The organism is Pseudomonas sp. S2_C11 (genome assembly GCF_054668395.1).
The window spans coordinates 2163726-2394411 of record NZ_CP162765.1; the positions used below are offsets into that span (position 1 = coordinate 2163726).

Consider the following 230686-nt stretch of genomic DNA (forward strand, 5'->3'; position numbering starts at 1 on the left):
ATCGGCGGTGCAGTCAGTCATGCCGCTGCAGATGTTTTCGTAGCTTTTTTTCTTCTCTGCCAAGGCTTTGGCAACGTCTTCCAGCGATACCTGCTTGAAGTTTTTGTTGCCGAGGAATTTCTTGCGAGCCTCCAGATAAGCTTGCACGCGTGCCCGCGCTTCAATCGCCTCCTTGGAGTACAGCGAGCCGCTTTCGTAGGTGTAGCCTTCTAACTTAGCGGCCGCTACCGCTTCTTTTTTTAACGCGACCCACTCAGCCCGCCGCTTGTAAAAGTCGGCATATGCTTCGTGAACGCGCTGGTCAGTAGCTATGTCTGCCGCTAGACGGTCGAGGCGAGATACTGGCGTCTCCTCCTCCGTGGACTGAGCAGGAGCGACTGCCGGTTTGTTTCCATTAGCTTCGTTCTGCCTTTTTTTAGCGGTGGCTGGATCGATTTCGATCTCATCGCCCATCGCTTCAAACTCTTCCATACGTGCACGCTGTGCGCCCGTGAGGAAATTACTCAACTTAGGCTCAAGGAAGTATTCCAGCAAACCAGATTCCTGCAACCCGTTCAGGCGTGCATCACGTGGTTTGCTGGGCGCAATCATTTTATCCAGGGCGAACATGGATTCTTTGATGGCGGACTTTGCCCGTTCGGGAAGCAGCCAAAATTCTTGCTCTTCGGTGGCATAAATCGCACTTGCAAACTTTTTCGAGCAGGGAGGCGCGTGCGGTTTGAAAGTCTTTGAGCTCTGATCAGGGGTATCTTTGACAGGCTCCAGTTCAACCAGATCCTCCGCAGAGCACTGAGTTGCGGCTTCCGGGGTAGTTTGCGCAGGCGGTTGAGCCGCGGCAGGTGTCTGAGCGGCAGGCGCAGCAGGCGTTAGTGCGCTTTTCGGAACGCTCAGGTTCCATCCGACTTTGACGTTATCCGGGTTGGTGATGAAGGGGTTCATCTGACGAAGTTGCGCCACAGTAGTGTTGTAGCGCGTAGCAATCTGGCCCAGAGTTTCGCCGGGCATCACAGCGTGATTTGTAATTTCCATGGTGATTCCGTTCTGTTGTCGCGTCGCCTTAGTGTTGGGCAACGGCGGCTGATTCCAGGAGCCGATCTACTTTGATAAACGACTCGTCCTTTGATTGCAGGATCGCCATGATCCCAAGCTGGGTCTCGAACAGCGGACCGTTCACGACATGGCCAAGCTTGAGCAGGTGATCGCCATCATAAATGTTGTTTTTGAGCAACATGTCGAGGTTGTCCGCGATGTCATTCAAGCGGTCATCGTCTGGCTCATTGAATGCTGCGTATTCCTCATCGATCCAGTACATCCAGCCCAGACGCGCTTGTACTTTCGCGGCCGCCTCGGGCAGATTGAACGCCGCTCTGTCACCGTCCCACGTTGATTGATCGGTGGCCTTCCAGGTGAGCCATCGCCCACGCTCTTGACCGAAATGAATTGGCGCCGGGCTGTAGACCGCATCCCAGCAGCCTAGTAACTGATCGAATGCTTTATCGGCGGTGTAGGCCAGCGCAGCCCATAGACTCGGCTTGTGGAAACTCAGCAGACTTTGGCCACCTGAACCATCGTTTGCCTTAAGCAGCCAGCGCGCATGAGCCAGAGCTTTTCCAGGATCCCGGGTTGAGATTGCGATTCCCGAAAAGCGTTCCTCACATAGTTCCACAGCGACCTTTGCCACTTTGCCGCCCTTTGGGGCCACCAGCCACAATGGCTCGTCAGGAATCCCTGCAAGGTCTGTCCCTACAAACAGACCTTGAGCGACGACGGGTTCGCCTAATCGATAAAGACGGCCTAAAGCGTCAGGCTGGAGCCCTTGGTCAATGATGAAACACAGCGACTCGCTGGTAGCGGGCAAGTCAGAAAAGTTGTAACGAGGCTCGGCGAGGAGAGCGCTCAGCGCTTTTACATGCATGTGCAATCCTTACGGCTGCAAGCGCCGTTACTCTGTTTTCCACACAGCGGGGTAATACCTGACTCATTAAGACGGGCAGGGAGCGGTGCTTTCCCCGCCTTATCCGCATCCGCAACCTTCATCGGCCCCGGCAACAACGGCGCCGCCGGCGTGCCCACCCCGGGCGAGCCGCCGGTATTGACCTTCACCTCAGCGCCGCTGATGGTCACGCCACCCGCATCGACCTTGACGAAGCTGCCGCCAGCCTTGGCGGTCAGTTCCATGGCGCCTTCGACCACGACTCTCTGGCCGGCGTAATAATGGATTTCGTTGCCGGCCTCAACAAACTGCCCAGTCCCAACCTTCACATGCTGCGTCACTCCCACCGTCAGGTGATCATCCGCGCGCATCTCACCGATGCGATTCAGATGGGTGATCCGGTGCTCTTCAACCTTGAACTCGCTCAACACGTTGGCTTCAACGGTGTCGTGGCGTTCGTTGCCGACGCGGATTTTCTGGTCGTGTTCGATGTTTTCGTCCCAGTCGCGCTGGGCGTGGATGTAGATCTGTTCGGCGCCTTTCTTGTCTTCGATGCGGAATTCGTTGTAACCCTTGCCGCCCGGGGAGCTGAGGGTTTTGAAGGTGCTGCGGGTCTTGTTGGCGGGCAGGTCGTAGGGGACGACGTTTTCCTTGTGGTACAGGCAGCCGGTGACGAGGGGCTGGTCGGGGTCGCCTTCGAGGAAGGTGACGAGCACTTCCATGCCGATGCGCGGGATGGCGATGCCGCCGTAGGCTGCGCCGGCCCAGCCGCTGGCGACGCGCATCCAGCAGGTGGTTTTGTCGTCAGACTGGCCGTCGCGGTCCCAGTGGAATTGCACTTTGATGCGGCCGTACTGATCGCAGTGGATTTCTTCACCGGGCGGGCCCGTCACAACGGCGGTCTGGCTGCCGAGGACTTTCGGTTTCGGATGTTCGAGGGCAGGGCGGTAGTGCGCGTCCCACGGGGTGGCGAGGAAGCTGTTGCGGTAGCCCTGATGGAAATCGCTTTTGTTGTCGGTGACGTCGCTGGTGACGTTTTCGCCGAGCACTTGCGGCTGTTTGCCTTCGTGGAAGACTTCCAGCAGCAGCCACAGATCGTTCCACTCGGCGCGCGGGTGTTCGGCGAGCGTGAGGAAATGGCCGCTGGTCAGCGTCGGTTCATCACCTTTGCCTTCGGCGAGTTTGTAGTCGCTGCGATGGCGCTCGAGGGCGCGGGTTGAGAGGAACTTGCCGCGCTCGCGAGTCGTGAAGCGGCCGGGGTAATCGTAGTCTTCCAGGTCCGGGGCGAATTCGGATTTGACCGCGCCTTCGGGCAGCAGCTTGGGTTTTTCGAAATCGTAGTCGCGGCGGCTGACGCGGGTGGTGCGGGTTTCCAGGCGCAGGTTGAAGCGCTTGATCACCGGCTTCTCGGCGGCCATGCCGGAGTCTTGCTGGTAGCTGACCGGCTTCAGTTTGCGGAACACCGTCTGGTCGTCGCCGAACACCAGTTTGTGGCCGCTGCTGCTGTGCTGGAAGTGGAAGTGGATGCCTTCCTCTTCGCACAGACGCTGGATGAAATGCAGGTCGGACTCATCGTATTGCACGCAATACTCGCGTTCCGGATACTCGGCGCCGAGCTGGAAGCTGTAGGCGTCAGAGAGAATGCCGCGATCTTCCAGCACCTGGGCGATGATTTTCGGCACCGTCAGTTGCTGGAAGATCTGCTGATCATGGTTGTGCTGCAGATACGCCAGTTGCGGCATCAGGCTGATGCTGTAGCGGGTCAGGGTCTTGCCGGAGTCGCCCTGCTCGATGCGGTAGACCTGGCCGTGAATCTTGCCTTCTCCGGTGGCGCCGAAGGTCAGGCAGGCGCGCTTGTGCAGTAGCTCTTCGAGCTTCAGGTCGGGGCGGGCGCTGACCAGTTCGAGGTCGAAACGGAACGGTTCGTTGAGGGCTTCGCGACCGGTGAAGCTGAGGACTTGCAGGTCGGCGTTGGCGTCTTCGATCGAGAGGGTGATGTGGGTTGCATTGGCGTCCAGCATGCCTTGAATTCCGTCCGTTGAATAAGCAGGTGATGGATGTTGCAGGATTAGACGGCCTCATTCAAGGCGCAAATGGCGTAGGTGTGGGGCGTCAGTGCCATAGGGAAAACCCTTAGGAGGGCGGTTTGGGTCAGTGAAATCGGGCCTTTCATAGACTTTGATGGTGTTTGAGAGATTGCCATCGCGGGCAAGCCCGCTCCCACAGGTTTCTCGGGTGTACACAAAATCGGCGTTCACTAAGGTCTTGTGGGAGCGAGCCTGCTCGCGAAGGGCTTCTACAACCAATGCCAGAACCGGCTCCAGAACCCGCGATTGAGGTCTTCCTTGCAGCCGGCATATTGCTGCGCATACAGATCCGAACGGTTCTGCACCTTGCGCGCGGTCGGCGGTAGCCAGGCTTTGCTCGCGTAGGTCTTGTTGCGGAAGCCGCCCCAGCCTTCGTGGTAGTTCAGGTATTGGTTATAGGCGTCGTATTTGTACACGCCGTTGATCGAGGTGGTCTTGTCCATGTACCAGCCGACGAAGTCGATGGCGTCGTCGAAGTCTTCGCGATCGGCCCAGTTGCGGCCGGTGCTTTTCTGGTAGTCGGCCCAGACTTCGTCCTTGGCTTGCGCGTAGCCGGACGCGGTCGAGACGCGGCCCCAAGGAATCACCCAGAGCAGGTATTTGCGCGGCGTCTTGGCGTCGTAGCGGTAGCCGGATTCCTGATACATGATCGCGAACGGCACCTGGATCGGCACGCCCCAGCGTTTCTGCGTGACTTGCGCAGCGTCGTACCAATCGCTTTTCTCGCGGAAGATTGCGCAGATGTCTTCCGGGGAGCGGGGCGGCGAGGTGCCGCAACCGCTCAGCAGGGTGGCCATGGTCAGGAGGGCGAGGATGTGCCTGTAATTCAAGAGCTGTTTTCCGTCGTGCGCAAAAAGGCCGACAGTCTACGCGCTCAGCTCAATTGATGACGATAGGGCAGATCCGGACCGGTTTTGCTGCAGGTCAGCGCGGCGGCTTGTACGGCGAACCTGAGCATGCCGTCGATTTGCTCTCGACTGAGCTGCTGGACGCCTTCTACCGAGTCCAGCGAATGTTCGGTCAGCCAGGTGATCAGCGCCGCCTGGAAGGTGTCGCCGGCGCCTACCGTATCGGCGATCTGAACCGGGTTGGCCGGCACCGACCACGAGCCATGGGTGCGACTGAACACCGTTGCGCCGTCGCCACCGCGTGTCAGGAACACGATCTGGCAGCGATGTTCGAGCCAGCCTTCAATAACATGCTGCGGATCTTGCTCGGGATAGAGCAGGCTCAGATCCTCGTCGCTGACTTTGATCAGATCGGCCAGTCGTACCAGCGTGGCGATGCGTTCGCGCCATAGCTCGATGTTCGGCTCGGGATTGAGGCGCACGTTGGGGTCGAGGCTGATCAGGCGTTTGCCGCTTTCGCGCTGGACCAGTTTCAGCAACGTGTCGCCAATCGGCTGCACCACCAGCGAAAACGAGCCAATGTGCAGGCCGCGCACCTCGTCGCCAAGTGTCGGCAGATGCGCCTCGCTCAGTTGCCGGTCGGCACAGCCTTCGCCACGGAAGCTGTAGTGCGGTGAGCCATTGGCGCCTACCGCGACCATCGCCAGGGTGGTCGGCGCGGCAAAATCCACCAGATAGTCCGGGCGCACGCCTTCGTCCTGCAGCACTCGCTGCAAACGGCGGCCGAGGTAGTCGGTGGACAGCCCACCGAAGAGCGCCGAGTCCACGCCCAAACGCCGCAAACCTACGGCAACGTTGAACGGCGAGCCGCCGGCAATTGCCTTGAAATTGACTTTCGAGGCCAGACCGCTGGCATCGTTTTCGCTGAAGAAATCAAACAGGGCTTCGCCACACACCAGGTACATAGTTGTTTGCTCGTTATAGGGTTGCGACATGCTGTTGATAGCGTTCGTAAGCCTGCTGGAACGCCGCGACATTGGCGGCGATCGGCAGGGTTTCACTGCGCGCGTCGAGTTTGACGCAGCGTTCGCACAGATCGGCCAGGGACACATCATCGCCGTTCGAGCGCGATGCGCACCACGCCGCTTGAATCGCCGCACCCAGTGCGGCGGCTTCGCTTTGCTCGGTGCAGATGACCGGGGCGTTCATGATGTCGGCGACGACCTGCCGCCACACCGCGCTCTTCGAGCCGCCGCCGATCAGGCAAATGCGCAGGCTTTGTAAACCATTCTGGCGAAGCAAATCCAGCCCGTAACGCAAACCGAAGGTGGTGCCTTCGACGGCCGCGCGGCACAGATTGGCCTGGGTCAGGTTGTCCATGGTCAGGCCATGCAGGCTGCCGGTGGCGTGGGGCAGGGCGGGGACGCGCTCACCGTTGAGGAACGGCAGCATGCTCACGCCTTCGGCGCCGATCGGCGACTGCGCGACCAGTTGGTTGAAGGTCGGCAGATCGAGCCTGAACAGTTCGCGAATCGCACCGGTGGCGTTGGTCAAATTCATGGTGCAGATCAGCGGCAGCCAGCCGCCGCTGGAGGAACAGAACGTGGCAACCGAGGCATCGGCGCTGACGTTCGGCTCCTCCGAATAGGCGTAGACCGTGCCGGACGAACCGAGGCTCATGGTGATCGCGCCGGGCTGAATATTGCCGGTACCAATGGCGCCCATCATGTTGTCGCCACCGCCGCTCGAGACCACCGCGTTGGGGTTGATGCCGAGTTGCTCGGCGATTGCCGGGAGGAGGGTGCCGACGGCGGCGTGCGCGTCGATCAGCTCCGGCAGCGCGGTTTGCAAACGGCCGCTGGCGTCGATGTCGCGCAGGATCTGCACATCCCATTGCCGCGTGCGCACGTCGAAGTAGCCGGTGCCGGAGGCGTCGCCGTATTCGCTGCAGGCGCGGCCAGTGAGCCAGTAATTGAGGTAGTCGTGAGGCAACAGAATCCGCGCGATGCGTGAGAACACGTCGGGATGCTGCTCTTTGGTCCAGAGCAGTTTCGACACCGTGTAGCCCGGCGCAATGACCACGCCGAGGCGTTCCAGCGAACCTTGCTCGCCGCCCATTTGCGCGAGCAAGCGCTCGTTTTCCGGCGTGGTTTCGGTATCGCACCAGAGCTTGGCCGGGCGCAGCACTGCGCCTTGCTCATCGAGCAGGACCAAACCGTGTTGCTGGCCGGAGACGCCGACACCGAGGATCGCCTGACCGTCGACTTCTGCCGCTTGCAAGGCCTGGCGGGTGGCGCTGACGAATGCGTCGAGCCACTGTTGAACGTCTTGTTCGCGGCGGCCGTTGGCGCCGCTGATCATCGTGTGCGGCGCCGCGCCCAGACCGAGCACCTGACCGCTGTCGGCGTCGAGGATGATCGCTTTGGTGCCTTGGGTGCCGCAGTCGATACCCAGGAAGAGCTTTGTTGTTGTCATGTATGGGCCTGTCAGATTGCGCTGAAGATCAAGAGCTACCCCCTCACCCCAGCCCTCCCGAAACGTCGGACCGCCCCCAAGGGGGCGAGGGGGAAAGGGAGCAGATTTTCATGCCTTTCACACTCTGTATTCGACTCGGAATTTCAGGTCGATGAATAACGGAAGAACCACGCGGTCGGTTCCCTCTCCCTCCGGGAGAGGGCTAGGGTGAGGGGCTTTTCAGCCGAGCACCCGTTCCAGAGTCCCCGAAACCCCAACCTCGCGCAAACTCTGGCAGCACCACTCGAATGCCGCAACAAACTCCGCCGACTTCGGTATCGCTGTGCCGAAAATCTCTTCAACACCCAGCAACCGCTCCGTGATCAACCCATCGTCCGCCACCAATCCCTGACAGAAAGCCGCTCGCGGATCCGGAATCGAATACGTATCGCCATTCTCATCCACGCCCTTCAAATACAACGCCCACGCCGCGACGACCAGAGCTGCACGTTTGGTCTCGCGGCCATCAGTGATCAGCCGATTGATCGTCGGGACGGTGAACTTGGGAAATTTCGACGAGCCATCCGAACACACACGCTCCAGTTGATCGGCAATCGCCTGATTGGAAAACCGCGCGACCAGCGTGTCCTTGTATTCGCTCAGATCAATGCCCGGTACCGGGGCCAGCTGCGGCGTGACATCCAGATCCATATAAGCGCGCATGTAACGCACGAACAGCGGATCGTTCATGGTCTCGTGGACGAAGCGATAACCCTTGAGGAAACCCAGATAAGTGAGCGCCAGGTGACTGCCGTTGAGCAGTTTGATTTTCATCTCTTCGTACGGCGACACATCGTCGGTGAACTGCACGCCGACCTTTTCCCATGCCGGGCGGCCGCTGACGAATTTGTCTTCCAGCACCCACTGTACAAATGGTTCGCAGACCACCGGCCAGGCATCGTCGACGCCGTGTTTGTCGGCCAGTTGCAGGCGATGCGCGGTGCTGGTCATCGGTGTGATGCGATCGACCATGGCGTTGGGGAAACTGACGTTCTGGTCGATCCAGTCGCGCAGATCCGGATCACGCAGGGCGGCGAAAGCCAGCAGCGCCTTACGGGCGACGGCGCCGTTGTGCGGCAGGTTATCGCAGGACATCACAGTAAATGCCGGAACGCCCGCCGCACGCCGTTTGGCCAACGCGGCGCAGAGGAAACCGAACACGGTGCCCGGCGCCTCGGGATGGGCCAAGTCGTGTTGAATCTGCGGCAGGTGCGCCATGAATTCGCCGTTGCTGTCGTCGATGCAGTAACCGCCCTCGGTGATGGTCAGCGAAACGATACGGATCTGCGGTTCGGCGAGTTTGTCGATCAGTGCTTGCGCGCCATCTTCGGCCAGCAGCATGTCGCGGATCGCGCCAATGACGCGCACTTCGGTGTCATCGCTGTCGCCCAGTTCAAACAGGGTGAACAGGTAATCCTGCTCGCGCAGATCATCGCGGGCGCGGCGATCTTCCGGGCGTAGCCCGACGCCGCAGATTGCCCAGTCCAGCGCTTCGCCAGTGTTCATCAAGGCATCGGTGTAATACGCCTGATGCGCACGATGGAAACCACCGACGCCGATGTGGGCGATGCCCTGGCGTGTGGCGCCGAGGTCGTAGCCCGGCAGCTGCACTTGGGCGGCGAGGCGATTGAGGTTCTGTTGGTTGAGTTTCATCGGATAGTCTCGAAATCAGGCCGCAGCGCGCAGTGGACGGGTCAGCGCCACACCTTCGGCATCGAACAGATGGCAGTGAGTCGGGTCCAGGCGCAGGCTCAATTGCTCGCCGTAACGGCTGGCCAGATCGCCGCGCACGCGCATGGTCAGGGCTTCGTCGGCGCTGGTGGTGACGTGGCAGAAGGTGTCGCTGCCAAGGCGTTCGCTGACGTCGGCAGTCACCTGCAACGTGCAGTCGCCGGGTTGCGCCAGCTCCAAGTGTTCAGGGCGAATGCCCAACGTCACTGCGCCTCCGACACTGAGGTTGGCGGCGTTGAACGGCAGGGTGATGCGCGTGCCGGCGTCCAGCGAAACTTCGCAGCTGGCGCCGTCGATGCGGGCAATCTTGCCTTTGAGGAAACCCATTTTCGGCGTACCGAGGAAGCCTGCGACAAACAGATTGGCCGGGTTGTGATAGAGGTCCAGCGGCGAGCCGACCTGTTCGATTCTGCCGCCATTGAGCACCACGACTTTATCGGCCATGGTCATCGCTTCGACCTGATCGTGGGTCACATAAATCATCGTCGCTTGCAGGTCTTTATGCAGGCGCAGCAGTTCCAGACGCATCTGCACGCGCAACGCCGCGTCGAGGTTGGACAGCGGCTCATCGAAGAGGAAAATCTTCGGGTTGCGCACGATGGCGCGGCCGATCGCCACGCGCTGACGCTGACCGCCGGACAGCTGTTTGGGTTTGCGCTCGAGCATCGGCCCGAGTTCAAGAATGCGTGCCGCTTCGCCGACCTTGCGCTCGACTTCGGCTTTCGGCACGCCGGCCAGATCGAGGGCGAACGACATGTTCTTTTTCACCGTCATGTGCGGGTACAGCGCGTAGGTCTGGAACACCATCGCCAGATCGCGCTTGGCCGGGCTGACTTCGGTGATATCGCGGCCATCGAGTTCGATAGTGCCGCCGCTGACCTCTTCCAGCCCGGCGATCAAGCGCAGCAGGGTGGATTTGCCGCAGCCCGACGGGCCGACGAAGACTACGAATTCCTTGTCGTTCACTTCAAGGTCAATGCCCTTGATTATGGAAAAGCCTTCGAAGCCTTTTTGCAGATTCTTGATTTTCAGGTTGGCCATGAGATGGGCCTCCGCAATTTATTATTGGGTTAAACCAGATCGGCTTTTCTGTGGGAGCGAGCCTGCTCGCGAAGGGGCCGTGTCAGTCGACATCAGGGTTGAATGACACTCCGCTTTCGCGAGCAGGCTCGCTCCCACAGGGGATAGGGTTGGATTCGGGATGTTCATTTCACGGCGCCGAACGAGAGACCGCGCACCAGTTGCTTCTGGCTGATCCAGCCAAAGATCAGAATCGGCGCACAGGCCAGGGTCGATACGGCCGACAACTTGGCCCAGAACAGCCCTTCGGGACTTGAATACGAGGCGATCAGCGCGGTCAGCGGTGCGGCATTCGATGAGGTCAGGTTCAGCGACCAGAACGCCTCGTTCCAGCACAGGATCAGCGACAGCAGCACGGTCGAGGCGAGGCCGCCCTTGGCGATTGGCAGCAGCACGCGGACCATTTCCTGCCACAGCGTCGCACCGTCGAGGCGGGCGGCTTCGAGGATGTCTTTGGGGATGTCCTTGAAGTAGGTGTAAACCATCCAGACCACGATCGGCAGGTTGATCAGCGTGTAGATCACGATCAGCGCAATGCGCGTGTCGAGCAGGCCGAAACTCTTGGCCAGCAGGTAGATCGGCATCAGCACGCCCACCGGCGGCAGCATCTTGGTCGAGAGCATCCACAGCAGCGTGCCTTTGGTGCGCTGGGTTTCATAGAACGCCATCGAGTACGCCGCCGGTACCGCGATCAACAGACACAGGGCGGTGGCGCTGAAGGAGATCACCACCGAGTTCCAGGCGAAGCTGAAGTAGTCGCTGCGCTCGTTGATATGCAGATAGTTCTCCAGCGTTGGCGTGAAGATGAACTGCGGCGGCGTGGCGAAAGCGTCGATTTCGCTCTTGAAACTGGTCATCACCATCCAGAAGATCGGGAAGAAAATCACGATCGCGATGGCCCAGGCCAGCGTGCCGAGCAGCAGGCTTTGCAGGCGACGGGATTGTTGGAGGGTCATGGCAGGCCTCACGCTTTGTCAGTCAGGTTTTTGCCGATCATTCGCACCAGAATGATCGCGGCGATGTTGGCGATGACCACGGCAATCAAACCGCCGGCCGAAGCCATGCCGACGTCGAACTGCACCAGCGCCTGGTTGTAGATCAGGTAGGCCAGGTTGGTCGAGGCGTAGCCGGGGCCGCCGTTGGTGGTGGTGAAGATTTCGGCGAACACCGAGAGCAGGAAGATTGTTTCGATCATCACCACCACAGCAATCGGCCGCGCCAGATGCGGCAGGGTCAAGTGCCAGAAAATCGCGATCGGGCCGGCACCATCCAGGCGCGCGGCTTCTTTCTGTTCCTGATCCAGTGACTGCATGGCGGTCATCAGAATCAGGATCGCGAAGGGCAGCCATTGCCACGAAACAATGATGATGATCGACAGCAGCGGGTAGTGCGCCAGCCAGTCCACCGGTTGCGCACCGAACAGCTTCCAGATGTAGGCGAGGATCCCCGAGACCGGGTGGAAAATCAGGTTTTTCCAGATCAGCGCACCGACGGTGGGCATGATGAAGAACGGCGAGATCAGCATGACCCGCACCAGGCCGCGCCCAAGGAATTCGCTGGCCTCCAGCAACGCGCTGATCAATACGCCGAAGACCACGCTGATCAGCAACACGCTGCCAACCAGCAGCAATGTATTGGTCGCGCCGGGCATGAAACCCGAATCAGTGAGGAAATAGGTGAAGTTCTCCAGCCCCACGAATTCATTCTCGCCGGGGTAGAGCAGGTTGTAGCGGATCATCGAAAAGTACAGGGTCATGCCCAGCGGCACGATCATCCACAGCAGCAACAGCGCCACCGAAGGACTGACCAGAAACCAGCCGGGATTGCGCACGCGCAGCTTGCGCTGCGGTGGCGACAGGTCGATGTGGGCTTTGGCAGTTGAAGTATTCATGGCATTCACAACCGAGTCATACAGACCTATGGAGATCCCCATGTGGGAGCGAGCCTGCTCGCGAAAGCGCTGGGTCAGTGTCATGTGTGTTGGCTGACACGACGCCTTCGCGAGCAGGCTCGCTCCCACAAGAGGCAGGAGCAAGGCATTCAGCGGTTACTTGGGATAACCCGCGCGCTTCATCTCGCGTTCCGTGGTCTGCTGCGCCGCCGCCAGCGCCTGATCCACCGTGGTCTGGCCGATCAGCGCCGCCGAGAACAGCTTGCCGACCTGGGTGCCGACTGCCTGGAATTCAGGAATGGTCACTAGTTGAATACCAATGTACGGCACCGGTTTCAGCGTCGGTTTGCTCGGGTCAGCGGCCTTCAGCGATTCCAGCGTCACTTTGGCAAACGGCGCGGCGCTCATGTAAGCATCGCTGTAGGTCGAAGCGCGGGTGCCCGGCGGCACGTTAGCGATGCCATCGGTCTTGGCAACCAGTTCGCCGTACTCTTTGGACGTGGCCCAGGCGCTGAAGGTTTTTGCTGCGTCCTTGGCCTTGGAGCTGGTCGGAATCGCCAGCGCCCACGAATACAGCCACGCCGAGCCTTTATCCGTGACTTGATGCGGAGCGAAGGTGAAACCGACGTGATCGGCGACCTTGCTCTGGGTCTTGTCGGTGACGAACGAACCAGCGACGCTGGCGTCGACCCAGATCGCACATTTGCCGCTGTTGAACAGGGCGAGGTTTTCATTGAAACCGTTGCTGGATGCGCCCGGCGGGCCGGATTTCTTCATGGTGTTGACGTAGAAATTCAGCGCGTTTTTCCACTCCGGGCCGCTGAATTCCGGTTTCCATTGCTCATCGAACCAGCGCGCGCCATAAGCATTGGCGACCGTGGTGACCAGCGCCATGTTCTCGCCCCAACCAGCCTTGCCGCGCAGGCAGATGCCGTACTGCTCTTTGTCTTTGTGGGTGAGCTTTTCGGCAAACCCGGCGATCTCTTCCCAGGTCGGCCGCTCCGGCATGGTCAGCCCGGCTTCCTTGAACAGGTCGGTGCGGTAATAGGTGATCGAACTCTCCGCGTAAAACGGCAGCGCATACAGCGAACCCTTCACCGACAGGCCTTCGCGCACCGACGGAAAGACATCGTCGAGGGCGTAACTGGCCGGCAGGTCCTTCATCGGCTCCAGCCAACCCTTGCCGCCCCAGAGTGCGGCTTCGTACATGCCGATGGTCAACACGTCGAACTGGCCGCCCTGAGTGGCGATGTCGGTGGTCAGGCGCTGACGCAGGACGTTTTCTTCCAGCACCACCCAATTGAGCTTGATGTCCGGATGCTCGCTCTCGAAGGTTTTCGAGAGTTTCTGCATGCGGATCATGTCGCTGTTGTTGACGGTGGCGATAGTCAGGGTCTGGGCGCCAAGGCTGACGCTGCTGAGGGTCATGCAGGTGAGAGCGAGCAGAGCTTTTGCAGTGGGTTGCATCGTGCACTCCTTTTCTGACACCCGACGGGGCAGAAGGACAGTTATTGTTTTTGTGTCTTCCGAATGCAGGAAGAATCTGCGCTGATTACAGCCTTCCACGGCGGAGCTGACAAATCATCCCTAGCACTTTTGTCGATACTTTTTTGCACTGGGGTTTGAGCGGGTGAACGCAGGGAAGGGGTTTTGCGCGAGGGGGCGTTAGCGAATGCGTACAGATTTCGCCAGCCGGGGCACGGTTTTTTTGGGAGCGAGCCTGCTCGCGAAGATGGTGTGTCAGCCACAGGATTTTTCAATGACAGACCGCTTTCGCGAGCAGGCTCGCTCCCACAGGTGGCGTGTCGTCAGAGATGGTTCTGTTCTGTCAGCCGTTGCACCGCCAGCCGTCGATAGTGCGACGGCGTCATGCCCTTGAGTTGCTGGAAGCGTCGATTGAAGTTGGAAATATTGTTGAAGCCCGACTCGAAGCACACCTCGGTCACCGGTTTGTCACCATCGGCCAGCAGCTCACAGGATTTGCTGATGCGCAGGCGATTGACGAATTCGATGAAGTTGCGCCCGGTGGCCTGTTTGAATACCCGGCTGAAATAGGTCGGTGTCATGCCCAGGTGCTCGGCCACTTCTTCCAGTGAGATGTCCCGCGCGTAGTGGCTGAAGATGTAGTCGACCGCGCGGTTGGTGCGGTCGATGTTGTGTTCGTCGGCCAGTTGCGGCGTGGTGGCGCCGGACAACAACTGGAAGTCATCACTGGCCGCGAGCAATTCCATCAGGATGAAAAAATGCCCGAGGCGAGTGATGCCGGTGCTGTCGGCGATCCGCTGCATCAGTGTCATGGCCTGACGGATCGTGCGCTTGCAACGAAATTCGATGCCGTACTGCGCACGCTCAAGCAGTGGCGCCAGGGATTTCAGCTCAGCGAACACCTGGTGCCCGCTCTCGAACAATTCGTCGGTGAAGTTGACCAGCATGTCGCGCTTCTCCACCACTTCATCCTCGGAGACCTGGCTGATCCAGTTGTGCGGCAGGTTGGGACCGGTCAAAAACAAAGTCTCTGGATAGAAGTTGCCGATGTAATCGCCGATGAACACCTTGCCGGAGCTGGCCACGATCAGGTGCAGCTCGTACTCCTTGTGGAAATGCCAGCGCACCAGCGGGCAGGGGAAGCCGTGCTGGCGGTAGATGATGGACAAACCGTTATGGTCGTCCATCAACTCGTAGGAAGGGTCGGTCACGCGAGCGGTTCGGGTCATGACGGGGCACTTTTTTATTATCGCTGCGCGATCATGCCTCGTTTTTTGCCATTTGTGCCACTTCCGACCGGCCGTCCGTGGTGACCGCTCAGCTGAGCTTGTCGCGCGCCTTTTGCAGGTTGGCCATTTGGCAGAAACGCACGATGTTGGAATTTTTGATGAAGTCGAAATTGATAATGTTGCACTTGCGCGCCCAATCGGATTTTTCCGGGTCGAACCACTCGTCAAGACTGTCGAGGATCCGCTGTGGGCCGCCGAGTGTGTAACTGGTTGCCGACAGCGACCATGGGCGGAGCGTACTGACAGGTGTGCTCAGTACGTTGTCTATATAGCCATAAAGATCCGAGGTGCTGACCTGTGATTTGCCGATCCATTTGTGATTGATTGGTCTGTAGAAACGAAAGTCTTCGCTTTCCCAGGTCATCGGCGCGGCCACCATGATGCGTTGCAATGGATTGATGGCTTTGAGTTGGCCAATTGTCAGATGCAGATTGTCGGTGGGAATGATCCGTTCCCCAAGGTGCTCCAGCAAAGCTGTTTTGAATTCCTCATGGTTGAATGGATCTGTAGCGCTGGAAAGTTCATGAAAGTCCAGAATGATAAACTCATTCGGGCTTCTTTCATAAAAACCCTTAAGGTCCCTGATCAGGTCTTCAAGCGTTCGCGAAGAGTTGAATCCATTGTGGTGGAAACGGAATCTCGCCAGTTGTTTCGCCTTGCTGTTGTATACAAGGCGTACATCAAGTGCGCGAGCGCCGCGATTCAACTGCGAATAAAAGGAAACGTCCTGGCAGGCAAGCCAGTTTTTCCCGGGAATAAGGGCGTAAGACGCTTCCCAGTCACAACCGGCGTTATGCGCGCCGGGCAGGGTCATTTCAAATAATGAAAGATTATCGATGTGTGGTGAATAAGCCATCCATTGATGGGTTGGTATATCGTCGAAGTTTTCCATGTTGCACATCCTGCGAAGTGGTTAGTAAGTTGCGCGCAGGATGTTTATAAGCATGTTCGTGTTATTGCGAAAGTTGGCTTTTAATGCAAGTCATGTAATTGATGTAATCAGCGCTCTGTTGGGCTCAACTGGTTTTTGGCTTCGATCCATTGAGCCATGTATTGAGTGCTTTTGAGTGTGTGATGTCGCAACATGGCGCCGGTGAAGTTGTCGTTTCTAAGTTGTGCCAAGTGTTGTCGGCAATCATCTATCCGGTTGATCAGACGCGGGCCATGTACGCTGCGCTGATAACGCTGCTGCAAAAGTGCCGAAGCCTGAATCTGCGCCTGCTGCCAGCGCGCCGGATTTTCGTACAGTTGCACCGCCTGTTCGGCAAAGGTGTTTGCGTCGAGGGCGACGGCTCCCGGCCACGGAGCTTCGCCGTGCATGGCTTCGGCGCCGATCGGTGTGGTCACACTCGGCGTGCCACAGAGCATGGCATCCACCAGTTTGCCCTTGATCCCCGCGCCGAAGCGCAATGGCGCAAGGCAGACTCGTGCTGCCGACATCACTTCAAGTGCATCTTCGGCCCAGTCCATGATGTGAAAGCCTTGGGCCGGGTTGTGCAGTGCGGTGGCTTTGGGCGGCGTATAGGCGCCATAGATATGCAGTTGCGCGCGAGGCAAGCGCGCGCGGATCAGCGGCCAGAGGGTGGTCTTCATCCAGAGCACGGCATCCCAGTTCGGCGCGTGACGGAAGTTGCCAATGCTGAGGAAATGCTCCCGCTCTTCGAAACCTGGCGGGGCGGTGTCCGGAAGATCAATCATCAACGGACACCAATGCAGGATTTGCCGGGGCAGGCCAAATTCCTCCACCAGCAGGTCGATCTCGACTTCGGAAATCATCAGGTTCAAGTCGCAGCGATACAGCGCAGCGATTTCCCGTTTGGCCAGATCGGTGCCGGCCATCAGCTGGAATTCTTCGGGCAATGCCGGTGCAAACAGCCCGGTGAAATCAGTCTGCTCGTCGTTGCTTTTCAGCCGGTCCTTCAGGCGCTGATGACGCGCATGCCGCAGGCTTTGCAGGTCGGAAGTTTCCAGGAGGCGCAGGGCGTCCGGGCAGTGTTTCTCCACCCGCCAGCCGAACTGTTCTTCCATCATGAACTGATCGAACAGCACGATATCTGGCGCCAACTCGCTGATGAACGTGTCGAAACTGCTGTTGTTGAGCTCGATCGATACTTCGCGAATGCCCAGCGCCGTCAGATCAGCCTTGTGTTCACCCGGGCCGGCCGGGCTGCTGAACGTGATGTCCCAGCCTTGATCGAGAAATGTCTCGAGGATCTGCATGACATGCCCGCTGGCCGCCGATGAGCGCGGTTCTGGCCAGACGTAGCCGATGACCAGAACTTTGGTGGTACGCGAATGGCTCACGACTGATCCTCTGACCCATGGAAGAAAAAAGGGCGCAATTAAACCACAGCGAAGCGATTGAAATGCACCCTGTCCACCGACCAGCCGTTTCAGCGCTTAACTGACCGGTTTGGCGAGGTTGAGCAGCAGCGGCCCTTGCAGAAACTTGCCGGCAGCGGTGTTGCGCACGGCATTGTCGATAGTCTTCACATTGAAGCTCAATATGGCCGGACGCGTTTGCGCTTGATCGAGCAGGGACACCGCAAGCATGTACGACTCAGCGTTGGCCAAGGCCGGATGGTCCTGGACCAGTTTCGGCAGACTGGTTTTTACCTGGTTGAACTCGACGAATCCCGGTCGGTGCGCCAGAGCGTGATGTGGATTGATCAGGTTGTCCGGATGCGCCTTGCGCGCGTCCCGAGCCAGCTCCAGCAGTCCGACCGCATCGAATTCCGCCTGATGCAACTCCGGGTAGACCTTGCCGTAGTACAGGTCGAGGGTGTCCGGGCCACCGTGGGACATTTCGTGAATCAGCACGTCGGCGACGCTGCCGTCGTCGTAGCGCGACAACTTGTAAAACTCATCGAGATTGTCCGGGTAGATCGACAGAAACCGGCCTGCGGACTCATCGATTTTTTCGCCGGTGCGCAGCGCTGTCTGCCAACGCTTATAGGCCGGTGGCGAAAGCGAGGCGATCACGCCGGGTTGATGCGGGCGGAACGTCACATTGCTGAAGCTGATCGACTCGAGATCCTTGCGCATCGCGCTGAGATGTTTCGACACGTGCTGTGCCACTTCATCGGAATCGTTACCGAACACATGCTTGAGCACCGCGCGAATGTCGTCGTTGGAAGACAGTTGCGACAGCGCGTTGATGGAGTTGTCCAGCTTGGTCCGGGCGCGGGGAATGGCTTTTTTCAGATAACCGCGGGTGTAACTGAATGGCTTGAAGCGGCCGAACAGGCGCTTCAACGGGGCGAAATTACCCAGGTCGAGCAGTTTCAGGCGCGGGCCCCAGGCACCGCCGGTGCGGATGCTCAGCGCGTGCCAGTCCTGGTTGCGTTCCAGCACTGCGATGTCGATCGCCTCGCCAAGCGCGTCGGCGCCTCGCCAGGTCGCCTGACGCACATCGCCGGTGTGGGAGAGCCTGAGCCAGTCCCGACTCTCGACACCATGGATCAACCTTTTCAATTGCACGCTGGCGGTGTGCGCGGTGTCGAGCGCGGTTTCACCGGCAAAGACCACGCCGCGTTTGACCAGACGAAAACCTTTGCGGGCGAGGGCGGGCAAACCGTCGAGCGGGTTGATCAGCGACACGGTCGCTCGGGCCACGGCTTTGGCGACTTTCAGCAGTTTTAGGGTGGTCGACCCGGTCTTGGCGATGATGCTCGCTGCCGACGCGCCAAGACCGACCAGCAGGCCGATGACCGACAGGCCATCCAGAATGCAGCCACCAATGCCTTCGGCGACACGGTCGGTGCGTCCGGAACGAATGTCTTCAATGCACTGTTTGAACGGCACGATGACGTTGATTGCCAGGTTCTCGACGATCTCCCTGGTGTCGCGCCATTCTTCCAGGCCGTTGCGCACATCCAGTGCGGCATACAACTCTTCGCGGCGGGCGACAGGATGGTTGTCCAGTACGCATTGGGCGATCTCATCCAGTTGCGCAGAAAAGAACAGCGGAACCGCGCGCACATCAGTCTCTTGCAGTTGCAACTGCCAGAGCTTCTCCACCACTACTTTGGAAGTCATGCCCTGGCGTGGTTCGCTGCCCTCGCGGTAGGCGGCGTAATCGAGGGGCCACTCGCTGGCTTTGTTCTTGTCCTGAAAATCGTACTTGCTGCCAGTGTATGAAAGGGTCGGCCGTTGATGAATGAGACCGGTGTCTTGCAGCTTGAGCGCCAGATCCGGACGCTCGTAGCAGACGCCGCGCAGCGTGAACAATTCGTAAGCACGCAGCCGATCACCGTTGTCGCAGCAAAGAATAATCCCGTAACGCCCATTGGCCTCATCTCGCTGGATTTGCGTTTCTTGCTGCGTATTCAGTGGATTGACTTCCTTCCTGACGGTGTAGAAGGTCATTTGGCCGCTGGTCAAGGCCTGACGATCATGCTCTGGCATCTGCGTGATCGCCATTTTGATCAGGGACGATAGACCCTCGCGCACGTTCCGGTAGTAACGATCAAACGCCTGGTCAAACAGTTGCGACGGCGATTGCAGTTCGGCCAGGCGGGTGAAGGCATCGGCCGGGGGGTGGAAGTTGTCGCGGGTCTTGAATTTGTCCGAAAGTTGCCCGTCTTCAACCAGATCGCCGGAAAGATACAGATCGAGAATCGACAGGCGTAGGCGCAACAGGCCGTTGATCGCGTATTGGTTGTTGTCAGTGGCGCTGGCGAGGAAATTCCAGAACTCGGTGAGAATTCCCGCCGGATGCGCAGCCTTCAACCCTTCGATCCAGCTACGTTCGCCGAAACTGTCCAGGTACTTTATTTCGAAGGCCGGCTGTTCGAGATAGGCGCCGGCGGGCATCACTTGCTCCAGCGCACGCAGAGCGATTTTGCGCCGGTCCGGTGGCGCGGTGGACAAGCCTGTTTCAGACTGGGCCAGAGCCTCCATGTAACGCGAGAAATACGCGCTGGCCTTGATCACCGTGGTCTTGTCGTAGTCTTTGTCGCTGCGGTAAGGGATGACTCCGTTGAGTACCGCCCAGTCCACCACCGCCGGGATCGCCGCCGCTTCGTACAACTTGTCGAGCTCACCGGAAACCGGGGTCAGCTCGGAAAACGCCTTGAGTTGTGCAAACGTCATTGCACGCGAGCTGCCAGGTGCGGCGTGCTCGACCACGGCAGCGCTCTGGCGCGCAGTTACCCAGCCTGGCTTGTCCAGCGTGAGCCCGGGCGGGATCTGGTCGATCAGCAACTCCGGTGCTGCACCCGCGATCAATAGATGCGCTGCCAGTGGCGCGTTGTGCGCTTCGCTCAGGCCCAGATCAACCAGATGCTGTTCGAACAGGACGCGTACTTCGGCAGCGCTGAGTGTGGAATTCGCCGGTTGATAGAAGTCATAGCCGGCGACAAGAGGCTGATCGGAGCGCAATTGCATGTCGATGATCAGCGCAGCGATGACTAACTCATTGACCTGGCGTTCGCGCACGTCCGCGTTATTGGCTTCCAGATGCCAGCCAAGGCGTGCATGCAGGGTTTCTCCCAGGGCGCGAGCGGTTTTTCGCCTCAGGAAGTTGTGCAGGAACTTGTCCGCGTTGTCGCGTATGTCCTGTGCCGGAATCAGGTTGAAGTTGGCGAACGCCAGTACCTGCAACAGGCTTGTCGCACCTTGGGTCAGCTCATGCACTGTCTGGGTTATGACTTTGCGGTCCGCCATCGATAGATGAAACGGTGATGACTCATCGGCGTGGAGCAATTCGTGGTAGTCGCCCAAGGCGGGTGGCTCGGGCAGTTCGAAGGCCAGCCATTCAATCAGAGCCCGGGTTTCGGCAATGTTCGTCGGCAAGTCATAACCGTTGAACTTCAACCATTGCACTATGCCAATCACTTGGCCGGAATAAACGACGCCGCCGATGTTCTTCGCCAAATCGGCGAGCATATCGAGTTCTTCGGAAAACACCGAAACTTCAGCATTATCCAGTGCAATACTGAAACGATGGGATTCGAACTCTGAGTCATAAACAACGAGAACTCCGGCGTTGGTATCCACTGCTAGTTGAATATCAGCTGAAAAAGAATGGTTGCGTAACAGCTGCGCAAACTCCGGGGTTGCAATTAAATTTTTCAAGGCATTGCGTGCTGGTTCACAGCGTTCGTCAAAACTGCTGCCGATGACCCGGGGTATGAAGCGATCTTGCACATTGAATACAGTGGCGACCGGCAGCGAGGCGCTTGCCGAGTAACTGTCGGCCGAGACTTCAAACTCAGTTGCCTTAAGGGCTTCAACAAGTAACTGAACAATAAGCGCGCGTTCCTGTTTGTCAGAAGCGGAGCAATCGACGGCGGCAGGCACGTCGGAAGAAATGAACTGCATGGGCACTATCCTGAATGAGTATCGAAAGTTCCCTGGCTGTATTTCGTTATTTATTAACGCGGCCAAAGATGATTCAGGATAGAGCTGGCAGGTTAAGCAATGGCAGTGTTAGTTAGTTGCTGATTATTTTCGGATGTGACAAGTTGCATCTGCGACGGGCATTTATCAGGTTTATTTCAGAATGCCTTTAACTTTGTCGCGCAATTGATCGATGGAGAAGGGCTTGCCGATGACATGCATGCCATCGGGTACTTCGAGACTCTCGGCATAGCCGCTGGCGAACAGGATGGGCAGAGCAGGGCGCAGCTGACGGGCCTTTTGAGAGAGTTCGCGGCCATTCATGCCAGGCAGGCCGTAGTCGGTCATCATCAAATCGATGGCTTTGCCAGGATCCGCAAGGATTTCGAGTGCCGCGTTGCCGTCATCAGCCTCCAATACCGTGTATTCCAGCTCCTCCAGCACATCGACGATAAGCATGCGCACGATGGAGTCGTCTTCTACGACCAGGATAGTGGATGGAGTGGCAGACATGGCAGGACTCTCAGAAAAATGAAATCGGGGGATACCGGGCAAGCGAATTTGCCGGACTCTTGCATGAGTAAGTGGCGCATAGCCACAAGTTCCCGAGCTGAAACAAAAAAGAACAGGTCAGTGCGGTGAGGCAAGGATAACCGTTGGCGTCGTCCAATGCGCAGGTGTGCGTAGGAAAATGCCATCATTTGTGTGAGAAAAATGGATCCATGGCGGGGTTTTGGGGCAAACTCTCGGGTTTTCAACAGTTCGACAAGGCTGCCCCATGTCCTCTCCGTCCTCGGTTGATGAACAACGGTTCCGCAAACTTCTGAGTCGCAACGTCAGCCTGCCGCTGGGCGTCGGCGTGCTCAGTGCGGTGTTTTTCGTCTCACTGATCACCTATTTGCTGTCCGTCATCCAGTGGGTCGAGCATACCGACCGGGTGATCAATAACGCCAATGAGGCGGTGAAACTCACTGTCGATCTCGAAACCGGCATGCGCGGCTATCTGCTCAGCGGTGACGAGCACTTTCTCGACCCGTACGAAGTTGCCAAGCCGCGTATCGAGGTCGCTCTCAATACGTTGCTGGAGCTGACCGCCGATAATCCGGTGCAGACCGATCGCTTGCGCCGTTTGCAAGCCTTGCAGGTGGAATGGGCCAACTACGCGCAATCGATGATCGATCTGCAGCGCAGCAGCGGTGATTATCGAGGCGCGGTCAAGGCCGGGCGGGGCAAGCGCCTGACAGATGAAATCCGCAAGCAATTCGAGGACGTCATCGAGACCGAGCAAGTGCTGCGCGCCACGCGCAACGAGGATGTGCGTCGCACCACCATCTGGAGCATCACTCTTTATCTGATCTTCATCGTCGGGATCAGCGGTTTGCTGGCCTACATCGGCCGCCGTGATCTGCTCAACCTGTCGACCAATTACAGCGCCAACCTCGCCGCGCAGCTGGCCAGCGCTGAACGCCTGGAGAAGCAGGCGTGGCTGCGCAACGGCCAGACACAATTGGCCGAGCAGGTGTTGGGGCAACTGACGCTGAACCTGCTGGGGCGCAACATTCTGCAATTCTGTGCGCAATACCTTGGTACTGCCGTCGCCGCGCTTTATGTGCGCGAAGAACATGGCGGCCTCAAGCGCGTGGCGACTTATGGTTTCTCCCGCGAGCAGGAAGAGCTCAATCAAACGATCTACAGCGGCGAAGGCATCGTCGGCCAAGTGGCAGAACAGGCACGCCTGATCCGTCTCGACGCGGTCCCGGGCGACTATTTCAAAGTCAGCTCCGGGCTCGGTGCAGGTCTGCCGCACAGTGTGCTGGTGGTGCCGACCAGTGATGACGACCGCGTCAATGGCGTGATCGAGCTGGGTTTCCTGCGTCCGCTGTCCGAGCGCGACATCGAACTGCTGGAATTGATTGCCGGCAACATCGGCACCTCGATCGAAGCGGCGCGTTACCGTCAACGCTTGCAGGAAGTGCTCGCCGAAACCCAGCAGCTCAATGAAGAGCTGCAAGTGCAGCAGGAAGAGCTGAAGACCGCCAACGAAGAGCTGGAAGAACAGTCGCGGATTCTCAAGGAATCCCAGGCGCATCTGGAAACCCAGCAGGTTGAGCTGGAGCAGACCAACGAGCAGCTCGCCGAGCAGCGCGATGCGATGGACAAGAAAAACACCGAGCTGAATCAGGCGCAGATCCAGCTTGAAGAGCGTGCCGAAGAGCTGCAACGCTCGAGCAAGTACAAGTCCGAATTCCTCGCCAACATGTCCCACGAACTGCGCACGCCGCTCAACAGTTCGCTGATTCTGGCCAAGCTGCTGGCGGAAAACCCGCAGCAGAATCTGTCGGCGGAGCAGGTCAAGTTTGCCGAATCGATCTATTCGGCCGGCAACGATCTGCTCAACCTGATCAACGACATCCTCGACATTTCCAAGGTCGAGGCCGGCAAGCTTGAAGTGATTGCCGAAAACACCCGCGTCGATCGTCTGGTCGATGGCTTGCGCTCGATGTTCGAACCGCTTGCTGCCGACAAGCACCTTGCTTTCACTGTCGAGGTCCAGCCGGACGCTCCCGGCTTACTGTTCACTGACCGGCAGCGGCTGGAGCAGGTGATCAAGAACCTGCTGTCCAACGCGATAAAGTTCACCGAGCACGGCGCCGTCAGCCTGAGCATCACCGCGCAGCCGAATGATCACATCGCTTTCAGCGTCAGGGATTCCGGGATTGGTATCGCTGCGGATCAGCAGGAAAGTATCTTCGAAGCGTTCCGTCAGGCGGATGGCACCACCAATCGCAAGTACGGCGGCACCGGTCTGGGCCTGTCGATCTCGCGGGATCTGGCGACGTTGCTGGGCGGTTCGATCAGCGTCGACAGCGTACCGGGGCAGGGCAGTACGTTTACGCTGGTGTTGCCGCGTCAGTATCACGAATTCGGTGAAACGCCGGCCGCGCCGCTGACCTTCCACCCGGCACCTGTGACGCCTGCGCCAGTTGCTCTTGCGGCTCCGCTCGCATCGGCGATTCCGGCAGTCATCCCGCGCTTCGCCGACGATCGCGACAAGGCGCCGTTCGCCACCCGCTGCATTCTGGTGGTGGAAGACGAGCCCAACTTCGCCCGTATCCTCTATGACCTGGCCCATGAGTTGGGTTACATGTGTCTGGTCGCCCACGGCGCCGACGAGGGTTACGACCTGGCCCGCGAATTCGTGCCGGATGCGATCCTGCTCGACATGCGCCTGCCGGATCACTCTGGTCTGACTGTGCTGCAACGTCTGAAAGAACGCGCCGAAACCCGGCACATTCCGGTGCACGTGATTTCCGTGGAAGACCGCGTCGAGGCTGCCATGCACATGGGCGCCATCGGCTACGCCGTGAAGCCGACCACCCGCGAAGAGCTCAAGGACGTCTTCGCTCGTCTGGAAGCCAAGCTGACGCAGAAGGTCAAGCGCGTGCTGCTGGTCGAAGACGACGATCTGCAACGCGAAAGCATCGCGCGGCTGATTGGCGACGAAGACATTGAAATCACTGCAGTCGGCCTGGCCCAGGACGCCCTGGAATTGCTGCGCACGACCATCTACGACTGCATGGTCATCGACCTCAAGCTGCCGGACATGCTCGGCAACGATTTGCTCAAGCGCATGTCCACCGAGGACATCTGCTCGTTCCCGCCGGTCATTGTCTACACCGGCCGCAACCTGACCCGCGATGAAGAGGCCGAGCTGCGCAAGTATTCGCGCTCGATCATCATCAAGGGCGCGCGCTCCCCGGAGCGGTTGCTCGACGAGGTCACACTCTTTCTGCACAAAGTCGAATCGCAGCTGTCCCATGAACGGCAGAAGATGCTCAAGACCGCGCGCAGCCGCGACAAGGTCTTTGAAGGTCGTAAAGTGCTGCTGGTGGACGACGATGTGCGCAACATCTTCGCCCTGACCAGTGCACTGGAACACAAAGGCGCAGTCGTGGTGATCGGCCGTAATGGCCGCGAAGCGATTGAGAAACTTCATGAAGTCGAGGACATCGACCTGGTGCTGATGGACGTGATGATGCCGGAAATGGATGGCTTCGAAGCCACCATGGAAATCCGCAAGGATCCGCGCTGGCGCAAGCTGCCGATCATCGCGGTAACGGCCAAGGCCATGAAGGACGATCAGGAGCGCTGCCTGCAAGCGGGCGCCAACGATTACCTGGCCAAGCCCATCGACCTTGATCGTCTGTTCTCGCTGATACGTGTGTGGTTACCGAAAATGGAACGCATCTAGTGGAACGCAGCAGTTCAGCCGAGCGCAACAGCGAAATCGAATTACGCTTGTTGATCGAGGCGATTTACCTGAAGTACAGCTATGACTTTCGCGACTACTCCGGCGCTTCGATCAAGCGCCGGGTGCAGCACGCGCTGAGTCAGTTCGAGTGCGCGACCATCTCGGCCCTGCAAGAGAAAGTCCTGCACGACCCGACGGCGTTCATGCAGCTGCTGCAACTGCTGACGATCCCGGTCAGCGAGATGTTCCGTGATCCTTCGCACTTCCTGGCGATCCGCAACGAAGTGGTGCCGCTGCTGCGCACCTATCCGTCGCTGAAAATCTGGATTGCCGGCTGCAGCACGGGCGAGGAGGTCTATTCGATGGCGATTCTGCTGCGCGAAGAAGGCCTGCTCGACCGCACGATCATCTACGCCACCGACATCAACCCGCGCTCGCTGGAGAAGGCCAAGCAAGGGATTTTCTCCATGGAAAACGTCCGCGCCTACACCGCCAATTACCAGCAGGCCGGCGGCCAGCGTTCGTTTGCCGATTACTACACCGCAGCCTATGGCTACGCGATTTTCGACAAGAGCCTGTGCGAGAACGTGACATTCGCCGACCACAGTCTGGCCACCGACAGCGTGTTCTCCGAAACCCAGTTGATTTCCTGCCGCAATGTGCTGATCTACTTCAACAAGAAGCTGCAGGACCGGGCGTTCGGGCTGTTCCATGAATCGTTGTCGCATCGCGGCTTTCTGGTGCTGGGCAGCAAGGAAACCCTGGATTTTTCCAACTATTCGAACCAGTTCGAGGCGTTGGTCAAACAAGAACGGATCTACCGCAAATCATGAACGACACCCCGAGCCTGCCTCGCATCGAGGCTGTCGTGATCGGCGCCTCCGCAGGCGGTGTCGAGGCGTTGCTGACCCTGCTCGGGCCATTACGCAAAGGCTATGTGCTGCCGATCATCATCGTTCTGCATCTGCCGGAAGAACGCCGCAGTCATCTGGCCGAAGTGTTCTCCCGGCGCCTGGCGATGCCGGTCAGAGAAGCCGAAGACAAGCAGGACATTGAAGCCGGCACGGTGTATTTCGCCACGCCCGGTTATCACTTGTCGGTCGAAGCGGATCGCAGCTTGTCACTGAGCCTGGAGGACCGCGTACATCATTCGCGGCCGTCTATTGATTACCTGTTTGAATCCGCCGCTGACGTTTACGGCGAGACACTCGCCGCTGTCCTGCTGACCGGCGCCAATCACGATGGCGCGCGCGGGCTCGCTTACGTCAAGCGTTGCGCCGGCCTGACCATTGTTCAAGACCCCGAGGATGCACAAGTCGCCACCATGCCCCAGGCTGCACTGAACGTTCTGCAGCCGGATCATGTCCTACCCATTCACGGCATCGGCCGTCTGCTAGTCGAGCTGGAACGAATCGCATGCTGAGTAATATCCAAGCCAAACTGTTGATCGTTGACGATCTGCCAGAAAACCTGCTGGCGCTGGAAGCGCTGATCAAGCGCGAGGATCGCACGGTCTACAAGGCTCTGTCGGCGGACGAAGCACTGTCGCTGTTGCTGCAGCACGAATTCGCCATGGCCATTCTCGACGTGCAGATGCCCGGCATGAACGGCTTCGAACTCGCCGAGCTGATGCGCGGTACAGAGAAGACCAAGAACATTCCGATCATCTTTGTCAGCGCTGCCGGCCGAGAACTCAACTACGCGTTCAAAGGCTATGAAAGCGGTGCGGTGGACTTCCTGCACAAGCCGCTGGATATCCATGCGGTGAAGAGCAAGGTCAACGTTTTCGTCGATCTGTATCGCCAGAGCAAGGCGATGAAGCAGCAGGTCGAGGCGTTGGAGCAGGCCCGGCGTGAGCAGGAAGCGCTGCTGCAACAACTGCAAAGCACCCAGCTGGAGCTGGAACAAGCGGTGCGCATGCGTGATGACTTCATGTCCATCGTCGCCCACGAGGTGCGTACGCCGCTCAATGGCCTGATTCTCGAAACCCAGTTGCGTAAAATGCATCTGGCGCGAGACAACGCCTCAGCGTTCACCCTCGACAAGATGCAGGCGATGGTCGACCGCGATGAGCGGCAGATCAAAAGCCTGATTCGCCTGATCGAAGACATGCTCGATGTCTCGCGAATCCGCACCGGCAAACTGTCGATCCGACCGAGTCGTTTCGATCTGGTGCAACTGGTCAGCAATCTCCTGCAGAATTTTGCCTCGCAAATGGAAGCGGCAGAAACCAGCGTTTCCTTCGAGGCATCGGCGCCGGTAGAAGGTTGCTGGGACGAGTTCCGCATCGAGCAAGTGGTGTCCAATCTGCTGACCAATGCCTTGCGTTACGGTGGTCGCAGCCCGATTCAGGTGCGCGTCTATCGCGAAGATGACGAGGCCCGGGTCGAGGTACAAGACCACGGCATCGGCATCAGCGCCGAGAACCAGAAGCGTATTTTTCAGCAGTTCGAACGGGTGTCCGCCAAGACGGTGGTGGCCGGGCTCGGGCTGGGTCTGTTCATTTCCGAGCAGATCGTCGCCGCCCATGGCGGCTCCATCGTCGTCGAGAGTGAAATCAACGAGGGCGCCCTGTTTCGCGTTTGTCTGCCAATCCAGGAAAACGGCATATCCGACGCAACCTCTGAGTGACCACACGGTCGTATCAGCAGCTATTGACCGAACAAAGGCTTCCCATGAGCGTAGATGCGCAAGATGTAGTACTCGTCGTCGAAGACGAACCGGTTATCTTGATGGTCCTGACGGATTACCTGTCGGGGCAGGGCTATCGCGTGTTGCAAGCGGAAAATGGCGAGCAGGCTTTCGAGATCCTCGCCAGCAAACCTCATCTCGACATACTGATTACCGATTTCCGCCTGCCGGGCGGGATCTCCGGCGTGCAGATTGCCGATCCGGCGGTGAAATTGCGACCGGACCTCAAAGTGATTTTCATCAGCGGCTATCCGCAGGAAATCCGTGAGACCGGCAGCCCGATTACCAACAGCGCACCGATTCTGGAAAAACCGTTTGATCTGGATGTGTTGCAGGAAAAGATTCAGGAATTGCTGGCCTGATTCTCATGCAGGAGCTGCCGAGCCTTCGGCAGCTCCTATAGATTCAGCTATTGATCATCTCCCGCACCTTGGCGGTGAGCAGATCAAAGGTGAATGGCTTGGTGATCATCTGCATCCCCGAGTCGAGGAAGCCACCGCGCACCGCCGCGTGCTCGGCATAACCGGTGATGAACAACACTTTCAGACCTGGGCGATATTGCCGACCAACCTCCGCCAGTTGACGACCGTTCATCCCCGGCAGACCAACGTCACTGATGAGCAAATCAATACGTTGCGTCGAATTGAGAATCGGCATGGCGCCGTCGGCATCACCGGCCTCGACGAACGCGTAACCCAGCTCACTGAGCACGGCGCTGACCAATACGCGCACCGCCGGGTCGTCTTCAACGATGAGTACGGTTTCGCCATCCATCGCATACGGAGCCTGCTGCGAATCCGAGACGGGAATTTCTACTTCCTCACCCCGGAAACGCGGCAGATAGAGTTTTACCGTGGTGCCTTCATCGATTTCACTGTCGATCGACACATGCCCACGCGACTGCTTGCTGAAACCATAGATCATCGACAGTCCGAGGCCGGTGCCCTGGCCGATCGGCTTGGTGGTGAAAAACGGATCGAACGCACGGCTGACCACGCTCTGCGGCATGCCGCTGCCATTGTCAGTGACGCTGAGCATCACGTAATCGCCTGGCTCCAGATTGCTGTACGCAGCCGTGAATTCGCGATGCAGCACCTGATTGCTGGTTTCCACCACCAGCTTGCCACCCTCGGGCATCGCATCACGGGCATTGATCACCAGGTTGAGCAGGGCGCTTTCCAGTTGATTGGGATCGGCCTCGGCAACCCAGAGATTGTCGTCCAGGCGCATTTCCAGATGAATGCTTTCATTGAGGCTGCGTTGCAGCAGCTCGCCCATCGACAGCACCAGCGTGTTCATTTGCACGGCTTTCGGGTCGAGTGACTGACGGCGCGAGAACGCCAGCAGACGGTGAGTCAGGCCGGCGGCGCGGTTCGCTGACGTCACACCTAGATCGATCAGGCTGTCGAGGTCTTCCGTGCGGCCTCGGGCCAGACGTCGACGCAGCAATTCGAGACTGCCGATGATGCCAGTGAGCATGTTGTTGAAGTCGTGAGCGATGCCGCCAGTGAGTTGGCCGACCGCTTCCATTTTCTGCGATTGGCGCAGGGCTTCTTCGTTGTGGCGGAGTTGTGCGGTGCGCTCTTCGACTTGCTGCTCGAGGGTCTCCAGAGTCGATTGCAGGCGTCGTTCGCTTTCACTCAGGTCGATCAGCCGATCGCGCGCTTCATATTGTCGTCGCCGCCCACGCAGGGCGGCGGAGACCAGGCTGACCAGCGTCGCGGGATGGAAGGGGCGCTCGAGAAACGTCACGTTGCCCAGCAGGGTGCTGAGGCGCGACGGAGGGCCTTGTTCATCGCCGCCATGATGAGTCAGCAGGACAATTGGCATGTCCGACCACGCGGGCTGCTGGTCAAGGTAGGCGATTAGCCCTTCCAGTTCAGGTCCGCGCAGCGCTTCAGCAGCAATCACCAGCAGTCCGGCACCGACCTCCAGCTCGGTGCACAGAGCGCCGAGATTCGGCGCCACCATGCCGCCGTAGCCGGCTTCGTTGAGGATCATCAAAGCGATCTGGCTGTCGCGACCCATGGGCGCCAGCACCAGCACTCGCTCGGCCAACGGCGTGTTGACCGTCACAAGCTTTCATCCTCAAGCAATGGATTGCTCGCTCCCATGTAGGTCGGCACGCCACGCAGCACGCCCTGGAAGGATTCCAGCGGTTGGCCGATGGTCATGCCATGCGAGGAGATCCGGTATTCACGGATGGTCGACTCGTGGTTGCCGGTACGTTTCTTGATAATCGAGATCGCCCGGCGGACTTTGCCGAGGGCTTCGAAGTAGCGCAACAGAATCACCGTGTCGGCCAGGTAAGTGATATCGACCGGCGCCTGCATATCGCCCACCAAGCCGTGCTGGGCGACCGTCATGAAAGTCGCCGCGCCTTTGCGGTTCAGGTACAGCAACAGCTCGTGCATGTGCAGCACCAGCGCGTTTTCTTCCGGCATCGCCGCTTGATAGCCGTTGATGCTGTCGATTACCACGGTTTTGATACCCAGCTCATCGACGCAACGCCGCACGCGATGGGACAACTCACCGGGAGACAATTCGGCGGCGTCTACTTGTTCGATCAGCAGATTACCGGTGGCCTGCAAGGCTTTGAGGTCGATACCGAGATGACGCATGCGTTCGAACAGCAGGCCCAGCTCTTCATCGAAAATGAACAGCGCGGCTTTTTCGCCTCGGGCCACCGCTGCGGCGGCGAAGATCATTGAGATCAGCGATTTACCGGTACCGGCCGGGCCGAGAATCAGCGTGCTGGAGCCGGTTTCGATGCCGCCGCCGAGCAGGGCGTCCATTTGCGGGATGCCGCTGGACAGCTGCAGACGTGGGTAGTCGCCGCGATGCTCCGCCGCTACCAAGCGTGGAAAAACATGGACGCCGTCGCCCATGATGGTGAAGTCGTGGAAACCGCCACGGTATTTCTGCCCGCGATACTTGACCACTCGAACGCGCCGACGCTCAGCGCCGTAGCTCGGTGTCAGCTCTTCAAGACGAATCACGCCGTGGGCGACACTGTGCACGGTCTTGTCGAGGGACTCGGTGGTCAGGTCGTCGAGCAGCAGGACGGTGGCGTCGTAGCGCACGAAGTAATGCTTGATCGCCAGAATCTGCCGACGATAGCGCAACGAGCTCTGCGCCAGCAGACGGATCTCCGAGAGACTGTCGAGCACTACGCGGGTCGGTTTGAAGCGTTCGACCACTTCGAAAATCTGCCTGGTCGCCTCACCCAGTTCAAGGTCCGAGGAATACAGCAGACTTTGCTGGTGCTCGGCATTGAGCAGGCTTTCCGGCGGTGTCAGCTCGAAGATCTTGATGTTTTCGTTCAGCTCCCAACCGTGGGAGAGCGCACCTTGACGCAGTTCTTTCTCGGTTTCCGAGAGAGTGATGTACAGGCAGCGTTCCCCGGCCAGCGCACCGGCGCGCAGGAAATGCAACGCCACGGTGGTTTTGCCGGTCCCGGGTTCCCCCTCGAGCAAAAACACATGGCCGCGAGACAAGCCACCGGCAAGGATGTCATCCAGACCTACAATGCCGACGGCGGCCTTTGCACTGATCAACTCGTTTGATGTAGTCAAAAAACGCCCTCTTATGACTAGGGTAATCCGGCGGCTGGCTAGAGTGAGCCGCCTGAGTAACTTGACCTCACGGCGTGTTCACGGTTCCGCTTTTTCTTGGACGGGCGGCCAATTGAGTCCGCCCTGACTGGATTAAAGACCTTGTTGCAGGGCCGGGTCGTCCGGATTCAGCTGCTCCAGTTGCGCCAACAGGATCTGCACATTCTGCAGTTGTCCGCTTTCCTTCCAGTAGTTGATCAGCAACACCCGTGCCTTGCGGTCGGCGGGGTGGCGCTGGACGATTTCCTGCAGCTGTTTTTGCGCCGCTTCCAGTTCTTCCGCGCTGTGCAGGGTGGTGGCGAGGTCGTAGCGATAATCCTTGTTGTCCGGCTCCAGCTCGACGGCTTTGGACAGGCCGAGCAGGGCATATTCGCGCTGGCCGTGGTGCAGCAGCCACAGGCCGAGGGCATGTTGCAGATAGGCGGAATCAGGCTGCGCCTTGAGTTGACGTGCGAGCAACTGGCGAGCGGCATCGCTCTGGCCCTGGCGGTCAAGCACATCGATCTGCATGACCAGCGCCGCCAGGTTGCCCGGTTCCAGACGCAAGGTATTGTCCAACGCCTGTTGGGCCTGTTTGTATTCGGCGTTGTGGATATAAAGACGGGCCAGTTGCGCATAGTTGGCGGCGCTTTCCGGCTGGCTTTCCAGTGTCTGCTGCCAGCCATCAATAGCCTGCTGCAGCGGTGCGAAGTACAAACCCAATTCATCCGGGCTCAGGCCGAGCAGGGCATTGATCGCGGCGAACCGCACGGTTTGTTCTGCGTCGTCGAGCAACGGTCCGAGCAGCAGACTGCGTTGCCCGCCGGGCACCAGACCGACGATGCTTTTGATCGCGGCGACGCGCACTTGCGGCGCTTCGTGATGCAGGTCGATGTCAGCCAGTTTCAAGGCCTGCGGGCTGGGGTAGTTGGGCAGCTCGCCGTGCAGCCAGACCCGGCGTTTGACCGAGATGTCCGGGCGGCCCAATTGCTGGTACAACTGGCGCGCCGCTCCGGGTTCACCAGTGCGCGCGGCGTTCAGCGCTTCGCTGTAGCCATGTTTGATAGCATCGGGGATGGTCGGTGTGCTGCTGCGCCATGACAGCCAGACGACGCCGAGGATCAGTACGAGGCCTAGGCCGATCAGCAGGTTGCGGCGAGACTGAGTCATGCGGGGTTTCCGAAAGCTTCGAACTTGAGCAGAGCGGCAAGCTTCGTTCAGCTTGGCGCGGGAGTCAAACCGTTGCCGGCGAATCGTCCTACAACACGTGTCGACTGTGAAATCCGTCAGGCTTTTGCTGCAATGTCTACGCTTGCAGAAGTCGTTTTAAAGAGTGTGCCCATGCCAGCGCTGTTCGCTTATTTCAAGGCTTTGATCCATCCCGGTCAGGCTGTTCTGCTGTTTGCCCTGCGGACCATCGCCGCCGGGCTGTTGACCCTATATCTGGCGTTCATTTTCGATCTCGAACAACCGAAGTGGTCGATCATGGCTGTTGTGATTGTCAGTCAGCCATTGGCAGGGATGGCACTGGCGCGCAGTTTCGGCCAAGTGGTCGGCACCACCGTGGGTGCCGCGGTGGCGGTGCTGATCATGGCGATTTTCCCTCAGGCGCCGCTGCCGTTCATCACGACATTGGCGTTGTGGCTGGCGCTGTGCACCGCGGGCGGCACCTTGCTGCGCTACACCAGTTCCCAGGCGTTCGTGCTCAGTGGCTACACCGCAGTGGTGGTGGCCTTGCTGGCAATCCCGGATCAGGAAGGCACGTTTTTGCTAGCGGTCACCCGCGTCACTGAAACCCTGCTGGCCGTTGCCTGCGTGTGCGTGGTGAGCCTGCTCACAGCCCGGCCTGAAGCAGTGGCCAAAGGTTATTTCGCCAAAATCGATCAGGTGATCAAACTGGCCGCCAGCCACGCCGCCGAAGTGCTTCGCACGGAAGAAAGCGAAGCCGATTTTCAGCGTCGGCAGATGCAACTGCTCGGCGAGATCAGCGCACTGGAGGGGTTGCGGCGCCATTTGTATTTCGATGCCCCACGTTTGCGCGATGCCGACAATCTGGTGTTGCTGCTCGGCAATCAACTGATGCTGCTGACCTCGCGACTGACCGCGCTACGGCATCAGCGCGAATTGCTCATCGAACGCTGGGAGGGCGATCTGCCGCTGGAGGTGCAGCAGCTGCGGGCCGAGGAACTGGCGTTGCTTGAGCAACTGGCGCAACAGGGCCGCGCGCTGTCTGGCGCGGACCGGCAACGTTTCGTCACCTTGCAGCAACAATTCGAAGCGTTGGCGTACAAGGCCGAGCAGCAGACCGAGAACATGAGCGCGACCCTGCGTTCACTGGCCTGGGCGCTGCGTTGGGAGCAGGCGCGCCTGCTGCAGCAACTGGAGCAGATTCTCGAACTGAGCGACGCCATTCAGGAAGGGCGCCCGGCCAGTTGCCTCTATCGCGGCCAGAGCAGTCCGTTGCATCTGGATTTCACCCTGGCCTCGATGAACGCCATTCGCGCCTTTACCGCGCTGTTGGTCAGCGGATTGATCTGGATCGAAACGGCGTGGGATGGCGCGCGCGGCGGAATGATTCTGGTGGGGATTCTCTGCTCGCTGATGGCGACTTTTCCGCGTCCGCTCATGGCTGCGCAAAGCTATGCGCGAGGTTTGGGTCTGGCGCTGGTGGTGTCGGCGTTCTATCAATTCATGCTGGTGCCCGCGATCAGTGATTTCGAGCTGCTGGCCTTGCTGCTGGCGCCGCTGCTGTATGCCATTGCCGTGGGCATTTCCAGTCCGGCCACCGCCGGTATCGGCATGGGCCTTGGGCTGTCGAGTTTTCTCATGCTCGGGCCGCAAAACACCGGCACTGGGCAGAATACGGCGATCCAATGGTTCGAATTCGCCGGCGCCTACGTCAGTGCAGCGATGCTGGCCCTGATCGTTTATGCGCTGATCTTCCCGTTCCGCCCGGCCTTGCGTATCCGGCGCCTGTACGGCGAAGCGCGGGAGCAGGTGTACCAACTGAGCAAAATGCCGGCCACCGATGAACAACAATTCGCCTTCGAGAGTCGGATGACCGATCGCCTGACCAGCATGCTCGGCCTGCTGCCAGCGGCAAACGATCGCGCCATGCAACGCTTGTATGAAATCAGCCTGGCTTGCGTAGCCCTGGGCGTGGCCATGCATCAGCTGAGGCAGCAGGCGCAGAACAACGCGTTACTCACCGATGCGTTCAGCCAGCGCCTGGCATCAGCGTTACGCAAGACCGGTCGCCTGGTTGCCGGACGCGCTGATGTGCAGCTCCCGGCGCTGCTGGCGACGTTGCACCAACTCGGAGATGAGCTGGACGAGTTGCACGCCGCCAGTCATGAACATTTATGGTCGGTTTTTCGCATGCGTGTGGCGCTGCTGATTGTGGTGTCGTTCCTCGAGCGCCACGGCGAATATTTGCAACCTCAAGGTCTGGAAGGAGAACCGCAACTTGCCCATTGATTTCGAAATTGGCGGGGTTTATCTGCCGCCGATTGCCCAGGCTCTGTTACTGGCGATCCCGATTTTCATGTTGCTGGACTGGTGCTTGCGCCGCCTGGGCGTACTGCGCCTGGTCTGGCATGAAGCGCTGTTCGAAGGCGCCCTGTACGCCTGTGTCTGCGCCACGCTGATTCTGTTGATGGGAGCCTGATGTCTTGAAAGCACTAGTTGCACGAATGATGACCGTGGCAGTGGTGATCCTGGCGATCATCCTCGGCTGGTTCGCCTGGGAGTATTACACCCGCGCACCGTGGACTCGGGATGCCCGGGTGAGGGCGGACGTGGTGACGCTGTCGGCGGATGTTTCGGGGCGTATCGTCAAACTGGCGGTGCAGGACAACCAGCATGTCGACAAAGGTCAATTGTTGCTGGAGATCGATCCGGCGCGCTATCAACTGGCGGTCGAGCATGCCCGACGCTCGGTGGAAGTATCCAAGGCCTCGCTGGGGCAATCGCAAGCGGCAATCGTCGCCAGTGAAGCGTTGCTCAAACAACGTCAGAGCGAGGAGCGCCGGCGCCGGACGCTGAAGCAGGGCTTCGCGATTTCCGGTGAAGAATGGGAGAAGGCCAGTACCGACGTAGCGGTTGCCCAGGCGGATCTGTTGCGCAATCAGGCTAACCTCGGCTTGGCCGAGGCCAATGTGCAACTGGCAATTGCCGCGCTGACCCAGGCTGAACTGGACTTGCAGCGCACCCGCGTCGAATCGCCAGTGAGCGGTTACGTGACCAACCTGCTTACCCGCCAGGGTGATTACGCACAGGCGGGCGGGGCACTGCTGGCGTTGGTCGACAGTGATTCGTTCTACGTCAGCGGCTATTTCGAAGAAACCAAGCTGCCGCGAATCGCGGAGGGTGATCGGGTACGCATTCAATTGATGAGTGGTGAGCGCTTCGGCGGCACAGTGGAAAGCATCGCCTTCGCCATCGCCGACCGCGAAAACGCGCCCGGCAGCCGATTGCTGGCAAACATCAACCCGAGTTACACCTGGGTGAAGCTCGCGCAACGGGTGCCGGTGCGCATTGGGATTGATGGTGACTTTGCCGGCAAGAATCGCCTGCGCGCCGGTACAACCGCCACTGTCACCGTCCTGGAGGATCACCGCTGATCCATTGTGGGAGCGAGCCTGCTCGCGAAGGCAGAGTATCAGCCACCGCTGATATGTCTGACCTGACGCTTTCGCGAGCAGGCTCGCTCCCACAAAAAATCCCAGTGCTGCAAACAGGCATAAAAAAACCCCGCGACCGAATGATACGCGGGGCAAAAAATTTGGTTGGTTGCGGCCAACCAAAGGAGCTCTTTAACAACCTTTACTTGCTGGCGACTGTCTCCGGTTGCCAGCCACCGCCGAGGGCCTTGTAGATCGCGACGATGCCGCGATACAGCTCGACTTCGGCCTGGGCCTGACTGTCTTCGGCGTTCAGGCGCTCACGTTGAGCGTCGAGCAGGACGAGGAAATCGGTGGTGCCTTCGCGATAACGGATTTCTGCCAGATCAGCGGCCTTGCGACTCGATTCGCTCTGACGGATCAGCGAGATCAAACGTTGCTGACGCTTGCCGTAATCGCTGAAGGCATTTTCCGATTCTTCCAGCGCCAGCAGCACCTGTTGCTCGTAGTTAGCCAGCGCGCCTTCGGCGTCAGCATCGGCACCGCGCAAACGGGCGCGGACGCTGCCGAGGTCAAACGCAGCCCAAGTGATGCTCGGGCCGAGCGCCCAGGCATTGGCTGCCGAGGAACCGATCTGCGAACCACGCCCGGCGGTCCAGCCGAGGAAGCCGCTGAGGCTGACCCGTGGGAACAGGTCGGCCTTGGCCACGCCGATTCGCGCAGTGGCCGAGGCCAGTTGCCGTTCGGCGCTGAGGATGTCCGGACGACGTTGCAGCAGTTCACCCGGATCACCGATCGGCAACGCCTTGGCGATGGCCGGCAGATCTTTCGGGCTCAGGTCGACGGTCAGTTTGTCCGGGCGCTCACCGAGCAGGGTAGCGATACGGTTTTTCTGCCGAACCTGTTCCGCCTGCAACTGTGGGACGGTGGCTTCGACGTTGGCCAGACGCGCATCGGCGCGCTCGACATCAAGCTGATCACCGACACCGGCGTCACGCAGGCTGATGGTGATCTTGCGCGACTCCTGCTGGTTGTTGAGGTTGGCCACGGCGATTTTTTCCCGCAGCTGGGCGCCGCGCAGTTGACCGTAGGCGTCGACCAGTTCGGCAATCATGGTGACTTGCAGTTGGTACAGATCGGCTTCGGCGGCCTGCTGGTCGGCATCGCTGGCTTCCAGATTGCGCTGGATGCGGCCGAACAGGTCGAGCTCCCAGGCCATGTCCAGACCGAGGTCATAGCGTTCGCTATTGACCCGGTCGGTGGTCTGGCCGGGAATCTGGCCCTTGCCCAAGTCGCTGCTGGCGCGGCTGGTGATGGTCGGCATCGCGTCATTGCTGGCGTCGTCGCGGATCGCCCGAGCGGCTTTCCAGCGGGCGAACGCCACGCGCAGTTCACGGTTGCCTTGCAGCGATTGCGTCACCAACTGGTTGAGTGTCGGATCGTCGAATTGCTGCCACCAGATGCCTTCGAATTTCGAACGGTCGAAGTTCTTTTGCCCTGCGGCGCCGTCGGTGGCGGTCGTGATGTTGGCCGCCTCCGTGGCTGGGGTCTTGTAGTCGGGGCCGACCGCGCAGGCGCTGAGGGCCAGCACCAGCAGACTCGGCAGGAAGACTTTCAGACTCATTGTTGCGCCTCCAGTGGCTTTTGAAGAGTGTGCGCCTTGGCTGCTTTGCGCTGCTCGCCGCGTTCGACAAAGTTACGGATCAGCACGTAGAACACTGGCGTCAGCAACAGACCGAAGAAGGTCACCCCGAGCATCCCGGAGAACACCGCCACACCCATGGCGTGACGCATTTCGGCACCGGCGCCGCTGGAGAACACCAGTGGCACCACACCCATGATGAACGCGAAGGAGGTCATCAGGATCGGCCGCAGACGCAGGCGGCAGGCTTCCAGCACCGCTGCGAGCGGGTCGAGGCCTTCTTCCTGTTTATCCTTGGCGAACTCGACGATCAGAATCGCGTTTTTACAGGCAAGTCCCACCAGTACGATCAAGCCGATCTGGGTGAAGATGTTGTTGTCACCGCCGGAAATGATCACACCGGTGATGGCCGACAGCAGCGTCATCGGTACGATCAGGATCACCGCCAGTGGCAGGCTCCAGCTTTCGTATTGGGCGGCGAGTACCAGGAACGCCAGCAGTACGCAGAGCGGGAACACGAACAGCGCGGTGTTGCCGGACAGAATCTGCTGGTAGGTCAGGTCGGTCCACTCATAGGTCATGCCGTTCGGAAGTTCTTCCTTGAGCAGTTTCTCGATGGCTTTTTCCGCCTGGCCAGAGCTGTAGCCCGGGGCTGCGGCACCGTTGATTTCAGCGGTGATGAAGCCGTTGTAGTGCATCACCCGATCCGGTCCCGAGGTGTCGCTGACCTTGATGAAGGTCGCCAGCGGGATCATTTCGCCTTTGTTGTTGCGTACTTTCAGCTGACCGATCTGGTCGGACTCAAGACGGAACTGCTGTTCAGCCTGAACGTTGACCTGATAGGTGCGCCCGAAGCGGTTGAAGTCGTTGGCATACAGCGAACCCAAATAGATCTGCAGGGTGTCGAAGATATCGCTGACGGCCACGCCGTGGGTCTTGGCTTTTTCACGGTCGATGGCGGCATCGACCTGCGGCACGTTCACCGTGTAGCTGGTGAACAGACCGGCCAGTTCCGGCACGTTGTGGCTTTTGTTGATGATGTTCATGGTTTCTTTGTACAGCTCGTCGTAGCCCAGGTTGCCCCGGTCTTCGATTTGCAGGCGGAAACCACCAATGGTGCCCAGACCTTGTACCGGCGGTGGCGGGAAGATCGCCATGTACGCTTCCTGAATGTTCGCGTACTGGCCGTTCAAGGCGCCGGCAATCGCGCCGGCGGACATGCTCGGGTCTTTACGCTCGTCGAACGGTTTCAGCGTCACGAAGACGATGCCGGCGTTCGGGCTGTTGGTGAAACCGTTGATCGACAGGCCCGGGAACGCTACGGCGCTTTCCACGCCCGGCTGTTTCAGCGCGAGGTCGGACATACGCTTGATCACGTCTTCGGTGCGATCCAGGCTCGCGGCATCCGGCAATTGCGCGAAGGCCACCAGGTATTGCTTGTCCTGGCCGGGTACGAAACCGGTCGGCGTGCTGGAGAAACCGAAGAAGGTCAGTACCATCAGGCCTGCATATACGAGCAGGGCGATGCCGCTGCTACGGATAACCCGGCGCACGGTGCCGACGTAGCCATGACTGGCACGGTCGAAGAAACGGTTGAACGGACGGAACAGCCAGCCGCCGAAGATCTTGTCGAGCACTTTCGAGAAGCGGTCTTTCGGCGCGTCGTGGCTTTTCAGCAACACAGCGGCCAGCGCTGGCGACAGGGTCAGCGAGTTGAACGCCGAGATCACTGTCGAGATAGCGATGGTCAGTGCGAACTGTTTGTAGAACTGCCCGGTGAGGCCGGAAATGAACGCCGCTGGAATGAACACCGCACACAGCACCAGTGCGGTGGCCACGATCGGCCCGGTCACTTCCCGCATGGCGCGCTTGGTCGCTTCGACCGGCGTCAGGCCGAGTTCGATGTTCCGTTCGACGTTTTCCACCACGACGATGGCGTCATCCACCACGATACCGATGGCCAGTACCAGGCCAAACAGCGACAGGGCGTTGAGCGAGAAACCGAACAGGTGCATGACCGCAAACGTACCGATCAACGATACCGGCACCGCCACCAACGGGATGATCGAGGCGCGCCAGGTCTGCAGGAACAGAATCACCACCAGCACCACGAGGATCAGCGCTTCGAACAGGGTGTGCACCACCGCCTCGATCGAGCCACGAACGAAGATCGTCGGGTCATACACGATGCTGTAGTCCATGCCCTGCGGGAAGCCTTTCTTCAGCTCTTCCATCTTGCCGCGCACTTCGTTGGAAATGTCGATGGCGTTGGAACCGGGACGCTGGAAGATCGGAATCGCTACAGCCGGCTGATTGTTCAGCAGCGAGCGCAAGGCGTATTGGCTGGAACCCAGTTCAATGCGTGCGATGTCCTTCAGGCGAGTGATCTCACCGTCGTCGCCTGCGCGAATGACGATATTCTCGAACTCTTCTTCGGAGACCAGACGGCCTTGGGTGTTGACCGACAGCTGGAAACTTTGCGCGGTCGGGGCAGGGGGCGCGCCCAGTTGACCGGCGGCGACCTGACGGTTCTGCTCGCGAATCGCGGTCACCACATCGGTCGCGGTCAGATTGCGCGAAGCGGTCTTGTTCGGGTCAAGCCAGACGCGCAGCGAGTAGTCGCCCATACCGAACAACTGCACGTCACCGACACCACCGAGGCGAGCAAGCTCATCCTTGATGTTGAGGATCGCGTAGTTGGACAGGTACAGCATGTCGTAGCGCTTGTCCGGTGAGGTCAAGTGCACAACCATGGTCAGGTCGGGCGATGCCTTGTCGACGGTGATACCGATGCGCGTTACTTCCTCGGGAAGCTTTGGCTCGGTCCGGGTTACCCGGTTCTGCACCTGCACCTGCGCGTTGTCCAGGTCAGTGCCCAGGGCGAAGGTGATGGTCAGGGTGATCTTGCCGTCGGCGGTCGATTGCGAGGACATGTACAGCATGTTCTCGACGCCGGTGATGGCCTGCTCCAGCGGAGCGGCCACGGTTTCACCGATGACTTTGGGGTTGGCGCCCGGGAAGTTGGCGCGCACGACCACGGTCGGCGGCACGACTTCCGGGTATTCGCTGATCGGCAACTGGAACAGCGAGATCGCACCGGCGATCAGGATCAACAGCGACAGTACCGCTGCGAAGATCGGCCGGGAAATGAAGAATTGGGAAAAATTCATCGGAGTTGTCGTCCCTTAACCGCGTGGGGTCGTGGCGGCCAGCTTCGCAGCCGAACCCGATGCGCCCTTGGCAGGGGCAACTTTGGGCAGGTTGCTGGCTTCCAGCGCTTGACGTTGTTGAGCGAGGGCGGCGAGGGTCTGCTCGCTGGCCATCGGAATCACCTCGGGGGTGACCGGTGAGCCAGGACGAACTCGTTGCAAGCCCTTGACGATGATGGTGTCGTCCTTGTTCAGACCGTTGCGGACGATGCGCAGGCCTTCGATCTTCGGACCGAGTTCGACGGCGCGGTAGGCGGTCTTGTTGTCGCCATCCATTACCAGCACGAACTTCTTGCCCAGGTCAGTGCCCACGGCTTCGTCATTGATCAGCATGGCGTTGTAGGTGCCGCTGCCGACCAGTTTCAGCCGTGCGTACAGGCCCGGGGTGTAGGTGCCGTCAGCGTTGTCGAAGACTGCGCGACCACGGATGGTGCCGGTTTTCGGATTGACCTGGTTGTCGACGAAGTTCATCTGGCCGAGGTGCGGGTTGCCGTCTTCGTTGGACAGGCCCATGTAAACCGGCGTAGTGGCGCCACGCTGGCCGTTGCGGGCCAGTTGGGTGTATTTGAGGAATACGCGTTCGTCGGCGTCGAAATAGGCGTAGACCTTGTCGGTGGAGACGACGCTGGTCAGTGCGGTGGTGTCGGCGGTCACCAGGTTGCCGGCAGTGATTTCGGCGCGGCTGACGCGGCCGCTGATCGGTGCGGTCACGCGGGTGAAGCTCAGATTCAGTTTGGCCAGGTCCAATTGTGCCTGCAGAGCACCGACGGCGGCGCGGGCCTCTTGGGCAGCGCTGGTGCGCGAGTCGGCCAGTTCAGCGGAAATGGCGTTGCTGGTACGCAGACGTTCACCGCGAGCGGCTTCGTTTTCGCTGCGAGTGGCGGTGGCGCGGGCTTGAGCAACCAGAGCTTCGAGGCGGCGTACCTCGGCCTGGAACGGACGCGGATCGATCTGGAACAGCAGGTCGCCTTTCTTGACCAGCGCGCCTTCGGTGAACGCGACCTGATCGATCTGGCCCGATACCCGTGGGCGGATTTCAACGGTTTCCGGCGCTTCGAGGCGCCCGGTAAATTCGTCCCACTCGTTGACCGGTTGTTCCAGCACCTTGGCTACGCTGACTTTGGCAGCGGGCGGGGCGCCGGCAGTCTCCGGAGTTTTGCCGCAAGCGCTCATCACCAGTACGGCCAGCATGGCCAACGGGAAGCGCAAATGTTTGAGTGATTGTTCCATGGATGCAATCCGCCGAAGTATTGAAGATGGGCGGATGATGCTCGGCGCGGGTGTGATGGCACGAATCGAATGAAGCAAAGGTAACTATCATTCGGAATGATATAAGCGCCGAGGCAGCCCTCTAGCATGCACTTTTCGTTAGGGGGCTAACAATCGGCCTGAAGGCAATTCTGTGTTGCTTGATCTGCAATGATTGCGACCGACGCTGCGCGCGGAGGATTATCCGGCGATTAAATACCTCGCTGTTACCAGCACCTCGCCCACTTGCCGGAGCAATACGCCAATATCGCGGAACGGGCAACCAAGGGAGTTTCGCTCTAACATGAGCGCAACCTCATGCTCTGACATTTATCGTCCCCGGATCATTTTTATGCGCGACCTGCCCCCGACCGCGACCCTGCGGGCTTTTGAAGTGGCCACCCGACACCCGACGTTCACCGCTGCCGCTCAAGAGTTGCACGTGACCCAGAGCGCCGTCAGTCATCAGCTCCGGCACCTTGAAGAACTTTGGGGCTTGCAATTGTTCGAGCGCGGCAAGGCGTTGCGCCTTACAACAGCGGGGGCGACGCTGGCGCCGATCGTGCGCGAGTTTTTCATCAGCCTTGAAGCAACGCTGGAGGATCTGCGCGAGCAAAAGGACAGGGTTCGCCTGACCGTCAGCACCACTTATTCGTTTGCCTTGAAGTGGCTGCTGCCACGCTTGCCGAATCTGTCGCGCCTGCACCCGGAGTTGTTGGTGTCGCTGGATACCACGGACACGATCATCCATTTCGCCAGCGGCGAAGCCGATGTCGCCATTCGCTTGGGCAAAGGCAATTATCCCGGTCTGTATTCGGAGTTCCTGTTCGGTGAGCAGGTGTTTCCCGTGGCCAGTCCCGAACTGCTGCAGCGCGTCGGCAGGCCGGGCAGTCCCGCCGAGTTGCTGCAGATGCCGTTACTCATTCGCGACGGCGCCGAGTTGGCGCCGAAATGGGAGGTGTGGTTTCAGTCCGTCGGGCTGGAGTTTTTACCGCTGCGCGAAGGCGTCAGGTTTGGCGACACCAACATGACGGTGGAAGCTGCGTTGCTCGGCCAGGGAGTGGCGTTGGTGCGCAGCGGCCATGTCGAAAATGAAATTGCCGACGGCCGTCTGGTGAGGCTGTTCGATGTGCCGTTCACTTCGCCGCTTGCTTATTATTTCGTCTGTCCCAAAGGCATCGAAGCCCAGCCGCACATCCTCAGATTTCGTCAATGGTTGCTCAGTGAAGCGTTGAAGGTGCAGAGCGCACAGCGCTGAAGTATGAGTAATTGCTCACGGTGTAATGAGGAGACTTCACTGTAAGGCCAATGCCAGGGATGCCTAGAATGCTGCATGCCAATCCATCTCGTACTCCTCGTTCTGTTCGCCGCGCTCCTGCACGCCAGCTGGAACGCGCTGCTGCGCGGTGGCGCCGATCGGCTCTGGTCGATGACGATGATGTGCGTGGCCATCGCCATCGTCTGCGCCATCGCCGCCTCTTTCATGGCCCCGCCTGCACCTGAGAGCTGGGGTTACGCGCTGCTCTCGGCACTGCTGCATGTCGGCTACAACCTGTTTCTGGTACGCAGCTATCGGGTCGGCGATCTAGGGCAGATCTATCCGATTTCCCGTGGGTCGTCGCCAGCGCTGATCACCCTCGGCGCCGCGCTGTTTGCCGGCGAAACCATAACCCCCGGCGAACTGCTCGGCATTGGTCTGGTGTCCGGGGGGATCATCTCGTTGGCGTTCCGAGGGCGCAGCCTGTCGGTGCCGAGCCTGCCATATGCGCTGGGTACCGGTTGTTTCATCGCCGCCTACAGCGTCGTCGATGGCATTGGCGCCAGGCTTTCCGGTGCGCCGCTCGCGTACACGGTGTGGATGAGCGCCCTGTGGGGTGTGTTGATGCCATTGGTGTATATCGGCCTGCGCGATGCTCGCAGTCTGTTTTCCGTGCGGCCCGGCATGCTCGCCGCAGTGGTAGGCGGGCTGGTTTCCTTACTGGCTTACGCAATTGTTATCTACGCGATGAACGAAGCGCCACTGGGCGCGGTGTCGGCCCTGCGTGAAACCAGCGTGCTGTTCGCGGCATTGCTCGGCTATTTGTTCCTCGGTGAAAAGCTCACCGTCCGCAGGATGCTGGCATGCGTGGTCATCGCCAGCGGCGCCATCATCATCGGCTGACATAGGCCAACTGCTCAGGAGAACGTCGCATGGATAAAGTCTCGCAAGCACCGCTGATTCTGATCACCGGCGGCAGTCGCGGAGTCGGCGCCGCCACCGCCCGACTCGCCGCCGCGCAAGGCTATGACGTTGCCATCAGCTACGTTGCCAACGAGTCTGCCGCGATGGCGGTGGTGGCGGATATCGAAGCGTTGGGGCGAAAGGCGCTGGCGGTGCGTGCTGACAGCGCTGACCCTGAGCAGGTCGCTGAGCTGTTCTCGGCCATTGATCGTACATTCGGGCGTATCGACGTTCTGGTCAATAACGCTGGCGTGCTGGCGAAGCAGTCACGCATGGAGGACCTGAGATTCGAACGCATGCAGCGCATCTTCGCAGTCAATGCGCTTGGGCCGATCCTGTGCGCGCAGCAGGCGGTGAAGCGCATGGCTTACCGGCACGGCGGCACAGGTGGCGCAGTGATCAACGTTTCTTCTGCCTCGGCGCGCCTGGGTAGCCCGAATGAATACGTCGACTACGCAGCATCGAAAGGCGCGCTGGAAACTTTCACCATCGGCTTTGCCAAGGAAGTTGCGCGCGAGGGAATTCGGGTCAACTGCATTCGCCCGGGGCACATCTATACCGATATGCACGCCAGCGGCGGCGAACCGGGGCGGGTGGATCGCGTGAAGGAGTCGATCCCGATGGGCCGGGGCGGTCAGCCGGAAGAGGTGGCGCGGGCCATCTTGTGGCTGGCCAGCGCGGATGCTTCGTTTGTCACCGGGACTTTTCTGGATGTGACGGGTGGCAAGTAGGTCCGGCTACAGACTATCCGGATCGCCAAAGAACATTTTGACATTGCTCTAGGACGGTGGTCAGAGGCCAAAAATATTTGGTCTTGCCCCCAGTGTTGCCCCCAGTCGCCGCCGGTACACGAGTAGTCATCCTTCCTGGATCGCCGCGTGTGCGCTGTCGCCCAAAAGGGGTTAGCCCGGCGGCTGACGCCCCACAGCCTAGAAATAGCAAATGCTAGGCTGGTCTCTCGATACTTCGTGATCGGTGAGTAAATTACTTTAGGCCGGCAATCGGCTAACCAAGGCTGGAAATATCTGGAGATTGGCTGTGATGAGTCATCAATCAAACACGCTGAGAATCGACTTGTCGAAGGCGCTTCGCGAGGTAGGGGCGCACCTGGATGCCCTGATGCAGTGTCCTGCCAAACCCTCGGCATCGTTGCATACGACCACCTGTCGCCGTCGCCTTGGCCACCCCGGCTGAACAGGCGACACGGTTTGTCGCCCGATGCTGGAAGATGGGGTCAAACGCCAGCGAGAACCTCACCATGAAAAACCTGTTTGCTTTCATTGGACTCTGCGTAGTGCTTAAAAAGGGCTACGAGCTCTACGCCGAATACACAGACCTCAAGCGCGAGCAACGCCAGCGGGCAGACTCCTGACGGGCTGCCGTCATGGACGGGAGGATGAATTCGCGGTGGAATCATCGCGCAGTTATGGCAGAATGCCATGCTGCTGAATCGGATCTACTGCAATGCCCGGCCGCTGTAGCGGTCGCTAAGAGTACAAGGAAGTCTTGATGTCCCAGGCTAAAGACACACTGCTCAGGCTGTTTGCCTTGTTGCGCCTTATCCCTACCGAACCGCAGCGCATCGCCACCACGACCTTGCTGGAAAAGCTGCGCGACAAGGGCTTTTCGGTGACGTTGCGCTCGATCCAGCGCGATCTCAACCGGCTGTCCATCCCGTTCTCGCTGCAGTGCAACGACAGCGAGGTGCCGTTCCGCTGGAGCTTCACCAAGGACGCGCCGTTACAGCTGCAGGACATGGACGCTTCGACGGCGCTTGCCCTGTACCTGTCGGAAAGCTACCTGAACACCTTGCTACCGCAGACCGTGCTCGACCAACTCGGCCCGCAGTTTCGCAGGGCCCGCAATTTCCTCGGTGACCTTGGCCACAACGGCCTGGCCGACTGGTCGCGGCGGGTGCGTGCGGTGCCTAACGGCAAGATCCTGCTCCCGGCCGCTATCACCCCGAGAACCTGGGCCCAAGTGTCCCAGGCTTTGCTCGAGCGTCGACCGCTCGACGTGGCCTACCGCAGCCGTAGCAAGTGCGAACTCAAGCAGTTTCGCCTGCACCCGGCGGGCTTGGTTTCGCGGCACTCCATCAGTTACCTGCTGGCCTCGGTAGATGGTTACGACGACGTGCGCCAGTTCGCCCTGCATCGCATGCAGCAGGTCTCGGTGGTCGACGTCCGGTCGCCGTTGCACGGCCAGTTCGATGTCGACGACTACATCGCCACCGGGATCTTCAGCCACCGGCAGGCCGAGACGCAGGTGGAGCTGATCGCCGATGTCAGCGCGCAGATCGCCGTGCTGCTCGAAGAAACCCCGCTCAGTGCGCGACAGTCCCTCGAGGTTATTCCCGGACAAGCGTGGAAGCGCCTGCGCGCCTGGGTGCCCCAGGATCGCGACACGCTGTGGTGGATTTTTGGCCTGAACGACAACATTCGTGTCCACGCACCACAGGTCTGGGTCGATGAGATCGCCCAGCGCCTGCACAGCATGCACGCGCTTTACCAGATGCCTGGCCTCGACGGCCGGCAACCCCTTTCAGCGGACACCGCTATCCAGGAAATCAGCCTGAGGAATACCCATGGATAAAGAACGCCAACGCGCGCTTGAGCAGTCCGTCAGCCTGTGCCCGATCTGGACCGTGCAAGCCGCGGACAAGGCCGGGCGCATGCTTGCGGAAATCGGCCAGGCCAACAGCATCCTCGCCAAGGTTTCGTCCACCGCGCAAAACGCCGCGATCAAGGGCGGCTTCGCGGCGGAGACTTGGCACGCCGAGTCATTCAATCTCGACGCGATCCTGAAGGATAAGGACGTGCGCGCCTTCACCGACAACTTCGCCAACACGCCGCTGGGCCGCAACGACATGACCCACGACATCGTGGTCATGCGCGGTGACGACCAGTTGCTAGGCGCGCAGCTCAAGTACTTCAAGAATGCCGAGGCGACGCAGAAGGCGTTACGTTCCACAAAGGACGGCGTGCACGCCTACAAGGACAGTGACCTGTTCCTCGGTCCCTCGGACCAGATCGAAGGCGTGCGCCTCTCGGCCGAGCGCGACGTCTTGAAAAATCAGCAGACCCGGCCGGAAGTGTCCCGGGCTGCGGAGAAGGTCCGGGACAACACCAGCGGGCAACTGGACGTCGATGGCGTGCAGTCCACTTCTTTGAGCAAGCGTGAGGCCGAGCACCTGGGCACCGCGAGCAAGACCGGCCAGGAGCTGCACGACAACTTGCAGACTGGCTACCTGAACAAGGCAACAGTGCAGCAAAGCCTGCGCGCCGCTGGCTCGGCGGCGGTCATCACCACGGTGATCGCCGGCAGCATTAACACCTTCCAGTACATCAAACAGTTCAAGGACGGCCATATCACGGCGGAGCAAGCCACCCTGCGGATCCTTGAGAACACCGTGATCGCCGCTGGCGACAGCGCCCTGAAGGCCGGCGTGGCCAATGCCAGCGTGAGTATTGCCGCGCGTTCCATGCCCGGCCTGTTCACGGGCACTCTGTTCAAGCGCAGCCTGGCCAACGGCGGCGTCGCCGGTGCGGCAGTGTGCGCGGTCGACCTGGTGCGGTGCCTGGTGCTGTTCTCGGCCGGCAAGATGAGCGCGCAGGAAATGGAAACCCGCACCGGCAAGAACCTGTTCCAGACCGGCGCGGGCGTGGTCGGCGCGTCGGTCGGCGCCACTGTGGGGGCCATCGGCGGCCCGCCCGGGGCGCTGGTGGGCAGCCTGATCGGTGGCTTGATCACCACCCTGGCGATGAACATCGCCCTGGATAACCACATCGAGAAAGAGTTCCAGCACACCCTCGCCAGTACCGAGCAGGTGGTGGGCAGCGCCATCGGCATGCATCAAGCGCTGGAGTTTCTGCAGGTTTCCCAGCAGTTCTACGCCGATTTTCACAAGGGCCTGTATCTGTCCGAGCGCCATTTCGCCGGGCAGGTCCGGACCCTGGCAGGACAAAGCAAACGACTGAAACACCAGATCGAAAACCTTTAAGGCCAATGAAATGACCGACACCACTGTTGAGGTAACGCAAGAGATCTTCGAACAGCCTCTCGAAGACGCAGACGCTCGAGCGATCGAAGCTCTGGTGAACCAGCACAAGGGCAATGCCGCCCTGACCCAGCAGTTAGCGCTCGATGCCTCGCGGGTCCTGGCGTCCAGCCAGGAACGCTTGGCTAGGCAGGCCGGCGCGGGTTTCTTCAAGCGCTTGGGCAACAAGGTCAGCGGCACGACTGGCCAGGATCAGTTGCGCAACCAGGTCGACATGCTGCAGATGCAGAAATTCGCCTGGCACTACCTCAAGCAGTTGCAGCAGCAAAACCTGATCAACGCCCAGAGCATTGCGGTGATCCGCAACAACCTGGGGACGATGAACGAATACATCATCGAAACCCGGGAATTCCTCTCGCTGGCGGTCGACAAGATCAACAGTCGCCTGGTGCAGGTCGAGAACCACGCCAGTTTCACCAACTGGTCGCTGCACATCGAAGCCAACAAGCGTCGCTTCAAGTCGATCCCGCGCAACCTGCTGGTGCTGCACCTCACCTATGACTTCATACGCAGCCACCGCGACGTTGTGCTGACCTCGCGGGACGTCAACCACCTGGTCGTTACCCTCGACAAACTGGGGATCGACTGCGACGAGGATGTTCGCCTGCTGGACTTCATCATGGAGTTGATCGAGGGCATCGAGCTTGCCGGCATCGATCGCTTTCGCGAAATGATCGCGCTGGACTTCGACGAGCATGTGGTGGATTCGCACTTCATCCAGAAGAACATCTCCGGCATTGGTTTCAATGCGCTGTATTTCTTGTCCGAGCAGTACGAGCGCATCGTCAGCCTCATTGATGACGAAGAGATCTGCCGCAGCGACGAGGACCGCGAGAACATCATCTCGAAGCTGTTCGGCGAGGAGTTCTCCGGGCTGTCGACCACCTACGGCATCCGTGACCTGATCGGCGAGGTGATCGGCGGCAGCGCACTGGCCATCGACATCTACAAGGACGTCAACGGGCTCAATGTCGTCGAGCAGGGCGACGAGCACGAACATCAGGAGGGCGAGCCGCTGTCGCTGACCTCGGCGTTGCCAGAGATCAAGGTGCACAGCTTCTTCGACACGACACCCGACGAGGAAACCCGGCGCACCTACCTGCGCCTGTTCGCTTTGGCCATTGAGGGTTCCGCAACGCTGAACAAAGCAGGCGTGGAGTTCCTTGAACACCTGGCGGAGAAGGCCGGTTGCCCGGACATCATCGGGCTGATCGGCCAGATCGCCGACAGCCCGCGCAAGTTGCAGGACTATCTACCGGTCGTGCAGACACTGCTCAACGAGGATGACCGCACCTACACCTGGCTGCTGGATGCCTTCTTCCTGCTGACCCTGTGCGGCCGGAAAATCGAGAACCCGTACGTGGCGCGGATTCTCGCGACCCTGAAGCCGGCGCAGTTCCGCGACAACTTCTCTCACATGCAGACGCTGCTCCGGGAGACCGAAGAAAAACCGTTGCTCGACGCCGCCGCGAAACTGGCCGCGCAGACCCGCGGCTGGAAAAATATCGTTCGTTACCGCGGCCTGAGCTTTGAGCAGACCTATGAAGACATTGGCAAGAAGCTGCACACCGCCAGTTGGGCTGCGACGACCCTGAGCTTCGACCTGATTGCGGTCGCCAGCAAGGCCTCGGACCATTCGTTCTACATGGAATCGTTCGACGATGGCTTCCTGGCCAAGGTCAGTTCGGCGGTTAGCGCTTCCGCTTGCTCGGTAGGCCGCGGACTGGCGCTGTCGAGTCTCAACACCGTGCGCAAGAAGGCCAGCGAGCTAATTTCAGAACACGGCGGCGCCTTGAATTCGGCCAACGGCATGATCCGGCGCATGAATCTGCCGCCGATCAACTTCGACAGCGAGCTGGGCTACAGCGACTTCGACTTGGACAACTCGGCCTCGAACGACGACTGGCATGAACAGTTCTGTCGTTACGAAAGGCAGGTCGACAACACCCTGACCACCTTCTCTGAAGCGTGTTCCGCGGCGGATCGGCAGATCGACCTGTTCAAGGCTGGTGAGTTCGACAGGTCGGTGGTGGAGATCGAGGCGCAGGAGCGTGCCGCCCGCGAACTGGCCCGGCAGCAGGAGCGACTGGAGAAGTCGGCCGTCGTGGTCGAGATCGAGGGGAGCGAGCACCGCTTCAGCATCGAATGGCAAAACCTCGACAATCCACCTTGTGATCCGGAAAGCGTCCGCCAGATCAAGACCAACGGCAAGGTCTGGCTGCTGGTCGACGACGATGGCGTGTTCCATCGCAGCGAAGACGGCCTGCACTGGCAGGTCGTGCGGCCAGATCCGCAGGAAGAGAAGCTCTACGGCAGAAAGTTGTCCGTCGTCGACGGGGTGTGGATCCTGATCGCGGCTTACGGCGAAGGCTTCCACTTCTCCCATGATGGCTTGACCTGGCAGCGCAGCCAGGCGCCGGAGTTGCCCGACAGCTATGGCTATTCGGCGACCGAGGACGTCGTGCACTTCAGCGGCCAATGGCTCTGGCGCTTCACCGAGCGAGCCGAATACTCGTATGTCGAGAAGGGCATCATCTTCGACTCCACGAGGACATCCACCTACTACAAGCCGCTGATCTACAGTGCCGAGCGCCTCGATGGACCCTGGACCCGCTGGGAGGGCTCGCCGAACCTGCCCGAGGGTGTGGAGGCGAAGAGCATGCGCTCGCTGCCGGGCTTGCCGTGCCTGCTGCTGTTCTGCAGTTACAGCTACTCATACGTCCGGGACAGGAAGAAGAACGACGCTAAGTCATTCGTCAATTACTACCTGCCGGGCAAAAGTGGGCGCACCTGCACTTGGGACAGCGACAAGGACGATTTCGACGATCCGCTGATCACCCGCATGAGCGGTAAGTTGATGTGCGTCTGCTGGGACCAGTACCTGACTTCGGACAAGGGTTACGACTGGAAACTCCAGTCGCAGGAATTGCGCGTCGACAGCGTCTTCCATCTGGAGCGCCTGAGCCTGTTCACCAGAGCCAACGACGCACAGCGCATCTACCTGAGCGAGGACGGCGAAGCGTTTAAAGAGTTCATGCTCGAAGAGGGGCGCTGGCGGTATCTGGCGGCGAAGGACCATGCCGTGTTGAGCGTCTACGAACTCAACGCCCATGAAACCTTCCTGCGCATCGGGTGCATCGTTTGCGAACCGGTGGGGTGAAGAGGGCGTCGTCGATGTCCCGCTTCTTGAATCGCACTAGGGCTGGCGGGCTTCTGTACTGATCATTGCAGCGAATTTGAGGTCTTGGGAGCGGGCGTTGCCCACGATGGTCCCCGCCTGGACAACCCCTTCGCCTGGCTGGCTGCGTCGCTGGTAACGTCAGTTCCCACAGGTTTTTGAGCTGCACCTCGGAAGTTGAACACTTGCGCCTGAACGGCCTGCTCCCAGGCGCGGGAGAAGCTAACGTTTTTCGGCCACGCTCAGTTTCTGCGCAGGCATGACCGCGGTAAGAACGCGTTGTTCAGTTTGATCATAGATTGTAGTGCGAGGGCCACCGCATTCAATCGTGTTTTGACCAAGGTGGAGAAGAAAAAAGAGTCTATTGCTTCGCGCTGGTAGGCGACTGCACGCATTTTGACAATGTCGGGGAAGCTAGCTGTCAGAACTGACTACAGTTAGCTGCCATCGAACACATTACAAGGATCGTCATATGAACCAAGCCGTGAGCGAACGGCAATTTGCCCCACATCTGTCGCTTGACGTGGAGGGCATAACCGTTGCTTCCACGAACCTGGACAATGTGTTCAACGCCAGGAAGATTCCGTCCAGCGACGGAAGCTGTATTTTCGGCAGCCTGAATTTGCCCGAATACCAACGGCCCTATCGCTGGAGCGAAGGGCAACTGGCACGGCTGCTCGATGATTTACAAGGTTTCTTCAGCACGGATGCGCCGGGTCACGACTTCTACCTTGGCAGCTTCATCCTGCACCAGCAAGGTGGTAACGGGCGTGAGCGGGGCACTCTGAATATTATCGATGGTCAGCAGCGCATTACCAGCTTGGCGTTGCTTCATTGCCTGCAGAAGGGCGACAAAGGCGCACCTGAGTTGAAATTCAACTCTCCAGAAAGCTATCGGCGCATCCAGCTCAATCTTCGATGGCTGGAGCAGCAAAAGTTGCCGCAGATAGATTTCACCCGCATCAACGTGACTCTGGTCGTCACGCGGCGAGAGGACGATGCCTACCGCTTTTTCGAAACCCAGAACACTTCTGGTGTTCGTCTGAGCGGCGCGGACATCATCAAGGCTTATCACCTGCGCAGCGTGGTTCCAGCTGCGCAGAATGATTTTGCCCGGACCTGGGAGCGCCTCGGCGATCTCAAGCCTCTGGTCGCAACGCTGATGAAGTCCCGGCATTGGCAAAGCCTGCGCTGGCGAAATGTTGCCAGTGATCGTGACCCGCTGCTCGAGCGCAAGCAGATCGTCACGGAACTCGCCGAGCGAACGCTGGCGAATACCGTCGATATTGCCTATCGGCCCTTGCAGGTGCACCGCGATGCCTGGGGTAAGGACATGCATAGCGTCCAGCCGGGGTACGCAATGCGACAGCCCTTGGGCTCTGGGGTTAATACGATGCGTTACGTCGCCTACTTCCATGGCCTTCGCCAGACGTTGCTCGACGTCGGTGAAGCACCACCTAAAGGTTCGTTTGCCTACTACTACAAACGCTTGTCCAAGGATGCGTGCGGCAGCGTGTTCCTGAGCAGGGCATACGAATGCGCTTTGCTGATGTATGCCAGCCAGTTCGGCACCGCCAGGCTGCTCGAAGTCAGCCTGTGGATGTTCCGGGTGATCTTTTCGATGCGCCTGATCAGAGAGGTCAGCGTACGGGAAGACGGTGTTCAAGCGCACATCAGGGACAATCCGCTGATGGACTGGATCGCCAGCAGCCATAGCGAAGATGAGCTATTGGAGTACTTGCGTAGCTATAAATACACTCCAACCGGGGAGGGGCTCGATAAACACAGTATCAAGAAGCGCTTCGTAGAGTCGGTTTCCATCACGCTTCACTTGAACCTGCCGTGGCCGAACCCGATCCGTGTCGCCACTGAATACGATGCCGAGCTGTGTGCCGCCATCAAACGAATCAGCCTTGCTGACATTGCCCGCCAAGGAGGCAAATGATGAGTGCTCAAGTCCAGTCCTATGTACAGACTGCCGCTACGCTGTGCCAGCAAGGTATATCGCTGACTATTCCCTGCTATCAACGCCCGTATGTCTGGCCCAGTGACGACGTGGAGGCTCTGTTGGAGCAGATCATCCTGGCGAGCGAGCGCGATGCCGACGATCAACCCGCACAAGCGCATTACTTTTTCGGCACCGTGCTGACCAGCGAAGTGGTTCCGGGTTCGACTTCTGATGCTGCCATCGTCTACGAACTCATCGATGGCCAGCAACGAATGACGACATTGATGGTGCTGGCGCTTGCTCTCTGCTCATTACTGCCATCGTCGCCGCTGCGCGCGCTGGTGGTCCTGGGCAGTGCTCCTCGACTCACCTTCAATATTCGTGAAGAAGTCCAGGCTCGGTTGAGTGCCTGGGCGGATTTGACGGCGGAGACTGAACCGGATGAAAAGGAGGCTGCCAATCCCTATCTCATACACTTGAGCGCTGCCCGAAAAGTAGCCTGCGACAGGTTCAAGCGGCTGCAGGCCGAGGGCGGCGAGCAAGCCCTTGAGCGCGTCGGGGACTACCTGTTCAACCGCGTGACCTGGGTGAACAATGTCATGCCCGCGGGCATGGACCTGAACAAACTGTTCGCGACGCTGAACACCAGCGGTCTCCAGCTTGAGCAGACGGATATCCTCAAGGCTCGCTTGATGAAATGTATCAAACAGAACCGTGCCACTTACGAAGGCATCTGGCAGGCCTGCGAAGATATGGGAAATTACTTCGAGAAAAACCTGCGCGATGTCTTCGCGGGTACCCATTGGGGGACCTTGAGATTCAACGATCTTGCGGATCACTCCATCGACCATTTTTCCCTTGAACGCCCTGCCGACGGTTACCCGAAAGGCCGTACGATCAGCGAAATACTTTCGATGAAAGTGCAGGAAGAGGCGGTTGAAGTGCAGCGCGAGAAGGATGAGGCGCGCTATCAGTCAGTGGTCAGTTTTGGCCTGTTGCTGATGCATGCCTATCGAATCTATCGGCACTCTCAGAACAGGCGTGATATCGGCTCACGGCTCAACGACAGCAACCTCAATGAATGTTTCTCCAGCTTTATAGAAACGGCCACTGCGGCGCAAGCCAAGGGGTTCATGGAATGCCTCTGGAGCGTGCGATTTCAGTTCGATCGCTGGGTCGTCAAGTGGGTGCGCCTGGGTGAAGAAGATGAGCGCATCTTGCGCCTGAGCACCATCAACAATCGGAGCAAGGGTAACGGCCCCGATTGGCGAACGGTCACTCAGGATACTTCCGACTTGAGCCAGCTACAGAGCATGCGTTACCTCACGGGTGAGCGCAGTGCTCAGTATTGGCTGACGCCATTCCTGGGGAGGCTGGTCGACTCACCTGATATGAAGGACTACCAAGTACTGGCGTTGCTCGAACAGATCGATAACCAGCTTTCGCTCACCGAACTGACCCAGAAGGAGGCTAGCTATCTGCTGTTGTCCAGTGACGCCGCCGAACCGGTGTCCATCTCAACGAAAGTGGCTTACCTCAAGGAAGCCAACGGCACGAGCTTCGAACACTACTGGTTCCAGAAACTGGAATACATTCTATGGCGTGAACGCAGCACTTTTAACTGGTTTGATCTTGAAAAACTGCACCTGTACAGGATTACGTCGAAGAACTCGGTCGAGCATGTGCATCCGCAAAATGAAGAGTTCCGCAGGACATTACCTGACGAGTTGCTACACGGATTCGGGAATCTGGTACTGCTCAGCCCAGGTGAAAACTCCTCTTACAGCAACCTGGCGGTACTCAAGAAGCAAGCGGCATTCCGCGCCAAGCCGAAGTACGACTCCTTGAAACTTTCGCACATGTTCCATGTGCTGGGCAAAGGCGACGACTGGGGGCAGGATCAGATCAACGAGCACGCGCTAGCGATGCTCTCGCTCATCGAAGCACACTACGACAGATGATGGTTATACCGTATAGATGGATCATGTCGTCTACGGGCGCGGACACGTCGATTGTTGTAACTTGAGGCACTGGTAACGACACTTACGCCCCAGGTTCTCCGGCTCCTACATAAATATCAGGGCGAATTCGACAACCGGTACGTAACACTGAGGTGCTGGTGACCGGATTGAATTTCGCCGCACCTAATACAAATTTGTCCCCTAAGCCCTTTGGAAGGGGTGAATGACTATCCATATACTGATTATCAGAAAAGTAGGTATTTCCCTATGAACGTTACGGTTGACGCTCTCATACGTGTTGCGGATGCAGAAAAAAGTAAAGGAAGGGTGTCGGGCGCTGCTTCGGAGTTAAATGTAAAAAATAGAAGATTTTTTGGGGTGAGTTCATTCAAACACTCAGTGCATCAGATGGTTCAGGCTGCGCTAAGCAGGGTTCCATCTGGTTCAAGGGAGCCTTGGCACGGATGGTGTGCGGAAGTATCTTGCCTGAGCCAGTCCTTTGACGTCTTTGTTAATCCTGACGGTGGAACTATTCGGACGGTCAATATTGGAGACTCAGGTAAGGGGCACGGCAAACCCAAAAAAACTTGTAGGTCGTGTGTTGTCGTGCTCAAGGATCTAGGAGTCAACCATGCTTAGCGAAAACAAGGTTAGTTTATATTTTAAGGCTTTGTCGAAGGGTAGGTCAGACATTGCATCTAGAAACACGATGAAATTCATGTGCCGTGGATTCAAGTTGGTGCTAGGTCAAAACGAGGTGGATGCTTCGATCACTATCAGCGCGGCGTCCGATAAAGCTTATAGATATTGGGTAGACCAGGTTGGCCGTGCGGAAGAGCTGAATTCCGCCAGGATAGCTTGCTGGGATTTTTTGGAGGGGAAAGGGCGAGGTTTTCATATCGAAGACAAAGAAGACGCTATTGCCAGGGCGGTACTTTGTCTTTTGCATCCTGCTGAAATTGTCGACAATGAATTTAGGCAGCAGTGTTTTGAATGGTTCTTCCAGATGGTAAACAAGGTGGATGACTTTCAACCCTTGTTTGACCGCGTATTTCATGAGATGGAGAAAAAAGAGTTGTCGCGTCAAAATAAGGCAGATCGCGACGGCTTTGCTCCCTGATGACAGGCCGACTCCGAATCAGCTTCCTGAATAATCCATTGAGTTGATTTTCAAGAAGAATTCGGCTCGTCGTGGCAATCCTCTGGAAATGGATGGATCTCCATGGCCTATGAAAAGTCAGAAATGATCAACTGCACAGCCTGCCCGACGACCCCTAGAGACTCTCAGGGTCGCCAAAGAACATCTGAATCCGCGACCTCAACCACCGCTCCCCCGGATCATTATCCTGCGACCCACGCCAGGCCATGTGCAATTCAAAGGTCCGGGTCGGCAGCGGTGGATCTTCAGCCCGCAGACCGCCAGCTGCCGTCAGTGCCTCAGCCGTGTAATCCGGCACGGTCGCGACGATATCGGTGCCCGCCAGCAGCGTGCCCAGTCCGTTGAACTGTGGCACCGCGAGCACCACGTGCCGTTTGCGTCCGAGTTTTTCCAGTTCTTCATCGACAAAACCACTGAGGTCACCAGCAAACGACACCAGTGCATGCGGTCGGGCGCAGTAGTCGTCCAGGCTCAGCGGCCCCGGCACGGTGTCGGCGCGCAGCAGCTTCGGTGCGCTGCGGCGCAGGACCTTGCGCTTGGCGTTGGCCGGCAGGTCGGTGGTGTAGCTGACGCCAATCGAAATCTCGCCCGAGGCCAGCAGGCCCGGCATCAATATGTAGTTGACCCGCCGCACCACGAGGACAATGCCCGGTGCTTCGGCGCGCAGACGCTTGAGCAGCATGGGCAGCAGCGCGAATTCGACGTCGTCGGACAAACCGATGCGAAACACCGAGGTGCTGGTCGCCGGATCAAAATCGGCGGCACGACTGACGGCGGTCGAGATCGAATCAAGGGCAGGCGAGAGCAGGGCGAAGATTTCCACCGCGCGCGCGGAAGGTTCCATGCTGCGACCGGTGCGGACAAACAAGGGATCGTCAAACAGGCTGCGCAGGCGCGACAGCGCCGCACTGATAGCCGGTTGGCCGAGGAACAATTTTTCCGCGGCCCGAGTCACACTGCGTTCGTGCATCAATGTTTCGAACACGATCAGCAGGTTCAGGTCGACACGACGCAGGTCATTACGATTCATCTGGAGTCCTGGCAGAGTCATCAAACTTGACGAGGGCGGCCATATGAGAACAATGGCCGGCATGAATCTTACGGGGAAAGGCTGGTACTCTGCACCGGAAAATTCAGCTTTACTGCGACGGCGGCAGGCCTTTTTTCATGGATTTTGCCAATGCCGCCCTTGATGCGGAATCAATGACAGGCATGTCGACTATTAATAGCCACTGATGGTCTTGGGTCCAAAGCCCAGATAGAGTTCATGGCATTAGAGGTTACTTTGACGAGGTTTGCGATGTCCCGCACGATCCGTTTTCACAAGTTTGGTCCGGCCGAGGTGCTCAAATGCGAAGAGCATGCGGCTGCTCAGCCAGGTCCTGGCGAAGTGCAGGTGCGTGTCGAGGCAATCGGCATCAGTTGGTACGACACCCTGTGGCGCCAGAATCTGGCGTCGTCCCAGGCACGGCTGCCTTCGGGCCTCGGTCATGAAATGGCTGGCGTGGTCACTGCGGTGGGCGCTGATGTCGAAGACCTGTCCGTCGGCGACAAAGTGGCCAGTTTTCCCGCGGAAAGCCCGAACGACTATCCGGTTTACGGCGAGTCGATCGTTCTGCCGCGCACCGCGCTGACCCGTTATCCCTATGTGCTCAGCCCGATCGAAGCGAGCGTGCATTACACGCCGCTGCTGATCGCCTACTTCGCTTATGCCGATCTGGCGCGGGTCAAACCGGGTCAATTTGCGCTGGTGACTGACGCCAGCCACTGCGCCGGCCCGTCGTTTGTGCAATTGGGCAAGGCGCTGGGTGTGCGAGTGATCGCGGCCACCAAATCGGCGGAGGAGCGGGAGTACCTGCTGTCCCTCGGTGCGGAGAAGGTCATCGTCACCGAAGAGGAAGATCTGTTGATGCGTATCAACAAGATCACCGACAACCGCGGCGTAGATGTGGTGTTCGATGGTCTTGGCGGTCCGCAGATGTCGTTGCTCGGCGATGTGCTGGCGCCACGCGGCAGTCTGGTGCTGTACGGGCTGCAAGGTGGTAACCAGACCCCGTTCCCGGCGTGTGCGGCGTTTCAGAAGAATATCCAGTTCTTCGTGCACTGCATCGGCAATTTCACCGGCAAGCCGGAGCTGGGCATTGTCCAGGACCACGTCGCTCTGCAGCGTGCTTTGCGTGACATCAACCAGTTGACCGCTGACCGCGTGCTTTTGCCGCTCAAGACTCGTGTATTCCCGTTCAACGAGTTCGTCGAAGCGCATCGCTACATGGACGAATGCCCATGCCGCGAGCGAGTGGCCCTGCAAGTGGAAACCGCGTAAATCCACCCATCAGAGTCCGTGGCCGCCACGGACTCTTTTCTGTTTATACCCTCCGCTGTCAGTAAACCCTCCCTGATATCGAAGCATTGGCCTTTTCAGTAACTGAACTGGTTTTTGCCGTTCATCTGTATCTTCTAATCACACTATAAGCACTGATAATTGAATGATTACTTTCATCTCAAGGAATGAGCTATGGCTGTGCATTCAATTTGTCCGAGGCAATATCAAATGGCTGGCTCAGCTGGCTTCGTCAATTTCTGTTTAATTGCTGTAGGGCGATTCGGAAGTTGCTTCTCTTTTTCTTGTAATGATTTGGCGTGGGACGTTGTGGGAAGTTTCCTCAGAACATTATTGAGTGGCGAAAGGCCAATGAATACGGGTGGTTGAGCGTCAAGCTTGGCATCTGGAAGGCTTTGTTCAGGTGAAGTGTTTCAAATAACTACAACTTTGTAAGTGTTAGCATTTCAGCGTCTATTACTTATTGATCCAATTGCCGCGCGCCCATTGTCATGTCTGCGCGGCATGAAACTTTTGATACCGGGTAAATACCGATGAGCACGATCCATGATCAGGCAATGAACTATGTCTATCAGCAAGTATTGCAGCGTTTGCTGAGTTTCTTTTCCCGAGCCGAGCGCACGGCATTGCAATTGCTGATACAGCGCCTGGTGGTGGCCGCTGGCGGCATGGAAAACATCGGGCAGTTCAAGGTGCTGGTGCCTCAGTCCGGCTTGCGGGACGGCTGCTATACCCTGGCCTTGCTCCGGGCCGCTCAGTTGACCATTGCCGGCCGTGCTCCGGCGACCTTTCAGCTGCGCGTGGCTTCCCTGCGCTGGAATGGCGACAGCCCGCTCGCCCTGCAAAACCTGCATCGCAGCTACAGCGCGCTATTCCTTTATGACGATCCGCGGGTCGAGGTGCTGATGGTGGATAACCGCGAGGTCCTGCCGTTCGACCATCGCACGCCTGTCAGCAATGAAGGGCGCGAGGCCAGCCGGGTCAATCTGCTGCTGGTGGGGCACTGTCGCACCTGGCTGGAAACGCCTGAATTATGGGATGACGCCTACCTGGCGACGGCCGAGTACTACAGCCAGATCGCGCGCTGGAACAACGGCGTCGACGCCATGATCAGCACCGAAACCAAAGGCAGTCAGCAGCATTTCCTCGAAGGCCTGAACCGCGCGATGCAGCGAGTGGCAATACCGGCTCCAGGCCTGGTCAATGCCGGATTCGAAACGCTTTTTCCTCTGCTCGACGAACTCGGTGACGACTTTTACCGGGAACTGCGTGCCGATGATGACCGGACCGTGTGGCGGCCGGAAGGTGAGTTCGAAGCCTGCCGGCGCACCAGTTTTATCGACATCAACGACATGATGGTCGGCAAGCTCGAGGATCGCTGGCCGCTGTTGGGCGAGTTTCTCGGTTATGAACCTGATGATCTGGCGCTATACCAAGGCGAAGCGGTGTTTGCTGATCCTCTGATCTCGGCACATGTGCGAGGTTTGTACGCACGGTTCATCGAGGGGCGCGCCTATGAGGCGGGCATCGACGATTACGTCCGGCACACGCTGGCCGACATGCGGCGAAAGCAGGTTGCCGAAACCGTCTGCGAGCACTTGCTGGCCAGCTACGACAACGCCGGCGGGCCAGAACAACTGCGGATGCTTGCCGAGGATTACCTCAGCAATGGTTTCGGATTGACCGAAACGCAGTTGGCGTGCCTGCTGTTTGCGCCGTTCATCGACAACGGCAAAGGTCTCGAACGCTTCCTGCGCAATTGTCATCCCGGCATGCTGGTCGCCATGCCGGACCTGCACCGCGCCATGCAGGGTCTGCACGCACCTGAGCAGGTGATGAAGTGGCTGACGGAAGTCAGCGGCTTGCCAGTCAGGCTGTTGAACCGCCTGTATGCGATGGGTCCTGTGCAGATTGATGCACCTGCGCAATTCTCCTCGGAGAGTTCGGGTTCGGACGAGGCGCGTTCGGCTGCGCCGTTCGAGCGGTCGACGGAACGCTGACGGTGAGCCAGAGCCTGGATTGTGAACCAATATCTACGGAAATGAGGGTGTGAAGGGCGCGCGGGACAACGACTTTGTTTATCAGGCAGTTTATCGATATCTGACAACGCTGATTGATGCTGCCGGAGGTGGTGGGGCGGTACGCATGCCTTCCTTGCGACAACTGGCGGACCGGCTGAATGTCTCCATCTCAACTGTGCAATACGCCTATTCGCTTCTGGAAAAGGAAGGCCGGGTCTATTCGATCGCCAAGTCAGGGTATTACGCGCAAGCGCAGTTCAGCATGGATGCACCCGGCAACGGCAATGACCTGCTGGAGACCCTGTACGTCAACGCCAGGCGTCCCGGGATGTGTGTGTTGAGTGCTGACGAACCGGCCTCGCTGCAACCGTTGGACAGTCCGTTGCTGACCTCGGAACGTGAGCTCTTGCGTCAATACCCGCGTCAGTTGCAGACATTCGTGCAGCCTTGCGGTGAACTGGAACTGCGGGTTGCGCTGGCGGCGCGGTATACCAGCTCGACAGAGCACTTCTGGCATGCCGATGACATTTATATCGGCGCTGATCTGCGTGGCGTCCTGGAGATTCTGATTTCGGTGCTTGGATTGCGTCAGGCCACCGTGATTGTCGAATCACCGTGCGACTGGGTCATCCTGCGCCTGCTCGAGTCGTGCGGAGTACGCGTGATCGAGTGGCCATTGCTTGCCCGAGGCGTGCTCGATCTGTCGGCACTCGAATCACTGCTGAAGAACGAGCCGGTTCGTTTGATCCTGCTGTCTTCCGTGCTGAGCATGCCCCAAGGCAACGGTTTCACTCGCGAGTGTCAGCAGGCCACGGCGCAGTTGCTCAATCATCATGGCGTCTGGGTACTGGAAAACGACTGCTACAGCGAGCTTGACGAGCGCAATGATTCGCAGCGTTTGCGCAGTTGGCTCGATCCTGATCGTCTGCTGGTGTTTTCCACTTTCGAGAAATTCATCGGCGCCGAAGCACCATTCGGCTTTGTCTTGTCGCGTCACTGGCGCGAGGAATTGCAGCGCCATTTTCTGCTGCGGGCGTTTCGCTTGTCGCCCATTCGCCAAAAGGCGATTGCGCGGCTGTTGAATGGCGGACGGCTTGATCAGCATTTATTCGTGTTGCGGCGAATGCTGGGTGAGCGGCGAGCCGTGTTGATCCAGACACTGCGCGAACGCCTGGGCGATACCCTGCAGATTGGCGAGCCGCCGGGCGGGGCGACGGTGTGGGTGCGTTCGTTACGCCCGGTCGACATGGCAAGCGTGTTTCATCGCCTGCTCAAGCAACAGATCATCGTGGCGCCGGGCGAGCTGTTCAGTCTGCAGGGCTTGCATGCGGATCATCTGCGTTTGAGCGCGCTGAACCATGGCGAGCGGGATTTGCCGAGTGTCATCGGCTTGCTCGGCGATGCCTTGCGCCTGTCGCCCGGCCAATAACGTTAAAAAACATCAGGCGAGTTTCGGATACATCCCGTCGCACAGTGGTCAAACTGCCAGTAAACTGCGCTGCATTTCCTGAACCACTCCGATTTCAGAGGTTTTTGCATGACACTCAGTCCTTTTGCGGGCAAACCGGCACCGGCAGAACTGTTGGTCGACATCCCGCGACTGGTTACGGCCTATTACACCGGCCAGCCTGATGCATCGATTTCTACCCAGCGAGTGGCGTTCGGCACGTCCGGCCACCGCGGCAGTTCGTTCGATTTAAGTTTCAACGAATGGCACGTTCTGGCCATCAGCCAGGCGATCTGCCTGTATCGCGAAGCCCAGGGCATCACCGGCCCGCTGTTCGTCGGCATCGACACCCATGCATTGTCGACCCCGGCCGGCGCCAGCGCACTGGAAGTCCTCGCCGCCAATGGCGTCACCGTGATGATCGCCGAAGGCGATGAGTACACGCCGACCCCGGCAGTTTCCCACGCCATTCTCTGCTACAACCGCGGTCGTACCTCCGGCCTGGCAGACGGTATCGTCATCACGCCGTCGCACAACCCGCCACAAAGCGGTGGCTACAAATACAACCCAACCAACGGTGGCCCGGCCGATACCCACATCACCAAGTGGATCGAAGCCAAGGCCAACGAGCTGCTGGCGAACAAACTGGCCGGGGTCAAACGCATCAGCTACGAGCAAGCGCTCAAGGCCAGCACCACCCATCGTCACGATTACCTGAACACCTATGTCGCCGACCTGATCAACGTCATCGACTTCGATGCCATCCGCGACGCCAAGCTGCGTCTGGGTGTCGATCCGCTGGGCGGAGCAGGGGTGCGCTATTGGTCGGCCATTGCCGAACACTACCGTCTCGACCTGGAAGTGGTGAATAAACAGGTCGATTCAACGTTCCGTTTCATGACCGTCGACTGGGACGGTCAGATCCGCATGGACCCATCGTCCAGCCACGCGATGCAGGGCCTGATCGGCCTGAAAGAGCGTTTCGACGTGGCGTTTGCCTGCGACCCGGATCACGACCGCCACGGCATCGTCACGCCGTCCGGTGGTTTGCTCGCGCCGAACAACTATCTGGCGGTATCCATCGACTACCTGTTCCAGAACCGTCCGCAATGGCGCGCTGATGCCGCCGTGGGCAAAACCGTGGTCAGCAGCGGCCTGATCGACCGCGTGGCCAAGCGCCTGGGCCGTCGTCTCTACGAAGTGCCGGTTGGTTTCAAGTGGTTCGCCGATGGCCTGTTCGATGGTTCGCTGGGTTTTGGCGGTGAAGAGAGTGCTGGCGCCTCGTTCCTGCGCAAGGATGGCGGTGTATGGAGCACCGACAAGGACGGTCTGATTCCAGCCTTGCTCGCCGCTGAAATGACGGCGCGCACCGGGCGCGATCCAAGTCAGGCCTACCGAGGGCTGACCGACGAACTGGGCGAGCCGTTCTCGGTACGCGTCGACGCCAAGGCCAACCCTGAGCAGAAGGCACTGCTGAGCAAGCTGGCGCCGGAACAGGTTACCTCGACCGAGCTGGCAGGCGAAAAGATCCAGAGCATCCTCAGCCATGCCCCGGGCAACGATCAAGCCATTGGCGGTCTGAAAGTCATGACCGAAAACGGCTGGTTCGCCGCGCGTCCTTCGGGCACTGAAGACATCTACAAGATCTACGCCGAAAGCTTCCTCGGCGACGACCACCTCAAGCAACTGGTGGCCGAGGCGCAAACTTTGGTAGACGGCGCCATTTCCAGCAAATGATGCGCGCATGAAAAAGGGCAACCGTGAGGGTTGCCCTTTTTTATTGCCTGCAGATCAAGCCAGGTCGACCAGTACGATCTCGCTGTCTTCGATCGCCGTGACCGTCAGCACTTGCTCATGGGCTACCGCCACACCGTCACGCGCTTGGGCACGCAAGCCATTGACCTCGATCACGCCAGTGGCCGGAACCAGATAGGCGCGCCGTCCTTCATCCAGTCGATATTCGGCGGTTTCACCGGCCTTGATGTTCGCCGCCACCAGGCGCGCATTGGCGCGAATGTGCAGGCTCTCATCGTCGCCGTCCTTGCCGCTGGCCAAGGTGACAAAACCTTCGCGCTCGCCTTTGGGAAACGGCTTGGCGCCCCACGACGGCGGCGCACCGGTTTCGGTCGGCAGAATCCAGATCTGGAAGATCTTGGTTTCCTTGTCTTCGAGGTTGTACTCGCTGTGGGCGATGCCGGTACCGGCGCTCATCACTTGTACGTCACCGGCTTCGGTGCGGCCCTTGTTGCCCAAATTGTCCTGGTGCGTGATGGCACCTTCACGCACGTAAGTGATGATTTCCATGTCGCGGTGCGGATGCTGCGGGAAACCGGTGCCTGCGGCGATGATGTCGTCGTTCCACACGCGTAAGTTGCCCCAGCTCATCCGCTGCGGATCGTAGTATTCGGCAAACGAAAAGTGGTGATGCGCGTCCAGCCAGCCATGATGGGCGCCGCCCAGCGAGCTGAAGGGTCTGAGTTCAAGCATGATCGTCTCCTTAAATTAGGTTCGTCAGGGGGTGGGTCCCGTGGTTGATGACGACGATCATCTATCAAGCAATCATCGATAAAAAGCGCAAAAACTGCCGCATCATGATCAGGTTATTTGATAGGAATTTGCCTCAAAGTCGTCTCATCCGACTTTCAATTCGTCGCCTAAACCGATGACCTGTAAGCATTTCGCTAGAACTCATCAGCAAATCCAGACACCATAGCCGCCACAGCCTCACACCCTGGAGTCCGTCAGCGTGGCGCAACACACCCCCGATCTTCCCCCTGAACTTCGTCCACTGGCCGAGATGCCCTGGTTCAAGCGTCTGGCCGCGCGATTCTTTGGTCACGGTCTGACCAAGCTGCGCGCGCAGCACCGGGCATCGTGGCTGCACGGGCAAGCTGACGGATTTCGCAGTGGCCACACAGCCGGCGTCGAATATGGTTTCAAGGAGGGCAAGCTTGAGGGTCTGGAGGAAGGCCGCCAGGTTCTGCTGATTCGCGACAGCCGCAACACCGAGCATCGGCCGCCCAGCGTCGATAACAACCTGTTCGATGACTGGCGCCTGCCGCTCACCGCCGAATTGAAAAAACGCATCAAGGCTGACGTCGCTCGTTTGCTCCCGGCCCACGCCCAGCCCAGCGCCGCGCAATGGAAAATGATCTTCAGCGATACGCCGTCCACCTCGGTGGTCGCCGGTGCGGGCGCCGGCAAGTCGACCACATTGGTGCTGCGCATACTGTTGCTCAGCCATTATCTGGGTTTTGAGCTGGATTCGATGACTGTGGTGACCTTCACCCGTGAATCGCGCAAGGACTTCATCAACAAGCTCATCGAAATATTCACGTTGTGGGGGCAGCCGCTGAACCTCAAGCAGGCGCGCGAACTGGTGCGAACCTTCCACTCGCGCATCCTGCCGATGGTGCGCAGCCTGCCGGGTTTCGAGCGCTTGCAGGCCTTCGAGAACCTCAGCGATCGCCCGCAAAGTGGCGCAGAGGAGGTCGACAGCAATCCGTTTGACCTGCGGATCAACGACGCGCAGCGGCAGCAACTGAACGCTTGTTATCACCGGCTGTTCAACGACGATGAGCGTTTCCGCCAATTGATCCAGCCGCTGTCCCGCGCGGGTTTGCAATTAAAGGAACTGGAATGCGACCACCCCGATGTGCAGAAACGCATGGCGGTCACCGAACTGGCGGCCAAGCGCGATGAAGAGCTCTGCGATGTGATTGAAGATTTATGGTTTCGTGCAGGGGCGTGGCCCATTAAAGGCATCGAGCCGAATCGGCAGGCCTTCGAAATCAATGGCTCGAAGTTCCACGCTCACGGCTATATTCCCAGCCTCGATGCCTGGGTGGTGCTCGGCTTTGATCCCAAGGAAAACGCCCAGCTGACCCGACCCAACGCCAAGCTGAGTGTCCGCGCAGAATGGGCGGTCAAGCGCACCCTGTTTCAAGCTTTCTGCCGTAAGCCATTGATATGGCTGGATAGTTACGAGTCATCCAGGCGCGTTCTTGCGACGTTGGCCGGAGATGCCAGCGCCGGTCCCGGATTTGATTACAAGGTCAAGGGCGAGCTGGCATCCGCGCCATTGCTGGACTGTTTTGTCGCCGCGGCGGGCTTCATCGAAAACCTCGGCCTGGATGTGCCGGACGCGGTCAGCCGGATGAGCTTCGCCAAGGACGATCCTGATCGTTTTTTCTTTGAGGCCCTGAGCCTGTTCTGGCGCGCATTTGAAGATCACCTGCTGGATCAGAAACCGCCAGTGATGACCTACAACCGCATGTTCGCGTTGTTCAGCGAACACTCGCCGGACAACCTCAAGCTGCTCAGCGATGAGTTGCTGCGGCCGATGGCGCATTTGATGATCGACGAATTCCAGGACGTATCGCCGCAGATCGTTTCGTGGATTCGCGCCAGCCTCAATGAAATCCGCAGCCGTGGCCCGGCCATGCACGTTGGGCGAGGGGCACAACGTTCATCGCTGCTGTGTGTCGGTGATGACTGGCAGTCGATTTACGGCTGGCGCGGCAGTTCTCCGAGTTACTTCATGGAGTTCAACAAGGAATTTCCGTCGCCGAGCACCACGCGGGTCATGCTCAGTGACAACTACCGCAGCCACCAGCACATCATCGACGCCGCTGAACACATTGTCCGTGCAGCGCCGGCGATCGCAGGCAAGAAGGCCAAGGCCAGTGGTGAGCCCAAGCCGCTTCACCCGGTCAACGTGCTTGAGCGTGACGATGAAGCGCTGGGGCAGCGTCTGGCCGAGCATTACCGGCGGGGTGATTCAATCCTGATGCTTTATCGAAAAAGCAGCGATAAGTTATTGATTGAGCAGCATATTCAGCCTGTACTTAATGTGGATTCGAGCTTGCCCTATGATGCGCGGCGGCTGAAACAGCTGACCTATCACAGCGCCAAAGGCTTGCAGGCTGATGCGGTATTCCTGCTGGGTGATTGTCAGCATCTGACCAGTTCTCCGTACAAGAACCAGGTGTATCGCATGGCGGGATTGGGCAAAAGTGGCGATAGCGAGCCGTACGACAATGCGCAAAAAGACGAAATCCTGCGCCTTGCCTACGTTGGTATCACACGCGCCGTCAGCCATTGCTATTGGTACGTCGAACCGCAGGAAACCCAAGCGGTAAACATGCCGAGGGCATCGGATCGAGTTGCCAAGGGCAAGCCGTTCTTCGTCGACCATCGACGCGAAAAGGTCAGCGCCTGACCAATAAAAAGCCCGCATCGCTGCGGGCTTTTTGTTTTAAATCAGGTGGTTATGCGTAGTTCTTGAGAGATTCCGGAGGAGTGAAAGCTTCCAGCTCATCTTCGATGGCCTCGATGATGCGCTCGACGTCCGCCGCGTTCATCACCGTTGCGCAGGGAATGCCAGCGATGGCGATCATGGTTTCGCCGCTGGCACGATCAAACAGACGGGCGATCAGGCTGCCCGGCGCATCCATCGTCGCCTCGAAACCCATGGGATGAAAATGCCAGCGCATCAGCTGGCAAGCGTTTGGAAAGGTGACTTTGCTGAACCCTTTATTCATGGTGTTGCCCGCCTGCTTCATCGAGCGCTTCCTTTTGCTCATGTTAGGTGGGAAGAGCCTTCATTGGCTCAACCAGTGCTTGAGCTTTAAAAGTAGCATCCGTGTGTGAAAAAACTGTGAGTTTTTTCAGTCCGTTTAGCGATTGATTCGCATTTTTTGATGTAAGTCACTGGCTCATCGATTATCGCCAAAACGCCACCATCGATTTTTCATTGAAGCGGCAGAGGAAGTTGGGCAAGCTCGGTTCTTTTTCGCCGAGCCGCTTATGCACGCCGATGACGACGGCCCAGAACAGACCCAGGCCACGGCCGCCACGGTCATGCGCTATCACCTGAGCTGGAAACACCGGGATCTGGACAGCGTCATGGCGCTTTATCACGCCGATATCCAGTACAACGATTTCTTTCAGAATCGCGTACTCAGACTGGATGAGTTACGCGAGTACGTGCGCGTGAGCATGCCGCGAGAATCCGACGAACTGCTCGAGCATTGCGACCGCATTCGGGTGGATGGCAACACCGCGTTCATTCAGTACGAGGTGACCTTGCGTGGCGGCGATGGCCTGGTGTCGTTCCGTTCCAGCGAAGCGATCACGGTCAAGGACGGCCTGATATGGCGCGTCAATGAATACGCCTCGCTGGTGCGTACCCAAACCAACGGCAGTTCGGCACCGAGCCGTCCGGCGGTCAGTCGTCTCGGTCTGTCACCGCGCCAACTGAGCTTCATGGCCGAAGACCTGCAGCAGTATTTCGAGAAGCAGCAGCCTTATCTGGACCCTGAACTTGACCTGCAAAGGGTGGCGAAGGAGTGCGGGTACAGCCGCAATCAGATTTCCTATCTGCTCAATCAGGTACTCGGGCAAAGCTTTTATCGCTACGTCAACCAGGCGCGCCTGCAGCATTTGCTGCGTGCACTGGACAGCGCCGCACCGCCATTGCGCGTCGACGAGTTGGCGTTTGCCGCCGGTTTCAATTCGCTGTCGGCGTTTTACAAATGCTTTCGCGAGCACACCGGCCAGTCGCCCAAGGCCTACGCCAAACAAATTTCTCTGCGGGCACGCGCGCAAGACATCCACTGAAGGCAGCCACTAGGATCGACGCCATCGAAGGTTTTCAGTGGCGGAGTCTGGCATGTCGGCGTGGCGCACGATCAGTTTGTGGATGGATCAGCTCGATGAGCCGCTGCTGGCGCGCCCTGCGCTTGAGCGGGATCTAGATGTCGACGTGGCGATCATCGGCGCCGGTTACACCGGACTGTGGACGGCGTACTACCTGAAAAAACAGGCGCCCGGCCTGGATATCGCCATCATCGAGGCGCAAACCGCCGGGTTCGGTGCGTCCGGACGCAATGGCGGCTGGCTGATGGGTAACTTGCTGGGTGAGGATCGCTTGCTCGCAGGCTTATCGCCGCAGCAACGGCGGGCGTCGTTTGATCTGCTGCACAGCATTCCTGATGAAGTGGAGATCGTCGTTGAACGCGAAGGCATCGACTGCGATTACCGCAAGGGCGGGGTGCTTTATTGTGCTGCGCGCTACCCAGAGCAGGAAACCGTTCTGCGCGATTACTTGAACAAGCTGCATGCCCAAGGCCTGACTGACGACGATTACCGCTGGCTGAGTCCCGAGCAACTGGCCCAGCAGATCCGGGTAGCCAAGCCCTACGGCGGCATCTTCGCTCCCCATGTCGCGACCATTCACCCGGCGAAACTGGTCCGTGGCCTGGCGCGGACCGTGCAGAACATGGGCGTGAAAATCTACGAAAACAGCCCGGTTACCCACTGGCAATCCGGCAGTTTGCGCACTGCCAAGGCCAGCGTACGCAGCCGCTGGATCGTCCCGGCCGTGGAAGGCTATTCGGTGACGTTGCCGCCGCTGGGCCGTTATCAGTTGCCGGTGCAAAGTCTGATTGTCGCCACCGAGCCGCTGTCCGCCGCGACCTGGGACGAAATCGGCCTGAATCGTGGGCAAGCCTTCAGTGAGTTCAGCCGTCAAGTCACCTATGGCCAGCGCAGTGCCGACAACCGCCTGATTTTCGGCGCCCGTGGCGGTTATCAGTTCGCCGGCAAGCTACGCCATGACTTCAACCTCACTCGCGATGAAGTCGAGTTGCGCCGCTATCTGTTCGGCGAACTGTTCCCGCAGCTGAAAAACGTGCAAATCACCCACGCCTGGGGCGGCAACCTCGGCATGTCGCGCCATTTCAAGCCGCACATGCTTTGCGACCGCGCCAACGGCATCGCGCTATCGGGCGGTTACGGCGGCGAGGGCGTCGGCGCCAGCAACCTTGGCGGGCGCACCCTGGCCGATCTGATTCTCGAGCGCGACAGCGAGCTGACCCAACAACCGTGGGTCCTGCCCGACGGTGGCATTCACGCGCTGCGTGCCTGGGAGCCAGAGCCATGCCGCTGGCTCGGCTACAACGCGATCATCAAAAGTTTCGTGCATGAAGACCAGACGCTGGCCAATCCGGCGACCGCGCCCTGGCGGCGCAAGCTCGCCAGCCAAGTCGCCGGGTTCATGGAAGGTTTCATGCACTGAACGCCGTTTCCCTCAATAAACAGGTCACGCCATGAGCATCACCCAATTCAAGAACACCGCCACGCTCGAACTCGATGAATCCAGCCCGGTCGCCGTGCCCCTCGGCGAGCGCGTCGCAATTGCCTCGACCACCAGCGTCGAGCGCGATGACGGCGTTGAAACCGGCGTCTGGGAATGCACCCCGGGCCGCTGGCGGCGGCAGATCACCGCGCAGGAGTTCTGCCATTTCATTTCCGGGCGCTGCACCTTCACCCCCGACGGTGGCGGCGAAACCCTGCACATACAAGGCGGCGACGCACTGATGTTGCCAGCCAACACGCTCGGGATCTGGGATATCCAGGAAACCGTGCGCAAGAGCTACGTGCTGATTTTCTGATTGTTCGATCCTTTGATTGCCTGCCAACAAAAAAAGCCCATACAGGAATCGCCCCATGATCCAGAAAACCCTCGCATTGGCGCCGCTGCTGCTGGCCGCTTCCGTCAGTCACGCGGCCGAGACGGTCAAGGTCTACAACTGGTCCGACTACATCGCCCCGGACACCACGAAGAATTTCCAGAAAGACACGGGCATCGGCGTCACCTACGACGTCTACGACAGCAACGAAACCCTCGACGGCAAATTGATGACCGGCAAATCCGGTTACGACGTGGTGTTCCCTTCCAACCACTTCATGGCGCGGCAGATTCAGGGTGGGGCGCTGAAGAAACTCGACAAGAGTCAGTTGCCGAACTGGAAGAACCTCAACCCGGCACTGCTCAAAGCCTTGCAAACCAACGACCCGAACAACGAGCACGGTTTCCCTTATCTGTGGGGCAGCACCGGTATCGGCTACAACATCGCCAAGGTCAAAGCGGTGCTGGGCGACGACGCGCCGGTGGATTCCTGGGATCTGATCTTCAAACCCGAATACATGGAAAAACTGCAAAAGTGCGGCGTGGCGATCCTCGACAACGGCCCGGAACTGCTCCCGGCGGCACTTAACTACCTCGGCCTGCCGCACCACAGCAAGAATCCCGAAGACTACAGAAAAGCCGAAGCTTTGCTGATGAAAGTGCGGCCCTACGTCAGCTACTTCCATTCCTCGAAGTACACCAGTGACCTGGCCAACGGCGACATCTGCGTAGCAGTCGGCTTTTCCGGCGACATCCTGCAAGCGGAGAACCGCGCCAAGGAGGCCAAGAACGGCGTCGAGATCGGTTATGCGATTCCCAAGGAAGGCGCGGCCATCTGGTTCGACATGGTCGCCATGCCCGCCGACGCACCGGACGAAAAGGCCGGCTACGCCTTCATGAATTACCTGCTGCGCCCCGATATCATGGCGGGCATCACCAACTACGTGCACTACGCCAATGGCAACGAACAGGCGGACACGCTCATCGATCCGGCGATCAAGAACGACACCAAGGTTTACCCGAGCGCGGAAATGATGGGCAAGCTGTTTGCGCTGGAAGCGATGCCGCTGAATATCGACCGGATCCGTACGCGGGTCTGGAACAAGATTCGTACCGGCAGCTGAGTTTTTTCAGGCCAACGTACAAGACCCCTGTGGGAGCGAGCCTGCTCGCGAAGCGGTTTGTCATTCGACTCTTATGTTGACTGGCTTGGCGCCTTCGCGAGCAGGCTCGCTCCCACATTTGTTATTCAATGAATCAGCATAGTTGATATCAAAGCACTGGCACCGCTGACTGAAAGTGTGACTTGCCCAACAAATCCAAACTTACCGATATTTAATATTTAAATAGAAAATCGTCAGACAATTTGCGCCCTCGCTACAACTAAAAACAATCTTTCCTCCCCGCACGCTTTGTTTACGGCAGTTTCCTGATACCACCAAATTGGATCGCAAAAAAATCCTTTACGACAGATTTCCAATTGTGTCAGGTTCGTTACGCCTTCATTGGGCGAGTGATAGGACGATCTCGCCAAAGATCGTCCTGTCGGACAAAAACTGTTCCATTGCTAAACAAGGAAGTGTGTTTATGTCGAAAGTTAAAACCAATGCTGTTGATTCCGCCGAACAGGCTTTCCAGCTGGCTGCCTTCAGCTCGGCGTACAACCAGATCAATAGCTTCAGCCATCAGTATGACCGTGGCGGCAACCTCACGGTCAATGGCAAACCCTCGTACACCGTCGATCAGGCGGCTACGCAATTGCTGCGTGACGGCGCTGCCTATCAGGACAAGGACAGCAGCGGCAAGATCGAACTCACCTATACGTTCCTGACCTCGGCCTCGAACAGCACGATGAACAAGCACGGGATCACCGGGTTCAGTCAGTTCAGCGCGCAGCAACAGGCGCAGGCCAAGCTCGCCATGCAGTCCTGGGCCGATGTGGCCAATGTCACCTTCACCGAGAGAGCCTCGGGCGGCGACGGGCACATGACCTTCGGTAACTACAGCGGTGGCCAGGATGGCGCTGCGGCGTTTGCCTATCTGCCGGGGACCGGCGCCGGTTATGACGGCACCTCGTGGTACTTGATCAACAGCGGTTACACGCAGAACAAGAACCCGGATCTGAACAACTACGGTCGTCAGACCCTGACCCACGAAATCGGCCATACCCTGGGCCTTGCTCACCCTGGCGACTACAACGCCGGCAACGGCAACCCGACCTACAACGACGCGACCTACGGCCAGGACACCCGTGGCTACAGCGTCATGAGTTACTGGAGCGAGAGCAACACCAACCAGAACTTCAGCAAGGGCGGCGTCGAAGCCTATTCGTCCGGCCCGCTGATGGACGACATCGCAGCCATCCAGAAACTCTACGGCGCCAACACCACCACCCGCACCGGCGACACCACCTACGGCTTCAACTCCAATACCGGCCGCGATTTCCTCAGCGCGTCGTCGTCGAGCGACAAAGTGGTGTTCTCGGTGTGGGATGCCGGCGGCAAGGACACCCTGGATTTCTCCGGTTTCACCCAGAACCAGAAGATCAACCTCAACAGCGCTTCGTTCTCCGACGTTGGCGGCATGGTCGGTAACGTGTCGATCGCCAAGGGCGCGGTCATCGAGAACGCGATTGGCGGTTCGGGCAGCGATCTGTTGATCGGCAACAGCGTGGCCAACGAGCTCAAGGGCGGTGCCGGTAACGACATCCTGTACGGCGCTGGCGGTGCCGACAAGCTGTGGGGCGGCGCCGGTTCGGACACTTTCGTGTTCGCCGCCAGCTCGGACTCCAAGCCAGGTGCGATCGATCAGATCCTCGATTTCGTCAGCGGTCTGGACAAAATCGACCTGACCGGCATCACCAACGGTGCGGGCCTGCACTTCGTCAACAGCTTCACCGGTTCGGCTGGCGACGCAGTGTTGACCTCGTCGGGCGGCAATAGCCTGTTGTCGGTGGATTTCTCCGGGCATGGCGTGGCTGACTTCATCGTCAGCACCGTGGGTCAGGCTGCGACCAGCGACATCGTGGCGTGATGTGAAAGGAAAGCGGCGCCTCGTGCGTCGCTTTCTTCGCTTGCATCGGCCTGATCCCCGAGCAAGGCTACGAGCGGAAGTGAAATTTCCTATGACTCGATACGTTTTAACTGACACGACGATGGCATGGCTGATGGCAGTCACGCTGATGATGACCGGAGCGACAAGCATGGCAAGCAGCCTCAGACTCGAAGAACCCTCGGCATTCGCCGGGCGCTGGCAGGCCACATTGACCGGTCACAACGACACACCCGAAACGCGGTCGTTGCAAGACAAGCCGTCGAACACATGCGTTGTCGATCTTGCGCCAGACAAGACCTTGGGCGAGGGCGCCGATTGTCTGGGCGCGTGGTTGAGCGAAGTCCCGATTGGCTGGTTTCCAGAACCCGATGGCATTGCCATCACTGGCAAGGAGGGTTCGAAAATCGCCTTTTTCAGCCGCCGGGGGGATGGCTCTTACGCAAGCAGGTTGAGTTCGCAATTGCTTATCTTGCTCGAACGCATCGGGCACTAAGCGGTGGCTGGGTAGTTGCGCGAAGTTGATGTACTGCAATAACCGAGCGTTATAACCGCGAAGCCGATCAACTTGTTATGAAATTGTAAGCACTACTTGCAAATGATCTTTGGCAGGTACGCGAAATATCAATGGAATGCTCGTCCGCACCGACGAGACTATGAACTCAGGAAGAATCAATGAAGATGGCGAAGTCTCCGGCCGCTCCGTTAATCAAGGCATTGGGCGACTATAAAAGCATTCTGATCAGCGTCGGTTGTTTCACCGCGTTGATCAACGTGCTGATGCTGGTGCCGTCGATCTACATGCTGCAAGTTTACGATCGGGTGCTGTCGTCACAGAACGAAACCACTCTGGCGATGCTGTCGTTGATGGTGGTCGGGTTCTTCGCCTTCATCGGCCTGCTGGAAGTGATCCGCAGCTTTATCGTCATCCGCATCGGCAGCCAATTGGAGCGGCGCTTCAATCTGCGCGTCTATCAGGCCGCGTTCGAGCGCAACCTGTTCAAGGGCGAGGGTAACGCCGGGCAGTCGCTGGGCGACCTGACCCACATTCGCCAGTTCGTCACCGGCCCGGCGCTGTTCGCCTTCTTCGATGCGCCGTGGTTCCCGGTCTATCTGTTTGTCATTTACCTGTTCAACGTCTGGCTCGGCGTGCTGGCCACGGCGGGCGCGCTGTTGTTGATCGCGCTGGCGTGCCTCAACGAATACATGACCAAAAAACCGCTGGGCGAAGCCGCCGGTTTTTCCCAGCAGTCCAGTCAGTTGGCTACCAGTCACTTGCACAACGCCGAAACCATTCAGGCGATGGGCATGCTCGGCTCGCTGCGCAAGCGCTGGTTCGGGGTGCATTCGCGGTTTCTCGGCTTGCAGAACCAGGCCAGCGACACCGGCGCGGTGATCAGTTCGCTGAGCAAAACCCTGCGCCTGTGCCTGCAATCGTTGGTGCTGGGCCTGGGCGCGTTGCTGGTGATCAAGGGCGACATGACGGCGGGGATGATGATCGCCGGTTCGATCCTGATGGGACGCGTGCTGAGCCCGATCGATCAGTTGATCGCCGTTTGGAAGCAGTGGAGCGGGGCGAAGCTGGCTTACCGGCGCCTTGATGCGCTGTTGCAGGCGTTTCCGCCTAGCGACGAGGCGATGGCACTGCCGGCACCGAAAGGCCAGATCAGCTTCGAGCAAGTCAGCGCCGGCCCGCCGGGGCAGCGTGCGGCCACTTTGCACATGGTCAATTTCAATCTGAGTGCTGGCGAAGTGCTCGGCGTGCTCGGCGCGTCTGGTTCCGGCAAGTCGACGCTGGCTCGAGTGCTGGTCGGCGTGTGGCCGGTTCTGGGCGGCACGGTGCGCCTCGACGGTGCCGATATTCACCGCTGGAACCGCGACCAGCTTGGTCCCTACATCGGTTACCTGCCGCAAGACATCGAATTGTTCAGCGGCAGCATCGCGGAGAACATCGCGCGCTTCAGCGAAGCCGACCCGCAAAAAGTCGTCACCGCCGCGCAACAGGCCGGTGTCCACGAGATGATCCTGCGCCTGCCGCAAGGTTACGACACGCAACTGGGCGAGGACGGCAGCGGCTTGTCCGGTGGCCAGAAACAGCGCGTGGCCCTGGCCCGCGCGCTATATGGCACGCCGAGTCTGGTGGTGCTCGATGAACCCAATTCCAACCTCGACACCGTCGGCGAAGCCGCACTGGCCAGCGCCATTGCGCAACTCAAGGCGCAAGGCACCACGGTGATTCTGGTCACGCACCGTTCTTCGGTGCTGGCTCAGGCTGACAAATTGCTCGTGCTCAACGATGGTCGTTTGCAGGCGTTCGGCCCGAGTCAGGATGTGCTCAAGGCACTTTCCGGCCAGCACGAACAGCAACGCGAAAAAGCCGCACAAACACCGGGCGGGCTCAGCATGAGCCGGCAGTATCAGCCCTCGACAAGGAATTCGGGTGTATGAGCAGCGCCAGCATGAACACTGAAAACGAAGCGAACATGGAACACGCCTACCTCACCGAGCGCCCGGAGCGTGATGCGAAATTCTTCGCGCGCATGGGCTGGATTCTGGCCATCGTCGGCGCTGGCAGTTTCTTCACCTGGGCGGCACTGGCGCCGCTGGATCAGGGCATTCCGGTGCAGGGCACGGTGGTGGTCTCGGGCAAGCGCAAGGCCGTGCAGTCGATGAGCAGCGGTGTGGTCAGCCGGATTCTGGTGCGCGAAGGCGAGATCGTGAAGCAGGGCCAGCCGTTGTTCCGCCTTGATCAGACGCAAGTGGCTGCCGACGTGCAATCGCTGCAGGCGCAGTACCGCATGGCTTGGGCCAGCCTCGCGCGTTGGCAAGCTGAGCGCGACAACCTCAAGCAAGTGACCTTTCCGGCCGAGCTGAGCAACGACCCGGACCCGCGCCTGGCGCTGGTGCTGGAAGGCCAGCGGCAACTGTTCAGCAGCCGCCGCGAAGCGTTCTTCCGGGAACAAGCGGCACTGCGCGCCAATATCGAAGGCGCCACCGCACAACTGGCCGGCATGCGCCGCGCCCGCAGCGACCTCAATGCCCAGGCCAGTTCCTTGCAGCAACAATTGAGCAACTTGCAACCGCTGGCCGACAACGGCTACATCCCGCGCAACCGCTTGATGGACTACCAACGGCAACTGTCGCAAGTGCAGCAGCAACTGGCGGAAAACACCGGTGAAAGCGGGCGCGTGGAGCAGGGCATCCTTGAGTCACGCCTGAAGTTGCAGCAGCACGGCGAGGAATACCAGAAGGAAGTGCGTACGCAACTGGCCGATGCGCAGCTCAAAAGCGTGACGCTGTCCGAACAGCTGACCTCCGCCGGTTTCGACCTGCAACACAGCGAGATCCTCGCCACCGCCGATGGCGTGGCAGTCAACCTCGGCGTGCACACCGAAGGCGCCGTGGTGCGTCAGGGCGAAACCCTGCTGGAGATCGTTCCGCAAGGCACCACCTTGGAAGTAGAGGGGCACTTGCCGATCAACCTGATCGACAAGGTCGGCACGCATTTGCCGGTGGACATCCTGTTTACCGCGTTCAACCAGAGCAAAACCCCGCGCGTGCCCGGCGCAGTCAGCCTGATTTCCGCCGACCAGATGGTCGATGAGAAAACCGGCGTGCCGTATTACGTGTTGCGCAGCAGCGTCAGCGATCAGGCCATGGAAAAGCTCAACGGCCTGGTGATCAAGCCGGGCATGCCGGCGGAAATGTTCGTGCGCACCGGTGAGCGTTCACTCCTCAACTATTTGTTCAAACCGCTGCTCGATCGCGCCGGTTCTGCGTTGACCGAGGAATAAGGATGTTCGGCTGTATGAAAAAGCTTTGCATGCTGGGGGCCGCAATGACGCTGCTCGCGAGTCACTCGGCAATCGCGGCCATGGGGCCGTTTGAGATCTACGAGCAGGCATTGCGCAACGATCCGGTGTTTCTCGGTGCAATCAAGGAGCGCGATGCAGGCCTGGAAAACCGCGCGATTGGCCGCGCCGGGTTGCTGCCACGGATCGGCTACACCTACAACAAGGGCCGCAACTCGTCCAAGGCTACGTCTCTGGATGATCGCGCGCGCAACCGCACCGATGAGCGCAACTACAACAGTTACGGCTCGGCGCTGACGGTGCAGCAACCGCTGCTTGATTACGAAGCTTACGCGGCGTATCGCAAAGGCGTGGCGCAGTCGTTATTTGCCGACGAAGCCTTTCGCGGCAAGAGTCAGGAACTGTTGGTGCGAGTGCTGGATAACTACACCAAAGCCTTGTTCGCCCAGGACCAGATCGACATCGCCCAGGCGAAGAAAAAGGCCTACGAGCAGCAGTTCCAGCAGAACGAACACATGTTCAAGCAGGGCGAGGGCACGCGCACCGATATTCTTGAAGCCGAGTCACGCTATGAGCTGGCGACTGCCGAGGAAATCGAAGCGCGCAACGAGCAGGATGCCGCCTTGCGTGAGCTGGGTGCGCTGGTGGGCGTGCCGGCAGTGGACATCGGCGACCTGGCGCCGCTTGGTCAGCAATTCCAGACCTTCACGCTGCAACCGGCCAATTTCGACACTTGGCATGAACTGGCGATCAGCAACAACCCGAACCTCGCTTCGCAGCGTCAGGCCGTGGAAGTGGCGCGCTACGAAGTTGAGCGCAACCGCGCCGGGCATCTGCCGAAAGTAAGCGCCTATGCCTCGATGCGCGACAACGAGTCGGAAAGCGGCAACACCTATAACCAGCGCTACGAAACCAACACCATCGGCCTGGAAGTCAGCCTGCCGCTGTATGCCGGCGGCGGGGTGTCGGCCTCCACACGGCAGGCCAGCCGCACCATGGAACAGGCCGAGTACGAGCTGGATGGCAAAACCCGCGAAACCCTGATCGAACTGCGCCGACAGTTCAGCGCGTGCCTGTCCGGAGTGAGCAAATTGCGTGCTTATCAGAAGGCTTTGAAGTCGGCGGAAGCACTGGTGGTCTCGACCCGACAAAGCATTCTGGGCGGCGAACGTACCAATCTCGATGCGTTGAACGCCGAGCAGCAACTGTTCACCACCCGCCGGGATTTGGCCCAGGCACGCTACGACTACCTGATGGCCTGGACCAAATTGCATTACTACGCCGGGACTTTGAACGAACAGGATCTGGCGCGGGTGGACGAAGCATTTGTGGTCGCGCAACAGCCCTCACCCTAACCCTCTCCCAGAGGGAGAGGGGACCGATCCGGGGAGATTGGCGAGATGCATCGACTTGAACGAGCTGTGCTGAATCCGTAATCGACTGGTTTTCCAGGTCGCTGAATAACTGAACACAACACGGTCGGCTCCCTCTCCCTTTGGGAGAGGGCTGGGGTGAAGGGAACGGGCGACACCGCAGGATCTGAGGCTTTGCACCGAGACGTTAATGAGCAGGATCTGGCGCGGGTGGACGAAGCATTTGTGGTCGCGCAACAGCCCTCACCCTAACCCTCTCCCAGGGGGAGAGGGGACCGATCCGGGGAGATTGGCGAGATACACCGACTTGAACGAGCTGTGCTGAATCCGTAATCGACTGGTTTTCCAGGTCGCTGAATAACTGAAGACAACACGGTCGGCTCCCTCTCCTTTTGGGAGAGGGCTGGGGTGAGGGGAACGGGCGACATCGCTATCAGCCCTGAACAAAACAACAAAAACGAGAATGATGACCATGGACGTACGCATCAAACCGATTTCGCTCGGCACGCTATTGCTGGTGACCTCGGCAACGCAGGCGCAATACCTGGAACCCGGCCAGCCCGGCAATCCGGCCAGTTGGCGCAGCGCCGAGTTCCTGCGCGACTGGGGCCTGGAACGCATGCAGGCCGATCAGGCCTACGCAGCCGGCATCACCGGCAAGGGCGTGAAAATCGGCGCGCTCGATTCCGGTTTCGATGCCGCCCACCCCGAATTCTCCGCCGACCGTTATCACCCGGTAACCGCCAGCGGTAGCTACGTCGATGGCTCAGCGTTCAACGTCGACGGCACGCTCAACCCCAACAACGATTCCCACGGCACCCACGTGGTCGGCACCATGGGCGCCGCCCGTGATGGCAGCGGCATGCACGGGGTGGCGTACAACGCGCAAATCTACGTCGGCAACACCAACAAGAACGACAGCTTCCTCTTCGGCCCCAGCCCTGATCCGCGTTATTTCAAAGCGGTCTACGACAGCCTCGCCAATGCCGGGGTGCGGGCGATCAACAACAGTTGGGGCAGTCAGCCGCCGGATGTCAGTTACCGCACCCTCGCGGATCTGCACGCCGCCTACGCGCAGCACTGGAACAAGGGCACCTGGCTCGACGCCGCTGCCGATGTTTCCCGGCGCGGCGTGATCAACATCTTCAGCGCTGGCAACAGCGGCTACCCGAATGCCAGCGTACGTTCGGCGCTGCCGTACTTTCAGCCGGATCTGGAAGGCCACTGGCTGGCGGTGTCCGGGCTCGATCAGAGCAATCAGCAGAAGTACAACCAGTGCGGCATCGCCAAATACTGGTGCATCACCACACCAGGGGCGAAGATCGACAGCACCATTCCCGGTGGCGGTTATGCGATCAAGTCCGGTACCTCGATGGCGGCACCGCACGCGACCGGCGCCCTGGCGCTGGTGATGGAACGCTATCCGTACATGAACAATCAGCAGGCGCTCGAGGTGCTGCTGACCACCGCCACCCAGCTCGATGGCTCGGTCACCGACGCACCGAACGAGCGCGTCGGTTGGGGCGTCGCCAATCTCAATCGGGCGATGCGCGGGCCGGGACAATTGCTCGGTGCGTTCGACGCGAATCTGGGGGCAGGGCAGCGCGATGTCTGGAGCAACGACATCTCCGACAACGCGCTGCTCCAGCGTCAAAACGAAGACCTCGCCGAGCACAGCGCCTGGCAGCAAACCCTGCAGGACAAAGGCTGGGAGAACGGTGTCCCGGCCGGCGCCAGTCAACAGGACCAGACCGATTACGCCGTCGGCATGCTGCGTGATGCGGCAGCGGCGAACCGGGTGTATGAGGGCAGCCTGATCAAGTCCGGCGCCGGGCAATTGCTGCTCAGTGGCGCAAACACCTATCGCGGTCCGACTACCGTCAACGGCGGTCTGCTGACCGTCAACGGTTCGCTGACCTCAGCGGTCACCGTCAACGACAGCGGCACCCTCGGCGGCTCCGGACGCATCGGCGCGTTGACCGCCAACAGCGGCGGCCGGGTTGCACCGGGCAATTCCATCGGCACCTTGAACGTCGCTGGTGATGTGACACTCGCCCCGGGCTCGACTTACGCCGTTGAGCTATCGCCTACCAGCAGTGACCGCATCGTTGCCGGCGGCACGGCAACCGTCAGCGGCGCCAGTGTCAGCCTCGCGCTGGAAAACAGTCCGACCTTGCTCAGCAGCGCCGAAGCGCAAAGCCTGCTCGGCCGCCAGTACAACATCCTGCAAGCGGCCGGCGGCGTGCAGGGGCAGTTCGCTGCGGTGGTGCCGAACTACCTGTTCATCGGCGGCGCTCTCGACTACGCCGCAAGCGGCATCCAGCTGAATATCCAGCGCAACGCGACCAGCTTCGCCAGCGTCGGGCAAACGCCGAACCAGCGTTCGGTGGCGGCGGCAGTCGAAGGTCTGGGCGCCGGCAATTCGGTTTACGAAAGCGTGCTTCGTGCACCGACTCAAGCCTCGGCGCAGCAAGCCTTCCAGCAACTGAGCGGCGAGATTTATCCAGCGCTGGGGACAATGCTGATCAACGACAGCCGCCAGTTGCGTGATGCACTCGGCGAGCGGCTGCACGATGAATCGGCGACACGCAGCAATGGCTGGATCAAAGCACTCGGCGCCTGGGGCAGTACCGATTCGGGCCACGACACGGCGGGCTACAACACCTCGATCGGCGGCCTGCTGGCGGGGGTCGACGGCGCGCTGGACGAGCAGACCCGCATCGGTCTGGTCACCGGTTACAGCGACAGCTCCTTGAACATGGGCTCGGGCACGCATTCTTCGGCGAAAGTCGACAGCTATCACCTCGGCACTTACGCCGCACACGACCTCGGCGCCTGGCGCTTGAGCACTGGCGCGGCCTACAGCTGGCATCGCGGCGATGTGACGCGCGATCTGCAATACGACGAGGTCAGCGCCAAGCAGAGAGCCAAAGTTGACGCGACCACCACCCAAGTCTTCGGCGAAGCGGCGTATCGCTTGCAGCTGCAAGCGCTGGCGCTGGAACCTTTCGCCAACCTGACCTACCTGCATCTGGACACCGAAGGCTTCACCGAAAAGGGCGATGCCGCTGCGCTGAAAAGCTCGGGCGATCAGCGCGATGTGGCGCTGAGCACTCTGGGCGTACGGGCGAGCAAAACCTTCAACCTTTCCAGCCAGCAAGCGCTGGACGTCAGCGCCCGTCTCGGCTGGCAGCACAGCCTCAGCGATATCGAATCAGAGCAGCATTTGCGTTTTGCCAGCGGCGGCACGCCGTATTCCGTGGAGAGCTCGGCGCTGGTACGCGATGCCGCACTGGTCGGCGTGCAGGCCAGTCTGGCCTTGAGCAAGGACGTGCGGGTCAACCTCGATTACAACGGCCAACTGGCCAGCCGCGAGCAGCTTCACGGCGTTGGCCTGAGTCTGAACTGGCAGTTCTGATTGCATGGTTTGAGTCACCGTGGCGAGGGGATTTATCCCCGCTCGACTGCGCAGCAGTCGCAAAACCTGATCGTTCCCACGTGCAGCAAGGGAATTGATCGTTCCCACGCTCTGCGTGGGAACGCCTCCAGGGACGCTCCGCGTTCCAATGGGACGCGGAGCGTCCCGGGCTGCATTCCCACGCGGAGCGTGGGAACGATCAAGGCAACCGGATTTTTCGCAACATCACTAAGGAAGGTCGTGGATGGATAACAACAATACCCCCGCGCAATCGGGTGGCCGCTTTGCCCTGAAAACCCTGACAGTCGCCATGCTCTGTGCCAGTGCGATGGCACAGGCAGCGCCTTACGTTGAAAACGGCCGCAGCGGCGATCCGTCGAGCTGGCGCAGCAATGAATTCAAGGCTGACTGGGGCTTGGGTGCGATCGGCGCGGATTACGCCTACGCCGCCGGCTACACCGGCAAAGGCGTGAAACTGGGCATCTTCGATCAGCCGGTCTACGCCGCGCATCCGGAGTTCTCTGGCAGTAACAAAGTCGTCACCCTGGTCACCAGCGGCATTCGCGAATACACCGACCCTTACATCCCGGTAAAGGCCGGCGATGCGTTCCTCTATGACGGTTCACCCTCGGTCGGCTCCAACGGCAAGCTCGGCGCCCATGGCACGCACGTCGGCGGCATCGCGGCGGGCAGTCGCGACGGCGGGGTGATGCACGGTGTTGCATTCGGTGCGCAGATCATCAGCGCCGATAACGGCGACCCAGGCCCGGAAGACGGCATCGTGCGCGGCAACGACGGCGCGGTGTACAAGGCCGGTTGGGATGCGCTGATCGCCAGCGGGGCGCGGATCATCAACAACAGCTGGGGCATCGGCATCACCGACCGCTTCGACCTCGGCGGCCGCGATCCGGCGTATCCGCACTTCACCGTCAACGACGCGCAATTGCAATTCAACGAAATCCGCACGCTGCTCGGCACCAAACCCGGCGGCGCTTACGACGGCGCCATCGCCGCCGCTCGCAGCGGCATCGTCACCATTTTTGCCGCCGGCAACGATTACAACCTGAACAATCCCGACGCCATTGCCGGCCTGGGTTATTTCGTCCCGGACATCGCGCCGAACTGGATCACCGTCGCCGCGTTGCAGCAGAACCCGGACACCGCCAGCGCCAATCCGTACGTGATCAGCACGTTCTCCTCGCGCTGCGGCTATACGGCGAGTTACTGCGTCTCGGCGCCGGGCACCAAGATTTATAGCTCGATCATCGAAGGCACCAACGCCGGCAACCTGACCACCAGCTACGCCAACTACAACGGCACCTCGATGGCGGCGCCGCATGTCGCTGGTTCCATCGCCGTGCTGATGGAGCGCTTCCCGTATATGTCCGGCGACCAGGTCGCCAGCGTGTTGCGCACCACTGCGACCGACCTCGGCGCACCGGGCATCGACGCCTTGTACGGTTGGGGCATGATCAACCTGCGCAAGGCCATCGACGGCCCGGCGATGTTCGTCACCGAGCAGGACATTCCCGAAGAGTTTCGCGTGCAGGGCGCTTACGGCTCCGGCCAGTTCGTGGCTGACTTGCCGGGCATCGGTGCGATCATCGATCAGGGCAAACCCACCGAACGCGTGTGCATCGATATCACGTGCGGCCTCGACACCTGGCGCAACGACATCGGCGGCCACGGCGGTCTGACCAAGCAAGGCATCGGCACCCTGGTGCTGACCGGCAATAACACTTACAGCGGCCCGACCCTGGTCAATCAGGGTCGACTGGCCATCAACGGTTCGCTGCAATCGGCGGTCACTGTCAACAATGGCGGCATCCTCGGCGGCAATGGCCGCATCGGCGCGCTGGCAGTGAACAGCGGCGGTACGGTGGCGCCGGGCAACTCCATCGGCACCTTGAACGTCGCCGGTGACGTGACCTTCGCGCCGGGTTCGACCTACGCCGTAGAGCTGTCGCCAACCAGCAGCGATCAGATCGTTGCGGGCGGCAAAGCCATCATCGACGGTGCCACGGTGAGCCTGTCGCTGGAAAACAGCCCGACCTTGCTCAGCACCGGCGAAGTGCAAAGCCTGCTCGGCACTCGCTACAACATCCTGCAAGCGGCGGGCGGCATTGAAGGGCGCTTCGGTCAGGTCTTGCCGAATTACGCCTTCCTTGGCGGCACCCTGGATTACTCGGCGGGCGGCATTCAACTGGCAGTGGGACGCAATGAGGCATCGTTCGCCAGCGTCGGTCTGACGCCGAACCAGCGCGCCGTCGGTGCCGCCGCCGAACGTTTGGGTGCGGGCAATGCGCTGTTCGAAACCCTGTTGCTGTCGCCCAACGCGGCGTCGGCGCAGCAGGCCTTTCAACAGTTGTCCGGCGAGATTCACCCGGCCATCGGCACGCTGCTGATCAACGACAGCCGCTACCTGCGCGAAGCCGTCGGCGAGCGCCTGCGTGAGCGTGATCTGTTCAACGCCGATGCGCCGACTGATGAGCGCAGCAACGTCTGGGTCAAGGTCCTCGGCTCGTGGGGCGAGAGTGACGGCGGACACGACAATGCCGATTCCAATAGCTCCATCGGTGGGCTGCTGGCTGGTGTCGACGGTCTGATTGCTGAAGATACCCGTCTCGGTTTCGTCACCGGTTACAGCGACAGTTCGTTGAGCATGGGCAGCGGCACGCATTCGTCGGCGTCGGTCGACAGCTACCACTTGGGTGCGTATCTGGGCCATGAAATCGACGCGTTGCGCCTGACGGTCGGCGGCGCGTACAGCTGGCATCGTATCGATGTGAAACGCGATCTGCAGTTCGGCGACGTCAGCGGCAAACAGAAAACCAAGCGTGACGCGACCACCGCGCAGGTGTTCACCGAGGCCGCATACGATCTGGGCCTGCAACCGATGAACCTGGAGCCGTTCGCCAATCTGTCCTACGTGCACCTCAACACCGACAGCTTCACCGAGAAGGGTGACGCTGCCGCGCTCAAGGGCGGTGAAGACACCCGCGACGTGGTGCTGTCGACCCTCGGCGTGCGCGCCAAGCGCAGCTTCGCTGTGTCGGACAAGCATCAGTTGGAACTGGGCGCCAGTCTCGGCTGGCAGCACAACCTGAGCAGCGTCGATGCCGACAGCCATCTGGCCTTCGCCAACGGCAATAGCGCGTTCACCGTGCAGAGCGTGTCGATGGATCGTGACGCTGCCGTGGTCGGAGTGCGCGCCGGGCTGGCGCTCAATCGCGACGTGCGGGTCAACCTCGACTACAACGGCCTGATCGGCTCGAACGAGAAGGATCACGGCGTCGGTCTGACCCTCGACTGGCAGTTCTGAGGCGTAACCGGCAGCGCTTCTGGGCTGCCGGTTTTTCAAGGAAAAGGAGCGCTGCACATGGGATTGTTCGATTACAAAAATGCCGACGGCAAAGGGGTGTACAGCGACGCCATCGCACTGACGCTGTATGCCTACACGCCCACCGGCAAACCATTGCCGGCCACGGCGTGGGCACCGGTCACGGCGACGGCGCTGGGCTATCAGGGCAAGGTCGGCGTGCAAGGCACGTTCTTCGGGGAACAGGATGGCTTCACCAGCGCTGAGGCCGAAGTGCTCGGCAAGTACGACGCCGCTGGCAAGTTGATCGGCCTTGGCATTGCCTTTCGCGGCACCGGCGGGCTGGGTTACAGCGACACTTTCGGTGATCTGAAAAACAATCTGCTCGCGGCGGTCGGGCCGTCGGATTACGCGAGCAACTACGCGAAAAACGCGTTCGACAATCTGCTCAACGCCGTCGCCGATTTCGCGATCGCCAACGGCATTGCCGCCAACGATGTGCTGATCAGCGGCCACAGCCTCGGCGGGCTTGGGGTTAATAGCGTTGCTGAATTGAGCGCGGACAACTGGGGCGGCTTCTACAAGGATGCCAATTACATCGCCTTCGCCTCGCCGACCCAGAGCAGCACCGGCCCCCAGGTGCTCAACATCGGTTTCGAAAACGATCCGGTATTTCGCGTGCTCGACGGCACCACGTTCAGCACGGCATCGATGGGCAAGCACGACAAGCCCCACGAATCGACCACCGACAACCTGGTCAATTTCACCGATAACTACGCTTCCACGGCGCAGAACCTGGTGCCGTTCAGCATCGCCAACCCGCTGAACTGGTCGGCGCACAGTTCACTGGGCTACGCCGATGGCTTGAATCGGGTGATCGATTCGGCGTTCTACAACCTGACCGAGCGCGACTCGACAATCATCGTCGCCAATCTCGAAGAGGCATCGCGGAGCAAGACCTGGGTCGAGGACCTGGGCCGCAGCGGCGAGCCGCACAGCGGCAGCACCTTCATCATCGGCACGCAGAGCAGCGACTGGCTCAAGGGCGGGGCGGGTAACGACTTTCTTGAAGGACTGGGCGGCGACGACCGTTTTCGTGATGACGGCGGCTACAACGTCATTTTCGGCGGGCAGGGCCATAACACCTTCGAACTGCAAAAGCCGTTACAGAACTTCAGCTTCGCCAACGACGGCGACGGCACGCTGTACGTGCGCGACGCCTACGGCGGCGTCAGCCTGACCCGCGACATCGGCGCGCTGGTCAGTAAAGAGGCCGGTTCGTGGTGGGGCAGCAAGGAAATCACCTGGGGCGTCACCGCCAAGGGCCTGAGCAACGGCAGCGAACTGACCCAGTACAACCATTCGCTCAGCGGTGACGGCTACGGCAATGCCTTGCATGCCACGGCCGATGGCGACTGGCTGTTCGGGCTTGGTGGCGATGATCAACTGATCAGTGACAAGTCGCAGGTGACTTTCGTGGGTGGCGCCGGCAACGACGTGATGACGGCGGTGGGTGGCGGCAACACCTTCCTGTTCAGCGGTGCGTTCGGTTTCGATGCGATCAATGGTTACAGGACAGCGACAAACTGCTGTTCATGGGCGTCGCGGGCGCGGGACAGGGTTATGACTACAAGCAGCATGCCGCGCAGTCCGGCGCTGATACCGTGCTGAAGGTCGGCGATTTTGCCGTGACGCTGATTGGCGTCGGCGTGACTGACCTGACGGACTCGAGTTTCGTCTTTGCCTGATTCCGAAGTTGCAGGAGATCTCATTGTGGGAGCGAGCCTGCTCGCGAAAGCGGTGGGTCAGGCGATTGTGATGTTGAATGTGCTGCCGCCTTCGCGAGCAGGCTCGCTCCCACAGGTGCGGCGTACACATGATCGTTCCCACGCTCTGCGTGGGAATGCAGCCGGGGGCGCTCTGCGTCCCAAAAGAACGCAGCCTTCGGCAGCTCCTACAGAGGATGTGCAAGATGTAACGAATGCTCCAGAGCCTCGCGCTCTGGCTGTGAGCTATCTCTGACAATTCCAACAACAAGAGAGGCAATGGCAATGGGTGTATACGACTACAAGAACTTCGGCACAGCCGATTCCGCGGCGCTGTTCAGCGATGCCATGGCGATCACGCTGTATTCCTATCACAACCTCGATAACGGCTTCGCCGCCGGTTATCAGCACAACGGCTTCGGCCTGGGCCTGCCGGCAACGCTGGTCACCGCACTGATTGGCGGCACCGATTCGCAAGGGGTGATCCCCGGTATCCCGTGGAATCCCGACTCGGAAAAACTCGCCCTCGATGCCGTGAAAAAGGCCGGCTGGACGCCCATCACCGCTGCGCAATTGGGCTACGACGGCAAGACCGATGCACGCGGGACGTTCTTCGGCGAGAAGGCCGGCTATACCAGCGCGCAAGTGGAAATCCTCGGCAAGTACGATGTCCAGGGTCACCTCACCGAACTGGGTATCGCCTTTCGCGGCACCAGCGGCCCGCGCGAAATCCTCATTGGTGATTCGATTGGCGACGTGATCAACGATCTGCTCGCAGCGTTCGGCCCGGCCGATTACGCAAAAAACTACGTCGGCGAAGCTTTCGGCAATCTGCTCAACGATGTCGTCGCATTTGCTCGGGCCAATGGCCTCAGCGGTAAGGACGTGCTGGTCAGCGGTCATAGCCTGGGCGGCCTGGCGGTGAACAGTATGGCCGACCTGAGCGGCGGCAAGTGGGGCGGTTTCTTCGCCGATTCCAACTACATCGCCTACGCCTCACCGACGCAGAGCAGCGGCGACAAGGTGCTGAATATCGGCTACGAAAACGACCCGGTGTTTCGCGCCCTCGACGGTTCGACCTTCAGCAGTGCCTCGGTGGGTGTGCACGATGCGCCGCACACATCCACCACCGACAACCTCGTCAGCTTCAACGATCACTACGCCTCGAACTCCTGGAACGTGCTGCCGTATTCGATCCTGAATATCCCGACCTGGATTTCGCACCTGCCCACTGGCTACGGCGACGGCATGACGCGCGTGCTGGAGTCGAAGTTCTACGACCTGACCAGCCGCGACTCGACGATCATCGTCGCCAACCTCTCCGACCCGGCGCGGGCCAACACTTGGGTGCAGGACCTCAACCGCAACGCCGAAACCCACAAGGGCAGCACCTTCATCATCGGCAGTGACGGCAATGACCTGATCCAGGGCGGCAGCGGCAATGACTATCTGGAGGGCGGCGCCGGCAACGACAGCTTCCGCGACGACGGTGGCTACAACGTCATTCTGGGTGGGCAGGGCAACAACACGCTCGACTTGCAGCAAACAGTGAAGAACTTTGATTTCGCCAACGACGGTGCCGGCAACCTGTACATCCGCGATGCCAACGGCGGGATCAGCATTACCCGCGACATCGGCAGCATTGTCAGCAAAGAGCCGGGTTTTCTCTGGGGCGTGTTCAATGACGACGTGTTGCACAGCGTCACGGCCACGGGGCTGAAAGTCGGCAGCAACCTCACCGCTTATGAGTCGAGCATGAAAGGCACGGCTGCCAATGACATGCTCAAGGCGCATGCGGGCGGCGATTGGCTGTTTGGCCTTGAGGGCAATGATCATTTGCTCGGCGGCGCGGGCAATGATGTGTTTGTCGGCGGCGCTGGCAATGACCTGCTGGAATCGGGCGGCGGGGCGGATACGTTTCTGTTCCACGGCGCGTTCGGCCAGGATCGGGTCGTTGGCTATACGGCCGATGACAAACTGGTGTTTCTCGGCGTACAGGGTGTGTTGCCGGGGGATGATTTGCGCGCCCATGCCTCGGCGGTCGGGCAGGATACCGTGCTGACATTTGGCGGGGATTCGGTGACGTTGGTGGGGGTGGCGCTGGGGAGCCTCAACAGCGACGGGATCGTGATTGCCTGATGGTTATGCGGCGCCAGTAATGGCGCCATCGCTGGCAAGCCAGCTCCCACAGAGTCCGAGTCGTACATCCACGCTGTGAACGACATAAGACCTGTGGGAGCGGGCTTGCCCGCGATTGAAGGATAACGCGGTAATTATCGGATCAGTCTTCCTTGCGCACGGTCGCGACTTCATCGGCGCGAACCTTGACCTTGGCGCCGGAAATGTCCTCGAACTCATAGAAACCATCTTCGGTCTCGGTCTTCGGCATGTCCTCAGTCAGGTACTGGGTGCCGTTCTGCAGCGTCACCACGGTCTGGGTCGAACAGCCGCCCAGCGCCAACAGGGCTGCGACTGCTACAGGAATACCCAGCATCTTGATTTTCATACCCACCTCTGACTCCTTGCTTGAATGTGATTGCGGGCATTGTCGGCCCTGTAACGCGGTTGGTGCCAGCAGCGGCGGAAAAGTTCGATGGCGGCACGAAAAAATGCCATTGATCTTTTTCCGTTTGCGCCGGGCGGGGCTGAGCTGTTATCTGTACGCATAACCAGTGTTCGCTTGCCGTGGCTTTGAATTCCCGTGACCTCCAACCCTCTCGACGATCCGTTCTATTACCTCAACAACTTCCGGCAAGTGCTTGATTGGCTTGGGCTTCGCTATGCCGATGTGATGAGCGCAAGCGAACACGGTTTCATCCGCGACTTCAACACGCTGCCGCAAGCCTCGCAGGGATTGCTGGTGCGCATGGTCATGCGCAAGGGCATTCACTTTCGCGCGAGCAAACTCAATTATCTTGAAATCGGCGACATCGCTGAGGCGGCGCAGCCGTTGCTCGATCGCGGCTGGCTCGATGAACACGCTGCGCTGACCCTGGCAGAGCTGTTTGATGTCCTGCTCAAGGCCGAGCTGCTGCAAGCGTTCGGCACCTTTATCGATCAACCGAAAGGGCGCAAGGACGAATGGCTGCCCGTGCTGGCCGAACAGTTCAGCGAGGCGCAAACCCTGCGCGTCTGGGCGCCGCAACTGGCCGACCGGCTGTTCAGCCTGACCCTGATGGATTTGTGCGATCGCCTGCGGCTGATGTTCTTCGGCAATCTGTATCAGGACTGGTCGGAGTTCGTGCTGGCCGACCTCGGCATCTTCACTTATGAAAAAGTCGAGTTCTGCGCTGACTCCCGAGGCCTGCGCAGTCGCGAAGACGTCGATGCCTGCCTGTTTCTGCATCAGTGCCAACTGCGTTTCGAGGCCGGTGAGCCGCTGGCGGAAATCGTCGAACAGATCAACGCCGTGCAGTTCGACAACCCGTGGCTGCGCCGCCGGCAAGCCAAGGCGTTGTTCCAGATCGGCCAGTATGCCGAGCGCATCGGCGACTTTGCGCTGGCCTTGAATGTTTACCGCGACTGCGCGTATCCGGGCGCACGACTGCGGATGATCCGTGTGCTCGAGCGTTGCGGCGAATATGCATTGGCGCTGGAACTCGGCACGCTGGCCGAACAGGCGCCGCAAAGTGCCGCCGAGCAGCAGGGCTTGCAACGCATCGTCCCGCGTCTGCGGCGCAAACTCGGTGGCCCGCCGCTCAAGCGTGCCAAGGCCAGAGAGGTCGAACGCCTCGATTTGCATTTGCCGCGCAGCGATCCGGCGCGGTCGGTGGAATTTCACGTACAAGCGCACTTGCATGCCGATGACGGCCCGGTGCATTACGTCGAGAACAGCCTGATCAATTCGCTGTTTGGCCTGTTGTGCTGGCCGGCGATCTTCGCGCCGTTGCCGGGTGCGTTCTTTCACCCGTTCCAGCGCGGCCCGGTGGATCTGCTCAGCGAAGACTTCCTCGAGCGCCGCGCCGAGCTGTTCCAGGCCTGCCTGGGCGAACTCGATGACGGCCGCTACGCCGAGACCATTCGCCAGCGCTTCGTCGACAAGTGGGGCATTCAGTCGCCGTTCGTGTTCTGGGGTGCGCTCAATGAAGCCTTGCTGGAGCAGGCGCTGGCCTGTCTGCCCGCCGAACACCTGAAACACTGGTTCAATCGCCTGCTGCTCGACATCAAGGCCAACCGCGCCGGCATGCCGGACCTGATCCAGTTCTGGCCGCAGCACAAGACCTACCGGATGATCGAAGTCAAAGGCCCCGGCGACCGCTTGCAGGACAATCAACTGCGCTGGCTGGAGTTCTGCCACGAGCACCAGATGCCGGTGGCGGTGTGTTACGTGCAATGGGCGGAGCAGAGCGCTTGAGTTACAGCGTTGCCGTGCGTGCACTGTGCGAGTTCACCGCCAAGACCGGTGATCTCGACCTGCGCTTCACCCCGTCACCAACGGCGCTCGAAGGCATCGTCGGCCATCGCACCGTGGCGTCGCGGCGCAGTGAGCAGTACCAGAGCGAAGTGGCTCTGCAAGGCGAATTCGGCGAGCTGAAGGTCAAGGGCAGGGCGGATGGCTACGACCCGGCGCAAAACTGCCTGGAAGAAGTCAAAACCTATCGCGGCGACCTGAGCAGGCAACCGGCCAATCACCGCCAGTTGCACTGGGCGCAGGCGAAAATCTACGGCTGGTTGATGTGCCAGAAACTGCAATTGCAGCAGATCAATCTGGCGCTGGTGTATTTCGACGTCGTCAGCGAAAAGGAAACCTGCCTGGTCGAATCCCACAGCGCCGAGTCACTCCAGACGTTTTTCACGCAGCAGTGCGGCTTGTTCCTGCAATGGGCCGAGCAGGAAATGGCCCATCGCGAAGCGCGCAATCTGGCCGCGCAGCAACTGGCGTTCCCGCATGCGGATTTTCGTCCCGGCCAACGGCATCTGGCCGAATCAGTGTTCAAAGCCGTCAGCACCGGCCGCTGTCTGATGGCCCAGGCACCGACCGGGATTGGCAAAACCCTTGGCACGCTGTTTCCGATGCTCAAGGCCCTGGCGCCGCAGCAACTGGACAAGGTGTTCTTTCTCACCGCCAAGACTCCCGGACGCAAACTGGCGCTCGATGCCAGTCAAGTGTTGTTCAGGCAAGCGCCGGACTTGCCGCTGCGAGTGATGGAAATGGTTGCTCGCGACAAGGCCTGCGAACATCCGGACAAAGCCTGCCACGGTGAATCCTGTCCGTTGGCCCAGGGTTTTTATGATCGCCTGCCGGCTGCCCGCGAATCTGCCAGCCATATCAATCTGCTGGATCAGGCGGCGATGCGTGAAGTTGCCGCGCAGCACAGCGTATGCCCGTATTACCTGAGTCAGGAAATGGCCCGTTGGGCGGATGTGGTGGTTGCCGACTACAACTATTACTTCGACTTCAGCGCGCTGCTGTTCGGTCTGGCCCAGCTCAATCAGTGGAAAGTCGCGGTGCTCGCCGACGAGGCGCACAACCTGGTCGAACGCGGCCGGCAGATGTACAGCGCCAGCCTCGACCAGTTCACCCTCGCCAGCGTGCGCAAAACCGCGCCGGCAGCGCTGAAGAATTCCCTGCAACGGGTCAACCGTGAATGGAACGCGCTGCATGCGCCGCAACTGGCGGCGTATCAGGCGTACGACAAGGCGCCGGACAAACTCCTGCAAGCCATCTCGCTGTGTTGCGCGGCCATTGGCGATTACCTCAACGAACATCCGCAAGGCCTCGACAGCGGCCTGCAGAATTTCTATTTCGACTTGCTGCAATTCGCCCGGGTCGCCGAGCTGTACGACGAGCATTACCTGTTCGATATCAGCAAACGCGACCTCGATCGCAAGCGTCCACTGTCGCAACTGTGCCTGCGCAACGTGGTGCCGGCGGCGTTCATCGGCCCGCGCCTGAGCGCGGCGCGCAGCAGCGTGCTGTTCTCGGCCACGCTGAGCCCGCGCAACTACTACGCCGACCTGCTCGGCACGCCCGCCGACACGGTGTGCATCGACGTCGAATCGCCGTTCAGCGCCGAGCAGTTGCAGGTGCACATCGTCAGCCAGATCTCCACCCGTTTTAACCATCGCCAGGCCTCGCTGGAGCCTATCGTCGAGCTGATCGCGCGCCAGTTCAGCGAGCGCCCGGGCAACTATCTGGCGTTCTTCAGCAGTTTCGATTACCTGCAACAGGTCGCGACCTTATTGGCCGAGCGCCATCCGCACATCACCCAGTGGCTGCAATCGCGGGGCATGGCTGAGGGCGCGCGGCAGGCGTTTCTCGACCAGTTCAGCGCCGACAGCCAGGGCGTCGGGTTTGCGGTGCTGGGCGGGGCGTTTGGCGAGGGCATCGATTTGCCCGGCGCGCGGCTGATCGGCGCGTTCATCGCCACGCTGGGGCTGGCGCAGCTCAACCCGGTCAACGAGCAGATGAAGCGGCGCATGGCCGCCATTTTTGGCGCCGGCTACGACTACACCTATCTGTACCCGGGCATGCAAAAAGTCGTACAAGCCGCCGGGCGGGTGATTCGCACCCGTGAGGATCGCGGCACGGTCATGCTCATTGATGACCGCTTTGCCGAAAGCCGCATCCAGCAACTGCTGCCGCAGTGGTGGGCAATCAAAAGCGAGCCGGCACTTTCCAAATCAGTGGATTCACGCATACTTCAGCCCATGACAGTGGCTGGTGAGTGTGATGAGTGAAAACAACAGAACCGCAGCGATCGAAGACAGCCGTTTCCGGCTGCTGATCGACGCGGTTGTCGACTACGCGATCTACATGATCGACCCCGACGGTACCATCACCAGTTGGAACTCCGGCGCCAAACGCTTCAAGGGCTACGAAGAAGCGGAAATCATCGGCGAGCATTTCTCGCGCTTCTATACCCCGGAAGACCGCGCCAACGGCATGCCGCAACGGGCGCTGGACACAGCGATCCGTGAAGGTCGCTTCGAAGGCGAGGGCTGGCGCGTGCGCAAGGACGGCACGCACTTCTGGTCGCACGTGGTGATCGACCCGATCATCGACCCCAACGGCAAGCTGCTGGGGTTCGCCAAGATCACCCGCGACCTCACCGACCGCAAAATGGCCGAGGAAACCCTCAAGCAAAGCGAACAGCAGTTCCGCCTGCTGGTGCAGGGCGTCACCGACTACGCGATCTACATGCTCAGCCCCGAAGGTTGCGTCAGCAACTGGAACCAGGGCGCGCAGCGCATCAAGGGTTACCTGCCGGAAGAAATCATCGGCCAGCATTTTTCGATTTTCTACACCCCCGAAGACCGCGAACTCGGCGAGCCGCAGCGCTCGCTGGAGATTGCCACCCGCGAAGGCCGGTTCGAGAACCGCAGTTGGCGGATGCGCAAGGACGGCACGCGGTTTCTTGCCCACGTGGTCGTCGATGCGATTCGCGGCGACACCGGCACGCTGCTCGGCTTTGCCAAGATCACCCGCGATGTGACCGAGGCGCACGAGGCGCAGCAAGCCCTGGAAAAGACCCGCGAGGCGTTGTTCCAGGCGCAGAAGATGCAGGCGATCGGCCAACTCAGCGGCGGCATCGCCCATGACTTCAACAACCTGCTGACGGTGATTCTCGGCAATCTCGAGATCGTGCAGAAACGCATCGGCGACGCGCCGAAAATCGCTCGACTGCTGGAGAACGCCACCCAAGGGGCCTTGCGCGGTGTCTCGCTGACCCAGCGCATGCTGGCCTTCGCCCGGCGTCAGGAACTCAAGACTGAATCGGTGGATATCCCGCAACTGGTGCAAGGCATCACCGGGCTGCTGCGCAGTTCGCTGGGACCAGGGATTCGCATCGAAACGCGCTTTCCCGACGATCTGCAGCCAGTGCTGGCCGACAGCAATCAGCTGGAGCTGGCGATCCTCAATCTCGCCACCAATGCCCGCGATGCCATGCCCGACGGCGGCACGGTGATCATTCAGGCGCAAGCCGAAGTGGTGCTGGAACAAACTCATTCGACCCTGGCAGCGGGGCGTTACGTGTGCCTGAGCCTGATCGACAGCGGCGAAGGCATGGACGAAGCCACGCTGGCCTGCGCCCGCGACCCTTTCTTCACCACCAAGGGACTGGGCAAAGGCACCGGGCTCGGTTTGTCGATGGTGCATGGCTTTATCGAGCAGTTGGGCGGGCGCTTTACTCTCAAAAGCGAGAAGGGCCACGGCACGGCGGCCGAACTGTGGATTCCGGTGGCGTTAGAGCAAACGGCCAGTCGCCCGGCGTACAGCAACGCTGCGCCCATTGCGGTCCCAAGGCTCAGCGTGCTGGTGGTCGATGACGATTCGCTGGTGCTGACCAGCACCAGTCTGTTGCTCGAAGACCTCGGTCATCGCGTCATCGGAGCGACTTCCGGCGCTCAGGCGCTGGCGCTGTTCGATCAGGGCGAGGTCATCGATCTGGTGATCACCGACATGGCCATGCCGCACATGAGTGGCGCGCAACTGGCCCATGCCGTGCGGATGCTCAAGCCGGATTTGCCGATCATTCTCGCCACTGGATACGCCGAACGTTTGGAAGGCTTCGCCGCCGATCTGCCGCGTCTGCCGAAACCGTTCACCCAGTTGAATCTGGTCCAGATCATCGCCCAGTCGATGAAGTGACGCGCTGGTCGATCCGGCTGAACTAGTGCTGACGCGTGCCTTTCCAAAAGTCTTGTTCACTTTTGGAGGGCACGTCTCTTGTCACGCATATTGACCCAGCCAAGCGCTGTTGAAGAAGCCTTGGCTGAACACGACGCCAAGATGTTTGGCTCACCCAAGGAGCGGCTGGATTTCTACCGCCGGGAAATCCAGTACGAAACCAGCATCCTCGCCAACCGTACCGACGCCTATCTGGCGGCGCAGTCGTTTCTGGTGATCGCTTTCGCCTCGTGCATGGCCAACCTCAATCCGGAGTGGGGCAAGATGTTCACCCTTGTCGTGCCGCCTTTTCTGGCGCTGCTTGGTGTGCTCAGTTCGCTGAATGCCTGGCCGGGGATTCGTGCGGCGTACGACATCATCGATCACTGGCACTTCAAACAGAGCCAGTTGCTGCACAGCGAGCCGGTGATGGGCGCGGCGTATGACGAGTCTCCACTGTTCAGCGAAATGGAATCGAGCCACAAGGGCTATCGCAAGTCGCTGCTGTTCTCAGTGCGCACGCCTTGGATTTTTGCGACGTTCTGGGTGATGTTGGGGGTGTATGCGGTGTTTATTCAGGTGACCAATCCTTGAGGTGGATTGGTCGGGGGCAGGGGACAGGTGCTGGATTTTGTGGTGTCTGTGAGATCTTACCCCCTCACCCCAGCCCTCTCCCCCAAGGGGGCGAGGGGGAAAGGGAGCAGATCTTCATGCTTTTCAAAATCTACATTCGGCGCGGTATGCCAGGTCGGTGTAGCACGTGAGAACACCTCGGTCAGTCCCCTCTCCCTCGGGGAGAGGGCTAGGGTGAGGGGCTTTTGACTTTTATCACGCGGTTTCCAGCTCACGCCGCGGTGTAACAGCATTCTGCACCGCTGCCGGAATAGGCGGGAAATCCTCATTCAGCACACACAGATGATCAATTGCATCTTCAAATTTCGCATCGGCTTTCTTGCGCAGTGCCCGGTATTGCTCAAAGCGTTCGAAGTCGGTCGGGGTCTGTTCCAGCAGCGCGTTGGCCGCTCGGTTCAGTCCGTGGGCTTCTTCGAACAGTTGACGATTGCGTTCCAGAGCCAGTGCTCTGCAAGCCTTGATTTGCGCAGGAGTCGAGCATTCGTTCATGACTGTGACCTTGTTTGTGTCGGGGTTCCGTTTGATAGGCTGTTCACCGCAGGGGAACCGAACCTGCCGGGTCGCGCTGGATGGTTGGCGCGGTTAAAGGTGTGACCCTTGGGTCGCGCCCGGCGATCCATTTTTTTGTAGAAAAATCTTCGATGATTTTCGGCAAAGCGCAGCGGTTGAAGAATCAGCTTTTTCGTTGCTTCAGACTTTCATAGCGCGCCAGCATCGGCTGTGTGCTGATGCCATGCAGCAGGATGCTCAGGGCCACCACCGACAACGTGATGTCGGTACAAACCTTGGCCACGTCGGAATCCAGGCCATGGTTCAGGGCGAAGAACAGGTAGAACAGGCTGCCGATGCCGCGAATGCCAAACCAGCCGATCAACAAACGCTGCGGTCCGCTGAGCAGATTGCCCCACGGCATCAGCGCCACGCTCAGTGGACGAATCAGACAGAACAGCACGGCGCCGATCCACAACGCCCGCCAGTCCCAATGCGCAATCAGCACGACACCGAGCAGGGTCACCAGAAACACTTCCATCGCCCGCTCGACCAGACTGCCGAATGCGAGCATGTCGCCCATCATGATTCCCGCCGCGACCTGGCTGTCTTCCAACTGCTCCGTGTCGCCATGCACGGCGTTCTGTGGTTCGACGTTCTGATGACCGACCACCGGCTGCACCAGATGCTCGGCAGGCGCTTGGGTGATGCCCGTGGATTTCACTTCCTCCTGACGCAGACCCAGGCCAGCAGCGAAGACCGCGAGAAAGCCGTAGCCGCCAATGGCGTCGGCGACCACGTAGGACAGCGCGATCAGCGCGAGGGTGAGGTAATCGTTCGGGCCGAGGGTGCTGTCCTCGTTGTGAATGCGCAGCAACAGAGCGATGCGGCCAATTCCGCGCCCCATCCAGTAGCCGGTGAGCAAACCCGCCGGCACCGCCCATAACAGACTGCGAAGCACCCAGTGCTGCCATTCGCCAGCGCTGTCGTCGCCGTGCAGCAACAGCAGACCGAGAATCACGAAAGGGAAAGCCACGCCATCATTGAGCCCGGCTTCACCGGAGAGGCCGAAGCGCACGCTGTCGACGTCCTGCGCATCATTGACCTGCACCAGTGCGGCGAGCACCGGGTCGGTCGGCGCCAGAATCGCGCCGATCAGCAACGAAGGCCCCCACGGCAATTGCAGGCCCCAATGCAATAGCAGGCACACGCCGATAATCGTCAGAATCATTACCGGCCCGGCCAGACCAAAAGCGATACGCCAAGTCTTGTGAGCCAACGGCAACCGCAGCTTCAGACCGCAGACGAACAAGGAAAACAGCACCGCGACTTCAGTCAGGTGCTCCATCCACAATGATGATTCTTCCAGCGGCAATTGCAGCAGGTCGAGGCCGCTGGGGCCGATCGCGATGCCCAGCAGCAGGCACACCGCCGAGGTGGTAACCGGCATCCAGCGCAACCACGACGACGTCAGAGCGAGCGTCAGCAGCACGGCGCCGAGCACCGCGACCCATACGCCGAAACTCATGACCGCTCACTGCAGCGAACTTTCAAGGACAGGCGCACCGGGTCAGCTCACGGTCGTGCGCAGGTACTCGGGGATGAGCACGTTGAACCACAGCAGGATCATCGACACCAGCATGGTCACCAGCACCAGCAGGCCGACGCCCCACACGCACGCCGAATACAACAGGCCTTGCTCCTTGCGCTCATGCATGAAGGTCGGCAGGCCGACGAACAGCAAAAACGTCGAATAGATTGACGCCGCGCCGAGCACCAGAATCGCCAGCCAGCGGCTCGGGTACAGCCCGGCGATCCCGGCGAGGAAAAACGGCGTCACCGTGTAAGCGGCAAAACCGATGCATTGATTCAGCGTTGGTCGCGCATCGAATGAACGCGACATCCATCTGATAAACCCGCCGATAACCGCCACACCGGCGACAATCGTCACGTACAGCAGCACGCTCAATTGCAGGGCGCTGGCCGTGCTCAGGCGCACGTTCTCACCCGCGGCGAGGCTCCAGCCGACTTGAGTGGTGCCGATGAACAGGCACACGGCGGGAATCAACACGAGCAGCAGCAGATGCGCGAGGTAGTGGCGGGGATGGGTTTCTTCTTCGCGGCGGATATCGGTCCAGGCGAAGTTGGGTTGGGTGAAGAGTCTGACGAGGGGGGCGGACATGACAACCTCCTGTTCCTGTTGGCCCGTAGGCGCTTACAGGTATGGAGAGATGCCATGCCGCTCGGGTTCAGTTTTTCTGCTGCACGGTCACAGCATCGGTTTGCCGCCGGTCACGCCGTAGCGCTGGCCGGTAATGTAGCTGGCTTCGTCGGAGGCCAGCAGCACGTAAATCGGTGCGACTTCCACCGGTTGGCCCGGACGGCCGAGCGGGGTGCTGCCGCCGAAGTTCTGTACTTCTTCGTCGGGCATGGTCGAGACGATCAGCGGCGTCCAGATCGGGCCAGGGGCGACGCTGTTGACGCGAATCTCCTTCGGCCCGAGCATCTGCGCCAGGCCACCGGTGAAGTTGGCGATCGCGCCTTTGGTGGTGGCGTAGGCCAGCAGAGTCGGCTTGGGCATGTCCGAGTTGACCGAGCTGGTGTTGATGATCGACGAACCGGGGCGCATGTGCTTGATCGCCGCCTGGCAGATCCTGAACATGGCGGTGATGTTGACGTCGAAGGTCATCACCCATTCGTCATCGGGGATTTCCTCGAAGTTTTCGTGGGTCATCTGGAACGCGGCGTTGTTGACCAGAATGTCGATGCGGCCAAAGCGCTCGACGGTCTTGTCGACCAGCGCCTGGCACTGAGCCTTTTCGGCGATATCGCCCGGCAGCAGGATGCACTGACGCCCGGCCTGTTCGACCCAGCGTGCGGTTTCCTTGGCGTCTTCGTGTTCATTCAGGTAAGCCACGGCGACGTCGGCGCCTTCACGGGCGAAGGCAATCGCCACCGCGCGACCAATGCCGCTGTCGGCACCGGTGATCAGCGCGATCTTGCCGGCGAGGCGGCCGGAACCGACGTAACTTTGTTCGCCGCAGTCTGGATACGGTTCCATCTTGCGTTGCGAGCCGGGCACCGGTTGGGCTTGTTTCGGGAAGGGTGGTTTTGGATAGTCAGTCATCGCAGGGTCTCCTGATTTCAAGTCCAGTGTTCCGGGTTGACCCGGTGGCTTTGCCTTGAGTTCGATCGGATTTGCGCTGGATTCTGGTTGGCGATGCAAAACCAATGTGGGAGCGAGCCTGCTCGCGAAAGCGGTCTGTCAGACGATAAATATGTCGACTGACACTGCGCTTTCGCGAGCAGGCTCGCTCCCACAGGGGGTCATTTATACAGGGGAATACCGGGCAAGGATCAGCGTTTGCGGCTGGCCAGCGCCCGCTCCATCCGCGCAATCCCTTCTTCGAGCAACGCCCTCGGGCAACCGAAGTTCAACCGCACGAACTGCTGATGCCGGTCACCAAAATCCAGCCCGGCACTCAGGCCGACCTTGCCCTGTTCGAGGAAGAACCGCTGCGGATCCGGCAGGTCCAGCGCGGTGCAATCGAGCCACGCCAGATACGTGCCCTGCGGCACATTGATGGTCACGCCCGGCAGGCGCGTGCGCACCGCGTCTACCAGCCAGTCGCGGTTGGCCTGCAGGTAGATTTTCAATTCCGCGAGCCAAGGCCCGGCTTCGCTGTAGGCGACGCGGGTGGCTTCCATGCCCAGCGGGTTGACGCTGTCGACCATGCCGCAGCGGGCGTGGTTGACGCGTTCACGCAGCGCGGCGTCCTGGATGATCATGAACGAGGTCTTCAGACCGGCGATGTTGTAGGCCTTGCTCGCCGACATCAGGGTGATCGTGCGCTTGGAAATTTCCGGACTCAGCGAGGCGGTGGGAATGTGCACGCGGCCGTCGAAGCACAGTTCGGCGTGGATCTCGTCGGAAATGATCCACGCGTCCTGCGCTGCGCAGATGTCCGCGACTGCCTGCAATTCTTCGCGGGCGAAGACCTTGCCGAGCGGGTTGTGCGGGTTGCTCAACAGCAGGGCGCCGCCGCCTTTCAGCGACTCACGCAAAGATTCCAGCGGCGTGGCGTAAGTGCCATCGGCCTGGGCTTCGAATTGCAGTTCGACCTTGTTCAGGCCCCAGTGCCCCGGCGCATGGCGCAGCGGCGGATAGTTCGGTACTTGCACGACGACATTCTGCTGCGCCTGGACCAGGGCCTTGAGCGCCATGTTGAAGCCCGATTCCACGCCCGGCAGGAAAATCAGCTCCTGCGGTTTGACCTGCCATGCGTACTTGTTCCACAGGTCGGCGACGATGGCTGCACGCAGGTTGTCCTGGGCCACGCTGTAACCTAGCAGCGGGTGCAGCAGGCGCTGTTGCAAGGCTTCGACGATGACCGGCGGCGCAGCAAAATCCATATCAGCGACCCACATCGGCAACACATCGGCCGGGTAGCGGCTCCACTTGGTGCTACCAGTGTGGTGGCGGTCGAACAGCTGATCAAAATCGAAAGTCATGCGCGGTCTCGTCGAGGCGGGTTTGGTTCTGCCGGACATTCTATGCGCAACGCGACCTGTGTGGGAGCGAGCCTGCTCGCGAATACGTCGGGTCAGGCAGCATCGAGTTGGATGACCCAGCGCTTTCGCGAGCAGGCTCGCTCCCACAGGGGGGTGTGCACTGGCTGGAAATCCGGGCCAGACACCCGACGGTCGGTTTTCACACAATCGGCAAGGTCTTTGTCTACAGTGAAAAAGTCGGCGCCAAGGCGTCGCAACCGTGATTGTCCAGATAAAGCCCGGCGCAAGTACCGGGTTCCACCTGATCAGGAGTGCACGATGGATCTCAGCCGTCGTCAGTTCTTCAAGGTCGCCGGTATCGGCCTTGCAGGCTCAAGCCTGGGCGCGTTGGGCATGGCCCCGACGGCGGCCTTCGCCGAGCAGGTGCGTCACTTCAAGCTCGCCCACACCCGTGAAACCCGCAACACTTGCCCGTATTGCTCGGTCGGTTGCGGTTTGATCATGTACAGCCAGGGCGATGCCGGCAAGAACGTGGCGCAAAACATCATTCACATCGAAGGCGATGCCGACCACCCGGTCAATCGCGGCACGCTGTGCCCGAAAGGCGCGGGCCTGCTCGACTTCATTCACAGCCCCGGCCGCTTGCAGTACCCGCAAGTGCGCAAGCCCGGCAGCAATGAATGGACGCGCATCGGCTGGGACGAAGCCCTCGATCGCATCGCCGACCTGATGAAGGCCGACCGCGACGCCAACTTCATCGAGAAAAATGCCAACGGACAAACGGTGAATCGCTGGCTGACCACCGGTTTTCTCGCGGCATCGGCGGCATCCAACGAAGCCGGCTACATCACTCAGAAGGTGATTCGCAGCCTCGGTCTGCTGGGGTTCGATAACCAGGCGCGTGTCTGACACGGCCCGACGGTGGCAAGTCTTGCCCCGACGTACGGCCGTGGTGCCATGACCAACACCTGGACCGATATCGCCAACGCGAATCTGATCCTGGTGATGGGTGGCAACGCAGCAGAAGCGCATCCGTGCGGCTTCAAATGGGTGACCGAGGCCAAGGCGCACAACTCCGCGCGGCTGATCGTGGTCGATCCACGTTTTACCCGGACCGCTTCGGTGTCCGACTATTACGCGCCGATCCGCACCGGCACCGACATCGCCTTCATGGGCGGGCTGATCAATTACCTGCTGACCGAGGACAAGATCCAGCACGACTACGTGCGCAATTACACCGACGTGTCGTTCATCGTCAAAGCCGGTTATGGCTTCGAAGACGGCCTGTTCAGCGGCTATGACGCGGAAAAACGCAGCTATACCGACAAGTCCGGCTGGGGTTACGAATTCGCCGAGGACGGTTTCGTCCGCGTCGACCCGACCCTGCAAGACCCGCGCTGCGTCTATCAACTGATGAAGCAGCATTACAGCCGCTACAACATCGACCTGGCCAGCCAGATCTGCGGCATGCCGGTCGACGCCATGCAGAAAATCTGGGACGAGATCGCCACCTGCTCGACGCCGGGCAAGACCATGACGATTCTCTATGCCCTCGGCTGGACGCAGCACTCGATCGGCGCGCAGATCATCCGCAGCGCGGCGATGGTGCAATTGCTGCTGGGCAACGTCGGCATGCCCGGCGGTGGCGTCAATGCGCTGCGCGGGCACTCGAACATCCAGGGCCTGACCGACCTCGGTCTGCTGTCCAACGCCTTGCCCGGCTACCTCACGCTGCCCAGCGACAGCGAGCAGGACTACGGTCAGTTCATCTTCAAACGCACGCAGGTTCCGCTCAGACCGGGGCAGCTTTCGTACTGGCAGAACTACAGCAAATTCCACGTCAGCCTGATGAAATCCTGGTACGGCGCCAATGCCACCGCCGAGAACAACTGGCTGTTCGATCATTTGCCGAAGCTCGACATCCCCAACTACGACGTGCTGAAAATGTTCGATCTGATGAGCCAGGGCAAGGTCAACGGCTACTTTTGCCAAGGCTTCAATCCGATCGCTGCGTTACCGGACAAGAACCGCGTGATGGGCGCATTGGCCAAGCTCAAGTGGCTGGTGGTAATGGACCCGCTGGCCACGGAGACCTCGGAGTTCTGGCAGAACGTCGGGCCGTACAACGATGTGAAAACCGCCGAAATCCAGACCGAAGTCATTCGCCTGCCGACCACCTGTTTTGCCGAGGAAGACGGCTCGCTGGTCAACAGCAGCCGCTGGCTGCAATGGCACTGGAAAGGCGCCGACGGCCCCGGCGAAGCGCAGACTGACATTCGCATCATGAGCGAACTGTTCCTGCGCCTGCGCCAGCGTTATCAGACCGAAGGCGGCAAGTTTCCTGATCCGCTGCTGAAACTGTCGTGGCCGTACAAGATCCCCGACGAGCCTTCGCCGGAAGAACTGGCGCGGGAAATCAACGGCACCGCTGTCAGCGATTTCACCGATGCCAGCGGTGTCACTGTGAAGGCTGGTACGCAACTGGCCGGTTTCGGCTTGCTCAAGGATGACGGCAGCACCGCGTCCGGTTGCTGGATTTTCGCCGGCAGCTGGACCGAGGCCGGTAACCAGATGGCCCGGCGCGATAACGCCGACCCATTCGGCATGCACCAGCATCAGGGCTGGGCGTGGGCGTGGCCGGCGAATCGGCGGATTCTCTACAACCGCGCCTCGGCGGACCCGGCGGGCAAACCGTGGGACCCGAAAAAACGACTGGTGTGGTGGAACGGCAAGGCCTGGACCGGCACCGATGTGCCGGACTACAAGGCCGACGTGCCGCCGGAAGCCGGGATGAACCCGTTCATCATGAACCCCGAAGGCGTCGCGCGGTTCTTCGCCGTGGACAAGATGAACGAAGGGCCATTCCCTGAGCACTACGAGCCGTTCGAAACGCCGATCGGCATCAACCCGCTGCACCCGCAAAACAAGAAGGCCACCAGCAACCCGGCGGCGCGGATCTTCGATTCGGTCTGGGAAACCCTCGGCGAAGCCAAGGACTTCCCGTACGCCGGCACCAGTTACCGGCTTACCGAGCATTTCCATTTCTGGAGCAAGCACTGCAAGTTGAACGCGATTGCCCAGCCCGAGCAGTTCGTGGAGATCGGCGAGGTGCTGGCGAACGAGAAGGGCATCGCTGCCGGTGATCGCGTGCGGGTCAGCTGCAAGCGCGGCTTTATCGAAGCGGTGGCGGTGGTGACCAAACGGATCCGGCCGCTGCAGGTCAACGGCCAGGTCGTGCATCAGATCGGCATCCCGCTGCACTGGGGTTTCACCGGCCTGACGCGCCACGGTTACCTGACCAACACCCTGGTGCCGTTCCTCGGCGATGGCAACACTCAGACCCCGGAATCCAAGTCATTCCTGGTCAACGTGGAGAAACTGTAAATGGCCAGCCAAGACATCATTGCCCGCTCGGCCACCACCACCGTGCCGCCGTCGGTGAGGACCCAGCAGGGCGTTGCCAAGCTGATCGACACGACCAAGTGCATCGGCTGCAAGGCCTGCCAGGTCGCCTGCTCGGAATGGAACGAGCTGCGCGACGAGGTCGGCCACAACCACGGCACCTATGACAATCCGCAGGATCTGACGGCGGATTCGTGGACGCTGATGCGCTTCACCGAGCACGAAACCGACGCCGGTAACCTTGAGTGGCTGATCCGCAAGGACGGCTGCATGCACTGCGCCGAGCCCGGTTGTCTGGCCGCGTGCCCAAGCCCCGGGGCGATCATTCAGCATGCCAACGGCATCGTTGATTTCGATCAGGATCACTGCATCGGTTGCGGCTATTGCATCACCGGTTGCCCGTTCAACATTCCGCGCATTTCGCAGAAGGATCACAAGGCCTACAAATGCACACTGTGTTCCGACCGCGTGGCGGTGGGGCTGGAGCCGGCCTGCGTGAAAACCTGCCCGACCGGCGCGATCGTCTTCGGCACCAAGGAAGACATGCAAGAACACGCCGCCGAACGCATCGTCGACCTGAAAAGCCGTGGCTTTGAAAACGCTGGTTTGTACGACCCGGCAGGCGTTGGCGGCACCCACGTGATGTACGTGCTGCACCACGCCGACACGCCAAAAATCTACGCCGGTTTGCCGGACCATCCGGCGATCAGTCCGCTGGTGGGTTTGTGGAAAGGCATCAGCAAACCCCTCGGCCTGCTGGCGATGGGCGCGGCGGTGCTGGCCGGGTTCTTCCACTACGTGCGCATCGGCCCGAATCGCGTCGAGGAGGACGAGCATCCGACGCCACCCGACACCTCGGTGCACGTGGTCGACCCGGCGGTGCACACCTTCGATCCACGCGGGGAGGAGCGGCCATGAGCAACAAGACGATCCTGCGTTACAGCGCCAACCAGCGCACCAATCACTGGCTGGTGGCGATCCTGTTTTTCATGGCCGGGTTGTCCGGGCTGGCGTTGTTTCATCCGTCGCTGTTCTGGCTGAGCAACCTGTTCGGCGGCGGCACCTGGACGCGGATCCTGCACCCGTACATGGGCATCGCCATGTTCGTGCTGTTTCTCGGCCTGGTGTTCAGCTTCTGGCGCACCAACTTCTTCATCGCCAATGACCGCCAGTGGCTGCGGCGGATCAACCGGGTGATGGTCAACGACGAAGAAAGCGTGCCGCCGGTGGGCAAATACAATGCCGGGCAAAAGCTGCTGTTCTGGACTTTACTGCTGTGCATGCTCGCGTTGCTGTTCACCGGGCTGGTGATCTGGCGCGCGTGGTTCAGCGCGTATTTCGGCATCAGCGTGATCCGCTGGGCCATGCTGTTGCATGCGCTGGCCGGGTTCGTGCTGGTGCTGAGCATCATCGTGCACATCTACGCTGGTTTGTGGATCAAGGGTTCGGTCGACGCCATGTTGCATGGCTGGGTCAGCCGGCCGTGGGCGAAGAAACACCATGAACTGTGGTACCGCGAGGTGACCCGCGACGAACAGCCTCGGGACCTGCCCGAGCGACCGCTGACGAAAAAGGGCTGACTTTTGCCAAGCATTCTTGAACCCGGGGAAATCGAGGCGGCGGCCAGTTCGCCGCCATTTCTGTACCTGCCGCCGCGTGACCTGTTTACCCTGCGTGCAGAGCGGCTTGAGCGTCTCGCCGAGGGCAACGGGTTGGCGGATTATCTGCGCCTGATGGCGGGATTGTGCCGGGCGCAGCAGCATGTCTTCGACGATCCGCCGCTCACCGCGCCGTTTGATGCGCAGCGTTTCGAAGCCTGTCAGCAACACGGTCTGCCGCCATTCGCCGCAGACACCCTGGTGCGCGAAGATGCCTGGCAGCCGTGGCTCGACGCCTTGCTGCAGCACGATGCGCCAGCGCGTCAACCTGCAGTGATCGACGCGCTGGACAGTCTGCGCGCCGCAAGCCCCGGCCAGTTGCGCGCGTGGGCGGTGGCGCTGGTCAGCGGTCAGTATTCGCTGGTGCCGGCGGCGCTGGTGCCGTTTCTCGGCGCCGCGCTGCAAACCGCCTGGAGCCACTGGCTGCTCAGTGTGCCAAATCTGCAACTCAAGCCTGGCGACAGCCTTAGCCAATGCCCGGCCTGTGGTTCGCCGGCCATGGCCGGGGTGATTCGCCATCGCGGCAAGCACAACGGTTTGCGCTATCTGGTCTGCTCGCTATGTGCCTGCGAATGGCATGTGGTGCGGGTCAAGTGCGTGTATTGCGAGCAGAGCAAGGGCCTTGAGTATCTGAGCCAGGAAGACGACCGGCACAGCGCCGAACAGGCGCCGCTGCGCGCCGAAGTCTGCCCGAGCTGCAACAGCTACCTGAAATTGCTCTATCTGGAGAACGACGCCGAAGCCGAGGCGTTGTCGGCGGATCTCGGCAGTTTGCTGTTGGACATGCGTTTGGCCCAGGACGGCTATCAGCGTCTGGCGCCCAATCTGTTGCTGGCGCCGGGGGACGAATGACCAGAGCGAAACTGTGGAAGGGGGTGTGCTCCCACAGGTTTTTGTGGTGACCAACAATGTCCATTCCACCCCGAATCCCTGTGGGAGCTGCCTTGCCAGCGATTGGTCGGCACATCCACCACCTTCTTTGACGGACCCACCGCAATCGCTGGCAAGCCAGCTCCCACAAGTCTATGTGCCGAATCACAAAGCCCGGTCAGCCCCGGATTTCCCTGTGGGAGCGAGCCTGCTCGCGAAGGCGTCGTTTCAGACACATCATCTTTGACTGACTTACCGCATTCGCGAGCAGGCTCGCTCCCACAGTTTTTTGTGGTGACCAACAATGTTCATTCAACCCCGAATCCCTGTGGGAGCTGGCTTGCCAGCGATTCAATCGGCACATCCACCGCCTTCTTTGACGGACCCACCGCAATCGCTGGCAAGCCAGCTCCCACAAGTCTATGTGCCGAATCACAAAGCCCGGTCAGCCCCGGATTTCTCTGTGGGAGCGAGCCTGCTCGCGAAGGCGTAAGGTCAGCCACATCCACACCAACTGACACACCGCATTCGCGAGCAGGCTAGCTCCGGCAGTGCGTCTACACTTCTGAAACCCTTTTGGGAGCAAGCTTGCTCTCAAAAGGGATTGTTTCAGTGAAATCAGGAGTGGCTGATGTCTTCCAGCGTTGCCCTGCGGTTGCCGTCCATTGATGGGTTGTTGCGTCATCCGGCGTGCGCGCCGTTGGCCGAGCGTTACGGCCGGGATTCGTTGCTGACTGGCCTGCGTCAGTTGCTCGATGAGCTGCGGCCCGGCGTGTTGAGCGGGCAATTGGCGGCCGTGGAAATCGGCCCCGAAGTGCTCGCCGGCCGCGTCGGCGAACGCTTGGCGCAACAGCAGCGCAGTCAGGTGCGTCGGGTGTTCAACCTGACCGGCACGGTGCTGCACACCAATCTCGGTCGCGCCTTGCTGCCCGAAGAAGCCATTGAAGCGGTGGAGATGGCTGCACGCTATCCGCTCAATCTCGAGTTCGATCTGGCTAGCGGCAAGCGCGGTGATCGGGACGACCTGATCGAAGGCCTGATCCGCGAACTGACCGGCGCCGAAGCCGTCACCGTGGTCAACAACAATGCCGCTGCCGTGCTGCTCACGCTCAACAGCCTCGGCGCGCGCAAGGAAGGCATCATTTCCCGTGGCGAGCTGATCGAAATCGGCGGCGCTTTCCGCATCCCCGACATCATGGCCCGGGCCGGCGTGCGCCTGCACGAAGTCGGCACCACCAACCGCACCCATGCCCGGGATTACCAAGCGGCAATCGGTCCGCGCAGCGGGTTGATCATGCGCGTGCATGCCAGCAACTACAGCATCGAAGGCTTCACCGCGCGAGTGGCGACTGCGGAACTGGCCGAGTTGGCACACGCTCATGGCTTGCCGTTGCTGGAAGATCTGGGCAGCGGCAGTCTGCTCGACCTGACGCGCTGGGGCCTGCCGGCGGAACCGACGGTGCGTCAGGCATTGCTCGATGGCGCCGACATCGTCACCTTCAGCGGCGACAAATTGCTCGGCGGGCCGCAGGCCGGGTTGATCGTCGGGCGCAAAGAACTGATCGCGAAGATCAAGAAGAATCCACTGAAGCGCGCACTGCGGGTCGATAAATTGACCTTGGCCGCGCTGGAGGCGGTGCTCGGTCTGTACCGCGATCCGGATCGCCTCGCCGAGCGTCTGCCGAGTCTGCGTCTGCTGACCCGGCCGCAGGCCGAGATTCATGCTCAGGCTCTGCGTTTGCAACCGTTGCTCGCCGATGTGTTGGGCGAGGTCTGGCAGGTCAGCGCGGTCGAGGCGTTGGGCATGATCGGCAGCGGCAGCCAACCGGTGGCGCGCTTGCCGAGTGCAGCGCTGTGTTGCCGCCCGCAAGTGTCCAAGCGCTGGCGCGGGCGTTATCTGCTCAATCTCGAAGCAGCGTTGCGCGGTTTGCCGATCCCGATGCTCGGGCGAATCGGCGACGATGCGCTGTGGCTCGATCTACGCCAGCTCGACGATGAGCCAGGGTGGCTGGCGCAGTTGCCGCAATTGCAGGTCGACCGGTGATCGTCGGCACGGCGGGGCACATCGACCACGGCAAGACTTCGCTGTTGCAGGCGCTGACCGGGCAAACCGGCGACCGCCGCCCGCAGGAGCGCGAACGCGGCATGACCATCGATCTCGGTTATCTCTACGCCGAACTCGCAGCGGGCTCCGGGCTGACCGGCTTCATCGACGTGCCCGGCCACGAAAAATTCACCCACAACATGCTCGCTGGTGCGCAGGGCATCGATCTGGTGTTGCTGGTGGTCGCGGCCGACGACGGCGTGATGCCACAGACGCGAGAGCATCTGGCGATCATCGAACTGCTCGGCATTCCCCGCGCGCTGGTGGCGATCACTAAATGCGACCGGGCGGGAGCGGGCAGGGTGGAAGAGGTGCAGCGCCAGGTCCTGGACCTGCTCGCGCCCGGACCATTTGCTGATGCGCCGATTTTTACCGTGTCGAGCTTGAACGGGCAGGGCGTCGATGAGTTGCGCGCGGCGTTATTGCAGTCACACAACGAGGTGCAGGCGCGCGGTTGCGAAGGCGGCTTTCGTCTGGCGATTGATCGGGCTTTCAGCGTCGCGGGTGCGGGGATCGTGGTCACGGGCACCGCGCTGTCGGGCACGGTTGCGGTCGGCGAAAAACTGGTTCTGGCGCCTGCCGGCAAATCGGTGCGCATCCGGGGCTTGCACGCGCAAAACCAGGCCGCTGAACAGGCCTTCGCCGGTCAGCGTGTGGCGCTGAACCTCAGCGGCGAACGTCTGGAACTGACGCAGATCCACCGTGGCCAATGGCTGCTGGCGGACTGGCTGCATGCCCCGACCCAGCGCGTAGACATCGACTTTCATCTGTTGCCGGGCGAGCGCACCTTCGAACACTTCCACCCGGTGCATCTGCACCTCGGCACCCAAGATGTCATCGCCCGCGTCGCCTTGCTGCAAGGCCCGCGCCTGAGCCCCGGCGAGCGCATGTTCGCGCAACTGCTGATCAACGCGCCGGTGCACGCAATGAATGGCGATCGATTGATCCTGCGCGACGCCAGCGCCCAGCGCACATTGGGCGGCGGTGTTGTGCTCGACCCATTCGCTCCGGCACGCCAACGCCGCAGCCTGGAACGCCTCGCGCAACTGCAAACCCTTGCCCTTAGCGTCAGCCTCGAACAGGCCCTGCCGGCACTGCTCAACCACAGCCCCGGCGGCCTCGACCCGCAACGCCTCGAACGCCAGTTCAACCGCCCGCGCCCGCAGTGGACGCTGGCAGAAAACATCCGCCTGATCGACACCCGCCAAGGTCCGCTGCTGTTCAACGTGCAGCGCTGGGGCCAGTTGAAATTCACTTTGCTCGAGCAACTGGCGCGATTCCACGAACAGGAACCCGACCAGATGGGGCCGGACCGTGATCGCCTGCGCCGCTTCAGCGCGCTGGCACTGGAACGCTCGACGTTCATCAGCCTGCTCGACGAACTGCTCAACGCCGGCACCATTCTCGCCAGCGGCCCCTGGCTGCACCTGCCCGAACATCAGGTGCGCCTGAATGCCGACGACGAAATCCTCTGGCAGCAATTACAGCCGTTGTTCGAAGAGGCCGGTTTCGACCCGCCGTGGGTACGCGACGCGGCGAAAATTCTCGGCGAAGACGACGCCAGTGTCCGCCTGCTGCTGCGCAAACTCGCACGGCTGGGCCTGATGCACCAGGTGGTGCGCGACCTGTTTATCAGCGACATCGTCCTGCGGCAAATGGCGGCGCTACTGCTGAAACTCGCCGAAGAAAATCCGTCGATTCAAGTGACAACCTTCCGCGATGCGCTAGGCTTGGGACGCAAACGCTGTATTCAGTATCTGGAATATTTCGACCGACTCGGCCTGACCCGCCGGCTCGGCGAATCCCGCCAGATCCGCCCCGACAACGCGCTGGCTGACGTCTGCGCACCCTGAGTTCAGGAAGACAATCGCGCCCGGTGGCGCGGCCGGGCTTCAAACCCGGTTGGGGACGGCATCCGTTCCCGGGCAGGTTCGACTCCGGCTGTCTTCCGCCAGTCTCCTAAGAGCAAAGATCGCAGCCTTCCGCAGTCCTACAAATCGATGTAGGAGCTGCCGAAGGCTGCGATCTTTTGATTCTGAATGCAGGAGAAACGTAGTCTGGCCCGTTTGGTTCGCCAGTTATTCAGAGGCAGCCGCGAACTCATGTGGGAGCGAGCCTGCTCGCGAAAACGGTATATCAGTCGACATCTCAGGGATTGACCCACCGCATTCGCGAGCAGGCTTGCTCCCACAAAGTTTGGCGGCGTGAACGAAGCGTTGTGATTGACAGAAAACCCTGTGTAGGCTTGCCCGCGAAGGCGCCTCACTCAGCATCCTTTAGCGAGGCCCGCTACTGTGGCAACTCCAGATTATCGAGTACCCGATTCACCGCCAGTTCGCCGAGCATGATCAGCTGCGCAATCCCCATCAGCGTCCGGCGTTGCGATGGCTTGACCAGCCCGGCAAATTCCTAGGCGATGGTTTTGGCCGAGGCGAGGGTTTCGCAGGCGTTGGCCAGCAGGTCTTCGTTTTTCGTGTCGGCGGTGACGGCGTACATGGCGCGGGGGCTAAAGGGCGGCGGGGTCGAGCCGGGTGGGCAGAGGTAGTGGTCGAGGTCGCGGTCGGCGGCTTGGTGGAGTTTTTTGGAGTCGAGGGATTCGTAGGGTGAGGTAGGGTCGACTCCGGCTGTCTTTCGCCAAGTTTTGAAACTTTAGAAACTTTATTGATTAGTTAGTCTTCTGAGAATGAGCGAAAGTCTCGGGGTGATGAGTTTCTATCCGAATAAGCTTTGAGAAGAAGGCTGCCAGAAAAACATGGCTGCCTTCTCAATTTGCGAAGATCCAAACTTTTATTGGCCCTCTAGCGGTCTATATTTTTTTAAACGAATATTGTCTATTTCTATAGTTGAGCGGCATAAGGTTATAATGGTTATGATGGAGTACAAGTCTTCCCCTGGTGATCCTAAGTAAAAACTTATTTCGAAGTTCTTCCAGTTAGTTGTGCTCGGTAGCGTTATATACCCTATGCGAATGAATGTTGCTGAGCTTTCATTTCCCATATGTATTATAAAATTGCATTCTGTAGCGTGGCGATAATCAAAGCTAAGCGTGCAAGCCTTGCCGCTTTGAATATGCTGGTAAGATTTCCTCAAATATAACTGGCCACCCGAAGGAAATACGGCGGATCGCGCAAAATATTCTTCGCCCTGTTTGATTATTGAGCCTGATGAGTTGAAAAATTGCCAGCCATTGCTTTCATGATTTGTGAAAGTGGTTAGATCGTCAAAATCTGCTTCGATATGTAGGGTTAGTGGGGGAAAAAGAACTTTCTTGGTGCTATCGATACTTCCGTCAAAGTTAACGGCTGCTGTAATAATAAGTTTTGATCCATCTTTCATCCCATTAAGCCCAGCCAACGGAATGGAATGCTTTATCCCACCCAACTCATCCGCCGTCACTTCTTTCCCTTTATAAGCCTCTTCAACAAACCCCGTACTGCCATCACTCTTGATTTCGGTATACGTCAGCCAGATCCTTTGCCCCAAGGCAATGAATGGCCAAGCCGCCGTCCGCGTATGATCCGTCGGCAACAAATCCGCCGGATCCAGCACATCTCCCGTCACCCGATCAATCGCCGGCGTGGGCAATCCGGGGTGGCCGTCGGCAATGTCCTGCACGCTCAGTGTCAGCGGCAGGGAATCCCGTGTTTCAGATCCGGTTGTCTTGCTGTATTCCACAGTGACGTTCCTGCCGAAACTGTACGCAAGCACTTTGTTGTCCAGCGCAATCTCTTGCGTCCCCAGCGCTTTGACCACGTGAGGCGGCGAGGTATCGGAGCCATCGGCGGGAACGCCTGGAGCGGCGGTCCAGCGCACGACGAGTACATCATTGAGTTGAATGGAAGGATCGAAGACCAGCGCGGTCAGCGCATCTTTCGCCGCAAACGGATCCAGGCTGTTGCCTGGCGCTTGTTTGATTTTTGGCGATAGCAGATCCGGCGCCGCTTCGCCAATGATCTCGGCCTCAGCCGTTCCGGAATGACCAATGACGTTGCCCGCTGGCCGTTCCAGTTCAAACCGCACCTGCAAGCGTGCGCCGGAAGTCAGCTGATCGTTGGGTAGTTCCAGAATGCAGGGTTGCAGTACCCCGAACCTGTCGGTGATCACGCCCGGTTGAGTCGATTTCTCGGCCGCTTCGTTCAGTCGATAAAACGCCTTGACCGTGTCGCCCTTTTGAAAATGCGAGGTAGTGGGAGAAATGACGATCAATAGCGGCCGACCGTCGAGTTTTTCGAGGTCCACAAGCGCGGGATCGTCCATGTCATCGTCCGCAATTTCGCGCAAGAGTGGCTTGGGCAGAAATGTGCGCTCAAGATCAATGTTGGCAAAAATGAACTTCGACCAGCGGCTTTGGTGGGTCGGATTTTTCAGTTGATCAATCACGGTGTAGGAGAACGGGCAGTTAGTGATACTGCCGATTTCTTTCAGCCTGTCGGAATCAATCAGCACCGAGAACGGCTTGCCGGCTTCTTCCGGCGTCACCCTGTGAGTGAAACGCTGGCGATTGATCTCGTATTCCACCGCATCGTAGGCTCGGCAATAAGGGTAATCGAACGTCAGGAGTACGCCTTTCTCAGCCTGATCCTTGTCAATCACTGCCGGATTTCCAAGCTCTTCGGGCAGGCTGATCAGCAGATCCGGATGATCACCGGTTCCAGGCACATCATTGCCGCCGGGCGACGTGTCGTTGTAGAGCGCCCACGCTTCGATGGATTTGTTTTCATTGCCGGCGATGCTTTTCAGCATGTATTGGATTTTGTTGATGACCCCGTCGCGAAACTCCCTCTGGAACACGGAGAAGGTCATTCTCTCGTTGACGACTTGCTGTGGAATGCCGCTCTGCACACCGTTGATGTAGAGCCGGATGTCGACATATTGACCAACGTCCACAGGTGGATCGACCACTACCTGCACACCAGCGGCATTGACTCCATCGCGTGTGAGTTCCCTGAATATCCGCAATGGCAAGCCATACACGTGTATGGGGGGTATGGCTGGCGGGTCGCTGATCACGCCCTCGATCGCCAGGTATATTTTCACGGGATGCAGTGTCATGACGTCGTTGTCGGATTGAGCATTGTCCATCGCACACCTTCCTGATGAGACGGCCACGGAGGGCTGGCCGGGATGGAGATATCAGATACCGGGTGGGGGAAGTTGGCTACTGTCAGATCTGACAGGTGAAGGTGGGTTTGCGACGGGCGGTAGGTCTGCGTTTGGAGATGCGCAGGCCGATGCCCACGCACAATCAGAGGCGCGGTCGGGCTTCAAACCCGGTTGGAGACGGCATCCGTTCCCGGGCAGGTTCGACTCCGGCTTTCTTCCGCCAGTTTCCCAAAAGCAAAAGCGCAGCCTTCGGCAGCTCTTACATCGATTTGTAGGAGCTGCCGAAGGCTACGATCTTTGATCGTTCCCATGCTCTGCGTGGGAATGCAGCCCGGGACGCTCCGCGTCCCTTCCTAAGCCCCGAACGCGGGGCGTCCGTTGAGGCATTCCTATGCTGCGCGCGGGAACGATCGTCGCAGGAGGCGCTACTGCGGCAACTCCAGATTATCCAGCACCCGATTCACCGCCAACTCTCCGAGCATGATCAGTTGCGCAATCCCCATCAGCGTTCGGCGCTGCGATGGTTTGACCAGCCCGGCGAATTCCTGGGCGATGGTTTTGGCCGAGGCGAGGGTTTCGCAGGCATTGGCCAGCAAGTCTTCGTTTTTGGTGTCGGCGGTGACGGCGTACATGGCGCGGGGGCTGAACGGCGGTGGAGTAGAGCCGGGCGGGCAGAGGTAGTGGTCGAGGGCGCGGTCGGCGGCTTGGTGGAGTTTTTTTGAGTCGAGGGATTCGTAGGGGGAGGTGGGGTCGGATTCGGGTGGGTTGGGTGTTGGTTTGATCATGGTAAAGCTCCTTGAGAAATGGAGCCGTCAGCCTTCGCTGCTAAACGAAGAGGGTGGCAGCTTTACGCGGGTTAGCAGACCAGGCTCAAGGATCCCGGCGCACCGAAGTGCCCCACGCAAGCCGCCATAAATAGAGAGGCGGAGCCAGCGTGCCTTGAAAATTTGCCAGGCTGCTAAACCCGATCACTGAACAGTCAGCGACCGCACCACAATAGAACCCGCCCCCAAGGCGCACAAGCCGGCGGATTCTGGCTTGGCTGTAGGCAATGGCGCAAGGATTTGTAGCCTTGAGACCGTGTCAGCAGGTGTCTTTTAAACAGCTTCGTTTAAATCGAAGAATTGCGACGGCATTGATGGCCTCTTCGCGAGCAGGCTCGCTCCCACAGTTGGAATCCCGTTTTCAGCAAGAGCTGAGTGGGTAGTTCAGAAACCCAGCGGGTACTGGATGACCACGTAAATCCGGTCAATATCATCGCCAGCCTGCGCCTCGTTGGCGCGGTGGGTGACGTGCGATAGCTGCACCGACAGATCCTTCGCGGCGCCGGACTGCACTACATACTTCAGGTCGATATCGCGTTCCCAGTGTTTGCCGCCGCTGCCTTGTTGCGGTTGATAGTCGCCGCTGTCGGCGTCGAACGGGTTGTAGGCGCCGCCCTTGGGCGCATGGCTGCCGTCAATGTGGCTGCCGCTGACGTAGCGGGTCATGAAGTTCAGGCCGGGGATGCCGAAGGCGCCGAGGTCGAGGTCGTAGCGGGCTTGCCAGGAGCGTTCGTTGGCGCCGTTGAAGTCGGCGTATTTGATCGAGTTGGCGAGGTAGATCGAGTCGCCGCCGACGAAATCGAACGGCGTGTCGCCATTGATCCGCTGCCAGCCGAGCATCACCGCATGCGGGCCGAAGCTGTATTTGCCGGAGAGGCTAAGGGCGGTGTTATCGATCTCGCCGGCCACTGCGCGGCCGGTGTCGCGGGTGTGGTAGAGGTTGGCGTCGAGCAGCACGCCGGACTGTTTGAAGTGCAGGTTGCCGTAGTACTGGTGCCAGGTGTCGCTCAGTTCTGAGGCGTAGAGTGCGCCGCCGACCGGGCTGCTGCCGAACAGGTCGGCGCCGACGAAACTGATGCCGCCTGCTTCGGTGTTAGCGCCGTAACCGTAGAAGTCGCCTTGGCCGGAAGAGCTGTCCTGATTCTTGAACGCGGTGAAGTGCCCGGCGACCAGATTGACGTTGTCGAACTCGGCGCTGTTGAGCAAAAAGCCTGTGGCGTATTCCGGTTGCAGGCGTTTGTCGGAAGTGTCGAAGACCGGGGTTTCCACGGTCATTTCGCCGAAGGCCAAAGTGGTGCGCGAGACCTTGAGCTTGAACGCACCGCCAGCGCTGGAATAGTCGTGTTCACTGCGACCATCGCTGTCGACCGGTAGCAGACCGGTGCCGGAGTGGCCCTTGCCACCGTCGAGTTTCAGGCCGGCGAAAGCGTGGGCGTCGATGCCGAAACCGACTGTGCCCTCGGTGAAACCGGATGAGAAGTTGCCGATAAAGCCCTGTGCCCATTCCTGTTTGTAGTTTTTTCCGGAGGGCGTGGGCGAGCGGTAGTCGTTGCTGAGGTAGAAGTTGCGCAGCAGGACATCGCTTTTGGCATCGTCGAAAAATCCGCTGGCATGGGCGGTGCCGGTCAGACCGCAGAGCATGGCAAGCAGGGTGAGGCGGGAGGGCGCGCGGTTGATCATGGTCAGGGCCGGTGGTGATTCGAATGGCGCTGATGATCGAAGATCGGGAACAAAGAGGATTGGGTTGATGTGCTGAGTTGGCAGCTTTCACCACAAAACCTGTGGGAGCGAGCCTGCTCGCGAATGCGGAGTGTCAGTTAACGAAAATGCTGACTGACACAGCGCTTTCGCGAGCAGGCTCGCTCCCACAGTTTGAGTCGGGGGTAGTCAATTAGAACTTTGGCGGCCGTCAGGCCTCCATCGCTGGCAAGCCAGCTCCCACAGGGTTTGTGGGAGCTGACACAGTGCATTAAGCCAGCGGCGGTGTGCGCGGTGGGATCTGGCGTTTGCTGCCGGTGGATTCGAAGGCGGCGGCGAAGCGCAGCAGGTTCGAGTCGTCGTAGGCGCGGCCGGCGAAGGTCAGGCCGACCGGCATACCGATATCGGCCATCACGCCCATGGGCACGGTGACGGTCGGAACGCCGAGGTGGCGGATCGCGAGGTTGCCGTTGGCCACCCAGACGCCGTTGCTCCAGGCGATGTCGGCCGAAGCAGGATTGACATCCGCATCGGCCGGACCGACGTCGGCGACGGTCGGGAACAGCACGGCGTCGAGGCCGAGGTTGTCCATCCAGTCTTCAAGGTCGATGCGTCGGGTCTGCTCCAGACCGCGCAAGCCATCAGGCACGGTAGGGATTTCATTCCACGGCGTGATGCCGCGTTCGGCCATGCGCACGTATTCGTCCATGCCGGCGGCCAGATCGCCTTCGCGGTTGGGCAGGGTGCCGGGGTCGTGCGGGAAGATCTTCGGCCCGTCGACGTCGACCAGACGATTGAGTTTCGGGTCGCCGTTGGCTTGCAGGAAGTCGTCGAACGCCCACGCAGTCAGATCCCACAATTCATGATGGAGAAACTCTTTCGACACCAGCCCACGGGTGAACACGGTTGGTGCGCCAGGGCGGTCACCTTCGCAGTTGGAGACCAGCGGGAAGTCGGTTTCGACGACTTCGGCGCCAGCGGCCTCAAGGGCTTGGCGCGCCTGCTTCCACAAATCAATCACGGACGCGCGGGTGTTGATGCGCTGGCCGGTCGGGCCGCCGATGCCGGGGGCTTCGCTGGTGCCGGCGTCGGGGTCGGCGTTGATGTACATGCGCGGGATGGCGAAGCGTTTACCGGCCAGGGCTTTGGCATCGGCGGCCAGTTCACTGTACGCAGCCGGGCGCACTTCGCTGACGCGCGGGATCGGCACCCACGGTTGTAGGCGCCAGAGGTCGCCACGGGTGTCCGGGTCTTCGGCGACGACCACGTCGAGCACTTCGAGCAGGTCGGCCATGGTCCGCGCGAACGGCACGACGACGTCCATGGTCGGGGTCAACGGCCAGTTGCCGCGCACCGAAATCACCCCGCGCGACGGGGTGTAGGCGCACAGGCCGTTGTTCGACGCAGGGCCGCGTCCGCTCGACCAGGTTTCCTCGGCCAGACCGAACGCAGCAAAACTCGCAGCGGTCGCGGTGCCGGCACCGTTGGACGAGCCGGAGGCGAACGGGGCGGTGAGGTAAGCGGCGTTGTACGGACTTTCGGCGCGGCCATAGACGCCGCGTTGCATGCCGCCATTGGCCATCGGCGGCATGTTGGTCTTGCCCAGGCAGATCGCCCCGGCAGCGCGCAGGCGTTCGATGGTGAAGGCGTCGCGATGGGCGACCAGATCGGCAAATGCCGGGCTGCCGGAAGCGGCGGTCAGGCCCTTGACCAGATAACTGTCTTTGGCGGTGTAGGGGATGCCATCGAGCGGGCCGAGGGTTTCACCGTTGGCGCGGCGGGCGTCGGAGGCGCGGGCTTCGTTCAGCGCTTCAGGGTTGCGCACGACGACGGCGTTGAGTGCCGTCGAAGTGTCGGCGCCATCGTAGGCATCAATGCGCGCCAGATAGGCCTGCACCAGCTCCACGGCAGTGGTCTGGCCGGATTCAAGGGCGGTGCGCAGTTGGGCGATGGAGACTTCGGTGACTTCGATCATGGGGTCACCTGTTGAGCGTGGTTGTTTGGGGCAGGGGTATTCATAGCGGTTCTCGTTGCACGGCTTTAAGCGACAAGGTCAAGACTGGCGCCTATTTAACACCAAGCCGCGCTTCGAGTAATCGGCGGGGTGATGGCCCCACCGATTTTTTCTGCGTCCAGCGGATCATTCATTGATGCGCGGATGCTGCTGGACCAGCACTTTGCGCTTGGCCTCCAGCTCAGCGATCTCGGCATCGATGTCTTCGATTTTCTGCTCGATGTTGTCGTGGTGTTCCTGCAACAGTTCCTTGGCCTCTTCGAGGTCGGAAGCCGCCGGGGCCGCGCCGCGCAGAGGTTTGTTGGCGGTTTCCTTCATGGTCACACCAGTGACCAGTCCGACCACGGCGATGACCATCAGGTAATACGCAGGCATGTACAGATCGTTGGTGCTTTCCACCAGCCAAGCCACGGCAGTCGGCGTCAGACCGGCGATCAGCACCGAAACGTTGAAGGCACTGGCCAGCGCGCTGTAGCGGATGTGGGTGGGGAACATCGCCGGCAGGGTCGAGGCCATCACACCGATAAAGAAATTGAGCAGCACCGCAAGGATCAGCAGGCCGGAGAAGATCAGCGCGATGCTGCCGCTGTTGATCAGCATGAACGCCGGAATGGCGAAGATGAACAGGCCAATGCTGCCGACGACGATGAAGGGCTTGCGGCCGATCTTGTCGCTGATGAAACCGATCAGCGGCTGCACGAAGAGCATGCCGACCATGATCGCGATGATGATCAGCACACCGTGGTTTTCGCTGTAGTGCAGGTTGTGCGTCAGGTAACTCGGCATGTAGGTGAGCAGCATGTAATAGGTGACGTTGGTCGCCGCCACCACACCGATGCAGGTCATCAGGCTGCGCCAGTGCTTGGTTGCGACTTCCTTGAACGACACTTTCGGGCCACTGGCGAGACCTTCGCGATCGCCTTGTTCGAGTTTTTCCACGTGCTGCTGGAACGCCGGGGTTTCTTCGAGGGCGTGGCGTAGATACAGGCCGATCATGCCCAGCGGCAGGGCGAGGAAGAACGGAATCCGCCAGCCCCATTCTTCGAAGCGCTGTTCACCGAGAATCGTCGAGATCAGCACCACGACACCGGCGCCGAAGACGAAACCGGCGATCGAGCCGAAGTCCAGCCAGCTGCCGAGGAAGCCGCGTTTGCGGTCCGGCGCGTATTCAGCAACGAAGATCGAGGCGCCGGTGTATTCGCCACCGACCGAGAAACCCTGCGCCATTTTCGCCAGCAACAGCAGGATCGGCGCCCAGATGCCGATCGAGGCATAGGACGGAATCAGGCCGATGGCGAAGGTGCTCAGGGACATGATGACGATGGTCGCGGCGAGGACTTTCTGTCGTCCGTATTTGTCGCCGAGCGCACCGAAGAACAAACCGCCAAGCGGACGGATGAGGAAGGGCACGGAGAAGGTCGCCAGCGCGGCGATCATTTGCACGCCGGGATCGGCGCCGGGGAAGAAGACCTTGCCGAGCACATAGGCGACAAAGCCGTAGACGCCAAAGTCGAACCATTCCATGGCGTTGCCCAGTGCGGCGGCGGTAATCGCCTTGCGCATCTTGGCGTCGTCGACAATGGTGATGTCTTTCAAACCGATCGGTTTGACGGTGTTCTTGCGTGATTTCATTGCGCTGTTCCCGCTCGCTGATCCAGATTACCGCTGCGATGCCATCTCCATGATGGCGCCGGCTCTTCTGGCTCAGATACATGCGGACACGAAATAATTCACCGATGGGCTGGAATTAATTTCGACAGGTGGGGGAGGTGCAACTCCGAGCCTTGTTGGAGCTGTATTGCCTGACCCACCGCTATCGCTGGCAAGCCAGCTCCCACAAGAGTTTTGGGTGTTGCCGGGATCTTGTGTCCGCCGTCAAACCCTGTGGGAGCTGGCTTGCCAGCGATGACGCCATGACATCCATTACAAGGCTTATAGCGCAGCCTTCACCTGCAAACCCACCACCAACGCATTGTCGATGTCCTGCCCGGAAAACGCGCCCGGTTCGATGATGTATTGCAGGTTCGGGCGCAGCGTCAGCCATGGGGTGGCCTGGTAGCCGTAGCCCAACTCGATCAACTGCTCGGCGCTATCGAGATTCGGAAACGCAGCACCATTGGCCAGCGCGGCATCCTGTTGCAAATCGCGGCTGCGCGGGTTCGGCACGGCGCGGCCATAGCCCAGGGCCACGGTGTCTCGCGGGCGGCCTTCGAACGGTTTGTACAAAACCACGCCGGTGCCGTACCACTTGCTGAACGGCGAGGCCGCTTCGCTGGCCGCCGAGTATTGACCGAAGGCATGCAGGCTGCGGCCCTCGGAAGTCGACGAGCGCCAAACCGCCTGATCGATCAGCAGATAATGCCCACCGCGACCGGAGACTTCATCGTCGCTGCCAATGCGTTTGACGTCAGAGCTGTCGTAGTAATAGCCGAGCTTGTATTCACCCGGTAGCTCGCCGGCGTGCTTGTACACCAACTCGATCGGCACGACGGTGCCGGTGGTGTGCTTCGGCCCCAGATGCCAGGCGCGGCTGGAATTGCCGTTGCTCTCGGGGTCGACGTTGAACGCCGCCACACGCAGTTGCCAGGACGGCGACAGGTCGTATTTGACCCGCACGCCCAGACGCGCGTTGGGGTAGTTGGTCCAGCCGCTGCCGCCGGACATGTTCAGCGGGTGACCGCAGAAACCGGCGTTCATGAAGTTGCACAAAATACCGCTGTCGAGGCCGCCGAGGTCATTGCCCATCGCCATGTAACCGAGCTTCACATTCAGCGCCGGGGTGAACAGGCTGCGCTCGTAACTCAGTTCAGTCAGGCGCGTGTACAGGCCGCCGTAGTTTTCCTGAATCGGCAGCCGGTTGCCGACCAGATCTTCCGACGCGCTGTTGCCGCGCCGGTCGTTGATGGTCAGTTGCACTTTGCCGGCGTTGTCGACGCCGTAGAGTTTGCTCAGATCAAACTGCACGCCGAGCTTGATGTTCTGCGAGTAGCGCGCCGAACGGTGCAGGCCGCCGTCGGCGTTGTAAGCGGTTTCGCCGCTGTAATCGCCAGTGAACTTGATGCCGTCTTCATCGAGTTGATGACGCAAGCCGCCCCAGTCACCGGTCAGGGTGCTGCGGGTCAGCAAACCGGAATCGCTGGCGGCCAGCGCGGGTAGGGCAGTAGCGCAGCTCAGGCCCAGCAACAGGCCAGTGGAAAGCTTGGTACGAGAAAAGCGAACAGCCGATGACATGTGAATCCTTCCTGCTGAAATCTTTAACGCAATAAAACGGCGACGCGGTGCTTTGGGGCACCGCGCGCTTGGAGGAGGTTGGTTGTGCGGCAATGAGTTACGGCAGGGCGTAAGCCATCACGTAATCGCCACGATCGGTCGACTGGCGTGCGCCGCCAGCGGTGACGACGATGTACTGCTTGCCGGTCTTCGGCGAAACGTACGTCATCGGGCCGCCCTGACTGCCGACCGGCAGACGGGCTTTCCAGACTTCTTCGCCGTTGCCGCTGTTGAAGGCGCGCAGGTAGAAGTCCTGGGTGCCGGCAATGAAGATCAGGCCGCCCTGGGTCGACAGGGTGCCGCCGAGGGTGGGGAGACCGATCTTGATCGGCAAGTGCATGCGGATGCCCAGGGGACCGGTATCTTCAACGGTGCCGACCGGAACCTGCCACGCGACTTTCTGGGTCTTCATGTCGATCGCGGTCAAAGTGCCGAACGGCGGCGCCTGGCACGGAATGCCGGCCACCGACAGGAAGCGGTTCTTGTTCACCGCGTACGGCGTGCCTTTGAGCGGAACAGCGCCCATGCCGGTGTTCAGCGCTTCGCCACCGCCAGCGGCCTGGCCTTTGTTCTGCGACGGGATCATCTGGATCCACAGACCCAGGCGCATGTCGTTGACGAAGATGAAACCGTGCACCGGGTCAGTGGAGATGCTGCCCCAGTTCATGCCACCCAGCGAACCCGGGAAGCTCAGCGATTTGTCGGTACCCGGCGCTGTGTACAGGCCGTCGTAGCGCATGCTCTTGAAGTCGATACGGCAGAGCAACTGGTCGTACGGCGTGGCGCCCCACATGTCCGATTCGGTCAGGTGCTGCGCGCCGATCTGCGGCATGCCCACGGATTTCGGCTGGGTCGGCGAGTACGGCTCGTTAGGGATGTTCGCGGCTTTCACCGGTACTTCCTTGACCTCGGTCAGCGGCTTGCCAGTGGCGCGGTCGAGCACATAGATCTGCCCGGCCTTGGTGCCGATGACCAGCGCCGGAACGCTTTGGCCGTCCTTGTCGAAGTCGATCAGGCTCGGCTGCATCGGCAGGTCGAAGTCCCACAGATCGTTGTGCACGGTCTGGAACACCCAGCGTTCTTCACCGGTGCTGGCGTCCAGCGCGAGGATCGAGGCGCCGTACTTGTGGTCCAGTTCGCTGCGCTCGACACCATAGATGTCGGTGGACGAGCTGCCCATCGGCAGGAACACCGTGTTGGTAGCCGCGTCGTAGGACATCGGCGCCCAGCTGTTCGGCGTGCTGCGCACATAGGTGCTGCCGTCGGCCGGTGCGTTGCGGTCCTGCGGGTTGCCCGGGTCGAACGCCCAGCGCATGGCGCCGGTGATCACGTCAAAACCGCGAATCACACCGCCCGGCATGTCGCTCTGCACGTTGTCGGCAACACGACCGCCAACCACTACGGTGGTGCCAGCCATCAATGGCGCGGACGACAACTGATAGTAGCTGTCCGGAACATCACCCAGACCGGCCTTCAGATCGACTTGGCCGTTGTTGCCGAAACCCTGGCAGAACTCGCCAGTGTCAGCATCGACCGCGATCAGGCGAGCATCGATGGTATTGGTCAGCAGACGACGCTGGCAGTTGGCAGCCGGCGCCGGTTTGGCTTCGATGATCGAAGAGTTGCTCGGCTGAGCGATGGTCGCGGTGGCGTCGAAATAGGCCATGCCACGGCAGCGCTGCCAGACTTTCGATTGCGCGTTGATCGCGTTCTTCCACAGCTCTTTGCCGGTGTCGGCATCGAGGGCGATCAGGTTGTTGTGTGGGGTGCAGATGAATACTTTGTTGCCGACCTGCAGCGGGGTGAGCTGGTCTTCGGCGCCGTTGCCATCGCTCTCGGCGACGTCCCCGGTGTGGTAGGTCCACGCGACTTTCAACTTGTCGACGTTGTTGCGGTTGATCTGGTCGAGCGCGGCGAAGCGGCTGCCACCTTCGGTGTTGCCGTAGTGCGCCCAGTCTTTCTGCGCCTTGGCCGGCTCGACCGGAGTCAGGCCCGGGCCAGTACCAGTGGCGGCAACGGTTGGGTGGGCGACGAACATGTTGCCCGCCGCAACGGCCACACCGACCGCCAGCACAGCGGCCACGGCATACGCGCCACGACCGGCCACGCGGCCATTGGCGCGCGCCAGCAGCGGGTAGACCAGCGCGACGACCATGCCGATGGCGCTGAACATGAACAGCCGCGAGAACACCGGCCAGAACACCAGCCCGGCGTCAGCCACGGCCCAGATCGCGGTGGCCACGAGAAACGCGGCGAACAGCCAGGCGCCTGCGGTTTTCTTCAGTGCGATCAGCACGCCGGAAACGGTCATCGCCAGACCGCCGACCAGGAAGTACCAGGAACCGCCCAGGCTGACCAGCTTCACACCGCCGGCCGCGAGCGCCAGACCGAGCAGGGCGATGATCACGCCAAGGCCGACCAGAATGAACGTTGAAACGCCTGAGACGCGTTGACTGTGGTTCACATTGAAAGTCCCGTTTGAATGAAGCGCGGGATTATAGCGGTAACTAACCATTCAGTTAACCGCAGTTTTGCCATGAAAACGTGCACTTCTGTGAATCAAGCGTGGTGCAGGATTAGCAAAACGCAAGTTGAGAGGGGTTTCTCGAGGTTTCAGCAGGAGGGGCGGATTGAGCGTGGTATTGCAATGCACATGCTTGGACACCGCGCTGGATTCACCCCTCACCCCAGCCCTCTCCCCGAGGAGAGGGAGCCGATTTGTGGGCTTTTTGAGACCTGTGTTCGCCTCGGTATCTCAGGTCGGTGTAACTCGCGCATTCAGCTCGGTCAGTCCTCTCTCCCTCTGGGAGAGGGAGCTGATTTGTGGGCTTTTTGAGACCTGTGTTCGCCTCGGTATCTCAGGTCGGTGTAACTCGCGCATTCAACTCGGTCAGTCCTCTCTCCCTCTGGGAGAGGGAGCCGATTTGTGGGCTTTTTGAGACCTGTGTTCGCCTCGGTATTTCAGGTCGGCGTTACTCGCGCATTCAGCTCGGTCAGTTCCCTCTCCCTCTGGGAGAGGGCTAGGGTGAGGGGCTTTTGAGGTTGGCCGCGATGGCAACCTTGCCCTTTGCCCGGCCTTTTTCTACGTAGTGCAAGGCGTCAGTTATCTGATCGAACGGAAAAGTACGATCGATCACCGGTTTGATCACCCCGGCCTCAATCAACGCAGTGATTTTCTGCAACTGGATGCCGTCGGCACGCATGAACAGAAACGAATAACCCACCCCACGCTTGCGCGCCTTGCGCCGAATACCACTGCTGAGCAGACGCATGACCAGCCCGAGCAGCCACGACCAACCCTGCTGCTGAGCGAACTGCGCAGTCGGCGGCCCTGACAGGGAAATCAGTTGCCCGCCCGGTTTCAACACCCTCAACGATTTTTCCAGCACATCCCCGCCGAGGCTGTTGAGCACCACGTCGTAGTCGCGCAGCTCAATGGCGAAATCCTGCTGTTTGTAATCAATCACCACATCGGCGCCCAGCGCTTTGACCCACGCGACATTCGCCGTGCTGGTCGTAGTCGCAACGAAAGCGCCGAGGTGTTTGGCCAGTTGAATGGCGACCGTGCCAACGCCACCGGAGCCGGCGTGAATCAGTACCTTCTGGCCTTTTTGCACGTTGGCGACTTCGACCAGTGCCTGCCACGCCGTCAACGCCACCAGCGGCATGCAAGCCGCCTCGGTCATGGCGAGATTGGCGGGTTTCAACGCGACCGCTGTTTCATCGACAGCGATGCGTTCGGCAAACGTGCCAATCCTGTTATCAGGCGCACGCGCATAAACCTCATCGCCCGGCTTGAAACGCTTGACCGCCGCACCGGTGCTGAGCACCACACCGGCGACATCGTTGCCCAATATCAAAGGCATTTGATAGGGCAGGATCATCTTGAATTCGCCGCTGCGAATCTTCAGATCCAGCGGGTTGACGCTACTCGCGCGCACTTCGATCAGCACGTCGTGAGCGCCAACCAGCGGTTCGGGCAGGTCGCCAATCCGGCCGTTCTGCTTGCCGTAGCGCTCGATGAAAAATGCCTTCATTGCGGATGCTCTTGTCGGTAGAAACCCGCCGGCATAGCGGCGGGTTTGAATGAGGTCAGGCCTGAGTCAGATAACGTTGCGCAACAGCCGACTGGCGGATCTGCCCCAACAGGCCCTGCCGCGCGGTTTGCAGGGCATCCCAGCGCTCGCCCTCGTGCAGCGGCGGGATGGTCACGACTTCGCGACGGTCGAAGCCGACCAGCGCGGCGTCGACCATATCGCCGACTTCCATGATGTCGGTGAGGGTGTTGATGTCGATACCGGCGCGGTCCCAGATTTCCGTGCGGGTGGCGGCAGGCAGCACGGCTTGCACGTACACGCCTTGTGGCGACAGTTCCAGGCTCAGGCCCTGGGAGAGAAACAGCACGAACGCCTTGGTCGCGCCATACACCGACATGCCGAACTCCGGCGCCAGGCCCACCACCGAGCCGATGTTGATGATCGCGCCGTCGCCGGCCTTGGCCAGACGCGGGGCGATCGCACTGGCCAAACGCACCAACGCGGTGGTGTTGAGCGCGATCAATTGCGCCACGCTGTCGGTGCTCTGCTCGATGAAGGTGCCGGACTGCGCTGCGCCGGCATTGTTGACGAGAATGCCGATGCGCGCGTCGTCACGCAGACGCGCCTCGACGGTTTGCAGATCGCTCAGTTGCGTCAGGTCGGCCTGTAGCACTTCGACATGGACGTTGTGCTCAGCGCGCAAACCGGCGGCAAGGCTGTCCAGGCGCGACTGGTCACGGGCGACCAGCACCAGATCGTGCCCGCGCTGGGCGAAACGTGCGGCGTAGACGGCGCCTATGCCGGTGGAGGCGCCAGTGATCAGAACAGCAGGGCGAGTAGTCATGGTGTTGGCTCTTTTTCAGGTGAAGACTGATTGCGGGCCTTTAGGATGATGATCCAAATCTAAACTGTCAACGGTTTTGATTATGGCTAACATCTATGTATCATCGAGCCATGATTTTTCAGCGCTGGAGGATTCAACATGCGCGTATCCAAAGCTCAGGCTCAGGCCAATCGCGAGCACATTGTCGAAACGGCATCAGTGATGTTCCGCGAACGCGGTTATGACGGGGTCGGCGTGGCTGACCTGATGGCGGCCGCCGGTTTTACTCACGGCGGTTTCTACAAACACTTCGGCTCCAAGGCCGACCTGATGGCCGAAGCCTCGGCCAATAGCCTGGCGCAGTCCACGGCCGCCGCCGAAAGCATGAGCGTGCAGGATTTCATCGACGTGTACGTGTCCCGCGACCATCGCGACGGCCGTTCCACCGGTTGCACTATGGCGGCGCTGTGCGGCGATGCGGCGCGGCAGTCCGGGGATGTGAAAGCGGCGTTCGCGGAAGGCATCGAGGGTACGTTGCAGACGCTCGGCGAGAAATACCCGACGGCAGCGGATGCACCGCAAGGTGAGGGCCGAACCCGGATGATCGATCTGCTGGCCCGCGCGGTCGGGGCGATCATGCTGTCGCGGGCCTGCCCGGATGACTCGGCGCTGGCCGATGAGATTCTGACGGTGTGTCACGCTTCGATGACGGCGTCGTTGCCAGTCATCGAGGCGCCCTGACCCTAACCCTCTCCCAGAGGGGACTGACCGAGTTGTTTGGGCGATTTACGCCAGGCGCTGATATCGGGTCGAACTCCGGCTCTGAATGCTCCATAGATCAGCTCCCTCTCCCTGGGGAGAGGGCTGGGGTGAGGGGTGAATCCGGCGCGATACCAAAGCCGAACGCCAGCACTTCGCCTTAGAAACTCAAGCGTGAAACGGATAATCGACATAACCACGCTGATCGCCGCCGAAGAAACTGCTCGGATCCGGTGTGTTCAGCTCAAGGCCATCGTGCAACCGACGGGGCAGATCCGGGTTGGCCAAAAATGGCCGGCCAAAGGCAATGATGTCGGCGCGATCGGCGTTCAGCGCCTGTTCGGCGGACTCGGCGTCGTAACCGCCAGCGAGGATCAGCACGCCGTTCCAGGTCTGGCGCAACTGGGCAATGATCGCGTCCCAGCGCGGATCAAAGTTTTCGTCCTTGACCGTGCCGACCATGGCCGGCTCGACCAGGTGCAGGTAGGCCAGATTCCACTGGTTGAGCGCTTCGACCAGATAACCGAAGGTCGCTTCGGGCGTGTCATCGCCCATGCCCATGAAGCGACCCATCGGCGTCAGTCGTACGCCGACGCGCTCGGCACCGACTTCATCAGCCACGGCGGCGACCACTTCGAGCAGGAAGCGCGCGCGGTTTTCTACGCTGCCGCCATAGGCGTCGTCGCGCTGGTTGCTGTTGCTGTTGAGGAACTGGTCGAGCAGATAACCGTTGCCGGCATGGATTTCCACGCCGTCCATGCCAGCGTTCAACGCGTTACGCGCAGCGCGGCGATAGTCTTCGACGATGTCGGCAATTTCCGCTGTTTCGAGGGCGCGCGGTACCGGCACATCACCCCACACGCCGTTGCCTTGTTCATCGACGATAAAGGTCTTGCCCGGCACTGGCAGGGCGCTTGGCGCCACCGGCAAGCCGGCGTCCGGCTGAAAGCTGGGGTGCGAGACCCGGCCGACGTGCCACAGCTGCATGAAGATCAGACCGTTCGCTGCGTGCACCGCCGTGCTGACTTCGCGCCACGCCTGGACTTGCGCATCGGTGTAGATCCCCGGCGTCCACGCATAACCTTGGCCTTGCTGAGAAATCTGCGTGGCCTCGGTAATGATCAGCGCAGCACTGGCGCGTTGGCGGTAGTACTCGGCGTTCATCGTGGTCGGAACGTCGCCCGGCTGGCCAGCGCGCGAGCGGGTCAGGGGCGCCATCGCCACACGATGGGCAAGGGTGTAAGGGCCGAGGGCAATGGGTTGGAACAGGCGACGGGTCATGGGTAGCTCCGGATGTCGATGAGTAGGGTACAAGCGCGGCAGCCAGGTGCCGCGTGCTGTGCAGGTAACTTAACCGGGGGTGGCGGGGCTGATAATCCGTGGCCGGCGCTACGCAGTTTTGCGCGCAACGCAACGGCACCCGCGCTCATCGCTGATGAACGCGGGCGTGGTTCAGGCGGGTTGGGTCGAGCGAGTCAGCGGCAGATTCAGCCAGCGCCGGCCGGTGGCATTGCTGACCGCGTTGCCGAGGGCAGCAGCCATTGGCCCTTGGACGATTTCGGCAGCACCGAGGAAGGGTTCGCCCGGTTGATCAAGCAAATGCACGTCGACTTTTTTCGGCAATTGGGTGAAACGCAGAATCGGATAACCGCTCCAGTCGTAGCTGCGAATGCCGCCCGCGTCGTAGGCGACTTGTTCGTAGAGCGTCCAGCTCGCCGACTGGACGATGCCGCCCTCGACCTGATTGCGCAGGCCATCGGGGCTGACGATCTGGCCGACGTCGACCGCTGTCACCACATGATCGACGCGAATTTCGCCGGTCTGCGGATGCACCCGCAGTTTCACCGCGAGGGCGCAGTAACCCATGATGTTCTTGTAGCGGGCGAAGGCAAAACCGATCCCCGCGCCGGGCTCGTTGCTCTTGTGGGGCCAGCCGATTTCATCACGCACGCGCTCGATCACGGCGCGGGCACGCGGATCGCTCAGATGGGCCAGGCGCAACGCCACCGGATCAAGGCCAGCCTTGATCGCCAACTCATCGATACCCGCCTCGATGGCGAAGATGTTGATGTGCGCACCGAGCGAGCGCATGGCCGAAGTGCGGAACGGCATGGTGGTGACGAAGTTCATGTTGATCCGCGTCGCGCCCAGTTCGTACAGCGGCACCGCGTTGCGATCGCCGTCACCTTCGGGCTGGGCGATTGGCACCGACGGCGCCGAGGCGAAGGGTTTCGCCAATAGACGTGCCGGCAGCAAGCGCCCGGCATTGACGATGCGTTCGTTGTGCGGCGTGGTCCACAGCTCGTAGTTCCAGTCCTGCAAACGACCGTGGCTGAGGCCGGCATCGACTTCGGTGACCATCGCCGAACTGTACGGCTCCCAGAGATTTTCCTGCTCGCGCATCCATTGCACGCGCACCGGCGTGCCCGGCAGGCGCATCGCGATCAGCGCGGCATCGGCGGCGGCATCATCGGCGCCGTTGTGGCCGTAGCAACCCGAGCCTTCGGTATGAATGCAGCGCACACGCTCCGGCGGCAGACGCAGCATCTCGGCGATACCAGCGCGCAATGGATAGACACCCTGGGTGTGCGTCCACACCGTGAGCACGCCGTCGTTGAACCAGGCCACCGCACAGGACGGGCCGATCGAGCCGTGCATCAGATACTGCTTGGTCACCCGCGCTTTGAAGCGCGTTTCGGTCGTGCCGCCGGGATTGCCGGTGTTGCTGATCGGATAGCGCTTGGAGGGCAATTGCTTGAGCAAATCGTGAATCCCGGCGGCTTCGGGAATCGCCTCGCCGCCGCTCCACTTGGCACTTTCCATGCCGGCGCGCATGGCCTTGATCGCTTGCCACTCATCACCGGCGACCACGGCCAGATAGTTGCCGTCGCGAATCACTTTGACCACGCCGTTCAACGCCTCGATGGACGCGGCATCGAACGCCTGAAGCGTGCAGCCGGGACGCGGCGGGCGGATGACACGCGCGTGCAGCATGCCCGGCAGGCGCATGTCCTGGACGAATGCCGCGCCGCCGCTGACCTTGGCCGGAATGTCCAGGCGCGGCAGGTTGTGGCCGATCAGTTTGAAGTCTGCCGCTGCCATCACCGGAGATTGCGCCTTGGCGTATTGGTGCACATCGACATGCTTGACTGCTTCGGCATAAGCCATGCGTTGCCCGCTGGGGCCTTGGATGATGCCGTCGCGAGTGCTCAGTTGCGCAGCATCGACTTGCCAACTGCGCGCAGCGGCATCGACGAGCATTTCCCGCACCTGCGCGGCAGCGTTGTACAGCGCGGTGCCGCTGTCGAAAATGCTGTGGCTGCCGGCGGTGTAGCCTTCGTTGGGCGTCAGTGCGGTGTCGGCGGTTAGCAAGTTGATCGCGCTGGCCGGCACCTGCAAGCGCTCGGCAGCGATTTGCAGCAACGCGGTTTTTACTCCAGTGCCCAATTCGACTTTGCCGGTGTACACGGTGATGCCGTCGGCGCCGATGCGAATCCACGCGTCCAAGTAAGGGTTGGTGCGCAGGCTGCCGGGCAGATCGGGGGCCAGCACTACGGTGCCGAGGGTGTCGACTTCGGTGTCGGCCAAGGCCCGCCGCGCCATTGGCATCAGGGTAAAAGCCATGAGCAACGCGCCGCCGCGCAGGAAGGCCCGGCGGCTGGGGTTCAAGCCGTTTGCTTCGCTCATGTCAGGCTCCCGTTATGCCCGGCCACCTGTTTGATCGCCTCGATGATGCGCAAGTGCGTGCCGCAACGGCACAGATTGCCGGCCATGTGCTCGCGGATGGTTTGTTCGTCCGGGTGCGGATCACGTTCGAGCAACGCCTGCGCGCGCATCAGCATGCCGGCGATGCAGTAACCGCATTGCGCGGCCTGCTTGTCGATGAACGCCGCTTGCAAAGGGCCGGGTTTCTCTGCGCTGCCGAGGCTTTCCACGGTGCGGATCTTTTTTCCTTCAAGGCCTGCGCAAGGCGTCAGGCAGGCGAACACCGGCTGGTCGTCGACGATCACCGTGCACGCGCCGCACTGGCCCAGGCCGCAGCCGTACTTGGCGCCGTTGAGGTTCAGGTGATTGCGCAGCGCATACAGCAGCGGCATGTCCGCTTCCAGCTCCAGCGCTTGGGTGGCTCCATTGACGGTGAGAGTGATCTGGCTCATTTCGTCTCCTGACGTAACGCTTCAATAGTGGAAGAAAGGTCAGTCCATGGCTGCTCGGGTCTGGCTTGCTCGCGCAGATACGCCGCCAGTGCGCCGAGCTGGGCGTTGTCGAGGCTGGCGGCGAACGGCGGCATCACCGGGCCGGGCGCGCCGGGAATGGCGGGCACGCCTTCAAGCACGGTCTTGAGAAAGTTGCGCGGGCTGGCCGCTTGCAGCGCCGAAGTGCTTTGCAGGCCGGGGCGGCCGTCGATTTCCCGCATCGGCGCGGCGGGTGCGTGACATCCGGCACAGGCGCTGCTGAAGAGCAGGGCGCCGCTGCTGTGATCCGCTGGACTGCTCGGCTGCTTTTTCGGGGTGATTTCGGTCACCGCGTGCGGGCTTTGCAGGCTCAGCAGGTAGTCGGCAATCGCCTCGGCTTCACTGGCCGGCAAGCGCGCCAGACTCAGGCTGACCGGGCGCATCGGGCCGGCGGGTGTGCCGTGACCATCGACCACGTCAGCGCGCAGGTAGCCGACCAATTGCTCGCGATTCCATGGATTGGCGCGTTGCTGGAGGCCGACCAGTGCCGGCGCTTCCCAGCCATCAACGCTGCCGCCCTGCAGATACTCCGAGGATTTCTCCGCGCCGATCAGGTTCAGCGGCGAATGGCAGCCGGCGCAGTGGCCCGGGCCGTCGACCAGATAGCGTCCGCGATTCCATGCCGCGCTGTGTTCGGCCAGCGGCGTCAGTGGCTCGCCATGCAGAAACAGCAGGTTCCAGAACGACACCAGCGGGCGGATGTTCATCGGGAAATTCATCTGGTTCTGCTTGGCGGGCGCATGTACGGCGGGGCCGCTCATCAAGTAGGCATAGGCGTCGGCGATGTCTTCGGAGCTCATGCGCCGGTAGTGCACGTAAGGAAACGCCGGGTAGAGAAAGTGGCCGTCGCGGGCAATGCCTTCGCGCATCGCCCGCTCGAAGGCCGGCAATGACCACTCGCCGATCCCGGTCTGCGCATCTGGAGTGATGTTGGTGCTGTACAGCGTGCCGAACGGCGTCACCAGCGGCAGCCCGCCGGCCAGGTATTCGCCGCCGGGGCGGGTATGGCACACCGCGCAGTCGCCGACCTCGACCACCCGTGCGCCGCGTTGCAACTGCGCAGTATCGAATGACGTCGGGCGTTTGATTGGCGCGATCGCCGGGCGCCACATCAGCGCGACGGCGACGATCAGGCCGAGTACCGCGAGCACGGCGACGCTGAACCACAGGGTTCTGGATTTGAGCAAATGGCTATTCATGGTCGGCAGAAAAACGCGGCGGGCAGTGGCAGGACGAGTGCAGTGCGGGTCATGGAAACGCTCCTTGTAGCAGCCGGGAAGGGCGCCGATGCGGACGTCAGCGCCAGGGCCAAAGCGTAGAGAAGACCCTTGCAGCGGAGAATCACCGGCCCGCGCAACAGCGCGTTGCGCCACAAGCAACGTTGCGCGCCACGCATCAGTGCGTTGCCAGTGGCACGGATTCTCGCCCCCGCCGGCTCACCGTAGCCTTGGCACAACTTTCCCGAACTCAACGAGGTGTCACCATGCTTACGGGCAACCCTGCGGTTGCGGCCCCGGCCGAACAGCCTGCTTCACTCTCCGGCCTGATGGTCGCGTTTCTGGCATTTTGCTGCGGTGCGGTCGTCGCCAACCTGTATTACGCACAACCCATCGTCGAACTGATCGCGCCGCAGATCGGCCTGTCCAGCGCCAATGCCAGCCTGATCGTGTCGCTGACGCAGTTCGGTTACGCGCTGGGCTTGTTGCTGCTGGTGCCGCTGGCCGACCTCATGGAGAACCGTCGTCTGGTAGTCGGTTTCACCCTCGCTGCGAGTGTCACGTTGCTGTGCGCTGGCCTGACTCATTCGCCGTCGCTGTTTCTGCTGCTCTCTTTGCTGATCGGCCTGACTTCGGTAGCGGTGCAGATTCTCGTGCCGTTGGCTGCGCATTTGGCGCCGGAAGCCAGCCGGGGCCGCGTGGTCGGCAATATCATGAGCGGCTTGCTGCTGGGGATTCTGCTGTCGCGGCCGCTGTCGAGCCTGTTGGTTGAAGTGTTCGGCTGGCGCGGGGTGTTTTACAGCGCGGCGGCACTGATGGCGGTAATCGCGCTGATTACCGCTGTGGCATTGCCGCGCCGGATGCCGACGCACAAAGCCACCTATGTCGCGTTGATCGGTTCGGTGTTTGCCTTGGCCCGACGCTTTCCTGTGTTGCGCCAGCGTTCGCTGTATCAGGGTTTGCTGTTCGCCAGTTTCAGCCTGTTCTGGACTCTCGCGCCGATTGAGCTGATGCGTCACCACGGTTTCAGCCAGGCGCAGGTGGCGATCTTCGCTCTGGTCGGCGCGGTGGGTGCGATTGCTGCGCCGATTGCCGGGCGTCTGGCCGATGCCGGGCACGGTCGTCGCGGTACCTTGGTGGCGTTGCTGCTGGCGCCGCTGTCACTGTTGATCGCCGCGTTGCCGGGCAGTGGTTACGTGTGGCTGGTGGTGTGTGCGGTGCTGCTGGATTTTGCCGTGCAGTTGAACATGGTCCTCGGCCAGCGCGAGGTCTACGCCCTCGACCCGCACAGCCGCGCACGCCTGAATGCGGTGTACATGACCAGCATCTTCGTCGGCGGCGCCCTCGGTTCACTGGTCGCCAGCCCGCTGTACGAACACTTCGGCTGGAACCTCTCGGCCGTCGCCGTAGCGGTGTTGCCGGCGCTGGCGCTGGCGTTGCTCCTGAGCCGCAAGGCTGATGGCTGAGGGCGCGATGAGGCCCGGCAAGCACGACGATACAAGACGTGTGGCGAGCACTGATGCACAATCAGCGGCGTTCCCTCACCACCGGATCCCGCTTATGGACAAGTTGCTGGCATTGAAGATGTTTGTTGAAACCGTGCGCTGCGGGGGCTATTCCTCGGCGGCGCGCAAGCTTGGGATTTCGACGTCTTCGGTGACACGGCAAGTGGCGGGGCTGGAAAACGAGTTGGGCGCCAGCCTGCTCAATCGCACCACGCGCAACACCAGCGTGACCGTCGCCGGTCAAACCTATTTCGAGAAGGCCGTGGCGATTCTCGATGCCATCGACGAAGCCGATGCGGTAGTCGCCGATCGCGGCAGTGAAGCACAAGGCCGCTTGCGCATCAGCGTGCCGGTGGAGTTTGGCCGCCGGCTGATCGCGCCGCACCTGAGCCGCTTGCTTGAACGCCATCCCGGGCTGGAGATCAGCCTGTCGTTGAGCGATCAGGTCAGCGATTTGCTCAGCGAGCAGATCGACGTTTCAGTGCGGCTCGGTTCCACGGTGGTCAGTGAAGACATCGTCAGCAAACGCGTCGGGCAGTTTCAGCGTTGGATTGTCGCCAGCCCGGATTATCTGGCGCGCAGCGGCGTGCTCGAACATCCGCGGGATCTGCTTGAGCACCAATGCCTGCGTTTCGATTACGGCGGCAGCCATCATCACTGGACCTTTCAGGGCGACGAAGAGCCGATTCAGCTCAACGTTGCGGGCCGCCTGCAAAGCAACAACGCCGACATCTTGCGCGAAGCGGCAATTGGCGGTGGCGGGGTGGCGCTGCTGGCCGACTGGCTGGTGCGCGACGACGTCGCCGCCGGGCGCCTGACGCGCTTGCTTGAGCACTACGAGGTCAATCCCGGCAGTGCCAGCAGTTGCATCAACGCGCTGTACCTGCCCAACCACCGTGGTTCGAGCCGGATCAACGTGTTCATCGATTTTCTCGTGGAAATCCTCAAACCCGCCGCACCTGCCGCTTAGCGCTGCACACTCTGTTGCTGCAGCCGCTGCACACTGCTTGTATGCTTGCGCCCCGGAACACGTGGCCGCCGTGAGTGCCGACGTTCGAATGATGGCTGGAATGGATACCGGACTTCCTTAAGGTACTGACGTGAAGCGTGATACTCGTCTTGTAATGCTCCTGCTGCTGGTGATTGGCTGTTCCCTGACTTCACTGACGATCTGGAAAGTCTGGTCTTCGCGCGAGCGTGCGCTGGCCGAGGTCGACGTGCATGGCCTGAACCTGACCCAGGCGCTCAACACCTACACCGAAGGCATTGTCCGGCAAAGCTCGCTGCTTTTGCTCGGGTTGGTCGAGCGCCTGGAAACCGAGGGCAACGGCCCGGCGCAGATTCAGCGCATCCAGAGCCTGATCGACCGCCAGCAGCCGCTGATGCCACAGCTCAGCGGCATCATCATCTATGACCGGAACGGGCATTGGCTGATGTCCTCCAACCGGCCGATTCCGGAGGGCGCCAACAGCAGCGACCGCGCCTATTTCATACATCACCGTGACAGCCCGAGCCGCGAGCCGTTCATTGGCCCGCCGATCCAGAGCCGTGCCAATCATGAATGGGTGGTGACCATCAGTCGGCGCTTCAATGACGCCGGTGGCCAGTTCGCTGGCGTTGTAGCAGTGACGCTGGGGGTGGAAAACTTTTTGCGCGTGTTCGGCAAACTCGACGTTGGCCAGGACGGCGCGATCGGTCTGTCTTACACCGATGGCACGCTGCTGGTGCGCTACCCGTTCCGCGAGCAGGACATGGGCCGCAACTTCTCCAAATCGCCGATCTACGCCAAATACCTCGTTGACCGCTCGGTCGGCACTGCCTCCTACACCTCCAGCCTCGACGGTGTCGAGCGGCTCTACGCGTTCCGCAAAAGCGAAACGCTACCGCTGATCACCACCGTGGCCCTGGGCAAGGACGAAGCGCTGGCGGCGTGGCGCATCGAAGCGGCGCTGTCGGCGGTGGTGGTGATCGGGCTGCTGGGGCTGACCGGGTTGATCGGCTGGTTCCTGATCCTTGATATCCGCCGCCGCACCGAGGCCGAAGAAGCCTTGCGCGATGCCCAGCAGCAATTGCTCGCGTCTAATCGGCAGCTGGAGTTACTGGCGCTGAAGGATGCGCTGACCGGCCTGGCCAACCGCCGCTGTTTCGATGAAACCCTGACGGTGGAAGCGCGGCGCGCGCAGCGTGACGGGACTTCGCTGGCGTTGCTGATGATCGATATCGACCACTTCAAATTGTTCAACGATGCCTTGGGCCACGTCGCCGGCGATGCCTGCCTGCAAGCGGTCAGCAAGATTCTTGAAGGCTGCGTGCGACGCCCCTCGGATCTGGTCGCGCGCTACGGTGGCGAGGAAATGGCGGTGATCATGCCAGCCACCGACAGCGCCGGTGCGACGGTGGTGGCGCAACTGATGCTCGAGCGTTTGCAGCAAGCGAACATCGCCCACCCGGGCAGTCCGTTTGCTCGGATCACGGTGAGTATCGGTATGGCGGTGGGGACGGGCGCTCAGCTGGATTCGCTGCCGGCGTTGATCCAGACCGCCGATCAGGCGCTGTACCGCGCCAAAGCGGCGGGGCGCAACGGGATGGCCGGGCAGGCCTGAGGCGCACTAGAAAGCTTCGCCGTTATCCAGTTTCGCCAACAGCGTCTGCCCGCGTTGCCACAGCGCATCCTGCTTGGCCAGCGGCATGCGATCAAGGTTCTTGTACATCATGCCCATGCGCTGATTGCCACGCAGAATGTCGCCGTGGCGCATGAGGAAATGCCAGTACAGCGCATTGAACGGGCAGGCATCGTCCGCGCTGCTTTCCTTGACCTTGTAGGCGCAGTCGCCGCAGTAATCCGACATCCGATTGATGTACTGGCCGCTGGCGCAGTAAGGCTTGGAGCCGAGATAACCGCCGTCGGCATGCATGACCATGCCCAAGGTGTTGGGCAGTTCGACCCAGTCGAAGGCGTCCATGTAGATCGCCAGATACCATTCGCAAATCTCTTTCGGCGCGATCCCGGCGAGCAAGGCAAAGTTACCGGTGACCATCAGGCGCTGAATGTGGTGCGCATAGGCATGTTGCAGGCTTTGGCCGATGGCCTGGCGCATGCAGTTCATCTGCGTTTCACCCGTCCAGTAGAACTCCGGCAGCGCACGCGTGTTAGCAAACACGTTGCCCTCGGCGTAATCCGGCATCTTCAGCCAGTACACACCGCGCACGTATTCGCGCCAGCCGATCAGTTGCCGAATGAAGCCTTCGGCAGCGTTGAGGCCGATGCTCCCTGACCAGTAAGCCGCCTCGACATCGCTGCACAGCTGACGCAAATCGAGCAGGCCGATGTTCAGCGCCGCGCTGATCCGCGCGTGAAACAGGAACGGCTCTTCGCTGGCCATGGCGTCCTGGTAATCACCGAAGCCGGCCAGCGCATAGTCGAGAAAGTATTGCCACAGGGCCTGAGCATCGGCGTGGGTCACCGGGTAGTTGAAGTCATCCAGCGTGCCGTAATGGCTGGCGAAGCGCTCGCCGACCAACGCCAGCACCTCTTGGGTGATTGCGTCATTGGCGAAACGTGCCGGGTAGGGCGGTTTGGCGTGTTTGGGCAGCGCCTTGCGATTCTCCGCATCGAAATTCCACGCACCGCCGACCGGCGTACCGTCCCCGTTCAGCAGCAGCCGACTCTTGCGCCGCATCTCGCGGTAGAAAAACTCCATGCGCAGCTGCTTCTTGCCGCTGGCCCAATGGGAGAACTCTTCGCGGGAGCAGAGGAAACGGCGGTCTGAATGCCAGTGCACGGGCAAGCCCGAATCTTTGATTGACTGCTCAAGGCGCCAGTCGCCGCATTCGGTGATATGAATCTGTTCGGCGCCGGTGAGGGTTTGCCAGCGCTGCAGTTCGCCGGGGATGGAGCCGCTGTTATCCGGGTCGTCGAGGCGGACGTACTGGACGCGGTAGCCTTTATCGCGCAACGCCTCGGCAAAGTGGCGCATGGCGCTGAAGATCAGAGCGATCTTTTGCGGATGATGAGCGACGTGGGTCGCTTCCTCCATGACCTCGACCATCAGCAGCAGGTCTTGCTGGGGATCGAGTGGCTGCAGGGAGGCCAGGTCGAAAGACAGCTGGTCACCGAGGATCAGGAGCAAGCGGTGGGCAGGGGGCATGGAGCTAAGTCCGGTTAGAGATTCGAACTCCAATAGTTATACAGATTGTTTGTTATGTATAGGTTTTAGCGGCCACTGACATCCTATTGTGGGAGCGAGCCTGCTCGCGAAAGCGTCCTGTCAGTCAATACAAGTGCTGACTGACCCACCGCCTTCGCGAGCAGGCTCGCTCCCACAGGAACTTGTTTTGGGTTCTTAGGCGGGGTAGGTCGGATAGTCGATATAACCCTCGGCACCGCCGCCATACACCGTCGCCGGATTCAACTGATTCAACGGCCAGTCATTGGCAATCCGCGCCGGCAGATCCGGGTTGGCCATGAACGGTCGGCCAAACGCAACGAGATCGGCCAGCCCCGACTCAAGCAATTGCGCGCCGGTTTTGGCGGTGTAGCGACCGGCATAAATGATCGCGCCGCTGAAGGTGTCGCGCACGGCCTGGCGAAAGGTCTGCGGCATCGCTGGCGCGTTGTCCCAGTCGGCTTCGGCGATCGACAGGTAGGCGATGCCGACGTCTTCGAGAATCTTGATCGCGGCAATGTAAGTTGTGTGCGGATCTTCCTCGACCAGGCCCAGGTACGTCCGCGCTTCATCGGTGGTAGTGAACAACGGTGCGAAACGCACACCGACCTTGTCCTTGCCGATGCATTCGGCAACACCGGCCACCACTTCGCGCAAAAAGCGCAAGCGATTGTCCAGCGAGCCGCCGTATTTGTCGGTGCGCAGGTTGCTGTGGGCGGAGATGAACTGGTTGACCAGATAACCGTTGGCACAATGCAGTTCGATGCCGTCGAAACCCGCATCCATCGCGTTGCGCGCGGCCTGGATGTACAGCTGAATCAGTTCCTGCACTTCATCGGTGCTCAGCGCGCGCGGAGCGGACGGCGGCACCAGTTCACCGACACCAGGCGCGGTTTCGATGAACACGCTGACGCGGTCCGTCGCCACCGCAGAGGCCGACACCGGCGCATCACCATTAGGCTGCAACGCCGTGTGCGAGACCCGACCGACGTGCCAGAGCTGGGCGAAGATCACGCCATCCACCGCGTGCACCGCCTCTGTGACTTTGCGCCAACCGGCGATCTGCTCCGGCGTGTGAATGCCCGGCGTCCACGCATAACCCTGGCCGCGCGGTTCGATCTGGGTGCCCTCGGTGACCAGCAAACCGGCACCGGCGCGCTGCTGGTAATACTCGGCCATCAACTCGTTGGCGACATTGCCCGGTTGCGTGCTGCGCTGGCGGGTGAGAGGTGGCAGGACGATGCGGTTTTTCAGGGTGTGTGCGCCCAATTTGGCAGGCGTGAAGAAAGCGTTTTTCATGGAGTAAGCCTTGAATCTGATTAGACCAGTCGACTAGTGACTGGGCAAAAAAACAACGCCGGGCGGTACGCACGCGGCGTTGATCGGGGTAGAGCGAGGGATTCAGCCGAGCATCTTCAACAGCTTTTCGGCAACGGCGGCAGAGCTGGCCGGGTTCTGGCCGGTGACCAGTTGACCGTCAGCCACCACATGCACCTGCCAATCGGCGACTTTCGAATAGCGCCCGCCCAGACGCTGGAATTCGTCTTCGATGAGGAACGGCACCACGTCAGTCAGACCAACAGCAGCTTCTTCGGCGTTGGTGAAACCGGTGACGTCGCGATCTTTGACGATCGGCTGGCCGTCAGCGCGCACCACATGACGCAACACGCCGGGTGCGTGGCAGACAAAACCGTGAGGTTTGTTGGCGCGGTCGAAGGCTTCGATCAGCGCGATCGAGGCCTTGTCTTCGGCCAGATCCCACAGCGGGCCATGGCCGCCTGGGTAGAACACGGCATCGAAATCCTCAGCCTTCACATCAGCCAGGCGACCCGTGTTGGCCAACGCCTGTTGCGCGGCCGAATCAGCGCGGAAGCGATCGGTTTCGGCAGTCTGCGCGCTTGGCTCATCGCTTTTCGGATCGAGCGGCGGCTGGCCGCCGGCAGGCGATACCAGCGTGACATCGGCGCCGGCGTCCTTGAAGGCGTAGTAGGGCGCGGCGAACTCTTCCAGCCAGAAGCCGGTTTTCTTGCCGGTGTTGCCGAGTTGATCGTGGGAAGTCAGAACCATCAAGATTTTCATAGAGCACCCTTGGTTTGGTCAGGCATCGGCACAGGGCGAGGAATTCGCTCAGCGTCGGCACCGCATGAATTTGTGTCTCGGGGCGCAGCATAGGTTCCAATTAGACCAGTCGTCTAGTAATTTTTTCAGAAAATGTTTTTGCCCGTCGGTTATGGCAAACTCCCGGTCCTGAAAAGTATACGACTGGTCTATTGTCTGGAATTTTGCGCACCATGAAGCCGACCTTTGACGACACCCGCCAACACTTGCTCGACACCGGCCACCGGATGATGGCCGAGAAGGGCTTCACCAGCGTCGGCCTCAATGAGATCCTGCAGACCGCCGGCGTGCCCAAGGGCTCGTTCTATCACTACTTCAAATCCAAGGAGTTGTATGGCCAGGCGCTGCTCGAGGATTACTTCGTCGACTACCTCGCCGACATGGAGCGCCGCCTGACATTGCCTGGGCTGACTGCGTTCGAGCGTTTGATGGATTACTGGCAGGGCTGGCAGAACCGCTGCACCCTCGAAGGCCACGGCGATGAATGCCTGGTGGTGAAACTCAGCGCCGAAGTCGCCGACCTGTCCGAATCAATGCGCCTGACCTTGCGCGACGGCGCCGAACGCATCGTCGCGCGCATCACCGAATGCATCGAACAAGGCCAAAATGACAAAAGCCTGCCCGAGGGCGATGCGCGGAAGTTGGCTGAGACGCTGTATCAGCTCTGGCTCGGCGCGAGTCTGCTGAACAAACTGCAGCGCACCGGGCAGTCGCTGGAAACTTCGATGGCAATGACCCGGCAGTTGTTGCGAGTCTGAGCCTCGCCGCAGATCCCTGTGGGAGCAAGCCTGCTCGCGATGGCGGCGGCACATCCAACATCTTCTTTAACTGACCCAATGCATTCGCGAGCAGGCTCGCTCCCACAGGAGATCTGTGTTGATTGGTGAGATTGGAGATCATTCAAAACTCAGGCAGAACTGCTGTCCTCTTCAGGCAGTTGGGCAAACCACTGCGCATACGGTGTATTGCTCACCTTGAAACGGTTGAAGTCCGGGCTGCCGTCATCCCACCACACCGGCCCGCGTTCACCCAGCGCGACTTTGGCGTCGTTGACGCGAGCTCTCGCCGACTTCAACGCCTGTGCATCCTCCGCACGCTTTGCCTCTTTGACCGCACGCCGCGCTGACATGAGTTCGGCTACAAATGCCTCACGCTCGGCGGCTGGCAGCGATGGATTGCTGCAACGCCATAGCTGTTGCTTGACCACAAAATAGCGGCCATCGGGGGTGGTGGGGTACATGGGCGATATCCTGCGTGATCCAGTCTCAGACCGGGTAGGACAACTCGCCGATGAGTTTATCCAGCGTAATCGGATAATCGCGCACCCGTACGCCACACGCGTTATAGATCGCGTTGGCGATGGCCGCCGCCGCGCCGCTGATACCCAGCTCGCCAACGCCTTTGGCTTTCAACGGGGTTGCATACGGGTCGACTTCATCGAGAAAGATCACTTCCTGACGGGGAATGTCGGCATGCACCGGCACCTCGTATCCGGCCAGATCGTGATTGACGAAAAAGCCGATTCGATGATCCACCGTCAGCTCCTCCATCAATGCCGCACCAGCACCCATGGTCATGCCGCCGATGATCTGGCTGCGCGCGGTTTTCGGGTTGAGGATGCGCCCAGCGGCGCACACGGCCAGTTGCCGACGCAGGCGAATTTCGCCGGTCGCCGCATTGACCGCGACTTCGGCGAAATGCGCGCCGAAAGTCTGCTGGGCGAAGCGCTGGGCAAGGTCACCGTATTCCATGCGGTCCTCGCCCGTCAGCTCGCCATTGGCTGCGGCCTGAGCCAAGGCAACCTGCTGCGAGCCTGCGCGAATCTGTGCATCGACAAACTCGGCTTGCTGCGGGTCAATCCCGACGGCGCGAGCGGCGGCTTCACGCAGTTTCATGCACGCGGCATACACGCCGGCAGTGGAGGAGGCGGCTCCCCACTGGCCGCCGGAGCCCGACGATTCCGGAAACCGCGAATCGCCCAAGTGCACCACGACACGGTCCAGCGGCACGCCCATCATTTCGGCGGCGGTCTGGGCGATGATGGTGTAACTGCCGGTGCCGATGTCGGTCATGTCGGTTTCCACGGTGATGACGCCTTGACGATCGAGACGCACCCGCGCCGCCGAAGCGGTGGTCGGTGCGCCGCGAATCGCCGAGGCCAGCCCGATGCCGATCAGCCAGCCATCCTCACGGCGCTGAGCGGGTTGAGGGTTGCGCTGACGCCAGCCAAAGCGTTCGGCGCCAGTGTTCAGGCATTCCACCAACTGCCGTTTGGAGAACGGCCGCGCCGGTTGCTCCGGATCGACCTGCGAATCGTTGAGGATGCGCAGTTGCAGCGGATCCATCTGCAGCTTTTCCGCCAGTTCATCCATGGCGATTTCCAGCGCCATCATCCCCGGTGCCTCGCCCGGCGCGCGCATCGCCGAACCCTCGGCGAGATCGAGCACGGCGAGATTCAAACGGGTCATGCGATTGGCCCCGGCGTAAAGCAAGCGGGTTGACGCGGTAGCCGCTTCGGCGCGTCCGCCGCGCAAATTGCCCGACCAGCTCTCGTGGCCGATCGCCGTGATCACGCCGTCACGGTTGGCACCGATGCGCAGGCGCTGAAGCGTCGCCGGACGATGGGTCAGGTTGTTGAACATCAGCGGCCGCGGCAGCGCGACTTTCACCGGTAGCCCGGCATGTCGAGCGGCCAGGGATGCCAACACAGCGTCGCAAAGAATCGTGCCCTTACCGCCGAAACCACCGCCGATATACGGCGAGATCAGGCGCACATCTTCCTTGGCGATGCCGAGGGTTTTCGCCAGATCGCGCACGCCCCAGTTGATCTGTTGGATCGATGTCCACAAGGTCAACTGCGTGCCACTCCAGCGGGCAATGGTTGCGTGCGGTTCCATCATCGCGTGGGCCTGGTCAGGCGTGCTGTAGTGCTGATCGATTTGCACTGGCGCAGCGTTGAAGGCGCCTTCGAAGTCACCGACGCTGGTCTGCGGCGGCGGGCCAAAACCGGCCGGTGGCGGTGGGGTTGCGGAGTCTTTCGCAGCCGCCAGATCGAATGAACCCGCTTCGGCCACGTAGCGGATGTCGAGCAAGCCGGCGGCCGCGCGCGCCTGTTCAAAGGTGTCCGCGACGACAATCGCCACGGCCTGGTGATAATGATCGACCTGCGGCCCGGCCAAGGCCCTGGCTACGTAAAACTCGCCTTTGGCCAATGCCCCGGCGTTTTCGTAAGTGACGATGGCAATCACCCCGGACGCTTCCCGCGCTTGCGTCGAATCGATCGAGGCAATGCGCCCCTTGCCGATCCCGGCGCCGACGATATAGCCATAGGCGGCGTCCGGCACCGCTGCGTTTTGCTCGTAGGCGTAGGGGGCGGTGCCGGTGGTTTTCAGCTTGCCGTCGATGCGGTCGGCAGGTTGGCCGATGACGTTCAGCTGGTCGATCGGATTGGAGCCGGCCGGGGTGTCGAATTTCATCTGCAAATTCCTTTCAGACAGGCTGGCGACGCCCACGTAGCTCGGCGCAGCCATCGATTGACGTCGGATCTCTACGAGCCTAGGCCATCGACGCGCCACTGATAATGCGCGGTTTCAGGATGGAATGATGAATCTCGCTCACCAATCCTGATCAACATGACAAATAGGAATACGTTTCAATTACTAATGCGACCGTATACCATGCGCGACGTTTTCACTGGCGGTTTTGCCCTTCGTTCTGGCCTATTCGTAAAGGTTTTCACCTCATGCGTCGAACTCTGCTTTCCATTTGTGTGCTGCAGGCGTTGTCTTCTTCCTCGTGGGCTGAGTCAGCCGAACCGACTTCTTCAACGCTTGAGCTGGAAGCCACCGACGTAGTCGGCACAGCGGATTACGAACGGGCAGACGGCCCGGTGCAGGGCTACCGCGCGACGCGTTCGGCCAGCGCCACGCGCACCGACACTTCGATTCATGAAACCGCGCAATCGATCAGCGTGGTCACCAAGGATGCCGTTGAAGACCTCGGCGCGACGCGTTTGCAGGATGCGCTGGATTACGCCGGCGGCGTCGGGCGGGCGAACAATTTCGGTGGGCAGGGCCTGACCACCTTCACCGTGCGCGGCTTCACCACGGGCGAGTTCTACCGCAACGGTTTCCCGATCAACCGTGGCTACCCGAACATGCCCGACGCCAACACCATCGAGCGTCTGGAAGTGCTGCGCGGTCCGGCGACCATGCTCTATGGCCGTGGCGACCCAGGCGGTACCTTCAACGTGGTGTCGAAACAGCCGTTGCCCGAGCGCACCGTTACGTTAGGCAGCCAGTTGAACGACCAAGGCATGAAGCGCGGCACCCTCGACGCTTCCGGTCCGCTCGATGAAGAAGGGCGCCTGGCCTATCGCTTGAATGTGGTGGGCGAGGGCGGCGATACCTTCCGCGATCATGTCGAGAACGAGCGCTACGGCATCACGCCGGTGCTGACCTGGCAGGCCACCGATGCGACCAAGCTGATTTTCGAAGGCGACTTCATGCGCAACAACGCGCCGCTCGATCGTGGCGTCACGCGCTACCCGGCGCAGATCGGCACCGCCTCGCGCGATACCTTCTTTGGCGAGAAGGACGTCGGCAAACTGCACAACGACAACAACATGGCGCAACTGCGTTTCGAGCACATGCTCAACGATGACTGGACCCTCGGCGGTGGTTTCCAGTGGCTCGACGGCTCGCTCAAGGGCAACGCGATCGAGGCCAACGGCATTGCCGCTGACGGCCGCACGCTGGGGCGCAACTTCAACTACCGCAAGCTGGAATGGACCGACAAGGACACCCAGCTCAACCTCACCGGGCATTTTGATACTGGCGGTCTGCAGCACACCTTGCTCACCGGCATCGAGTATGAAGATTACGATTACAAGTCGATCATCCAGCGCTCCAGCGGCGCGGTCAGTGCCTACCCGATCGACATCTTCAATCCGGTCTACGGCCAGCCACGCCCGGCGCTGACCCGCACACCGACTCACGACAAAGAGAACCTCAAGACCTACGCGGCATTCGTGCAGGATCAGGTAGCCCTGACCGACAAACTGAAAGTGCTGGCCGGCGCACGTTTCGAGCGCTTCGAGCACGATTACGAAACCTACGTGCCCGGCGGCAAGAGCTGGCAGGCCAGCGACAACGCCGTCACCCCGCGTATCGGCGTCACCTACGACCTGACCGAAACCCTGGCGGTCTATGCCAACACCGCGCGCTCGTTCAAACCCAACACCGGCGCCAGTCGCGAAGGCGGCGGCTTCGCTCCAGAGAAAGGCAAGTCCTACGAGATGGGCATGAAGTGGGAAGCGCTGGATCAGCAGTTGAGCGTCGACGCGGCGATCTACCAGATCGAAAAACGCAACGTGCTGACCACCGACCCGGTGGATTCGACTTTCAGCGTCGCCGCCGGTGAAGTGCGTAGCCGTGGTTTCGACGTCAATGTCACCGGCAACCTCACCCCGGAGTGGCGAGTGGTCGGCGGTTACGCTTACGTTGACGCCGAGGTGACCAAGGACAACACGCTGCGCTCCGGCACGCGCCTGCTGAACATCCCGAAGAACAGCTTCAGCCTGCTCAACATGTACGAGTTCCAGGACGGCGCGCTCAAAGGTCTTGGCCTTGGCACCGGACTGAAATACGTCGACGAGCGCGCCGGGCAGACCGCCAACACCGCGTTTTCCATGGGCAGTTACACCGTGGTCGACCTGTTGAGCTTCTACAAGATCAACGACAAAGTGCGGCTCAACCTCGATGTGAAAAACATCTTCGACCGCGACTACGAAGAAGGCGCCTTCGGCAACGTTTACGCCTACCCGGGCGCGCCGCGAACCGTGCAGGTGGGGATTTCCTACACGCTGTAAATTGCCGCAGCGGTTGCCGCCGACTCATGGTGGCCTGAGAGTGGCATGTCGAAATCAGACATCGGCATGCCGCACTCAGGCTAGTTGCGCGGCGGTCGGGCCACGTAAGGTGAAGCATCATTTCGTCGGCAAAGCGTCTGCGTCGCTGCTTTCGCCTGAGTCGACTCAAGGAAATGATGATCGCCTGACGCTCAGTCAGTGGCCCAAACGTCGATCATGAGAACAATAAGAACCCATGACTAGCCTGAACCCCAAGGACTCCAACGGTCAGTTGGCGCAAGGTTTCAAACCGCGTCACGTCACCATGCTTTCCATTGCCGGCATCATCGGCGCAGGACTTTTCGTTGGCTCAGGCCACGCCATCGCCGCCGCAGGACCTGCGGTGCTGCTCGCTTATCTGTTCTCCGGTCTGCTGGTCGTGCTGGTGATGCGCATGCTCGGCGAAATGGCTGTCGCGCATCCCGACACCGGCTCATTTTCCACCTACGCTGATCAAGCCATTGGCCGCTGGGCCGGGTTCACCATTGGCTGGCTCTACTGGTGGTTCTGGGTGCTGGTGATTCCCATTGAAGCACTGGCCGCCGGTCACGTGCTCAATCAGTGGTTTCCCCAGGTCGATGCCTGGTTGTTCGCCTTGCTGTCGATCGTGCTGCTGGTGATCACCAACCTGTTCAGCGTGTCGAAATACGGTGAGTTCGAATTCTGGTTCGCCATGGCCAAGGTCATCGCGATCATCGGTTTCATCGGCCTGGGTTTTGCGGTGCTGATGGGCTGGATTCCCGAGCGCGAAGCCAGTGGCTTGAGCACGCTGATGGCCGAGCACGGCGGCTTTGCGCCCAACGGCATGTCGGCGGTGGTTGGCGCGTTCATCACCATCATGTTCAGTTTCATCGGCACCGAAGCGGTGACCATCGCCGCTGCGGAATCGAACAACCCGGCGCAGAACATCGCCAAGGCCACCCGTTCGGTGATCTGGCGCATCGGCATTTTCTATCTGCTGTCGATCTTCGTGGTGATTTCCGTGGTGCCATGGAATGACCCGCAACTCGCCTCGGTCGGTTCCTACCAGCGCGCACTGGAACTGATGAACATCCCCAACGCCAAATTCCTCGTCGACGTGGTCGTGTTGATCGCGGTGGCCAGTTGCATGAACTCCTCGATCTACATTTCCTCGCGCATGCTCTATTCGCTGGGCCGACGCGGCGATGCGCCGCCGGCATTGAAGGTGACTTCGGCGGCCGGCGTGCCACGCGCGGCGGTGATCGCCAGCACGGTGATTGGTGCGGGCGTTACCTTGCTCAGCTATTTCATGCCGGCCGGGCTGTTCCAGTTCCTGCTCGCCAGCTCCGGGGCTATTGCCTTGCTGGTGTATCTGGTGATCGCCATTTCGCAGTTGCGCATGCGCCGCCGACTGGAACGGGAAAAGGTCGAAATGACCCTGCGCATGTGGCTGTTTCCCTGGCTCACCTGGCTGGTCATCGCCTTTATCTGCGCGGCTTTGGCGGTGATGATGATCACCCCTGAACATCGCCTGGAAGTGACCTCGACCATTGGCCTGGCGCTGCTGATTTCCTTCGTCGGATTGATCACCAGCCGCCAGCATGGGCCGGCGGGCAGAGTGGCGGCGGTGAGCAAAGCCTAAGCAAACAACGCCTTGAGCCCACGGGAAAACCAGCCGTTCGGGCTCGAAGGCAGATGCTCACGTTGATTGAATGAGCCCGTCAACGCGCAGGTTTCACCGGCGAGCGAGCCCATCAGTTGCGGCAGCAAAAAACTGCGTTCGCATTCGCTGGCGGACAGTCCGGTTTTCTCTTGCGGCCAAACGACGCTGGTTTCGGCAAACGGCTTCATGGCACACCTCCTCAAAATTCAAACATCCAGCACCAGGGTGTCGCTGCCCTGCGCCGGGGCGGCGCAGCAGATCAGCACTTCGTCGTCCGCCAGGCGCATGGCCGGCGGGGTGAGGTAATGCACCTGGCCGCTGGTAAGGCGGGTTTTGCAGGTGCCGCACGAGCCGCCGCGACAGCTGAACTCCGGGTTCAAGCCACGCGCCTCGGCCAGTTCCAGCAAGGTGCCGCTGCCCGGTTCCCAGCGTGCTTCCTTGCCGGACGTGGCAAACAACACCTTGACCGGCTCTTCCGCGACCGGTACTTGCGGCGGCGCCGGGGTACTGATTTCGACATCGCGGATCAGCGTCGACGGGCCGAAGGTTTCGGCGTGGATGCGATCGTCGGGAATACGCATTTTGCGCAAGCCGTCGTACAGCGCCTGAGTGAAGCTGCCCGGGCCGCACAGGTAGAAATCGTAGTCATCCAGCGGCAGCAGGCTCTTCAGCAAGGCGATGTCGATGCGCCCGGCATGATCGTAACCCTGCGCTGTTGCTTCCAGCGGCGGCTGGCTGACCACGCGCAGCACCTTGACCTTGTCACCGGCGCGTGCAGCCAAGGCGTCGATTTCTTCGCGAAAGGCCAGATCCTCGACGGTGCGACTGCTTTGCACCACCCAGGTCGGGCGCATGCGGCTGATGCGTTTGCCCTGATAGACCACCTCGCGCAGCATCGACAGCAACGGCGTCACCCCAACCCCTGCGGCCAACAGCACCAGTGGCCGGCGTTCGGTGGCGTCGACGGTGAAATCGCCTTGCGGCGCGCGGGCTTCGATCAAATCCAGTGCCCGGACCCGATCATGCAGATGCGAAGACACCGAGCCATCGCGTTTAACGCTGATACGTAGGAATTCGTCCGACGGCGCGCTGGACACGCTGTAGGTGCGGATCGACGCGGCATCTTGGCCGTCGAGCAAGACCTTGATCGGCAAGTGCTGGCCCGGTTCGAAGCGCGGCAGGCCGAAGCCATCGTTGGCTTGCAGATAAAACGAACGGATCTGCGGACTCTCATCGACCACCCGCGTGACGTGCAGCGCGCGCCATTGGTTGCGCAGCGCCTCGGCCTGCAGACGCTCGCGGGTCTGCTCCCAGCTGCCGGTCATTTGCGAATTGGGCGAATCGCCTTCCGGCTGCTCGGCCCAGCGCAGTGGCAATGCGGCCTGACGGTAAACGATGCGCTGCGGCTTGAAGCGCCACAGGCGCTCGGCGCCCTGGAACGCGGCGATTTGCGGATCGTCGAGCAGCACTTCTGCGCTGCCGGTCATCTGCAACAGATCGCCGCTTTCGAAATCGATGAAGGTCAACCCGGCGCGCGGGTTGAGCAGGATGTTGCCCAGGGTGTTGAAGAACAGATTGCCGGAGAAATCCGGGATGGTAAGGGTGCCGTCTTCGTCCATATGGACGAAACCGGATTTGCCGCCGCGATGGGACACATCGACCTGGCGCTCGCCGTCGCGCACCACGTAAGTGGCCACGTAGAACGAGTCGGCGGCAGTGATCATGTCGCGCACCAAGGGTTCGCTGACAGGCAAGTCGAGCGCGGTGTCGGTGGTCTCGTCGACGAAGGCGTAATGGCGCAGATTGATGTAGCGCGGGCAGTTGCCGTAAGCCTGGGTCACGCCGATCTCAAGAATGTTGTCATCGCGGCGGCTGATGTTGCCGTTCATGCGATTGCGCCGACGGGTGTGCAGCTCGATGCCGAGCATGCCGATCGCGTCGCCGGGCTGCAGACCTTGATTGGCCGGGTCATTGGGCTGGGCGTCGAGTTTGATCTTCAGCACCTGCGGCGACGGCGAATCCATGAAGCCCGGTTGACCGGTGCGCAGCGTTGCCCACGGATCGCCCTGGCTGTCGACAGCGCCGAGTACGACAAAGGGCAGTTGCGCATAGAACTCACGGTGCTGGTCCGGCATCCAGTCGCGGGCCAGTTGCCGCTGGCCGACACCGACCATCATCTCCACCGCGCCGACGGCACGTTGCAGGGTCAGCTCACCTTCATGCCAGGGCGAGGGCTGCGGTTTCGACGCTGTGTCCATTTCGATTCTCCTCGGGTGCAAACGGGCCGGTGAGCCGCAAGGGGCTGAAGCTCAAGTGGGCTCATGTTCGCCCTCGGCCCGTTGCGAGGGAATGGCCAGAAACTGCAATCCACTGTTTCACTCGGTGAAATGATCCCTGCGCGCGCCTAAGGAGGCGGGTGATTATTTCACTGGCTGAAATGCTCGATTGTATTTGCTGAGGATTCCGCGATTTGCGGCAGGGGAGCAGGATGAGCCCCATCGACACGATCAGCGGGTCGACCTCAAATAATCCAGGAGCACGTCATGTCCCAGTCAGCCGTCAAACTGTACCGCCATCCGTTGTCCGGCCACTCGCACCGCGTCGAGTTGATGTTGTCCCTGCTGGACGTTCCGACCGAACTGGTGTTCGTCGACCTGATGAAAGGCGCACACAAAACCCCTGAATTCCTCGCCCTCAACCGTTTCGGCCAAGTACCGGTGATTGACGACAACGGTACGGTGCTCGCTGATTCCAACGGCATTCTGGTTTATCTGGCGAGCAAATACGGCAACGGCCAGTGGCTGCCGAGCGATCCGGTCGAGCAAGCCAAGGTGCAGCGCTGGTTATCGGTGGCTGCCGGGCAGATCAGCTCCGGCCCGGCCACGGCGCGCTTGATCACTGTGTTCGGCGCCGGTTACGACGCGGCTGATGCGATCAAGCGTTCCCATGCGTTGTTGCAGGTGATGGAAGACGAGTTGGCCAACAGCGCATTCCTTGCCGGCGACAAGGCAACCGTTGCCGATGTGGCCGCCTACACTTACGTCGCCCACGCACCGGAAGGCAATGTCTCGCTCGAGGATTATCCGAATGTGCGGGCGTGGCTTGGGCGGGTCGAGGCGCTGCCGAAATTCGTCGGTATGCAGCGCACAGCGGTGGGCCTGCAAAGCGCTTGATATCAGCACACGCCAAAAAACCTTGTGGGAGCGGGCTTGCCCGCGATAGCGGTGGGTCATTCAACGGTGATGTTGACTGACAGAATGCCTTCGCGAGCAGGCTCGCTCCCACGGGTTTGGCGTCAGCTGTCCCATCCATGCATTGGAAGACACTGTCTCGCTGGAGGAATATCCGAATGTGCGGGCGTACTGGCGGGAGTTGAAGCATTGCCCAAATTTAACTGTGTACACCAAACCCTGTGGGAGCGAGCCTGCTCGCGAAAGCGGTGTGTCATGCAACGGTGATGTTGACTGACGGAAAGCTTTCGCGAGCAGGCTCGCTCCCACATGATTTCACTGTGTTTTCGAGGTTTTTTACAGGTCCCCAGCTATGGATCGTTTTCAGGAAATGCGCATGTTCCTGGCCGTGGCCGAGGAGGGTGGCTTTGCGGCGGCGGCCCGGCGTTTGAACACCTCGCCACCCAGCGTCACCCGCGCCATTGCCGCGCTGGAACAACGCATCGGCACGCGTCTGTTGTCGCGCACCACGCGCAGCCTGCACCTGACCGAAGCCGGGCATCGTTATCTGGACGATTGCCGAAGAATTTTGTGCGACGTCGACGAAGCCGAAGAGGCCGCTGCCGGCAGTTATCGGGTGCCGTGCGGGCACTTGAGCGTGACCGCGTCGGTATTGTTTGGCGAGTTGTTCATCGCGCCGTTGCTGGCGCAATACGTCGATGCGTTTCCTTCGGTGCATCTGAAGGCTTTGCTGGTTGATCGCGTGGTGAATATGGCGGAAGAGGGTATCGATGTCGCCGTGCGCATCGGCCATTTGCACGAGAACAATCAGCATGCAATCAAGGTCGGCGAGGTCCGTCAGGTCATCTGCGGCACCCCCGATTACTTCGCCCGCTATGGCCGACCGCAACATCCGAACGAGCTGAACCGCGCCAATATCGTCATGTCGTCCGCCAGTCATTTGCTCAGCGATTGGCAATTCGCCCATGCCGATGGCCCGTTGAGTTTTCGCTTCGAGCCGCGTCTGGTGGTCACCGCGAATCAGGCGGCGATCAACATCGCCAGCTCCGGTTGGGGCATTACCCGGGTGCTGTCTTATCAAGTCGCCAGCCAGGTTGCAGCCGGTGAACTGGAATTGGTGCTGGAGGCCTTTGAGCCGCCGGCGTTACCTGTGCAACTGGTCTATCTGAAACATCCGCGCGTACCGGCGAAGGTGCGCACGTTTGTGGATTTTCTCAGCGAGCGGCTGCAACACCACCCAGCGCTGAAAGCCGTGAACAGGGTTCACGGCTAAGGCTTCAAGGTTCAACTCAGCGCTTGATCACTTCCCGGCCGCAGCGGTTTCGATCAGGCTGGCAACGGCTTTCGGGTTGGACACCATCACCACGTGCGAAGCGCCTTTGACCACGACGGTCTGCTTGGAGTGCGCGCGCTCGGCCATGAACGCCAAGGCTTGCGCCGGGATGTTCTTGTCCTGGTCACCGTAGACGAAGTACGACGGCACGGTTTTCCATGCAGGCTCGGTGGCGGCTTCGTTGAGCGCGGCGACGGTCACCGGGCGTTGCGTGGCGGCCATCAACTTCGCATCTGCCTGAGACACATCGGCAGCGAACTGATCGTGGAATTTGTCCTGCTGGATGTACAAATCCTTGCCACCGTCGGCCAGCTCAACCGGGGCCGACAGGGTCGGGCCAAGGGTGCTGCCAGGGAAACGCCCGGACAGCTCAGCGGCGGTTTCACCCTTTTCCGGTGCAAAAGCTGCGACGTACACCAGCGCTTTGACATTGGCATTGCCGTAAGCGGCTTCACTGATCACCGGGCCACCGTAGGAGTGGCCGACCAGTACCACCGGGGTTTTCACGCTGGCCAGCACATCCGCCACCGATTGCGCATCACCCTTGACCGAGCGCAGCGGGTTCGCGGCGGCGATCACCGGATAGCCATCCTTCTCGAGAATCTTGACCACGCCGTTCCAGCTGCTCGAATCGGCAAAGGCACCGTGCACCAGCACCACGGTAGGTTTGATCGGCGCGGCGAACGCAGCGGTGGCGCCGAACATGGCGGCGGTAAGGGCGAGGGTTGCGAAGACTTTGTTCATGGTGATGTCCTGTCGATTGGTTAAGGTAGGAATGGAAGCGACAGTGGTATTTAGCGCGCTAAATGTGTCAGTTGTGTGTGCGCACGGCCGAACTTCGCATGAGTGTGTATCTGGGGCGGCGAAAGCTACACGCTGATACAAAGCGATCCATCCGCTCAGATCGCGCGGCGGACTTTGCCCGGGGCCTCGCCGTAAATTTCCTTGAATTTCTTGCTGAAGGCAGCCTGCGACTGATAGCCGACCTGCACGGCAATGTCATTCAGGCCCAGATGCGAATGGCTCAGCAGACTGAACGCCAGCTCCATGCGCAATTGAGTCAGCAGCACCCACGGCGACACGCCAGCGACCCGGGCGAAGGTGCGCATGAACGTTGCACGGGACATGTTCGCGGTGTCGGCCATGGCCTCGATGGTCCATTCGTGCGCTGGGTCAGCCAATATCGCCTGACAGGTTCGGCCCAGGCGCTGGTCGCCGAGCAGCGCCAGGGTGCTTTTGTCCTGCTCCGCACGGGCCAGGTGCGCACGCAGAATCAAGGTGAACAAGGCTTGGGACAGTGAGTCGAGGAGGAACCGTGCGCCCGGCTGTTCGCTGTCGGCTTCGCTGCGCAACAGCGCAATCAGGGCGGTCAGTGGCGCATCAATCGGCAAGCCATCGTTGGCAATCAACAGGTAATCGGGGAGGGCGGCGAACAGCATCGATGCGCGGTTGTAATGAAAGCCACCGCAGAGCATGTCCAGATCTGCGCTCGCGCCACCCAGCCGATAGATCGGCAACACCCCGCCGGGAACCAGCGTTGGCGACATCGGCGCTACGTCTTTGCCGGCGCTGTGCAGCACATGCGGCGTACCCCGTGGCAACAGCAGAATATCGCCGGCGCGCATCGCCAGGCGTTGCCCGCTGGCCAGCTCAACCCGGCATTCACCCTTGAGCACGACGTGATAGGGCGCCTTGCCCAAGGCTTCCTGTGGGTGATCACGCGCCCAGTCGCCCTGAAACTGGCAGCGCAGATCAAGACTGCCGCGCACGTTGGCCAGGCTGATGAGCTTATCGAGCGAGTTCATTGGCACCCATTACGAAGGAATCCGCAAAGTTGAGACGATTGAGCAAGACGTTGAGCATGACCGACAAAAGCGCGATTCGGTAACACCGCAGACTGACTCCACTTTCATTGATCTGGAGACGTCGCATGTTCACCTCAATCAACGCCGGACTACAACAGCTCGGCAAACTCGATCGCCTCGGCATCCCGCTGATGCGCGTGGCCATCGCCATCGTGTTCCTGTGGATCGGCGCGTTGAAATTCGTCCCGTACGAAGCCGACAGCATTACGCCTTTCGTCGCCAACAGTCCGGTGATGTCGTTCTTCTACGAGCACCCGCAGGAATACAAGGCGCACCTGACCCATGAGGGCGAGCTGAACGCCGACAAGCGCGCCTGGCAGACCGCGAACAACACCTACGGTTTTTCCACCGGGCTTGGCGTGGTGGAAATCTTCATCGGTCTGCTGGTCCTGTCCAACCCGCTTTCCCGCCGCACCGGCCTGCTCGGTGGCGCGCTGGCGTTCGCTACGCCGCTGGTGACCCTGAGCTTTCTGGTTACCACGCCTGAAGCCTGGGTCGCTGCGCTGGGTGAGGGTCAGCACGGTTTTCCCTATCTGTCCGGTGCCGGACGCCTGGTGCTCAAGGACGTCCTGATGCTCGCCGGAGCGCTGCCAGTGATGGCCGATTCCGCGCGCCAATTGCTGACTGAACGTCAGGCCTGAATTCCCCATCCTTTATAGAGAGATCACACCATGAAAACGTTTATTGCTTTGACCCTGGCCATCCTCGCCGGCAACGTATTCGCCGCCACCGAACCTGCACAGACTGGCGTGCCGCTGGACATCGCCAAAACCATCAGCATCACCGACACCAGCGCCGCCTGCGGAATTGTTCCGGTGGAGGTCGTCTATGAAGACAGCCACGGTCAGCGGCATGTCGCCACTTACAGCGTTTTAGGCGATGGCTGCGGTGGCGATTAGCTCAGGTTTGGCCCATAACTGCAGCGGACTCGAATTGCTCAGTCCGCTGCAGCGTTTCCGGGACACCGATCAACAGCAGCAGGAACGCTGCCGCTGCAACCCCGGCAAGGGTCAGGAATGCCGCGCTGTAACCGGCGGCCTCAACGACAAAACCCGCCAGCCCGTTGCTCAGCGCCGCGCCCAGGCCAAACGCTGTGGTCAGCGCGCCAAGGCTGACATTGAAATGCCCGGAGCCGAGGGTGAGATCCTTGACCATTACCGGGAACAGCGCGCCGAACAAACCAGCGCCGACACCGTCGAGCAACTGCACGGCGACCAGCCAGTACGGATCATCCGAGAAGGTGTAGAGCAAGCCACGCAGCGGCAGGATCAGAAAACCCGCCAGCAATAACGGTTTGCGCCCCCAGACATCGGCTTTCGCGCCGGCCAGCAACGCCATTGGCACCATCACCAGTTGCGCGGCTACGATGCACGCCGACGTCAGCGGTGTGGCCATGTGCAAATTGGCTTGGGCGAGTTTCTGGCTCACCAGCGGCAGCATCGCCGCGTTGGCCAAGTGGAACAGCGCACAGCACAGGGCAAACATCAGAAGCGGGCGATTGCTCAGCAGTACCTTGAACCCGGACGGCTGATGGCTTTGATCGCCAGGCTGCAACCCGCGTGCGACGTCATGATCAATCGCCTCGGCCGAGACGAACAGCACGGCAATCACGCTGGCCAGCGCCATGACCGCCATCAGATAAAACACCGCCACCGGACCGAACAGATAGGCAAACAAACCGGCCAACAACGCTGCGCACGCGTTGCCGGCGTGGTTGAACGTCTCGTTGCGACCGGTGCGCCGGGTGAATGCTCGCGGGCCGGTGATGCCCAGGGTGATCGCGGAGATGGCCGGGGCGAAAATAGATGCTGCCGCCGCGCTCAAGGCTTGGGTCAACGCCACCAGACTGAATGAAGTAATGAACGGCAGCACCAGGCAACTCGCCGTCACCAACAGCGCGGCGATGATGACCAGCGCACGTTTCGCCCGGCTGCTGTCAACCAGTGCACCGGCCGGTGTCTGCGTGATCAGTGCAGCGATACCGGCGAGAGTCATGACCACGCCGATGCTGGCCGGGTCCCAGTGGTGCACGGCGAGCAAGTAGATGGCGAGGTACGGCCCGAGGCCGTCGCGGACATCGGCGAGAAAGAAATTCAGACTGTCCAGCGAACGGTTGTTGCGGCGATCGAGATGGCTGATCACGGGGGGCAGTCTCTTGAAAGTGAGGTCTGCGAAAATGTATCAACCTCGGCAAACCTAATGACCGAAGCGGCGGGGGATTAGTTGCAGGACGGCGGAGCAGTTGCTGCTCCGCAGATATTCATGCGTCAGGCGTTTGCAGGACTTCGATCCATAACGCGCCTTTGCCGGAGGCCGCTTCACCGACACGCTTCAGCGCGCCATCCTTGCTCACCGCGTACGTACCGACCTTGGCGCTTTTCTCGCCCGTCACCAGCAGCCAGTGGCCATCGGGGGAGAAGGCGATGTTACGCGGTTGTTGTTCTTGCACGGGGTAGTTGTCGAGAAACGTGAGTCCTCCCGTTTCCGCATCCACGGCAAATGCCGACACGCTGCTGCTGGTGCGCTCACTCATCAGCAGCAGTTTTCCATCCGGCGACATGCGCAGGTCGGCGGCCCAGATGCGCGGGGTCGGGTCGTCTTTGAGGTCGTTGTTGCGCGCATCACGGACTTCGCCGTGGGCCAGTTGCAAACGTTCGGGAATGCCGTTGGCCACAGCGATTTGCGTTAACGCGCCGCTGGCGTCGTCGATTGAAAACGCGGTCACGGTGCCGCTCATTTCACCGACAACGTAAAGGAATTTGCCGTTCGGCGAGAACGCCAGGTGCCGAGGGCCGGTGTTGTCCGGGACGCTGACCGAGCCGCTGCCGATCGGGCTGAGCTCGCCAGTCTTGGCATCCAGGCGATATTGCAGCACCTTGTCGGTGCCCAGGTTGCCAGCGTAGGCAAAGCGATTGCTCGGCTCGGTGCGAATCGAATGCGCGTGCAGGCCGGTCGGATAACGCAGGATGTTGGCGGAAGGTTGCTGATCTTCGCCGATCTTTTGAACGCTGAGGGTGTCGGCGCCGTAGGACGCGGCGAGCAGGTAGCGACCTTTTCGATCGGTCGACAGGTAGGCCATGCTCTCTGCCAAGGGCGCTTGGGTGAATTTTGTCAGGCGACCGCTTTGGCGATCGATCCGGTAACCCAGCACCTGAAAGGGTTTGACGCGCAAGGCTGCAAACAGCACCTTGCCATCCGGGGTGAGCGCCATGGGATTGACCTGATCACCGGCCTGAATCTGTTCGACCAGGGTAAGCGCGCCGTTGCTCTGATCAAGGCGATATTGCGAGATCAGAGCGTCGCCGGGGCTTGAGATGTAGGCATAGGTGGCGGCATTGGCCGTCACGCTCAGGGTTGAAGCGAGCGCAGCGATTGCGATGGTTCTTTTCATCATTTCCGGCCTTATTGTTGTTGTGATCAGTCATCCTATGAGTGATTGGCTAAGGCTTCAATGTCTATTTCATGGAGCTGGAACGTCGCTTAGCCTAGTTTTATAGACGCGTATTAGAGGATGTTGATCAACAGAAATGATCGAGCAGTACGGTAATCAGCGAGTTGTGAAACATTTTTACATACTCTCCTGTTAGCGTTGTTGTACGACATCCTACCTAATGTGCGCACTGCACCAATTCTCACAAAAACAATAACGGAGATACCCCTATGACGAGCATGGCTCCACTCGATCATCAGGCCGCTGCGAAACCGCAAAACCTGTTCCTGCGAACGCTGAAACTGCTCGGCCCCGGCATTATCGCCGTGCTGTCGTGGCTCGGTGCGGGTGACCTGATCACATCCTCCGTGGCCGGTGCGAACTACGGCTACGCCATGATGTGGGTGCTGGCGGTCTCGCTGTTGCTCAGGTACCTGATCGTCAACATCATTGCCCGGTTCCAGCTGTGCAATAACCAAGGCATGACCATTCTGCAGGGCTACGCCCAGCTCAATCCGGTGTTCGCCTGGTTCATGCTGGTTTATGCCCTGTTGATGGGGCACTTGATGAACGCCTACATGATCAAGGGGGCAGGGGAGTCACTGGCGATGCTGTTCAAGATCGATCAGCCATTGCTGTGCTCGGTGGCGGTGGTGCTGGCGGTCTGGATGCTGGTCGGGCGCAACATCTACACGATGATCGAAGGCGTGATGAAGCTGCTGCTGGCGATCATGACCCTGGCGTTTATCGCCCTGGCGGTGATGTCCGGTCCGGATGTCACAGGCATCATCAAAGGCACCATCGGCTTCAGCATTCCGCCGGACGAAGGCGTGCATGGCGCGTTGCTGGTGGCGGTCTCGGTAATCGGCGCGGTCGCCGGCTCGATCGCCAACTTCGTGCACCCGTATGTCATGCGCCAGAAAGGCTGGACCGGGCCGCAGCACAAGCGCATTCAGCGTAACGATCTGCTGTTTGCGGTGTTCGTCGGGATCATCATCAACCTGGCGATCTGGATCGTCGGCGCGGAAATCCTGCGGCCCAACGGCATCGAGGTGAAAACCTTGGGCGATCTGGGCAAGGCGCTGGAAATCTTCTTCGGCCCGATCGGCTGGTATGTGTTCTTCATCGGCGTATTCGCGACCTTGTTTGCCAGTATTTCAGGCAAGACCACGGCGTTTCCGATGCTGATCACCGATGCCTTCCAGCATGTTCGTCCTGAGCGTCGCGAGAAGTATGGCAAAGAGTTCCATCACGACCCGATGCACAAGTGGTTCATGCTGTTCATCCTGGTCACGCCGCTGATCTGGTCGATGCCGGGCATGCCGGATTTCGTCACCCTGACCATTGGTGTCAGCGCATTGAACATCATTGGTTTGCCGGTGATTTCCCTGGGCTTGCTGATCATGTCCAACCAGAAATCGCTGCTGGACAAGCAATACCGCAACAACCTGTTTGAAAACATCGCGCTGTTATTTGCCACCGGTCTGGCGCTTTGGGTGGCCTTTCAGCTGGGCGTTGATCTGTTTACTTGATGAGGAGCAGTCGAGGGGGCACACGCCCCCTCGAATCGCCGCTTACAACGGCACATCCATTTCGATTCTGCGCCAGGCGGCTTCGGAAAAGCTGTATACCGAGAAGGCGATCAGCCCCAAGGCCATCAGCATCAACAGCACGCCGCCTGCCGGCAGATTCTGCAAAGCATCCAGCGCCTCCTTCATGCCGGGTGGATTGGTCGCTTGGTAAACCGAGCCGCTGACCGCCATCAGCACTGCAATCTCGATAAACACCACGCCTCGGGCGATCAAGCCAAAGCGCGACACCGGGCGCACGTAACGCATCACTTCGTCATCCGCTTCGAAGTACTTCTCGAACGAGGCCTTCCAGCCTTTGATGATGTGGGCAATACCGACACCCAGCGGGATCAGCGCGATCAGGTAGATCAACAGGTTCGAATGCTCGAACGACAGCAGCTGCGCAAGCAGATCCTTGGTCTTGCCATCCCCGGAACCGCCCGAGCTCCTGAGGCCACTCACCAAGAGGCCCAAGGCAAAGAAGGCCAGCGCCGCGTTGACCAGACCGCCGGCGAGCAAACCTGCGCGAATGACCAGACCTTTGAACTCGCTGCCGTGGTGGTCGACATCGCGGATCGCTTGCAACGCACGCCACGCGGCGAAGGCCAGCAGGCCGGCGACCACAACACCGATCAGCACATAGCCAAAGGGCTGACTGAGCAATGCTTCGAGGCTCTTGTGGCTGTCTTTCGGTTTGGTGGAATCGTGCGCTGCCAACAGAGCGAAGATACCGATGATCAGATACAGAACGCCGCGCGCGGCGTATCCGCCTCGGGCAAGCAGGACAAGCGTGTGTTGAGTGGACATGGGTTTTACTTCCAGGGAATCGATGTGAAGCAGACCCGTGGACGGGGCAGGGGTTCGATAAATGCGTCGCCGGTGGGCGACGCGCGCCTTATCAGCCTGCCATTCAGTGCTCGCCGCGCTTGAGCCTCATAAAGGCGTGGTCAGCGAAAACGGAATGCGCAGCTCTTCAACCGGCCCTGAATCCCGGCCGCACATTTCGTCGTGCACGCATTGTTGCACCAGTACGCAGGGAAACGCCGGCACGGTTTGTAGCAAGTCGCGCAGGTGGGTGATCGAACGCAGGTGCATTGGCTTGGCCGCGTCATCGAGCAAGGTGAACTGGCCTTGATCCAGGCGAATCCGCGCCAGATAAAATCCACCTTCAAGTGACAGCAGCTCCAGTTCGCGAACTTCACTGTTGGCCGCACGTTCGGTGAGGGTTTGCAGATTCATGCTTCACTCCTTGCCTACCAGGGCAGGCGTTCTCCATCGTAGGCGAAGAAATGGCCGCTGTCGGCCGGCGTTAGCGTGTCAATCAGAGTCAGTAATTGCCCGGCGGCAATGTCTGCCGGGCGGGCGCTCGAGGCTCCGCGAAAAGGTTGCGACAACGGCGACACTACTGTGCCCGGGTGCAGACTGAGCAAGCGACTCTGCGGGCGCGTGCGCGAAAGCTCGATGGCGGCGGTCTTGATCAGCATGTTCAGCGCAGCCTTGGAGGCGCGATAGGCGTACCAGCCGCCCAAACGGTTGTCGCCGATGCTGCCGACTTTTGCCGACAGCATCGCCATCGCGCCTTGAGGCGCAAGCAACGGCAGAAAGTCGCGCAGCAGCAATGCCGGCCCCAGTGTGTTGACCTGGAACACGGCCTGCAGCGACTCGGCGTCGATCGCGCTGTAGCTTTTTTCCGGCTTGATCCGGTCACGATGGAGGAGGCCGGCTGCGTGAATGATCAGGTGAAAGGGCGCTTCGCCTGCCAGTTCAGCGGCGGCGCTGGCGATCGTTTCGGGTTGCTCGAGGTCGAGCTTCGGCACAGTCTGGCGTCCCAGCGCACGGACGCTGGCGCAACGTGGATCCTGTTTCAAATGTTGGCAAAACGCCGTGCCGAGGGCGCCACTGGCGCCGATCACCAAGGCGCGATAACCGTCGCCGAACGAGGTCAGGGTCAACCCACTCCTCATGGGTTCGCCCCAGCGTTCTGGCGCCGGAAGAACACCGTCACCTGACCGACTTCGAAACCCCACTTGGACATACGGGTGCGGTTGATCAACGTGTCTTCGTCGACCAGGTACATCCAGTCGTCCATGCTCATCTCGTAGGTCGAATCATCAACTGGCAGGTTCAGGCGATAACGCCAGTGGAAGGTGTTGCCTGCGATCTGGCCCTGAGCAACTCCGACCACATCATGCGCGCGACCGCTCCACTGACCATTGCCCCCGGGAGTGAGGGTCCAGACTCGGCGTTCACGGGTGCCGTCGCTGTAACGGAAGCGCTCGTCGAGGATCAGGTTTTCACCTTCACGACGGCTGGCGATATCAACCTCGAAACGCTTGACCACTTCGCCGTTGCGTTTCTGAAACATCCCCCAGGCTTTGACGGGCTGGCTGAAGAACTGCTCCAGACTCAATGCCGGTTGCTGATCCGCATAACGAGCAACATCGACACTGCCGCAGCTTGCAATGCTGAGCGCCAGTCCTAACAGCAGCAGAAATCGGGTCATCTTCCTACTCCTTGTGCTTGTACAGTTAACAGGCTGTGTATAGGCCTAGCGCCGGCCGATGAGCTGGAGAAATTCCTGCCGCGTCGTCGAGCTGTCGCGAAAGGCACCGAGCATGACCGAGGAGGTCATGATCGAATTCTGCTTCTCGACACCGCGCATCATCATGCACATGTGCCTGGCTTCAATAACCACCGCGACACCGGCAGCATCGGTGATCTGCTGGATCGCCTGAGCAATCTGCCGAGTAAGGTTTTCCTGGATCTGCAGGCGCCGCGCGAACATGTCGACCACCCGCGCCACCTTCGAAAGCCCCAACACCCGGCCAGTGGGGATATACGCCACATGCGCCTTGCCGATAAACGGCAGCATATGGTGCTCACACAGCGAATAGAGCTCGATGTCGCTGACGATCACCATCTCATCGCCCTGCGACTCGAACAGCGCACCGTTGGTGACGTCTTCCAGGCTCATCGCGTAACCGTTGCACAGGTATTGCATCGCCTTGGCGGCGCGCTGGGGCGTGTCCAGCAAACCCTCGCGTTCCGGGTTCTCACCGACGCCAACGAGGATTTCACGGTAATGGCTGGCTAGTAGTGGGCTCATTCGGGTTACTCGTGGCGGTGCGGGTTAAGGACACAGTCGGGTGAAAAGGTTGTACGCATACAGGTTGGCTGTATAGGTTTTATTCAAGATAGGCCGAAAAAAATCAACTGACAATGAATCGGTGATTTTTTTGTGCGGGTTTGGGATTTCAGGCAGGACAAACCTGGGGTCAGGTTTGGTGAGCGGCTTGCGTGGCGCCGATGTGCGGGCGTCTCAGCTCATAGCTGCCGGTGGCGGATGGCAGCTATCGGCCAGAGCGTACGCCCAGCGAACTTTTTTCAACCCAAAGCGCTCGTCATCATGTTCAAGTATTATTGCGTCGATGCTCGGACTATTCATAGGTAGGTTGATGCATGGCCAGAAGCATTAGGCTTCAACAGAAACTTCATTCAAAGTATCTCATTGAGGTAGCGGGAGAGGTGGTGCTTGATGACTGCCTTGTTGAAAAGCTATGGGCGCTCAACAGAGGTGACAGGTTTGAGTTGAACTCACGCTCCATCGGTTTTGGACCTGTTCAAAAATACCGCTTGGAATACGCGATAACGAGAGGCCCCATTCCTGGGCATTGGCTCTACAAAGAATTTGACCCAAAGGAACTGACATTATTTTTTACGGCAAAAGACTTTGCCGGCATTTGCCATGGCTGGACCTTGTTTGACGAGTGACCATTCACGGTTCGCTGCCTGGGAGGCAGCTTCCGGCCAAAAACAGTCATTCAGGTATGCCGATAAAACCATAATCGGCCATACGTAGATGGATGGAAATTTATTGCCTCAGCGAGCTTGCAAGAGCGAGCCAACCAGCGAGCCTTTGACCTATCGAGTACTCGACACGCTAGCTTGTCTGGACGGGTTTTAAGGTTGTCAGAGTTCTTGGGTTGCCATAATCGGATGCACGAGAATCGGCCACGCGAGTGATGAACTCACGTACCCATTTGAAGCCGGCGTGCCCATCCGACCGCTCATGCCAGAACAAGCCAATCGCAAAACCTTCCACCGGCAAGGGAGGGGCTACGCACAGCAGTTGCTCGCTGCGACCGTCTACAAGACGACTTGGAACCAGGGCCACACAATCCGACTGCGCGACCAACTCCGGTACTGGAAGAAATGACGACGCTGAATGAACGACGTTACGCCGCAGCCCGTGCGCTACCAAGGCGTGATCCACCGAGGTAGAGAAGCCTCCGCCGCGCAGTGACACCACGACATGTTCCAGCTGCGCGAACTCATCCACGGTCAGGCCCGCGCGCAGGCTTGGATGCCCACGACGCCCGATCAGCACGTAACTCTCATCATAGAGGTGTTGCGAGTGCAGTGCGGGCGGAACCCCGTTCATGTTTATCACGGCCAGATCCACCTCGCCGCGGGTCATCTGCAGCTCCAGCTGTGGTACGTCCAGGACGCGCAGTGCGATGCGGACACCCGGCGCTTCGCGTCGCATGGCGACAACGAGATGTTTGATCAAAACCGCCTGCACGTAATCCGTGCAGGCGATTGATACCGTCAGGCTCGCCGTCGCGGGCTCGAAATTCAGATGAGTAGTGACGGTCGCCCTTACCTGGTCAAGTGCCTGGCGAAGCGGCACGAGCAGCTCCAAGGCTTTGACGGTGGGCGTCATTCCACGCTGCGCGGGGATCAGAAGAGGGTCGTTGAAGACGTCGCGCAGACGGCTCAACTGAGCGCTGACTGCTGGCTGGCTCAAATGCAGACGAGCGGCAGCCCGGGTCACGTTCTGCTCAATGAGAAGGGCCTCCAACGTCACAAGCAGATTTAGATCAAGGCGTCTGGTATCCATCGATCTTATGTTAGCAGCAAAATTTTGCGATTTCACAGATGGCCCGAGCCCCGCGACACTCCTTCGAAATCACAGCGGAGCCGTCCTTCATGTCGAAAAAAGTACTGATCATCTATGCCCATCCCGAGCCTTCGTCGCTAACGCGGCAACTGGTGGATGTGTCTGTTGAATGCTTGACTGCGCAAGGACACGAGGTCCTGCAATCCGATCTATACGCCATGGGCTGGAAAGCGATATTCGACGAGCACGACTTTCCTCAGCGGGCCAACCCTCAGCGGCTCTCGTTCGGAGCAGAGTCCGCCCACGCCTATCGTCATCGCAGCCAAAGCCCTGACGTGGCGGCGGAGCAAGACAAGGTTCTAGCGGCAGACGTAGTCATCTTCCAGTTTCCGCTCTGGTGGTACGGCATGCCTGCCATCATGAAGGGATGGATAGATCGCGTCTGGGCAGCCGGACTCGCCCACGGCTACAAGGACGCTGGCAACGCCTACCGCTATGGTGACGGCGCTTTCAAAGGCAAGCGGGCCATGTTGTCAGTCGCTGTCGGCGGCCCCGCAGAAGACTACTCGCCGCGCGGCATCAACGGACCACTCGAGCAATTGCTGTTTCCGATCACGCACGGCTCGCTCTACTTTCCTGGGTTCGATGTGCTGCCGACGTTCGCCATATACGGCACTGGCAACTTGACCGCCGCAGATGCCGTCGCAGCTAAAGAGGCTTGGCGCACCCGACTCGAGGATTTGTTCACAGATGCGCCAATACCCTTCCGGCCCCAAAACGGTGGGGACTACACTCCCCGCAATGAGCTTAAACCGAATGTGGCCGTGGGCCAGAGCGGCATAATGGCGCACGTTGCTTATGGTGAAACAATCCAGCGCAAGCAGCTGAAAACGGAGGAGGTGACATGAAAACCTTCGTGATTCTGACTCGCCGTGCTGATGGAGCGGCAGAAGACTTCAAGCGGCTGGCGAAACCGGAGGTAGTGCACGTTTGGCAAGGCTTCGCTGGCGGTATCGTGCGCGCAGTTCATGGGCTGGCCGATGGTCCCGGTGCCGCGTTTGAACTGGAGTCCGTCACCTTCGAAGAGGCGCGTGATTACATCGAGGCGCTGCCTTACGTCAAAGGGAATCTGCTACACGTGCAGTACTGCGCGCTCAAGCCCTTCTCTGATTACGAGAAACTCGTTTCCTCCTGATGAGCGATCAGCGCAGATCAACTCCCGTTTGCACGGCGCTGCATGCTGCAGCCAGATTTTACGCGCAACATGCAGCGTCAGGCCGGGACTCGTTTGATGCGAAGAGGGCTGGCACTGGCGGCTTCTGCCGTTTCCGGCCTGTTGCGAAGGCCTGTAATTGACTCATAGCCACGCTTTGACTCCCGCAGCCTGACTGATTGCAGGTCAAAATTTTACGGAGAATTTACGCAGTCTTTATTGAGGGCATCCGATACTGCGCGGCGCTAATTTGGAACGCTATCGTGATGTCCCTCGCAGCAATTCGGCTTATCGGCTTCATCTTGGGTATTTTTCTGATCACCCTGGCGGTAAGCATGGCTATACCCATGTTCACGCTGGTGGTCCATGAGCGTAGCGACGATCTGTCGGCCTTTCTCTGGTCGAGTCTGATTACCTTCATCTGTGGTCTGCTGTTGATCGTGCGAGGGCGTCCGGAGACCGGCAATCTTCGGCCCAGGGACATGTACCTGCTGACTACCGCGAGCTGGGTTGTTGTGTGCGCCTTCGCAGCGTTACCCATGGTTTTCATCAGCGATATCAGCTACACCGATGCATTCTTTGAAACGATGTCGGGCATCACCACCACTGGCTCGACGGTACTCACCGGTCTGGATAGCGCCTCTCCCGGCTTGTTGATCTGGCGTTCCATGCTGCATTGGTTAGGCGGCATCGGTTTTATCGGCATGGCTGTCGCGATTCTTCCGCTCTTGCGAGTCGGCGGCATGCGTCTTTTCCAGACAGAGTCCTCGGACTGGTCGGAGAAAGTGACACCACGTTCTCATGTCGCAGCCAAGTACATTCTTTTGCTCTATCTGGGCCTGACGGGTATCGGCACTTTGGCGCTCTGGCTCGCAGGAATGACCCCATTCGAAGCGATCAACCACGCAATGTCGTTGATCTCTACCGGCGGGTTCTCGACGTCGGACTCCTCCCTCGGGCACTGGGAGCAGCCAGCAATCCACTGGGTGGCGGTAGTCATCATGATCCTGGGCAGCCTGCCATTCACCTTGTACGTCGCAACCTGTCGGGGCAATCGGCGTGCGCTGATCAGGGACCACCAGGTACGCGGGTTTATTGGATTCCTGCTCGTCACATCGTTGGCAGTAGGTACCTGGCTGTATTTTCACAGCGACTACGGATGGTGGGACGCGTTTCGTATCGTGGCGGTCAATGTGACCTCGGTCGTCACGACCACCGGAATTGCGGTTGGCGACTACACCTTGTGGGGCAGCTTCGCTGTGTTGCTGTTTTTCTATCTGACCTTCGTCGGTGGCTGCTCCGGCTCAACGGCAGGCGGGCTGAAAATCTTCCGTTTTCAGGTGGCTGCCGCGCTTCTGGTCAGCAGCTTGAAGCAGTTGATTCACCCTCGGGCCGTGATTCAGAAAAAATACAACGGCCATCCCATCGACGAGGAGATCGTCCGTTCGCTGCTGACCTTCTCGTTTTTTTTCACCATCACGATTGCCGCCATCGCTTTGGGCCTGGCACTGATCGGGCTTGATTGGATTACCGCTCTGAGCGGTGCCGCTACGGCGGTGTGTAACGTCGGCCCCGGCCTGGGCACAATCATCGGGCCGGCAGGTAATTTCTCGTCACTGCCGGATGCGGCCAAATGGCTACTCACCGTTGGCATGCTGCTAGGCAGGTTGGAAATCCTGACGGTGTTGGTGCTCGTGACCCCGGTCTTCTGGAGATATTGAGCCAGTCAATCGCTGGCAGAGACGCCGATTGTTGCCTGTTACGGTGATAGCACGGCGGTCATGGTTTTACCGCGTGATGATCGTCAGTACGGGGAGCGTCCGTCGGTTTATTCTCCGGTACTGTAAAACTCACTGTCGTACTGGTGATGATCTGGTGCGTCGGGTCGGCCACTTCCAAGAGAACCTTGTGAGGACCGGGCGTTAGCCCGACCAGGATAATCGGGTCTTCACTGGTGTGCGCCCACGTACCTTTCCAGTCATCGACGGTCACGTGAAGGTGACCTAAGCGTGGTGATACCTGCGCAGCCACCTTGCCAAATACCGGCATGATCCTGGCGTGCTCTGTTCGAAACTGGATGATGACCACTCCACGGGCGAGCGGCTCGGCAAGCGGCGGGTAGGCAATGAGTCTCGGCGCACTCTCGGATGCCAAGGGCAGTATCGCCAGCGGAGAATCGCTGTCTGCTGCCCCTTGTCCGAGCACGGATGGGCAAAAGCAGACACCCAAAGCCAGGGCCAATAGACTTCCGGGAGCGAGGGACATGATCGGTTTCTCCGCGTGATTTCATTCAAGCGTAGATCAACCTGGGTATTGCCCGCGGCTCATTTGAAAATGGAATCATCCAACGTATCTCATCGATACTGACTGGCCGCTTCTGGCCGATCTCCGTGTCACGGATCGCCAAATACCCAAAAGCGGCCACCCTTGTGTTTGTGTACTATCTCAATTCGCTAGCGCCAGTGAGCGCGGGTCTCGATACCCGCTTTGTCACGTTTATCTGATGACAGTCCAAGTCGACCTCTGCCGAATAAGCCCCGGGGGAAAACGGGACCACCCAATCAGAAGCTGCTTTCGAACCATAGCTGTCGCTTAACAGCAAATCTGCCAACATGTTTTCTAACAGGCTTGTCCTGAATCCATCGCAAAACCGAACTCACGAGTACTTTGATCATATGGCCACAGGTCTTAGTGATGCCGAGCTTGATTACGTACTGGGGATGATTGAGAAAGCCCCAAACACCGAATTAAATGTTATGTGTGAGCACCTGCAGATCGACAGCCGCGATCTTCTCAATCAGTTGGCGATCTCAGTGGCAAGACTGTTTATCACCGGCGGCCGCGATTTTCACTACTGTGATGAGGTGATGAATATTGTCATCAGCGATATCGTCGATCTGTCCTTGTACGCAGAGATGCCCGAGCCGGCATTTTCGATCTATCAGGCATTTGATGCGGGCGAGTATTGGCACAGCGGCGATGACCGGGAGGTATTCCCTTGGGAGAGGTGGACCCGTCCTGAGCTTGAGAGAATTTTGCGTGAGGTCGGCGGCTAACAACCAAGTCGAAGGTGCCCGCGGTAACGCGGGCACCGTTTTCTGTGTGGGGAAAACGCTGACCCGTCTGCTTACCAGTTGTAGCTCAGCTTGGCGGTAATCTCGCGGCCCGGGTTGTAGAAGTTCGCGGTGCCGGAGCCGACCACGTGCTGCTCATCCAGCAGGTTGCTGACGTTCACCGCCAGGTCGGTGCCCTTGGCGATCTTGTAGTTGAAGGCGGCGTCGAACAGGGTAGTGCCATCGCTTTTGCCGGAGTTGGCTGCATCGAAGTAATAAGCGCCGACGTAGCGCGCACCCAGGCCCACGCTGACATCAGTGGCGGGTACGTCGTAGTAACTCCACAGCGAAGCTGAATGCTTGGGTGCCGTGGCGAATTCGTTACCCTTCAGCGAGCTGCCGTCGTACAACGAACCGCGCAGTACCTCGGACTCCATGTAGGAATAACCACCGATCAGGCTCAGGTTTTGCGTCACCTGCGCCTTGGCCTCCAGGTCGAGGCCACGCGCCCGCGATTCGCCCACTGTCTGCTGCTCGATGATGCCGCTCGGCAGCACCACGGCGATGGTGACGTTTTCCTGGGTCAGGTCATACACGGCGGCGGAGAACAGTGCATCCATTCCCATCGGCGCATACTTCACGCCCACTTCGTACTGCCTGCCTGTCTGCGGTGTCACGCCAACCTGCGGCGGCGAGACGGATTCGACCATGCTCACGTAGGTGGACACCTCATCGTTGACGATATAGGTCAACGCACCTCGGTAGGAGGTTTCGGAGAAGTTGTCTTTTTCAGTGGATTGCAAGCCTTTGCTGGTCAGGTCCATCGAGTCGTTGCGCACGCCTCCGGTGACGATGAAACGCTCGTAGAACGACAGGTTCTGCTGAAGGAAGACGGCCTTGGTGGTCGCCTCTCGCTTGTTGACGGCATACGGCGCGATTGAGCGTGGAACGCCAGTAAACACAGGGTTGGCAATATCGATCGGGGTTGTCAGGGCGTAGACCGAGCTTTCCTTGGTGGTCGAATCGAGATACTCCACGCCCACCAGGCTGCTGCTGTCGATGTTCTCGAAGCGGGCATCGTATTGCAGCATCAGATTGCCGTTGAACTGGTCAGCTTCGGTGTCGGTGCCAAACAGGTATCGATCAACGGTGGTACCGACACGCGCGGCGCTGTCGCTGAGGTACACGTAGCCGAAATCATCGGTCAACTTGCTGTAACGCAGATTGCTGCGCAGCACGAAACCGTTGTCGAAATCATGGGTGACGTTACCGCTGAGGCTGGTGCGCTCGACATCGTGGAAGTTGTAGCTGGGCTCGCCATAAAACTTGCTGCGGTCGTATTCCCGATCCAGCGGATAGCCGCCGCTGTTGGGCGAACTTTCGGTTTTCAGGTAATCCAGAATCATCGTAGCCGACGTGTAATCCGTCGGTGCCCAGGTGAGGCCACCCATAAACAACTGGTTGTCGTCCTGCGAATGATCGTACTCGCGGTCGCTGTTCTGGCCTTTGGCAGTAAAGCGGCCGGCCAGGGTTTTTTCGTCGTTCAGCGCATCGCCGACATCGATGCCGGTCTCGACATGGTCAAACGAACCGTAGGTCACATAGCCTTGGCCAAACTTCTCGAAGCGCGGCTGTTTGGTCACGAAATTTACCGAACCGCCCGGGTCCGCAGGGCCAAACAGGGTGGAGTTGGCGCCCCGCAGAATCTCGATGCGCTCATAGGCGAATGGGTCTTCGCGTACGCCGCGCATTGAGCTGAGGGTCAAGCCGTCACGGTAGGTGGTGGCCTGGAAGCCGCGGATCTGGAAATAGTCGTTGCGATCATCCGTACCATAAAAGTCACTGACCACGCCCGGCGTATATTGCAGCGCTTCTTCCGTGGTGCTGACGCTGCGCTGCTGCATTTCCTTGTTGGTCACCACCGACACCGATGCCGGTGTATTGAGAATGCTGGTTGCCACCTTGCCGCCCACCCAGAGTTCCTTGGCAACCACCGAGTTGGCGTCGTCGTCGGCACTGACCCGAACCTTGGCATTGATGATGAGCGGGGCGAGGCGGTAATCCTCGACGGCCGTTGCGTCGAGCTCCAGCGGGCCGGCGGTTTTTGCTTGAGGGGTCAGCAGGTAAGCATTTGGACCTTGCTGTTCGATCTGCAATTCGCTGCCCTGGAGCAAGGATGACAGCGCTGCCGATGTATCGAGCGTGCCATTCACGCCAGCCGTGGTGCGGTTCGCCACACTCGACGCGTCGAAAGAGAGGCTGATGCCAGCTTCGCGCGCAAAACGGTCAAGCGCTGGCGCCAGTGGGCCGGGGGCGATATTCCACTGTTTGACTTGATTGCTGTGATCAGCGCCCGAGGTTTGCGCCAGCGATGGCAATGCGTAGCTGCTCACGATCAAACCCAGGATCGCACCGTGCATGGCACGACTTAATGGATGGCGCTGTGAAACCGGGGACGAACTCATTTTCTCGCTCCAAGAAAGGACATCGGCAGACTGGCCTGTATTCCGGCCTTCCTTACAGGTCGAACGAGAATGAGAAACCACCTCATTATTTTTCAGGTAGCGAAAAAATATTCGGGTGGAGTCAGGTGGCAGCGGTTACGGTGACCCAATAACGGGTTCGGTAATCAATGTGCAGGCGCAGTGACTGCGCGATCAATGCCAGGACCCGATCGTTGTCGGCGAGCTGGAAAGTGCCGGAAACGCGACGATCAGCGACCTCTTCGGCGCAGCGCAGGACTCCTGGGCGATAACGCGACAACTCTGCGATGAAGTCTCCAAGGCGCATATGGTTCGCACTGATCACTCCGTCACCCCAACCCCATAGATCAAGGCCGTTGTCCCTGAACGTTCGGGCGTCACTTGAGGTGAACAGCAGTTGGTTTCCTGCCAGGACGTTGTGGCTCGCAGACGCTTGGCCGGAACCGGGGAAAACCGTGACTGATCCTTCCTGAGCTGCGACCAGTGTGCCGTCGTCACGCTCGCGGACCAGAAAGCGCGAGCTGTGGGCTCGCATGATCCCGTCGCGTGATTGCACCCACAACGGCCGCGCTTGCGGCGAGTGTTGATCCGCACCGACATTCACGATGATTTCACCACGGCGCAGGATGATCAGGCGTCGCTGGGCGTCGAAATCGCTGTCGACGGCGCTGTCGCTATTGAGCTGGATTAGGCTGCCATCATCGAGTTGGAAACGTCGTTGCTCGCCGGTGCTGCTGCGCTGTTGTGCAAGCATGGAGGGCAGGGGGGTGTAGTCACTGCCGAGCCAGGCTGCCGTGCCGACCGTCGCCAATACGCCCAGCAGCTTCAGGCTTTCCCGCCGGCGCATTCCATGTTGGGCGCCCTTAAGGGTTTGTCGAGCCAGCTGAGCTGGCACGCCTTCAAATTCATCGCCAAGCGTTTCCACACGCTGCCACGCCAATCCATGCTCCGGGCGCTGCTGCAGCCATTGCTCGAACGTGCGCTGTGTCTGTTCATCGGCTTGATTGAAGCGAAGGCGCACCAGCCATTGGATTGCCTGCTCGACAATGGCCGGATCCAGCGCCTCGGGCTCAGGCCTCGACATAACGCAAGCGATAGCAATGTTGCAGGGCCGTGGCCAGATCGCGCTCCACCGTCGCGCGGGAAACACCGAGCTTTTCGGCGATTTGCGCGCAGGTCAGACCGTCGAGTCGGGCAAATAAAAACGCCTGGCGTACTCTTGGTTTAAGCGAGTCGAGCAGACGGTCTATGCGCTCGAGCGCATCAAGAATCATCAGCCGGTTTTCTTCCGAGGGAACCTCGTGTTGCGGCAGCAACGTGATGCTTTCCAGGTAGGCGCGTTCGAGTTCGCGACGACGATACTGATCAATCATCAACCCTCGGGCAATGCTGCTCAAATAAGCACGTGGTTCGCGCAGGGCGCCGGACTGATGACGGTGTTTGAGCACACGGACGAAAGTGTCCTGCGCCAGATCTGCGGCGTTGTCGCGACAGCCGATGCGCCGAATCAGCCAGCCCTGTAACCACGAGAAGTGGGTGCGATAGAGCAGCCCTGGATCTGCAGTACCTAGTGTTTCGTCGCTACGCATCGGCATCCCGGGACATACATGATTGATAATTAATCGCATTCTACTCAGGCGTTGGGCCATCAGGCAAATGCGTCGCGCGTAGTGTCTGTTTCGGGCGAAATGACGCCCCTGGTTTCTTGGACAGTTGGCCACAGTTCAGGCTGACGCGCCGATCCCGGTAATAGGCCCAGGCTGGGTTGCTGCGTTACTGGTCAGAGGTGCTGTCATTCTAGTTTTTCCCTTCATCGCATTATCTTAGGTTCGAACGTCTGCTCTTGGCCGATTTCTGCCTCACAAGAGGCTTCCCTCCGCTTGCAAAAATCGATCAGGCCGGCATGGGCAAAGGGCACTGGATACCTTGTCATCGATGATCTCCTCGCTGGCCAGACGTCCCACTATCGCCGCCAAAGTAATTCCAGGGTGCATCGCACAAACGTAGACGCCACCTACATTGGGGAGATAACCGATGATGGGGATGCCATCGGCAGGCATGGGCCTGAGGCCGACACAAGCCCGTTCCGGTTCTATGGAAACGACACCATGGAGTTCGTTCTGGATTGTCTTGGCCGTGCGAAGCGCTATCGCTGCCGGCTGATTTTCCACGGCATCGTTCAGATAATCTTCCGCCGCGAACAACGCACCATCCGAACTTTGCCGCACTTCCATGTTCAGATAATCTTCCGCCGCGAACAACGCACCATCCGAACTTTGCCGCACTTCCATTTCAGGGCTGGATATGAGGGTGTGTACGAGGTTGGGTTGTGACTTGTAACGGATGAAAATGGCAGGCGAGGCCTCTATTGGCAGGGACACTCCAAGCATGTCTGTCAGTTTCGTGATGCCTGCCCCGGCTGCCAATACGACAATATCGGCATCGATGACGCCTTTGGTTGTTTCGATTCCTGTCACCGTTGCGGTCTGGGTTACAAAACCGAGCACTCGCGTCTGAGTGAGAATCTTCGCCCCATATGCCTGCGCACCTGCGATCAACGCATGCGTAGCTGCCACTGCGTCCAGCGCTCCTTCTTCAGCCGCATACAGAGCAGACTGGGGAGGGTTCTTGAGATTTGGTTCCAAGTCGAGGATCTGCGATCGAGACACCAGGTTTGCCGAAGCCTGGTGACCTGAGACTGGCAGCGCCTCAATCGCCATCGCACTGTAAGACAAGGCGCCTGTCCATCTTACCTCCAGACCAGGCAGCTGCGTTTCGAGTCGGCGGTACTCCTTGATGGCAGAACCGCGCAGTTGCGCGATTGGGTCGGGTTCGGGGTGTGAGGTATTGAGCCAAGCGAATGAGCTGCCAGTCACTCCCGAAGATATATCTTCAGCTTCTACCAAAGTGACATTCGCGCCTTTACCTGCCAAGTGATACGCCAATGACGCGCCAACGATGCCTGCACCAATGACAACGACCCTTTTGCCCTGACCATTTCCCATATCAACCTCCGTTTTGTCGATGTGCCGATGGTACGGCAGCCGGATGATTTCATGACATGAGAACCTGATCGTTGAGCTTTTAAGTGTCTGCTTCTGGCCGAATCCGACAACGGTGCCGCGCGACTGATCCACCCCGGTCCTTCACCCACGTGGAGGGCACCACCATGTACATACACAATCGCCAAATATCGACATCTGGAAATTGCTGAGCAAACCCGAACTGTGCTGGAGGCCTGGACGCATCAGGCGTGCCTGCGCAGCGAGGACTTCTTATGCTGCAATCACTATTGACTCACCGATCGCTAGCGGATGAGACCGGCTAAGATGAGTGGTTGGCGACTGCGTAAATCCAGGCAAACCGCACATGCGCAAATATTTGGTCTTGCTATTGATTGGCGTCACAGGCGTTGCCAAGGCGCAATCTCAATGCTCAAACACGTGGTATCAATCGGTCGATAAGGTTCTGCATACGGCTGATATGCAAGGGCACGGACCGGATCTAGGTTCTGATGAATGGAAGTCAGTGATCGAGATAAAGCTGGGGGTTCAAGATGGGTCAGATGTCCCTGAGCGAAGCTCCGAACAGTGGTGCAATTACATTGATCAGCAAATCAGTGCGATACAGTCGACCGGGGCGCGCACGGGAACATCGTCGGCTATCAATTCGTCACCTGGTCCATCTTACGATTGCTCAAAGGCGGAGCCTGGCGGTGTCGAAGCATTGATATGTGAAGACAAGGAATTATCTGCCCTCGATCGCAAACTCTCGGCAGTGTATGCCAGTGCGAGTATCAAGGCTGGCAACGAGCATCCTCCAATGCTCAAAGCAGAGCAGCGGGGGTGGATCAAGGGGCGGGACGATTGCTGGAAGAGTGATGACGTCGGTGCATGCCTGCGCATGGAATACCATAACCGTATCGCTGAGTTGCAAGCACGGTACCGACTGATCTCTGGCACTGGGCCTGTCTTTTACGAATGCGACGGCAACCCTGCAAACGAGGTAACTGTCAGGTTCTTCGAAACTGATCCGCCGACATTAATAGCCGAGCGTGGCGACAGCGTATCGCTGATGTACCAGCAACTGCGTGGCATTGGCATCAAGTACGTCGGGCGTAATGAATCGCTTTGGGAACATAAGGCCGAAGCCATCATCACTTGGGGATATGGTGCGCCCGAAGAGCAATGCAAAAGAAAACCTTGAGCAGCGGTTTGTTCAGGCCAGGTAAATACAAATGGGTGAGAGGCCAGCTCTCATAGAAAGAGCCGCATACAGGAATCGGGTTGCCATCCATATGGTGTGCGGCCCATGCCAGTAGGTGTGCCGTACGTTCGGCAGCAACTGGCGACAGCGTTTTGCGCTGGAGAAGACCATGGGGGCGGCAGCTCTTGGCCGAAAGCGGTTGCCCTTGTGTGGCAACTAACGGCCAAAGGCGGACGCTTTTGGCCGTTAGCGCTATGAAGAGATTACAAGAAGCTATGCACCCACAAACTCGATCACCGTCTTGCCCTTGCCGCGGCCTTCGGCGACTTGGCGAAACGCCTCGTTGACGTCTTGCAGTGCAAAGTACTGTTGATCCACGCGGATCGTCAGTTGATCCGCGTTGGCCAGCGCAGCGGCCTCGCGCAGGATAGCGCCGTGATGTTCGCGTCCTTTGCCGGTGAGCAGCGGAGCCAGAGTGAAGACGCCCGAGTAGGTGGCACTTTTGAACGACAACGGTGCCAGGCTGTGCTGGCCCCAGCCCAGGCAGCTCAGCACGTGCCCGGTATAGGCTTTCACGGCTTGGAATGATGCATCCAGCGTGCTGCCGCCGACGGTGTCGTAGACAATGTCGAACCCTTCGGCGGCGGTGTAGTGCTCGACATAATCCTCAACGCTCTGTGCCTGATAGTCGATCGCCGTCGCCCCCAGCGAGCGTATGAAGTCCAGACTGCCCGCCGAACCGGTGGCGTAGACATCGGCACCGCGAGCCTTGGCCAGTTGCACAGCCACTTGGCCGACCCCGCCCGCGCCGCCATGAATCAGGACGCGCTGACCGGAGCGGACATTGGCGCGATCGACCAGACCTTCCCACGCGGTGATGAATACCAAAGGCAATGCAGCCGCCTCACGCATGCTGAGGGTCTGTGGCTTGACCGCGATCAGGCGGGCATCCACGGCAATGTACTCGGCCATGGTGCCTTGGGCACCGCCGATCCCGCCGGGCATGCCGAAGACTTCCTGGCCCGGGGTGAACCCGTCGACCGCTTCGCCCACTTCGACGACCGTACCGGCGAGGTCAAGGCCGAGCACGGCCGGCAGCTGTTGACGGGCGTGAGCCCCTGCGCCGGCGGCAATTTTGGTATCGAGCGGATTGACCCCTGCGGCGTGAACCTTGACCAATACTTGCCCCTTACCGGCAACAGGGCGATCGATGTGACGGATGGCCAGCGGGGATTGAGCGGACTCGGCGATGGCGACAAGCATGGAATGTTTCATGACGGGAACCTGTGTTGGGATGGACGCTTACAGATTGCCGCGCTTTAATCATTCCGATAAGAAACCCAATGTGCATATGACTTATTCCCCAAAGAGAACCAATCGTCGATGGATCTGTTCGACAGCATGCATGTCTTTGTTCGCGTCGTGGAGCGCGGGTCTTTCTCGGCGGTCGCCCGTGAACTGAACATGGGGCAGCCGGCAGTGAGCAAGCAAGTGCGCGCGCTGGAGCAGTATCTGGGTGGGCCATTGTTCGCACGCAGCACTCGGCATTTGGCCCTGACCGACCAAGGTCAACGCTTCTACGACCACTGCCAGGAAATTCTCGGCCACGTCGAAACTGCCACGCGAAGCTTCACCAGTGGCCAGGAGCAGATTGCCGGCCCTTTACGAGTCGCCGCTCCGGTCAGTTATGGAAGGTTATGCATCGCACCGCTCATAGGGACTTTCCTGCAACGCCATCCTGATGTGCGGATTGACCTGCGGCTGAGTGACCACAATGAAGATCTGCTCAAGGAAAACATCGATCTGGCTATCCGCATTGGCGTGGTGAAGAGCGAGGGATTGGTGGCACTGCCACTGGGCAATAGCCCACGGCGTGTCTATGCCGCGCCCGCTTACCTGGCTCTGCACGGCGTGCCACGTGAGCCCAGCGAACTGTCCGATCACAACTGCATCGGCTTCACGTTGCTGGAGCATTACGACCGTTGGCACTTTACCCACAGCGCCGAAGAACTCGATGTAGCCATTCAGGGCAACGTCACCAGCAACAGCAGCGAGGCCATCCGCGAAATGGTGCTCTGCGGCTTGTGTATTTCCCTCTCACCGCAATGGCTGTTCACAGCTGACGTCGAGCAGGGCAGGGTGAGTACCGTACTCGACAACTATCAGACCAGCGCGCTGCCTGTCAGCGCCGTACTCAGCCGCGAGCGACGACGTTCAGCGCGGACGATGGCGTTCATCGATTTTCTACGCGAGCAATTGTTGTAGCAGCGTTTCGCTTGGAAGACGGATCTACATGGACCATCAGCGAATTTTCCTGCCATTGAAGCCGTCACTAACACGTGACTCAAGCTGATTTCTGCACAGCTCTTATTGGCCGTCGATCAAGCGCTGAGTTGTCCCTGGAGTGAGCGCGCTACGGCAAACTGGCGAAATCGGTGAGGTTCATCGCCATTACACCTGCGCTGCAAGCGCCTCAATCAGTTCTTGGGTAGTCACGATTGAATGAGCGAAAGTCGGCCCGTTCAACTCGTGGGCGGCGTGCATCATTTCCGCACGGAAAGCGGCGGTCGCATCGCGCACCAGCGTGACGTGGTAGCCCAGTTCCGAGGCGTAGCGGGCGGTCGCTTCGATGCAGGTGTTGGCGAGCAGGCCGACGATGATGACGTGGGTGATACCTTTCTGCTTCAAACGAAAATCAAGGTCGGTATTGGCAAAGCCGCTGGAGCCCCAGTGCTCCTGCACGACAATGTCGCCGTCCTTCGGTGCGAAATCGGGATGCCATTCGCCGCCCCATTCACCGCTTGCGAAGTGGTGCATGTGCATGATTTTGCATTGGGTAGGTGTTGGATGGTCCCAGCCTTCATAGTCGCCATGTTCCCAGCGGTGGTGCGGCACGATGACCACCGGAATGTTCTGCGCCCGTACGGCGCGATCGAGCGCCCGCAGGTTGTCGAGCAGCCCGACCTGCTCGGCAATCGGCTTGATCAAGGGGAAGACCTTGCCGTTTTCCGAGAGAAAATCGTTGTACGGATCGACCAGCAGATAAGCGGTCCGGTTCAGCGGATAAGGGGCGTTCGACATGACGATGTACTCCACGCAAGTTAAGTGACCGATGCCGTGGGCTCGCCCGGACATCAGTTTTTTATGACGACGAAAAAGCTCAAGTCAGTTGAAGGCGCTGCGGTAGGCAAAGAGGCCAGGCAAGCCGCCGGTCATCACAAACAGCAGATTGCTTCCTGGCGGGTAGTCGCCCCGGCGCACGGCAGCGAGCAACCCGGCGAAGGCCTTGCCACCGTAGACCGGATCCGTCAGCAAGCCCTCAAAGGAGGCCAGCAGCCGGACCGCTTCGAGCATCGATTCGGTGGGGGCGCCATAGGCGTCGCCACGTTGACTGCCATCCACAGTGATTGCGCTTTGCAGAAGGGTTGCGGACGGGTCCAGGAGCTGCAAGGTTTCCCGAGTTTTTCCCAGGGTCGCGGCCGTGGCCTGCTCCTCAGTTGCCAATACCGAATAGCCGATAACTTCGGTTGATGATCGAGCCAGTGCCAGACCGGCCTGCAGTCCTGAATGGGTCCCTGCGCTGCCGTTGGGGATGATGATCCGCTCGAAGTGAACGCCGAGCGCGTCTGCCTGGCGGAGGATCTCTCCCGCACAAGCGGCGTAGCCCAGACTGCCCCTGGGGCTGGAGCCGCCCAATGGTATGAGGAAGGGTTTTTTGCCCTGGCTTTTGAGCGCGCTAAGCAATTCACCAGCGTAGCTATCGGGCGTCAAACCGCGCGGCAGTCGATGGACCTTTGCGCCAAACAGGCCATCGAGCAATACGTTGCCGTTATGACAAAAATCATCATCGCTGCGCACCGCAGACGGAGTCAGAATAAGCTCGCAGGCCAAGCCGTGGCGGGCCGCGACGGCGGCGGTCAATCGGGCATGATTGGATTGAAAACCACCCCAGGTAACCAGTGTGTCCGCGCCTTCGGCCAATGCTTCGCCAAGCAAAAATTCGAGTTTGCGCAGTTTGTTGCCACCGCCGCCGAGGCCCATCAGGTCATCGCGTTTGACGTAGAGATCGCAGCCATGCAGCTCGGCGGCCCGGCTCAGGCGGGACAGCTTCTGAATCGGTGTCGGGCCTTCCAGCAGCGCCACTCGGGGGTAAGCAGCCAGCGCAGTTTCCAGTTGATTCAAGTCGTGAGGCATGACGGTTCACTTGACGTTGATGGAAGGAAGTGGGGCGGTCACTTCAACAAGCCCCGGCGAAATGCTTAATAACTGAGATTGCAGTTAAGTCGCTTTGTCAGGCAGTGGCGGACTCTCGTGCCACTTGCCTGAGGATTTGTTCGTATTCCTTGACGGATAGCGATCCGGACACCAACTGACGACCGTTCAGCACCATGGCCGGGACCGAGTTAATCCCGCGCTCAAGATAAAAACCTTCAAGTTCACGGACCTCGAGAGCGAATGCCTCGCTAGTCAAAATCTCGCGGGCGCGGGTGGTTGAAAGTCCAGCTTCACCGGCCAGGCGCACCAGTGTTTCGTGGTCGCTGGGGTTCTCGCCATTGGTGAAATAAGCCTCGATCAGGATTTTCTTCAGCGCGACCTGGCGGCCTTCCTGCACGGCCCAGAGCAGAAGGCGATGGGCATCGAAGGTGTTGTAGAAATGGCTGCGCTTGTCCAGGTCGAACTGAAAACCGATGGCTTTGCCGCGCGCGACGATCATTTCATTGCGCGAGGCGACTTCTTCGGCGCTGCGCCCGTATTTGCGCATCATGTGCTTGATGGCGTGCTCGCCCTCGGCCGGCATGTCCGGGTTCAGTTCGAAGGGCTTGAAGGTCAGCTCCACGGCAACCTCGCCGGCAACATTGGCGATGGCTTGTTCCAGCGCTGTGGCGCCGAGTGCGCACCAGGGGCACACCACATCCGACACAAAGTCGATACGGACGGCAAAAGTCATTTCTTCGACTCCGCCAGCTGTTGGCGGTACTCGGTGGTGGTAATTCCGGCATAGCCCCAGTTATCGGTGTCGACCTCTTCAATGACGATATGGGTGAGGTGCGGGTCCTTGTTGAGGACGGTTTGCATGGTTTTGGTGATCTCGGCGATGACTTGGGATTTCTGTTCTTTGGTGACGCCGTCGCGAGTGATACGAACGCTGATGAAAGGCATGGGATAAGTCTCCTGTAGGCGCCCCATCGATATGAAAAGGGGAGCAGTGGGATGGACTTTAGAGTGTTGCGTTCAGGGGATAAATCAGGGGCGGAGAACATCACTTATAACGCGGTGTAATTAATACAACTCTGGCATTGGGGCTTTGCAGAAGATAAATCGCCCTCCCTGGCTGCAGGCGCGGGGAGGGCGAATGCTACGGCGGGAGGAATCAGTTCTGCGCTTTGCTCATGCGGGTAAATAGCTCGGTTGGGACTTTTTTGCCATTGGAGATGTACTGGTTGGTTCTGAACTTGTAGACCTCACCTTCCGAAAGAAAACCATCGTGGTTGGTGTCCATCGCTTTGAATTCTTCACCGCCCTGAGGTGCCACAGCCAGCAGCTCTTTAAGAGAGACGAGGCCATCATGGTCGGTATCTGTGCGGGCGAAAGAGTCGTCCCCACATTTGCCTTCACCGCACTTGCCTTCGGCAGTAGCGGACTTGTCGCTGGCTTCGCTGGCGCCGCATTTGCCTTCGCCACACTTGCCTTCGCCGGTTTTATCGGCCGATGCCAGTTGGTAGCCTTGGGGCAATGGCTCAACAGCAAAAGCGGCAGACGATGCCAGGCTCATGCCACCGGCTAAAGCAATTGCGGCCAGGCCGAGACTGGTTTTGTTCGACATTGGTTTACGGTACATAGTGCTTCTCCAGATGCTTTGCGCGGCGAGGCCGCGGTTCATGCCACAGGGCGGATAGACCCTCAAGGAAGCTCGAGGCGAAGGGCGCAAGCGTCGTCCACTTCGACAGAGCGACCCTATTCGGGCAGGCCTATTTAGCGGGAGTCATGTATCGGCGATGTATCGGCGAGCGGAGCATTTGTAAGCCAATCCCAAGACTTCGCGTTTGGGTACATAGAGATACGAAAACTGACCTCAGCCTTTGCGCGTCAGTCAGGACAACAGCTTTAAAACGGGTGTCGCGGCTACGCCGACGGCAGCTTGCGCATGCAGTTGGCGCAGCAGCACCAGTGCGTCAGCGACGAAGCTGGTCACGTCTGATGCACCAGCCTCCGCAGCCAAAGCGTGCAACTGCGCTCGACCATCCATGTCAGGGAACTGCTCGATCCGCTGCAACAAACGGAACGCGAGAGGGCTGACCTGGGAGAATTGCACCTGGCCACTCGGCACACGGCTGATCAGCAGCAACGTCGGTTGTTCTGGCGGTTCAGAAGGCAAGTGGCCTGGGCCGAGACGATGTACGGCCCAGGTGTAAGCCAGCGGCCAGACGAGCGGGGAAAGCCTGAGGGGACGATCGAGTAAATGCGCCGCATCACTGGGCTTTAAAGGCGCAGCGTCCAACTGTTGCAGCGCCATCTCCACCCACTCGTAATGAGCCAATTCAGGCAAGAACGGGTACCAAGGGTGTTCGTGACCGGGCGAGTCTTCCAGGCTCGCTACGAAGTCTACAAACTCACGAGCAATTTCTCCGAAGCGTGGTGTTTGCGCGCGGTAGTCACGCAAAAAACGTCGTACCAGCGCACGCCAACCGGCATCACCCAGTACGGCAATCAGCACCGGAAACGTTCCACCCAGCAACCCCAACAGATTGTTCAACACCAGGTTGAGGTAGACCTGCGCTCTTGCGGGATTCATCTGCGCAGGCGGCGCATAACTGTCCGGGTCACGCAGGTACCGGGTCAGCGCGAGCTGCTGACTGTGCAGACTTGAAGGGGAGTCAGCCATCGACAGTCACCCGCAACAAAGCATCCGCGTCGCGTTGCAAGCGCCTGATGGTATTCAGTTCAGCCACCAGTTCGTCGTAGGACGGAAAGTTGAAATCGCGCTCCAGCAGGGTTGGCTTCACGCCGAAAAGGCCATAAGCCTGGCCCAGCAATGACCAGACTACCGGTTTGACCGACGCACCATGGGTGTCGATGATCAGGTCCTCGGCTTCGTCGTAATGCCCAGCCACGTGCATGGCGACTACGCGTTCGGGTTCCAGGCCGGCGAGGAAAACCGCTGGATCAAAGCGGTGGTTGACTGAGTTGACGTACACATTGTTAACGTCGAGCAACAGGTCGCAATCGGCCTCGCGGAGCACTGCATTGGTAAAAGCAAGTTCGTCCATGTCCTGATGAGCAGCGGCGTAGTAAGAGACGTTCTCTACAGCAAGACGACGACCGAGAATGTCCTGCGCACGACGGATGCGCGCCGCAACGTGATGAACGGCCTCCTCAGTGAATGGCAACGGCAGCAGGTCGTATAAATGGCCATCGTCACTGCAGTAACTGAGGTGTTCGCTATAGAACGGCACGTTGAAGCGATCGAGAAACCCGCGGACTTGCTCAAGAAAAGATTCGTCCAGCGGCGCACTGCCACCCAGCGAAAGTGACAAGCCGTGGCATGACAGCGGATAACGTTCAGCTAGCATCTGCAGGGCCGCTCCATGCGCGCCGCCGATGCCGATCCAGTTCTCTGGAGCAACCTCTAGAAAATCGAAATCACCGACTGGAGCGTCACGAAGCGTGTTGAGCAGCGCACGGCGCAACCCGAGCCCGACGGTCGCCGCAGGGGGAAGCTGTGGATCTAAATGCGTTGATGATGAAGTGTTCGTTTGCATGAGCTAAATACTCCGATTCGACGTCTGAAACGCCCGATCCACGCCACCTCCACGGTCACCTATGGCAGCCGGGCGGGCATGGATCGGGCGGTTGAAACCCGCCACGGTTCTGCTCAAACGAGGTTGATCACCACGTTGATGTTGTTCCGCGTCGCTTTGGAGTACGGGCATGTCTGGTGTGCGGTATCGATCAGGTCTTGGGCGACGTTGCGATCCAGCCCGGGAAGGAAGACGTTGAGGCGAGCCTGGAGGAAATACGCACCATCTGTTGTGCCTAGATCCACTTCGGCGTCGACGGCAAGGTCACCCGGGAGGGTGACTTTCAGCTTGCTCGCCGCAATCCCCATCGCGCCGATAAAACAGGCCGACCAACCTGCGGCGAACAACTGCTCTGGGTTGGTACCGGCGCCAGAGGTGCCAGGCGATGACAGCTTTATATCCAGTCGGCCATCGTCACTGAGGGCGGTGCCATTGCGTCCACCCGAAGAGGTATGGACTTTGCCGGTGTACAGCACTTTATCAATATGGGTCATGGCGAAACTCCTGATTAACTAGTGGGGGTTGAGAGCGATACCCTTGATGACGCGATAACACTCAGCGTGCATTCAAACGCTTGAGATACCGACCGATGAATGCATCCAGGCTTAGCTTGCCGGCGCCTGTGAATACCAGTGGCAGAAGTGCGACGAGATAGATCAACGGCAGCTTGAAATTGCCGTAGCCTTTGTTGCTGATGGAGTAGCCCATAGCCAGTTCGCTCAACGTCGACCACTCTGCTGGCCAGTGAACTGCGGCAGTTGCCACGACGGTGACCACTATGAGGATCAGTGCCGAGAGGTGTGTACCCAGGCCTACAAGCAAAGCAATGGAACAGAGCAGCTCTGCCCACATGGATAACTGCCAATTCAACGTAGCCGGCAGCTGATTGAAAGGAAAAGGAAAGGCCCCTTGAATGCTCGGGAACCAGTTCTCACCGTTCCACTTTTCCCATCCCGCTTCAAAAAACTCCCAGGCCAGAAACACGCGCAGGCTCAAAGGGGCGATCCAGTCCCCAGCGCGATCGAGATTAAGTTGCAGCCGGTTCAAGACCGATGACGCGTTTGTTTGCATGGGTTTAATCCTCCGACTTGTCGTCAAGAAAGTGGAAGCCGTTAAGGTGCTCCCAATGACAGGTGTCAGGCACAGGAGCACTGCGCTGGCCGTGGGCGCAGTTCATCGTGCTGGTGTATCTCGCTTGTGTCTGAGGGGGCGGGAAGATCAATGTTGTGTAACGTGTTTGCGTCCGTACACACTTGGATACAGAGCAGTGCCTGTCGAAGGCGCTATTTTGGAGTTGGGCTATACGATTGGCTGCGTTCTGCCGGTGACTGGCAGGAGGATTTCACAGGGCGAATGAAAGTCGCAGATGTGGGGGGCGAGGGCGTGGAAATGACTGTTGAATGAGGGGGCACGCCAGGTGCCCACCTTATCTGTCTGGAACCGCCTAGGGGATCAAGCGCATCTCCCGCAGTTTGTCGAACACGTCGAAAAATGCCTGATCGCTCGCCTGGTAGGCAGTGAAGCCCATCAGGCGGCTTTTCGACATATCCGTGACCACTTCGATAGGGCGACCGAGATCTGCATCGGTATGCCATGGGGAAATCAGGCGATCGATATCGGATTCTTTCAAACCGTGCTCCGCGACTATTTGCGTCCAAACGGCTTGATCGTCAGCCATCTGCTTTTCAAGGGGTGAGGCTGAAGCGGGATAATCGGCAGCAGGCAGGTCGAAGTATTCGGCAATTCGGCTCCACATCCATTTCCAGCGGAATATATCGCCATTGGTGATATTGAATGCCTGATTCGCCGCAGCCGGTGTGGTGGCCGCCCACAGTTGTTGTTTCGCCAACTGCCGCGCATCGGTCATGTCGGTGAGGCTGTCCCACTGCACCCTGGAACCGGGAAACACAAAAGGGCGATTGGTGTGCTTGCAAATCGAGGCATAGACGGCGAGGGTGGTCGCCATGTTCATCGCATTGCCCACGGCCACCCCAGTGACGGTATGCGGGCGATGAACGCTCCACGTGAAGCCATCCTTTTCAGCCGCGGCGAAGAGTTCGTCTTCCTGAGCGTAATAGAAATTCTCGACATCCAGACGACCCTGTTCTTCGCGAAACGGCGTCTGTGGCAGGCTGCCTTTACCATAGGCTTCGAACGGGCCGAGGTAGTGTTTCAGGCCGGTAACCAGTGCTACGTGTTTGACGCTTTTCGCTGGGCGAATGGCGGCGAGGACGTTGCGCACCATGGCGGCATTGACGCGAATGTTCTCGGCCTCCGTGGCTTGCCGCGACCATGTGGTAATGAACACATGCGTGGGTTTCACATCCCTCAGCGCATGTTCCAGTGAAGCAGGGTCCTGAAGGTCTGCCGCGACAGGCATCACGCCTTGAACTTGCGATGGATGCCTCGACAGCGCGGCGACCTGCCACTGGTTGTCGATAAGTAACTGGGTGATGGCGCTGCCGACAATGCCGCTGGCGCCCACGACTAGAGCTGTCTGGGTCATAGGTTTCTCCTGAATTCAGGTTTGGGAGTCCGCCTGAGCAGAAGAGGTTCAACCTGAAAATCCGTTAGAGTGTTCACCACTCCCCGTTAAAGCCTGTGAACAATGACTCGTCCGCTGTTTATTTCTCTTGATGGCCCCAAAGGCGTCGGCAAAACCTCGCTGTTGGAGGCGATCACTGAAGTCTTGAGGGCAGACAACCAGAAAGTCATCCGGTTGTGCGAGAAAAAAAGCGACCCGTTCAGGGGCGAGACAATGCATCTGGTGAACCGACTCGTCCGACATCCTGACCGGGATCTGGAACTGGAAGTTTGCCAACGCCTGGCTGACAGCCGCCGCTGGATTTCCCAGCACGTGCTGACCAAACAGCCTGCCGACAGCATCATCCTGATTGATCGCTGGTACCCGTCCGATGCGGCGTTTCGCCGGATGGTCCCGTTTGCTGAAATCCTGCAATTAAACCGTGATCGCAACGTTCAGGTGCCCGACCTGCATGTTGGCGTGGTCACGGCGGCGGAGATTTCGTGGGTGAGGGCGGGGGCGCGACGGCGTGGCTTGAGCAGTACTGTGCTTCGCGGTCTGGAGGAGCATGTCGACTGTACCCAGGCTTTTGAGCAAGCCGCTGCCGAACAGGGTTGGTTTATGTGCCGGAATGAGGGGAGGATCGAGGAGGCGACGGGGCGGGTGGTAGGGGAGATTAATCGGGTGGTGAGCCGCCGGTGCAGCCGCTCGATCTGACGCCTGAGCAATCGTGCGAATCTGCGCCACCGACGAGCGGCGCAAATATGACAAAGTATTTCGCCACCAAACGAGGTCAAGTGATTAGGTTTATTCAGAGGTTTCAAGATGAGATTTGCACGCTTTTGCCAGACACTGTCCAACTGGGCGGGTAGCCCCAAGACCTTTTTGACAGCGATTGTTCTGATCGTCGCGTGGGCTGGGACAGGGCCGTACTTTCATTACAACGACACTTGGCAACTGATCATCAACACCTCGACAACGATCATTACGTTCCTGATGGTATTCCTCATTCAAAACACCCAGAACCGCGACAATGACATTCTGCATCTGAAGATCGATGAGCTGATACGAGCTACCCACGAGGCACAGAATGCTACGCTGGGGCTGGAGCAAATGGGCTCGAGTGAGCTGCGAAAACTTCGTGAACAATACCGCATGCTGGGTGAGTCAGGGCAGATCAAGTTTGACTGAAACTGGCGAAGCACCCACAAAGCTACGGGGCCCCAGCATTGCGAACATTGCTGGAGCAACGCATCGATCGGCTATCAGTCGAAACTCAGTTCCTGAGTCTTGATGTGATTGGCCACTGCGCCGGAGATGGCGTCGAAGATTGCTTTTTCATTGTTGCTGTAGACCTCCATGTCGAGATCCAGGGTAATGGCAGCGCTGCGGATCATTACACCTTCATGGTGGTAGCTGACAAACAGTGAGTGCCAGTCTGTGAATTCCACATCCAACACGAGGTAAACCACTGTCACCGAAGCCATGCCCTGGTCGTTCTTGATGGGGCCAAAGGCGACAGTCGTGCGGCCGTCCTTAGTGCTGGCCTTGTTCCACCAGAAGGTCATGAAGTCGTGGGTGCCCGAATCGTTGGGATCCTTGGCCAAGAGCGTCGCGAGCTGCTTGAAACTCTCGAGTTCCGTCGCTCCCAGATACGTGCCAACGATGGTGGTCAGCAAACTACCGATGTCCACGTCACCTGAAGAGACATCCTGCCTGACCTGGCCACCGCTCGCAGCCTTCACGGTGAAGCCCAGATCAGTCAGTTGGTAAACCACGGCATCGAACCATTGCTTCGTCTGCAGATAGTCCGTATTGGTGATGTCCACGCCCTTGTTTTTCAGGACGGCGCGCGCGGCCCCCTGTGCGTAGAGGTTCAGGTGAGAGTAAGCGCTGACCTGCTCTGGGGTAGCATCGGTCATGGCATAAACCAACTGCGAATCGATGGCTGTGGCATCAATTGTCGTCGTTGCGCATGTGTTACCAGCAACTACGCTACCAAGCTTAGGTGGCGCAAGGGCCGGCCATGCGCAGGTAATGATCCTGCTGGTAAATCCCACACCTTCACGAAGATAGGCTTGACGAGAGCGCCAGTCTGGATGGGACGTACGGTCGATGGTGAAAGGGACGTCACGCAACCCTTCGGGTGGGTTACCTATGGACTTGTCGATTGCCACGTTGAGCCTCTTCAGCAGCCCGTCGCACTCGCATTTCGCGAAGACATTCAGGTGGTAGTTCAGGCCTTCTGTGTTGGTGACTTGCACGTGAGCACCAGCCCCCAGGGCCGCTTGGCAAGTTGAGATGTTCCGACCGAAAAGGCTGAACGTTTTCTGGGACTCGAACTTCACTTCTACATCAGCTTTTGCAGATTCCTTAGTGCACATGATGATCTCCAGCTCATACCCAGGCGTCATTGCTTGGGCATCTAGAAGTTATCAATATCGGACCCTTCGTGAAGCTCAGTCGGTTGAGCAGGGCTCACGAATTGCCCTGAAAATATTGCGTGGCGCTCAAGTTGCTGGAGTGGTTACTTCATCAAGAAACTTGGCGAGGTTACGAACGTCGTTGTCGGCCATTCTTTCAATCACGTCCGCGAGCGCTTTGCGATGCGGCGCGTCATGCATGGCGCCGAGCGAGTGCTGTCCACGGCCGAGCAGAAGCCAATCGGCATTGACGTTCAGCTCGACGCACAGCTTGGCGAAGTTCTCCATACTGATTGGCTCTGAACGAAACCACCGACTGAGGGCGCTGTCCGTCACACCGATTCGGTGTGACAGCGCGTAGAGTTTTGGAAACCCACGAAGGGTATATGCGAACTGAAGTCTCTCGCCGTAGCTTTTGATGCCATGCATTTCCATATCTTTCTTCGTCCTTTACTCGGAGAGGCATCGAAAGCTTCAGAAGTCCGCAGCCTCTCCGGGTTTAAGGCGGGTGAAGCCCCCAAGAGCGAATCGAGTGTGGTGAGAGGCACATGGCAGCGCGCCAACGATTGCTCTCGTCCATGCTAAAGACGAACTCATGTGCAGTGATATGAACTTTGCCGACTGAGAGCTCAGGTAGGTGTCCGGCCAAGGTGATTTTCTGGTTCGAGCGATTATGGCCTGAGCGCCAGCCAACGACTTGGTTTGCGAGGCTGAGGCGCTATGGGGATCGGTTTCACCGCGCGCTCAAACAGATATCTCAGCGGCCGTTAACAACCTTGAAGAGTGATCGCACGTCGGTGAGTGCGCACACGGTCAAGCGGTTGGACTCCGCATCCGTCTGCATACGCGCGAGCTTATCGGTTTGGTTGGTACGCGTTGCGTTCAGGTTGGTTGGGAAAGGATCCTGATGAGACGCTGTGGGTCAGCCCAACATGGGAGGTTTATGAGCGGTGGTGCTTTGTAACTGTAGTCTCACAGCTGCAACGTCAGTTTCCTGAACTCGTCTGGAGTCGTGAATATCGATCGATGGGTTTAAAAGAAATCGTGTGGCGGGGAATAGCGGCTGATGTGACCGTTGAGGCATGTTACCAAGTCCGATGCCCAGCGATTGATCAACCTGCGCATCGCGGTTTTCAAAGCTTATCGCGAGAGCGATATCCGGACATCGTCGTGACGTTGGACTCGCCTTCGACGAAGCGCTTCTTGGTTTTCGATGCGAAGTATCGCAGCGCCCGCGCCAGCCTCCTGGATGCAATGGAGTCAGCGCACATTTATCACGACAGTCTCCAGTGGAAGGGCATCAAGCCTGACGTTTCATTGCTGCTGATACCTAGGGCAGACAAAGTAACGGCGCTTATCAGCCCGACCTATCATGCGGACTATGGGGTCGGAGCCTGGCAAATCAGTGCAGAATCAGAAGGGAGGCACTGGGGATCGAACTCAAACGAATTCTGAGTGCAATACCAATCGCGGCCGCTCCAGCCCGTACAATTGCTATTGGAACGGCGAAGTAATCGATTACGCACAGTAGCGCTAAACTCGCTGACAATCCCGCAACCCGAAATAAAGTCGTCGGGCTCCAGGCGTATTGGTTCGCGACGCCGGTGCAAAGGACTCGATCGAACTGCGCTGGTCTTGACGACTCTTCCCGAGATCACCTGATTACGTTCAGGTTCACAAGCGGCAATATTTTCGATCTTCACAATCGTTCAGCGCTGGTGGACAATCCGCGCTCTGTTCCGGGGTAGTTCAGCGGTAGAACACTCGGCTCTTAACCGGGTGGGCGCTGGTTCGAATCCAGCCCCCGGACCCACAACATCGCAGGCTCGGAAGGACTCATGCTCAGGGACGATAGGGAATCGAATGCGAATGCCGGCATAGGTGCCGGCTATGCAGCCTTTCAACTGTCTCGGGCACTCGCTGCATCGGGCCTCGACGATAACGGACAGACGAGCAAGCGCATCGAGCGCTGGCGCAATGTAATCGAGCACATATTGCAGGGATCTGCGTCGTATGGCTCACGAACTCCATTCGCGGATGTGCCTGAGTGGGTCACGCTGGAAGTCGCCACGGGTGGTTTTGCCACTGGGCAGTACATGGCCGGTGGCGCACTGACCGAGTACGAGCGACATTTGGCTGCTTCGATTCCTGGTATCCGTCCTGGCTTCGAGCGATTCGATCTCAACACTTGGCACCTTACGGAGGAGGGGATTGAGGTACTGCAAACGAAGCTGGCGAGCGGGGATTATCGAATCGAGGTGCCAGAAGAAGCTGCACTGCTGACGGTGGCCTGGTTGCTGGGCCAACAACGTACAGAGAACGCATGGGACCTGGTTGAAGCGATAGCGCCTTTCTTTGAACAGCTGCGATTCTTTCCGATGGCTTCTGACGGTTCGCCGCTTCAGCAGGGCAAGTGCAGGTTTTTACTGTCGGTGATGTCAGAACCGTGCTTTCAAACCGCCCAGCACAGACGCGTCTGGCAGCGCAAAAACATGTCGTCGAGACTCGCTTGCCGCTCTACGATGCGGCGGTGTCGCTTTTCCTTTTGACGTATCAGGATGATTGGCCTTGCCGCCGGTATCCCCAAGGCTGGTTTGAGCAGGCGAATACTCTGAAGCGGCAGTTCGATGCTTCTTGCCCCAGCGCTTCAGGTGAAGCTGAAAGCTCAAGGGATCGGGCAGGGGAGTTGTTTGCATTGCTGGGGAGTTGCGCTAGCGATGCGGCGTCGCTTACGGGACGGCAAGTCGGACGAATTCGCAGGATCGTCGACGATTTCGTACGCAAGCATGGTCATCCCGAATCCGAATCTCATCAAAAGCACAGAGAGTCTCAACGCAGTCACGTGTCCTCACCCGGGCACCATCTATTTGCTAAAGCGGTTGCCGCACGTCTGAGCAGGTATCCCGGTTCGGACGGAGTTTCCGACTTTTCATCTCTGCTGCAACCCGTTACCTGCGAAGAAGCGACCGCATATTCGCTGTTAACAGGTATCGGCATTCCTACTGATATTCGTCGACGCGTCGAGCGGTGTCGAAAGGGCACAATTGCCGAGTTGATCGATAAGGGATTGATTACATCCGGGGATACCGTGGCGCGGCTGCTGCCAGCGATAACGGCTGAGATCTGCAGTGCAGGATTTCGCGATATGTCGCTGCGGATGCTCTCTGTAGCAACCTATCGCGCCTTTCGACAACGCCGATCATTGTTGCTGTTGGATCTGCAAAGTCAGGTCAGGATGAATGAATTGCCGTGGGTGGCGGCTGTTGAGGACCAGCGAGAAACGGACGCGGTGGTCGCTGACGCAGCCAGACAGGTCCTGATCGAATGCGCAGCGATGACTCTTTGCGCTTTTCCTCAAGCGATCCTGCCCAACAAACTCATTCAGGAATTTGCTGCGCTTGGTGCGATGGCCAAGCTGGATCTGCCTTTTGTCGAAGAAGTCGCCTCGGACATTTTCATGGGCGCTTTCTCGAACAAGTACATAAGAGCTGCCAGGCAGGCGGCATCTTTGACAGGTGGCACGCTATACGCCAATTACTACGACATTGATGCAAGCCAATTGGCGATGCTTCCTGATCAACCGAAATCCAGGCGGAAAAGGTTCTCCAGACCTGACGCGAGTTCCAGGGACGCATTGGCCAGATTGTGCTCCCAGCGGGCTGATGCGGACCTGGGGACATGGCGACCGGCGACTAACGGGAAAATCATCGAGCAACAACAGATCCTGACGACGCAAAACCTTGCGCTGTTGTTTGGTGAGCTCGGGTTGAAGGCGCTGTTGCAGCATCGCCTGGCTTCGATGGCCGAGGAATGCTTCAGATGGATATGCGTACGCCAGCAGATGAAGTTGCGGTTTTATCACTCCAGCCTGGTGGTGATCAAAAATACGGCTTATGCCTGGCGGCAAATGGTCTTTTATCTAGCGATGCTAGATGAGGCAGAAATGCGTTTCGCGATTGAACGTATCGAAGCTCATTTCGCGATTCAGCCTAGTGCATTTCGTGAAAGGTTTCTGCCGGCGATTAGAGGATTGCGAGTAGCGGCTTCTGGCGCACCGTTGACCGAGGCTCGCCAAGCAAGCGAAGGTGCTCAGGTTTTTATCGGATGGACTACCGAGAGACATTGGTTGTTGAAGCTGCAAACGAATGGCGTTGCTTAGACTGAGAGGTTGGGAGTGGTGGATCTGATATCTAAAGCCTGAGGCCGTTCGCATCCACGATTTAACATAATATACATTACACGTAACAAGATGTTACGGGCTTCGCATGGTTGTCGTAATTGCCACGCCTAATCGAAATCCACTGCCACGATAGATATTGCCAAACCTCTACCTCCGGTATTGCCGCAGATTTCCCCTTTCGATCATTCAACTGAAAAAAATCCCGCTACTTACCGTAACGGGATTTCTGAGCTGGTTGAAACGCCTCAACTACACTTCTGGAAAATTTACTCGTCACTCACCGGGTTTATAGGCTCGGTCGTTTGCGCATTAATAATCTTCGTAACAGCACGCTGATCCACCGGTTCGTTGATTAAATCCTTTCGGCGTGCCTGTTGCGCGGGTGTTAATTGTTTCAATTGCTCTGGAGTAAGGTTCAAGAGCTGGTCATCGCTGAACGTTGTCATGGAGTTTGCTCCTTGGAGGAATGTGCTCATTACGCAGCGACTATCCTTTGCGCCTCAGAGCAATTTTAAAACTGTAAGAAATAACAGTTTTTTAGGCCCGTTCGGGTTATCGCTCATAACGAAAAGCCATGTAGAGATGCGACTGGGTGGGTTGAGTCATTACCTCGGCCGCTTTCGCGACTAATTTTTGTTAGCTTAACTAAACGGTCATTTAGTGTAGTTAACGTATTATCGGCGACGTTAGCTACATTTACTCCGCTTCATTAGAAATCCACGGTTGCCGAGAGCAGATACGTCCTCGGCGTAGAAAGCGTCAACCCCGGCTCACTATCATCCGATGCACCCGCCGAGCTCCAATAGCGTTTATCCAGCACGTTTTCGACATTTGCGCGCAAGGTGATCGTCTTCTCGTCCAGCTTGAAAGCATAGCGTGTGCCTACGTCGAACCGTTCCCAGGAGTCGATTTCCTTATCATTCGCCTGATCCAGATACTGCGAACTCGAATAGATTCCTCGACTGGTCAATGTCAAACCCTGCACAGTCGGCACGTCCCACTCTGCACCAAGGTTGACGTTGTATTTCGGTGTTGCCGGTGCGCGGTTGCCGTCGAATGTACCGTTGGTGGTATCGGTCAGCTCGCTATCGATGTACATCACACCGCCGAGCAATCGGAAGCCGTTCAGCGGTTCGCCAAACACGCTCAGTTCTACGCCGTTGTTTTCGCGTTTGCCGTTCGGGCCGAAGACTCGTGTGGTCGCATTGGTTTCGTAGGCAGGCTGTTTGATGCGGAACACCGCTGCCGTCAGGGCGTATGAGCCGGCGTCGTACTTGGCGCCGACTTCGACCTGGCGGCTGATGAATGGCGGGAAGATTTCGTCTTCGTTGATCGACGTCGATGGCGCGATCTTGCCTTGGCTCAGACCTTCCATGTAGTTGGCGTACAGCGAAAGTTTGTCCGTCGCCTTGAACAGAATCCCGCCCGACGGCGAGACCTTTTCTTCATCGTAGGCCGTGTCGCCCTTGATGCCGTCGCTCCAGTCATCGACTTTGACCCGCTGCCAGCGCGCACCCAGAGTCAGCAGCAGTCGATCATCGAAGAAACCGAGCGTGTCGGACAAGGCCACGCCGCTGAAGCGATTTTCGGTGTAGACCTTGGCGTCATTGCGGGTCGGCGTGCCGGGTCTGGCTATTTCCACCGGGTCGTAGAGATTGCTGCGCCCGGCCGCGTAACGGGCGCCGCCGTTTTCGAAGTCCATATAAAAGTAGTTGGCCGCCAGGTTCACTTCATGGCTGACCGGTCCGGTCTGGAACCAGTTACGCACCCCAGCGGTAGCCGTGCGAACGTTTTCGTCGCGAGTGAAGTCGCGCGGCTGGACGCTGAAGTCGCCGGCGTCATTGGTCACCGACACCGCGTGGCGCAAGAAGTCGTGATTGCTTTTGCGTGCGCCGACGCCGCCATACAGCATGACTGAATCGCTGACATCGAACTCGCCGTTGAGCGTGCCGAAAGTGTCTTTGGTTCGCGCCCGACTCCAGGGTTGCGCATAGTTATCGCGCACATCATTGGCGTTCGGCACCTTGGCATTGGCCGCGACTTGCACGCGTTCCTGCGGTGCGTCGGTGTCGCGCTCGGTGTGGCCGATATCGGTGGAAAGTCGCAAGCGTTCACCACGGAAATCCAGACCGAGTACTGCCATGTCGCGATCGACACTCTGATGATCCCATTCTGTATCACCGGACTGTTTGACCCCGTTGAAGCGCACCCCGAATTGATTGTCTTCGCCAAAACGCCGTCCGACATCCACCGCGCCGCCGACTTGATTGTTCGAGGCGTAATTGGCTGTCAGCGAGGTGATCGGCTTGTCGGTCGCGCGTTTCGGCACGACGTTGATCCCCCCTCCTACACTGCCCCGTGGCGAAATCCCGTTGATCAATTGGCTCGGGCCTTTGAGGATGTCGACGCGATCGGCCATTTCCATGTCGATGGTGTAAGTCGGCAACACACCGTAGAGGCCGTTGTAGGCAACATCACTGTTGAACAAGCTGAAACCACGGATGGTGAATTGCTCATAGCGGCCACCGGCCGGGTTGGTGGCGCGTACCGAAGGGTCGGTACTGATCAGATCGCCGAGCGTGCGCGCCTGTTGGTTTTTCACCGTTTCGCTGGTGTAGGTGGTCATGCTGAACGGGGTTTCCATGAAATCCCTGGAACCCAACAACCCTTGCGAGCCACGCCGCGCGACCTGACCGCCAGCAAACACGTCGGCATCCGCTGAACCGCTCGCGCCGAGAATGGATGTCGGCGCAAGTTGCAAGGTGCTGCCTTGCGCTGCGGGCACCAGCGTATAAGCCTGATCGCCGACCGGTTGCAGCTGCAAACCCGAACCCAGCAACAACCGGCTGAACCCCTCCTCCACGCCATATTCACCGGACAAACCATTGCTGTTGCGGCCGCTGACCAGTGCCGGATCCACCGACAGATTGACGCCGGCGAGACCGGCGAAGCGCGTCAGCGCTGTACTCAGACTACCGGCCGGCACCTGATAACTGCGGCGACTGCCATCGTCGGCCCAGCTCGATTGGATCAACACGGGGCTGGCACTCAGGCTCAGCAAAAGGCTCAACTGCAACAACGGACGCAAACGACCTGGAAATACTGCGGGCATTGGAAGAAGCTCTCGATTTTGTTCACTTGCCTGGAATGACCAGCGAGGCGAAAAAAAGGGACAGGCTTCAGCCAGTTTTTTCCGCACGCGGTACCAGTGACACCCAAAATCGCGTTCGCGTATGCACATCGACGGGCAAACTGGCAGCCAGCAGTGCCAGCACTTGATCGGTATCGTCGAGGCGAAAGCTGCCAGTGACGCGCAGCGATTCCAGCGCCGGATCCCAGCGCAGAACACCCGAGCGGTAGCGACTCAGCTCGCGGAGGAAATCACCCAGCGGCTGGTTTTGCGCCATCACCACACCGTCGCGCCACCCGGGCATCAACGCATCGAACGCCGTCACCGCCCCGGCGCCCGAAGCTTGCAGGCTGACTTGCTGGCCTTGCTGCAATACCAGCGCCGGGCCGTGCAGTGGCTGCAATTGCACCGAACCACGCAGCACGCAGACCTGGCAATCGCGCGCATTGAGGCGCACCGAGATGTCGCTGTGTTTGACGATCATCCGTCCATAAGGCGCGTTGACGATAAAGGCTGAATCGCCTGCCGCGTTGAGCGCCATCTCGCCACGAATCAGCGTCAACTGACGTGCCGCCAGATCGACATTAACCGCGCTGTCGGTGTTGAGTTGCAATGAATAATCCTGGGCCAACTGCACTTTGCGCCGCTCGCCAGTGCTGGTGTGCAGGTCGGCGCGCCAGACCTCCAGCGGCAGCTCCCGACTGATCAACCACACCGCCGGCACTAGCGCTGCCACGCCCAAAGCACGCTTGAGAGCAGCGCGCCGCGCCGGATCCGGCCGGTCCAGCGTGGCCAGGGCAAGCGCCGGGGGCAAGCCTGCAAAGCGTTGACGCAGTTGTTGAATTTTCTGCCACGCGTTCTCGTGGCGACTGTCACTGGTACGCCAATGCTGCAATCGGGCGTGATCTTCATCACTGGCACCACCGGACTCGAGCAGTGCCAGCCATTGCGCCGCTGCCCGCGCCACTTCCCGCGTTTCCTCGCTGGGGGCAACGCGCATCACAGATCCGCCAGCAAGCAATGCTCGTACGCTTGGGCCATGTAACGTTTCACCGTGCGCTCGGAAACCTGCAAGCGCTCGGCAATCTCGCGGTAGCCAAGGCCCTCGAGTTGACTCCAAAGAAATGCCCGGCGCACCGGGCGCGGCAAGCCATCGAGCAATTCATCCAGCGCCTGCAAGGTTTCCAGCAGCAACCAGCGCTGCTCCGGCGACGGTGCGCACGCTTCCGGCAATTGCGCCAAGGCATCGAGGTAGGCTTTTTCCAGATGGCGCCGCGTGTAGAAATTGCTCAGCAGCCGTTTGCCAACGGTGAGCAAATACGCACGCGGCTCGCGCAACTCGGCCAGTGGCGGCGCGTTGCACAGGACGCGTAGAAAGGTGTCCTGACTGAGGTCCGCCGCATCCCACGCATTGCCCATGCGCCGGCGCAGCCAGGTTTCCAGCCAGCCGCGGTGCTCGCGATACAACTGCTGCAGGCTCTGCTCCGACGGTGACGTAGCTTCAATCATCTCAAGAGACCCTGCGCGAAGGTGGATTCAAATGAGACTGATTCTATTTAACTTCTGCGAGGACACAAAGCCTTTTTCTGCTCAGCGCTTGAGCGTTTCGCTCGGCAGCTCCTTGAAAAGCGCGCGGTAACTGCTGGAAAACCGCCCCAGATGCCAGAACGACCAGCGCATCGCCACTTCGGCAACGGTGGTTTCGCAAGGTCGGCGCTTGAGCAATTCACGGTGTGCACTGTTCAGCCGCCTCAGGCGTAACCAATGGCTCGGGGTCATCCCGGTGTAGGCCTTGAAAGCCTGCTGCAACTGGCGCAGGGGTACGCCGGCAACGTTGGAAAGCTCGAGCAGATTGACCGTGTCTTCCGGCGAATCAGCTGCCCACTCCCCTACTCGCTTCATGATTTGGCGCTCGTCGTTGCGCCGCTGCAATCCGCCCCGATCAAGGCTGGTGTAAGCGTTGTCGAGGATGAACAGGCAGTCCTCGAGTAGTTGCCGAGTCAGGCGATCTTTATCAAGTGGATCAGAGGCTTGCGACAACTTCGTGAGAATCGAGCTTAACCAGCCGCTGAACAAAGCGTTCTGTCCGCAGTTCAGCGGCGCCATGAACAGACCTTCGAGCTTTGCCACTTGCAAACCGTGCTCGCGGACGAAATCCGGACCGAATACCACAGCGATTTCCCGGTAGTTCTCCGGGGTGATCCAGATGTTGCGGCTCTCTTCGTTGAGCAGATACAGCGCGTTGTCGCTGCGATCGAAACAGAACGCCAGAGCCCCGGATGGCGCACTGAAATTCTGCTCGACCCGGGTGTTCATCTGTTCTTCGTAAACCTCGACGCCCTGCAGATCCAGATAGCGAATCTGCCCGGCGAAATGCCCCGGCGACATCTGCTGGTAATGCTGGACCCAGCCCGGTGTAGCGCGGATTTGCTCGGCCACATCGGCGGTATTGAACGCTTGAACCTGAAGCGGATTGCACGTTGTCATGGGGTGACCCTGCGCACTCTTTTGGTGCGCTTTGGTGCTGCTGAAAGTGGATAGATGGAATCGCAAGCCGCGCCCAAGATAGTCCCCAACGCGCCACAGGGGAAGGGGCGGAAGATGAAACCCGCCCTCCCCGGCGTCTACAAAACCAATAACGAGGTCCTTATGAACGCCCCTTTCGATCAGCTGTTCACCTGGCTGAAAGATCACAAGATTACCGAAGTCGAATGCGTGGTCAGCGACCTGACCGGCATCGCCCGCGGCAAGATTGCACCGACCAACAAGTTCCTGCATGAGCGCGGTATGCGCCTGCCGGAGAGCGTGCTGCTGCAAACGGTAACCGGGGATTTTGTCGACGACGACATCTACTACGACCTGCTCGACCCGGCTGACATCGACATGGTTTGCAAGCCGGTTTCCGATGCCGTGTATGTCATTCCTTGGGCAATCGAACCGACTGCCATCGTCATCCACGACACCTTCGACAAGTTCGGCAACCCGATCGAACTGTCGCCGCGCAACGTGCTGAAGAAAGTCTTGCAGCTCTACACCGACAAGGGCTGGAAGCCGATTGTCGCGCCGGAAATGGAGTTCTACCTGACCCAGCGCTGTGAAGATCCGGACCTGCCGCTCAAGGCACCACTGGGTCGTTCGGGTCGTGCGGAAAGCGGTCGCCAGTCATTCTCGATCGATGCCGCCAATGAATTCGATCCGCTGTTCGAAGACGTCTACGACTGGTGCGAACTGCAAGGTCTGGATCTCGACACGCTGATCCACGAAGACGGCCCGGCGCAGATGGAAATCAACTTCCGCCACGGCGATGCGCTGGATCTGGCTGACCAGATCACCGTGTTCAAACGCACCCTGCGCGAAGCAGCGCTCAAGCACAACGTCACCGCGACGTTCATGGCCAAACCGATCGGCGACGAGCCCGGCAGCGCCATGCACTTGCACCAGAGTGTGGTCGAGATCGCGACGGGCCAGCCGATCTTTGCCGATGCCGAGGGCAACATGAGCGAGCTGTTCCGTCATCACATCGGTGGCTTGCAGAAATACATCCCGAAAGTGCTGCCGATGTTCGCGCCGAACGTCAATTCGTTCCGCCGCTTCCTGCCGGACACCTCGGCGCCGGTCAACGTCGAATGGGGCGAAGAGAACCGCACGGTTGGCCTGCGTGTGCCGACTTCTGGTCCTGAATCGATGCGCGTGGAGAACCGCTTGCCGGGCGCCGACGCCAACCCGTACCTGGCGATTGCCGCAAGCCTGCTGTGCGGCTACATCGGCATGGTCGAGAAGATCGAGCCGAGCGCGGCGGTCGAAGGCCGGGCCTACGAGCGCCGCAATCTGCGCCTGCCCATCACCATCGAAGAAGCCCTGACGCAGATGGAAGAGTGCCCGAAGGTCGCCGAGTACCTGGGCAGTAAATTCGTCCGCGGCTACGTCGCGGTCAAACGCGCCGAGCACGAAAACTTCAAGCGCGTGATCAGCTCGTGGGAGCGTGAATTTCTACTGCTCAGCGTCTGACGGCGCGCCCGTCCCTGTGGGAGCGAGCCTGCTCGCGAAGACGTCAGTACATTCAATATTGACGTCGACTGGAACACCGCTTTCGCGAGCAGGCTCGCTCCCACATGGGATTGTGCAGCGCCTGAGAATTCCAATAAATCCAAGAGGTGTCGATATGCGTCTATTGAAATCCGTACTCCCGGTCGCGCTGAGCGTGCTGTTCAGTGCAGCAGCCCACGCCGAGCCCCAGGTCAGCGTCTACAACTGGACCGACTACATCGGCGAAACCACCCTTGCAGACTTCCAGAGCAAGACCGGGATCAAGGTGATCTACGACGTCTTCGACTCCAACGAAACCCTTGAAGGCAAACTCCTCGCCGGCCGCACCGGTTACGACGTGGTAGTGCCGTCCAACCACTTCCTCGCCCGTCAGGTAAAGGCCGGCGCGTTCATGAAGCTCGATCGATCACAGTTACCAAACTGGAAGAACCTTGACCCGAAACTGCTTGAATTGCTTGAGAAAAACGATCCAGGCAATGAGCACTCGGTGCCCTATCTGTGGGGCACCAACGGCATCGGCTACAACGTCGACAAGGTCAAGCAAGTGCTCGGCATCGACCACATCGATTCCTGGGCCGTGTTGTTTGAACCGGAGAATCTGAAGAAGCTCAGCCAGTGCGGTGTGTCGATGATGGACTCCGCCGACGAAGTCTTCCCGGCCATCCTCAACTACATGGGCATGGATCCGCGCAGTGAAAACCCTGAAGACTACAAAAAGGCCGAAGCCAAGCTGCTGAGCATCCGTCCGTACATCACCTATTTCCATTCTTCCAAGTACGTGTCGGACCTGGCCAATGGCGACATCTGCGTCGCGTTCGGTTACTCCGGCGATGTGTTCCAGGCGGCCAACCGCGCCAAGGAAGCCAAGAACGGTGTGAATATCGCTTACGCCATCCCCAAGGAAGGCGCCAACCTGTGGTTTGATCTGCTGGCGATTCCGGCCGACGCGAGCAACGCCAAAGAGGCCCATGCCTTCATCAATTACCTGCTTGATCCGCAGGTGATCGCCAAGGTCAGCGCCACCGTCGGCTACGCCAACCCGAACCCGGCGGCCAAGCCGTTCATGGATGAGGAACTGGTCAACAACCCTGAGGTTTATCCGCCGCAGTCGGTGCTCGACAAACTCTACATTTCCTCGACCCCGCCCCAGGCGATCATGCGTCTGATGACCCGGTCGTGGAGCAAAGTGAAGTCGAACAAATGAATCAGCACAATTCACAGCACGCCCGCTCCTGGTACGCCGCTTCTGCGCGGGCGAGCACGGCCTACCCTGCGCTAAACGGGGATTTGATTGCCGATGTCTGCGTGATCGGTGGCGGTTTCACTGGCGTCAATACCGCGATTGAGCTGGCGCAGCGCGGTCTGTCAGTGGTTTTGCTCGAGGCGCGACGTATCGGCTGGGGCGCCAGCGGGCGCAATGGCGGGCAGCTGATTCGCGGCATCGGCCATGAAGTCGAGGGTTTCGCCCGTTACGTTGGCCAGGACGGCATGCGCTATCTGCAGCGCGCCGGCATCGATTCGGTGGAGCTGGTGCGCCAGCGCATCACTGACAACGCCATCGACTGTGATCTGCGCTGGGGCTTTTGCGAACTGGCCAACACCGCCGCGCAATTTGCCGCGTTCCAGCAAGAGCAGGACAGCCTTGCCGAACTCGACTATGCCCACGCAACGAGGCTGGTCGGGCCGGAGCAGATCCGGCAGCAAGTGGTCGACGCCGGTGTGTACGCCGGCGGATTGATCGACATGGGTTCGGGCCATTTGCATCCGCTTGATCTGGTTCAGGGCGAAGCGCGTCTCGCCGCGTCGCTGGGCGTGCGGATCTTCGAGCAGAGTCCGGTCCTGGAAATCCTCCATGGCCCGACCGTCGAGGTGCGCTGCGCCACCGGTTCAGTACGCGCCGGCAGCCTGGTGCTTGGCTGCAACGCGCATCTGGATGACCTCGAGCCGAAACTCAGCGGCAAAGTGCTGCCCGCCGGCAGTTACATCATCGCCACCGAGCCGCTGGACGAAAGCCGTGCCGCGCAGTTGATTCCACAGAACCTGGCGCTGTGCGATCAGAAAGTCGGGCTCGATTATTACCGTCTCTCGGCGGATCGACGTCTGCTGTTCGGCGGTGCTTGTCATTACTCCGGGCGCGATCCGGCGGATATCGCCGCCTACATGCGACCGAAAATGCTCAAGGTGTTCCCGCAACTGGCCGACGTGCGCATCGACTACCAATGGGGCGGGAAGATCGGTATTACCGCCAATCGTTTCCCCCAGGTTGGCCGGCTCAAACAGCACCCGAACGTGTTTTACGCGCAGGGCTATTCCGGCCATGGCCTCAACGTCACCCATTGGTGCGCGAAATTGCTGGGCGAAGCCATTCACGCCGGGCATAGCCAGGGCATGGACGTGTTCAGCAGCGTGCCGCACATGACCTTCCCCGGCGGCCCGGCGTTGCGTTCGCCGTTGTTGGCGCTGGGCATGTTCTGGTATCGCCTGCGCGAAATGCTCGGCTGAGCCCGCCACGACTCTGGCCCCTGTAGGAGCTGCCGAAGGCTGCGATCTTGGGACGCAGAGCGTCCCGGGCTGCATTCCCACGCAGAGCATGGGAACGATCAGGTCGCAACCTTCGGCAGCTCCTGGACTGCAATCGCGTCCCACGCCAGCTATACACATTTGCTCTATCGCCAAGCACTTCTATATTGATGAAGTGCTTTTGCGTTCCTGACGCTCAGTGCCCGATTAATTGAGGAGGACATGGATGAAGTCGTCAGCCAGCGACGAGCCGCGAGCACCCGGTCAGGCGCCGATCAAAACCCGCCGATTCGGTATCTCGCTGGTATGGATCGTGCCGATCGTGGCGGTGCTGGTGGGCATTTCGCTGGTGATTCACAACATCCTCCAGGAAGGCCCGACGATCACCGTCACCTTCAAGACCGGCGATGGCCTGACCGCCAACAAGACCGAAGTCAGGTACCGCAACGTAGTCATCGGCCATGTCTCCGATGTTGAACTGGCCAACGACCATAAACACGTCAACGCCACGATCAAACTCGCCAAGCAGGCCGAAGCCTTCACCCGCGAGGACTCGCAATTCTGGGTGGTACGTCCGCGCATCGGCGCCGGCGGGGTATCGGGCATCGACACATTGCTGTCGGGCGACTACATCGGTGCCGACATTGGCCAGGCCAATACCCGCTCAAAAAACTTCAAGGGTCTGGAGAACCCGCCGCCGATCACCTACGGCGAACCGGGCAAGCGCTTCACCCTGCACACCGCCGACCTCGGCTCGCTGGACATCGGCTCCCCCGTCTATTACCGCAAGATCCCGGTTGGCCAAGTGGTGTCCTATGCCTTGGACCAGGACGGCAAAGGGGTCAACATCGAAGTCTTCGTGCATTCGCCAAATGACGCCTACGTCACCGAAAACACCCGTTTCTGGAACGCCAGCGGCATCGACATCAATGTCGGTGCCAACGGCTTTGCGGTGAAAACCGAGTCGCTGTCGACCCTGCTGGTGGGCGGCATCGCTTTCCGCGCTCCGGATTACAGTCCCAACGATTCGCCAGCCAGTGAAGACAAGGGTTTCGAACTGTTCGCCGACCAGGCCACCGCCCTCGCCCCGCCAAACGGCAAGGCACAATATCTGGCGCTGCGCTTCGATCAAGCCTTGCGCGGGCTCAAGGTTGACGCGCCGGTGGAGTTCCTCGGAGTTGAAATCGGCCGGGTGGTGGCAGTCAATCTCGACTTCGACGAGGTCAAGCGCACCTTCCCGGTGAATGTCGGCATCGTCATCTATCCGCAGCGTCTGGGCCGCGCTCACACGAAAATGCTCAAGGCTTACCATGGCGACGAAAACGATGAGGCCACCGGCGCGCGCCTGATCGGCACGTTCATCGAAAACGGCCTTCGCGCCCAGGCCCGCAACGGCAACCTGCTCACCGGTCAGTTGTATATCTCCCTGGATTTCTACCCCAAAGCGCCGAAAGTCGCTTTTGACCCTACGGCACGGCCGGTGACCATTCCGACCGTCCCTGGCAGCCTCGAGCAATTGCAGGAAAAACTCGAGGCGATGGTCAACAAGATCAACGCATTGCCGGTTGAACGCATCGCCAGCAACCTCGACGGCAATCTGGTCGAGCTGCGCAAGGGCCTGAAGCAGTTCAACGCCAGGACTCTGCCGGGTGTACAGAGCACCCTCGCCGACGTCAGCAAGACCTTGCAGTCCGCCAATTCGACCCTGGCCGAGGATTCACCGCAACGTGAGCAGTTGACCGAAACCCTCGACGAACTCGGGCGCATGTCGCGCTCGTTGCGAGAGCTGTCGGATTACCTCGGTCGCCACCCTGAGTCGCTGATTCGCGGACGCCCCGACAACGCCGCGCCGCTGGACCTCAAAGGACCGCCACGCAATTGAGCACAGGAGCTGCATCCATGGTTTTACCGTTGAAGATCTCCCTGCTCGCTGCGCTCGTGCTGCTGGCCGCGTGCCGTAGCGACCCGATCAGCTTCCATACGCTGACCCCGGCGCAACCGGGTGCCAGCCGCAACGGCGCCGACATCGCCATCGAAAGCATCAGTGTGCCGCCGCAGGTCGATCGCGCGCAGATCGTGATTCGCCAAGGCAACAGCGGCGTGGCCATCCTGGATACCGATTGGTGGAGCGCCACCCTTGCCGATGAGTTGCGCGGTGCGCTGGTCGATCAATTGAGCGGCGGCGTCGGCCAGCAGCGCGCTTCCGTGCGAATCGACGTGCAGCGCTTCGATTCGATTCCCGGTCAGTACGCCTTGATCGACGTGAAATGGCGAGTGCGCCCATTAGGTGCGGCGGACGCGGCCCTGCTGAGCTGTCGCTCGGTGTTGCAGACGCCTTCAGGGCCGAGCATCGACGAACTGGTAACCGCGCAACAGAACAACATCAAACGCCTCGCTGCGCACATCGCGCAGGGTGCCAGCGGCTCGCGCTGCCCGCCGCAGACCTGACACCGTTTACAAATCGAAGCGATCCACCGCCCGCCGCCGCTCGTTGTCATCGCGCACATCGTAGTTGGCAGTCGTCTGGATATTGCTGTGATGCGCCAGTTTCTGTGCGATCGACAGGTCGTGCTCTTCGATCACCCGGGTGATGAATGAACGACGGAAGTCATGGGGCATGATTTTCACCCCGACCTGCGTACCGCGCTGGCGGGCAATGTAGTAAATCGCGTGTTTGGTGATGCGCTCGCGGGTGATGTGGCTGCCCCGGCGAATACGGTTGAACAGAAACGCATCGTCGCTCTCGCCTTCCTTGAGCTGTGAACGACGCAGTTCCAGCCAGGCGTCGAGCTTGGCAAAGGCCCAGGCCGGCGCGTACTTGATCAACTGTTTGTTGCCCTTGCCGGTCACCGTCAGGCTGCGTTCGTGAAAGTCGACCTGGCTCAGATCCAGATCCACCGATTCCGACTTGCGCATGCCGGTGCCGTACAGCAGCGCAATCACCGCCGCATCACGCAGGCCCTGCGGGCGCGGGTCGGCAGCGCAGACCTCCATCAGTTCATGAATCAGCGTGCGCTTGAGGTTGCGCCCCTGGGACAGCCGCGTGCCGGCTATGCCCTTGACCGACCGCATCTTCAGCAGGTGATCCTGACTGATCAGGCTCATGCGCCATGCTTCGTTCATCACCCCGCGTACGGCGTTCACGTACAGCGACGAGGTGTTCGGTGCATAACCATCGGCACGCAAAGCGGCGACCAGCGCCACCACGTCTTCCGGTTGCAGGCCGTGCCAGGGGATTTCTTCGATATCGACGTCCTCGAAACCGAGGCGGTCAGCGGCGTCTTGCAGCACATAACGCATGGTCAACTGGCTGGAAGGTGCCAGTCGCGCCAGGTAAACGGTCAGCGGATTGCTGGTGGACGATGCAGGTTGGGTACTCGACAAATCACTCAAACGAAACGGCCTTGAAATAAAAAACGATTCAACAAAAACAATAAATGCATGAAATGAAACGCAAAAAACGGCATGACTCGATGACAAGGGTTACCGCGAAAGGCCGACAACCTGCCGTTCGAGGCGGTAAAAGTCAATCGGGCATTCCCCGAACGGTCTGTTTGCTGGTTCTTCAGCAGTAGGCGAACTGAAACATCGCGCTCTTATGTTCAGTGCAGGGAACTGCGAGCAGGAGTGCGGCATGAAGATCACGGTGTTTGGCAGTGGTTATGTCGGTCTGGTGCAAGCGGCGGTGCTGGCCGAGGTCGGTCACGACGTCGTGTGCATGGATGTCGACGCGCAAAAGATCGAGCAGTTACGCCAGGGCCACGTCAGTATTTTCGAGCCGGGGCTGGCCAGCCTGGTGCGCGAGGGCCTGGATTCGCAGCGCCTGCAATTCACCACTGATGAGCGGCTTGCGGTGTTGCATGGGCGGGTTGCGTTCATCGCGGTGGGCACGCCGTCACGCGAGGATGGTTCGGCGGATCTGCGCTACGTCCTGTCGGTTGGCGACGCGATTGCCCGGCATCGCCAGCAGCCATTGATCGTGGTGGAAAAGTCCACGGTGCCGGTGGGCACGGGCGACGCTTTGCGCAGCCACATCGAAAAGGCCCTGATCAAGATTGGCCGCCTGCTGCAGTTCGATATTGTCTCCAACCCGGAATTTCTCAAGGAAGGTTCAGCGGTTGCTGATTGCCGGCGACCGGATCGCATTGTCATTGGTTGCGAAGGTACTGAAGTGCGCGATGTGATGCGCGATCTGTACGCGCCGTTCAACCGCAACCATGACCGCATCCTGTTCATGGACCTGCGCAGCGCCGAGCTGACCAAATACGCCGCCAACTGCATGCTGGCGACCAAGATCAGTTTCATCAACCAGATCGCCGAACTCGCCGAGCACCTCGGCGCGGACATCGAATCAGTGCGCCAGGGCATCGGTGCCGATACGCGGATTGGCTATCACTTTATCTATCCGGGTTGCGGCTACGGCGGTTCGTGTTTTCCCAAGGACATGCGCGCGTTGATTCACAGTGCCGAGCAGGCACATTGCTCCAGTGATCTGCTGCAAGCGGTCGAGGCGATCAACCAGCGCCAGAAGCACAAGCTGTTTGAGCGCATCAACGCCTTCTACCGGGGCGATTTGCGCGGCAAGACCTTTGCCCTGTGGGGCCTGGCGTTCAAGCCCAACACCGACGACATGCGCGACGCGCCGAGCCGGGTTCTGCTAGAAGATTTATGGGCTGCCGGGGCCAGCGTGCGCGCGTTTGATCCAGAAGCCATGGTGGAAACCCAGAATCTCTATCCAAACGAATCAAAACTGATGCTGATGGGCACGCCGGAATCGGTACTGGCCGGCGCCGATGCGTTGATCATCTGCACCGAATGGCAACAGTTCAAGGCCCCGGATTTCGAGCTGATCAAACAGCGCCTCAACAGCCCTGTGATCTTTGACGGCCGTAACCTGTACGACGCCGAGCGCCTGGCGCGCAATGGCTTTCAGTATTTCCCGATGGGGCGCGGTGAATCGTGCAAGTTGCCGATCACCTTGCGGCAGTGGCCCGCGGCTTCGGATGTGGCTTGAACTGGCCCTGTGGGAGTCATTGCAAATTGTGAGCTACACAGACCCTGTGGGAGCGAGCCTGCTCGCGAATACGGTATGTCAGCGACATAGCAGGTGACTGATCCGCCGCCTTCGCGAGCAGGCTCGCTCCCACAGGGAAATCATGTGCTCCGAGAGACGCTGGTGTATCAGCTTGACCGGTGGCGGCTGCCCAGAGAGGATGGCGTTCGCCCACGCTTCCCGAATAAGGACATTCCCCTTCCGTGGCCATCTATTCGCCGTTCATCCGCCGGTTGATGATCAGCTCGCTGACCGTGGTCATCAGCCGCGCCCTGGTCAGCCCGTTGCTGACACTGTTCCTCAGCAACAAGCTTGGCCTCAATCCGCAGGATGTCGGCTTGCTGCTCGGCATCGCCGTGTTCAGCGCAACATTGCTGTCGCTGTACGGTGGCTACATCATCGACAAGCTGGACAAGCGCCAGTTGCTGATTGTGGCCATGCTCTCCAGCGGTATCGGCCTGATCCTGCTGACCTTCGCGCAGAATCTGTATGTGGTCACCCTGGTGCTGATCATCAGCGAAACCGCGTCGGCGCTGTTCCTGATCGGCTCCAAGGCGATCCTCAGTGAACAGCTGCCAGTGGGCCAGCGGGTCAAGGCGTTTTCCCTCAATTACACGCTGACCAATATCGGCTACGCCGTCGGCCCGATGATTGGCGTGGTGATTGCCGGGGTGCAGCCGTCCGCGCCGTTCATCGTTGCCGGTGCGATCGCCATTGGCAGTATTTTTCTGCTGCTCGGCGCGACCAGGGATGCCAGTCCGATAAGTTCCGGCAGTGCGCCGCAAAGTTTCCTCGACACGCTGATGATCCTGAAAAACGACCGTACCATGGTGCTGTTCACCCTCGGTTGCCTGCTAAGCACATTGGTGCACGGGCGCTTTACGCTGTACCTGTCGCAATACCTGCTGGTCACCCACACCCAGCAACAAACGCTCGACACCATGGCCGCCCTGCTCGCCTGCAACGCAATCACGGTGATCCTGCTGCAGTATCAGGTTGGTCGCTGGCTCAGTCGCGAACACCTGCGTCACTGGATTGCCGGCGGCACTGCGCTGTTCATCGTCGGGTTGATCGGTTTCAGCGTGGCCGACAGCCTGCTCGGCTGGTGCGTGGCGATGTTCATCTTCACCCTGGGCGAGATGATCATCTACCCCGCCGACTTCCTGTTCGTTGACACCCTCGCCCCTGAGGCACTGCGCGGCAGCTACTACGGCGCGCAGAACCTGTCAGCGCTTGGCGGGGCTGCCAGCCCGGTAATGTGCGGTTTTCTACTGATGCACACGCCTGCTCCAAGCATGTTCTACGCCTTGAGCGGCTTGGCGGCGCTGGGCGGTTATCTGTGCTTCGTCAGCGCTCGGCGCACCGCTTCAATGCAAAAATAGTGCACTAAAACTGCATTTATATGAATTTGTCAGCATCGATTTTGATCGGCAAACTACGCGCGTTCCTCCCCCAATGTTGGAACGCTTCTAGGGCTTTCCGGATTTGCCGGACAAGTCCTTTTTTTGCCCCGGATTTTGTAAAGGATCAGTTCTACATGCTTGCTCGCTGGTTGCCCGCTGCCATCAACACCCGCCCCACTGAATGGAGCCGTGCCGCGATCGGCATGGGCCTGGGCACGCTGTTCAGTGTGTGGATGTGCGCGCAGGTGTTCGGCCATGACGTTGCATTTCACCTGGTCGGCCCGCTCGGCGCTTCGGCGGTGCTGCTGTTCGCGGTGTCCTCGGGCGCCCTCGCCCAGCCATGGTCGATTCTTGGCGGCTACCTGTGTGCTGGCGTGGTCGCCTTGCTGGTCGCCCATGTTCTTGGCCGTACGCTGGGCAGCGCCTGCCTTGCTGCCGGCATGGCGGTGATTCTCATGTGCTGGCTGCGTTGCCTGCACCCACCGGCCGGTGCCTTGGCGTTGACGCTGGTACTGGCCGACCCGGCAACCATCGCCATGGACTGGAAAGCCATGGAGCCGGTCATGCTTGGCGCCCTGTGCATGCTCGTCAGCGCGCTGGCCTATAACAACCTGACCCGCATCCGCTATCCGAAGCGCGCTGCCGACCCGGCACCGCCAGTGGTCCCGGTCGACCGCCAGGCAATTACCGCCGCAGACCTGAAACTGGCGCTGGCCGACATGGAAGCCTTCATCGACGTCACCCCCGAAGACCTCGAACGCCTGATTCACGCCAGCGAACTGCACGCCAAGCGGCGCAGCATTACCGAAACGTTCAGATGATCCCTTTGTAGGAGCTGACGAGTGCAACGAGGCTGCGATCTGTTGATTTCAAAAAACAAGATCAAAAGGTCGCAGCCTCGTTGCACTCGTCAGCTCCTACACGGACAGCGGCGCTAAGAGAAAAACGCAGATTCCCCCTGCACATATCCCCGTTGTACACGACAAATTTGCACTGTTACGATCCGCTAACGCCCGCGCGCGGGCTTTTCGAATAAAGACAATAAAAAGCAGGGAGTTACAGATGACAGCTCAGGCTTCATCCCGGCGGACCCCGTCCATGGATGCCATGCAAAACGACGTGCTGGCCGAGGTGCGCAACCATATCGGCCACCTGACCCTCAACCGCCCTGCGGGCCTCAATGCCATCACCCTCGACATGGTGCGTCTGCTGCAACAGCAGCTCGATGCCTGGGCGTCTGACGCCAATGTTCACGCCGTGGTATTGCGCGGCGCTGGTGAAAAGGCCTTCTGCGCCGGCGGCGATATTCGTTCGCTGTACGACAGCTACAAGAGCGGCGACACGCTGCACGAAGATTTCTTCGTCGAGGAATACGCCCTCGACCTGACAATTCATCACTACCGCAAACCGGTGCTGGCCCTGATGGACGGTTTCGTCCTCGGCGGTGGCATGGGCCTGGTGCAAGGCGCCGATCTGCGTGTGGTCACCGAAAAGAGCCGTCTGGCGATGCCGGAAGTGGCCATCGGTTATTTCCCTGATGTCGGCGGCAGTTACTTCCTGCCGCGCATCCCCGGTGAGCTGGGGATTTATCTGGGCGTCAGCGGCGTGCAGATTCGCGCCGCCGATGCGCTGTACTGCGGCCTCGCCGACTGGTACCTGGACAGCAGCAAACTGGCCCTGCTCGACGACAAGCTCGACCAGATGGAATGGCAGGACACGTCGCTCAAATCGGTGCAGAACCTGCTGGCCAAGCACGCCGTACAAACCCTGCCCGATGCACCCCTCCAAGTGTTGCGCCCGGCCATCGACCATTTCTTTGCCCTGCCCGACGTGCCGAGCATGATCGAGCAATTGCGCGCCGTCACCGTCGCCGACAGCCACGAATGGGCGGTCACCACGGCGGATCTGCTGGAAACCCGCTCGCCGCTGGCCATGGCCGTGACCCTGGAAATGCTCCGTCGCGGCAGGCACCTGAGTCTGGAGAATTGCTTTGCGCTGGAGCTGCATCTGGACCGCCAGTGGTTTGCCCGTGGCGACCTGATCGAAGGTGTGCGCGCCCTGCTGATCGACAAGGACAAGTCACCGCGCTGGAACCCGCCGACCGTCGCTGAGCTGGACGCTGCGCAGGTTGCGAGCTTCTTCCATGGTTTTGATGAGAGCGGGAGCTGAGTCATGCACGATCTCGAACTGACTGAAGAACAAGTGATGATCCGCGACATGGCCCGGGATTTTGCCCGTGGCGAAATCGCGCCCCACGCCCAGGCCTGGGAAAAGGCTGGCTGGATCGACGACGCCCTGGTGGCGAAGATGGGTGAGCTGGGCTTGCTCGGCATGGTTGTGCCGGAGGAATGGGGCGGCACCTACGTCGATTACGTTGCCTATGCGCTGGCGGTTGAGGAAATCTCTGCCGGCGATGGCGCGACCGGCGCGTTCATGAGCATTCACAACTCGGTAGGCTGCGGCCCGGTGCTCAACTACGGCAGCGACGAACAGAAACAGACCTGGCTGGCCGATCTGGCCAGTGGGCAGACCATCGGTTGCTTCTGCCTGACCGAACCCCAGGCCGGCTCCGAAGCGCACAACCTGCGCACCCGCGCCGAACTGCGCGACGGCCAATGGGTGATCAACGGCGCCAAGCAATTCGTCAGCAATGGCAAACGGGCGAAACTGGCGATCGTCTTCGCCGTGACCGACCCGGAGCTGGGCAAAAAAGGCCTGTCAGCGTTTCTGGTGCCGACCGACACGCCGGGTTTCATCGTCGATCGCACCGAACACAAAATGGGCATCCGTGCTTCCGACACCTGCGCGGTGACGCTGAACAACTGCAGCATCCCCGAGGCCAATCTGCTCGGCGAGCGTGGCAAGGGCCTGGCGATTGCCCTGTCCAACCTTGAAGGCGGACGCATCGGCATCGCCGCGCAGGCATTGGGCATTGCCCGGGCGGCTTTTGAAGCGGCGCTGGCTTATTCGAAAGACCGGGTGCAATTCGACAAGCCGATCATCGAGCACCAGAGCATCGCCAATCTGCTGGCTGACATGCACATGCAGATCAACGCCGCGCGGTTGCTGATCCTCCATGCAGCGCGGCTGAGGACGGCGGGCAAACCGTGCTTGTCCGAGGCTTCGCAGGCCAAGCTGTTCGCATCGGAAATGGCCGAGAAGGTGTGCTCGTCGGCGATCCAGATTCATGGCGGCTATGGCTATCTGGAGGATTACCCGGTCGAGAAGTACTACCGCGATGCGCGGATTACCCAGATCTATGAAGGGTCGAGCGAGATACAGCGGATGGTGATTGCGCGGGATTTGAAGAACTATCAGCTGTAATGGCGTTGGCCCTACCCCTCACCCCAGCCCTCTCCCCAGGGAGAGGGAGCCGACCGGGTCGGTTACGGATTCAGCGGCAACCTTTCAGGTCGGCGTAATTCGCCCGTATCACGCGGTCAGTCCCCTCTCCCCAGGGAGAGGGAGCCGACCGAGTCGGTTACGGATTCAGCGGCAACCTTTCAGGTCGGCGTAATTCGCCCATATCACGCGGTCAGTCCCCTCTCCCCAGGGAGAGGGAGCCGACCGAGTCGGTTACGGATTCAGCGGCAACCTTTCAGGTCGGCGTAATTCGCCCATATCCCGCGGTCAGTCCCCTCTCCTCAGGGAGAGGGAGCCGACCGGGTCGGTTACGGATTCAGCGGCAACCTTTCAGGTCGGCGTAATTCGCCCATATCACGCGGTCAGTCCCCTCTCCCTGGGGAGAGGGCTAGGGTGAGGGGCTTTTGAAGGTCACACACTATTTGCCTTGGAATGCAGCCTCACGCTTGGCAATAAACGCCGCCATCCCTTCCTTCTGATCCTGCGTCGCAAACGCGGCATGAAACACCCGCCGCTCGAAACGCACGCCTTCGCTCAGGTTGACCTCGAACGCGCGGTTGACGCTCTCCTTGATCATCATCGCAATCGGCAGTGATTTGCCGGCGATCACCGCCGCGACTTTCAGCGCTTCATCAAGCAGCTCATCGCTTGGCACGATCCGCGCGACGATGCCGCAGCGCTCGGCTTCTACCGCTTCGATCATGCGTCCGCTCAGGCACATTTCCATGGCTTTGGCTTTGCCCACGGCGCGGGTCAGGCGCTGGGTGCCGCCCATGCCCGGCAGCACGCCGAGGTTGATTTCCGGCTGGCCGAATTTGGCGTTGTCACCAGCCAGGATGAAGTCGCACATCAGCGCCAGTTCACAACCGCCGCCGAGGGCAAAACCATTGACCGCGGCGATGATCGGCTTGCGTCGGTTGGCCACTCGATCGCTGTCGCTGAACAGATCGTCCATGTAGATCTGCGGATAGGTCAGCTCGGCCATTTCCTTGATGTCGGCGCCGGCGGCAAAAGCTTTTTTCGAACCGGTGAGGACGATGCAGCCAATATGCGCATCGGCTTCCAGCGTATCGAGGGCGTGGTTCACTTCGCTGACCAGTTGCGCGTTCAGCGCGTTCAGTGCCTGCGGCCGGTTGAGGGTGATCAGGCCGACGCGGTCGCGGGTTTCCAGCAGAATCGTTTCGTAAGTCATGAATAAAATTCCTTGTCAGAGATTGCGCGAAATGACCATGCGCTGAATGTCGCTGGTGCCTTCGTAGATCTGGCAGACGCGCACGTCGCGGTAGATGCGTTCCAGCGGAAAGTCGTTGAGGTAACCGTAACCGCCAAGGGTTTGCAAGGCCATGGAGCAGACCTTTTCAGCCATTTCCGAGGCGAACAGCTTGGCCATCGACGCCTCGACCAGCGCCGGTTGGCCGCTGTCACGCAAGGCTGCGGCGTAATGCACCATTTGCCGGGCGACGGCAATTTGCGTGGCCATGTCCGCCAGGCGGAACGCCACGGCCTGATGCTCGATGATCGGCTTGCCGAAGGTGTCACGCTCGCGGGCGTAATCACGCGCGGCCTCGAACGCAGCGCGGGCCATGCCGACGGCTTGCGAGGCGATACCGACGCGGCCGCCTTCGAGGTTGGCCAAGGCGATCTTGTAGCCCTCGCCCTCCTCGCCCAGCCGATTGGCGACCGGCACTTTCACATCTTCAAAAAGAATCTGGCAGGTGTCGGACGCGTGCTGGCCGAGTTTGTCTTCGACCCGCGCGACTTTGTAGCCCGGCGAGTGGGTCGGCACGATAAAGGCGCTGATCCCGCGCTTGCCGGCGCTCGGGTCGGTCACGGCAAACACGATCACGATGCCGGCGTTTTGCCCGGAGGTGATGAACTGTTTGCAACCGTTGAGCACGTAGTGATCGCCGTCCAGCCGGGCGCGGGTTTTCAGGCTGCTGGCATCGGAACCGGCCTGCGGTTCGGTCAGCGCGAAGGCGCCGAGCATCGCGCCGCTGGCCAGCGGTTTGAGGAAGCGCTCGCGCTGGTCATCATTGCCGAACTTGAGAATCGGCACACAGCCGACCGAGTTGTGCACGCTCATGATCGTCGAGCAGGCACCGTCGCCTGCGGCGATTTCTTCCAAAGCCATGGCGTACGCGAGGTAGCCTGTGTCACAGCCGCCCCACTGCTCCGGCACGAGCATGCCGAAGAAGCCCAGCTCGGCCATCTCGGCGATGGCTTCCCTGGGGAAACGGTGCTCGCGATCCCACTCGGCGGCGAACGGCTTGAGCCGTTCCTCGGCAAACTGCCGGGCCATGTCGCGGATCTGGGTTTGGTCTTCGTTGGGGATCATGGTGAGTCCTTGAAATCTGAGTACGACATTGAACCCTGTGGGAGCGAGCCTGCTCGCGAAAGCGGTGTATCAGTCACGCATGTGCCGGCTGAAACGACGTCTTCGCGAGCAGGCTCGCTCCCACAGTTGATCGGCGATGCCTTCAGTAAACGCATTCCACAGCCATGGCCGTGGCTTCGCCGCCGCCAATGCAGATCGCTGCAATGCCGCGCTTGAGCTGTTTCTGCCGCAGCGCGGCGAGCAACGTCACCAGAATCCTCGCTCCCGAGGCGCCGATCGGATGGCCCAGCGCGCAGGCGCCGCCATGCACGTTGAGCTTGTCGTGGGGAATCTCCAGGTGCGTCATCGCCGCCATGCCGACCACGGCAAACGCTTCGTTCACTTCAAACAGATCCACCTGATCCAGCGCCCAACCGGTCTTGTTCACCAGTTTCTTGATCGCGCCAATCGGCGCGGTGGGAAACAGGCCAGGGGTATCAGCGAACGCAGCGTGGCCATGAATCACCGCCAGCGGCTTGAGGCCCAGTTGCTGCGCGTGGGACTGGCGCATCAGCACCAGCGCCGCCGCGCCGTCGGAAATCGAGCTGGAGTTGGCTGCGGTGACCGTGCCGCCCTCGCGGAACGCCGGTTTCAGCGAGGCAACCTTGTCGAGTTTGGCTTTTGGCGGCTGCTCATCGTTGCTAATGACCACCTGCTCTTTGCCAACGGTCACCGTCAGCGGGACGATTTCGTCCTTGAAGCTGCCGTCCTGGATCGCCTGTTGTGCGCGGGTGGTCGAGGTAATGGCGAAGGCATCCTGCGCTTCGCGGCTGAAGCTGTTGGCCTCGGCGCAATCCTCGGCGAAGGTGCCCATCAGGCGGCCCTTGTCGTAGGCGTCTTCGAGGCCGTCGAGGAACATCGAATCAAGCACGCGGGCATGGCCCATGCGATAGCCGGCGCGGGCGCGATCGAGCAGGTACGGCGAGTTGGACATGCTTTCCATGCCGCCGGCGATCACCACGTCGGCACTGCCGGCAAGCAGCATGTCGTGAGCCATGATGGTGGTCTGCATGCCCGAGCCGCACATCTTGTTCACCGTGGTGCAGCGCGTCGATTTATCCAGTCCGGCGCCCAGGGCAGCCTGACGTGCCGGCGCCTGACCGAGGCCGGCGGGCAGTACGCAACCAAACAGCACTTCATCAACCGCGTCGCTGGCGACACCGGCGCGTTCGACCGCAGCCTTGATCGCCGCCGCGCCGAGTTGCGGTGCGGTGAGGCTTTTCAGTTCACCTTGAAAACCGCCCATCGGTGTGCGGACAGCGCTGACGATAACAATCGGATCATTGGACATAGTCATGACTAATCCTCCTTACTTGGCGGCCATGCGCAAGGCGCCGTCGAGACGGATCACCTCGCCGTTGAGCATGCTGTTTTCGATGATGTGGCGCACGAGCGCGGCGTATTCGGCAGGCTTGCCCAGACGCGGCGGGAATGGCACACCCGCGGCCAGCGAATCGCGCACTTCCGGGGTCATGCCGGCCATCATCGGCGTTTCGAAAATGCCCGGGGCGATGGTCATCACGCGGATGCCGAAGCGCGCCAGTTCGCGGGCGGCCGGCAGAGTCAGGCTGGCGATCGCACCTTTCGAGGCCGAGTACGCGGCCTGGCCAATCTGGCCGTCGAACGCTGCGACCGAGGCGGTGTTGATGATCACTCCACGCTCGCCGTCAGCATTGGCTTCGCTCTCGGCGATCGCCGCCGCAGCCAGGCGCAGCATGTTGAAACTGCCTATCAGGTTGACGTTGATCACCTGCGCGAAGCTGCTGAGTGCGTGCGGGCCGTTCTTGCCGAGAATTTTCTCGCCGCGAACGATGCCGGCGCAGTTGATCAGGCCATTTACGCTGCCAAACGCGGCGATCGTCAATTGCACCGCCGCTTCGGCAGCCGCCTCATTGCTGATGTCAGCAACCACGCTTTGCGCACCCAGGCGCTGCGCCTGAGCGGCGACGGCTTCAGCGTTCATGTCGACCAGCATGACTTTGGCGCCGGCACTGACCAGCAATTCAGCGCTGGCGGCACCGAGGCCTGACGCGCCGCCGGTGACGATAAAAACCTTGTTCTCGATCTGCATGACGGTGTTCCCTTGGATTCAAGCTGAAACTCTGTGCGCCGCGGCCTCTTGAGCCTTGGCGATTTCCTGGTTGCGCAAGATAAAGCGCTGCAATTTGCCACTCGGGGTTTTGGGCAATTCGCTGACAAATTCGATTTCACGCGGGTACGAATGCGCGGCCAGACGCTTGCGCACGTGTTGGCGCAGCTCCTCGGCCAACTCCGGCGCGGCGCGGTACTGCGCGCTCAGCACGACAAAGGCTTTGACCAGTTCGGTGCGTTCCGGGTCGGGTTTGCCGACGACCGCCGCCTCGACCACGGCCGGGTGTTCGATCAGCGCACTTTCCACGTCGAACGGGCCGACGCGGTAGCCCGAAGTGGTGATCACATCATCACTGCGGCCGACGAAGCTGATGCTGCCGTCCGGGTTCCACTCCACGGTGTCGCCGCTTAGATAGTAGTTGCCGACGAAGGCCTTGGTCGGCGCACCTTCGTAGCCGCCGAACCAGCACATCGGCGACTGCGGGCGGTCGATGGCGAGGATGCCCGGCTGACCGACGTCGAGTTCGTTGTACTGCTCATCGAGCACGACGATGCGATGGCCCGGCGAAGCGAAACCGGCGGCGCCGACATGCACCGGGTGCTCGAGGCCGTGGTGGTTGCACAGCACCATGCCCAGTTCGGTCTGGCCGTAATGATCGTGAATGACCACGTCGAGGTTATCGGCGAACCAGCGGATCACTTCCGGGTTCAGCGGCTCACCGGCGCTGCTGACGATGCGCAGTTTGCCCTTGATCGATCTGGCAAACTCCTCGCCACCGGCAATCAGCAAACGATAGGCAGTGGGCGAGCCGGTGAGATTGGTAATGCCGTATTTGTTGATCACCCGGCAGGTGCTTTCGAGGGTGAACGGGCCATCGTAGAAGGTAATCGGGTGGCCCAGCGCCAACGGCCCGGTGACGCCGAAATAGATGCCATAGGCCCAGCCCGGATCGGCGACATTCCAGAACGCATCTTCAGGGCGCAGGTCCACCGCATCGCGGGTGTAACTCTGGAAAGCGACGATGGCTTTGAGCGGCACTGACAGCGCTTTCGCCGGCCCCGTGGTGCCCGAGGTGAACATCAGCAGGAACGGGTCTTCGCCGGTCAGTAACACCGGTTCGCAAACATTGGAGTGGTTGGCCAGCTCAGCCCAGAAACTGAAATCACCACGTACGATGCCCTGACCTTTGGCGCCACCAACGGTGACGATGGTCGGGCATGCGCTGACTTCATTGAGCTTGGGCCGATTGAACGCATCGGTGACCACGATTTTAGCCCCCGAGCTGTTCAGGCGATGTTCGAGGGCTTTGGGGCCGAATGCGGTGAATAGCGGCTGATACACCGCGCCGATGCGCCAGGTGGCGAGCACGGTGATGAGCAATTCGACGTTGCGTGGCAGCAGGCCAGCGACTTTATCGCCCTTCTGCACGCCCTGGGCGAGGAGGAAATTGGCGAAACGCGCGGCTTTGTCTTGCAGATCAGTGAAGGTGTAAGTCGCACTTGAGCCGTCGCGACCTTCCCAGAACAACGCAATGCGCCCGGGCAAGGCATGGCGGTCGCAACATTCAACGCAGGCGTTGAGTGCCGCCAGCGTGCCGCTGAGCGACGCATCGACGGTGTGCTGATAGTTGAACTGTTCGGTGGCAGACAAGTAATCGCGCATTGCCAGAATCCCTCGGTGTTTTTATTAGGCTGGGAACCGTAAACAACACAGGGATAGTCGCGCCGCGCGGGCCTTGGGGCAATGGTCAAAGCTATCAACGTGGTTGACTGGTTTGGCCAAGAGGTTGCGGCCGCATGCCCTGTAGGAGCTGACGAGTGCAACGAGGCTGCGATCTTTTGATCTTGATTTTTACCATCAAGTACAAGATCAAAAGATCGCAGCCTTCGGCAGCTCCTACAGGGGAACGCATTTCAAAAATGTGGGAGCGAGCCTGCTCGCGAAGGCGTCGGGTCAGACCACCTCATTGAGGATCAGCGTCCGGTAATGCCCCGGGTTCGACCCCGACCACTTGCGAAACGCTTTGTAGAACGAACTGGCATCAGCAAAGCCCAGCCGTGCAGCAATCTCGACAAAACTGATCGAAGGCTCCGCCAGCCAGGTAATCGCCAGCTCTTTGCGCACGCTGTCTTTCAGCCCCTGATAAGTCTGCCCTTCCTCGGCCAGACGCCGGCGTAATGTCGACGCGGACATACAAAATTGCTGAGCCAGCGCCTCGGTTTCCGGCCAATGCTCGGCGGGCACTTGCCGCAGATCCTGCTTGATCCGGCTGGCGAGGCTGTCGGGGTCGCGGTATTTGACCAGAATGTTCGCCGGCGCCTGGGCCAGAAAGCGCTTGAGTTCTTCGGCACTGCGTTTGACCGGCAGATCGAGGCAATCAGCGGAAAAGATCATTCGTGTTCGCGGACGTTCGAAGCGCAGGTTTTCCGAAAACATCACCCGATAGTCGTCGGTAAAGTCCGGTTCGGCGCAGCGCAGTTCAATCGCCAGAATCGGAATCCGCCGCCCGGCCAGCCAGCACGCGACGCCGTGCACGATCATCCAGTAAGTGAAATACGTGAAGGCGCGGCGCGGTTCGGCGTCGTCTTCGAGCAGGACGATTTCCGCCAGGCTCTGCTGATGCGCCAGTTGCGCCGGCAGTTTTTCCAGCATCAGCGAAAGGAACGTCAGACCGGTATCCAGCGCCGCCGCCAGCGTCGGTTGCGCCATGGCGCTGCGACACAAAAACGCCAGGCTGCCGGATTTGAGCGGGCGCGGGTCCATGCCGAAGAACTCGTCATCACCGCGTCGTGCCAGCAGGCGCCAGAGTCTGGCGTATTGCGAGGCCGGCACCCTGCCCTCATCGGCCGCTAACAAAGCCGGATCGATGCCGACCTTGGTCAACGCCTCATCCGTTGCCGCGCCCGGGGCGCAACTTTGCAGCAGCGCTTCGCGCACCAGTTGAATGGCAATGGTGTCTTTTTCCGCCATGGAGCGAGGTGAACCTTGTTGTTTTTTGGGTGGTGGGCATCTTAACCCAGCTGCTGATTTCACCGCAGGGCCAATGTGGGAGCGAGCCTGCTCGCGAACGCGATGTGTCAGATAAACAAATGTCACAGGCATACCGCATTCGCGAGCAGGCTCGCTCCCACAGGAATCACAGTTGTTCAGCTAACGTTCAGCTAAATGTCAATGAATGCCATTTGGGAATGAGTGTCATTATGTTACAACTTAGCCTCCTATCTAAATCGCTGTGGCTCGCCAATGCTCGTTCCCTTTTTGATCATGTTGCGCGAAGGCATCGAGGCCGCGCTCATCGTCGGCATCATTGCCAGTTATTTGCAGCAGACCGGCCGTGGCCAATGGATGCCAGCGGTGTGGATCGGCGTCTTCCTCGCTGCTGCCCTTGCCCTGCTGGTCGGCGGTGGCCTGGAGTTGGTGAGCGCTGAATTCCCACAGAAGCAGCAGGAGTTGTTCGAGGGCGTCGTCGGTCTGGTCGCCGTGGGTATTCTCAGTTCGATGGTGTTCTGGATGCGCAAGGTCGCGCGGTCGATCAAGCACTCGCTGCAAGCCTCTCTGGATCAAGCGCTGACGCAATCCAGGCATCAAGTGATTGCACTGATCGCCATGGTGTTTTTCGCCGTCGCTCGCGAAGGCCTGGAAACCGTATTCTTCCTGCTCGCCGTGTTCCAGCAAAGCGAAGGCCCGGGCGCGCCGATCGGCGCCCTGCTCGGCCTGATCCTGGCGGTGATTGTCGGTTTCCTGATCTACAGCGGCAGCATGCGCCTGAATCTGTCGGCATTCTTCAAGTGGACCGGATTGTTCATCCTCGTGGTCGCTGCCGGGATCCTCGCCAACTCGGTGCAGGCGCTGCATGAAGCCGGGCTGTGGAATCACCTGCAAACGGTGCTGTTCGACTTCAGCGCGACGCTGCCGATGGACGGCCCGCTGGGCTCGGTGCTGGCCGGCATGTTCGGCTATCAGGATGCGCCGACCGTCAGCACTCTTGGCGCGTACCTGGTTTATCTGCTGCTGGCGCTGGTGATGTTCTTCATGCCCGCGCCGCGCCAGGCGACGCCAACGACTTCCGTTTCCAGCCAATAAGGCCCTTCATGTCTACTACCCAAACCCCTCCGGCCCTGCGTTGGGCGCTGGCCGGCTCGGTGCTGCTGATGGTCGCCGCCGGCGGGCTGTTCTGGTACGCCTCGAACATGGCCGCCGCCAAGCGTCAGCACAACCATGACGAAATCGTCGTCAACATCCATCCGCACAGTTGCGAGCCGAACACACTGACGGTGCCCGCCGGCCGCGCCAGTTTCCGCATCGTCAACCGCTCCGAGCGGGCGGTCGAGTGGGAAATTCTCGACGGCGTGCTGGTGGTCGAAGAGCGGGAAAACATCGCGCCGGGCCTGAGCCAGGTGATTAACGCCAACCTGCAACCGGGCGACTATGCGATCACCTGCGGCTTGCTCAGCAACCCGCGCGGCACTTTGCACGTGACGCCGACGGCAGCCTCGGATGCCGCGGCCAAGGCCAAGCCGTCGATGGTCGCGTTCGTCGGGCCGCTGTCGGAATTTCGCGTGTATCTGGCCGTTCAGGGCAGCGCGTTGATCAAAGCGGCGACGGCGCTGAATCAGGCGATCGCCAGTGGTGATCTGGCGCAGGCGCAAGCGTTGTACCTGCCGGCGCGTGCTGCCTATCAGCGTCTGGCGCCGGCGGCGCAGCGTCTGGCCGAGCTGGACAACCACATCAATGCCCGCGCCGATTATTTCGAAAAGCGCGAGCAGGATCCGGCGTTCGTCGGTTTCCATCGCCTCGAATACGCGCTGTTCGAGCAACGCAAACTCGACGATGTCGCGCCGATTGCCCAGCGCTTGCTCGCTGACGTCACCACCCTCAAGCAACAGTTGCTCGCGCAGTCGCTGCCACCGGAGCAACTGGTGAGTATCGTCGTGCGCAATCTCAACGGCCTCGCCGATGTGCGCGCTGGCAGCGGCGAAGAAGAACGCTACAGCCACAGCGACCTCAACGGTTTCGCCGCGAACGCGCAGACTGCGCGCAAGGTCGTCGACCTGTTGCGCCCGATGCTGAGCAAATCCGCTGCTGAGCTGTTGCCGAAGATCGACCAGGCGCTGGACGATTTCGACAGCCAACTCCACCTCTTCAAATCCGCCGATGGCTACGTCAGTTACGACGCCGTGACCGCCGCGCAACGCCAGCAGATCGCCGCCAAAGCCAAGGCTCTGGCCACGGCACTGGATGGCATCGACCCCGCCCTCGGCCTTTCCGGCCTGTAAGCAGAAGACCACGACAGATGAACGATTCAGAACCTCTCAACCTGCAACGGCGCCGCGTGCTGATGGGCATGGGCGCCGCCGGTGTCGCCCTCGCCGGATCGGCGCTGAGTTGCCCGGCCATGGCCGCGCCGCCTGCGCAAGTTACCGAAGCACCGAGCAGCGACAAGACCGAAGACCGCCACGATTTCCACGGCTTGCACCAGGCCGGCATCGTCACCCCGCGCCCGGCCTCCGGGATGCTGGTGGCGTTCGATGTGCTGGCCAGCGATCGCGAAGACCTCGAGCGGCTGTTCCGCACCCTCAACGAACGCATTGCGTTTTTAATGAAGGGCGGCCCGGTCGCGCAGATCGACCCGAAACTGCCGCCGCTGGACTCCGGCATCCTCGGCCCGGTGGTCACCCCGGACAACCTGACCATCACCGTTTCCGTCGGCGATTCGCTGTTCGACGAGCGCTTCGGTCTGGCGGCGGCAAAGCCCAAGCGTCTGCAACGCATGGTTGGCTTCCCCAACGATGCCTTGGACGCCGATTGCTGCCATGGCGACCTGAGCCTGCAGTTCTGCGCCAACACCGCCGACACCAACATTCACGCCCTGCGCGACATCGTCAAGAACCTGCCCGACCTGCTGCTGGTGCGCTGGAAACAGGAAGGCAGCGTCCCGCCGCAAGCGCCGGCCAAACCCGGTGTGCCGGCGCAGTCGGCGCGCAACTTTCTCGGTTTTCGCGATGGCTCGGCCAACCCTGATTCCAACGACGCCAAGGCCATGGAGCGGATTGTCTGGGTACAACCGGACAGTGACGAACCGGACTGGGCTGCCCACGGCAGTTATCAAGCGGTGCGCATCATCCGCAACTTCGTCGAACGCTGGGATCGCACGCCGTTGCAGGAGCAGGAAAGCATTCTCGGCCGGGTCAAGAGCAGCGGCGCGCCCATCGGTGGCCACACTGAAAGCGAAGTGCCGGATTACAGCAAAGACCCCGCCGGCAAGCTGACCAGGCTCGATGCGCACATTCGTCTGGCCAACCCGCGCACCGCCGCGACCCAGGCCAATCTGATCCTGCGGCGGCCGTTCAACTACTCCAACGGCGTCAACAAGAACGGCCAGCTCGACATGGGCCTGCTGTTCATCTGTTACCAGGCTGACCTGGAACAAGGCTTCATCACCGTGCAGACCCGCCTCAACGGTGAACCGCTCGAGGAATACCTCAAACCGGTCGGCGGCGGTTACTTCTTCACCCTGCCCGGCGCTACCGGCGATGACGATTTCATCGGTCGCTCGTTACTCGCTGCCACCTCCCAAAACAAAACCGCATGACACCCAACCGACACTGGAGCCGCCCCATGAAAAAGACGCCACTCGCGTTATTGCTGACCCTTGGTTTGCTCAACACCCCGCTGGCGGCGTTCGCCGCGACCGCGCCGCTGGATCTGGTGGGGCCGGTGTCGGACTACAAGATTTACGTCACCGAGAAACTCGATGAGCTGGCCAGCCACACCCAGCAGTTCACCGACGCGGTGAAGAAAGGCGATCTCGCCACCGCGCAGAAGCTCTACGCGCCGACGCGGGTGTATTACGAGTCGATCGAGCCGATCGCCGAGCTGTTCAGCGATCTCGATGCGTCCATCGATTCTCGCGTTGACGATCACGAAAAAGGCGTTAAGGCCGAGGACTTCACTGGCTTTCACCGGATCGAATATTCGTTGTTCGCGGAAAAAACCACCAAGGGTCTGGATGCATTGGCCGACGGTTTGAACAGAGACGTGCAGGACCTGCAAACCCGTGTGGCCGGTCTGACCTTCCCGCCAGAGAAGGTCGTCGGCGGCGCTGCTGCGCTGTTGGAAGAAGTCGCGGCGACGAAGATTTCCGGCGAGGAAGACCGCTACAGCCACACCGACCTGTACGACTTCCAGGGCAACATCGACGGGGCGAAGAAGATCGTTGATCTGTTCCGTCCGCAGATCGAACAGCAGGACAAGGCGTTTGTTGCCAAGGTCGACAAGAACTTCGCCACGGTCGACAAGATCCTCGCCAAGTACAAAACGGCAGATGGCGGGTTTGAGACCTATGACAAGGTCAAGGACAACGACCGCAAAGCGCTGGTCGGGCCGGTGAATACGCTGGCGGAGGATCTTTCGATGATGCGCGGGAAGTTGGGTCTGAACTGATTTTTTAGCCTCTGGTCTGGCCCCTTCGCGAGCAGGCTCGCTCCCACAGTTGGAATGCATTTCCCTGTGGGAGCGAGCCTGCTCGCGAAAGCAATTCCGGACGCGCTAGAGAATCCTGTAGAGCAACCGCTCAATCCTCACCCGACTCACCCGCTTGAGAAACTTCGCCACCCCTGCCGGGTAATCCGGCAGCGTTTCAAGCGACTGGAAGTTATCGATCCGCGTGGTATGGCGGAAGATGTTTTCCAGCTCTCTCGCCCGTGGCTCCAGCCACTCGCCTTTCGGGTCTTCGATCAGCAGCGCGTTTTCCAGGTCGAGGCGAAACGCGCGCGGATTGAGGTTGTTGCCAGTCAGCAAGGTGTAGCGCTGATCGATCCACATGCCCTTGAGGTGATAGGTGTTGTCGCCGTCGCGCCACAAGTGCAGGTTCAACTGGCCGCTGTCGATGCTGTGCTGATGGCGTTTGGCGAAGCGGCGCAGGCTGATTTCGTATAGATACGGCAGCGCGGCGATCACCTTGAACGGCTCGCTCGGCGGAATGTAGAAATCGTTGGCGGTCTTGTCGCCAACCACGATGTCGATCTTCACGCCACGGGCCAGCGCGCGGTTGATCTCACGGATCACGCCCAGGGGCAGGTTGAAGTACGGCGTGCAGATGGTCAGCTGCTTTTGCGCGCTGGCGATCAGTTCGAGAATCGCCCGGTTCAGCGGGTTGTTCTTGCCGACGCCGAGCAGTGGCGTGACCGACAGCCCATCTCTGCTGGTGCTGCCGGCGCCGGTGTCGTAGGTCGCATACTTGAGGCGACTGCGCAGGTCGCCGATGTCGTTGCGCAGGCTGCGCGTGCTCGGCAGGTTCGGCAGGTCGAGGCGATGCACGGCTTTCGATTCGATCAGTCCGTGCTTGACCAGATGATGCATCGAATCCGCGAGCTCGCGACTGTGCAGCACGTGGTAGCGGTCGAAGCGGTACTTGTCGAGTTTGTGCAGGTAGACGTTGTTCAGACTCGCGCCGCTGTAGACCACCTTGTCGTCAATCACGAAGCCTTTGAGGTGCAGCACGCCGAACAGCTCGCGGGTCTGCACCGGCACGCCGTAGATCGGCACTTCGCTCTGGTGCGTGCGGGTCATGTCCTGATACCAGGCGGCGTTGCCCGGCTGCTTGCCCGCGCCGATCAGACCGCGCTGGGCACGTAACCAGTCAACCACCACGGCGATTTCCAGCTCGGGACGCTTGAGCTTGGCTGCGTGCAGGGCATCGAGGATTTCCTGACCGGCTTCGTCCTGCTGCAGATACAGCGCAACGATGTAGATGCGCTGGGTCGCTGCGGCGATTTGCTCGAGCAGGCAGCGTCGGAATTCGGCAGCACTGGACAGAATGCTCACCGCCTCGGCGGTCAGCGCGAAGCTGCGCAGTTTGGGCAGCAGAGAACGTTTGAAAAGCAACGGCATAAGGCTCGCAAGGTTCGATTCCGAAGAGTTTGAGAGCTTACACCATCGTCTGCGCCGGGTCTTGTCAGTGTCCGTAATGGCCCCTTCGCGAGCAGGCTCGCTCCCACCGTTGAAATGCATTCCCCTGTGGGAGCGAGCCTGCTCGCGAAAGCGTTTTCACACACGCTGAAGAAATTCGCTTGACCAAGGAGAACGGCCGTTCTACTGTTCGCCACATGAACGAATCAATCAGCAATGACACACGCGACATCATTCTGGATGTCACCGAAAAATTGATCTACAAAAGTGGCATCGCTGCCACCAGCATGGATCTGCTGGTGAAGACCGCCGGCGTCTCCAGAAAAAGCATTTATCGTTACTTTGCCGACAAGGACGCACTGGTTGTCGCGGCCCTTCAGCGACGCGATGTTCGCTGGATGCACTGGTTCACAAGTGCCGTCGATCAGGCCGAAACCCCGGCCGATCGCCTGCTCAACCTGTTTACCGTGCTCAAAGGCTGGTTCGACTCGGAAGGTTTTCGCGGCTGCGCCTTCATCAACACCAGCGGCGAAACCGGTGATCCACAGGATCCAGTGCGACTGGTGGCCAAAGAACACAAACAGAAGCTGCTCGACTACGTGTGCGAGCTATGTACCGAATATGGTGCCGAGGATCCGCAACTATTGGCCAGACAGTTGCTGATCCTGATTGAAGGCGCCATTACCATAGCGCTTGTGATGGGTGATCACAGTGCCGCCGATAATGCGCAATGCATGGCGCGAAAGTTATTGGGCCTGTAACTCTTAATAAGCCGGACTTGTTGTTCATACATTAAATGAAACAGGAGATTGAACATGTCGACTGCAGCCCAGGTGCGTCCGCCATTGCCGCCATTCAACCATGCGTCAGCGATCGAGAAGGTGCGTCTGGCCGAAGATGGCTGGAACACCCGCGATCCGGAAAAGGTTTCGCTCGCCTATACCCTCGACACCAAATGGCGCAATCGCGCCGAGTTTGCCAACAACCGCGAAGAGGCCAAGGCGTTTCTGACGCGCAAATGGGCGAAGGAACTGGATTATCGCTTGATCAAAGAACTCTGGGCCTACTCCGATACGCGTATCGCGGTGCGTTATGCCTATGAATGGCACGACGATTCGGGCAACTGGTTCCGCTCGTACGGCAACGAGAACTGGGAGTTCGATGACAACGGCCTGATGTTCCAGCGCTATGCCTGCATCAATGACATGCCGATCAAGGAAAGCGAGCGCAAATTCCATTGGCCGCTGGGCCGCCGACCGGATGATCATCCGGGGCTGAGCGAACTCGGTCTCTAAAGCCAACCCACCCCTGTGTAGGAGCTGCCGAAGGCTGCGATCTTTTGATCTTGATTTGATCGTTCCCACGCGCAGCAGCCGGTGCGCTCCGCGCCCGAGAAGATCGCAGCCTTCGGCAGCTCCTTGTATCTCGACTAACGCTCCGTCAGGAGCGATAGTTCTCGACTGATCATCGAGGGAGGGACTTGGAAGCCGCGCAGCTCCTTAGGCTTTTTGCCTGTGACGTAGATCGTGCTCCAGCCCTCCACACTCACTCGTACAGTTCGCACGGTATCTTGGGCCCGCCTGCGGCGAGAGCCCGCATTCGCAAGGTTGGACAGAGTGACGTGATGATCGCAACAGGGAACAAGTGGAGAATCAATCATGTCCGGTTTCGTTGGCGTCGACATCGCAAAGAACACCTTTGATATCGCTACACACCAGCCCAACGGCAAGCACAAAACCAAGGCCAAGCTGGCCAACGATCCAAAGGGCTTTAAAGAGTTTGAGGCGTGGCTAGAAAAAAATGCCGAGCGTTCGGCCCTGATCGTGATGGAAGCCACCAGCGTCTACCATTTGGAGCTCGCGGAATTCGTTTACAACAAAGGCTTCCGGGTCTGCGTCGTGAACCCGGCTACGACCAAAGCGTACGCTGACAGCGAACTGCGCCGCATCAAGACTGATAAAAGCGATGCCAAACTGATCGCCGACTTTGCCCGGGAAAAGGATCAAAAACTTCACCCATGGGCGCCTGAGCCGCTGAAATACCGCCAGTTAAAAGCAATGGTGCGCCGCCTGGATGACCTTCAGGAAATGGAACAAATGGAGCTCAATCGTCTGGACGTTTCCGACGAAAAGGTCAAAGACTCGATCAACTCCGTTCTGCGCCATATCGAAAAAGAGATCGTAGAAACGCATAAGGCGATCAAAAAACACATCGATGACGACCCGGATATGCGTCAGATGCGGGATCTCATCGTAACCATCGACGGCATCGGACAAAAAACGCTTGAACGATTGCTCGCCGAACTGGGTGACTTGCGCAAATACAGTGATCCTCGCCAACTGGTCGCTGCTGCAGGGCTCAATCCAAAGCTGCAGGAATCAGGAAAGCTCAAAGGTCACACCCTGATCTCAAGAGCAGGGTCAGCACGGCTGCGTGCAGGCCTTTACATGCCTGGCATGGTGGCGCTGAAACACAATAAGGCGATCAAGGCGATGAAAGAACGCCTGGAAGCCAATGGCAAGGCCCCCAAGCAGATCATCTGCGCAGCAATGCGCAAGCTGCTGCACTTCGTTTACAGAGTGCTCAAGTCAGGACTGCCATATGACCCGAAACTTGCGCTTGCCCGGTGAGGCTCAAGACGGTATCTACACAGGAATGTATTCCAGACTGTAATTGACGACGGCATGCTCTGGCTCGCCGCAACAGTTCGATACAGGTAACATAACCGCCCTCCCCGCAGCCCACGTTCTGCGCCTTGCCGAATAAGCCGACTCCATGCCTTTCGAACTCAGCGTTGACCTCACCACCCTGGCCATTCTGGCTGCTGTTGCTTTCCTTGCCGGTTTCATCGATGCCATCGCTGGCGGTGGCGGTCTGTTGACCACGCCGGCGCTGCTGACGGCGGGCCTGCCGCCGCATCTGGTGCTGGGCACCAACAAGCTGAGCTCGACCTTCGGTTCGGCGACCGCCAGTTTCACCTTCTACAAGCGCAAACTGTTCCACCCACGTCAGTGGACCCACGCCATTGTCGGCACACTGGTCGGTGCGCTCACTGGCGCGGTGGTTGCGCATTACCTCCCGGCCGAGTGGCTGAACAAGATGCTGCCGGTGATCGTTTTCGCCTGTGGCCTGTATTTGCTGTTTGGCGGCACGCCGAAAGCGCCGCTGGACAGCGACGCGCCGATCAAAAAGAAATGGCAATCGACCCAAGGCTTCAGCCTCGGCTTCTACGATGGCGTGGCCGGCCCCGGCACGGGCGCGTTCTGGACCGTGAGTAGTCTGCTGCTGTACCCGATCGACCTGGTCAAGGCCAGCGGCGTGGCGCGCAGCATGAACTTTGTCAGCAACATCGCGGCGCTGTCGGTGTTCATCTTCTCCGGACAGGTCGACTGGATCATTGGCCTGTGCATGGGCCTGTCGGTGATGGTAGGGGCTTTCTTTGGCGCGCGCACCGCGATCAGCGGCGGCGCCAAATTCATTCGTCCAGTGTTCATCACCGTAGTGCTTGGCCTGACTGTGCGCCTAGCCTGGCAGCACTGGTTCAGCGTGGCCTAAGCGCCGCGCGACGTAGACGTCGATCAGGTAACGGGCAATCGAACGCGACGCCGGCAACGGCGGCAAGTCATGCACGTTGAACCACTGGGCGTCCTCGATCTCGTCTTCCTGACAGACAATTTCGCCACCGGCATATTCGGCATGGAAGCCGAGCATCATCGAATGCGGGAACGGCCAGCACTGGCTGCCGATGTACTGGATGTTCTTCACTTCGATCTGCACTTCTTCACGCACTTCGCGAATCAGGCAATCCTCGGCCGATTCCCCCGGCTCAGCGAAACCGGCCAGCGTGCTGTAAACCCCGGTGACGAAACGCGGCGAGCGCGCCAGAAGGATTTCGTCGCCACGGGTGATCAGCACGATCATGCTTGGTGAAATGCGCGGATAACTGCGCAGATCGCACGGCTGGCAATACATCGCTCGTTCGCGCGGGACTTGCGTCATCGGCTGGCCGCAGTTGCCGCAGAAGCGATGCTCTCGTGCCCA

The 230686-nt window shown here is 59.9% G+C and carries 180 protein-coding genes, 2 tRNA genes and 2 pseudogenes (2 of these 184 only partly in view); 90 read left to right on the forward strand and 94 right to left on the reverse strand.

Annotated features, from left to right (window positions below; all coding sequences use genetic code 11):
- The 16 genes from AB4N48_RS09925 to AB4N48_RS10000 form a co-directional block, all read right to left on the reverse strand.
- Positions 1-1029, reverse strand: partial view of a LysM peptidoglycan-binding domain-containing protein gene (locus AB4N48_RS09925; RefSeq protein WP_460143636.1) — the beginning only. The gene continues 2526 nt to the left of window position 1, outside the view; 1029 of the gene's 3555 nt are visible here — the first part of the coding sequence; its start codon is at positions 1027-1029; its stop codon lies off the left edge, out of view.
- A gap of 28 nt (positions 1030-1057) precedes the next feature.
- Positions 1058-1915: a DUF4123 domain-containing protein gene (locus AB4N48_RS09930; protein WP_375122247.1), complete on the reverse strand. Its 858-nt coding sequence runs from the start codon at positions 1913-1915 to the stop codon at positions 1058-1060.
- Positions 1906-3954, reverse strand: a complete 2049-nt coding sequence (locus AB4N48_RS09935; protein WP_460095297.1) for a type VI secretion system Vgr family protein — start codon at positions 3952-3954, stop codon at positions 1906-1908. The genes AB4N48_RS09930 and AB4N48_RS09935 overlap by 10 nt, the downstream gene beginning before the upstream one ends.
- A gap of 275 nt (positions 3955-4229) precedes the next feature.
- A complete protein-coding gene (locus AB4N48_RS09940) occupies positions 4230-4817 on the reverse strand; it encodes a transglycosylase SLT domain-containing protein (protein ID WP_041480414.1) in 588 nt (195 codons plus the stop codon).
- A 77-nt stretch (positions 4818-4894) separates the two neighbouring features.
- Positions 4895-5833: a carbohydrate kinase family protein gene (locus AB4N48_RS09945; RefSeq protein ID WP_460095298.1), complete on the reverse strand. Its 939-nt coding sequence runs from the start codon at positions 5831-5833 to the stop codon at positions 4895-4897.
- A gap of 13 nt (positions 5834-5846) precedes the next feature.
- Positions 5847-7343 carry a xylulokinase gene (gene xylB, locus AB4N48_RS09950; RefSeq protein ID WP_460095300.1) on the reverse strand — a complete coding sequence of 499 codons (1497 nt, stop codon included), beginning with the start codon at positions 7341-7343 and terminating at the stop codon, positions 5847-5849.
- A 219-nt stretch (positions 7344-7562) separates the two neighbouring features.
- The gene (locus AB4N48_RS09955) at positions 7563-9035 is read right to left on the reverse strand and encodes a mannitol dehydrogenase family protein (protein WP_460095303.1); all 1473 of its coding nucleotides are present in this window, start codon (positions 9033-9035) and stop codon (positions 7563-7565) included.
- Positions 9036-9050: 15 nt separating this feature from the next.
- Positions 9051-10154, reverse strand: a complete 1104-nt coding sequence (locus AB4N48_RS09960; RefSeq protein WP_252884290.1) for an ABC transporter ATP-binding protein — start codon at positions 10152-10154, stop codon at positions 9051-9053.
- 164 nt (positions 10155-10318) lie between these two features.
- Positions 10319-11149, reverse strand: a complete 831-nt coding sequence (locus AB4N48_RS09965) for a carbohydrate ABC transporter permease (RefSeq protein WP_016774872.1) — start codon at positions 11147-11149, stop codon at positions 10319-10321.
- A gap of 8 nt (positions 11150-11157) precedes the next feature.
- Positions 11158-12084 (reverse strand): carbohydrate ABC transporter permease, encoded by a 927-nt coding sequence (locus AB4N48_RS09970; protein WP_041480415.1) that lies wholly within the window; start codon positions 12082-12084, stop codon positions 11158-11160.
- Between the two features lie 156 nt (positions 12085-12240).
- Entirely contained in the window at positions 12241-13551 is a 1311-nt protein-coding gene (locus tag AB4N48_RS09975; protein ID WP_056789755.1) for an ABC transporter substrate-binding protein, read from the reverse strand.
- A 341-nt stretch (positions 13552-13892) separates the two neighbouring features.
- Positions 13893-14798 carry a helix-turn-helix domain-containing protein gene (locus tag AB4N48_RS09980; RefSeq protein ID WP_460095307.1) on the reverse strand — a complete coding sequence of 302 codons (906 nt, stop codon included), beginning with the start codon at positions 14796-14798 and terminating at the stop codon, positions 13893-13895.
- A gap of 88 nt (positions 14799-14886) precedes the next feature.
- Positions 14887-15750 (reverse strand): PI-PLC domain-containing protein, encoded by an 864-nt coding sequence (locus AB4N48_RS09985; protein WP_460095309.1) that lies wholly within the window; start codon positions 15748-15750, stop codon positions 14887-14889.
- 107 nt (positions 15751-15857) lie between these two features.
- Entirely contained in the window at positions 15858-17162 is a 1305-nt protein-coding gene (locus tag AB4N48_RS09990) for a glycosyltransferase (RefSeq protein WP_460095310.1), read from the reverse strand.
- A 96-nt stretch (positions 17163-17258) separates the two neighbouring features.
- A complete protein-coding gene (locus tag AB4N48_RS09995; RefSeq protein WP_460095313.1) occupies positions 17259-20747 on the reverse strand; it encodes a hypothetical protein in 3489 nt (1162 codons plus the stop codon).
- Between the two features lie 606 nt (positions 20748-21353).
- Positions 21354-21713 (reverse strand): response regulator, encoded by a 360-nt coding sequence (locus tag AB4N48_RS10000; protein ID WP_095180108.1) that lies wholly within the window; start codon positions 21711-21713, stop codon positions 21354-21356.
- A gap of 265 nt (positions 21714-21978) precedes the next feature.
- Here AB4N48_RS10000 and AB4N48_RS10005 point away from each other — a divergent pair, with 265 nt between their 5' ends.
- The 5 genes from AB4N48_RS10005 to AB4N48_RS10025 are packed head-to-tail and all read left to right on the forward strand — an operon-like array spanning position 21979 to position 28505.
- A complete protein-coding gene (locus AB4N48_RS10005) occupies positions 21979-25452 on the forward strand; it encodes a response regulator (protein ID WP_460095315.1) in 3474 nt (1157 codons plus the stop codon).
- The gene (locus tag AB4N48_RS10010; protein WP_016774863.1) at positions 25452-26285 is read left to right on the forward strand and encodes a CheR family methyltransferase; all 834 of its coding nucleotides are present in this window, start codon (positions 25452-25454) and stop codon (positions 26283-26285) included. The genes AB4N48_RS10005 and AB4N48_RS10010 overlap by 1 nt, the downstream gene beginning before the upstream one ends.
- The gene (locus AB4N48_RS10015) at positions 26282-26875 is read left to right on the forward strand and encodes a chemotaxis protein CheB (RefSeq protein ID WP_056789773.1); all 594 of its coding nucleotides are present in this window, start codon (positions 26282-26284) and stop codon (positions 26873-26875) included. Before AB4N48_RS10010 ends, AB4N48_RS10015 begins: the two co-directional genes overlap by 4 nt.
- Positions 26869-28083, forward strand: coding sequence for a hybrid sensor histidine kinase/response regulator (locus AB4N48_RS10020; RefSeq protein WP_041480260.1), 1215 nt, complete (start codon positions 26869-26871; stop codon positions 28081-28083). The genes AB4N48_RS10015 and AB4N48_RS10020 overlap by 7 nt, the downstream gene beginning before the upstream one ends.
- Positions 28084-28127: 44 nt before the next feature.
- Complete coding sequence (locus tag AB4N48_RS10025; RefSeq protein WP_056789776.1) at positions 28128-28505, forward strand: response regulator; 378 nt, start codon at positions 28128-28130, stop codon at positions 28503-28505.
- Between the two features lie 43 nt (positions 28506-28548).
- Here AB4N48_RS10025 and AB4N48_RS10030 read toward each other — a convergent pair whose 3' ends face one another.
- The 3 genes from AB4N48_RS10030 to AB4N48_RS10040 all read right to left on the reverse strand — a co-directional run bounded on the left by AB4N48_RS10030 (position 28549) and on the right by AB4N48_RS10040 (position 32906).
- Positions 28549-30219 carry an ATP-binding protein gene (locus AB4N48_RS10030; RefSeq protein WP_150635167.1) on the reverse strand — a complete coding sequence of 557 codons (1671 nt, stop codon included), beginning with the start codon at positions 30217-30219 and terminating at the stop codon, positions 28549-28551.
- Entirely contained in the window at positions 30216-31718 is a 1503-nt protein-coding gene (locus AB4N48_RS10035; RefSeq protein ID WP_056789781.1) for an ATPase domain-containing protein, read from the reverse strand. The genes AB4N48_RS10030 and AB4N48_RS10035 overlap by 4 nt, the downstream gene beginning before the upstream one ends.
- Positions 31719-31850: 132 nt before the next feature.
- Positions 31851-32906: a tetratricopeptide repeat protein gene (locus AB4N48_RS10040; protein ID WP_252882100.1), complete on the reverse strand. Its 1056-nt coding sequence runs from the start codon at positions 32904-32906 to the stop codon at positions 31851-31853.
- Between the two features lie 171 nt (positions 32907-33077).
- Between AB4N48_RS10040 and AB4N48_RS10045 the strand changes: the two genes are divergently transcribed.
- From AB4N48_RS10045 to AB4N48_RS10055, 3 genes are read left to right on the forward strand one after another with little or no spacing between them, the layout of a single operon-like run.
- A complete protein-coding gene (locus tag AB4N48_RS10045) occupies positions 33078-35213 on the forward strand; it encodes an FUSC family protein (protein ID WP_460095318.1) in 2136 nt (711 codons plus the stop codon).
- On the forward strand, positions 35203-35403 hold the full coding sequence (locus AB4N48_RS10050) for a DUF1656 domain-containing protein (RefSeq protein ID WP_016774855.1): 201 nt from the start codon (positions 35203-35205) through the stop codon (positions 35401-35403). Before AB4N48_RS10045 ends, AB4N48_RS10050 begins: the two co-directional genes overlap by 11 nt.
- 25 nt (positions 35404-35428) lie before the next feature.
- The gene (locus tag AB4N48_RS10055) at positions 35429-36358 is read left to right on the forward strand and encodes a biotin/lipoyl-binding protein (protein WP_375123771.1); all 930 of its coding nucleotides are present in this window, start codon (positions 35429-35431) and stop codon (positions 36356-36358) included.
- A gap of 202 nt (positions 36359-36560) precedes the next feature.
- Here the strand turns inward: AB4N48_RS10055 and AB4N48_RS10060 are convergent, their stop codons facing one another.
- Genes AB4N48_RS10060 through mexE form a run of 3 tightly spaced genes read right to left on the reverse strand, consistent with a single transcriptional unit; the run spans position 36561 to position 42439 of the window.
- Positions 36561-37982, reverse strand: coding sequence for an efflux transporter outer membrane subunit (locus tag AB4N48_RS10060; RefSeq protein WP_150635171.1), 1422 nt, complete (start codon positions 37980-37982; stop codon positions 36561-36563).
- Entirely contained in the window at positions 37979-41170 is a 3192-nt protein-coding gene (locus AB4N48_RS10065; RefSeq protein ID WP_041480270.1) for an efflux RND transporter permease subunit, read from the reverse strand. Before AB4N48_RS10065 ends, AB4N48_RS10060 begins: the two co-directional genes overlap by 4 nt.
- Before the next feature lie 15 nt (positions 41171-41185).
- Positions 41186-42439, reverse strand: coding sequence for a multidrug efflux RND transporter periplasmic adaptor subunit MexE (gene mexE, locus AB4N48_RS10070; protein WP_039761553.1), 1254 nt, complete (start codon positions 42437-42439; stop codon positions 41186-41188).
- A gap of 370 nt (positions 42440-42809) precedes the next feature.
- Between mexE and gcvA the strand changes: the two genes are divergently transcribed.
- From gcvA to AB4N48_RS10115, 9 genes are all read left to right on the forward strand, one after another.
- On the forward strand, positions 42810-43715 hold the full coding sequence (gene gcvA / locus AB4N48_RS10075; RefSeq protein ID WP_252886271.1) for a transcriptional regulator GcvA: 906 nt from the start codon (positions 42810-42812) through the stop codon (positions 43713-43715).
- 75 nt (positions 43716-43790) lie between these two features.
- Complete coding sequence (locus AB4N48_RS10080; RefSeq protein WP_252876373.1) at positions 43791-44618, forward strand: DMT family transporter; 828 nt, start codon at positions 43791-43793, stop codon at positions 44616-44618.
- A 29-nt stretch (positions 44619-44647) separates the two neighbouring features.
- Positions 44648-45409: an SDR family oxidoreductase gene (locus AB4N48_RS10085; RefSeq protein ID WP_252867677.1), complete on the forward strand. Its 762-nt coding sequence runs from the start codon at positions 44648-44650 to the stop codon at positions 45407-45409.
- Between the two features lie 778 nt (positions 45410-46187).
- Entirely contained in the window at positions 46188-47270 is a 1083-nt protein-coding gene (locus tag AB4N48_RS10090) for a helix-turn-helix transcriptional regulator (RefSeq protein ID WP_122738737.1), read from the forward strand.
- Complete coding sequence (locus AB4N48_RS10095; protein WP_460095320.1) at positions 47263-48678, forward strand: hypothetical protein; 1416 nt, start codon at positions 47263-47265, stop codon at positions 48676-48678. Before AB4N48_RS10090 ends, AB4N48_RS10095 begins: the two co-directional genes overlap by 8 nt.
- 10 nt (positions 48679-48688) lie before the next feature.
- Positions 48689-51895, forward strand: coding sequence for a beta propeller repeat protein (locus tag AB4N48_RS10100; RefSeq protein WP_460095321.1), 3207 nt, complete (start codon positions 48689-48691; stop codon positions 51893-51895).
- A gap of 490 nt (positions 51896-52385) precedes the next feature.
- A complete protein-coding gene (locus AB4N48_RS10105; protein WP_460095323.1) occupies positions 52386-53858 on the forward strand; it encodes a DUF262 domain-containing protein in 1473 nt (490 codons plus the stop codon).
- Entirely contained in the window at positions 53858-55822 is a 1965-nt protein-coding gene (locus AB4N48_RS10110) for a DUF262 domain-containing protein (protein WP_460095324.1), read from the forward strand. The genes AB4N48_RS10105 and AB4N48_RS10110 overlap by 1 nt, the downstream gene beginning before the upstream one ends.
- Positions 55823-56453: 631 nt before the next feature.
- Positions 56454-56942: a hypothetical protein gene (locus tag AB4N48_RS10115; RefSeq protein ID WP_460095326.1), complete on the forward strand. Its 489-nt coding sequence runs from the start codon at positions 56454-56456 to the stop codon at positions 56940-56942.
- A 154-nt stretch (positions 56943-57096) separates the two neighbouring features.
- Here AB4N48_RS10115 and AB4N48_RS10120 read toward each other — a convergent pair whose 3' ends face one another.
- Positions 57097-58011, reverse strand: a complete 915-nt coding sequence (locus AB4N48_RS10120; RefSeq protein ID WP_125916349.1) for a LysR family transcriptional regulator — start codon at positions 58009-58011, stop codon at positions 57097-57099.
- A 270-nt stretch (positions 58012-58281) separates the two neighbouring features.
- On the opposite strand from AB4N48_RS10120, the gene AB4N48_RS10125 reads away from it, so the two are divergent.
- The 4 genes from AB4N48_RS10125 (at position 58282) to pgm (ending at position 64527) form a co-directional block, all read left to right on the forward strand.
- Positions 58282-59304, forward strand: coding sequence for a zinc-dependent alcohol dehydrogenase family protein (locus AB4N48_RS10125; protein WP_460095327.1), 1023 nt, complete (start codon positions 58282-58284; stop codon positions 59302-59304).
- 551 nt (positions 59305-59855) lie between these two features.
- Complete coding sequence (locus AB4N48_RS10130) at positions 59856-61322, forward strand: hypothetical protein (RefSeq protein WP_252867676.1); 1467 nt, start codon at positions 59856-59858, stop codon at positions 61320-61322.
- Between the two features lie 49 nt (positions 61323-61371).
- A complete protein-coding gene (locus tag AB4N48_RS10135) occupies positions 61372-62772 on the forward strand; it encodes an aminotransferase-like domain-containing protein (RefSeq protein WP_236169045.1) in 1401 nt (466 codons plus the stop codon).
- 108 nt (positions 62773-62880) lie between these two features.
- Positions 62881-64527, forward strand: coding sequence for a phosphoglucomutase (alpha-D-glucose-1,6-bisphosphate-dependent) (gene pgm, locus AB4N48_RS10140; protein WP_256809976.1), 1647 nt, complete (start codon positions 62881-62883; stop codon positions 64525-64527).
- A gap of 54 nt (positions 64528-64581) precedes the next feature.
- On the opposite strand, the gene AB4N48_RS10145 is transcribed toward pgm, so the two are convergent.
- The gene (locus AB4N48_RS10145) at positions 64582-65277 is read right to left on the reverse strand and encodes a pirin family protein (RefSeq protein ID WP_016774845.1); all 696 of its coding nucleotides are present in this window, start codon (positions 65275-65277) and stop codon (positions 64582-64584) included.
- A gap of 259 nt (positions 65278-65536) precedes the next feature.
- Here AB4N48_RS10145 and AB4N48_RS10150 point away from each other — a divergent pair, with 259 nt between their 5' ends.
- Positions 65537-68011 carry a UvrD-helicase domain-containing protein gene (locus AB4N48_RS10150; protein WP_460095329.1) on the forward strand — a complete coding sequence of 825 codons (2475 nt, stop codon included), beginning with the start codon at positions 65537-65539 and terminating at the stop codon, positions 68009-68011.
- 49 nt (positions 68012-68060) lie between these two features.
- On the opposite strand, the gene AB4N48_RS10155 is transcribed toward AB4N48_RS10150, so the two are convergent.
- Positions 68061-68333, reverse strand: coding sequence for a DUF1652 domain-containing protein (locus tag AB4N48_RS10155; protein WP_041480416.1), 273 nt, complete (start codon positions 68331-68333; stop codon positions 68061-68063).
- A 265-nt stretch (positions 68334-68598) separates the two neighbouring features.
- Here AB4N48_RS10155 and AB4N48_RS10160 point away from each other — a divergent pair, with 265 nt between their 5' ends.
- The 13 genes and pseudogenes from AB4N48_RS10160 (at position 68599) to AB4N48_RS10220 (ending at position 90141) form a co-directional block, all read left to right on the forward strand.
- Positions 68599-69411, forward strand: coding sequence for an AraC family transcriptional regulator (locus tag AB4N48_RS10160; RefSeq protein WP_056789824.1), 813 nt, complete (start codon positions 68599-68601; stop codon positions 69409-69411).
- A 52-nt stretch (positions 69412-69463) separates the two neighbouring features.
- Positions 69464-70870 carry an NAD(P)/FAD-dependent oxidoreductase gene (locus tag AB4N48_RS10165; protein ID WP_056789827.1) on the forward strand — a complete coding sequence of 469 codons (1407 nt, stop codon included), beginning with the start codon at positions 69464-69466 and terminating at the stop codon, positions 70868-70870.
- 31 nt (positions 70871-70901) lie between these two features.
- Positions 70902-71246, forward strand: coding sequence for a cupin domain-containing protein (locus AB4N48_RS10170; RefSeq protein ID WP_095180089.1), 345 nt, complete (start codon positions 70902-70904; stop codon positions 71244-71246).
- Positions 71247-71301: 55 nt separating this feature from the next.
- A complete protein-coding gene (locus AB4N48_RS10175; RefSeq protein WP_460095330.1) occupies positions 71302-72387 on the forward strand; it encodes a polyamine ABC transporter substrate-binding protein in 1086 nt (361 codons plus the stop codon).
- A gap of 463 nt (positions 72388-72850) precedes the next feature.
- Positions 72851-74296, forward strand: coding sequence for a serralysin family metalloprotease (locus AB4N48_RS10180; protein ID WP_056789836.1), 1446 nt, complete (start codon positions 72851-72853; stop codon positions 74294-74296).
- Positions 74297-74387: 91 nt separating this feature from the next.
- Complete coding sequence (locus AB4N48_RS10185; protein ID WP_460095331.1) at positions 74388-74810, forward strand: AprI/Inh family metalloprotease inhibitor; 423 nt, start codon at positions 74388-74390, stop codon at positions 74808-74810.
- Between the two features lie 179 nt (positions 74811-74989).
- Positions 74990-76762 (forward strand): type I secretion system permease/ATPase, encoded by a 1773-nt coding sequence (locus AB4N48_RS10190; protein ID WP_252867671.1) that lies wholly within the window; start codon positions 74990-74992, stop codon positions 76760-76762.
- Complete coding sequence (locus AB4N48_RS10195) at positions 76759-78108, forward strand: HlyD family type I secretion periplasmic adaptor subunit (protein ID WP_460095332.1); 1350 nt, start codon at positions 76759-76761, stop codon at positions 78106-78108. Before AB4N48_RS10190 ends, AB4N48_RS10195 begins: the two co-directional genes overlap by 4 nt.
- Positions 78109-78110: 2 nt before the next feature.
- Positions 78111-79481, forward strand: coding sequence for a TolC family outer membrane protein (locus AB4N48_RS10200; RefSeq protein WP_460095333.1), 1371 nt, complete (start codon positions 78111-78113; stop codon positions 79479-79481).
- A gap of 490 nt (positions 79482-79971) precedes the next feature.
- Positions 79972-82917: an autotransporter serine peptidase EprS gene (gene eprS, locus AB4N48_RS10205; protein ID WP_460095334.1), complete on the forward strand. Its 2946-nt coding sequence runs from the start codon at positions 79972-79974 to the stop codon at positions 82915-82917.
- Between the two features lie 244 nt (positions 82918-83161).
- Positions 83162-86239, forward strand: coding sequence for an autotransporter domain-containing protein (locus tag AB4N48_RS10210; RefSeq protein ID WP_460095335.1), 3078 nt, complete (start codon positions 83162-83164; stop codon positions 86237-86239).
- Between the two features lie 57 nt (positions 86240-86296).
- A pseudogene (locus AB4N48_RS10215) lies at positions 86297-87984 on the forward strand (polyurethane esterase).
- A gap of 303 nt (positions 87985-88287) precedes the next feature.
- Positions 88288-90141 (forward strand): polyurethane esterase, encoded by a 1854-nt coding sequence (locus tag AB4N48_RS10220; RefSeq protein WP_460095554.1) that lies wholly within the window; start codon positions 88288-88290, stop codon positions 90139-90141.
- Positions 90142-90283: 142 nt separating this feature from the next.
- On the opposite strand, the gene AB4N48_RS10225 is transcribed toward AB4N48_RS10220, so the two are convergent.
- Positions 90284-90508, reverse strand: coding sequence for a YgdI/YgdR family lipoprotein (locus AB4N48_RS10225; RefSeq protein WP_016774830.1), 225 nt, complete (start codon positions 90506-90508; stop codon positions 90284-90286).
- Between the two features lie 195 nt (positions 90509-90703).
- Here AB4N48_RS10225 and AB4N48_RS10230 point away from each other — a divergent pair, with 195 nt between their 5' ends.
- The 4 genes from AB4N48_RS10230 (at position 90704) to AB4N48_RS10245 (ending at position 97207) form a co-directional block, all read left to right on the forward strand.
- A complete protein-coding gene (locus AB4N48_RS10230) occupies positions 90704-92356 on the forward strand; it encodes a VRR-NUC domain-containing protein (RefSeq protein WP_460095336.1) in 1653 nt (550 codons plus the stop codon).
- The gene (locus AB4N48_RS10235; RefSeq protein ID WP_315435095.1) at positions 92353-94683 is read left to right on the forward strand and encodes an ATP-dependent DNA helicase; all 2331 of its coding nucleotides are present in this window, start codon (positions 92353-92355) and stop codon (positions 94681-94683) included. The genes AB4N48_RS10230 and AB4N48_RS10235 overlap by 4 nt, the downstream gene beginning before the upstream one ends.
- Positions 94676-96595, forward strand: a complete 1920-nt coding sequence (locus AB4N48_RS10240; protein ID WP_460095338.1) for a hybrid sensor histidine kinase/response regulator — start codon at positions 94676-94678, stop codon at positions 96593-96595. Before AB4N48_RS10235 ends, AB4N48_RS10240 begins: the two co-directional genes overlap by 8 nt.
- A 78-nt stretch (positions 96596-96673) precedes the next feature.
- Positions 96674-97207, forward strand: a complete 534-nt coding sequence (locus tag AB4N48_RS10245) for a hypothetical protein (RefSeq protein ID WP_016774826.1) — start codon at positions 96674-96676, stop codon at positions 97205-97207.
- Between the two features lie 234 nt (positions 97208-97441).
- Here the strand turns inward: AB4N48_RS10245 and AB4N48_RS10250 are convergent, their stop codons facing one another.
- The 5 genes from AB4N48_RS10250 to AB4N48_RS10270 form a co-directional block, all read right to left on the reverse strand.
- Entirely contained in the window at positions 97442-97735 is a 294-nt protein-coding gene (locus tag AB4N48_RS10250; RefSeq protein WP_252867663.1) for a hypothetical protein, read from the reverse strand.
- Positions 97736-97919: 184 nt separating this feature from the next.
- Positions 97920-99263, reverse strand: a complete 1344-nt coding sequence (locus AB4N48_RS10255; RefSeq protein WP_460095340.1) for a cation:proton antiporter — start codon at positions 99261-99263, stop codon at positions 97920-97922.
- Positions 99264-99305: 42 nt separating this feature from the next.
- Entirely contained in the window at positions 99306-99917 is a 612-nt protein-coding gene (locus AB4N48_RS10260) for a Yip1 family protein (protein WP_460095341.1), read from the reverse strand.
- 87 nt (positions 99918-100004) lie between these two features.
- Positions 100005-100862, reverse strand: a complete 858-nt coding sequence (locus AB4N48_RS10265; protein WP_016774822.1) for a glucose 1-dehydrogenase — start codon at positions 100860-100862, stop codon at positions 100005-100007.
- Between the two features lie 230 nt (positions 100863-101092).
- Positions 101093-102247, reverse strand: a complete 1155-nt coding sequence (locus AB4N48_RS10270) for a MalY/PatB family protein (RefSeq protein ID WP_460095342.1) — start codon at positions 102245-102247, stop codon at positions 101093-101095.
- A gap of 318 nt (positions 102248-102565) precedes the next feature.
- Between AB4N48_RS10270 and fdnG the strand changes: the two genes are divergently transcribed.
- From fdnG to AB4N48_RS10305, 7 genes are all read left to right on the forward strand, one after another.
- Complete coding sequence (gene fdnG / locus AB4N48_RS10275; RefSeq protein WP_460095343.1) at positions 102566-105631, forward strand: formate dehydrogenase-N subunit alpha; 3066 nt, start codon at positions 102566-102568, stop codon at positions 105629-105631.
- Positions 105632-106567 (forward strand): formate dehydrogenase subunit beta, encoded by a 936-nt coding sequence (fdxH, locus tag AB4N48_RS10280; RefSeq protein ID WP_160769317.1) that lies wholly within the window; start codon positions 105632-105634, stop codon positions 106565-106567. It abuts the gene before it with no gap.
- Positions 106564-107229, forward strand: coding sequence for a formate dehydrogenase subunit gamma (locus AB4N48_RS10285; protein ID WP_125926631.1), 666 nt, complete (start codon positions 106564-106566; stop codon positions 107227-107229). The genes fdxH and AB4N48_RS10285 overlap by 4 nt, the downstream gene beginning before the upstream one ends.
- A 3-nt stretch (positions 107230-107232) precedes the next feature.
- Entirely contained in the window at positions 107233-108159 is a 927-nt protein-coding gene (fdhE, locus tag AB4N48_RS10290; RefSeq protein WP_460095344.1) for a formate dehydrogenase accessory protein FdhE, read from the forward strand.
- A gap of 649 nt (positions 108160-108808) precedes the next feature.
- Positions 108809-110221, forward strand: coding sequence for an L-seryl-tRNA(Sec) selenium transferase (gene selA / locus AB4N48_RS10295; RefSeq protein ID WP_460095345.1), 1413 nt, complete (start codon positions 108809-108811; stop codon positions 110219-110221).
- Positions 110218-112134 (forward strand): selenocysteine-specific translation elongation factor, encoded by a 1917-nt coding sequence (selB, locus tag AB4N48_RS10300; protein WP_460095555.1) that lies wholly within the window; start codon positions 110218-110220, stop codon positions 112132-112134. The genes selA and selB overlap by 4 nt, the downstream gene beginning before the upstream one ends.
- A gap of 5 nt (positions 112135-112139) precedes the next feature.
- Positions 112140-112235, forward strand: a tRNA-Sec gene (locus AB4N48_RS10305).
- A gap of 335 nt (positions 112236-112570) precedes the next feature.
- Here AB4N48_RS10305 and AB4N48_RS10310 read toward each other — a convergent pair.
- The 10 genes and pseudogenes from AB4N48_RS10310 to AB4N48_RS10355 form a co-directional block, all read right to left on the reverse strand.
- Positions 112571-112897: pseudogene (locus AB4N48_RS10310) on the reverse strand (DUF6124 family protein); the annotation flags it as partial.
- Between the two features lie 171 nt (positions 112898-113068).
- Positions 113069-115363, reverse strand: coding sequence for a hypothetical protein (locus AB4N48_RS10315; RefSeq protein ID WP_460143637.1), 2295 nt, complete (start codon positions 115361-115363; stop codon positions 113069-113071).
- 446 nt (positions 115364-115809) lie between these two features.
- Entirely contained in the window at positions 115810-116169 is a 360-nt protein-coding gene (locus AB4N48_RS10320; protein ID WP_024012116.1) for a DUF6124 family protein, read from the reverse strand.
- A gap of 423 nt (positions 116170-116592) precedes the next feature.
- Positions 116593-117888, reverse strand: a complete 1296-nt coding sequence (locus AB4N48_RS10325; RefSeq protein ID WP_460095350.1) for an OprD family porin — start codon at positions 117886-117888, stop codon at positions 116593-116595.
- Positions 117889-118177: 289 nt separating this feature from the next.
- The gene (locus tag AB4N48_RS10330) at positions 118178-119881 is read right to left on the reverse strand and encodes an amidase (protein ID WP_460095352.1); all 1704 of its coding nucleotides are present in this window, start codon (positions 119879-119881) and stop codon (positions 118178-118180) included.
- A gap of 165 nt (positions 119882-120046) precedes the next feature.
- On the reverse strand, positions 120047-121552 hold the full coding sequence (proP, locus tag AB4N48_RS10335; protein WP_150742216.1) for a glycine betaine/L-proline transporter ProP: 1506 nt from the start codon (positions 121550-121552) through the stop codon (positions 120047-120049).
- A gap of 300 nt (positions 121553-121852) precedes the next feature.
- Positions 121853-123151 carry a carbohydrate porin gene (locus AB4N48_RS10340; RefSeq protein WP_375123746.1) on the reverse strand — a complete coding sequence of 433 codons (1299 nt, stop codon included), beginning with the start codon at positions 123149-123151 and terminating at the stop codon, positions 121853-121855.
- A 97-nt stretch (positions 123152-123248) separates the two neighbouring features.
- Positions 123249-125654: a glucose/quinate/shikimate family membrane-bound PQQ-dependent dehydrogenase gene (locus tag AB4N48_RS10345; RefSeq protein WP_431078001.1), complete on the reverse strand. Its 2406-nt coding sequence runs from the start codon at positions 125652-125654 to the stop codon at positions 123249-123251.
- A gap of 556 nt (positions 125655-126210) precedes the next feature.
- Entirely contained in the window at positions 126211-127227 is a 1017-nt protein-coding gene (locus tag AB4N48_RS10350; protein WP_460095353.1) for an NADP-dependent oxidoreductase, read from the reverse strand.
- 55 nt (positions 127228-127282) lie between these two features.
- Complete coding sequence (locus tag AB4N48_RS10355) at positions 127283-128071, reverse strand: SDR family NAD(P)-dependent oxidoreductase (RefSeq protein WP_323621385.1); 789 nt, start codon at positions 128069-128071, stop codon at positions 127283-127285.
- A gap of 138 nt (positions 128072-128209) precedes the next feature.
- On the opposite strand from AB4N48_RS10355, the gene AB4N48_RS10360 reads away from it, so the two are divergent.
- The gene (locus tag AB4N48_RS10360; protein ID WP_460095356.1) at positions 128210-128791 is read left to right on the forward strand and encodes a TetR/AcrR family transcriptional regulator; all 582 of its coding nucleotides are present in this window, start codon (positions 128210-128212) and stop codon (positions 128789-128791) included.
- 186 nt (positions 128792-128977) lie between these two features.
- Here the strand turns inward: AB4N48_RS10360 and AB4N48_RS10365 are convergent, their stop codons facing one another.
- The 4 genes from AB4N48_RS10365 to AB4N48_RS10380 form a co-directional block, all read right to left on the reverse strand.
- Complete coding sequence (locus AB4N48_RS10365; protein WP_431077998.1) at positions 128978-130090, reverse strand: alkene reductase; 1113 nt, start codon at positions 130088-130090, stop codon at positions 128978-128980.
- A 171-nt stretch (positions 130091-130261) separates the two neighbouring features.
- Positions 130262-132496 carry a xanthine dehydrogenase family protein molybdopterin-binding subunit gene (locus tag AB4N48_RS10370; RefSeq protein WP_460095358.1) on the reverse strand — a complete coding sequence of 745 codons (2235 nt, stop codon included), beginning with the start codon at positions 132494-132496 and terminating at the stop codon, positions 130262-130264.
- On the reverse strand, positions 132493-132966 hold the full coding sequence (locus AB4N48_RS10375) for a (2Fe-2S)-binding protein (protein WP_236168780.1): 474 nt from the start codon (positions 132964-132966) through the stop codon (positions 132493-132495). Before AB4N48_RS10375 ends, AB4N48_RS10370 begins: the two co-directional genes overlap by 4 nt.
- A complete protein-coding gene (locus AB4N48_RS10380; RefSeq protein WP_460095360.1) occupies positions 132963-134231 on the reverse strand; it encodes a c-type cytochrome in 1269 nt (422 codons plus the stop codon). The genes AB4N48_RS10375 and AB4N48_RS10380 overlap by 4 nt, the downstream gene beginning before the upstream one ends.
- A 296-nt stretch (positions 134232-134527) precedes the next feature.
- Between AB4N48_RS10380 and AB4N48_RS10385 the strand changes: the two genes are divergently transcribed.
- The 3 genes from AB4N48_RS10385 to AB4N48_RS10395 all read left to right on the forward strand — a co-directional run bounded on the left by AB4N48_RS10385 (position 134528) and on the right by AB4N48_RS10395 (position 138369).
- Positions 134528-135727 (forward strand): MFS transporter, encoded by a 1200-nt coding sequence (locus AB4N48_RS10385; RefSeq protein ID WP_457263089.1) that lies wholly within the window; start codon positions 134528-134530, stop codon positions 135725-135727.
- A 94-nt stretch (positions 135728-135821) separates the two neighbouring features.
- The gene (locus tag AB4N48_RS10390) at positions 135822-136736 is read left to right on the forward strand and encodes a LysR family transcriptional regulator (RefSeq protein ID WP_460095361.1); all 915 of its coding nucleotides are present in this window, start codon (positions 135822-135824) and stop codon (positions 136734-136736) included.
- A gap of 130 nt (positions 136737-136866) precedes the next feature.
- The gene (locus AB4N48_RS10395; RefSeq protein ID WP_122706268.1) at positions 136867-138369 is read left to right on the forward strand and encodes a sensor domain-containing diguanylate cyclase; all 1503 of its coding nucleotides are present in this window, start codon (positions 136867-136869) and stop codon (positions 138367-138369) included.
- Positions 138370-138375: 6 nt separating this feature from the next.
- On the opposite strand, the gene AB4N48_RS10400 is transcribed toward AB4N48_RS10395, so the two are convergent.
- The 3 genes from AB4N48_RS10400 to AB4N48_RS10410 form a co-directional block, all read right to left on the reverse strand.
- Positions 138376-139914, reverse strand: coding sequence for a cryptochrome/photolyase family protein (locus tag AB4N48_RS10400; protein WP_236168782.1), 1539 nt, complete (start codon positions 139912-139914; stop codon positions 138376-138378).
- Between the two features lie 195 nt (positions 139915-140109).
- Entirely contained in the window at positions 140110-141231 is a 1122-nt protein-coding gene (locus AB4N48_RS10405; protein WP_460095363.1) for an alkene reductase, read from the reverse strand.
- A 102-nt stretch (positions 141232-141333) separates the two neighbouring features.
- On the reverse strand, positions 141334-142011 hold the full coding sequence (locus AB4N48_RS10410) for a type 1 glutamine amidotransferase domain-containing protein (RefSeq protein ID WP_056786124.1): 678 nt from the start codon (positions 142009-142011) through the stop codon (positions 141334-141336).
- A gap of 212 nt (positions 142012-142223) precedes the next feature.
- Here AB4N48_RS10410 and AB4N48_RS10415 point away from each other — a divergent pair, with 212 nt between their 5' ends.
- The gene (locus AB4N48_RS10415) at positions 142224-142808 is read left to right on the forward strand and encodes a TetR/AcrR family transcriptional regulator (RefSeq protein WP_056786121.1); all 585 of its coding nucleotides are present in this window, start codon (positions 142224-142226) and stop codon (positions 142806-142808) included.
- Positions 142809-142957: 149 nt separating this feature from the next.
- On the opposite strand, the gene AB4N48_RS10420 is transcribed toward AB4N48_RS10415, so the two are convergent.
- Together AB4N48_RS10420 and paoC are read right to left on the reverse strand one after the other, a co-directional pair.
- Complete coding sequence (locus AB4N48_RS10420) at positions 142958-143290, reverse strand: hypothetical protein (RefSeq protein ID WP_460095364.1); 333 nt, start codon at positions 143288-143290, stop codon at positions 142958-142960.
- A gap of 25 nt (positions 143291-143315) precedes the next feature.
- A complete protein-coding gene (gene paoC, locus AB4N48_RS10425) occupies positions 143316-145526 on the reverse strand; it encodes an aldehyde oxidoreductase molybdenum-binding subunit PaoC (RefSeq protein ID WP_460095365.1) in 2211 nt (736 codons plus the stop codon).
- A gap of 266 nt (positions 145527-145792) precedes the next feature.
- Between paoC and AB4N48_RS10430 the strand changes: the two genes are divergently transcribed.
- Positions 145793-147919, forward strand: a complete 2127-nt coding sequence (locus AB4N48_RS10430) for a TonB-dependent siderophore receptor (RefSeq protein ID WP_423519324.1) — start codon at positions 145793-145795, stop codon at positions 147917-147919.
- A gap of 235 nt (positions 147920-148154) precedes the next feature.
- Entirely contained in the window at positions 148155-149561 is a 1407-nt protein-coding gene (gene gabP / locus AB4N48_RS10435) for a GABA permease (RefSeq protein ID WP_460095367.1), read from the forward strand.
- On the opposite strand, the gene AB4N48_RS10440 is transcribed toward gabP, so the two are convergent.
- Together AB4N48_RS10440 and AB4N48_RS10445 are read right to left on the reverse strand one after the other, a co-directional pair.
- Positions 149558-149770: a hypothetical protein gene (locus AB4N48_RS10440; protein ID WP_041480326.1), complete on the reverse strand. Its 213-nt coding sequence runs from the start codon at positions 149768-149770 to the stop codon at positions 149558-149560. The genes gabP and AB4N48_RS10440 overlap by 4 nt on opposite strands.
- An 18-nt stretch (positions 149771-149788) precedes the next feature.
- Positions 149789-151840 carry a 2Fe-2S iron-sulfur cluster-binding protein gene (locus AB4N48_RS10445; RefSeq protein WP_460095368.1) on the reverse strand — a complete coding sequence of 684 codons (2052 nt, stop codon included), beginning with the start codon at positions 151838-151840 and terminating at the stop codon, positions 149789-149791.
- Between the two features lie 285 nt (positions 151841-152125).
- Here AB4N48_RS10445 and AB4N48_RS10450 point away from each other — a divergent pair, with 285 nt between their 5' ends.
- The gene (locus AB4N48_RS10450) at positions 152126-152755 is read left to right on the forward strand and encodes a glutathione S-transferase family protein (RefSeq protein WP_252886230.1); all 630 of its coding nucleotides are present in this window, start codon (positions 152126-152128) and stop codon (positions 152753-152755) included.
- 370 nt (positions 152756-153125) lie between these two features.
- Entirely contained in the window at positions 153126-154046 is a 921-nt protein-coding gene (locus tag AB4N48_RS10455; RefSeq protein ID WP_460095370.1) for a LysR family transcriptional regulator, read from the forward strand.
- Between the two features lie 27 nt (positions 154047-154073).
- On the opposite strand, the gene AB4N48_RS10460 is transcribed toward AB4N48_RS10455, so the two are convergent.
- Positions 154074-154850 (reverse strand): alpha/beta fold hydrolase, encoded by a 777-nt coding sequence (locus AB4N48_RS10460; RefSeq protein ID WP_353187969.1) that lies wholly within the window; start codon positions 154848-154850, stop codon positions 154074-154076.
- Between the two features lie 155 nt (positions 154851-155005).
- Entirely contained in the window at positions 155006-155911 is a 906-nt protein-coding gene (locus AB4N48_RS10465) for an AraC family transcriptional regulator (protein WP_258706715.1), read from the reverse strand.
- Positions 155912-156036: 125 nt separating this feature from the next.
- Here AB4N48_RS10465 and rclC point away from each other — a divergent pair, with 125 nt between their 5' ends.
- Positions 156037-156612, forward strand: a complete 576-nt coding sequence (gene rclC / locus AB4N48_RS10470) for a reactive chlorine resistance membrane protein RclC (protein WP_460095372.1) — start codon at positions 156037-156039, stop codon at positions 156610-156612.
- Between the two features lie 30 nt (positions 156613-156642).
- On the forward strand, positions 156643-156870 hold the full coding sequence (locus tag AB4N48_RS10475; protein ID WP_130901253.1) for a DUF2790 domain-containing protein: 228 nt from the start codon (positions 156643-156645) through the stop codon (positions 156868-156870).
- 1 nt (position 156871) lies between these two features.
- On the opposite strand, the gene AB4N48_RS10480 is transcribed toward AB4N48_RS10475, so the two are convergent.
- A complete protein-coding gene (locus tag AB4N48_RS10480; protein WP_460095373.1) occupies positions 156872-158113 on the reverse strand; it encodes an MFS transporter in 1242 nt (413 codons plus the stop codon).
- Between the two features lie 118 nt (positions 158114-158231).
- Positions 158232-159365, reverse strand: a complete 1134-nt coding sequence (locus AB4N48_RS10485; protein ID WP_460095375.1) for a lactonase family protein — start codon at positions 159363-159365, stop codon at positions 158232-158234.
- A gap of 275 nt (positions 159366-159640) precedes the next feature.
- On the opposite strand from AB4N48_RS10485, the gene AB4N48_RS10490 reads away from it, so the two are divergent.
- Positions 159641-160933 (forward strand): Nramp family divalent metal transporter, encoded by a 1293-nt coding sequence (locus AB4N48_RS10490; RefSeq protein WP_371857525.1) that lies wholly within the window; start codon positions 159641-159643, stop codon positions 160931-160933.
- A gap of 42 nt (positions 160934-160975) precedes the next feature.
- Here the strand turns inward: AB4N48_RS10490 and AB4N48_RS10495 are convergent, their stop codons facing one another.
- From AB4N48_RS10495 to folE, 5 genes are all read right to left on the reverse strand, one after another.
- Entirely contained in the window at positions 160976-161779 is an 804-nt protein-coding gene (locus tag AB4N48_RS10495; RefSeq protein WP_056786090.1) for a DUF1206 domain-containing protein, read from the reverse strand.
- A 126-nt stretch (positions 161780-161905) separates the two neighbouring features.
- Positions 161906-162211: a DUF6482 family protein gene (locus AB4N48_RS10500; protein WP_252878214.1), complete on the reverse strand. Its 306-nt coding sequence runs from the start codon at positions 162209-162211 to the stop codon at positions 161906-161908.
- Between the two features lie 14 nt (positions 162212-162225).
- Positions 162226-162936 (reverse strand): SDR family oxidoreductase, encoded by a 711-nt coding sequence (locus AB4N48_RS10505; RefSeq protein WP_406229146.1) that lies wholly within the window; start codon positions 162934-162936, stop codon positions 162226-162228.
- Positions 162933-163475: a DUF3833 domain-containing protein gene (locus tag AB4N48_RS10510; RefSeq protein WP_122746185.1), complete on the reverse strand. Its 543-nt coding sequence runs from the start codon at positions 163473-163475 to the stop codon at positions 162933-162935. The genes AB4N48_RS10505 and AB4N48_RS10510 overlap by 4 nt, the downstream gene beginning before the upstream one ends.
- Before the next feature lie 45 nt (positions 163476-163520).
- The gene (gene folE / locus AB4N48_RS10515; protein ID WP_136493318.1) at positions 163521-164078 is read right to left on the reverse strand and encodes a GTP cyclohydrolase I FolE; all 558 of its coding nucleotides are present in this window, start codon (positions 164076-164078) and stop codon (positions 163521-163523) included.
- 353 nt (positions 164079-164431) lie between these two features.
- Here folE and AB4N48_RS10520 point away from each other — a divergent pair, with 353 nt between their 5' ends.
- Complete coding sequence (locus tag AB4N48_RS10520; RefSeq protein WP_130927275.1) at positions 164432-164743, forward strand: hypothetical protein; 312 nt, start codon at positions 164432-164434, stop codon at positions 164741-164743.
- 169 nt (positions 164744-164912) lie between these two features.
- Here AB4N48_RS10520 and AB4N48_RS10525 read toward each other — a convergent pair whose 3' ends face one another.
- Positions 164913-165872 carry a LysR family transcriptional regulator gene (locus tag AB4N48_RS10525; protein ID WP_050977893.1) on the reverse strand — a complete coding sequence of 320 codons (960 nt, stop codon included), beginning with the start codon at positions 165870-165872 and terminating at the stop codon, positions 164913-164915.
- Positions 165873-165961: 89 nt separating this feature from the next.
- Here AB4N48_RS10525 and AB4N48_RS10530 point away from each other — a divergent pair, with 89 nt between their 5' ends.
- The 3 genes from AB4N48_RS10530 to AB4N48_RS10540 all read left to right on the forward strand — a co-directional run bounded on the left by AB4N48_RS10530 (position 165962) and on the right by AB4N48_RS10540 (position 168806).
- A complete protein-coding gene (locus tag AB4N48_RS10530) occupies positions 165962-166780 on the forward strand; it encodes an NAD(P)H-dependent oxidoreductase (RefSeq protein WP_252867631.1) in 819 nt (272 codons plus the stop codon).
- Complete coding sequence (locus tag AB4N48_RS10535; protein WP_122706234.1) at positions 166777-167067, forward strand: hypothetical protein; 291 nt, start codon at positions 166777-166779, stop codon at positions 167065-167067. The genes AB4N48_RS10530 and AB4N48_RS10535 overlap by 4 nt, the downstream gene beginning before the upstream one ends.
- Positions 167068-167351: 284 nt before the next feature.
- A complete protein-coding gene (locus AB4N48_RS10540; protein WP_150742190.1) occupies positions 167352-168806 on the forward strand; it encodes a TrkH family potassium uptake protein in 1455 nt (484 codons plus the stop codon).
- Positions 168807-168864: 58 nt separating this feature from the next.
- Here the strand turns inward: AB4N48_RS10540 and AB4N48_RS10545 are convergent, their stop codons facing one another.
- Positions 168865-169350, reverse strand: a complete 486-nt coding sequence (locus AB4N48_RS10545; protein WP_252867629.1) for a DUF6130 family protein — start codon at positions 169348-169350, stop codon at positions 168865-168867.
- A 410-nt stretch (positions 169351-169760) separates the two neighbouring features.
- Between AB4N48_RS10545 and AB4N48_RS10550 the strand changes: the two genes are divergently transcribed.
- On the forward strand, positions 169761-170141 hold the full coding sequence (locus tag AB4N48_RS10550) for a hypothetical protein (protein ID WP_122507382.1): 381 nt from the start codon (positions 169761-169763) through the stop codon (positions 170139-170141).
- A 71-nt stretch (positions 170142-170212) separates the two neighbouring features.
- On the opposite strand, the gene AB4N48_RS10555 is transcribed toward AB4N48_RS10550, so the two are convergent.
- The 4 genes from AB4N48_RS10555 to AB4N48_RS10570 all read right to left on the reverse strand — a co-directional run bounded on the left by AB4N48_RS10555 (position 170213) and on the right by AB4N48_RS10570 (position 175626).
- Positions 170213-172603 (reverse strand): TonB-dependent siderophore receptor, encoded by a 2391-nt coding sequence (locus AB4N48_RS10555; protein WP_252867628.1) that lies wholly within the window; start codon positions 172601-172603, stop codon positions 170213-170215.
- Between the two features lie 121 nt (positions 172604-172724).
- Positions 172725-173705 (reverse strand): FecR domain-containing protein, encoded by a 981-nt coding sequence (locus AB4N48_RS10560; RefSeq protein ID WP_305380806.1) that lies wholly within the window; start codon positions 173703-173705, stop codon positions 172725-172727.
- Positions 173692-174210 carry a sigma-70 family RNA polymerase sigma factor gene (locus AB4N48_RS10565; RefSeq protein ID WP_252886218.1) on the reverse strand — a complete coding sequence of 173 codons (519 nt, stop codon included), beginning with the start codon at positions 174208-174210 and terminating at the stop codon, positions 173692-173694. Before AB4N48_RS10565 ends, AB4N48_RS10560 begins: the two co-directional genes overlap by 14 nt.
- Positions 174211-174480: 270 nt before the next feature.
- The gene (locus tag AB4N48_RS10570; RefSeq protein WP_460095556.1) at positions 174481-175626 is read right to left on the reverse strand and encodes an NAD(P)/FAD-dependent oxidoreductase; all 1146 of its coding nucleotides are present in this window, start codon (positions 175624-175626) and stop codon (positions 174481-174483) included.
- A 364-nt stretch (positions 175627-175990) separates the two neighbouring features.
- On the opposite strand from AB4N48_RS10570, the gene AB4N48_RS10575 reads away from it, so the two are divergent.
- Positions 175991-176827, forward strand: a complete 837-nt coding sequence (locus tag AB4N48_RS10575) for an MliC family protein (RefSeq protein WP_460095379.1) — start codon at positions 175991-175993, stop codon at positions 176825-176827.
- A gap of 273 nt (positions 176828-177100) precedes the next feature.
- Here AB4N48_RS10575 and AB4N48_RS10580 read toward each other — a convergent pair whose 3' ends face one another.
- A complete protein-coding gene (locus AB4N48_RS10580) occupies positions 177101-178102 on the reverse strand; it encodes a zinc-dependent alcohol dehydrogenase family protein (protein WP_460095380.1) in 1002 nt (333 codons plus the stop codon).
- A gap of 108 nt (positions 178103-178210) precedes the next feature.
- Here AB4N48_RS10580 and AB4N48_RS10585 point away from each other — a divergent pair, with 108 nt between their 5' ends.
- Positions 178211-179092 carry a LysR family transcriptional regulator gene (locus AB4N48_RS10585; protein ID WP_460095381.1) on the forward strand — a complete coding sequence of 294 codons (882 nt, stop codon included), beginning with the start codon at positions 178211-178213 and terminating at the stop codon, positions 179090-179092.
- Between the two features lie 186 nt (positions 179093-179278).
- Here the strand turns inward: AB4N48_RS10585 and AB4N48_RS10590 are convergent, their stop codons facing one another.
- From AB4N48_RS10590 to AB4N48_RS10635, 10 genes are all read right to left on the reverse strand, one after another.
- Entirely contained in the window at positions 179279-179908 is a 630-nt protein-coding gene (locus AB4N48_RS10590) for a cysteine hydrolase family protein (RefSeq protein ID WP_460095382.1), read from the reverse strand.
- A gap of 84 nt (positions 179909-179992) precedes the next feature.
- Entirely contained in the window at positions 179993-181021 is a 1029-nt protein-coding gene (locus tag AB4N48_RS10595) for a D-cysteine desulfhydrase family protein (protein WP_236168808.1), read from the reverse strand.
- Positions 181022-181118: 97 nt separating this feature from the next.
- On the reverse strand, positions 181119-181775 hold the full coding sequence (locus AB4N48_RS10600; protein ID WP_460095383.1) for a DsbA family oxidoreductase: 657 nt from the start codon (positions 181773-181775) through the stop codon (positions 181119-181121).
- A complete protein-coding gene (locus AB4N48_RS10605) occupies positions 181772-181987 on the reverse strand; it encodes a tautomerase family protein (RefSeq protein WP_024012974.1) in 216 nt (71 codons plus the stop codon). Before AB4N48_RS10605 ends, AB4N48_RS10600 begins: the two co-directional genes overlap by 4 nt.
- Positions 181988-182198: 211 nt before the next feature.
- Positions 182199-182666: an HvfA family oxazolone/thioamide-modified RiPP metallophore gene (locus tag AB4N48_RS10610; RefSeq protein WP_041480354.1), complete on the reverse strand. Its 468-nt coding sequence runs from the start codon at positions 182664-182666 to the stop codon at positions 182199-182201.
- 252 nt (positions 182667-182918) lie between these two features.
- Positions 182919-183710 (reverse strand): HvfC family RiPP maturation protein, encoded by a 792-nt coding sequence (locus tag AB4N48_RS10615; RefSeq protein WP_460095384.1) that lies wholly within the window; start codon positions 183708-183710, stop codon positions 182919-182921.
- Positions 183703-184587: an HvfB family MNIO-type RiPP peptide maturase gene (locus tag AB4N48_RS10620; protein ID WP_252884224.1), complete on the reverse strand. Its 885-nt coding sequence runs from the start codon at positions 184585-184587 to the stop codon at positions 183703-183705. The genes AB4N48_RS10615 and AB4N48_RS10620 overlap by 8 nt, the downstream gene beginning before the upstream one ends.
- A 113-nt stretch (positions 184588-184700) precedes the next feature.
- On the reverse strand, positions 184701-185120 hold the full coding sequence (locus AB4N48_RS10625) for an organic hydroperoxide resistance protein (protein WP_056786037.1): 420 nt from the start codon (positions 185118-185120) through the stop codon (positions 184701-184703).
- A 61-nt stretch (positions 185121-185181) separates the two neighbouring features.
- Positions 185182-185697, reverse strand: coding sequence for an HvfX family Cu-binding RiPP maturation protein (locus tag AB4N48_RS10630; protein ID WP_460095386.1), 516 nt, complete (start codon positions 185695-185697; stop codon positions 185182-185184).
- A gap of 373 nt (positions 185698-186070) precedes the next feature.
- Positions 186071-187132, reverse strand: a complete 1062-nt coding sequence (locus tag AB4N48_RS10635; protein WP_460095387.1) for an SDR family oxidoreductase — start codon at positions 187130-187132, stop codon at positions 186071-186073.
- A gap of 102 nt (positions 187133-187234) precedes the next feature.
- Between AB4N48_RS10635 and AB4N48_RS10640 the strand changes: the two genes are divergently transcribed.
- Together AB4N48_RS10640 and AB4N48_RS10645 are read left to right on the forward strand one after the other, a co-directional pair.
- Complete coding sequence (locus AB4N48_RS10640) at positions 187235-187867, forward strand: dTMP kinase (RefSeq protein WP_460095388.1); 633 nt, start codon at positions 187235-187237, stop codon at positions 187865-187867.
- A 108-nt stretch (positions 187868-187975) separates the two neighbouring features.
- The gene (locus AB4N48_RS10645; protein ID WP_150742172.1) at positions 187976-188341 is read left to right on the forward strand and encodes a low affinity iron permease family protein; all 366 of its coding nucleotides are present in this window, start codon (positions 187976-187978) and stop codon (positions 188339-188341) included.
- 74 nt (positions 188342-188415) lie between these two features.
- On the opposite strand, the gene AB4N48_RS10650 is transcribed toward AB4N48_RS10645, so the two are convergent.
- Positions 188416-189534, reverse strand: a complete 1119-nt coding sequence (locus AB4N48_RS10650; protein WP_460095389.1) for a hypothetical protein — start codon at positions 189532-189534, stop codon at positions 188416-188418.
- A gap of 126 nt (positions 189535-189660) precedes the next feature.
- On the reverse strand, positions 189661-190002 hold the full coding sequence (locus tag AB4N48_RS10655) for a helix-turn-helix domain-containing protein (RefSeq protein WP_305380790.1): 342 nt from the start codon (positions 190000-190002) through the stop codon (positions 189661-189663).
- A gap of 221 nt (positions 190003-190223) precedes the next feature.
- Between AB4N48_RS10655 and AB4N48_RS10660 the strand changes: the two genes are divergently transcribed.
- The 5 genes from AB4N48_RS10660 to AB4N48_RS10680 all read left to right on the forward strand — a co-directional run bounded on the left by AB4N48_RS10660 (position 190224) and on the right by AB4N48_RS10680 (position 193732).
- Positions 190224-190481, forward strand: a complete 258-nt coding sequence (locus tag AB4N48_RS10660) for a DUF2357 domain-containing protein (RefSeq protein WP_353956547.1) — start codon at positions 190224-190226, stop codon at positions 190479-190481.
- Positions 190375-191028 carry a nuclease domain-containing protein gene (locus AB4N48_RS10665; protein WP_460095390.1) on the forward strand — a complete coding sequence of 218 codons (654 nt, stop codon included), beginning with the start codon at positions 190375-190377 and terminating at the stop codon, positions 191026-191028. The genes AB4N48_RS10660 and AB4N48_RS10665 overlap by 107 nt, the downstream gene beginning before the upstream one ends.
- 283 nt (positions 191029-191311) lie before the next feature.
- Positions 191312-191386: transfer RNA gene (locus AB4N48_RS10670), tRNA-Lys, on the forward strand.
- A 25-nt stretch (positions 191387-191411) separates the two neighbouring features.
- Positions 191412-192122 carry a hypothetical protein gene (locus tag AB4N48_RS10675; RefSeq protein WP_460095391.1) on the forward strand — a complete coding sequence of 237 codons (711 nt, stop codon included), beginning with the start codon at positions 191412-191414 and terminating at the stop codon, positions 192120-192122.
- Complete coding sequence (locus AB4N48_RS10680) at positions 192083-193732, forward strand: hypothetical protein (RefSeq protein ID WP_460095392.1); 1650 nt, start codon at positions 192083-192085, stop codon at positions 193730-193732. Before AB4N48_RS10675 ends, AB4N48_RS10680 begins: the two co-directional genes overlap by 40 nt.
- Positions 193733-194019: 287 nt before the next feature.
- Here AB4N48_RS10680 and AB4N48_RS10685 read toward each other — a convergent pair whose 3' ends face one another.
- The 5 genes from AB4N48_RS10685 to AB4N48_RS10705 all read right to left on the reverse strand — a co-directional run bounded on the left by AB4N48_RS10685 (position 194020) and on the right by AB4N48_RS10705 (position 199370).
- Positions 194020-194199, reverse strand: coding sequence for a hypothetical protein (locus AB4N48_RS10685; RefSeq protein WP_460095393.1), 180 nt, complete (start codon positions 194197-194199; stop codon positions 194020-194022).
- Positions 194200-194462: 263 nt separating this feature from the next.
- Positions 194463-196865 (reverse strand): TonB-dependent siderophore receptor, encoded by a 2403-nt coding sequence (locus AB4N48_RS10690; RefSeq protein ID WP_460095557.1) that lies wholly within the window; start codon positions 196863-196865, stop codon positions 194463-194465.
- 67 nt (positions 196866-196932) lie between these two features.
- Positions 196933-197883: a FecR domain-containing protein gene (locus AB4N48_RS10695; RefSeq protein ID WP_056786014.1), complete on the reverse strand. Its 951-nt coding sequence runs from the start codon at positions 197881-197883 to the stop codon at positions 196933-196935.
- Positions 197883-198392 carry a sigma-70 family RNA polymerase sigma factor gene (locus tag AB4N48_RS10700; protein ID WP_375123712.1) on the reverse strand — a complete coding sequence of 170 codons (510 nt, stop codon included), beginning with the start codon at positions 198390-198392 and terminating at the stop codon, positions 197883-197885. The genes AB4N48_RS10695 and AB4N48_RS10700 overlap by 1 nt, the downstream gene beginning before the upstream one ends.
- An 81-nt stretch (positions 198393-198473) precedes the next feature.
- Positions 198474-199370 carry a helix-turn-helix domain-containing protein gene (locus tag AB4N48_RS10705; protein ID WP_460095394.1) on the reverse strand — a complete coding sequence of 299 codons (897 nt, stop codon included), beginning with the start codon at positions 199368-199370 and terminating at the stop codon, positions 198474-198476.
- 162 nt (positions 199371-199532) lie between these two features.
- On the opposite strand from AB4N48_RS10705, the gene AB4N48_RS10710 reads away from it, so the two are divergent.
- The 5 genes from AB4N48_RS10710 to AB4N48_RS10730 all read left to right on the forward strand — a co-directional run bounded on the left by AB4N48_RS10710 (position 199533) and on the right by AB4N48_RS10730 (position 205898).
- On the forward strand, positions 199533-200891 hold the full coding sequence (locus AB4N48_RS10710; RefSeq protein WP_016774729.1) for a glutamine synthetase family protein: 1359 nt from the start codon (positions 199533-199535) through the stop codon (positions 200889-200891).
- A gap of 154 nt (positions 200892-201045) precedes the next feature.
- Complete coding sequence (locus AB4N48_RS10715) at positions 201046-202134, forward strand: polyamine ABC transporter substrate-binding protein (RefSeq protein ID WP_150635322.1); 1089 nt, start codon at positions 201046-201048, stop codon at positions 202132-202134.
- Positions 202131-203432, forward strand: coding sequence for an NAD(P)/FAD-dependent oxidoreductase (locus tag AB4N48_RS10720; protein WP_460095395.1), 1302 nt, complete (start codon positions 202131-202133; stop codon positions 203430-203432). Before AB4N48_RS10715 ends, AB4N48_RS10720 begins: the two co-directional genes overlap by 4 nt.
- A 244-nt stretch (positions 203433-203676) precedes the next feature.
- Complete coding sequence (locus tag AB4N48_RS10725) at positions 203677-205332, forward strand: PqiB family protein (protein WP_252876296.1); 1656 nt, start codon at positions 203677-203679, stop codon at positions 205330-205332.
- Between the two features lie 17 nt (positions 205333-205349).
- Complete coding sequence (locus AB4N48_RS10730; RefSeq protein ID WP_095180019.1) at positions 205350-205898, forward strand: PqiC family protein; 549 nt, start codon at positions 205350-205352, stop codon at positions 205896-205898.
- A gap of 6 nt (positions 205899-205904) precedes the next feature.
- On the opposite strand, the gene AB4N48_RS10735 is transcribed toward AB4N48_RS10730, so the two are convergent.
- On the reverse strand, positions 205905-206843 hold the full coding sequence (locus tag AB4N48_RS10735) for a site-specific integrase (RefSeq protein ID WP_374046271.1): 939 nt from the start codon (positions 206841-206843) through the stop codon (positions 205905-205907).
- 241 nt (positions 206844-207084) lie between these two features.
- Here AB4N48_RS10735 and AB4N48_RS10740 point away from each other — a divergent pair, with 241 nt between their 5' ends.
- The 5 genes from AB4N48_RS10740 to AB4N48_RS10760 all read left to right on the forward strand — a co-directional run bounded on the left by AB4N48_RS10740 (position 207085) and on the right by AB4N48_RS10760 (position 213230).
- Positions 207085-208464 (forward strand): UDP-glucose 6-dehydrogenase, encoded by a 1380-nt coding sequence (locus tag AB4N48_RS10740; protein ID WP_460095396.1) that lies wholly within the window; start codon positions 207085-207087, stop codon positions 208462-208464.
- A gap of 242 nt (positions 208465-208706) precedes the next feature.
- Complete coding sequence (locus AB4N48_RS10745) at positions 208707-209885, forward strand: MFS transporter (RefSeq protein ID WP_460095397.1); 1179 nt, start codon at positions 208707-208709, stop codon at positions 209883-209885.
- A gap of 155 nt (positions 209886-210040) precedes the next feature.
- Positions 210041-210727, forward strand: a complete 687-nt coding sequence (locus AB4N48_RS10750; RefSeq protein ID WP_252886198.1) for an HPP family protein — start codon at positions 210041-210043, stop codon at positions 210725-210727.
- Between the two features lie 241 nt (positions 210728-210968).
- The gene (locus AB4N48_RS10755) at positions 210969-212075 is read left to right on the forward strand and encodes an enoyl-CoA hydratase/isomerase family protein (RefSeq protein ID WP_460143638.1); all 1107 of its coding nucleotides are present in this window, start codon (positions 210969-210971) and stop codon (positions 212073-212075) included.
- A 3-nt stretch (positions 212076-212078) separates the two neighbouring features.
- Positions 212079-213230, forward strand: a complete 1152-nt coding sequence (locus tag AB4N48_RS10760; protein WP_039762931.1) for an acyl-CoA dehydrogenase family protein — start codon at positions 212079-212081, stop codon at positions 213228-213230.
- Between the two features lie 457 nt (positions 213231-213687).
- Here the strand turns inward: AB4N48_RS10760 and AB4N48_RS10765 are convergent, their stop codons facing one another.
- The 6 genes from AB4N48_RS10765 to AB4N48_RS10790 all read right to left on the reverse strand — a co-directional run bounded on the left by AB4N48_RS10765 (position 213688) and on the right by AB4N48_RS10790 (position 220705).
- Positions 213688-214461 (reverse strand): enoyl-CoA hydratase, encoded by a 774-nt coding sequence (locus AB4N48_RS10765; RefSeq protein WP_460095398.1) that lies wholly within the window; start codon positions 214459-214461, stop codon positions 213688-213690.
- A 15-nt stretch (positions 214462-214476) separates the two neighbouring features.
- A complete protein-coding gene (locus AB4N48_RS10770) occupies positions 214477-215604 on the reverse strand; it encodes an acyl-CoA dehydrogenase (RefSeq protein ID WP_460095399.1) in 1128 nt (375 codons plus the stop codon).
- Positions 215605-215746: 142 nt separating this feature from the next.
- The gene (locus AB4N48_RS10775) at positions 215747-216940 is read right to left on the reverse strand and encodes an acetyl-CoA C-acyltransferase (RefSeq protein WP_460095400.1); all 1194 of its coding nucleotides are present in this window, start codon (positions 216938-216940) and stop codon (positions 215747-215749) included.
- 12 nt (positions 216941-216952) lie between these two features.
- Positions 216953-217714 (reverse strand): SDR family NAD(P)-dependent oxidoreductase, encoded by a 762-nt coding sequence (locus AB4N48_RS10780; protein ID WP_460095401.1) that lies wholly within the window; start codon positions 217712-217714, stop codon positions 216953-216955.
- A gap of 18 nt (positions 217715-217732) precedes the next feature.
- Entirely contained in the window at positions 217733-219397 is a 1665-nt protein-coding gene (locus AB4N48_RS10785) for an AMP-binding protein (RefSeq protein ID WP_460095402.1), read from the reverse strand.
- A gap of 291 nt (positions 219398-219688) precedes the next feature.
- The gene (locus tag AB4N48_RS10790; protein WP_460095403.1) at positions 219689-220705 is read right to left on the reverse strand and encodes an AraC family transcriptional regulator; all 1017 of its coding nucleotides are present in this window, start codon (positions 220703-220705) and stop codon (positions 219689-219691) included.
- A 273-nt stretch (positions 220706-220978) separates the two neighbouring features.
- On the opposite strand from AB4N48_RS10790, the gene efeU reads away from it, so the two are divergent.
- Genes efeU through efeO (AB4N48_RS10810) form a run of 4 tightly spaced genes read left to right on the forward strand, consistent with a single transcriptional unit; the run spans position 220979 to position 225178 of the window.
- On the forward strand, positions 220979-221818 hold the full coding sequence (gene efeU / locus AB4N48_RS10795; protein ID WP_460095404.1) for an iron uptake transporter permease EfeU: 840 nt from the start codon (positions 220979-220981) through the stop codon (positions 221816-221818).
- 8 nt (positions 221819-221826) lie between these two features.
- Positions 221827-223011 carry an iron uptake system protein EfeO gene (efeO, locus tag AB4N48_RS10800; protein ID WP_460095405.1) on the forward strand — a complete coding sequence of 395 codons (1185 nt, stop codon included), beginning with the start codon at positions 221827-221829 and terminating at the stop codon, positions 223009-223011.
- A gap of 17 nt (positions 223012-223028) precedes the next feature.
- Positions 223029-224327: an iron uptake transporter deferrochelatase/peroxidase subunit gene (gene efeB / locus AB4N48_RS10805; protein ID WP_460095406.1), complete on the forward strand. Its 1299-nt coding sequence runs from the start codon at positions 223029-223031 to the stop codon at positions 224325-224327.
- Positions 224328-224353: 26 nt separating this feature from the next.
- A complete protein-coding gene (efeO, locus tag AB4N48_RS10810) occupies positions 224354-225178 on the forward strand; it encodes an iron uptake system protein EfeO (protein ID WP_460095408.1) in 825 nt (274 codons plus the stop codon).
- 105 nt (positions 225179-225283) lie between these two features.
- Here efeO (AB4N48_RS10810) and pssA read toward each other — a convergent pair whose 3' ends face one another.
- Complete coding sequence (pssA, locus tag AB4N48_RS10815; protein ID WP_406229112.1) at positions 225284-226627, reverse strand: CDP-diacylglycerol--serine O-phosphatidyltransferase; 1344 nt, start codon at positions 226625-226627, stop codon at positions 225284-225286.
- Between the two features lie 215 nt (positions 226628-226842).
- Here pssA and AB4N48_RS10820 point away from each other — a divergent pair, with 215 nt between their 5' ends.
- The 4 genes from AB4N48_RS10820 (at position 226843) to AB4N48_RS10835 (ending at position 230200) form a co-directional block, all read left to right on the forward strand.
- On the forward strand, positions 226843-227406 hold the full coding sequence (locus AB4N48_RS10820) for a TetR/AcrR family transcriptional regulator (protein ID WP_460095558.1): 564 nt from the start codon (positions 226843-226845) through the stop codon (positions 227404-227406).
- Between the two features lie 54 nt (positions 227407-227460).
- Positions 227461-227940, forward strand: coding sequence for a nuclear transport factor 2 family protein (locus tag AB4N48_RS10825; protein WP_041480390.1), 480 nt, complete (start codon positions 227461-227463; stop codon positions 227938-227940).
- Positions 227941-228303: 363 nt separating this feature from the next.
- A complete protein-coding gene (locus AB4N48_RS10830; protein WP_460095409.1) occupies positions 228304-229275 on the forward strand; it encodes an IS110 family RNA-guided transposase in 972 nt (323 codons plus the stop codon).
- A gap of 145 nt (positions 229276-229420) precedes the next feature.
- Positions 229421-230200 carry a TSUP family transporter gene (locus AB4N48_RS10835; protein WP_016774706.1) on the forward strand — a complete coding sequence of 260 codons (780 nt, stop codon included), beginning with the start codon at positions 229421-229423 and terminating at the stop codon, positions 230198-230200.
- Here the strand turns inward: AB4N48_RS10835 and nudC are convergent.
- On the reverse strand, positions 230168-230686 hold the 3' portion of the coding sequence (gene nudC / locus AB4N48_RS10840) for an NAD(+) diphosphatase (RefSeq protein ID WP_095180000.1). The gene runs 312 nt beyond the window's last position; only the last 519 of its 831 coding nucleotides appear in the window; its start codon lies beyond the right edge, outside the window — the gene reads right to left on this strand; the stop codon is at positions 230168-230170. The genes AB4N48_RS10835 and nudC overlap by 33 nt on opposite strands.

Coding starts and splice junctions, on each gene's coding strand:
- AB4N48_RS10465 (WP_258706715.1), bottom strand. CDS start 155,911: ATGAACTCGCTCGATAAGCTCATCAGCCTGGCCAACGTGCGCGGCAGT.
- AB4N48_RS10420 (WP_460095364.1), bottom strand. CDS start 143,290: ATGTACCCCACCACCCCCGATGGCCGCTATTTTGTGGTCAAGCAACAG.
- AB4N48_RS10065 (WP_041480270.1), bottom strand. CDS start 41,170: ATGAATTTTTCCCAATTCTTCATTTCCCGGCCGATCTTCGCAGCGGTA.
- AB4N48_RS10120 (WP_125916349.1), bottom strand. CDS start 58,011: ATGAATCGTAATGACCTGCGTCGTGTCGACCTGAACCTGCTGATCGTG.
- AB4N48_RS10705 (WP_460095394.1), bottom strand. CDS start 199,370: ATGACAACGTGCAATCCGCTTCAGGTTCAAGCGTTCAATACCGCCGAT.
- AB4N48_RS10615 (WP_460095384.1), bottom strand. CDS start 183,710: ATGGCTGACTCCCCTTCAAGTCTGCACAGTCAGCAGCTCGCGCTGACC.
- AB4N48_RS10260 (WP_460095341.1), bottom strand. CDS start 99,917: ATGTCCGCCCCCCTCGTCAGACTCTTCACCCAACCCAACTTCGCCTGG.
- AB4N48_RS10785 (WP_460095402.1), bottom strand. CDS start 219,397: ATGCGCGATTACTTGTCTGCCACCGAACAGTTCAACTATCAGCACACC.
- AB4N48_RS10675 (WP_460095391.1), top strand. CDS start 191,412: ATGCTCAGGGACGATAGGGAATCGAATGCGAATGCCGGCATAGGTGCC.
- AB4N48_RS09995 (WP_460095313.1), bottom strand. CDS start 20,747: ATGCTCGCCGATTTGGCGAAGAACATCGGCGGCGTCGTTTATTCCGGC.
- AB4N48_RS10355 (WP_323621385.1), bottom strand. CDS start 128,071: ATGACTACTCGCCCTGCTGTTCTGATCACTGGCGCCTCCACCGGCATA.
- AB4N48_RS10385 (WP_457263089.1), top strand. CDS start 134,528: ATGCTTACGGGCAACCCTGCGGTTGCGGCCCCGGCCGAACAGCCTGCT.
- AB4N48_RS10125 (WP_460095327.1), top strand. CDS start 58,282: ATGTCCCGCACGATCCGTTTTCACAAGTTTGGTCCGGCCGAGGTGCTC.
- AB4N48_RS10100 (WP_460095321.1), top strand. CDS start 48,689: ATGACCGACACCACTGTTGAGGTAACGCAAGAGATCTTCGAACAGCCT.
- AB4N48_RS09965 (WP_016774872.1), bottom strand. CDS start 11,149: ATGACCCTCCAACAATCCCGTCGCCTGCAAAGCCTGCTGCTCGGCACG.
- AB4N48_RS10600 (WP_460095383.1), bottom strand. CDS start 181,775: ATGACTTTTGCCGTCCGTATCGACTTTGTGTCGGATGTGGTGTGCCCC.
- AB4N48_RS10015 (WP_056789773.1), top strand. CDS start 26,282: ATGAACGACACCCCGAGCCTGCCTCGCATCGAGGCTGTCGTGATCGGC.
- AB4N48_RS10455 (WP_460095370.1), top strand. CDS start 153,126: ATGGATCGTTTTCAGGAAATGCGCATGTTCCTGGCCGTGGCCGAGGAG.
- AB4N48_RS10445 (WP_460095368.1), bottom strand. CDS start 151,840: ATGGACACAGCGTCGAAACCGCAGCCCTCGCCCTGGCATGAAGGTGAG.
- AB4N48_RS10450 (WP_252886230.1), top strand. CDS start 152,126: ATGTCCCAGTCAGCCGTCAAACTGTACCGCCATCCGTTGTCCGGCCAC.
- AB4N48_RS10405 (WP_460095363.1), bottom strand. CDS start 141,231: ATGAAAAACGCTTTCTTCACGCCTGCCAAATTGGGCGCACACACCCTG.
- AB4N48_RS10505 (WP_406229146.1), bottom strand. CDS start 162,936: ATGAGGAGTGGGTTGACCCTGACCTCGTTCGGCGACGGTTATCGCGCC.
- AB4N48_RS10160 (WP_056789824.1), top strand. CDS start 68,599: ATGCACGCCGATGACGACGGCCCAGAACAGACCCAGGCCACGGCCGCC.
- AB4N48_RS09955 (WP_460095303.1), bottom strand. CDS start 9,035: ATGAAACTCAACCAACAGAACCTCAATCGCCTCGCCGCCCAAGTGCAG.
- AB4N48_RS10510 (WP_122746185.1), bottom strand. CDS start 163,475: ATGACCCGATTTCTGCTGCTGTTAGGACTGGCGCTCAGCATTGCAAGC.
- AB4N48_RS10195 (WP_460095332.1), top strand. CDS start 76,759: ATGAGCAGCGCCAGCATGAACACTGAAAACGAAGCGAACATGGAACAC.
- AB4N48_RS10790 (WP_460095403.1), bottom strand. CDS start 220,705: ATGGCGGAAAAAGACACCATTGCCATTCAACTGGTGCGCGAAGCGCTG.
- AB4N48_RS10460 (WP_353187969.1), bottom strand. CDS start 154,850: ATGAACAAAGTCTTCGCAACCCTCGCCCTTACCGCCGCCATGTTCGGC.
- AB4N48_RS10080 (WP_252876373.1), top strand. CDS start 43,791: ATGCCAATCCATCTCGTACTCCTCGTTCTGTTCGCCGCGCTCCTGCAC.
- proP (WP_150742216.1), bottom strand. CDS start 121,552: ATGAAATCACGCAAGAACACCGTCAAACCGATCGGTTTGAAAGACATC.
- AB4N48_RS10220 (WP_460095554.1), top strand. CDS start 88,288: ATGGGTGTATACGACTACAAGAACTTCGGCACAGCCGATTCCGCGGCG.
- AB4N48_RS10700 (WP_375123712.1), bottom strand. CDS start 198,392: ATGATTGAAGCTACGTCACCGTCGGAGCAGAGCCTGCAGCAGTTGTAT.
- AB4N48_RS10645 (WP_150742172.1), top strand. CDS start 187,976: ATGAGATTTGCACGCTTTTGCCAGACACTGTCCAACTGGGCGGGTAGC.
- AB4N48_RS10490 (WP_371857525.1), top strand. CDS start 159,641: ATGGCTCCACTCGATCATCAGGCCGCTGCGAAACCGCAAAACCTGTTC.
- AB4N48_RS10485 (WP_460095375.1), bottom strand. CDS start 159,365: ATGATGAAAAGAACCATCGCAATCGCTGCGCTCGCTTCAACCCTGAGC.
- AB4N48_RS10190 (WP_252867671.1), top strand. CDS start 74,990: ATGAAGATGGCGAAGTCTCCGGCCGCTCCGTTAATCAAGGCATTGGGC.
- AB4N48_RS10695 (WP_056786014.1), bottom strand. CDS start 197,883: ATGCGCGTTGCCCCCAGCGAGGAAACGCGGGAAGTGGCGCGGGCAGCG.
- AB4N48_RS10830 (WP_460095409.1), top strand. CDS start 228,304: ATGTCCGGTTTCGTTGGCGTCGACATCGCAAAGAACACCTTTGATATC.
- AB4N48_RS10210 (WP_460095335.1), top strand. CDS start 83,162: ATGGATAACAACAATACCCCCGCGCAATCGGGTGGCCGCTTTGCCCTG.
- AB4N48_RS10005 (WP_460095315.1), top strand. CDS start 21,979: ATGTCCTCTCCGTCCTCGGTTGATGAACAACGGTTCCGCAAACTTCTG.
- AB4N48_RS10060 (WP_150635171.1), bottom strand. CDS start 37,982: ATGAGTCTGAAAGTCTTCCTGCCGAGTCTGCTGGTGCTGGCCCTCAGC.
- AB4N48_RS10340 (WP_375123746.1), bottom strand. CDS start 123,151: ATGTCATCGGCTGTTCGCTTTTCTCGTACCAAGCTTTCCACTGGCCTG.
- AB4N48_RS09970 (WP_041480415.1), bottom strand. CDS start 12,084: ATGAATACTTCAACTGCCAAAGCCCACATCGACCTGTCGCCACCGCAG.
- AB4N48_RS10750 (WP_252886198.1), top strand. CDS start 210,041: ATGCTTGCTCGCTGGTTGCCCGCTGCCATCAACACCCGCCCCACTGAA.
- AB4N48_RS10045 (WP_460095318.1), top strand. CDS start 33,078: ATGCCAGCGCTGTTCGCTTATTTCAAGGCTTTGATCCATCCCGGTCAG.
- AB4N48_RS10500 (WP_252878214.1), bottom strand. CDS start 162,211: ATGAATCTGCAAACCCTCACCGAACGTGCGGCCAACAGTGAAGTTCGC.
- AB4N48_RS10520 (WP_130927275.1), top strand. CDS start 164,432: ATGGCCAGAAGCATTAGGCTTCAACAGAAACTTCATTCAAAGTATCTC.
- AB4N48_RS10625 (WP_056786037.1), bottom strand. CDS start 185,120: ATGACCCATATTGATAAAGTGCTGTACACCGGCAAAGTCCATACCTCT.
- AB4N48_RS10130 (WP_252867676.1), top strand. CDS start 59,856: ATGAGCACGATCCATGATCAGGCAATGAACTATGTCTATCAGCAAGTA.
- AB4N48_RS10265 (WP_016774822.1), bottom strand. CDS start 100,862: ATGACTGACTATCCAAAACCACCCTTCCCGAAACAAGCCCAACCGGTG.
- pssA (WP_406229112.1), bottom strand. CDS start 226,627: ATGCCGTTGCTTTTCAAACGTTCTCTGCTGCCCAAACTGCGCAGCTTC.
- efeB (WP_460095406.1), top strand. CDS start 223,029: ATGAACGATTCAGAACCTCTCAACCTGCAACGGCGCCGCGTGCTGATG.
- AB4N48_RS10375 (WP_236168780.1), bottom strand. CDS start 132,966: ATGAGCCAGATCACTCTCACCGTCAATGGAGCCACCCAAGCGCTGGAG.
- AB4N48_RS09985 (WP_460095309.1), bottom strand. CDS start 15,750: ATGGAAAACTTCGACGATATACCAACCCATCAATGGATGGCTTATTCA.
- AB4N48_RS10635 (WP_460095387.1), bottom strand. CDS start 187,132: ATGACCCAGACAGCTCTAGTCGTGGGCGCCAGCGGCATTGTCGGCAGC.
- AB4N48_RS10390 (WP_460095361.1), top strand. CDS start 135,822: ATGGACAAGTTGCTGGCATTGAAGATGTTTGTTGAAACCGTGCGCTGC.
- mexE (WP_039761553.1), bottom strand. CDS start 42,439: ATGGAACAATCACTCAAACATTTGCGCTTCCCGTTGGCCATGCTGGCC.
- AB4N48_RS10020 (WP_041480260.1), top strand. CDS start 26,869: ATGCTGAGTAATATCCAAGCCAAACTGTTGATCGTTGACGATCTGCCA.
- AB4N48_RS10085 (WP_252867677.1), top strand. CDS start 44,648: ATGGATAAAGTCTCGCAAGCACCGCTGATTCTGATCACCGGCGGCAGT.
- AB4N48_RS10185 (WP_460095331.1), top strand. CDS start 74,388: ATGACTCGATACGTTTTAACTGACACGACGATGGCATGGCTGATGGCA.
- paoC (WP_460095365.1), bottom strand. CDS start 145,526: ATGAAATTCGACACCCCGGCCGGCTCCAATCCGATCGACCAGCTGAAC.
- AB4N48_RS10180 (WP_056789836.1), top strand. CDS start 72,851: ATGTCGAAAGTTAAAACCAATGCTGTTGATTCCGCCGAACAGGCTTTC.
- AB4N48_RS10145 (WP_016774845.1), bottom strand. CDS start 65,277: ATGCTTGAACTCAGACCCTTCAGCTCGCTGGGCGGCGCCCATCATGGC.
- AB4N48_RS10240 (WP_460095338.1), top strand. CDS start 94,676: ATGAGTGAAAACAACAGAACCGCAGCGATCGAAGACAGCCGTTTCCGG.
- folE (WP_136493318.1), bottom strand. CDS start 164,078: ATGAGCCCACTACTAGCCAGCCATTACCGTGAAATCCTCGTTGGCGTC.
- AB4N48_RS10170 (WP_095180089.1), top strand. CDS start 70,902: ATGAGCATCACCCAATTCAAGAACACCGCCACGCTCGAACTCGATGAA.
- AB4N48_RS10560 (WP_305380806.1), bottom strand. CDS start 173,705: ATGTCGAGGCCTGAGCCCGAGGCGCTGGATCCGGCCATTGTCGAGCAG.
- pgm (WP_256809976.1), top strand. CDS start 62,881: ATGACACTCAGTCCTTTTGCGGGCAAACCGGCACCGGCAGAACTGTTG.
- AB4N48_RS10585 (WP_460095381.1), top strand. CDS start 178,211: ATGGATCTGTTCGACAGCATGCATGTCTTTGTTCGCGTCGTGGAGCGC.
- efeO (WP_460095405.1), top strand. CDS start 221,827: ATGTCTACTACCCAAACCCCTCCGGCCCTGCGTTGGGCGCTGGCCGGC.
- AB4N48_RS10755 (WP_460143638.1), top strand. CDS start 210,969: ATGACAGCTCAGGCTTCATCCCGGCGGACCCCGTCCATGGATGCCATG.
- fdxH (WP_160769317.1), top strand. CDS start 105,632: ATGGCCAGCCAAGACATCATTGCCCGCTCGGCCACCACCACCGTGCCG.
- AB4N48_RS10555 (WP_252867628.1), bottom strand. CDS start 172,603: ATGAGTTCGTCCCCGGTTTCACAGCGCCATCCATTAAGTCGTGCCATG.
- AB4N48_RS09975 (WP_056789755.1), bottom strand. CDS start 13,551: ATGCAACCCACTGCAAAAGCTCTGCTCGCTCTCACCTGCATGACCCTC.
- AB4N48_RS10330 (WP_460095352.1), bottom strand. CDS start 119,881: ATGATCGAAGTCACCGAAGTCTCCATCGCCCAACTGCGCACCGCCCTT.
- AB4N48_RS10570 (WP_460095556.1), bottom strand. CDS start 175,626: ATGGGAAATGGTCAGGGCAAAAGGGTCGTTGTCATTGGTGCAGGCATC.
- AB4N48_RS10000 (WP_095180108.1), bottom strand. CDS start 21,713: ATGTCTGCCACTCCATCCACTATCCTGGTCGTAGAAGACGACTCCATC.
- AB4N48_RS10730 (WP_095180019.1), top strand. CDS start 205,350: ATGGTTTTACCGTTGAAGATCTCCCTGCTCGCTGCGCTCGTGCTGCTG.
- AB4N48_RS10630 (WP_460095386.1), bottom strand. CDS start 185,697: ATGCAAACAAACGCGTCATCGGTCTTGAACCGGCTGCAACTTAATCTC.
- AB4N48_RS10525 (WP_050977893.1), bottom strand. CDS start 165,872: ATGGATACCAGACGCCTTGATCTAAATCTGCTTGTGACGTTGGAGGCC.
- AB4N48_RS10270 (WP_460095342.1), bottom strand. CDS start 102,247: ATGACTTTCGATTTTGATCAGCTGTTCGACCGCCACCACACTGGTAGC.
- AB4N48_RS10715 (WP_150635322.1), top strand. CDS start 201,046: ATGCGTCTATTGAAATCCGTACTCCCGGTCGCGCTGAGCGTGCTGTTC.
- gcvA (WP_252886271.1), top strand. CDS start 42,810: ATGCGCGACCTGCCCCCGACCGCGACCCTGCGGGCTTTTGAAGTGGCC.
- AB4N48_RS10725 (WP_252876296.1), top strand. CDS start 203,677: ATGAAGTCGTCAGCCAGCGACGAGCCGCGAGCACCCGGTCAGGCGCCG.
- AB4N48_RS10595 (WP_236168808.1), bottom strand. CDS start 181,021: ATGCCTCACGACTTGAATCAACTGGAAACTGCGCTGGCTGCTTACCCC.
- AB4N48_RS10835 (WP_016774706.1), top strand. CDS start 229,421: ATGCCTTTCGAACTCAGCGTTGACCTCACCACCCTGGCCATTCTGGCT.
- AB4N48_RS10440 (WP_041480326.1), bottom strand. CDS start 149,770: ATGAAGCCGTTTGCCGAAACCAGCGTCGTTTGGCCGCAAGAGAAAACC.
- AB4N48_RS10535 (WP_122706234.1), top strand. CDS start 166,777: ATGAAAACCTTCGTGATTCTGACTCGCCGTGCTGATGGAGCGGCAGAA.
- AB4N48_RS10370 (WP_460095358.1), bottom strand. CDS start 132,496: ATGAGCGAAGCAAACGGCTTGAACCCCAGCCGCCGGGCCTTCCTGCGC.
- AB4N48_RS10590 (WP_460095382.1), bottom strand. CDS start 179,908: ATGTCGAACGCCCCTTATCCGCTGAACCGGACCGCTTATCTGCTGGTC.
- AB4N48_RS10315 (WP_460143637.1), bottom strand. CDS start 115,363: ATGGACAATGCTCAATCCGACAACGACGTCATGACACTGCATCCCGTG.
- AB4N48_RS10650 (WP_460095389.1), bottom strand. CDS start 189,534: ATGTGCACTAAGGAATCTGCAAAAGCTGATGTAGAAGTGAAGTTCGAG.
- gabP (WP_460095367.1), top strand. CDS start 148,155: ATGACTAGCCTGAACCCCAAGGACTCCAACGGTCAGTTGGCGCAAGGT.
- AB4N48_RS10415 (WP_056786121.1), top strand. CDS start 142,224: ATGAAGCCGACCTTTGACGACACCCGCCAACACTTGCTCGACACCGGC.
- AB4N48_RS10580 (WP_460095380.1), bottom strand. CDS start 178,102: ATGAAACATTCCATGCTTGTCGCCATCGCCGAGTCCGCTCAATCCCCG.
- AB4N48_RS10565 (WP_252886218.1), bottom strand. CDS start 174,210: ATGCGTAGCGACGAAACACTAGGTACTGCAGATCCAGGGCTGCTCTAT.
- AB4N48_RS10110 (WP_460095324.1), top strand. CDS start 53,858: ATGAGTGCTCAAGTCCAGTCCTATGTACAGACTGCCGCTACGCTGTGC.
- AB4N48_RS10320 (WP_024012116.1), bottom strand. CDS start 116,169: ATGATCAAACCAACACCCAACCCACCCGAATCCGACCCCACCTCCCCC.
- AB4N48_RS10605 (WP_024012974.1), bottom strand. CDS start 181,987: ATGCCTTTCATCAGCGTTCGTATCACTCGCGACGGCGTCACCAAAGAA.
- AB4N48_RS10820 (WP_460095558.1), top strand. CDS start 226,843: ATGAACGAATCAATCAGCAATGACACACGCGACATCATTCTGGATGTC.
- AB4N48_RS10740 (WP_460095396.1), top strand. CDS start 207,085: ATGAAGATCACGGTGTTTGGCAGTGGTTATGTCGGTCTGGTGCAAGCG.
- AB4N48_RS10430 (WP_423519324.1), top strand. CDS start 145,793: ATGCGTCGAACTCTGCTTTCCATTTGTGTGCTGCAGGCGTTGTCTTCT.
- AB4N48_RS10620 (WP_252884224.1), bottom strand. CDS start 184,587: ATGCAAACGAACACTTCATCATCAACGCATTTAGATCCACAGCTTCCC.
- AB4N48_RS10090 (WP_122738737.1), top strand. CDS start 46,188: ATGTCCCAGGCTAAAGACACACTGCTCAGGCTGTTTGCCTTGTTGCGC.
- AB4N48_RS10225 (WP_016774830.1), bottom strand. CDS start 90,508: ATGAAAATCAAGATGCTGGGTATTCCTGTAGCAGTCGCAGCCCTGTTG.
- rclC (WP_460095372.1), top strand. CDS start 156,037: ATGTTCACCTCAATCAACGCCGGACTACAACAGCTCGGCAAACTCGAT.
- AB4N48_RS10365 (WP_431077998.1), bottom strand. CDS start 130,090: ATGACCCGTCGCCTGTTCCAACCCATTGCCCTCGGCCCTTACACCCTT.
- AB4N48_RS10325 (WP_460095350.1), bottom strand. CDS start 117,888: ATGATCAACCGCGCGCCCTCCCGCCTCACCCTGCTTGCCATGCTCTGC.
- AB4N48_RS10475 (WP_130901253.1), top strand. CDS start 156,643: ATGAAAACGTTTATTGCTTTGACCCTGGCCATCCTCGCCGGCAACGTA.
- AB4N48_RS10720 (WP_460095395.1), top strand. CDS start 202,131: ATGAATCAGCACAATTCACAGCACGCCCGCTCCTGGTACGCCGCTTCT.
- efeU (WP_460095404.1), top strand. CDS start 220,979: ATGCTCGTTCCCTTTTTGATCATGTTGCGCGAAGGCATCGAGGCCGCG.
- AB4N48_RS10040 (WP_252882100.1), bottom strand. CDS start 32,906: ATGACTCAGTCTCGCCGCAACCTGCTGATCGGCCTAGGCCTCGTACTG.
- AB4N48_RS10410 (WP_056786124.1), bottom strand. CDS start 142,011: ATGAAAATCTTGATGGTTCTGACTTCCCACGATCAACTCGGCAACACC.
- AB4N48_RS09930 (WP_375122247.1), bottom strand. CDS start 1,915: ATGCATGTAAAAGCGCTGAGCGCTCTCCTCGCCGAGCCTCGTTACAAC.
- AB4N48_RS09960 (WP_252884290.1), bottom strand. CDS start 10,154: ATGGCCAACCTGAAAATCAAGAATCTGCAAAAAGGCTTCGAAGGCTTT.
- AB4N48_RS10495 (WP_056786090.1), bottom strand. CDS start 161,779: ATGTCCACTCAACACACGCTTGTCCTGCTTGCCCGAGGCGGATACGCC.
- eprS (WP_460095334.1), top strand. CDS start 79,972: ATGGACGTACGCATCAAACCGATTTCGCTCGGCACGCTATTGCTGGTG.
- AB4N48_RS10710 (WP_016774729.1), top strand. CDS start 199,533: ATGAACGCCCCTTTCGATCAGCTGTTCACCTGGCTGAAAGATCACAAG.
- AB4N48_RS10285 (WP_125926631.1), top strand. CDS start 106,564: ATGAGCAACAAGACGATCCTGCGTTACAGCGCCAACCAGCGCACCAAT.
- AB4N48_RS10690 (WP_460095557.1), bottom strand. CDS start 196,865: ATGCCCGCAGTATTTCCAGGTCGTTTGCGTCCGTTGTTGCAGTTGAGC.
- AB4N48_RS10545 (WP_252867629.1), bottom strand. CDS start 169,350: ATGTCCCTCGCTCCCGGAAGTCTATTGGCCCTGGCTTTGGGTGTCTGC.
- AB4N48_RS10760 (WP_039762931.1), top strand. CDS start 212,079: ATGCACGATCTCGAACTGACTGAAGAACAAGTGATGATCCGCGACATG.
- selA (WP_460095345.1), top strand. CDS start 108,809: ATGTCTTCCAGCGTTGCCCTGCGGTTGCCGTCCATTGATGGGTTGTTG.
- AB4N48_RS10175 (WP_460095330.1), top strand. CDS start 71,302: ATGATCCAGAAAACCCTCGCATTGGCGCCGCTGCTGCTGGCCGCTTCC.
- AB4N48_RS10200 (WP_460095333.1), top strand. CDS start 78,111: ATGTTCGGCTGTATGAAAAAGCTTTGCATGCTGGGGGCCGCAATGACG.
- AB4N48_RS10095 (WP_460095320.1), top strand. CDS start 47,263: ATGGATAAAGAACGCCAACGCGCGCTTGAGCAGTCCGTCAGCCTGTGC.
- AB4N48_RS10115 (WP_460095326.1), top strand. CDS start 56,454: ATGCTTAGCGAAAACAAGGTTAGTTTATATTTTAAGGCTTTGTCGAAG.
- efeO (WP_460095408.1), top strand. CDS start 224,354: ATGAAAAAGACGCCACTCGCGTTATTGCTGACCCTTGGTTTGCTCAAC.
- AB4N48_RS10770 (WP_460095399.1), bottom strand. CDS start 215,604: ATGATCCCCAACGAAGACCAAACCCAGATCCGCGACATGGCCCGGCAG.
- AB4N48_RS10250 (WP_252867663.1), bottom strand. CDS start 97,735: ATGAACGAATGCTCGACTCCTGCGCAAATCAAGGCTTGCAGAGCACTG.
- AB4N48_RS10640 (WP_460095388.1), top strand. CDS start 187,235: ATGACTCGTCCGCTGTTTATTTCTCTTGATGGCCCCAAAGGCGTCGGC.
- AB4N48_RS10655 (WP_305380790.1), bottom strand. CDS start 190,002: ATGCATGGCATCAAAAGCTACGGCGAGAGACTTCAGTTCGCATATACC.
- AB4N48_RS10765 (WP_460095398.1), bottom strand. CDS start 214,461: ATGACTTACGAAACGATTCTGCTGGAAACCCGCGACCGCGTCGGCCTG.
- xylB (WP_460095300.1), bottom strand. CDS start 7,343: ATGACAACAACAAAGCTCTTCCTGGGTATCGACTGCGGCACCCAAGGC.
- AB4N48_RS10825 (WP_041480390.1), top strand. CDS start 227,461: ATGTCGACTGCAGCCCAGGTGCGTCCGCCATTGCCGCCATTCAACCAT.
- AB4N48_RS10025 (WP_056789776.1), top strand. CDS start 28,128: ATGAGCGTAGATGCGCAAGATGTAGTACTCGTCGTCGAAGACGAACCG.
- AB4N48_RS10165 (WP_056789827.1), top strand. CDS start 69,464: ATGTCGGCGTGGCGCACGATCAGTTTGTGGATGGATCAGCTCGATGAG.
- AB4N48_RS10575 (WP_460095379.1), top strand. CDS start 175,991: ATGCGCAAATATTTGGTCTTGCTATTGATTGGCGTCACAGGCGTTGCC.
- AB4N48_RS10055 (WP_375123771.1), top strand. CDS start 35,429: ATGATGACCGTGGCAGTGGTGATCCTGGCGATCATCCTCGGCTGGTTC.
- AB4N48_RS09940 (WP_041480414.1), bottom strand. CDS start 4,817: ATGGCCACCCTGCTGAGCGGTTGCGGCACCTCGCCGCCCCGCTCCCCG.
- AB4N48_RS10685 (WP_460095393.1), bottom strand. CDS start 194,199: ATGACAACGTTCAGCGATGACCAGCTCTTGAACCTTACTCCAGAGCAA.
- AB4N48_RS10610 (WP_041480354.1), bottom strand. CDS start 182,666: ATGTACCGTAAACCAATGTCGAACAAAACCAGTCTCGGCCTGGCCGCA.
- AB4N48_RS10400 (WP_236168782.1), bottom strand. CDS start 139,914: ATGCCCCCTGCCCACCGCTTGCTCCTGATCCTCGGTGACCAGCTGTCT.
- AB4N48_RS09935 (WP_460095297.1), bottom strand. CDS start 3,954: ATGCTGGACGCCAATGCAACCCACATCACCCTCTCGATCGAAGACGCC.
- AB4N48_RS10350 (WP_460095353.1), bottom strand. CDS start 127,227: ATGAAGGCATTTTTCATCGAGCGCTACGGCAAGCAGAACGGCCGGATT.
- AB4N48_RS09945 (WP_460095298.1), bottom strand. CDS start 5,833: ATGTACCTGGTGTGTGGCGAAGCCCTGTTTGATTTCTTCAGCGAAAAC.
- AB4N48_RS10255 (WP_460095340.1), bottom strand. CDS start 99,263: ATGAGTTTCGGCGTATGGGTCGCGGTGCTCGGCGCCGTGCTGCTGACG.
- AB4N48_RS10775 (WP_460095400.1), bottom strand. CDS start 216,940: ATGACTATGTCCAATGATCCGATTGTTATCGTCAGCGCTGTCCGCACA.
- AB4N48_RS10155 (WP_041480416.1), bottom strand. CDS start 68,333: ATGAATAAAGGGTTCAGCAAAGTCACCTTTCCAAACGCTTGCCAGCTG.
- AB4N48_RS10780 (WP_460095401.1), bottom strand. CDS start 217,714: ATGCAGATCGAGAACAAGGTTTTTATCGTCACCGGCGGCGCGTCAGGC.
- AB4N48_RS10540 (WP_150742190.1), top strand. CDS start 167,352: ATGTCCCTCGCAGCAATTCGGCTTATCGGCTTCATCTTGGGTATTTTT.
- AB4N48_RS10105 (WP_460095323.1), top strand. CDS start 52,386: ATGAACCAAGCCGTGAGCGAACGGCAATTTGCCCCACATCTGTCGCTT.
- AB4N48_RS09980 (WP_460095307.1), bottom strand. CDS start 14,798: ATGACCCGAACCGCTCGCGTGACCGACCCTTCCTACGAGTTGATGGAC.
- AB4N48_RS10530 (WP_252867631.1), top strand. CDS start 165,962: ATGTCGAAAAAAGTACTGATCATCTATGCCCATCCCGAGCCTTCGTCG.
- AB4N48_RS10550 (WP_122507382.1), top strand. CDS start 169,761: ATGGCCACAGGTCTTAGTGATGCCGAGCTTGATTACGTACTGGGGATG.
- AB4N48_RS10360 (WP_460095356.1), top strand. CDS start 128,210: ATGCGCGTATCCAAAGCTCAGGCTCAGGCCAATCGCGAGCACATTGTC.